Source organism: Streptomyces sp. NPDC048291 (genome assembly GCF_043201715.1).
GTDB lineage: Bacteria > Actinomycetota > Actinomycetes > Streptomycetales > Streptomycetaceae > Streptomyces.
The window spans coordinates 507,303-737,988 of sequence record NZ_JBICZC010000003.1; the positions used below are offsets into that span (position 1 = coordinate 507,303).

Genomic DNA, 230,686 nt, shown 5'->3' on the forward strand with positions numbered 1-230,686 from the left:
ATCGACGCCGCGTTCCGCCGGTGGGCGGTACGCGACCCGGACGCCGTGGCGCTGCGCGCGCCCGGCACCCGGATGACCTACGGCGAGCTGGACCGGGCCGCGACCCGTATCGCCCGCGGTCTGCTCCGGCTCGGGGTGCGGCCGGGGGAACTGGTCGGGGTGGCCGCCACCCCGTCACCGGGCTTCGTGGTGTCGGCCCTGGCGGTGCTCCGCGCGGGCTGCGCCTATCTGCCGATGGACCTGACGTACCCCGAGGAGCGGCTGACGCACATGCGCCGGGACAGCGGCATCCGCGTCCTGGTGTCCTCCGGCGACGGCGGCGACCTGCCGCCCGCCCTCGCGGACTGCGTGATCCTCGACCCGGCCGCCGACACCGGTGCCGGCGGCGAGGACCCCTTCGCGCCCGGTGCGGCGGAGCTGTCCGCGCCCACGGACCTGGCGTACGCGATGTACACCTCGGGGTCGACCGGCCTGCCCAAGGCGGTGCTGGTCGAGCAGCGCAACGTCACCGCCTTCGCGCTGCGGCAGGACTTCGCGGCGCTCGGGCCCGGCCGGACCATGCTCCAGAGCAGTTCGTTCTCCTTCGACGCGTCGGTGCTGGAGATCTGGGGGGTGCTGCTGCGCGGCGCCTGCCTGGCCTTCCCGCCGGACGGCCTGCTGACCTCCGCGGAGCTGGGCGAGGTGCTGGCCCGCGAGGAGGTGACCGACCTGTGGCTGTCGTCGGGCCTCTTCCACCGGATCGCCGACGACGTGCCCGAGGCGCTGGCGCCGCTGCGCACCGTGATCACCGGCGGTGACGTGGTGTCCCCGGCCCGGGTGCGGCGGGTGCTGGAGACCAACCCCGGGCTGACGGTGGCGCACATCTACGGGCCGACCGAGACCACCGTGGCCATCTGCCGCCGGCTGCTCACCCACCCGGACCAGGTGGAGTCCCCGCTGCCGCTGGGCACCCCGATCCCCGGCGCGAGCCTGCACGTCATGGACGAGCGCGGACGCCCCCTCCCGGCGGGCACGACCGGCGAGCTGTGGATCGCCGGGGAGACCGTCTCCCGCGGCTACCACGACCGCGCCGAGCTCACCGCGGAGCGTTACGTCACCGACCCCGGGACGGGAAGGCGCGCGTACCGCAGCGGCGACCTCGGCCGCAAACGCCCCGACGGCACGGTGGAGTTCGTCGGCCGTGCCGACAGCCAGGTCAAGATCCGGGGCTTCCGCATCGAGCCCGGCGAGATCGAGGCGACGCTCGGCGAGGCACCCGAGGTGCGCTCCTGCCTGGTCACCGCGCGCGTCGCGCCGCCCGGCGACAAACGTGTCGTCGCCTATGTCGTGCCGCGTGACACGGGGCCGCTGCGCGCCGCCGACGTGCACCGTTTCCTCGCCGGGCGGCTGCCGCGCCACATGCTGCCCTCCGAGTACGTGGCGCTGGACGCGCTGCCCCTGGACGCCAACGGCAAGGAGGACCGGCGCCGACTGCCCGAGCCCGCCTGGGGGCGCGGCAGCCTCGCCGTGCTCGACGTCGTCCCCGTTCCCGCCGCCCCGGCCGCCCTGCCCGAGAGGATCTGATCGCCCATGTCTGCCACCCCCGGACACGCCGGGGTCCAGGTACCGCTCAGCCGCGACCAGGAACGGACCTGGTTCGTCGACCAGATGAGCAGTTCGTCGTCCGACTACCTCATCCCGCTCCGTCTGCACTTCGCCGGCCCGCTCGACCGTGACGCCCTGCGCCGTGCGCTGGAGGCCCTGGTGGCCCGTCACGAGGTGCTGCGCACCGGCGTGCTGGCCGCGGAGGCGGGACCGGTGGGCATGGTCCGCCCGGTCGGCCTGTTCCGGCTGCGGGAGACGGAGGTCGGTGACGCCGGGGCGCTGGAGGCCGCCCTCGCCGCGGAGGCGGCGACCCCGATGGACCTGGCCACCGAGCTCCCCGTGCGCGCCCTGCTGATCCGGCACGGCGCCCGCGAGCACACCCTGGTCCTCACGCTCCACCACGTCGCCGCCGACGACTGGTCGTGCGCCCTCGTCTACGACGAACTGGCCGCCGACTACACGGCCTTCACCACCGGCGCCCCCTCCCCCGTCCCCCCGCCCGCGGAGCCGTACCGCGTCGTGGCGGCCGGCCTCGACGCCCGCGCCGCCGAGGCCGGGCGGCCCGGGAACCCCGGGCTCGAACACTGGCGCGAGACGCTGGCCGACCTCACCGCGTTCGAACTGCCCGCCGACCGTCCGCGGCCCGCCGTACGGGCGGGCCGGGGGGCGACACGGACCGCGTTCGTGCTGCCGCCGAACGTCGCCGAGCCGCTCACCGCGCTGGCCCGCTCCGCGGGAGCCACACCCGCGATGCTGCTGAGCGCCGCCGTCCAGGCCGTCCTGTACCGCAGCACCGGGCGGCAGGACGTCACCACCGGCACCACCTACGCGCGGCGCGACGACCCGGCGACCGAGCGGCTGCTGGGCCTGCTCATCAACATGCTGCCCCTGCGCGGCCGGCCGGGCCCGCGGCTGACGTTCCGCCGGTTCGTCGAGGAGTTCCGGGACGTGGCGCTCGACGCGTTCGAGCACGCGGAGGTGCCCTTCGACCGGCTGGTGGAGGAGAGCGCCCCCGAACGCGACCCGTCCCGCACCCCGCTGTTCCAGATCCTCGTCAACTTCCGTACCGGCCGCCGTCGTTCGCCCCGGATGCCGGACCTGACCGTGACCGACCTCCCGATGCCGTACCACGGCGCCAAGTACGACCTCTGCGTCAGCTTCGAGCAGGGCGCCGCCGGGCTGTGGTGCGGGGTGAACTGGGACGTCGACCTGTACGACGACGCCACCGTGGAGCGGCTCGGCACCTGGCTGGAGCGGCTGTTGCGGCACGTCGCCGAGGCTCCCGACACGCTGCTGGACGACATCCCGCTGCTGTCCGGGCCCGAACAGGACGCCCTGCGCGCGCTGGTGCTGCGTCCGGCCGTCGACACGCCCGCGCAGACCCTGCACGAGCTGGTGGCCCTCAGTGCCGCCGCCCGGCCCGACGCGGTCGCCCTGGTCGACGCCGACGGCGCCACGACGAGCTACGCGGCCCTGGAGGCGGCGGCGAACGCCGTCGCCCGTCGGCTGACCGCCCACGGGGTCGGCCCGGACGTGCCGGTGGGCCTGCTGATCGACCGGTCGGTGGCGATGGTCGTCGGTCTGCTCGGCATCCTCAAGGCGGGCGGCGCCTACCTGCCGATCGAGACGGCCACGCCCGCCGCCCGGATCGTCACCCTGCTCACCGACGCCGGCGCGCCGGTCTGCCTGATCGGCGGCGAGCACGCCGACACGGTCACCGCCGCGGGCGCCGTCCCGCTCCGCGTCGACCCCCGGGAGGCGGCGGCGCCCCCGTCCGTGACCGTCCACCCCGACCACCTGTGCGCGGTCTACTACACCTCCGGCTCGACCGGCCGCCCCAAGGGGGTGGCCTGCACCCATCGCGGCTGGGTCAACCGCATGGCGTGGATGCAGCACAGGCACGGCCTGCGCCCCGGCGAGACGGTCCTGCACAAGACGACCCTGCCGTTCGACGACGCCGCCGTCGAGATCCTCTGGCCGCTGATCACCGGCGGTACGGTCGCGCTGCTGCCGCCCGGGCTGCACCGCGACCCGCGCGCCCTGGTCGACGCGACCGTGCGCCACCGCGCCGTCCACGTGCAGTTCGTCCCCAGCGTCCTGGACCTCTTCCTGGAGGAACTCACCCCCGCCGACACCGCCGCGCTCCGCCGCGACCTGCGCAGCGTCCTCTCCAGCGGCGAGGCCCTGCGCCCGGTCCTCGTGGAACGCTTCCGCGCCGCGTTCGGCGACGCGGTCAGCCTGGACAACACCTGGGGCGCCACCGAGGTGTCCATCGACTCCACCTTCCACGTCTGCGGTCCCCGGGACACCCACGGGAGCGGCGCGGTCAGCCTCGGACGGCCCATGGACAACAACGAGGTCATGGTCCTCGACCACCGTCTCGCCCCGCTGCCGCCCGGCGTCCCCGGCGAGCTGTGCATCGCAGGGACCGGTCTGGCCCGCGGCTACCTGGGCGATCCCGCCAAGACCGCCGGCGCCTTCGTCCCGCACCCCTACCGGCCAGGCGAGCGGGTGTACCGGACCGGGGACCGCGGCCGGATGCACCCGGACGGCTCCTTCACCTATCTGGAGCGGATGGACCGCCAGGTGAAGGTGCGCGGTGTCCGGGTGGAGCTGGGCGAGGTCGAGGCCGCGCTGCGCGAGCACCCCTCGGTGACGGACGCCGCGGTGGTGACCCGCCGCGCCGCCTCCGGCGACCTGCGCCTGGCCGCCTACGCCGTCCTCGACGGCGGGGCGACCTCCGTGCGCGAGTTGCGCGAGCACCTGTCCACGCGGCTGCCCGGGTACGCCGTGCCCACCACGCTCACCGTGCTGCCCGCGCTGCCCCGTTCGGCCAGCGGCAAGCTCAGCCCCTCGCTGCTGCCCGATCCCGACCCCGCGGACCACGAGACGGACGAGTACGTCGCGCCCCGCGACGAGACCGAGAGGACCGTCGCCGACATCTGGGCCGAGGTGCTGTCCGTGCCCCGGATGGGCGTCCTCGACGACTTCTTCTCCTTCGGCGGCCACTCGCTGATCGCCACCCGGGCCGTCAACCGGATGCGGCAGGTGTTCGACGTCCCGCTCCCGCTGAGCGTGATCTTCGAGCGGCCGACCGTCGCCGGAACGGCGGAGTACATCCACGACATGATCCTGGCCGAGATCGAGGCGCTCTCCGACGACGAGGCGCACCGGCTCCTCGCAGACCTCTCCCCGGCCACCAGCCCCTCGGACAACGAACGAGGTACGACGCGATGAAGACTCCTCTGCTGTACGAGGCGTTCCTTGAGCACGCCCTGCGTACCCCCGACGAGCCGGCGCTGCTGTGGGCGGACGGCACCCTGACCTACGGCGAACTGGAGCGCCGCTCGGCCCTGCTGGCCCATCGGCTGGTGGCCGCGGGGAGCGGACACGGCTCGCTCGTCGGGGTCTGCGTCAGCCGTGGCCCCGCACTGCCCACCGCCCTGCTCGCCGTGATGCGGGCCGGAGCCGCCTGGGTGCCGCTGGACCCGTCCTACCCGCAGGACCGGCTGGAGTACATGCTGCGCGACTCCGGTGTCTCCCTGGTGATCGCCGACGAGAGCGCGGCACGCCGGCTGCCGGGGGACGTCCGCGTGCTGGCCCCGGACGCCGCCGGCTCCACCGCCCCGGTCCCCCTGGACGCCGCGGGCCCCGGCGATCTCGCCTACGTCATCTACACCTCCGGCTCCACCGGAAAGCCCAAGGGCGTCCTGGTCGAGCACGGCAGCGTCGCCGCCACGATCGCCGGGATGCGGACCGAGTGGGGGGTGGGGACGGGCGACCGCGTCCTGCAGTTCGCGCCCTCCAGCTTCGACGCGTCCGTGCTGGAGACCGGTGTCGCCCTGACCGGCGGCGCGACGCTGGTCCTGGCCGATTCCGAGAGCGTGGTGCCGGGCCCCGGTCTGGTGGAGCTGATGGACCGTCTCGGAGTGACCTTCACCCTGCTGCCGCCGTCGGTGGTCGCCGCGCTCCCCGACGCCGAACTCCCCGCGCTGCGCACCCTGGTGTGCGGCGGGGAGGCGCTGCCCGCGGAGATCGTGGCCCGCTGGAGTCCGGGCCGGCGCGTCTTCAACGCCTACGGGCCGACCGAGATCTCCATCGTGGCCACCACGGGCGAGGTGACCGGTTCCGCGACACCCGACATCGGACGACCGCTGCCGGGTGTGCGCATCGACCTGCTCGACAAGGCGGGGCTGCCGGTGGCGCCCGGCGAGATCGGTGAACTCGTCGTCTCCGGCGCCGGGGTGACGCGCGGCTACCTCGGCCGGCCCGCCCTGACCGCGGAGCGCTACGTCCCCGTCGCGGACGGCCGCGCCTACCGCACCGGCGACCTCGCCCGCCGTCTGCCCGACGGCCGCTACCTCTACGCCGGGCGCGCCGACCACCAGGTCAAGATCCGGGGCTTCCGCGTCGAGCCGGGCGAGATCGCCGAGGTGCTGCGCGCGCACCCGGCGGTCTCCGACGCCGTCGTCGTCGCGCGGGGCACCGTCCTGGTCGGCTACGTGGCCACCCCGGACGCCGAGGCACACCCCGCCGACCTGCGGGCCTGGTGCGCGCGTACCCTGCCCGCGCACATGGTGCCCTCCACCATGGTCGCGCTGCCCGCGCTGCCCCTGACGCCGAGCGGCAAGGTGGACCGGGAGGCGCTGCCGTCGCCGTACAAGTCCGAGGTGAGTCAGGGCGACGAGCCGGCCACCCCCACCGAGGCCGCGGTCGCCGCCCTGATGTCGGAACTGCTCGGCGGCACCCCGGCCGGCGCCACCGACGACTTCTTCCAACTGGGCGGCCACTCCCTGCTCGTCGGGCGTCTCGCCGCCCGCATCCGCACCGACCTCGGCACCGACATCCCGCTCTCCCACCTCTTCCGCCTCGCCACCCCGCGCGAGATCGCCGCGCTCGTCGACAGCGGCGCTCCCCTCGACGACGCGGCGACCGTGCCCGCACCGCCGCCGATGCGGCACGCGGACCGTTCCCGGCCCATCCCGCTGTCCTTCCCACAGGAGCGGGTCTGGTTCCTCGAACAGCTCTCGCCCAGCAACCAGGCGTACCGGATGCAGGCCACGCTGACCCTGCGCGGCGTCCTGGACATGACCGCGCTGCGGGCCGCCCTCACCGAGCTGGTGCGCCGGCACGAGATCCTGCGCACCGCGTTCCGCGAGGTCGACGGGGTGCCCGTGCAGTGCCCGGTCGAGATGGACGCGATCGACATCGAGGTGCCGCTGGTGGACCTCTCCGGCCTGTCCGAGGAGGAACGGGAGCGCGCGTGGCAGGAGTTGTCGGCGCGGGAGCAGGCCCAGCCGTTCGACATGGAGAAGCCTCCGCTGGCCCGCTGGGTCGTGACCAAGGACGCGCCCGAGGCGTACCGGCTGATCCATGTGGAGCACCATCTGGTGCACGACGGCTGGTCGTTCGCGGTCTTCGTCGGTGAACTGACGCGTCTGTACTCCGTGTTCGCCGAGGGCGCGGCGGCTCCGCCGGAGCCGCGGTTCCAGTTCGCCGACCTCGCCGCCTGGCAGCGGTCCTGGCTGGACGGCCCCGTCATGGACCGCTACCTCGGTCACTGGGCGCGGGTTCTGGACGGGGCCCCGCCCGCCCTCGAACTGCCCACCGACCGGCCCCGCCCGCCGGAGTTCACCTTCCGCGGCGACGTCGTACGGGTGACCCTGGAACCGGACGAGTACAAGCGGCTGCGCGAGGGGGCCAGGAAGTTCGGCGTCACCCTCTACTCGACGATGCTGACCGCGTTCGCCGCCCTGCTGTCGCGGTACGCGGACCAGACCGACTTCGTGCTGGGCGTCGGGGTGGCCAACCGCAGGCTCGCCGAGGCCGAGCGGCTGATCGGGATGATGGTCAACACGGTGCCGCTGAGGGTCCGTCTGGAGGACGACCCGACGTTCCGGCAGCTCCTCGCGCGGGTCCACGACACGGCGGTGGAGGGGTACGCGTGGCAGGACGTGCCGCTGCAGAAGCTCGTCAAGGCCGTCGCCCCGGCGCGTGACCTCTCGCGCAACCCGCTGTTCTCGGCGATGTTCAGCTTCCACGACTCCGCCGTCCCCGACCTGGACTTCGCCGGACTGCGCGGTGAGGTGCGCATGGAGCACAACGGGTCGGCGAAGGCGGACCTGAACATCGTCGCGATCCCGCGCGCCGAGCAGCGGGTGGGCAAGCGCCCCAGCAGCGAGGACGACGCGCTGACGATCATCTGGGAGTACGCCACCGACCTCTTCGACGCGGACACGATGCGCAGCATGGTCCGCGCCTACCTCGACCTGCTGCGCGCCGCGCTCGACGAGCCCGACCTGCCGGTGTCCCGGTTCCCGCTGACCGGGGCGGCCACGGCGAGCACCGCCGAGGCCGGGGCCGCCGAGGCCACGGTCGTGGACCTGGTGGAGCGGTACGTCACGGAGCGCCCGGACGCGCCGGCCGTCAGGACGCACTCCGGCTCCGTGACCTACCGCGAACTGGGCCTGCGCGCCGACCGTCTGGCGGAGGCTCTGTCCCGGCAGGGGGCCGGCCCCGGGCACCCGGTCGCGCTGCGGCTGGACCCCGGCGCGGACCTCGTCGCCGCGCTGCTGGCCGCCGCCCGTACCGGTGCCCCGGCGCGGGTGCTGGCGCCCGGCGCCGAACCGGCGGCCACGGAGACCCTCTTCACCGGGACGCCGGCGACGGACCCGGCGGTCGTGCCGGACGGCCGGGAGACGCGCTTCCGGCCGTCAGGGGACGACGTCCTGGCCCTGGTCGGCGAGACGGGGATCACCCGCGGTGCGCTCACCGGCGCCCTCGGCGCCCTCGACGGCCTCGGCTTCGGTGCGGGGCAGGTCCTCCAGAGCGCCGCGGCCGACAGCGCGCTCTTCCTGCTCCAGGTGTGGACCACGCTGGCCCGCGGCGGCACGCTCGTCGTCCCGGAGACAGCGCCGCACTCCCCCGCCGCGCTGGCCGGGCTGCTGGCCGGCCGTCAGGAACCGTTCTCCGCGCTGCTCCTGCCCGACACCACCGTCACCACGCTGCTGGCCCACCACCGTGACGCCCTGGCCGGGGGCGCCGAGGCGGTCCTCGTCCTCGGTCCCGACCTGGACCCGACCGCGCTGCGGGAGCCCGTCGCTGTCCGCCTCGCGGCCGGGTTCGGGACCGCCGAGGTGCCGCTGGCGCTGTACCGGCCGCTCGGCCCGGCCCCGGAACCCGCCGCGGTCGTCGTACCGGTCGGTCACCCGGTGCCCGGTGTCACGGCCGCCGTGCTCGACTCCCGCGGGGAGCCGCTGCCCGCCGGGGTCCCCGGTGAACTCCACCTCGCCCACGGCGACGCCTCCGGGCTCGTACCCACCGGCCACCGGGCCCGGCACACCGTCCACGACGGCTTCGAGATCCTGGGCACGGCCGGGTCCTGGCCGACCGTCTCGGGCTTCCGCGTCGCGCCCTACGAGACCCGCACCCGCCTCACCGCCCACCGCCAGATCGCCGAGGCGGCCGTCGTCACGGCCGACGGCGAACTCCACGCCTACCTCGTGCCGCGCACCGGCTCCGCCGTCCCCGACGGCGACGAACTGATCGATTTCCTCTCCGAGTCCCTGCCCGACTACCAGATCCCCGCCCGCTTCACGGCGGTGCCCACCCTGCCCGTACGGCCGGACCGCCCTCTCGCGCCACAGCCCACCGGCCGCGCGTGACCCGCACCGGCGCCCCCATCCACCAACCCTGAGGGAAGCCATGCTGCACGACATGTCCACAGGCCCGGCCGGGACGGCGGTCCGTGTCCGCGGAGCCCACCACAGCGTGGGCCACCACGGAGAGATCCTCCAGGGCGTCTTCGAGTCCGACGGACGCCTGCGCCGGGCCCTGATCACCCTGCCCTGCCCCCTCTACGAGTCCCACGCCGTCTTCGAGCCGTCCGACACCGCGACCGGGATCGTCATGCGTGACCCGTGGCGGACCAAGGCGCGCAAGGCCGCCGAGCTGACCCTGCGCTCGCTCGGCGGCGTGCCCGCCGGCGGAACCCTCAGTCTGACCAGCAACATCCCGCCCAGCCGCGGTTTCGGCTCGTCCACGGCGGACGTCGTGGCGACCATCGGCGCCGTCTACGAGGCCGCCGGTCGCCGCCCCAGCCCCGCGCAGTACGCCGCCCTGGCCGTCGCGGCCGAGACCGCGTCCGACGCGCTCATGTACCCGCACCGGACCGTCCTGTTCGCGCACCGCGAGGGCGAGGTCATCGAGGACATGGGCGGGCCGCTGATGCCGCTGGCCGTGCTGGGCTTCGGCACCAGCGCGGACAGCCTGGGCACCGACACCCTCACCCTGCCGCCCGCGCGCTACTCGGTGTGGGAGATCGAGGCGTTCCGCCCCCTGCTGGGCACGGTCCGCCGCGCCATCCGCGTCGGCGACGTCGCCCTGCTCGGCAGGGTGGCCACCGCCAGCGCCAGGATCAACCAGCGCCACCTTCCGGTCCCCGGGCTCACCGACCTCCTGCGGGTCAGCGAGGCGGTGGGCGCGGCCGGGCTCCAGGTCGCGCACAGCGGCGACGTGGCCGGTCTCCTCTTCGACCCCGCCCTGCCCGACCTCGCCGCCCGCACCGACGGCGCCCGCAAGCGCCTGGCCGCCCTGGGCATCGACGACACCTGGCACTTCACGACGACATGATGAGAACGGAGAGCATGCGATCATCCACTCTGCCCGCGGCCAGTGCGTCGGTCGTCGAGGCGACCGTCCTGCCGCGGCTCATACGGATCGGCCCCAACCTCTGCGTGGCCGCGTTCACCCTGATGAAACTGCTCCCGGCCCGCTTCATGATCGACCGGGCCGAGCAGCGCGGCGAACTCGCCCCCGGCACCACGGTCCTGGAGACGTCCTCGGGCACCTTCGCCCTGGGGCTCGCGATGGTGTGCCGGCTGCGCGGCTACCCCCTGATCATCGTCGGCGACCCCGCCATCGAACCGGCGCTTCGCCGCAGGCTGGGCGAACTGGGCGCCCGGGTCGAGATCTGCACCGAGCCCAGCCCCAACGGCGGGTTCCAGCAGGCCCGCCTCGACCGGCTGGAGGAACTGCGGGCCCTGCACCCCGACCACTACGTCCCCGGCCAGTACCACAACCCCGACAACCCCAACGCCTACGCCGCCGTGGCCGAGCAGATCGCGGAGACCGTCGGAGCCGTGGACTGCCTGGTCGGACCGGTCGGTTCCGGCGGGTCGACCGGAGGCACCGCGGCCTTCCTGCGGCTGCTCCAGCCGCAGATGCGCCTGATCGGCGTGGACACCTCGCCCAGCGCCATCTTCGGCCAGGTCGACGGGCCTCGGGTGGTGCGCGGCCTCGGCAACAGCCTGGTCCCGCCCAACGTCAGCCACGACGCCTACGACGAGGTGCACTGGGCGGGCCCCGCGGAGGTCTTCCGGGCCACCCGTGAACTGCACGCCCTGCACGCCCTCTACATGGGCCCCACCAGCGGCGCGTCCTTCCTGGTCGCCCGCTGGTACGCCGAACGCAACCCCGACGCGCAGGTGGTCGCGTTCCTGCCGGACGAGGGGCACCGGTACCAGGAGACGGTCTACCAGGACGAGTGGCTGGCCGAGCGGGGTCTGCTCGACGCGCCGGCCGCCCCCGCTCCCCGCACCGTCACCGACCCGCACGACGCCGTCGGAGGGTGGGCGCGCATGCAGTGGCGCCGCCGCTCCCTGGACGACGCCACACGCGACGGCGCCGGCCGCTCCGGCCCCGCACCCGTGGAGGACCTGTGACCGATCCCTTCCTGGTCCTGGTGGAGTCCAACACCTCCGGCACCGGCCCCCTGTTCGCCCGGCGCGCCCGGGATCTCGGTGTCCGGCCGGTGCTGCTCGCCGAGGACCCGGCCCGCTACGGCTACGCCCGAACCGAGGAGATCGCCGTGGTCGAGGCCGACACGTCGAGCGCCGACTCGGTCCTCGACGCCATCGCCTCGCTCGACGCGGGTCCCCCGGCCGGGGTGACCACCAGTTCCGACTACTTCGTCTCCGTCGCCGCCGAGGCCGCGCGCGCTCTCGGCCTGCCGGGACCCGACCCGCAGGCGGCGATCCGCTGCCGGCACAAGGGCCGTCAGCGGGCCGCGCTCGCCGCGCGGGGCGTGCCGGTGGCCGCCCAGACCCTGGTGACCGACGCCGACGCGGCCCTCTCCGCCGTACGGCACACCGGACTGCCGGCGGTCCTCAAGCCCGCCGACGGGTCCGGCAGCACCGGGGTGCGGCTGTGCGGCAGTCTCGCGGAGGCCGCCGAGCACGCCGCCGTCCTGCTGGCCCGCACCCACAACGAGCGCGGCATCCCGACCGTGCCCGGTCTCCTCGTCGAGGAGTACGTGGTCGGGCCGGAGTTCTCGGTCGAGGTGTTCGGGCGCACCCCCGTCACCGTCGTGGGCAAACACCTCGGCGCCGCCCCCTACTTCGTCGAGACCGGGCACGACGTCCCCGCTCCGGTGCCGGACACCACGGCACGGGCGCTGGCCGACACGGCCGTGGCCGCGGTCGAGGCGCTCGGCCTCGGGCACGGCGCGGCCCACGTCGAACTGCGCCTGGCCGCCCGGGGCCCCGTGGTCATCGAGGTCAACCCGCGGCTCGCGGGCGGCATGATCCCCGAGCTGGTGCGGACCGCCCTCGGCATCGACCTGGTCGGCGCCCAGGTCGGGGCGGCCCTCGGCCACCGCCCCGACCTGGCGGCCCGCTCCGCGCACCACTCCAGTCTCCGCTTCCTCGTGGTCGACGAACCCTCCGTGCTCGGCGAGCCGTCCGCCGCCCTCGACGCCCCGCTTCCCCACGTCACGGCCACGGTCCTCACCGGGGCCAGGGACGTGCCGCTCGCACCGCGGCACGACCACCGCGACCGGGTCGGCCACGCCGTCGCCACCGCCCCCGACGCCCCGACCGCCGCACGGGCCGCCGACGCGGCCCTGACCCTGCTGCGCACCTCCCTGCGCGCCCGAACCGCCCCGGAGGACACCGCATGACCGTCTCCGTCACCGGACGTCTGTCCTCCGCCGTGACACCGGCGGCGGCGGGCATCCTCTTCGACCGGCACCTCCGGGTCCCTCCGGACCCGGTGGCCGCCGAACTGAGGCCCACCAGCGAGGTGGACCGCGCCCACGTGGTCATGCTCACCGAGCGGGGGGTCATCGAGCGCGCGACCGCCGCCCGGCTGCTCTCCGGCATCGAGGAACTCCGCGCCGCCGACTTCGCCCCCCTGCGTCATCTGCCCGCGCCCCGCGGCCGCTACCTCGCCTACGAGGGCTACCTCGTGGACACCCTGGGCGAGGAGACCGGCGGCGTCCTGCACAGCGGCCGGTCCCGCAACGACCTCAACGCCACCGTCCTCAGGCTCCAGTTGCGGCGCCCCTACGACCGGCTGCTGACCGAGACCGACACGCTGGGCCGGGTCCTCGTGGAGCGGGGCCGCCGCTGGAGCACCACCGTCATGCCCGCGTACACCCACCACCAGCCCGCCGTCCCCATCACCTACGGCCACTACCTCGCCGGGGTGGCCGCCGCTCTCGTACGGGACATGGACCACCTGGAGCACGCCGGACGCGAACTGGGCGAGAACCCGCTCGGCGCGGGCGCCATCGGGGGGACCACCCTGCCCGTCGACCCTGCGCGCACCACCGAACTGCTGGGGTTCACCGCGCCCCTCACCAACTCCCTGCACGCGGTGGCCTCGCGGGACGTGGTGCTACGGCTGCTCGCCGCCTGCACCGTCCTCGGTGTGCTCCTGACCCGGACCGCGCACGACCTGCAGTCCTGGACCAGCGCCGAGAACCCCCTGCTCCTGCTGCCCGACGACCTGGTCGGCAGCAGCTCGATGATGCCGCAGAAACGCAACCCGTTCCTGCTGGAGAACGTCCAGGGCAAGGCGACCGCCGCGCTCGGCGCGCTCACCGCGGCGACCGCGGCGATGTCGACGGCGCGCTACACCAACGCCATCGCCGTCGGCACCGAGGCGGTCGGTCATCTGTGGCCGGCCCTGGAGGCCACCACCGACGCCGTGGTGCTGCTGCGGCTCATGTTCGAGGGCGCGGAGCCCGACCCCGGCCTCATGCTGCGGCGCGCGACGGACGGGCACACGGCGGCCACCGCGCTGGCCGAGCGCCTGGTCGTGGCGGGGGTGCCGTTCCGCACGGCGCACCACACGGTGGGCGAGATCAGCACCATGGCCCTCGCGACCGGCCGCACCTTCGAGGACACCGCCGCCGCACACCTCGGCGACCGGCCCCGGGCCCTGCTCGACGCCCTGGACCCGGCGTCGATCGCCGCCACCGCGGGCAACGGAGGCGGCCCCGCCCCGGCGTCCGTGACCGCGGCCCTCGACGACTCCGACGCCGAGTTTGACCGGCTCGCCGCCGCCGCGGAGGCCCGCCGCGCCCACTGGGCGACCGCCGAACGCAGCCTCGGCGACGCCGTGTCCGCCTTGATCCGCCGACCGTGAGGGAGCCCGACCCATGAGCCACGTCGTTGAACTGCGCAGTGACACGTTCACCCTGCCCACCCCCCACATGCTCGACGCCGCCAGGGCGGCCCGCCTCGGCGACGACGTCTACGGCGAGGACCCGACCGTACGGGAACTGGAGGAGCTGTCGGCGAAGCTGCTGGGCAAGGCGGCCGGGGTGCTGATGCCCAGCGGCACGATGGCGAACCTCGCCGCGCTGCTCACCCACAGCCCGCGCGGCGGCAAGGCCGTCGTCGGCGCCGAGTCCGACATCTACGTCTACGAGGCGGGCGGCGCCTCGGTGTTCGGCGGCCTCGTCTACGAACCCGTCCCCGCCGCCGCGGACGGCACCCTGCCACTGGCCGCGGTGGCGGACGCCCTCGAGGTCGACCGGGAGGACCCGCAGTTCGCGCTGCCCGCGGTGCTCTGCCTGGAGACGCCGAACAACCGTCTCGGCGGGATCCCCCTCGACACCGGCTACCTCGCGGCGGCCGGCGCCCTGGCCCGCGCGCACGGCGTCGCCCTGCACCTGGACGGGGCCCGCGTGTTCAACGCGGCCCTCGCCCTCGGTGTGCCGGCCGCCGACATCGCCGCCCCGGCGGACACCGTCCAGTTCTGCCTGTCCAAGGGGCTGTCCGCCCCGATCGGGTCGATGCTCGTCGGGGACGAGGAGTCCATCGCCGACGCCCGCCGGTACCGCAAGATGCTCGGCGGGGGGATGCGTCAGGCCGGCATGATCGCGGCGTGCGGGATCGTCGCCCTGACCGGGATGATCGACCGGCTCGCCGACGACCACGCGCACGCACGCCGGCTCGCCGACGGTCTCGCCGGGATCCCCGGACTGCGCCTGGACGCCGAACCCCCGCGCACCAACATGGTGTTCTTCACCGTGGACACCGACCGCACCGCCCACACCACCGACTCCCTCATCGAGGGGGCGCGCGCCCACGGCGTGCACCTCGCGGAACTGGGGCGGGGCCGCATCCGCGCAGTCACCCACTCGGGGGTCTCCGCCGCCGACGTCGACCGGGCCGTGACGGTGCTCGCGGACGTCATGGCCGCCGCGCCCGGGGCCCGGTGGTGAGCGAGCAGGTCACCGCGCCCCCGCCCCCGTCCGCCGCGCTCCGCGACCACCACGCGTTCCGGTTGTTCTGGGCGGCGGAGACGGTCAGCCAGTTCGGCACGTACGTCGGCAACGCGCTGCTGCCGCTGCTGGCCGCCACCACTCTGGCGGCGACCCCGCTGGAGATGGGCCTGCTCAGCGCCGCGGAGACGACCGGCTACCTGCTGATCGGGCTCCCGGCGGGGGTGTGGGTGGCCCGGGCCCGGCAGCGGCAGCTGATGCGGCGCGCCAACACCGGCCGGGCGCTGCTGCTCTGCACGATCCCGGTGGCCTGGTGGGCCGGCCTGCTGACGGTCGGCCAGTTGATCGCCGTGGCCCTGCTCTGCGGTGTCCTCGCCGTCCTGTTCGACGTCGCCTACCAGTCCCACCTCCCCGCCCTGGTCGGCCGCGACCGTCTCCTCCAGGGCAACGCCCGGCTCCAGTCCAGCCAGTCCCTCGCCCAGATCAGCGGGCCCGGCGTGGGCGGCGCGTTCGCCCAGTTCGCCGGGCCCGCCCTGCCGGTACTGGCCACGGCCCTCGGCTATCTGACGTCGACCCTGCTGCTGCGCCGGGTCCGTGAGCCGGACCCGGCGCACCCCGCCGAGGGCACCGACCGGCGGCTGCCCGCCGAGATACGCGCCGGACTGCGGTTCCTGGTCCGCAGCCGCACGCTGCTGGCCATCACCGCCTGCACGGCCACCGCGAACTTCTTCGCCGGGGTGCTCAGCGCCGTGCAGGTCCTCTTCCTGACGGGGGTGCTCGGCCTCTCCGGGTCCGCCGTCGGGGCCGTCCTGAGCGTGCTGGGCCTGGGCGGGGTGCTCGGGGCGCTCTCGGCGTACCGCGTCGTGCGCCACGTCGGCCAGGCCCGCGCGGTGTGGCTGGTACCGCTGGTCACCTTCCCGGCCCTGCTGCTGGTGCCGCTCGCGGGCCGCGGGGTGCTGCTCGTCCCGGCCCTCGCCGGGTTCCTCGTCACCGGGTACGGCGTCGTCGTGTACAACGTCGCGCAGGTCAGCTACCGGCAGGTGGTGTGTCCCGAGGCGATGCTGGCCCGGGTGAACGCATCGGTGCGCTTCGTCGGTTTCGGCGCGATGACCGTGGGCGCCCTGGCCGGAGGCGTGCTCGGCGGGTCGGCGGCCGGGATCAGGGGCACCCTGTGGATCGCGGCCTGCGGCACCTGCCTGGCCGCGGTGTGGGTGGTGTGCTCACCGCTGCGCGGGATGCGCGACTTCGCCGGCCCGGGGGTGGATGGGGCCGGTGGTGGTGCCGAGCGGGGCGCTTGACCGGCCGCGGGTGCGGGCGAGGATCTCGGCGACGATGGACACCGCCGTCTCCTGCGGGGTCGTGGCGCCGAGGTCGAGCCCGATCGGCGAGTTCAGCCGGGCGAGGGCGTCGGGCCCGACCCCTTCCGCACGCAGGAGTTCGAGGCGGCGGGCGTGGGTGCGGCGCGACCCCATGGCGCCGACGTAGCCGAGCGGGCGCCGGAGCGCGTCGCGCAGCAGCGGGATGTCGAACCGGGGGTCGTGGGTGAGCACGCACACCACGGTGCGTTCGTCGGTGGCGGTGGCGGCGAGGAACCGGTGCGGCCAGTCGGTGACGACGCGGTGCGCGTGGGGGAACCGCTCGGCAGTGGCGAAGACCGGCCGGGCGTCGCACAACGTGACGTGGTAGCCGAGGAAGCGGCCCGCCTGGGTGAGGGCGTCGGCGAACTCCACCGCTCCGAAGACGAGCATCCGCGGGGCGGGTCTGCGGGTGTGCACCAGCGCCTCGGCACCGGAGCAGTCGGCGCCCTCGGGGGTGCGCACGAGCCCGGTGACGCCGGTGCGGTGGACGCCGGCGGCGAGCGCGGCCAGACGCGGCGGCACCGGCCCGGCGGGAGCGGGCGTCCCGTCGTCGGACAACGGCAGGACGCGGCCCGCCAGCGTCGGGTCGGCGCTCCGGGTGATCTGCAGCAGCCCCACGGTCCGCCCCTCGGCCACCGCGGTGAGCGTGGCCGCCAGGTGGTACCGGTCGGCCGGGTGGACGCGCTGGACGTGGACGCGGATGCCGCCGCCGCACATCAGGCCGGCCGCCCAGGCGTCGGTGTCGGAGGAGTCGAAGTGCGCCTCCTCCGGGATTCCGTCCTCGTCCAGTTGCTGACGGCACAGCTCGTGGACGGCCGCGTCCACGCACCCGCCGGAGACACTCCCCGCCACCCGCCCGTCGGCGTCGACGGCCATGGACGTGCCCACCGGCAGCGGTGTGCTGCCGGTGGCATCGATCACCGTCGCCACGGCGAAGGGGCGGTCGGCGCGGCACCAGACGGCAAGGGCGGGGGCGATGTTCAGCACGGGGGGCTCTCCTCGTACGCGGTGCTCGTGGGGCGGGCGGGCCGGATCAGCGGGCCGCGGTCACGGCCGGGGCCCCGCGCCCGGCCGGTACCGGCGGTGGACGCGGAGCCCCGGTGGTCACCCGGCGGACCGCGGGCGCAGCAGACTCAACCGGGGTACGGCGGCGGGGTCCTGGCAGTCGAGGCGGGCCGTGCCGCCGACCGGGAGGGTGACCATCGGGTCGGCGTGGCCCAGCGGGAGGCCCGCGGCCACGGGCAGGCCCTCCGGCAGGATCCGCAGCAGCGTCTCGTCGTGCCCGGCGAATCCGGAGGACGTCGGCCGCGGACCGCTGATCCGGCTCAGGACCACACCGGCCGCCCGGTCGAGGACACCGGCCAGCCGGAACTGCTCCAGGCGCGCCCAGAACTCGTCCGGGGCCATGCCGTCTGCCTCCAGGAACAGGATCGAGCCGGGGGCGGGTTCGGGCCACAGGGGGGTGCCGAGCAGCAGCCCGAGCACCAGGAGGGAGCCTCCCCACAGGGGCCCCTCGGCCGTACCGGTTCGCAGGGCGCGGGGCGGCTGTGCGCCGCTGTTGCCGTGGCGGCGGCGGTCGTCCTCACGGTCCCAGAAGAGGTTCTCGTCCGACCAGTCGCCCGCCGTCGGCACCGTCCGCTCGGTCCAGGGGTGCCGCGCGCCCAGCAACTGGTCGAACTCGGTCTCGGTGGTTTCCCAGGGGCCGTCCGCCTCGCCCCATTCGGAGACGACCATGGGGCCGTGGAAGGCGATCAGTCCGGACCGGTGGGGCACCAGGTTGACCAGGGAGGTCAGGTCGCTGTAGCCGACGAGCGGCTTGCCCGCGCGGCCGATGCGGTCGAAGTCCAGGTGCGGGAGGACGGGGGTGAGCGTCCAGCCTCCGACGGCGGCGATGACGCCGTCGGTCTCCTCCAGGAGCGTGTGCAGCTCCTCGGCGAGCGCGGCGGGCGGCAGGGTGCCCGGGCCCTGTGCGGACCGGCAGGAGTCGCCGACGACGACGGCGTGTCCGCGTCGGCGCAGCGCGGCGAGGCCCCGGGCGAACCGGCGCGGGAAGAGGACCGGGGCCGGGGAACTCGGGGCCCACACGCCCAGTGTGGCGTTCGCGGGCAGTGCGGCGGGCCAGCGCGCCGGCGTGGCGCCGCCGGGCGCGGCCGGGGTCGTGTTCGGTTCGGTGGTCGTGGTCATGCGGTCGCTCCGATCTCCTCGTCGCGGCGGTCGGGGCCGGCGGTCCACTCCTCGTGGCCGCGCAGGGCCAGGTGGTCGAGGAGGCCGTCGACGGTCAGGGTTCGTTCCGGTTCACCCGTGCCGCGCGCACCGCGCAGGCGGACGGTCCCGCTCCCGGCGGCGTCGCGGCCCACGACCACCCGCCAGGGCACGCCCACCGAGTCGGCGAAGCGCATCCGGCTGCCCATGGAGGCGCCGTGCCGGTCGTCGAGGACGACGCTGACGTCGGCGTCGAGGAGGGTCCGGTAGACCCGCTCGGCCGCTTCCGTCGTGCCGGGGTCGCGGCCCTGGACGGTCACCGTGACGTCGAAGGGCCGCACCGCGGCGGGCAGGGCGATGCCCTCGGCGACGCGGTGCTGTTCCAGCAGGGCCAGCACGCAGCGTTGGACGCCGATGCCGTAGGTGCCCATCACCGGGGTCCGCACCTGGTTGTCCTCGTCGCGGAAGCGGACGTCGAAGGCGGGGGTGTGGGTGTAGCCGTAGCCCATGGCGACTCCGCCCTGGGGGATGTCGTCCTCGGCGCTCCTGGGGCGCGCGGCGTCGCGGTGGTAGGGGATGGTGCGGCTGCGGGGACGGTCGCCGCGGGCGTAGGGGAAGATGAACTCGAAGCCGCCGGTGGCCTCGTCGCGGACCAGTTCGGCGCGCAGCCGCAGGCGGTCCAGGACCTTGCGGACGGTGCGCTGGGCGTGCGCCGCGCTGGCGAGGTACGCGGTGTGGTCGGTGTCCAGGCTGGCGAACAGACAGCACTGGAACTGGCGGGAGTTGTAGATGCTCTGCGGCCGGTCGCGGAACCGGAAGATCTCCCGGAACTCGAACAGCCGCATGGGGAGATGCCGGTGGGAGGCGAGGCCCGCCGAGCCGATCCAGCTCAGCAGGGGTTCCTCGCTGGTGGCGGCGAGGGTGTACTGCTCGAACGGGGCGCTGAAGCCGATCAGTTCGCCGCCGAACCGCTCCAGCCATCCGGCCGGCGCGAGGGTATCGACGCGGTGGACGGCGGGTCCGCGGAACTCGGCGTACCCGGCGCGTTCCATCTCTCTGCGGACGACCTGCCGGATGTGGGTGACCAGGCGCTGGCCGATCGGGGCGAACCAGGGGAATCCGGCGTCGGTGAAGCGGGCCAGTCCGAGGTGGTGCGCGAGGTCGGCCTCGGTGTCGTCGGGATCGGGAAGAGGAGCGCCCAGCAGTTCGCTGTGCGGGATCCTGCTCAGTCTCATCGGTACTCCGGTACGGGCGTAGGGATCCGGTGGGCCGCCAGCAGGTCCAGGACGCGCCAGGGCGGCAGATGGCGCTCGGTGAGGCGGACGCCGAGGTGGGCGAGCGCGTCCTCCACGGCGCCCACCACGGCCGAGGGGGCCAGGACCGCGCCGCCCTCCCCGAGGCCGCGGAAGGGCACGTCGCCGGTCCGCCGGGACTCCAGGTGGACGACGTCGATCGCCGGAGCGGTGCGGGTGGTGGGCAGCAGGTACTCGGTGAGGTCGCGGGAGAGCTGGGCGCCGTCGGGTCCGTACCCCGACCGTTCCTGGAGCACGGTGCCGATGCCCTGCACGGCGCCGCCGCGCAGTTGTCCGTCCGCGATCGCCGGGTTGATGATGCGTCCGCTGTCCGCGACGACGAGGTAGCGGTCGACGGCGACCGTGCCCAGTTCGGGGTCCACCTCGACCCAGCAGCAGTGGGTGGCCTCCGCCCAGCCGGTCTCCTCGCTGTCGAAGACCTCGCTCACGTCGAGCCGCGCCCGTTCCCCTTCCGCGGCGACGCACGCGGCGGCCAGGTCGGCGACCGTGCCCACGGTGCGTCCGTCGCGTCGGTCGACGACCTTCCCGGCGACGACGTCCAGGTCCAGAGGGACGTGCCCGGTGCGGCGCCCGACGGCCGTCAGCAGGTTGGCCCGCAGGGTGCGGGAGGCGCGCAGCACTCCCCCGCCCGCGAGGGCCGCCGCCCGGCTCGCGCCGGTCCCGGCCAGGCTGTAGGGCACGCGGTCGGTGTCCCCGTGCACGACGTCGACCTCGTCCAGCGGCAGGCCCAGGGTGGTCGCGGCGATCTGCCCGAGCGTGGTGACATGGCCCTGGCCGTGCGGGATCTGTCCGGTCCTGATCTGCGCGCGGCCGTCGGGGCCGAAGAGGACCCGGACGGGTTCGGGACCCATGTGGGCGCCCATCGCCTCGTGCAGACTCCACGGGCCGGGCGCGGGTTCCAGCAGGGTCGCGACGCCCAGTCCGAGCAGCCGCCCCTCCGTGCGGGCCGCGGCCTGCCGGGCGCGGAACTCCTCCACGGCGGCCTCCTGCCGGGCCCGCCACAGGGTCGAGCCGAGTGCGGGGACGTCGGTGAGCCGGGCGCCGGTGATCATGCGTGGATCGGGGCCGTCCACCGGCGCGAGGTGCCGCAGCCGGTAGTCGGCGGGTTCCTCGCCCACCGCGCGGGCGATCAGGTCCATGGTGCGTTCGGCGGCGAACGTCGCCATCTCCCAGGGGCCGCGGTAGGCGACGTACGGGGTGCGGTTGGTCAGGGTGAGGCGGCCGGTGAACTCGTAGGCGGGCACCCGGTAGGCGTTCGGGATCAGGCAGCCGACGATGGCGACGAAGACGGCGCTGGCGACCGGGGGCACGGGGTAGGCGCCCTGGTCGACGACGAGATCGGCGCGCAGGGCGAGCAGTTCGCCGTCGGCCCCCAGGGCCGCCTCGACGTCGATCTCCTCGCCCCGGGCCTGTCCGGCGGCGATCAGGTGTTCGCGGCGGTCCTCGATCCAGCGGACGGGGCGGCCCAGGTGACGGCTCGCCCAGCACACGGCGATGTCCTCGCGGAACACCCCGCCCTTGATGCCGAAGGAACCGCCCATGTTCGCGGGGACGCGGACCCTGACCAGGTCGAGGTCCAGGCCGAGGACGTCGGACAGGTACTGCCGGTGCGAGGTCGGCGACTGGGACGCCACGTCGTAGGTGAGCCGGCCGCTGCCGGGATCGTAGGAGGCGAGGCCGCCCCGGGGTTCGAGGGGCGCGTTCTGCACCCGCTCCTGGCGCAGCCGGTGGCGCACCACGCGGGCGGCCCGCGCGAAGGCGCCGGTCACGTCGCCGTGGACGCGGTGCTCGGTGTAGAGGACGTTGCCGTCCAGGTCGGGGAAGAGGGGCTGGTGCGCGCCGTCGGCGCCGGCTCGCGCGTCCAGGACGGGCGGCAGGTCGTCGTAGCCGACGACGACGAGCGAGGCGGCCTGCTCCGCCTCCGCCTGGCTTGTGGCCACGACCAGGGCGACGGGGTCGCCCTCGAAGCGGACGCGGTCTTCGGCGAGCGGGGTGAAGTGGGGCGCTGTGTAGCCCTCCAGGGGGCAGGCGATGGTGATCGGGTTGAGGCTGCCGCGCAGGTCGGCGGCGGTGAGGACGGCGACCGTCCCGGGCGCGGCACGGGCCGCCGCGATGTCGAGACCGGTGATGCGGGCGTGCGGACGGGTGCTGCGGACGAAGCGCGCGTGCAGGACGCCCGGACGGTCGAGGTCGGCGATGAAGCGGGCGCGGCCGTCGAGGACGGTGCGGTCCTCGGCGCGCAGGGCGCTGGTGCCGATGGAGGGGTCGGTGGTCGCGGCGGGAACGGGCGGCGTGGGCGCGCCGCCCGGCGGAGCGGGTGTCCGTGTGCGGGCCGCGGTGAGGGTGGCGCGGACGATGCTCTCGTAGCCGGTGCACCGGCACAGGTTGCCCGCGAGCCGGTGCCGGACCTGTTCCTCGGTGGGGTCGGGGTGCTCGGTGAGCAGGGCGTGGATCTCCATGAGGAATCCGGCGGCGCAGAATCCGCACTGGAAGGCGTGTTCGGCCCAGAGCACCTCGCGCAGGTGCCGCATCAGGGGGTCCCCCGGGTCCTCGGCGGTGCGGACGGGCAGCCCCTCGGCCTGCGCGGCGAGGACCGTACAGGCGCGGGCCGTACGGCCGTCGAGGAGCACCGTGCAGGAGCCGCAGACGCCGTCCTCGCAGCCGAGCCGGACGGATTTGCGGCCGAGGCAGTCGCGCAGGTGGTCGGCGAGGGTGCCGCACCGGTGCGGCTCGCCCGGGGGTGGTGCGGGGGCGGTGCCGGGTGTGCAGGTCATGGTGTCTCCCGCGTCGGTACGGGCGGTGCGTCGTGGCCGGAGCCGCTCGGTACGGGTGGTGCGCCCGCGCCGGGGCGGCGTGCCCTGGTGATCGCCTCGGTCAGCACGCGGTCCGCGAGGACCCGTACGACGTGTCGGCAGTACGCGGCGGGAGGTCCGGTGGGAGGTCCCTGCCGGTGCGGCCGTCCCGGACCGGTGGGCACGGTCTCCCCGGCGGCGGTGCCGGCGTCCCGGAGCCGGTGGGTGACGTCCACCGCGGTGGGCGGGGAGACCCGGGTGCCGACGGTGACTTCGGCCCGCAGCACGGTGCCGTCCGGTGCGGTGTCGACGACCGCGGCGACCGAGGCGACCGGCCGGCCGCCGACCGGATGGGCGACCTGGCCGAACGCGTGGCCGCTGCCCGGCCCGCGCAGGGGCAGCTCGACGGCGGTGAGGATCTCGTCGTACCGCAGTCCCGGGCCGGCGAAGAGGGACCGCAGCGCGGTCGTGCGCGCGCCGCCGGGACCGCTGACGAGGAGGCGCGCGTCGAGGGCGTACGCGGCGACGACGAGCTGGGCGGGGTGGGCCGCGTGGGCGAGGGTGCCTCCGAAGGTGCCGCGGTGCCGGACGGACGCGTGGCCCGTGCGGGCCGCGGCCTCGGCGACCAGGGGGGCGGCGGCACCGACGCGGGCGTGGGTGGCGAGGGTGTGCTGGCGGGTCATGGCGCCGATCCGCAGGAAGCCGTCGTGCTCGCCGACCCCGGTCAGCTCCCCCAGGTCGCGGAGGTCCACCAGCAGGCGGGGCGTACGGTCCCGGGACGCCAGCAGCGGGACGAGGCTCTGGCCGCCCGCCAGCGGCAGGGCCTGGCCCGGCGGGGCGTCGGCCAGGCGGGACACCGCCTCACCGAGGCGCCGGGGCGCCACGTGGGCGATCGGGGGGAGCTTCACGGACGACGACGCCTTCTCTCGGGACGGGGCCCGCACCGGAGCCCGGGGGATCCGGTGCGGCGCGGGGGTCAGGGCCTCGGGAGGACCGGGCTGGAGTCGAACAGCTCCGGCTCGCCGAGCTCGTCCGCCTCGCAGCGCACCAGGAGCTCCGTGTAGCCCATCTGGGCGAGGTTGTCGCGGAAGAGCCGCATGTAGACGGCGTACTGCTCGGCCAGGACCTCCCGGGCCTCGGCGCTCAGCTCGTCGAGGTGCGGACGGGCGAGGATGTCCTGGATGAAGGACTCGACGACCTCGTCGGAGATCCAGTCGAAGGTGTACTGCTCGCGGGAGAACGGGATGCGGCCGTCACCGAGGAAGAAGTCCAGCCAGTAGGACTCCTCCAGGGGCTCCACCGTGACCTGGATGGCGGCGGTGACGTCGGCGAGCAGCTGCTCGGAGGGCTGCTTGACGTAGTACATCGGGATGGCGGCGATGAACCCGCCCGGCTTGACCACCCGGGAGTACTCGGCGAGCGCCTTGGCGCGGTCCGGGATGAGGGAGGTGACGTTGCCGCAGAAGACCAGGTCGAAGGTGTCGTCGGGGTAGCCGGTCGCGGTGGCGTCGTTGACCTCGAAGGTGATCAGGTGGTCCACGCCGAGGCTCTCGGCGCGGCGCCTGGCCTCGGCGATGCTGCGCTCGTTGATGTCGATGGCGGTGACCCGGCAGCCCACCAGCCGGGCCAGCTCGATGGCCGTGATGCCGGTGCTGGTGCCGATCTCCAGGACGTGGCTGTCCTTGTCGAGGTGGGCTCCGACGGCCAGGTGGGAGATGGTCTTCACGCCGCCGGGCGGGCGGTTGGTCTCGCGCACGACGGAGATCAGCTCGTTGTAGTTCATCGCGCGGATCTGCTGGGCGGTCAGGTCGCCGAGGTTCATGAGGTGCTCCTTGTGAGAGGGGTGGGAGATGTCCGGGCCGAGAGGTGGAGCCGGAGGGGTCAGGGGGTGGCGGGGAGGCCGTTGGCGCGCTCCAGGAGCTGCAGGTCGCGTACGTCGGAATGGCGCAGGACCCACATGAAGAAGCGCTCCACGCCCATGCCGAAGCCGCTGGTGTGCAGGGGCTTCTCCTGCTTCATCCGCAGGTACCAGTCGTAGTCGTCGGGCGAGACGCCGTGTGCGGCGAGCGCGCCGAGGGCGTGGGCGGCGTCGGTGTGGCGTTCGCCGCAGCCGACGACCTCGCCGGGTCCGATGAGCAGGTCGGCGTTGAGGGCCTTGGCGCCGGTGGCGTCGGTGGCCTGGTAGAAGGGGACGGAGAGGTGGTCGAAGTGGGTGAGCCACACGGCGGGACCGTGCAGTTCCATGAGCCGGCGCTCTCCCGCCCTGGTGATGGTCCGCCACTGGTCGTGGAACTCGAAGTACTCCGGGTCGCCGTCGAGGGCGGTCACGGCCTCGTCGAAGGTGATCCGGGCGGTCGGCTTGGCGAGGAAGTCGGTGAGGTGCTCGACGCCGCCGGCGATCCGGGCGACGGGGCCCTCCAGCTCGCGCAGGACCGCCTCCGTCAGGTGGCGCAGGTAGGCGTCGGCCACCGCGATCACGTCGTCGAGGCCGCCGGGGATCTCGGCCTCGCTGTGGAAGAACTGGCTGAGGTGGGTGGCGTCGGTCTCCTCGCCGCGGAAGCTCGGCATGAGGTAGTAGCAGCCCCGGTCGGCGATGCGGCAGCCGTACTCCAGGAGGAACTGCATGGAGTCGGCGAGGTAGGTGGGGACGCCGAAGAGGTCCACCTGGACCGGCAGCGAGTCGCTGCCCAGGCCCATCGGCGAGGAGATGGAGGAGGTCGTGACGGGGAGGTGGAGCGCCTTGACCTGCCGGGCCCGCCAGAACGCGGCGGTCTCGTAGTTCACCAGGTCCTGGAGGTCGACCAGGGAGGTGTACAGCGGGTCGTCCAGGATCCGCAGGAAGCGCGGCAGTGCCTCGGTGAGCGGCCCCCGCGGCGGGCGTGAATCGACTTTCGACATACCGTGGACCTCCAGTTTTTCGCGCACGCCCGTCGGGGACGGGATCGAGGAAGGGGCCGTCGGCCACGGGGCGGTTGGTCCTCGCTCCGGCGGCCTTTCGACTGATCGCAGCCTGGCACCCGGCGATTCCCGTTCCGTTGCCGTTCGTTCCGTGGCCACCGCCGGGTGCGCGGGACGCAGGGAAAGCGATGGGTACGGCGTGGGGCGCGGCCCTCCCGCGCCGGGCCGCGGGGAGCGCACCGCGTGGGCTCCTGATCCCGGCTCAGCCGAGGGCGGCGAGCCAGGTCTCCACGAGGGAACGTTCCAGGAGGCGCTTGCGGAAAACGCCGCTGCAGCGGAGTTCGTCGCCGGTGTCCGAGATCCACAGGCTGAGGTCGAACATGGCGTCGGACAGCGTCGGTACGCTCAACTGCCCGCGCACGCCTTCCAGTTCGAGGCGCATGACGGGGTTCCCCGAGATGAAGACCGACCGGCGTTCGTAGGCGAACTCCCCGTTCCCGGCGCCGCCGTTGCCCACCGCGTCCCGGATCACGTCGAAGGGGACGCCCTGGTGGCGCAGGGTCCACAGCACGCTCTCGCGTACCGCCTCGGCCATGGCGGTCAGGTCGGCGGACCGCGGTTCCCGCACCGTGACGGGCAGGACGCTGACGAAGTTGCCGAGCACGTCCCGGGCGGCGGGCACGAAGCGTCCGGGCAGCGGGGAGAAGAAGGAGAGGCCGGGACCCAGCACGCTGGGGCGCATCGCGTGCAGCAGCTTGGCGGTGGCCAGCATGAAGCTGGACACCGACAGTTCGGCGGCCTGTCGGACATGTCGTTCGTAGGCGGCGCCGGTGAGGACGGTGGCGGCCTGCTCGCCCTCCGGGGTGCACTCCGTCCAGGACAGGGGCCGGGCCAGCACCATGTCGGGGATGCCGTCGGGCAGTCGCCGGCGCCACGCGTCGCAGAGTTCGTCGCGGGCCGCGCCGGCCAGGGCACGGCGTTCGGCGGCGGCGACCCGGGCCAGGGAGGCACGGGGCCGGACGCGGTCGGTTCCGGTCGTCTCACCGTCGCGGTACGCGGCGGACAGGTCGTCGAGGAAGCGGGCGTAGGAGATCCCGTCGCAGACCGTGTGATCGGCCGTGACGACCAGGACGCAGCCCTCCCCGCCCGGGTGCCGCACCAGGGCGGTCCGCAGCAGGCGCCCGTCGCGCAGGTCGAAGGGCCTGGTCATCTCGGCGTCCGCGAGACGGCGGGCGGTCGCCCGGGTGGACTCCCAGTCGGCGGCGACCGGCTCGACGAGGTCCACCCGCGGACGCCAGGCCGTCTCGCGGTACTGGGGTCCGCGGCCGGGGTCGACCCGGTAGCGGTGCGCGAGCGCGGGATTGAGGACCACGGCACGCGCCAGCGCCCCCTCCAGACGGGGCACGTCGATGTCGACGCCGGGGAACGCGAAGAGGAAGCAGGTCAGGTTCTCCGACGGCAGGGAACCGTCGTCACGGAGCTGGTGGCGCAGGCCGATGCTCATCCGGTGCGGGACGCCGCGCCAGAGATCGGGCGAGGCGTCGGCGGGGGCATCGGCGCGGGCGTCGGCCGGGACTTCGGTAAGCGTTTCGGCCGGGACTTCGGTAAGTGCTCCGGCCGGGACTTCGGCCGGGACTTCGGCCGGGACTTCGGCCGGGACTTCGGCGGGTCGGGCGGTCAACGGAACTCCTCAGGAATCGCGGGGCTGCGCGGGCGGTACGCCGTCAGGGGCCGCGAGCGCCGTCCGGCCCGGCGCCTGCCCGGGAAGCGCTGGCCCGGGGTTCGCGATCGGGTCGGCGTGGTCGGGCGCCGGGCCCGGTGCACGCGTCCGCGGTCCCGCACCGGTGGAACGGCGGTCCGCGGCGAAGCCCGCGAGGTGCAGGAACGCCGCCGTCACCTGGGCCAGGGCCAGCACGACGAAGAGCGTTCGGGTTCCCTCCGCCAGGATCGTCGTGCCGCTGACGAGCAGTCCGCAGGTGCCCCCGGCCAGGGCGACGGCGGTGGCCACGGTGAGCGCCTCGGGCCGGACGGCGGCCGGCAGGCGCAGCGCGCGCACCGCGGCGACCGGCGCGCTGGAGACGCCGTTGAAGAGTCCGGCGAGGACCAGGCAGCCGAACACGGCGGTGATCCCGAGCGGCAGCGGCAGGACCAGGAAGCAGAGAGCGAGGAGCACCCGGCCGCCGACCGCGAGCACCGGTGCGGACAGGCGCCGCAGCAGGGGGCCGACGAGCAGGGTTCCGGTGAGGGCGGCGGCGCCGAAGGCACCGGACAGCGCGCCGGCGACCGCGGGCCCGCGGTCGCCGAACTCCAGGGCGACGACCGGCAGGGCCGCGAACAGGCCCTGCCAGGCGAACTCGGAACAGACGAGGGCGAGCGACCAGGTGGCGGTGAGGGGATCGGCGAGCAGCGCGCGTACGCCCGCCGCGCCCAGCCGCGAGGGAGGGGCCGGCGACGGGACGGCCGGGGGGAGGAAGCGGCGGAGCACCAGCAGCGACAGGGCGAAGCTGGCGGCGTCGGCGAGGATCACGGGGACCGAGCCGAACAGGGCGACGAGGACGCCGGCGAGGGGCGGTCCGAGCATCATGCTGAGCCGCATGGCACCCTGGAGGGCGGCGGTGGCCCGGCTCAGGAGTGTCCCGTCCTCGCCGACGACGTCCGAGAGCGTGGCCTGCTGAGCTGCGGAGTAGGGCGCCATCACGGCGCCGAAGACGAACATCGCCGCGGCGGTCAGGGGCACCGCGAGGGTTCCCGTCGAGGCCAGGAGCGGGACGAGCGCGATCAGTACCCCGCGGCAGGCATCGCCCAGGAGCATCACGCGGCGGGATCCCGCGCGACCGGTCCAGGAGGCGCCCAGGGTGCCGATCAGGGTGGTCCCGGCCATCTGAGCGGCCATCACCACGCCCATGGCACCGGCCGATCCGGTCCGGGTGAGCATCAGCCACGGCACGGCGACGACACTCAGCGAACTCCCGAGCATCGACACGCACTCCGCGGCGAGCACGGCCCGCAGCGCCGGGTGGCGCCACGGGCCGGTGCCGCGGGCCGCGCCGGTGTCGGGGGCGGTGCCGGTATCGCTCACGGGCGCGGTCCGACGACGTGTTCGGTGAACTCCGCCAGGCGCGGCAGGCTGAACAGGACGCTCAGGTCCACCTCGCGGCCGAACCGGCGGGAGACCTCGATGATCAGGCTCTCGGCGAGGAGCGAGTGACCGCCCAGTTCGAAGAAGCTGTCCTGGGGCCGGACGTCGTCGATGCCGAGGACGTCCTGCCACAGTCCGATCATGGTGGCGAGGGCGTCGTCGTCGGTGTGTGCGGGGTCCGCCGGGCCGGTGCCGGACACGGCACCGGAGGCCGGGTTCGAGAGGATCTCGGCCACAGGGGTGTCGGGGTCGTCGGCGACGGTCCAGAGGATGTCCTGGTAGTCGGTGGCCAGGGCCTTGAGCAGGGGCTCTCCCAGGGCTCCGGCAGGGTCCTTCCACAGCACATGGGTGCCGGCGCTGTCCTCGCGGACCATGACGGCCAGGGCGAAACCGGCGGTGCTCTCGATGTCCTGGAGGCTGAGCACCGCGTGGCAGCCGGGCGCGTCCAGCCGCAGGTCCATGACGTCCAGGCCGTCGCGCAGGCCTGCGTGCCAGTACTGGAAGATGCTGCGGTGGGTCAGTTCGCGGGCCTGCGGGCCCACCAGTCCGGCGCTTCGCATGATCGTCGGCAGCGGCAGGTCGCCGTGGGCGAGGGCGCTCTTGACCCGTCCGCGGAGCCGGCGCATCACGTCGGTGTAGGTGTCGGTCGCGCTCACGCGGGCGCGTACCGGAAGCAGGTTGACGAAATAGCCGACCTGCTGCCGGGTCTCCTCCAGGGTACGACCGTGGAAGGGCAGGAAGGACAGGACGTCCGAGGCACCGGTGTGACGGCGCAGCAGGGCGTAGTAGCCCGCCATCAGGGTGGTGACGTAGGAGACGCCGGAGGTCTCGGCGCGGTGGCGCAGTCCGGAGACCAGGTCGTCGGGAAGGACGTCGCTGAGCATGGTGGGGCGGGGCGGGTCGGCGGGGGCGGCCGGGAGGGTGAGAGGGGTGATCCCGGTGCCCAGCTCGGCGGCCCAGTAGGCCCGGTGGCGTTCGCCGTCGGTGCCCTCCGCGAGCCGGACCGAGCGCAGGGCGTGCGCCTGGAGGGCGCGGGGGTCGTCGGGCACGTCGACCGGCTCCCCTGCGTACGCCCGGCGCAGGGCCTCCAGCAGGAGCAGCACGGACGCGCCGTCGGCCACGATGTGGTGGAACGTCAGCAGCAGGACCTTCCAGTCGGGGCCGGTGAGGAGCTGGACCCGGGCCAGCGGTCCGGCGCCCAGGTCGAACGGGGTCTGCCAGGCCAGGCGTACGGCCTCGTCGCGGGCGAGGTGCGAGGTGATCTCGGTGACGGGGATCGGCGGGGCCTCGCCCCAGTCCAGCCGGTGGCTGCCGGGGCTGCCCGTCACACGGCCCCTGAGCTGTGGGAACGCCGTACCCAGACGGTCGACCGCGTGGCGTAGTCGGCCGGGATCGAGGTCGCCGTCGACGGCGAGCGGGACGGGGATGATGTTGGTCCACTGCCGCGGATCGATCTGCCAGGCAACCTTCATGGCCTCCTGCCCCACGGAAAGGGACACGCTGTGCGGGGTCGTGAGTGGGGTCGTGTTCGGGGTGGTGTTCGGGGTGGTGTTCATCGAAAGTCGCCTCCGGGAATCCACGCGTGGTGGTGTCGTGATGAGGGGCGCCGGACGCGTGGGGCGTCCTCGCCGGCGGAGGGGCGGCCGGGTCAGATCCGCAGCCGTACCTGGTGGCGGCGCAGCCAGGCGTCGAGTTGGAGGAGCATCTCCACGTCCGCGCGCCCGAACCACCCGCCCCGGTCGAGGAGTCGGGGATCGTCGGCCACCCGCGCGGCGGCGCCGAGGTCCGTGACGGCGTGCACGGGTGCCGACGGGTCGTCGAGCAGGTCGCGCAGGCGACGGGTGACGAAGGCCTTGTACCGGTCGTCGTAGAGGGCGGGGAAGGTGGACTTCCGGCGTTCCAGGACGGAGGGCGGCACGAGGTCGCGGGCCAGGTCGCGCAGAATGCTCTTGGTGCGTCCGCCGGTGAACTTCATGGCGACCGGGACGTTGTACATGAACGTGTAGAGCGCGTGGTCGGCGAACGGGAACCGCATCTGGACCCCGGCGGCGGCGCCGAGGCGTTCGGTGTGCAGCATCGTCTGCTCCAGCAGCCGGGTGACGGTCAGATGGTCGATCTGCCGTACGGTGCGGCGGCCCGGTGAGTCGTCCGGGAGGACGGGGACGCGATCGAGCGCGGTGCGGAACACACGTTCCAGGTATCCGTCGACGTCGAGGACGCGCAGCAGGTCGGGGTGGAACAGGCCGGTGCCGATGCCGTGCGCGACGCCGAACCGACGGGCCTGTTCCAGCCAGGGGAAGGTGGTCAGTTCGGGCACGCCGTCGAGGTCGCCGTAGAGACCGCCGAACATGGTGTCGGCGGCCTCGCCGGAGAGCCCGACGGCGCAGTGCGCGGCGAGGGACCGGCTGAGCAGGTACGGGGTGACGTTCTTGTCGCCCCAGGGGGTGGGGTAGTCCTTCGCGGCGAGCACCTCTTCGCGGATCGCGGGGTCGAGGACCTGGTCGATGTCGACGACGACGTCCTCGTGGTCGCAGTCCCAGAAGCGGACGACGTCCTCGATGAAGGGGCGGTCGGGGATGCGGGAGGTGGTGCGGGCGAAGGACACGGTGCCCGTGACCGGCCGGCGCCCGGTCCCGGTGGCGACCAGTCCGGCGAGCACGCTGGAGTCCAGCCCGCCGGAGAGGAGCACGGCCGTCTCATCGTCCTCGATGTCCGCGGCGACCGAGGCCCGCAGCAGCCGGTCGGCCTCCTTGGCGGTGGCGTCCGCGTCGAGGACGTGTTCGCGGGCCTCCAGGGACCAGTAGGCGCGGGCGCGGACCGCGCCCTCCGGGGTGAAGCGGAGCACGGTGGCGGGCGGGACCTCCTTGACGCCGCTCAGGGCGCCGCGGCCGTCCTCGCGCATCAGGGTGAGCAGGGCGCACAGGGCGTCGGCATCGGCCTCGGGGGTGACCATGGGGTGCGCGGTCACGACGGCGACATCGGAGGCGAAGACCACGCCGCCGGGTGTGCGGATCCAGCTCAGGGGACGGACACCGAACCGGTCCCGGCCCAGCACGAGGTCACCGGACCGGGTGTCCCAGACGGCGAACGAGCAGAGTCCTTCGAGCCGTTCGGCCAGTCCCGTGCCCCAGCGCAGGTAGGCCCGCGCGATCACCTCCGAGGCGGCGGGCGGGTGCGGACCGGGGTGGCGGCCGGCGCCGAGCGCGTCCCACAGGGCCGCGGCGTTGCGCAGATGGCCGTCGCACACGGCGACGGCGACGGTCCGGCCGTCCTCGCGGACGGTGGCCGGGGCGGCGGGCCCGCGCCGGCCGGGGTCGCCGCGCTGGACGAGCGCGGCACGCGGCTCGCTCCAGGTGCCGCCGTCGTGCGGGGCCCGGACCCGCAGGCCGGTGAGCATCCCGGTCACCTCAGCGTCCGCGCGTGTCAGATCACGCTGTCCGTCGGTCCATCCCGCGATGCCCGCCACCCGGTCCCACCTCGCCCACGGCCGTCTGCTGCGCGCCACGCGATGCCCCCGGACCCGCTGGCCCGGACCGGCTGGTCCGCGTCGCCTTGACGCCGTCACGCTAGGTGGGGGCGGTACCGGGCGACCCTCCGTCGGGATTCCACCGAAGGGCTCCGCCGGGCGGGCCCCGGAACGCGGAGGGCACGGTCCGGGAACGCCGCCGCTCGACGCCGCACCCGGTCCCCCACGCCCGGCGGTCGCCACGGCGCCGACCCGCGGTCCCCGGACGGCCGGAGGCACCCCGGCCCGCAGTCCCTCGACGGCCGAAGCCACCCCGGCCCGCAGCCTCGGGCAGTCCCCATCACTGCGGCCCGCGGCCTCTGGGCAATCACCGCCACTGCTTCCCCCGCAACCCCTGGCCGGCCACTCCCCCGCACTCCCCTTCAGCAGCCCGTTGCCCCGGCACCGTTCGCCTCCCGGCGTCGCCGCCACCCCGCGCAGGCGGGCGTGGCCGGAAACGGCCGGACACCGGGCCGGAACCCGCTCGGCCCGGAACCCGGAACACCGCTCTGGTGCACTGCTGGCGCAGCGGGGGTCCTGGCCCCGCCGGGCTCCGGCAGCGGCCCGAGGTGTCCTGTCCTGGAGGAGACGCAGATGAAATCACGCGTTCTTGAGCTGGTGGAGGAGCGGGCACGGTCCCGTCCCGACTCCCCCGCGGTGGAGTCGGCGGACGGCGTCCTGACCCGCGGCGCGCTGTGGGAGCGGGCCGGACGGCTGGCCGCCCGCATGACGTCGCGGGGGCTGCGGCCCGGCGAGGTCGTGGTCGTCGGCACGGGCCGCACCGCGGAGCTGCTCGTCGCCGTCCTGGCGACGCTGCGGGCGGGCGGCGCGTTCTGTGTCGTGGACCCCGCCTACCCCCCGTCCCGGATCCGGCGGATCCACCGCGACAGCGGGGCCCGGTTCGTGGTGGCCCCGGGTCTTGAACTGCGTCCCGGACGCCCCGGCCCGCCCCTGGAGGGGCTGGCGTACGTGGTGTTCACCTCCGGCTCCACGGGACGGCCGAAGGCGGTGGGGATGCCCCACCGGGCCGTCGACGCGCTGATCGACTGGACCCTGGCGAGCACCTCGCGCAGGCCGCTGCGCACCCTTCAGTTCGCCCCGCTGGGCTTCGACGTGTTCGTGCAGGAGGTGTTCACGGCGCTGTGCAGCGGCGGGGTACTGCGGCTGCCCGCCGAGGAGGAACGCCGGGACCTGGTGCGGCTTGCGGAACTGCTGGAGGCGTGGCGGATCGAGCGGCTGTTCGTGCCGCCGGTCGTGCTGGACCGGCTCGCCGCGCTCGCGCCGTACACCGGTACGGTCCCGCGCTCGCTGCGGCAGGTGGCGGTGGCGGGCGAGGCACTCCGGATCACCCCGGGGCTCAGGCGCTTCTTCGAGGAACTGCCCGGATGCCGGTTGCACCACCACTACGGTCCGTCGGAGACCCATGTGGCCGTCGCACACACCTTGACGGGCCCGCCCGCGTCCTGGCCGGACCTGCCGCCGATCGGCACGCCGCTGCCGGGATTCGGGGCGCGGATCGTCGACGGGGAGCTGTGGCTGACGGGGCCGGGTGTGGGCTACGGCTACCTCAACGACCCTGCGGAGACGGCACGCCGCTTCGTCCCCGCCGACGACTCGTCGCGGACCACGGACGACTCGGCGGGCACCACGGACAGCCCGTCGCGGACCACGGACGACTCGGCGCGGACCGCGGACAGCCCGTCGCGGACCACGGACGACTCGGCACGGACCACGGACAGCCCGTCGCGGACCACGGACGACTCGGCACGGACCACGGACAGCCCGTCGCGGACCACGGACGACTCGGCACGGACCGCGGACAGCGGCCGGACCGCAACCGCCTACCGCACCGGCGACCTCGTCGCACGGGATCCGGACGGACTGCTGCGCTTCCTCGGGCGGGTCGACCACCAGGTCAAGATCCGCGGCCATCTGGTCGACCCGGCGGAGGTGGAGGCGGTCCTCGGCGGCCTGCCCGGAGTGCGCGAGTGCGCGGTGACGGCCGAACAGGTCGCCGGGGAGACGCAGTTGGCGGCTCATGTCGCCGGGGACACGGCGGGACTGCGGACCCGGCTCGCCGCGACGCTTCCCGCCCATCTGGTGCCCGCGCGGATCCAGGCCGTGGAGCGGCTCCCGCTCACCGCGCACGGGAAGGTCGACCGCGCGCGGCTGCCCGCCCCGGCCGGCCCCGGCGCGGCGGGCGGCCCGCCGACCGGGACCGTGGAGCGGGACGTCGCGTCGGTGTGGTCGGCGGTCCTGGGCCACACCGGCATCGGACGGGACCAGCCGTTCCAGTCGCTGGGCGGCACCTCCCTGTCGGCCGCGCTGGTCCTGGCCAGGCTGCGCGCCCGCTACCCGGCCCGGGTCGACCTGCACAGCTTCCTGTCCGCCCCGACCGTGCGCGAGCTGGCCCGACGACTGACCGAGACGCCCGACCCGGTGGGGGACGCATGAGCCCGCGGACGCTGGACCTGTATCTGGAGCTCATGAAGGAGGTGCTGTCCAACACCATCTACGAGGATCCGCCGATCCCCGCAGGCTGGGCGCCCTCCACCGTCTACGAACCGCTCAACCGCAGACTGGGCGTCGACTGGCCCAGCCAGGCCCACACGATGATCGGCCGACGGCGGCTGGACAACCTCCAGTTCTGCGTGGAGCGGGTGCTGGCGGACGGTGTGCCGGGCGACCTGATCGAGACGGGTGTCTGGCGAGGCGGCGCGTGCATCCTCATGCGGGCGGTGCTGCGCGCCCACGGCGTGACGGACCGCCGGGTGTGGGTCGCCGACTCCTTCCAGGGCATGCCGCTGCCCGACGCGGACACCCACCCGGCCGACCGCGAGCTGGCCGCGCACACCCACAACGACGTCATCGCCGTGGACCTGGACACCGTGCGGGGGAACTTCGAACGGTACGGCCTGCTCGACGAGCAGGTCGTCTTCCTGCCGGGCTGGTTCCACGAGACGCTCCCCGCCGCGCCGATCGGGAAGCTGGCGGTGCTCCGGCTCGACAGCGACCTGTACACCTCCACGGTCGCGACCCTCGACCTCCTCCACCCGAAGGTGTCCCCGGGCGGATTCGTGATCGTCGACGACTACCACATCCCGGCCTGCCGTGCCGCCGTGCACGACTGGCGCGAGCGCCACGGGGTGACCGAGGAGATCGAGGACATCGACGGACTGGGTGCCTTCTGGCGCCTGACGCCCCCGGAAGGAACCACCCCGTGAACGCAACGCTCCCCGCCGTGCGCGCCCTCGTCGCCGAGGTGTTCGGGCTGCCGGTGGACTCCGTCGACCCGGACCGGCCACTGATCGCTCTGGGGGCGGACTCGCTGGTGCTGCTCGCCCTGACCCGGAAGGTCCACGACCGGTTCGGGGTGCGGCTGCCGGTCCGCGCGCTCTTCGAGGACGAGCTGTCCGTCCGCTCGGTGACCGCCAGGATCGCCCCGGACACGGACGTCTCCGGCGGCTCGCCGGCGGCCGGGTCCGTCGACTTCAGCCTGTACTTCTTCGGTGACTACCCGCACGGGGACGGACCCGCGCGGTACGAGGCGCTGCTGGCCGCCGCCGAGTTCGGCGACCGCAACGGCTTCCACTCCCTGTGGGTGCCCGAGCGTCACTTCCACTCCTTCGGCGGGCTGTTCCCCAACCCGGCGGTGCTGGCCGCCGCGCTCGCGGTGCGCACCCGTTCCATCCGGCTGCACGCGGGCTCGGTGGTGCTGCCCCTGCACCATCCCGTCCGGGTGGCCGAGGAGTGGGCGATGGTCGACAACCTCTCCGGCGGCCGGGCCGGGCTGTGCGTGGCGTCCGGCTGGCATTCCGGCGACTTCGTCCTGGCGCCCGAGCACTTCGAGGACCGGCGCGAGCTGATGTACGAACGCCTGGACACCGTGCGCCGGCTGTGGTCGGGCACGCCGCACACCGGTGTCTCCGGCGACGGCGACACCGTGGAGGTGACCCTCTTCCCGGCGCCCGTACAGCCACGGCCGCCGCTGTCCGTGGCCGTCCTGTCCAGCCCCGCGAGCTGGGAACGGGCGGCGCGCGAGGACGTGGGCGTGGTGACCAACCTGATGCAGCAGGACGTCGACGACCTGGCACGCAACATCGCGCTGTACCGGAGCACGCGCGCCCGGTGCGGGCTGGACCCGCGGGAAGGGCGGGTCACCGTCCTCGTCCACACCTATCTGCGCGGCGACGCCGAGCGGGCACGGCAGGAGGCATACGGGCCGTTCCGCGCCTATCTGATGTCCTCGCTCTCCCTGTTCGACAACGCGGTGCGCAGCCTCGGGGCCGAGGTGGACCTCGCCCGGACCCCGGCCGACGACGTCGAGTTCCTGCTGGAACGCGCCTACGACCGCTACTGCGCGACCCGCGCCCTCATCGGCTCCCCGCACGGTGTGCGGCCGGTGCTGGACGCGCTGGTGCGGGCGGGCGTGGACGAGATAGGCGCGTTCGTGGACTTCGGCCTTCCGGCCGCGGACATGCTGGCGGGCCTCCCCCACCTGGCCGTCCTCAAGGACGAACCGTGGCCCGCCGTCGCCGCGGACGAACCGTCCCCTGCCGTGGCCGCGCCCGCCTCCCCGCAGCAGCGGCGGATGTGGCTGATGGACCGGATGGACCCGGGACGCGCCGTCCACAACGAGCCCAAGGCCGTGGAGCTGGAGGGTCCGCTGGACCGGGACGCGCTGCTCGGCGCGCTCCGCGCGGTGGTGGACCGCCAGGAGGCGCTGCGCACCGCTTTCCGGGAGGAGGACGGTGTCCTGCGGCAGATCGTCGGGCCGTCGTTCACCCCGGACTGTCCCGTCACCGATCTCACCGGGCGCACGCGCGAGGAGGCGGTGGCCGCGCTGCACGCGGCGTACGGTTCGGCACCCTTCGATCTGACGGCCGGTCCGCTGTGGCGGGTGGCGCTGGGCGTGCTCGGTCCCGACCGACACCTGCTGTATCTGGTGGCGCACCACAGCGTCTTCGACGCGCGGTCGACCATGGTCTTCCTCCGCGATCTCGCGGCGTGCCATCGGGGCGAGGCCGCTCTGCTGCCCCCGCTCTCCCCGGCACCGGTCCCGGACACGCCCCCGGCCGGCGACGGTCTGGAGTTCTGGAAGCGGCTGCTGGACGGTGCCCCGGTGCTGCGGCTGCCCCTCGACCGGCCGCGCGGTGTCCCGCGCCCCGCGCTCGGCGCGACCCTCACGCACGAGTTCGACGGCGCGCTCGCCCGGCGCGTCCGCGCCTTCGGCCGCTCGGTCGGCGCCACGACGTTCACCACGCTGCTGAGCGCGGTCGCCTCCGTGCTCGGCCTGTTCGGCGACACCGACGACGTCGTGCTGGGCACCGCGGTCTCCCACCGTCCGCCGGGCGCCGAGGACCGGATCGGGATGTACGTGGAGACCCTGGCCCTGCGTCTGGACCTGTCGGGCGACCCGTCCTTCGCCGGGCTCGTACGGCGGGTGCGCGGCGCGGTCATGGACGCGCTGGAGCACCGGGACGTGCCCCTCGACGCCGTGGTGGAGGCGGTCAACCCGGAGCGGGTCCCGGGTACCAACCCGCTGTTCGACGTGCTGGTGGAGTACGAGGAGGAGGCCGACGCGGACCTGGGCGGCACGGGTCTGTCCGCCCGGCTTCTGCAAGTGCCGCGCGCGCAGGCGCCGTTCGCCCTGACCTTCTACTTCACGGCGCGCCCGGACGGCCTGGGGTGCACGGTGGAGTACGACGAGCGCCTCTTCGACGCGGAGACCGTCGCCCGGTTGCTGCGCTACACCGAGGATCTGCTCGGACGGGGACTCGCCGACTCGGCGGGCGCCCTGTCCGCGCTGACCGGACTGACCGAGGGGGACGCGCGGTTCGTGGCGTCCCACGACGGGTCCGGGGACGCGGAGCCCGAGCGGACCGAGGACGGTTCCTCGGCCCTGGTCGTCGGGGCCGACGAACCGGTTTGTCTGCACGAACTGTTCGAGCGGGCGGTGTCCGCCACGCCCGACGCGGTCGCGCTGTCCGGCCCGCACGGCACGACCCGGTACGGCGAGCTGGACGCCGCCGCCAACCGCCTCGCCCACCGCCTGATCGGCGAAGGGGTGTCCCCCGGCAGCACGGTGGCCGTCCTCCTGCCCCGGGGAGCCGGACTGATCACCGCCGTGCTGGCGGTCCTCAAGTGCGGGGCGGCGTACGTCCCCATCGATCCGGCGCTGCCCGAGGCGCGGCGCACCGCCATGGCGCGCGACAGCGGGGCCGTGCTCGTCCTGACCGACCCGCGGGCGGATCCCGGCTTCCCGGCGACCTCGCCGGGCCTGCGCACCGACCTCGGCTCGACGGCCTACCTGATCTTCACCTCGGGGACCACGGGCGGTGCCCGTGCGGTCGCGGTGCCGCACCGGGGTCCGGTCGCGCTGGTGCGCTGGCAGTCGCAGGCGCACCCCGCGCTGCGCACGCTCCAGTGGACCTCCCCCGGCTTCGACGTGAGCGTGCAGGAGATCTTCGGGACGCTCGCCGTCGGGGCCGAACTGGTCCTCCTGGACGACGCCGACCGCCTCGACCCGGCGACCGTGGGCGAGATCGTGCGGCGTCACGAGGTGCAACGCCTCTGCCTGCCGGGCACGCCGCTGGCGGCGCTCCTGCGAGGCGCCGGGCCGATGCCCTCGCTGCGGGAGATCTTCTGCGCGGGTGAACCCCTGCGCATGCTGCCCCCGCTCAGCGGGTTCCTGGCAGCCCAGCCGCGGACACGTCTGTTCAACCAGTACGGTCCGACCGAGACCTCGATCATCGTCACCGAGCACCTGGTGACCCCGGACGACGGGCCGAGTCCGCCGATCGGACGCCCCGTCACCGGCGTGCTGCTGCGCGTCGAGGACCGCGACGGCCGTCCGGTCCCACCCGGGGTGCCCGGAGAGCTGCTGGTCGGCGGGGAGCAGGTGACCGACGGCTACCCGGGCGACGAGGCCCTCACCGCGCGCCGCTTCGTGGACGACGGGACCCGGCGCTGGTTCCGTACCGGGGACGTCGTCCGCTGGAACCGCGACGGCACCCTCGACCATCTCGGCCGTACCGACGACCAGGTCAAGATCCGCGGGTTCCGGGTCGAGCCGGGCGAGGCGGAGGCGGCGCTCAACGCGCTGCCCCAGGTGGCCGGGGCGGCGGTGCTCGCGGAGCACGAGCCGGAACCGCGGCTCGTCGCGCACGTGGTGCTGCGGGAGCCGCTGGAGGACTGGGTGTCCGTCCTGCGGGCGGGGCTGGCGGAATCGCTGCCCGGTCATCTCGTCCCGGCGGCCTGGTTCGCCGTGGACCGGCTCCCGGTGGGCGCCAACGGGAAGCTGGACCGGGAGCTGCTGCGGAGTTCGGGCGTCGCCGGGACGCTGCCGGCCGGCCGTCCGCCCGCCACGTCCGAGGAGGAACGGGTGCACCGGCTGTGGTGCCTGGAACTGGGGGCGGAGAGCCTTCCCGCGGAGGTGTCCTTCTTCCAGGTGGGCGGCAACTCCCTGAACGCCGTGCGGATGCTGGAGCGGATCCGCACCGAGACGGGCGACCGGGTGCCGATGGCCGAGTTCCTGAGAGCGCCGACGATCCGCGCCCTCGCCCGGCGTTTCGAGGGTGTGCGATGACCGGCACCGAGGAGCGCATCGCCGCAGTTCTCTCCGGTCTGCTCGGCGGCGACCCGGTCGACCGGAACGTCCCCTTCCGCGGGCTGGGACTGACCTCTCTCCTCGGCACCCGGCTGCGGGTACGCCTGGAGAGGGAGTTCGGCCGGCCCGTACCCGCCGCCGCGCTGACCGAGCACTACACGGTGACCGCCCTGGCCCGGCATCTCGACGGCACCGACCGGACCGGGCCGCGGCCCCCGGCCCGGATCGGCGCGCCGGCGGCCGTGGACCGGCGGGTGGCCGTCATCGGCATGGCCGCCCGCCTCCCCGGCGCGCCGGACATCGACGCGTTCTGGCGGAACCTGCGGGCCGGGGTCTGTTCGGTCGGTGAGCCGCTGTCCGACGTGGACTCCTTCGACGCCGCGTTCTTCGGAATGAGTCCGCGCGAGGCGGAACGGACGGATCCGGCGCACCGGTTGCTCCTGGAGACCTGCTATCACGCGTTGGAGGACGGCGGCTGTCCGGACCCGGACGACGGGACGCGGATCGGCGTCTTCGCGGGGTCCGGCATGAACCTCTACGGTCCGCAGCCTCCGTACTTCCTGCGGGCCGAGGCCACCGGCGACCCCCTGGACGCGGTCGCGGAACTCATCGGCGGCCAGGGGGACTTCCTGGCCACCCGGGTCGCCTACCACCTCGGTCTCACCGGCCCGGCGGTGACCGTGCAGAGCGCCTGCTCCACCTCGCTGGTCGCGGTGCACCTGGCGGTCCAGGCCCTGTTGACGGGCGACGCGGACCTGGCGCTCGCGGGTGCCGCGGCCGTCCGCCGCACGCCCGCGCCCGACGGGCCGCCGGACCCGGAGTACATCCTGTCCCCCAGCGGTGTCGTGCGCGCCTTCGACGCCGCCGCCGACGGCACCGTGGGCGGGGACGGCGTCGCCGCGGTCCTCCTCAAGCCGCTGGAGCGGGCGCTGGCCGACGGCGACACCGTGCACGCGGTGATCCTGGGGTCGGCGGTCACCAACGACGGACGGGCCAAAGCGGGTTTCACGGCCCCGTCCGTCCGCGGGCACGCGGCCGCGGTCCGGCACGCCCTGGAGCGCGCCGGCACCGAGCCGCACACGATCGGCTATCTGGAGGCCCATGGCACCGGTACCGCCGTCGGCGACCCGATCGAGTTCCGGGCCCTCACCGAGGCGCTGACCGCCGGGCCGGGTCCCACCGGACGTACCGGCCTCGGCTCGGTCAAGCCGTCGGTCGGGCACCTCGACACGTGCGCCGGCATGGCCGGTCTGATCAAGACCGTACTGATGCTGCGCCACGGCGAACTGGTGCCCACGGTGAACACGACCGTCCCCGATCCCCGGCTGGCGTGGTCCGACAGCCCGTTCTTCCCCATCACCGGACAGGCACCGTGGCCGGCCGGGCCGGGACCGCGCCGGGCGGGCGTCAGCTCCCTGGGGTTCGGCGGCACCAACGCGCACGTCGTCCTGGAGCAACCGCCCGCCCCCGCCGTCGCTGGCGCCTCGGGGCGGGAGGTGCTCGTGCCGCTCGCCGCACCGGACCAGGCGTCGCTGCGGCGCCGGGCCGAGCAGCTCCGCGACTGGCTGCGCGGGCACGACGACGTCCCGGCGGGCTCCGTGGCCAGGCGGCTGCACGCCGGGCCGCCCCGCTCGGCCGCGCGGCTGGCGGTGTCGGGGCGGACGTCCCGCGAGGTGGCCGACGCCCTGGACGCCGCGCTCGCCGCACCGCGGTGGGACGAGCCGCCGCACGGCGAAGGTCCGGTCGCGGTCGGTGAGGCGGCGTTCGCGTTCCGCGGCCAGGGCGCCGGTGCGGTGGACTTCGAAGCCCTCCGGGACGAGCCGGTCTTCCGGTCCGTCGTGGAACCGTTCGGCGAGGTCCTGGACCGGCCCCAGGCGGCCCAGGTCGTGTTCCAGGTCGCGCTCGCCCGGCTGTGGGAGTCCGCCGGGATACGGCCCGGTTCCGTCGTCGGGCACAGCCTCGGCGAGCTGGCGGCACTGTGCACGGCGGGTGCCCTGCCGCTCGCCGAGGCGGTCCGGTTCGCGCTGGTGCGCGAGGAGTCGACCCGGTCCACCGGAGCCGGGCGGATGCTGGCGATCAGTGCTCCCGTGGACGTGGCGCTCGACGCGGCGGCGGCGACAGGGGCGGACTTCGCGGCCCACAACGCGCCCACCTCGCACACCCTGTCGGGCCCGGAGGCCCTGATGGACCGGGCGGAGTCCTGGCTCGACCGGCACGCGGTGCCCCACCGGCGGCTGCCGATGACGACCGCGTACCACTCCCACCTCATGGAACCGGTCCTGGACCGGCTGGCCGAGCACGCCCGGGACCTCGACTGGCGTCCGCTGCGCATGCCGTGGGCCTCCGCGGCCGACGGAGAGCGCCTGCCCGCGGGGACGGTCCCCGAGGCGGACTGTCTGGTGCGTCAGGTCCGGTACCCGGTGCTCTTCGACCCCGCGCTGCGGACCCTGCGCGCCGCCGGCACCCGGGACTTCGTGGAGATCGCGCCGACGCCCGTGCTGCGGGACTTCGGCCGCCGGGTGCTGCCCGACAGCACCTGGTACCTCTGGGGACCCTCCGGGCTCGCCGCGCTGTACCGGCGCGGCGCACCGCTCGACTGGGCCGCGCTGAACGGCCCCGGCCCACGGGCCCCGCTGCCCGGCCACCCCTTCGCCCGCCGGAGGTTCCCGTGGTGAGCCCGGCGGGCTCCGGGCCGGACGGGCCCCTGCTGGTGCTCGACTACCCGGGGGAGCGTCCGGAGGCCCGCGTGTCCGAGCTGGACCTGCCCGGCCCGCGCGACCTGCTCACCGTACCGCCGCCGCCCCTCCCGCCCGGCCGGTACCTGGCCGCGCTGTCCGCCGGGAGGCCACCGGGACCGGCCGGAGCGGTGCTGGCCTACTGCGCTTCGGCTCCGCTGGCCGCCGTACTCGCCGCCGGAGCCGGGCGCGGAGACCGTGCGGCGCCGTTGGTGCTCTTCGAAGCCGAACCCGTGACCGCCGCGACCGTCCTGACCGCCTACGCCGCCACCCTGGCCCAGCTCGGTGTCCGGCCGGACCCCCGGGAGGTGCGGCACCTGGCCGCGCGGGTCCCGGATCCCGGGGCCTTCCTCACCGCGGCGCGGGCCCGGCTGTCGGACCACGTCGGCGCGGCCCTGCGCGCCGACGGGGCCGCCACCGGGGAGGTCGACGACCTCGCCTCGGCAGTCACGGACTCCGCGCTGCGGTGGCTCGCCCATCTGCTGGCCGCCCACCACGCACCACCGCCCGACCGCACGGGCCCGACCCTGCGGATCCTGTCGGCGCACACGCCAGGCGACGGCCTGCGGGTCATGTGCGACCGCACGGACCTGCTGCGCGATCCGCGCACGGCCGAAGCCGTCGTCTCCTTCCTGACCGCGCACGGCGCTCTCACCGGCCAGGAGCGGACCCCGGCGTAGCCCCGCACCCTCACAGGCACCGCACACGACCTTCTCGCTCGACTTCCCCAGCGGAGACCACCATGGAACTTCCGGCGTCCAGCGCCCAGCAACGGATGTACTACCTGGAGGCGGCGGCCGGTCCCTCGGCCGTCCACCACCTGCCGGTGGCCCGCCTGATCAGCGGTGACCTGCGGCCGGACGAACTGGCCGCCGCCGCGCAGCGCCTGGTGGACCGTCACGAGGCGCTGCGGACCCGGTTCGCCCTCCGGGACGGACGGCTCACCCAGGTCGTGGACGAGGGCGCGGCCGTCGACTGGCGGTACGACGAACCGCCGGGGACCGCGCGGGAGTCCCTCCCGGACGACGCGGTGCGCCGGTGGACGGACACCGAGCGCGACCGCCCCTTCGACCTGGCGGCCGGTCCCCTGTTCCGGGTCCGGCTGCTGCGCACGGGCCCCCGGCGGTGGCGGCTCCTGCTGTGCATGCACCACATCATCAGCGACGGCTGGTCGGTGGGTCTGCTGCTGGAGGAACTGTTCGCCGCGCAGGCGCCGCCCGCGGTGCCGTACCGCGTGTTCACCGCCGACCAGGACATGTTCCTGACAGGAGCCGAGGCCGATCGGGAGCGGACGTACTGGCGGGACAGGCTGGGCGACGGGCCGCCGCCGCTCGCCTTTCCACCGCCCCTGACGCGGGGCGCGCCTAGCGGAAGCCACGTGTTCGCCCCGCCCGCCGAGGTGATCGAGCGGCTGCGCGTGCTCGCCGCCGCGTCGGACACCACCCTGTTCGGGGTACTGCTGACCGCCTACGCGATCCTGCTCGGCCGGTACACCGGGGTCGACGACGTGGTGATCGGCACGGTCGTGGCCGGACGGACCGACGCGCGCTTCGACCGGACGGTGGGGCTGCTGGCCAACACCGTCGCCCTGCGGGCCGACGTCGGCACGGACCGCGATTTCCGCGCCTTGAGCGTCGCGGTGCGCGACGAGCTGTTCGCCGCGCTGGGGCACCAGCGGCTGCCGTTCGACGAGGTCGTGGCGGCCGTCCGCCCGGAGCGGGGCGTGGACGGTGCCCCGCTGGTGCGGGCCGCGTTCACCCTGCGGTACAGCGAGCCGCCCAGCACCCCGCGGCCCGGACTGCGTGTCGAGGAGGTCGACGTACCCGTCACGGAGGCCAAGTTCCCGCTGCTCCTGGACGTCCTGGACGAGGGACGAGGGGTGCGCTGCACCCTGGAGTATCGGGGCGACACCCTGGACGAGGCGACGGCACGGCAGTTCGCCGAGCACTACGCGCGGCTGCTGCGGAAGGTCGCGGAGCACCCCGACGTCCCCCTGTCCCGGGTGGAGGTCGTGCCGGCGCCCGCCGCGCCCGCCCGGGACGAGCCCGTGGTGACGCGGTGCGCCCACGAGGTGTTCGCCGAGCAGGCCGCCCGGCGTCCGGAGGCGGTCGCCGTCGTCGCGGGCGACCGCGCGCTGACGTACGGCGAGTTGGAGAGGCGGGCGAACCGGCTGGCGCACCGGCTGCGCGCGCACGGGGTGGGTCCGGGGACGCCGGTGGGTGTGCACGTGTCGCGGTCCGTCGAACTGGTCGTGGGACTGCTGGGGGTGCTCAAGGCGGGCGGTGCGTACCTGCCGCTGGACCCGGCCCACCCGCCGGCCCGCCTGCGGCACCTGGCGGCCGACACGGGCCTCCGCGTCCTCGTCACCGACAGCGCTCTGCCCGGATTCGCCGGACGGAGCGTCGACGTGACCGACCCCTCGCTCGCCCGGCACCCGGACACCGCGCCGGACACCGGGGTGACCCCGGACGATCTCGCCTACGTCATCCACACGTCCGGGTCGACGGGCACCCCCAAGGGCACCCTGGTGCCCCACCGCAACATCGTGCGGCTGTTCTCCGCGACCGACCGGTGGTTCGGATTCGGCGAGGACGACGTGTGGTCGCTGTTCCACAGCCACGCCTTCGACTACTCGGTGTGGGAGCTGTGGGGTGCGCTGCTGCACGGCGGGCGGCTGGTCGTCGTGGACCCGGACACCACCCGGTCGCCCGAACGCCTCCACGCGCTGCTCCGCCGCGAGCGGGTCACCGTGTTCAGCCAGACGCCGTCCGCTTTCGCGCAGTTCATCCGGTACGACGCGGACGCGCCGCGCGGACTGGCGCTGCGCCGTGTGGTCCTGGGCGGGGAGGCGCTCGACCCGGCCGTGCTGCGCGGCTGGTTCGCCCGGCACGGCGACGACAGCCCCCGGGTGATGAACATGTACGGCATCACGGAGACCACCGTGCACGCCACGTGCCGCCGGATGACCGCGGCCGACCTGCCACGTCCCGGCAGCCCCATCGGGGTCACCCTGCCGGACCTGCGCGCCCATGTCCTGGACCACCGGGGCCGCCCGGTGCCGCGCGGCGTCGTCGGCGAACTGTGGCTGGAGGGCGCCGGACTGGCCGACGGCTACCTCGGTCTGCCGGGGCCGACCGCGGAGCGGTTCGTGGCGGGGCCGGGGGGCCGCAGGTACCGCACCGGCGATCTGGTGCGGACGCTGCCCGACGGGGAGCTGGAGTACCACGGGCGGATCGACGACCAGGTCAAGATCCGCGGGTTCCGGGTCGAACCGGGCGAGGTGCGGGCGGCGCTCGCGGCACTGGACGGGGTACGGGAGGCGTACGTCGCGCACCGCGACGGCCGGCTCGTCGGGTACGTCGTGCCCGGCTCCTCCGCCGACGCCCGCGCCCGGGTCCGCTCCGACGTCCTGCGGCGCCGACTGCGCGAGCGGCTCCCCGACCATCTCGTCCCGGCCCATCTGGTGGTGCTCGACCGGTTGCCGCTGAACGCCAACGGGAAGGTCGACCGGTCCGCGCTGCCCAGTCCCGTGGAGCAGGCCGTGGGCCCCCACGTGGAACCCGCGACCGAGGCCGAGGCGACGCTCGCCGCGATCTGGCGCGACGTGCTGGAGCGGCCCGTGGTCGGCGTGGACGACAACTACTTCGCGCTGGGCGGGGATTCCCTGCGCACCGTCCGGATCGTCTCCCGCGCCCGGGACACGGGGCTGCACATCGACGTGGCCGACCTGCTGCGGCATCAGACGGTCCGCGAGCTGGCGGCCGTCGCCGTCTGCGCGCCACCGACCGCACCGGACCCGCACGAGCCGTTCGCCCTGCTCCCCGCCGAGGACCGGGCCCGGATCGGCGCCGGGATCACGGACGCCTATCCGATGACCCGGCTCCAGGCCGGGATGTTCTTCCACAGCGAGCGCTCGGGGCTCTACCACAACGTCAAGGCGTGCACCCTGCGCGGCGGGTTCGACGCGGACGCCTGGCGGGAGGCCGTCGCGGGCCTGACGGAGAGCCACGAACTGCTGCGCACCTCGTTCGAGCCGACCGGGTTCACCGAGCCCGTCCAACTCGTCCACGCGCGCGTCCCGGTGCCGTTGACCGTGGAGGACCTGCGCGGCCTGCCCGACCGGCAGGAGCGCTCGGCGACGCGGTTCGAGGCCGAACGCACCACCCCGTTCGAGCCATCGAGGCCGCCCCTGATCCGCTTCCACCTCCAGCGGCTCACCGACGACCTGACCCGGCTGTTCGTCACCGAGCACCACGCCGTCATGGACGGCTGGAGCGAACGCTCCCTCCTCGTGGAACTCCTCGCCCGGTACGCCCGGACCGGCGTACGCCCGCCGCCCGCCGCCCGGTTCCGCTCCTACGTCGCCCTGGAGCGGGCCGCGCTCGACGACCCGGCGCCGCGGGACTTCTGGAGCCGGGAGCTGGCGGGCATGACGCTGACGGAACTGCCCGGCCGGCGTTCCGCCCGCGGCGGGACCACGATGCGCTACCTGGAGCGGCCCGTGACCGCGGACCTCTCCCAGGGGGTCACCCGCCTCGCGCGCGGCCTCGGCGTGCCGGTGCGCACCGTGCTCCTCGCGGCCCATCTGCGGGTCATGGCCCTGCTGTCGGGCACGGACGACGTGGTCACCGGCACGGTCTGCCCGGGCCGGGTTCCGGAGCCCGACGGCGACCGGACCATCGGACTGTTCGTCAACACCCTCCCGCTGCGCCTGGCCATGACCGGCGGGAGCTGGACGGATCTCGTCCGGGCCGCCGGCGAGGCCGATCTGCGGATCCAGCGGCACGTCCACTACCCGATGGCGGAGATCATGCGGGTGACCGGACGGCCGGCCCTGTTCACCACGTTCTTCAACTTCACCCACTTCCACGTCGAGCGTGAACTGCCGCCCGGCGCGCCCGAGATCGTGGCGGAGGAGGGGTCAGCCGACGCGGACATACCGTTCGGCGCGGAGTTCTCGCTGGACAGCGCCGACGACGCACTGCGCCTCGGGCTCCGGTGGGACGCGGACCGCTTCACCGAGGACCGGATCGCCCTCGCCCACGGCTACTACACGGCGGCCCTGCGCGCCATGACCGGGCGGCCCGACTCCCCGTACGCCGACGCCGTCCTGCTGTCGCAGCCGGAACGCTCCCCCGGCCGGCGCCAGGTCGAGGCGGACGCTCGGCGGAGCGGACCCACCCTGCTGCACACGCTCTTCACGGAACAGGCCCGGCGCACCCCCGACCTGGCCGCGTTGCGGCATGACGGACACGTCCTGACCTACCGGGAACTCGCGGCCCGTTCGGACCGGCTGGCCGCCGCGCTGGTACGCCGGGGCTGCGGTCCGGGGCGGTTCGTGGGGCTGGTGCTCCAGCGGTCCGCGCTCCAGGCGGTCGCCTTCCTCGCCGTGCTCAAGGCGGGCGCCGCCCATGTCCCGCTGGATCCGCGCGACCCGCCCCTGCGACGGGCCGCGCTCGCCGAACGGGCGGGTCTGCACCTGACGTTGACGGAGGCGGACGTTCGCGCCCTGGAGGCGGAGGCGGACGTTCGGACCCCGGAGGCGGAGGCGGACGTTCGGACCCCGGAGGCGGAGGCCGAGGTGTACGGGGAGGCCGGGCCCAGCGGTACCCCGGTGACGCTGCCGGCGGTGTCCGCGGACGATCCCGCCTACCTCATCCACACCTCCGGCTCGACCGGCGAGCCCAAGGGGGTCGTCGTGCCCCACCGAGCCGTGTGCAACCTGCTGCTGTGGCTGCGGGAGACCTTCGCGCTGTCGCCCGGGGAACGGGTGCTGCACCAGTCGTCGTGCACGTTCGACGTCGCGGTGATGGAGCTGTTCTGGCCGCTGACGTCGGGCGGCACAGTGGTTGTGGCCGGACCGGAGGCGCCCCGCACCCCCGGCGCCCTGTCCCGGCTCGTGCGCGCGGAACGGATCGCCGCCGCGTTCTTCGTGCCGTCCGCGCTCGACGCGTTCCTCGACGACCCCGACGCGGCCGTCGGCACGGGCCTGACCCGCGTGCTGTGCACCGGGGAAGTCCTCCCACGCCCGCTCCAGGACCGTTTCCTGGCCGCCCTGCCGGACACCGCGCTGTTCAACCTCTACGGTCCGACCGAGGCCGCGGTGGAGGTCACCTGGTGGCGCTGCGTCCCCGGAGGCGGGGACGGCGTGCCCATCGGCCACCCGGTCGACGGCGTCGGTCTGCACGTCCTGGACCGGCACGGCCGGGAAGTGCCCTTCGGGGTACCGGGCGAACTCCACATCGCGGGCACCCAGCTCGCGCTCGGCTATCACCGCGACGCAGAGGCGACCGCGCGCTCCTTCCCGCGGATCGAACTGCCCGACGGCACCACGCGCCGGGTCTACCGGACCGGGGACCTGGTACGCCGGCTGCCCGGCGGCGAACTGGAGTTCGTGGGCCGCGCCGACCGGCAGGTCAAGATCCGAGGCTTCCGGGTGGAGCCGGGCGAGACGGAGGTGGCCCTGACCCGGCACCCCGCGGTGCGCCACTGCGCGGTCACGGCCGACGGTGACCGCCTGGTCGCGTACGTGACCTGGTCGTCCGGCGAGGGGCCACGGGCGGCGGACGCCGTGACCGGAGGGGCACCCGTGACCGAGGGGGCGCCGGTCGAGCCCGGCGAGCTGATCCGCTTCGCCCGGACGCTGCTGCCCGAGCACCAGGTTCCCTCGGTGGTCGTACCGCTGGACCGGATGCCCCTGACCCGGCACGGCAAGCTGGACCATGCCGCGCTGCCCCGGCCCGACGCGGACCGCGCCACGTGGACGGCGCCCAGGACTCCCACCGAGGCACGGGTGGCCGCCGTCTGGGAGCGGGCCCTGCGCCGTGGCCCGGTCGGGGCGCACGACGACTTCCTCATGGCGGGCGGGCACTCGCTGGCGGCCCTGCGGCTGATCGGCCTGCTCCAGGAGGAGTTCGGTGAGCGCCTGCCGGTCGGCACGGTTCTGAACCACTCGACCCCGGCGCTCCAGGCCGCGCTGCTGGACGGCCGGACCGGTGAGCGCGATCCCCTGTTCACGGTGCATCCGGTCGGTGGGACCATCCTGTGCTACCGCGAACTGGCCGCCTCGGGAGTCCCGGTCCACGCGCTCGGCATGTCCCGCGCGCTGGGGTCCGTGGAGGAGGTGGCGCAGGTCCACCTGGCGGAGATCCTGCGGGTCCGTCCCAACGGCCCTTACCGGCTGGCCGGCTGGTCCTTCGGGGGTGTGGTCGCCTTCGAACTGGCGGCCCGACTGCGCGCCAGGGGCGAGAAGGTGTCGCTGCTGGCGATCCTCGACAGCGCCTACCCGGGCGCGCGCCCGCCCTCGGAGGACGAGCTGCGCGAACGCCATCTGCGCGAGGCGCCCGACGCCGACTTCGCGGTCTTCCGGGCACACCTGCGGGCGCTGAGCCGGTACCGGCCGCCCCGGTACGACGGCGCGCTGCTCTTCCACCGCAGCCGGGACGTCTCCGACGCGGACGTACGGCGCTGGCGGGACCGTGTGGCGGGCGACTTCGAACTGCGGGAGGTCGACACCGACCACCAGGGCCTGGTGCGGCATCCGCAAGTCCTCGCGGACCTGGGTGAGGAGACGAGCCGCTCATGAACCCGCCCCTGCGCCGTTCCGCCTTCGGACACCTGTGGGCCGCGCAGACCGCCTCTCAGTTCGGCGCGAACGTCACCGTCGTGGCGCTCCCCCTCGTCGGGGCGGTGACCCTGCGCGCCGACGCGCTGGAGCTGGGGCTGCTGAGCGCTGCCGGGACCCTGCCGCACCTGCTGGTCAGTCCGTTCGCGGGGGTCTGGGTGGACCGCCACTCCCGGCGGCGCCTGCTCATCGGCGCCGATCTCGTCCGTGCCGCGCTGCTGCTCGCGGTGCCCGTCGCGGCGGTGTGCCAGATGCTCTCGCTGCCCCTGCTGGCGGTGCTGGCCCTGCTGATCGGCGCTCAGGGGGCGGTGTCCGACGTCGGATACAGCGCCTGCCTGCCCACCCTGGTCGACCCCGAGGACCTGGCCCGCGCCAACGCCCGGTTCGAGCTGACGGCGTCGGGGGCGACCATCGTGGGAAGTTCGGTCGGCGGCGTGGCGGTCCAGCTGCTCACCGGCCCGTGGGCGCTGCTGTGCAACGCGGCGGTATACGTGGTGTCCGCGCTGTTCACCCGCCGGCTTCCCGAGACGGAGCGTGCGCGACGGCCGGAGGCGCCAGGGCAGGAGAACGGTGCGGCGCGGGAAGCGGACGGGGCCCGGACGGCCCTGCGGGAGGAGATGCGGATCGGCGCGGCCTTCGTCCTGCGCAGCCGCCCGCTGCGAGCCGTGACCCTCGCGACCACCGTCTTCAACCTGTTCCTGTTCGTGAGCGAACCGCCGCTGCTCGTGTTCCTCACCCACAGCCTGACTCTCCCGGCGTCCTGGATCGGCACGGTGTACGCGGCCTCCGGTGCCGGTGCCTGCGCGGGCGCGCTGGTGGCGGGCGGCGTGGCGCGACGGCTGGGGACGACGCGGACGCTGTTCGCGACGCTGGCCCTCGCCGGGGCCGCCGGCCTCGCGGTACCGGCCGCGGTCCACGCGCCCGCCCTGGCGGTGCCCGTTCTGGTGGCGGGCTCCCACTTCGTGACGAGCGCCCTCGTCATCGTCTTCAACGTCACGCAGCGCACCCTGCGCACCACGTTGACCCCGGAGGAGCTGTACGGCCGGGTCAACGCCTCGATCCGCACGGTCGTCCTGGGCGTGGCACCGCTGGGCGGACTGGCCGGCGGCTGGCTCGGCCACCGCGCCGGGGCCCCGACGGCACTGCTCGTCGGGGCCGTCGGGATGGCGGGGGCCTGTCTCCTTCTGCTGCCGCTGCGCACCGCGCTGCCAAGGCACACCGCAGTCCGGACGGCCGGGGCCGCCGGACGGTGAACCAGGCGTCGCGCCACGGGCCGGGTCCGGCGGAGTCCGCGGCGATCGCCTCCGTTCCCCGGGCCGTGGCACATCCCCCGCCCTCACCGAGAGCTCAGGCTGCGGACCGCCGGGCGGCGGGGCCGCGGCGCCGGGCGCCGTCGGGCCTGGGCCGGTTGCCGGTCGGGGTCGCGCGGCCCTCCGTCGGCCGGGGCCCGGTCCGGGGCGGGAGCTGCGTCTGCGCGGGGGTCGGGCGGGACGTGGCCGACTCCTGGACCGCGAAGCTGCGGACCAGTTCGGGCAGGGCGTAGCCGCCGGGCTGCGGAAGGGACTGCAACAGGCAGGCGTCGACGAGTCCTTCGAGGGCGTCCTCCGCCTCGGCGGCGCTGACGCCCGCCAGCCGGGCGGCGGTCCGTTCGTCGATGCTGCCGGACGGTGCCGCGCGCAGGGCGAGCAGCATGCGTTGCTGGGCGGGGCTCAGTCCGCGGTAGCACTGGCCGATCCCGGTGGCCACACTGCGGTCGGCGAGGGTGAGTTCGCGCAGCCTCAGGTCGTGGCGGCGCAGCCGCCGGACGGCCTGGGCGAGGCTCCAGGCGCGACGGCTGTTGAGCCGGGCGCCCATGATCCGCAGCGCGAGCGGGAGCCGCCCGCAGACGGCCGCCAGGTCGCGGGCCTCGCCGGCGTCGCCGATCCGGTGCGTGCCGATGATGCTGCCGAGCAGGCCGACGGCTTCCTCCTCGGACAGCGGGCCCAGCTGGATCGGGACGGCACCGTCGAGATTGCCGATGACGGTGCGACTGGTCACCACGACGAGACAGCCGCCGGTGCCGGGCAGCAGCGGGCGCACGGTCGCGGTGTCCACCACTCCGTCGAGGATCATCAGCACCCGCCGTCCGGCCACGGCCCGCCGCCAGGCGATCAACCGTGCGTCGAGGTCGTCGGGAACGTCTCCGGCGGGTGTGCCCAGGGTGAGCAGCAGGTGCCGCAGTGCCTCCGCCAGGGTCGGGGGGCCGCTGTGCGGGGTGAGGCCCTGGAGGTCCAGGTGGAGCCGTCCGTCGGGAAAGGCGGCGGACAGGCGGTGGGCGGCGTGCACGGCGAGGGCGGTCTTGCCGACCCCGGGCATGCCGGTGAGGGTCACGATGGTGGGGGCCCGGTCGGTGACGGCGGCGCCGAGGGCGAGGAGGGCGTCCAGTTCCCGGCGGCGTCCGGTGAAGTCCTTGAGGTCGTAGGGCAGGCTGCCGTGATCCTGTCCCCGGTCGGCGGCCGTCGCCACGGTCGCCTCTGCGGGTGGTGAGACGCTTCCCGTGGTGCCGTCCACGGTCCACGCGGAGGCGGGCAGGAGGGCGGGGGCGGAGGCGGGATCGCAGTCGGGCTCGTCCTCGGACCGGGGCGCAGTTCCGGGTACAGGGCGAGGGCCGGCTTCGGGTCCAGGTCCAGCTTCGGGTTCGGGTTCGGGTTCGGGAAGCATGAGGCCCGGATCGTCCCTGAGGATGCGCTCCTGGAGGCGGCTGAGCCCGGTGCCGGGCTCGATGCCCAGCTCCACCAGTTCCGCCCGGCCCTGGGCCATCACCTGCAGAGCGTCCGCGCGTCGGCCGATCCGGTAGAGCGCCAGCATGAGCCGCTCCCGCAGCCCCTCGTGCAGAGGATGGGCGTTGACCAGGGAATACAGGTCGGGCACCAGCGCCCGCGCCTCCCCGTTCAGCAGCCGCAGGTCAACCAGCCGCTCGGTGGCGATGAGGCGTCGTTCGTCGAGGTCCCGGCCGCCCGACCCGACGACGGCGCCGCTCAGTCCGCTCAGCGCACGGCCGCGCCACAGTTTCAGGGCGCCGGAGAGATGCTCGACGGCCTCTTCGGCGCGGCCCTCGGTGACGGCGGCACCGGCGCGGCCCAGCAGGGTCTCGAAGGTACGGGCGTCGAGCTGGCCCTGGCTCAGCACGAGCCGGTAGCCCGGCGCTTCGGTGAGGATGCGCACCGAGTCGGGCAGCCTGCGGCGCAGGTTCCAGATCATCTTGCGCACCTGGTTGCCCGCCGTGTACGGCGCTTCCTCGTCCCAGACCGCACGGATCAGCCGGTTCACGGGAACGACCCGGTCCGCGTGGATCAGCAGCGTCGCGAGGACGTGACGCTGTCTCACGCCGCCCGGGTTGACCCGTCGGTCCCCGTCCCACACCTCCAGGGGGCCGAGCACCTTGAACACCGGTCCGTGCGCGGCCTCGTGGTCTGGCTTCGGGAGTTCGTGCTGGGGCATGGGCGTCTCCGGCTTCTGGTACGTCCCTGGCGTGCGTTGCCGTGGTGTGTACGGCTGTGCTGGCCCTCCACGATCACCGGGGCGGACGGCGCGGGCCATGCCGCACCCGCCTCACCGACCTGCACGGCAGCAAGGTAGCGGGGGTACGAAAAGCCTCGTCCCGTCACAAGTGCCGCTTCACGGACGGAGTTTCGGCGTGCGGAACCCTCCCCTCGCCTCCTCCGTACGGGGTGCGGTGACAGGGCGTCAGGATGCACCCGAGGTTCTCTTCCGGTTCCGGCGGCTCCCCCGCCCCGGGCTGCCCGCGCGGCCCGCCGCCGATCCCATCACGCCCCTTCCCGGCCGATCCCCCAGTTCCGGGCGCCGTCCCGCCTCCCCCTTGCCACCCATCCGCGCCGGGCACCGATCCGGAACGGTCACGGAACGTATTGACTCGCATCCGTTCAGTGTCTAGCGTCCCGCCGACGGTGCCTGGCGCACCACGAATGGCACACAGCGGAAGGGTGGTTCGGCGTCATGGGCGACCGGGTCGACGTCTGGGTCGAGAAGAGCATCGCCGACCATCCCGAGAGGATCGCCGTCACCGACTCCTCCCGGGATGTCACGTACGGCGAACTGGGCACGGCTGCCGAAACGGTACGGCAGATGCTGGTGGACGCGGGCGTCCGGCCCGGCGAGCTCGTGGGGATGCGCATGCCGCGCGGATGGCGGGTCTACGCCGCGGTGCTGGGCATCTGGCGGCACGGCTGCGGCTACGTGCCGGTGGACCCCTCCTATCCGCGACCGCGCCAGGACTTCGTACTCGCCGACGCCGGGGCCCGCACGGTGGTCGAGCCCGGTCCCGACGAGGGATTCACCCTGAGCACCCCTCCGGCGGCGGACTCGCCGGCATCGCCCGCACCGGACGGTACCGCCTACGTCATCCACACCTCGGGCTCCACGGGCCGCCCGAAGGGTGTGGTGATGTCCCACAGGAGTCTGGCGGCCTTCCTCCGCGGCTTCGTGTCGTCCCTCGGCCTCGGCGCCGACGAGGTCTGGGCCCAGTCCACGTCCCCCTGTTTCGACGTGAGTCTGGCCGAGTCATGGGCTCCGCTGGTCACCGGCGCCCGGCTGCTGGCGGTGCCGGAGCAGGCGCTGCGGGACCCACGTCGCCTCGCCTCCCTGCTGGCCGAGGCGGGCGCGACGGTCCTGAGCCAGGTGCCGACCGTCTTCCGCTATCTGCTCGACGCCGCCGAGCGGACCGGCACCTCCTTCCCCGCACTGCGCCGCGTTCTGCTCGCGGGCGAGCCGGTGGAACCGACGGTGGTCTCCCGCTGGGCCGATCTGGGGCTCTCCCCCGGCGCGACCTACCACAATCTGTACGGCCCGACGGAGGGCACGGTGTACGCGACCTGGCAGGAGCTGACCCCGCGCACGCTGGCGCGGCGGGACGCCCCGGGCACCCCGATCGGCAGCGCCCTCCCGCACGTCGACGTCGAACTGAGGGCCGACGGGCGCCCGGTGGCCGACGGGGAGACCGGGGAGATCCTTCTCGCCGGGGGGATCGCGGACGGCTATCTGGGGCGCCCCGAGCTGACCGAGCGGGCGTTCGTCCGCGATGCCGACGGCCGGACCTGGTACCGGACCGGTGATCTCGCCGTCCGGGACGACGACGGCACCCTGCGCTGCCTCGGCCGGGCCGACGGTCAGGTCAAGGTGCGCGGTATGCGGGTCGAGCTGGGAGAGATCGAGAGCCGTCTCCTCGCATGCCCCGGGGTGGCCTCCGGCGCCGTGGTCGTGGTGCCCAGTCCGCGCGGGGAACCCATGCTGGTCGCGTGCTTCGTCCCCCGCGACGAAGCCGACGACACGCTCGCGGAGCGGTTGCCCGCCGAGCTGGCGGCGTTCCTGCCGACCCACATGGTGCCCGCCAGGTTCCTGCCGCTGCCCACGCTGCCTCTCACCCTCAGCGGCAAGCTGGACCGCGGCGAGCTGGAGAAGACCGCCGGCGCACGCCGCCCCCGCACCCGGTGACGTCGGGGCCTGACCCGGACCCGCTCGACCCCCTCGCCGGTCGCCGGTCGCCGGTCGCCGGTCGCCGGTCGCCGGTCGCCGGTCGCCGATCAAGACTGCCGCGACCCTCTGGGTCCACGTCTCCCGGCTCGAATCCTTTCGAACTACGCCTCTCCGCACAGGCTGTTCACACCCGTTTCCTCCACTTCGCTCTTTTCGCTACCCGTTCGTCTTTGCTGCCGGACAGTTTGGTGAGCACCTTCCCCCATGGTCAGCGAGTCGCGCACTGGAGAACCTTGAAGCAGCGGGGATCACAACCGGAAAACTCCGCACTTATCGCTACCAAACAGGAGCAACCGTGATAGTCAGCCGTCCCGTCACCACAGTGATCGCAGTCGCGCTGCTCGCCCTCGGCGCCATATCCGGCGCGCAGAGCTCAACCGTTCAGTCCGTGGTCGGCGTAGTAGTCGCCGGCGACAGCGGCTGGGGCAGTGTGGAACCTCCTGTCGCGCTGGACCACCTGCCCACGGCCAACCCGACGGACGACAGCGGCTGGGGCTGAGCCGGCCACGTGGAGCGCTCCACGTGGCCGGCAGGACCTTCCGCGCGGAGGTTCCCCGCACCACCCGAGAAAGGACCAATCCGCCCTTCCGCCGGGGGCGGACCGGCCCACGTCAGGGTTCTCCTGCGACGAGGAAAACGGAATGGACACACGTCGACCGCCGACGGCTGCCGAAGCTCTGACCTCACTGAGCGTGCGCGAGCGTGAGGTCCTGCGGCATCTCGCCGACGGCCTCACCTACACGTCCATCGCACGCCGAATGGACCTGAGCCCGCACACCGTCGACACCTATCTGCGCAGGATCCGGGAGAAGTCGGGGGCCCGGAGCCGGGTCGGTCTGCTGCGTCTCGCCATCGCCGTGGCCGAGGACCAGGACAGGGACCGGGGCCAGGAACCGGACTAGACGACAACCCCTCAGGCGTGGGGCGCAACCGCCCGGTGGGGCCGACGGTCACGTACAGAGACCGGCCGTCGGCCCCACCGGGCGGTCGTGTGACGCCGTCCCCTTCCCCCGTTCAGCCCCCTGTGTGGCGGAAACACGTGACTACATGTTTCGCGGCACGAACGCCACGATGCCTCTCACACCGCCGTCGGACGGCAGCGGGACATCTGGGTCCCGGAGGAAGCGAACAGACGAAGCCGACTCGACGGTGCCCACAAGCCCCTCACCAGGGATCGGGCCGACGCGAGATCGGAGAGTCAGAGCTGTGCCTGAGCCCAGACGGCTGGTGAAGCCGCTCGAGTCCTTTGTCCAGGAGTTGGCGCTGTGCGTCGCGACGAACGGGGACAGGGGACCGGCACTGCTGTGGCCCGAGGACTCCGAGACGTTACCGGAGCTGCTGCGCATCGCGCGGCTCGCCTATCACCAGGAGCGCTGGCCCTACGCCTCCGACGCGGCGCCGCCTCGGACCGACGAATGTCCGCAGGAGCCCGGGACCCCGGGAGAGGAGGCGGAGCCGCTGCTGCTGGCGTCGGCGCTCGGCGCGCTGCTGGAGCTCCGGGTCCGCCCGTCCTTCCGGTTCATGCACTCCATGTCGGTCGGCGAACAACAGGCGTCGAGCACGGTCGAGTACATCGTCACCGTGCTCGAAGGCGCGTGCCGATGCAGGCTCACCCGCACGGACGGCATCCCGGGCAGCACCGTGGATCTGCGCCTTCGCGCGGGCGGGACACTCTTCGTGCCCCGCGACCACGCCTACGCTCTGCTGGACGTCCACACGCCGACGGTCCTGCTGGAACTCCTCCTGGGCGAGACGGACTGAAGGGCTGACGGGCTGACGGGCTGACGGGCCATCAAGCTAGCCCCGCCGTCGGCCTGTTCGCGGGGCCGGACTACTCGTCCTGCGGGACGTCGGCGCTCTCGTCGTCCGGGTCGTCGCCCAGCAGCCCCCTGGTGGCCACCGCGAAACCGGCCTGGAATCGGCTCTCCGCCCCGAGGGTCTGCATGATGTCCGCGATGTGTTTCCGTGTGGTGCGCAGCGACATGCCGAGGCGCCGGGCGATCGTCTCGTCCTTCCGCCCGGTTGCGAGAAGCCTCAGGATGGTGCGGTCAAGGTCCTTGGCAACGGCTTCAAGTCCGTCGGTGGCCGCGTCGGAGAACGGCTGGGCCTCCGTCCACGCGTGCTCGAACAGCTCGCACAGGAAGTGCACGACCGACGGTTCACGGATGACGACCGCGCCCCACGTCCCCTTGTGGTCGGGCAGGAAGGCCAGTTCACGGTCGAACACGATCATCCGGCCGAAGAGCTGGTGGGCGGTGCGGTACTCGGCTCCGAGGGCGGTGGCCATGGCGACGTACGCCTGGCTGGGGCTGTTGAACCGCGCGGTGTGGTGGTAGAGGGTCCGGATCCGCACCCCGCGGGCGAGCATCTCGCCGTCCCTGGCCAGCGCGTCCTTGAGGACTTCGGGTGCCCGCGTGCCGCCCGGCTGGACGGTGATCATCTCCTCGCGGCACAGCTCGGCCGCCCGGTCCAGGGCGACCCGTACCTCGGTCAGAGCCGGGATGGTGTCGAGGGGCGCGGGGGTGGCACGCTGCGCCTCCTCGTAGTGCGAGGAGAGCTGGGTGAACTGGTCGCGGAAGGCGCGCAGCGAGATCTGCTGCTCGCGTATGACCCTCTCCAGCGGGGCGGTGGCCACGGCGGCGGCAAGATGCGGGTCGACCGCCCGCATCACCTGGTCGTCCTCCGCGTGGCGCTGGAGCAGGCCCACTTGGAGGAGAGCGTCGACGGCGCGCGTCACCGTGGCTTCGTCGAGCGCGAGTTCCGCGGCCATCCGGGAGAGGTCGAACTGCCGGCGCAGGGCGAGCCACCGGTAGACGGCCACCTCCTCGGCGCCGAGTCGGTCGCCCACACCGAAAGGCTGGCTCTTGGCCTCCTGCCTCAACGTCATCCCCTCTCCGTGACAAGTAACGCGGGAACGCGGGACACGCCGCCGAACGTCCCCCGGGCCGGTACGCGGCGCGGCGATGACGTGGTGAAGGGGAGATGACTCGGACAGCCCTCGGGGAATCGATTCGCCCGGCCCTGACCGGCGCGTTCCGGTACCGCGTGACCTCCGCGGCCTCTGTGTGGGCAGGAGGCATCTCGCGCCGAGCCGAACCGGCCGGCGACGGTCGTGGGTGGCAAGGCGTCTCCTCCGCCGGGGTCGAGAAGGTGTCGTGTGTTCATCGCATCCGTTCCCCAGGTCGGCCCGCGTGCACCAGACGGGCCGATAATCCGACGAGTGTTCACCGCGACGTCGGCGAGGACCCTCAGGCCCGGCACCGCACGATACGGCCGACCGCATGGGAGACATACGGGACGCTCCTCCAGCGCAGCCCGACCGGCCTCACAAGTCGCCAAACCCACCCCCGGACGACACACCGCCACCGGTCCTCACCGGCGGTCCTCGTGCCGCAACCAGTCCCTCGCTGGGCAGAGACAACCATAGCGTCCTGGTAGGCAAGGTGACATGACAATCGGAGCCGCTCGGCGCGCCGCGGCACGTGCGGGCCACCGCGCCCCGCCCTGCCGGGTCGACGTGGCGACCGACCGAAGTCAGCCGATCCGGGCGAGGCGGACGTGGCACGTCGGGGGATTCCACGAGCCGTGCACGGGGGGTGCGTCCGGAGCCGGGCCGGCCGGTCGCGGTCGGTCGCGGTCCCGCCCCGCCGATCGTGGATCTCCGGCAGATCGGAGGCGTCCGGCACTCGCCGGGGTCGTCGGGGGCGAAGTACGATCCGGCCAACGTGCGGGGCAAGCTGGGAGGACGGACCTTGGCGGGATTGACCGGCGGTGATCCGTCTCTGCTGCGAAGGATCAATTCCGCAGTGGTACTGCATGCGTTGCGGGCCACCGACTGCGCGACGCTCACCGAGGTCACCCGGGTGACCGGGCTGTCCCGGCCGACCGTCGAGGGAGTCGTCGAGGGGCTCATCGAGGCCGGACTGGTCGTCGAGACGGCGGCCGAGGAGGGCGCCGCCCGGCGACAGGGGCGGCCGGCCCGGCGGTTCCGGTTCCGGGCCGAGGCCGGGCATCTGCTGGGCCTCGAGATCGGCCCGCACCGCGTCGCCGCGCTCCTGGCCGACCTGGACGGCCGGATACTGGGGGCGCAGGCCAAGGAGGTCGACGAGACGGCCGACGCGGACGAGCGGCTGGAGCGGCTGCGCACCGCCGTCGCCGAGCTTCTGCGCCGGGCCGGGGTGGCGCGCAGTTCGCTGCGGGCCGTCGGGGTCGGCACCCCCGGCATCGTCGAGGCGGACGGCCGGGTGCGGCTGGGCACCGCGCTGCCCGAGTGGACGGGGCTGCGGCTCGGCGAACGGCTGAGCCGGTCCTTCAAGTGTCCGGTCCTGGTGGAGAACGACGCCAACGCGGCGGCCGTGGCCGAGCACTGGAAGGGCGCCGCCACCGAGTCCGACGACGTGGTGATGGTGATGGCCGGGCTGAGTCCGGGCGCCGGATCGCTGATCGGCGGGCGGCTGCACCGGGGGTACGGCGGGGCTGCCGGGGAGATCGGCGCGCTGCATCTGCTGGGCCGGGAGGTGACCCCGGAGACGCTGCTGTCCACCACCGACGAGCCGCTGCATCCGCTGGACGAGCAGGCCGTCGCCGAGGTGTTCGCGCTGGCCCGCAAGGGTGACGCGCGGGCGCGGGCGGCCGTCGACCGGTTCATCCAGCGGCTGGTGCACGACGTGGCCGCGCTGGTGCTGGCGCTGGACCCGGAACTGGTGGTGATCGGCGGCTGGGCGGCCGGGCTTGACGGCGTCCTGGAGCCACTGCGCCGGGAGCTCGCCCGTTACTGTCTGCGGCCGCCCCGGGTGGCTCTCTCGCTGCTCGGCGAGGCGGCGGTGGCGACGGGCGCGCTGCGGCTCGCCCTCGATCATGTGGAGGAACAGCTGTTCGCGGTGGACGGGACGGTCACCGCGCGCCGCTGAGCGGCCGAACAGACCGAGCGGCCGAGTCGGTGAACGCGTCGCGCCCCGGAGGAGATCCCCGGGGCGCGATCCGGCTCGGCGCGGCGGCTAGGAGGCCTGCTGCTCGGGGCCGTGGTGGATCTCCACGCCGCCGGTGTCGCCGAAGGTCAGCCGGCAGGTGTCCGCCCGGTAGGTGGCGACGGAGAGCGCGGCGGTGCGGCCGGCGGCGAGGAACCGGGTGGTGACGACCAGCACCGGGGCGCCGGGGAGACGGTCGAGTTCCTTGGCGTCGTCCGCGCGGGCCGAGCCGAGCTCCACGGCGCGGTCCTGGCCCTCCAGCTCCAGGTGCTGCAGCTCGCGCAGCACCGCACGCGCGCGGGGCGCTCCGGACGGCGCGTCGATCGCCGTCAGCTCCGGGACCGAGGCCGCCGGGATGTAGAGCAGCTCGGCGGCGACGGGCTGGCCGTGCGAGACACGGGAGCGGCGCACGATGTGCACGGGCTCCTCCGCACCGGTCTCCAGGGCGGCCGCGACGGCGGCGGGCGGCACCGCGAGGGTGCAGTCGGCGGGCTGCCAGGCGTCCCCGGTGGCGCCCGGCCAGGCGTGCTGGTCGGTGCCGACCGCCACGCCCATGCGCGGGGGCGCGACCGTCGTACCGACACCGCGGCGACGCTGCAGCCGGCCCTCCAGTTCGAGCTGTTCGAGAGCCTGGCGGAGGGTGGCGCGGGCCACGCCGAAGCGGGCGGCGAGGTCGCGCTCGTTGGGCAGGATCTCGCCGACCGAGAACTCCGAGTCCAGTGCCTCACTGAGCACGGTCTTGAGATGCCAGTACTTCGGTTCCGGCACCGATTCCAGCTGCGTGGTCCCCACCCTGTCCTCCGCAATCGCCGTGGTCCGGCGGCGTTTTAACGCCCTTGTTTATTAAAGGTTGTTTTACTTATCTGCGACCATAGGGCGGCGCAGACCCTTGGTCAAGACCAATCCTCGATCCCTTGGCCAACGCATAGAAAGCGGTGCCACAGAGCGTTCACGAGGCGTTCGCGCGGGTGCGTTTTCGTGACATGGCGGCACAGCTCCCGCCACCCCTCGGCAAGCGACCCGACCAGGGTGGCGTCCGACACGTTCCCGCACGTCAGAGCGGAATCGCGGTGTACCGGACACCGTCGGCCCAGAATGATCCGGGACCGCCGGGGTCCGGTGGCCCGCCCGCGGAGGTGGCCGCCGCGGTGCCTCCGGGAGGCGGGCGCGGTATCCCGATTTCAATCCGGAGCCATCCGGGGTGCGTTGACGGGGCGGACCGGCGCACGACACGCCCCACCGGGGACTACCCGCGAGTAGCAATTGCTGACAAGCTGTCTACGGCGTCCGCCGAAGTCGCCAGACGAGGAGCCCCCATGTCCGCCACCGTCTCCTTCAAAGCCCCGGCCGCGCTCGGCCGTCAGGATGTGACCGTCTCGTACGCGCGCGTGGGCCGCGGCGAACCGCTGGTCCTCATCCACGGCATAGGGCATCACCGGCAGGCCTGGGACCCCGTGGTGGACATCCTCGCGACCGAGCGGGACGTGATCGCCGTGGACCTGCCCGGCTTCGGCGCCTCCCCTGCCCTTCCGGCCGGCCTCGCCTACGACCTGCCGACCACCAACGCCGTGCTCGGTGCCCTGTTCGAGACCCTGGAGCTGGACCGGCCGCACGTGGCGGGCAACTCGCTCGGCGGGCTGCTGGCGCTGGAGCTGGGCCGCGAGAAGCTCGTACGGTCCGTGACCGCGCTCTCCCCCGCCGGGTTCTGGACCCAGGCCGAGCGGCGCTATGCCTTCGGTGTGCTCATCGCCATGCGGCGGATCGCGGAGCGGCTGCCGCTCCCGCTGATCGAGCGGCTGTCCCGGTCGGCCGCCGGGCGGGCCGCCCTGACCAGCACCATCTACGCCCGTCCGGCGCGCCGTTCACCCGAGGCCGTGGTCGCCGAGACGCTGGCCCTCGCCCGGGCCGGCGGATTCGCCGAGACCCTGCGGGCGGGTTCCGCCGTCCAGTTCACCGACGACGTCCCCGGCATCCCGGTCACCGTGGGCTGGGGCACCAGGGACATGCTGCTGGTGCGCCGCCAGGGGGTGCGGGCCAAGCAGATCATCCCCAAGGCCCGGCTGGTCCGGCTGCCCGGCTGCGGACACTGCCCGATGAACGACGACCCGGCGCTGGTCGCCCGCGTCGTCCTCGACGGCAGCCGCTGACGCACGGCCGGGCGCCGGTGCCGTGTTCGTGTCCACATCCGCGTCCATGTCCGCGTCCACGTCCACGTTCACGTCCGGGTTCACGTCCGCGTCCGCGGGCCCGCGCCGCCCCGCCGACGGCACCGTGCGGTGCGGGGCCGGGGCGGCCGAGGTACGACCGCCGTAGAGGCGGGTCGGAGCGCCGGCCACCGGCGACGGGCCCGCGGCTCGGCAGGCAGGGGCACCGCCCACCTGAGTCCGGCCGGCCTCAGTACCGTCGGCCTCAGTACCGTCGGCCTCAGTACCGTCGGCCTCAGTACGGTCAGCTTGAGTACGGTCAGCTTGAGTACGGTCAGCTTGAGTACGGTCGGCCCCCGACCGGAAGCCGGTGCCGGAGGGCCCCCCGCGGGGCCGCACGGCGGTCGTCGCCGACCGGTGGCCGGGCCGTCGCAGGGCGCCCGCGCCCAGGGCGACCCCGGCACCCACCAGGGCACCGCCGACGGCCTGCGCGGGACCGTAGGAACCCGTTCCGACGAGCGGGGCGGTGCAGACGGCGGTGAGCGGGACGAGGCCGGTGAAGAGCGTCGCGCGCTCCGTGCCGATCCGCTGCACGCCCATGTACCAGCACACGAAACCGACGACGGTGACGACGGCCGCCTGCCACAGCAGCGCGGCCGTCTCCGTGGCGCCGGGCCGGCGCAGCCACGCCCCACCGTCGAGCACGGCCCCGGTCACCGCCGCCTCGGCCGCGGCGAGTCCGCACACGGTGGCGGTCAGCAGCCGTGGTCCGAGCACCCGCAGCACCGGTCCCGCGAGGACCGCGAACCCGACCTCACCGGCCAGCGCGCACACCGAGAAGGCGAGACCGCGCACGTCCGTCCGCCCCCAGCCCTGGACCGCGAAGGCGCCGACCGCGACCAGCGACGCCCCGTACAGCACCCGGCGCCGGGGCCGACGGCCGGCGAGGAGCGGGACCAGGACCGCGACCACCACCGGTGCGCAGCCGACGAGGACGCCCGGGACCGCCGGTTCCGCGGTGCGCTCGGCGGCGAGGATCACGAGGTTGAAGCCGACCATCCCGACGGCGGCGAGCAGGGCCGCCCGCAGCCACCCGCGCGCCCCGAGCCCGCGCAGCCGCCCGGCCGCGCCCCGCCCGACGAACGGCACCAGCAGCAGGCAGGCCAGTCCGTAGCGGAGGAACTGGCCGCCCGCGTAGGGGTAGTGGCCCAGCACGCTGTTGGCGGTGAAGGAGGCGCCGACGAGCACGTAGGCGAGCGCGGTCAGCAGGGAGCCGCGCGTGGTGGTCGCGTTCATGAGGACGACGCTAGGAACCCGGGCGGCCCGGATTAAGGTCCACTTCCATGACGTCATCGGGGACCAATCCGGGCGGCCTGCCGGGCTCCGCCGCGTGGGAGCTGTTGCTGCCGGCCGCCTCGGCACCGGCACGCGCGCGTGGGCGTTTCCTCCAGGGCGCGCTGCGGGAGGCGATCCGAGCGGGGCGGCTCGCGCCCGGCACCCGGCTGCCGTCGAGCAGGGAGCTGGCCAAGGACCTCGGAGTGTCGCGGGGGCTGGTCACGGAGGCGTACGAGCAGCTGGCCGCGGAGGGCTACCTGCGCAGCGGACGGGGGGCCGGGACCTGGGTGGGCGGTGCCGTGCGGGCGGCGGCGCCACGCGCGCGTGACCTCGCGCCGCGCCCGCGCGGCGTGCGGGTGGACTTCGTGCCGGGGTCGCCGGACCTGTCCCTGTTCCCGCGCGCCGCCTGGGCCGGCGCCCAGCGCGAGGTGCTGGCGGAGCTGCCGCACCACGACCTCGGCTATCCGGACCCGCGCGGACTGCCCCGGCTGCGCTCGGCCCTCGCCGAGCTGCTGGCCCGGCGGCGGGGCGTGGTCGCCGACCCGGAGCGGATCGTGGTCGTCGCCGGAGTGGCGCAGGCGGCGGCCCTGCTCGGTTCCGTGCTGCACGCGCGCGGGCTGCGCGAGATCGGCGTGGAGGACCCCGGCAGCCCGCAGCACGACGGCCTGTACGCGGCGGCCGGGCTGCGCCCGGTACCGCTGCCCCTGGACGGCGAGGGCCTGGCACCCGGCCCGCTGCACGCGTCCGGCGTCCGCGCGGCGGTGACGACGCCCGCCCACCAGTACCCGACCGGGATCGCCTGCTCCCCCGGGCGCCGAGCCCAACTGCTGGAGTGGGCCCGCTCGGTGGACGGGCTGCTCCTGGAGGACGACTACGACGGCGACTTCCGCTACGACCGGGCCCCGGTCGGCGCCCTCCAGGGCCTCGATCCGGAACGGGTGGCGTACGCGGGGTCGGTCAGCAAGTCCCTCGCCCCCGGGCTGCGGCTGGGCTGGCTGCTGGTACCGGAGTTCCTTGCGGACGCCGTCGTCGACCGCAAGCGGACCATGGACCTGGGGCATCCTTCCGTCGACCAGGCGGTGTTCGCCCGGTTCCTGGAGCGGGGCGACTACGACCGGCAGCTGCGCCGCTGCCAGCGCGCCTACCGGGAGCGGCGGGACGTCCTGGTCGCCGCCCTGGCCGAGCACTTCCCGCACGCACGTGTGTCGGGGATCGCGGCCGGGCTGCACGCCATCGCCGAACTGCCCGAGCGGTACGGGCCGGAGAGCCGTTTCGTGCGGCAGGCGGCGGCAGCCGGAGTCGCCGTGCGTCCGCTGAGCGCGTGCGCACACGCGCGGGGCGACGAGTCCGCCGTACGGCTGGTGCTGGGGTACGCGCATCTGCCGGCGGCGCGGATCCGGGAGGGCGTGCGGCTGATGGCGGCGGCACTCGACGGGTGACCGCGGCACGACCGGCTCCGGGGCGACGACGCGCCGGTCGGGCCGGGACGGCCACGGGACGGCCGCCGGGCGGACGACGGCCGCCCCACGGAGGGACAGCGCTTGCGGCGCCGGTCAGTTGTTCACTCGCGGTTTGCGTGTGCGCTGCGGCGCCCCAGTAGTTGTGGCTGTGCACCACTGGCCGGTTCCCGTTCTGGAGGCCCTTCCATGTCCTTTTCGCTCCCTGGCCGCCGCAGCGTGCTGCGCGGCTCGCTCGCCGCGTCGGCGGCCCTGACCCTGCCCACGGCGCTCGGTTCCGCGCCGGCGTTCGCACTGTCCGGGCGTCCCCGGGCGGACTGGGGCGTCCAGGCGGGCGACGTGACCGCCGACTCCGGCCTGGTGTGGGTCCGTTCGGACCGGCCGGCCCGGATGATCGTGGAGACCTCGGCCACCGAGTCGTTCCGCAACGCCCGCAGCTGGCACGGCCCGCTGCTCGGCGCGGACAGCGACTTCACCGGCACCACGCGGCTGCGCGGGCTGCCCTCCGGCGAGCAGATCCACTACCGGGTGCGGCTCGCCGACCCCGACGACCCGCGCCGCACCGGCGAGCCGGTCACCGGCACCTTCCGCACCGCGTCCGCGCGCCGCCGCCAGGGCGTCAAGTTCCTGTGGTCCGGCGACCTGGCCGGACAGGGCTGGGGCATCAACGAGTCCATCGGCGGCTACCGCATCTTCGACGCGATGGCCAAGCTGGACCCGGACTTCTTCCTGTGCAGCGGTGACAACATCTACGCCGACGGCGTGATCTCGGCGGCCCAGGCGCTGCCCGACGGCAGCCTGTACCGCAACGTCACCTCCGAGGCGAAGTCGCACGTCGCGGTCACCCTCGACGACTTCCGCGGCAACTTCCGCTACAACCTGCTGGACCAGGCGCTGCGCCGGTTCAACGCCCAGGTGCCGAACGTCATCCAGTGGGACGACCACGAGGTCCGCAACAACTGGTACCCGGGCGAGGTCATCGGCACCGGCACCGCCTACCCGGCCGGCACCAGGCTGGACGACATGGCGGTGCGCTCGCGGCAGGCGTTCTCCGAGTACTTCCCGATCTCCACGATCAGCGGCCGTCCCGACGGCCGGATCTACCGCGTCCACCACCACGGCCCGCTCCTCGACGTGTTCGTGCTGGACATGCGGACCTACCGCAACGCCAACTCGCCCGATGACCAGACCACCGACCCGCAGGGCATCCTGGGCGCCGAGCAGCTGGCGTGGCTCAAGCGCGAGCTGTCCCGGTCGCGGGCGGTGTGGAAGGTGATCGCCGCGGACATGCCGATCGGTCTTGTCGTGCCCGACCCGGTCGAGGGCAAGGCGAACTTCGAGGCCGTCGCCCAGGGCGACCCGGGCGCGCCGCTCGGCCGTGAGCTGCAGATCGCAGAGCTGCTGCGGTACATCAAGCACCGGAAGATCACCGGCACGGTGTGGCTGACCGCCGACGTCCACCACACCTCGGCCCAGCACTACGACCCGTCGCGGGCCGCGTTCAAGGACTTCGCGCCGTTCTGGGAGTTCGTCTCCGGCCCGCTGAACGCCGGTGCCTTCCCGGCCAGCGCGCTGGACGGCACCTTCGGACCCGACCGGGTGTTCGTCAAGGCGCCGACCGCCTCGAACGTGTCACCCGCCGAGGGCTACCAGTTCTTCGGCGAGGTCGACATCGACGGTGACAGCGGCGAGTTGACGGTGCGTCTGCGCGAGTACGACGGCACCGTGCTGTTCACGCGGACCCTGAAGCCGGGCCGGGTCGGCCAGTAACTCCCGTACGCTTTCGGCAGGGCCGCGCACCGGCGTCATCCCCCGGTGCGCGGCCCTGCCGTATCGTTCGGCACGTCGTTCCCCGCCGCCGGGAACTCGCCCTCCCGTAGCAGGTTTTCGCAGTTCAGAGCGATTGTCAGTGGTCGCCTCTACGGTTTTTCCCATGACGCGATCTTCACAGGCCGTGGCCTATCGCCAACCCTCCGTGCTGCGCTCCGGCGCCGACGGCCGCCACCTCGGCCTCGAGACCTCCCGGGGTGCGACACCCACCGGGGTCGAGGACCATCCGCGGTTCTTCGCGGGCTTCCTGACCTCCCCTCAGGTGGCCGCGGCCGGGCTGCTCGCGGTGGCCGACGTGGCGGCGGCGCGGTACTACCAGCCGCAGCTGCGCGCCTCGCTGGACCCGGTGGTGACGGGCAACGGCGACCGGCTGCGCTTCGAGTCCTTCTCCGGCTGCGGCGGGGTGTACGCCCGGCTGGACGTCCTCGGCCCGGGACTGGACGGCGGCGAGGTGGGCCAGGGCACGACGAACGTCGACGTCAACAACCCGCTGCGCGAGGCGCTCTCCCGGCTCGGCTCGGACGATCCGCTCCATCTGCGGGTCGGCCCCGAGGAGTTGGCGGTCACCACGCTGGACGGCCCGGTGGTGGAGAAGAAGGTCCCGCTGCCGGACCGCTGGCTGCGCGGCTTCGCGGAGGCGCAGGTCGTGGCCGCCGGGTTCGATCTGCGGGCCGAGCTGCCGGCGGACGAGGCGGTGCGGTTCCTGCGCTCGCTCCCCCGGGGCGGCACCGGGCGCCGGGGTGCGGCGGGTCCCGGCTGGGTGGTACCGGTGGGCCGGGGGCTGCGGCCGACGACCCGGCCGGTGCCGGGCGCGGTGTGCCTGCCGGGACCGGAGCGGCTGGCCGCGCTGCAGCGGGTGCTGCGCCATGCGACGGCCCTGCGCGTCTACGGCCCGCAGGGTGCCCCGGCCGCCTCCGGTACGGCCGCCGCCTGGGAGGTGGTGCTGCGGGGCATGCGGCTCACGCTGACCCTGTCGCCGGACGCGGCCCGGGGGTTCTCGGGCGAGGGCGGTGTGCTGGACGCGCTCGCCACCGGCGAGGCCGCCGAGGACGCGGAGCTGATCGCGGTCCTGCTGGCCTGGGAGCCCCGTGTCGACGTCGCCGACCTGGCCGCCTCCTCCGGGCTCACCGCGGACCGCGTCCGGGCGGCCCTGGTCCGTCTCGGCACCTCGGGTCGGGTCGGCTACGACACGGCGGAGGCCGCCTACTTCCACCGCGAACTGCCCTACGACGCGGGGCGCGTGGAGCGGCACAACCCCCGGCTGCGGTCGGCCCGGGCGCTGGTGGCCGCGGGTGCGGTGGCCCTGGCCGGCGAGCTGTCCACGGTGACGGCCGAGGACGGTCATGTGCACCGGGTGCGGGACACGGCGGGGGTGCTGAGCTGCAGTTGCCTGTGGTGGGCGAAGTACCGGGGCGGGCGCGGTCCGTGCAAGCACGCGCTGGCGGTGCGGATGGTGCGACGGGGAGCCGCGCCGGGGCAGGACACGGCAGGGCAGAACACGGCGGGACAGGACATGGCGGGACAGGACATGGCGGAGATCGGCGGGGGTGCGTGATGAACGCGGTGCTTGAGGCGGTACGGGCGGGGCGCACCGGGGAGACGGCTCTCCTGGTGCGGAAGCTGTCGGATGCCGAACGACGGGTGCTGCTGCCCGAGTTGCAGGCCCTGCGCAAGGAGCTGCGGGCCGCTCCCTGGGAGACCCGGCCCGAGCGCGGTTATCCGGCGCTCCAGGTGGCCGGGGCCATGTGCCACTCGGGGGCCGCGGCGGCCGCGGCCTGGATCGCCGGGGCCGACATGCGGTGGCGGCAGGCCCCGGCCGACATGCTGCTGAAGGTGCTGGCGGACCGGGACACCGGCTGGCAGGCCGACGTGGCACGGCGGCTGGCCGCGCGGCCGGTCTCCGCGGACGTGCCGTTCCTGCTGATGGCGGGACTGGTCCGGCGTTCCGGGTGCGAGGTCCCGGTGACGGACGCCTATGTGGTCGGCTGGGTCCGCCACATCGGCCACAGCTGGGGACGGGTCTCCCTCGTCGACCGGCTGCGCGCCGAGCCCGACCTCGCGCCGCTCGTGACGGGCCTGTTCGAGCTCTCCGATCTCGGTGAGATCCGCTGGCTGTTCGGCGAGGGTCCCGGTTCCTGGCAGAGCGCCCTCGCGGAGCTGACCGGCGCCGGCGTGCTGGAGCGCAAGACCGTGGTCGACGCCTGCGTGGCCCGCCTGTTGCGCGGCGGCGGCCCCACCGACCACCGGGTCTTCCTGCCGCTGCTGGGCCTGCTCGCCCTCACCAGGGACGAGGTGCGCGAGCGCGTCGCCGACTGGACGGCCCTGGCGAGGGACGCCGTCTCCCCGGTCGCCGCCCACGCCCAGTCGGTCCTGGCCGGCCTCGCGCTGGACGGCGGTCTCACCCCTCGGCAACTGGCCGAGGCCTCCGAAGGGCTGCTGTTCCGCGCCGAGAAGAAGCTGGTGCGCGCTCAGTTGGTGCTGCTCGGCAAGGTGCTCGCCCGCGACGCGTCCGCGGCGGCGGAGCTGCTGCCGGCCGTGGCCCAGGCGTTCGGGCACGAGGACACCCAGATGCAGGAGCGGGCGCTGAAGCTGGTGGAGCGGCACGCGAAGCGGCTCGACGACGAGCCCGCGGCCCGGTCCGGGGCGGTCCGGTCCGAGATCGCCGTCGCGGCCGAGCGGTTGAGCCCCGCCCTGCGGATGCGGGCGGCCGCCGTTCCGGGCATCGCGCCCGCGGCGGCGCCCGAGGCGTACGAGGAGATGCTGCCGCCGCCTCCGGAGCCGCTCCGGCTCCCGGCCGCGCCGGATTCCGCCGCGGCACTCGCCGAGGAGGTGTCGGCCCTGCTGGCCGCGGACGCGGACGAGGACGTGGCCGCGTTCGAGCGGGCGCTGGACGGTCTGGCCCGGCACGCGCACCGCGACCAGGACGCGCTGCGGGAGGCCCTCGAACCGGTGGCGGCCACCCGCTGGTGGTGGGAGCCCGAGCCGCATCGCCGGCAGCAGTGCGAGGAGCGCTTCGGCCATACCCGGCGCGGTCTCCTCACCGCCGAGGGCGGCCTCGAACTGGTCCTGGCCACGCTGTACGGGGCCGTGAGCACGGCCACCCTGCTCGCCGGGCTGCGGAGCGGCCCGGCCGACCACGATTGCGCGCGCCACGGGTTCTCCCGCGTCCTGGACGTCCGGCTGCGTGAACTGGCCCACCGGATACGCACGGACCCGCAGCCGCTGCTGCTGGCCACTCCGTCGTGGAGCACCGGGCTCCTGGAGCCGGCCGAACTCGTCGACCGGCTCGACGCCTACCGTCGCCTCGGCGCCCGGGTGGGCGAGGCCGACTTCGCCCAGGCCCTGTTGCGGGTCCGGCGCGAGGACCGTACGGCCGCCCTGGCCGCCGCCGGACGCGCGAGCGCGCTCGGCACGCCGGAGGGCGAGCGACTCGCCCGCCGGCTCTCCGCCGGGGCGCCCGCCCCGTCCGGCAACGGCCGCCGGACATCGGGTCCGCGCGTCCTGGTCGAGTCCGGCGAGGTCCGGGAACTCCTGGCGGACTTCCCCGAGGCGTTCCGGCGGCTGGGCCGGCCGTTCACGGTGTCCGACGCGGTCCGGTACTGCTACCACTGGGGCCAGGAGAACCACCGGCACTGGCTGGCCACACTCCCGGAGCTGCGGGAACTCGTCGCCGTACGGCTGGTGCACGACGTCTCCGAGGCCGCCCTGGACGACGGGAGGGGCATGGCCGCCGCCCTGCCGCTGCTCGCCGAGTCCGGCGGACCGGCCGGCGAGAGCACGCACCTGTGCGTGGCGTACGGGCTGGGCGCGCGGCATCCGGAGGACCGGCTGGCCGCGGTGGACGCGCTGCTGGTGCTCGCCGCGCGCGGTCAGCTCGACGCCGAGCGGCTGGGCGCCGATCTCGGCCAGTTGGTGCGGCGCGGTGCGGTGAAGCCGCTGCGGCTGGCCGAATCGGCCCGGACGGCGGTGGCCACGGGGGCGAACGCCACGATATGGGAGATGCTCCGGCACACCCTGCCCGTGCTGCTCGCCGACCTCGCGACCGCGGGAAGCGCGGGAAGCACGGGAAGCACGGGAAGCGCCGAGACCGCAGGGACCGCGGGCGCCTCGGGCGCGGTCCGTGGGCTCGGGGAGCTGCTCTCGATCGCCGCCGACTGCGCCGAGCGGTCCGGGGCCCGGGGTGAGCTGCCGCATCTGTCCGGGGCGGCGGCCCGGCGCGGCTCGTCCCGGCTGGCGGTCCAGGCGCGTCGGCTGCGGGACGCCCTGGCCGTGGCGGAAGCCGCCTGACAGGGTCAGGATTCGGTCATTTCACGAACCTCGACACCACGAGAAACATCACAAAAGGAACGTAAGCATGCTTTACCCGTCGGTCACAGAGCGTTCGTGATCACGCAACACCGTTGCTTCACAGTGGCTGCATGAATCGAGACATGTCTGATGTGACACGCGCGCGGAACGGACGCCCCGTGCACCACTGGCGACGGGACGTCGTCGAGCTCGCCGCCCTGTTCACCGCGGTCGCGGTGGCCGACGGGGTGGCGAACCTGGTCGGGCACGGGCCCGACGGACCGGCACTGCTGGTGATCTCGGCGCTGGTGCTGGCGGCGACGGCCGGCTTCCACGTCTGGTGGGCCAGGCGCCCAGGTCACGCACCTCCGGTGACCGATACCGATACCGGCGCCCGGCCGGCCGTCACCGAGACACGGCGGGCCGGGGCCGGCGCGGACGCCTCGGGAACCGGCGACCGGGCGAGCACGCTGTGGCGGCTGCGGACGACGGTGCGCGACGAGCCGGGTTCGCTGGCGGCGCTGTGCGCCGCGCTCGCCGGGCACCGCGTGGACATCCTGAGCCTGCAGACGCATCCGCTGGGCGACGGCACGGTGGACGAGTTCCTGCTGCGGGCCCCGGGCGAGCTGATCGCCGGTGAGATCACCCGGGCGGTCGCGCTGGCCGGGGGCACGGACACCTGGATCGAGCGGGCCGACGCACACGATCTGGTGGACGCGCCGACCCGGGTGCTGGGACTGGCCACCCGCACCGCTCTGGACGCGGCGGAACTTCCGCTGGCCCTCCGGCAGTTGTTGGGGAGGTGCACGATCCGCTCGCTCCCCGCCCACCCGGTCGGCGGGGCCCGGAGCCCCGAGTCGGTTCCCGTCGAGGGGGCGCTGGAGGACACCGTGATGCGGCTGCGTGCGCCGGAGGGGGGAGTGATCACCGTGGAACGGCCGTATCTCCCGTTCACACCGACCGAGTTCGCGCGGGCGCGGGCGCTGGTGGAGCTGGACGCCCGGCTCGGGCCGCGCATCCCGCGCAGCCAGGACGTGATCTCGCTGCCCGCGGGCAGCGAGATCACGGTCCGCCGGGCCGACACCGGCGACCTGGAGGCGGCGAGGGCGATGCACGAGCGCTGCTCCACGCGGACCCTCGCGCTCCGCTACCACGGGCCGGTCGGGGACGCGGATCGGTACCTGAACCACCTGCTCAGCCCCCGCTTCGGCAGGACGCTGGCCGTGCAGACCGCGTCGGGCCGGATCGTCGGCCTCGGGCACCTGCTGTGGGACGGGGACGAGACCGAGGTGGCGCTGCTCGTCGAGGACGACTGGCAGCGGCGCGGCATCGGCGGCGAACTGCTGGGGCGGCTGGTGCGGATGGCCGTCGAGGCGGGCTGCGAGAGCGTGTACGCGGTGACGCAGGCGTCCAACACGGGGATGGTGGCGGCGATGCGGGCGCTGGGGTTGCCATTGGACTACCAGATCGAGGAGGGGACGCTGGTGATCACGGCGCGGCTTGCGGCGGAGACGGAGAATGCCGTGACTGCCGCGGGGTGGCTTTCCGGTGCGGGTGAGTCGGGGAACAACGCCGAAGCGCCGTAGGGCCCGTGGTCGTTCGGCGGCCGCGGGGGCGTGGGGGCTGGTCGCGCAGTTCCCCGCGCCCCTTGCGGTGCGCCACAGCTGACGGGGCGCTACAGCGACCCCAGTGCCCCGTCCAGGTCCGCCCACAGGTCGTCCGCGTCCTCCAGGCCCACGGACAGGCGCAGCAGTCCGTCGCTCACGCCGGCGCCGTGGCGGTCTGCCTCGTCGACGACGCGGTGGCTGATGGAGGCCGGGTGCTGGATGAGGGTGTCGACGCTGCCGAGGCTGACGGCCGGGGTGATCAGCCGTACCCGGGAGATGACCTCGTGCGGGTCGTCGTACACCTCGAAGGCGATCATCGCGCCGCCCAGCCGCGGGTAGTGGACGCGGGCGACGCGTGGGGCGGCGGTGAGGCGGCGGGCCAGTTCGGCGGCGGTGGCGGAGGCGGCGCGGACCCGTACCGGGAGCGTGGCGAGGCCGCGCAGCAGCAGGTAGCCGGCGAGCGGGTGCAGGACGCCGCCGGTGGCGAACCGTATCTTCCGGAGCTGTCCGGCGAACTCCTCGTCGCAGGCGACGACCCCGGCCATGACGTCGCCGTGGCCGCCGAGGTACTTGGTGGCGCTGTGCAGGACGAGGCGTGCGCCGTGTGCGGCGGGGCGTTGCAGCACGGGAGTGGCGAAGGTGTTGTCGGCGAGCAGCGGCACGGTGCCGCAGGCGTGGGCGACGGCCCGCAGGTCGAGTTCGGCGAGGGTCGGGTTGGCCGGGGACTCGACCAGCACCAGGCCGGTGTCGGGGCGCAGCGCGTCGGTGATCCCGGCCGGGTCGGTCCAGGTGACCTCGGTGCCGAGGAGGCCGGCGGTGAGGAGATGGTCGCTGCAGCCGTAGAGGGGCCGTACGGCGACGACATGGCGCAGGCCGGTGGCGGCGCGGGCGAGGAGGACGGCGGTCAGGGCTGCCATGCCGCTGGCGAAGGCGACGGCGGACGCGGTGCCTTCGAGGCGGGCCAGGGCGGTCTCGAAGCGGGCGACCGTCGGGTTGCCGAGGCGCCCGTAGACCGGCGGTCCGGCCGGGTCCGCGCCGTCGGTGGCGAAGGCGTCGATGCGGGCGGCCTCGGCGCGGCTGTCGTACGACGGGTAGGTGGTGGACAGGTCGATCGGCGGGGCGTGCAGGCCCTGCCGGGCGAGGTCGTCGCGGCCGGCGTGCACGGCCTCGGTGGCCAGGGCGCGCGGTGTGCGGGAGACGTGGCCGCGCAGGGCCGCCGGGTCGTCGTAGGTGCTCGCTGAGTCCATGGCCGCAGGGTGAACATCCGACGGGGCCAGTGGGGTGAATGCCGTGCTACGTTCGGCCGATGGCTGATTCCGTCGTACTGGATCCGGTCGATCTGCATCTGCTGCGGCTGCTTCAGAACGACGCCCGGACCACCTACCGCGACCTCGCCGCCCAGGTGGGCGTGGCGCCGTCGACCTGTCTGGACCGGGTGACCCGGCTGCGCCGCTCCGGGGTGATCCTCGGGCACCGGCTCCAGCTGGATCCGGCCAAGCTCGGGCGCGGTCTGGAGGCACTGCTGTCGGTGCAGGTCAGGCCGCACCGGCGGGAGTTGGTGGGACCGTTCGTGGAGCGGATCCGGGCGCTGCCGGAGTCGCGGACGGTGTTCCACCTGACCGGTCCCGACGACTATCTCGTGCATGTGGCCGTGGCGGACATGACGGACCTGCAGCGGCTCGTCCTGGACGAGTTCACGGCCCATCGGGAGGTGGCCCGGGTGGAGACCCGGCTGATCTTCCAGAAATGGGAGTGCGGGCCGCTGCTTCCGCCGGTGCCGTCGCCGCAATCCCCGTGACGCGCGGCGGTCCGTCGTACGAGGATGGACGGCATGTCACAGACCAGCAACCCGCTGCCCCGTCAGGTCGCCGACACCTTCGTCGACGAGCTCATCGCCCTCGATCCGATCACCGGTACCTTCCTCGGCGACAAGGAGAGCTCGGGCCGGCTGCCCGACACGTCGCCGGCCGGCGCGGAGGCGCTCGCCCGGCTCCAGCGCGAGACACTCGCGAAACTCGACGCGGCCGAGCGGCAGCCCGGTGCGGACAGTGACATCGAGCGTCGCTGCGCGCGCCTGCTGCGCGAGCGGCTCACCGCCTCCCTCGCCGTGCACGAGGCCGACGAGAGCCTGCGTTCGGTCAGCAACCTGAGCTCCGCGGCACACGCGGTCCGCCAGGTGTTCACGGTGACGCCCACCGCCACCGAGGAGGACTGGGCGGCGGTCGCCGAGCGGCTGCGTGCGGTGCCGGCCGCGCTGGAGGGCTACCGGCAGTCCCTCGAACTCGGCCTGGAGCGGAAGCTGTACGCCGGTCCGCGCGCCACCGCGACCTTCGTCGGGCAGCTCGGCCAGTGGGCCGACACGGGCGACGGCAAGGGCTGGTTCGAGCAGTTCGCGGCGGGCGGGCCGGAGGCGCTGCGCACCGGACTGGACGAGGCGGCCCGCGCCGCCACCGAGGCCGTGCTGGCACTGCGCGACTGGATGCGGGACGTGTACGCGCCCGCGATCGAGGGCACGCCGGACGTGGTGGGCCGGGAACGGTACGCCCGCTGGGTGCGCTACTTCAACGGCACCGACCTCGATCTGGACGAGGCGTACGCGTACGGCTGGTCCGAGTACCACCGGCTGCTCGGCGAGATGAAGGCCGAGGCCGAGAAGATCCTGCCCGGCGCGGCCACGCCGTGGGTGGCGCTGGCGCACCTGGACGAGCAGGGCACCCACATCGAGGGCGTCGACGAGGTGCGCGGCTGGCTGCAGTCCGTGATGGACGAGGCCATCGAGAAGCTGGACGGCACCCACTTCGACCTGGCCGAGCGGGTGCGCCTGGTCGAGTCCCGGATCGCTCCGCCCGGCAGCGCGGCGGCTCCGTACTACACGCCGCCGTCGGACGACTTCACGCGCCCGGGCATCACCTGGCTGCCGACCATGGGCCAGACCCGTTTCCCGGTCTACGACCTGGTGTCGACCTGGTACCACGAGGGCGTGCCCGGCCACCACCTCCAGCTGGCGCAGTGGAAGCACGTCGCCGAGGACCTCTCCCGCTACCAGGCCAGCGTGGGCATGGTCAGCGCCAACGCCGAGGGCTGGGCGCTGTACGCGGAGCGGCTGATGGACGAACTGGGCTTCCTCACCGACCCGGAGCGCCGCCTCGGCTATCTGGACGCGCAGATGATGCGGGCCGCGCGGGTCATCATCGACATCGGCATGCACCTGGAGCTGACGATCCCGGACGACTCCCCCTTCCACCCCGGGGAGCGCTGGACGCCCGCGCTGGCGCAGGAGTTCTTCGGCTCGCACAGCAGCCGGCCCGCGGACTTCGTGGAGAGCGAGCTGACCCGCTACCTGTCCATGCCGGGGCAGGCCATCGGCTACAAGCTGGGCGAGCGGGCCTGGCTGCTGGGCCGGGAGCGGGCCCGGGAGCGGCGGGGCGCCGGCTTCGACCTCAAGTCCTGGCACATGGCGGCCCTCTCCCAGGGCTCACTGGGCCTGGACGACCTGGTGGACGAGCTGTCGCAGCTGTGACGGCACGGACCCGCCCCTGACCGGGCGGCGGCACCGGGCGGGCGCCCACCGCCGGTGGGCGCCGGCGGCGGCCTGGTCCGGGGCCGCGCGGTCTGCCGTTCGGGGGCACTCCGGTGGCGGCGGCCGGAGCCGGCGGGCTTGCTGGTGGCGGGGGCCACCGGACACAGGAAGCGAGCCGCGGATGCAGACCTCCACGCAGCCGAGGGAGCCGTTGCAGACCCCACGCGCCGCGGGAGCGGCCGGGATCGTCTTCGCGCTGCTGCTCGCGGCCGCCATGGTGCTGATCCGGCTGGCCATTCCGCAGGGCGCCGACGCGGTCACCGCCCAGCAGCCGGATCCCACCCGGCGCAGCGCCCTCCACGCGGCCCTCCTGCTGGTGCCGTTCGCCGGCATCTTCTTCCTGTGGTTCGTCGGCGCCGTCCGCTCGCACGTCGGCGACGCCGAGGACCGGTTCATGGCCACCGTCTTCCTCGGCAGCGGCCTGGTCTTCACGGCGATGATGTTCGCCGCCGCCGCGGTTGCCTCGGCCGTGCTCGACACCGCTCACCCCGCGGGCACCTCACCCTCCCGGCCCACCTGGGACTTCGGCCAGCATCTCGCGTACACGCTGATGACCGGGTACGCGATGCGGATGGCGGCCGTCTACACCTGTTCCGCCTCGGTGATCGGGCACCGCCTGCGCATCCTGCCGCGCTGGCTCACCCTGCTGGGCTTCCTCACCACCGTGGTCCTGCTGTTCGTGTCGTCCGCCGTGCCCTGGGCCGAGCTGGTGTTCCCGGCCTGGTCGCTGCTGCTCAGCGTGCACATCGTCGTGGCGGGCTTCCGCCGTGCCGCCGCGGCCCCGACGCCCCCGGCGGCCTGAGGGCTCACCCGATCGGCGGGCCCCGGCGCGCGGCGGCGGGAGCGGGCTCCCATGCTGGCGTGCGGGAGTTCTCCGCCGTCCACGACTGGAACGACGGACCGCGGTACGCACCGGACCTGGCCACCGGAAGGGCGGAGCCATGATGCGCCTTGTCGTCGACCTCAACAGATGTCAGGGATACGCGCAGTGCGCGTTCCTCGCCCCGGACGTCTTCGCCATGCACGGCGAGGAATCCCTCGTCTACAACCCGCAGGCCGAGCAGGAGCACCGGGAGCGGGTGGCGCGCGCCGTGGCCGCCTGCCCGGTGCAGGCGATCACCGCCGACGGCCTGGACGGATTCGCGGGAGGGGCCTCCGATGCCGCCCACTGACTACCTCGACTGGCTGCGCCGCGAGGGCCGGATCGTGGTCGTGGGCGCCTCGCTGGCCGGGCTGCGGGGCGCCGAGACGCTGCGCGCCGAGGGGTTCACCGGCGAACTCACCATGATCGGCGACGAGCCGTACGAGCCCTACGACCGGCCGCCGCTGTCCAAGGCGGTGCTGCTCGGCAGGGCGGTCCCGAACCACACGGCGCTGCCGCACCGCTGGGAGATCGACGCGAAGTGGCGGCTGGGCGTCGCCGCCACGGGTCTCGACGTCGAGGCCAAGCGGGTCCGGCTGGCCGACGGCGACGAGGTCGAGTACGACCGGCTGCTGATCGCGACCGGGGTGCGGGCCCGGCCCTGGCCCAAGGAGGACGAGGCCCGTCTGGAGGGCGTGTTCACGCTGCGTACCCGGGACGACGCGGCGGCGCTGCTGCGGCGGCTGAAGGCCGGGCCGCGCCGGGTGTTCGTGATCGGCGCCGGGTTCACCGGGTCGGAGATCGCCTCGGCCTGCCGGGAGCAGGGCATCGCGGTCACCGTCGCGGAACGCGCGGGCGCGCCGCTGGTGGGCGCCCTGGGCGGGGTGATCGGCGCGGTGGCGGCCGAGATGCACCGCGAGAACGGGGTGGACCTGCGCACCGGCGTCCAGGTCACCGCGCTGGAGGGCGACCCGGCCGGGCGGGTGCGGGCGGTCCACCTGTCCGACGAGTCGATCGTCGAGGCGGACGTGGTGATCGTGTCGCTCGGCGCGACCCGCAACACCGACTGGCTGGCCGGTTCCGGTCTCGGCGCGGGCCCGCGGGGCATCGCCTGCGACGCGGGCTGCCGTGCCTTCGACTTCCGGGGCATCGTCACCGACGACGTCTTCGTCGCCGGCGATGTCGCCCGGTCCCCGCACGCGCTGTTCGGCTACCAGTTCCTCTCCCTTGAGCACTGGGGCAACGCGGTCGCCCAGGCCGAGACCGCCGCGCACAACATGATCAGCCCGAGCGCCGAGCGCAGGCCGCACCTGTGGGTGCCGGCGTTCTGGTCGTCGCAGTTCGGGGTGAACATCAAGTCGGTCGGGGTGCCGCCGATGGGCGAGCAGATCATGATCACCCAGGGTTCGCTGGCCGAGCGCCGGTTCGTCGGGGTGTACGGCTACAAGGGCCGGACGATCGCCGCGGTGAGCTTCGACAACACGCGGTGGCTGGAGTTCTACCAGCGGCAGATCGAGAAGGCCGGGCCGTTCCCGGTGGAGTTCCCGACCGTGGACCGCCGTCCCGAGGGGCGGGTGCCGGTCGACGCGGACTTCCCGGACCCGGCGCTGCCCACGCACGGCCCCATGGTGACGCTCAGCGGCTACTCGCCGACCGACACGCAGCTGGTCTTCCACCCCGCCCGCCACTGACCGCGACCCGGCCCCGACGCTCCAAGGAACTGTCATGACGCAGACCTCGATGTTGCACCGGATCACCGACTTCGCGAACCGCGCCGACCCGTACCCGCTGTACGAGGAGCTCCGCAAGACGCCGGTGCTGCACGAGGAGGAGGACGGCCCCTACCTCATCAGCACCTACCACGACATCGAGGCCCTGCTGCACGATCCGCGGATCAGCTCCGACGAGTCCAACGTGACCGTGGGCGGGGACGACGAGCTGTCCGGACCGGAGGCGACGGGGCTGCCGCCGAGCTTCATCCGGCTCGACCCGCCGGAGCACGACCGGCTGCGCCGGATCGCCAACAGCTCCTTCGGGCCGCCGCACCAGCCGCGCCGGATCGACGGCATGCGGGGCCGGCTGGAGGAGATCGTCACCGAGCTGATCGACGGCCTCGGGGACGCCCGGGAGATCGACCTGGTCGACCAGGTCGCCTACCCGTTCCCGGTCACCGTCATCTGCCGGCTGCTCGGCGTGCCGCGCGAGGACGAGCCGAGGTTCCGGGCCTGGGTCGACCCGATCGTGGCCGGTCTCGACCCCGACAGCCGCACGGCCGACGACTCCGCGAAGACCGCGCAGGAGGCCCGGCTCCAGCTCGGGATGTACCTGAACGGGCTGGTGGAGCAGCGCGCCAAGGAGCCGCGCGACGACATGCTCTCCGACCTGGTGCACAGTCACGGCCCGGACGGCGCCATGACGACCATGGAGGTGCTCAGCACCTCGGTGCTGCTGCTCATCGCCGGCCACGAGACGACGGTCAACCTCATCACCAACGGCATGCTGACGCTGCTGCGCCACCCGCAGTACCTGGAGCGGCTGCGCGACGACCCGGGGCTGTCGGTGCGGATCGTGGAGGAGCTGCTGCGCTACGAGCCGCCGGTGCAGCTGCTCCCGCAGCGCACCTGCATCGCCGACCTGGAGGTGCACGGGGTGACCATTCCCAAGGGGTCGCGGATCTGGCTGATGCTTGCCGCCGGCAACCGGGACCCGCATCGGTTCACCGATCCCGACCGCTTCGACCCGGACCGGCAGGACATCCAGCACCTCGGCTTCGGCAGCGGCATCCACAGCTGCTTCGGCGCCCCGCTGGCCCGTCTGGAGGCCCAGATCGCGCTGGCCCAGCTGGCCCGCCGGCTCGACAACCCGCGCCTCGTCGAGGATCCGCCGCCCTACCGCCCGAACGCGGTGCTGCGCGGCCCGCGCCACCTCAACATCGCGGTCGACGGGGTGAAGTGACGGTCCGTCAGGAAGAGAGCCTGCGCAACTGGACTAGGCCCAGCCAGGTTTCCGGGCCGGGCCTGGTGTAGGCGGCGCGCACCGCGTAGGTGCCGGGCTCCAGCGGGACCCGCAGACGGTCGCCGCCCTCGGCCTCGTCCCCCGGCCAGGCGGAGTCGAACAGGACGACCGGGCCGGGGACCTGCCAGCGGATCTCGCTCTCCCACGCGGCGGTGTCGAGGGCGGCGGGCACCTGCGCCAGGAGCTCCTCCTCCGAGTTGGCGGCGGACCACCGTACGAAGGTGCCGTGGTCCGGCAGGAACGACGTCGAGGCGGGTTCGTCGCCGAGGACCAGGGCGGTGCTGTCCCCGACCGGGAGCAGGCCGACGTAACCGTCGACCTCGCAGGCCCGGTCGTAGTCGGTGGCCAGGTCCTCGCTGTCGGCGCCGGCCCAGAACGGCAGGACCGTCTCCGGGACCGCCACCAGCGGGCCGCCGCCCGACTCCACCCACTCCACCGCGCCTGGATCCGCATATCGAGTCATGGGGTGAACCTACACGGACAGCGACGGCACAGGTTCGCCTCCGGGAATCAGCAACCGCAGTCGCCCTCGACGGGTGCGGTCAGCGGGTCCGGGGCGCGGCGTTCGCGGCCCTGCCAGGTCTCGAACTCAAGGCCCTCACGCACCCAGTACTCGAATCCGCCGAGCATCTCCTTGACCTGGTAGCCGAGTTCGGCCAGCGCGAGGGCGGCGCGGGTCGCGCCGTTGCAGCCGGGACCCCAGCAGTACGTCACCACGGGCCGCGCCCTGTCGAGGAGCCCGGCCGCCTGCTCGGCGATGAGCGCGGTGGGCAGGTGGACGGCTCCGGGGATGTGGCCCTGGTCCCAGGACTCGGTGGAGCGGGAGTCCAGGACGGCGAAACCGGGGTCGCCGTCGGCGGCCAGGGCGGCGGCCACGTCGGAGACGTCGGCGTGGCAGGCGAGGCTCGCCCGGAAGTGGGCGGCGGCCTCGGCGGGAGCGGCGGGGGCGACGCGCAGGACTGGGTTGTCGGTGGTGACGGACATGTGAGGCCTTTCGCCGGCCGCCGTCGGTGCGGCGGATCTCCATGGCCGCAAATCTACGAGGGTGACGGGGTGCCCTGAAGCCGCGATCCCCGGCCCTGACCTTGTCCGGCCGGGGAATCACTGTTATCCATCCTCCATGACCGAGTTTTCCCCGGACGCCACCGACCTGCGCATCCTCGATGTCCTCCAGCGCGAGGGCCGGGCCAGCTTCGCCGAGCTGGCGCGGGCCGTCGCGATGTCCCCGAGCGCGGTGACCGAACGGGTGCGCCGGCTGGAGGAGGCGGGCGTGATCCAGGGGTACGCGGCGGTGGTCGACCCGGAGCGGCTCGGCCTGCCGATCCTCGCCTTCGTCCGGCTGCGCTACCCGAACGGCAACTACAAGCCGTTCCACGACCTGGTCGCCGCCACCCCCGAGATCCTGGAGGCGCACCACGTCACGGGCGACGACTGCTTCGTCCTCAAGGTCACCGCCCGCTCGATGCGGCACCTGGAGGAGGTCTCCGGCCGGATCGGCACGCTGGGCTCGGTGACGACGAGCGTCGTCTACTCCTCGCCGCTTCCGCGGCGGGCCGTCGGCATCTGAGCGCTCCCCGGTCTGCCGACTGCGGCGCCGTCGGGGCTGGTCGCGCAGTTCCCCGCGCCCCTTACGGGGCTCGGCAGTAGCGCCCCGTAAGGGGCGCGGGGAACTGCGCGACCAGCCCCCACCGGCCCGCGGTGGACGGACCGCGCGACCACCGGAGCGCTCAGACCCCGTGCTGTCGAAGGGCCGAGCCCGTTCTCCCCTTCGAGACCTCCAGTTGGGCGTGGACGCGGCGGCGTAGGTCGGCGACGTGGCTGACGATGCCGACGGTGCGGTCGCGTTCGCGGAGGGAGTCGAGGACGTCGAGGACCTCGTCGAGGGTCTGGTCGTCGAGGCTGCCGAAGCCCTCGTCGATGAAGAGGGTGTCGAGGCGGACGCCGCCCGCCTCGTCGGTGACGACGTCCGCGAGGCCGAGGGCGAGGGCGAGGGAGGCGAAGAAGGTCTCGCCGCCGGAGAGGGTGGCGGTGTCCCGTTCGCGTCCGGTCCAGGCGTCGACGACGTGCAGTCCGAGGCCGCTGCGGCCCCGTCCGGTGCGGTCGTCGGAGTGGACCAGGGTGTAGCGGCCGGACGATATGCGCCGCAGGCGTACGGTCGCGGCGGCGGCGACCTGTTCCAGGCGGGCGGCGAGGACGTAGGACTCCAGCCGCATCCTGCGTTCGTTGTCGGCTGAGGTGCCCGCGGTGAGGCCGGCGAGGCGGGCGACCCGGTCGTACTCCTCGCGCAGCGGGGCGAGTTGCCGTACGCCCGTGGTGGCGCGGGCGGAGAGCCGGTCGAGTTCGGTGCAGCTGCGGGCGGCCCGGTCGCGGGCGGAGGCGGCGTCCCGCAGGCGCTGGGCGGCCACGGCGGCGATGCGTTCCGCCGCGTCGAGGTCGGCGGGCGGCCGCTGGGCGGCGGCTGCGGTGTCGGTCTCCGCGAGGACGGCACGCACCGCGGCCTCCTCGGACTGCCGCTCGTCCAGGCGCCGTTGGAGTTCGCGGTGGGCGGTGTCGTCGAGGAGGGCGGCGGCCGCGGCCTCCGGGGTGTCGAAACCGGCCCGGTAGGCCGCGTCGGCGAGCCGGGCGTCGGTGTCCTTCAGGTGGCGGGCGGTGTCCTCGGCGGCGCGCGCGCTGTCGGCGGCGTCGGTGAGCAGTGCCACCTGTCGCTCCAGCTGCCCGGCCCGTGCGGACACGCTGGCGGCGCTCCCCCGGGCCTGCGCCAACTCAGCTTCCAGGACCGTCTGTTCCGCGTCGAGGCCCTCGCGGCGGGTCAGCCGGGCGGCGGCCCGGACCTCGGCCTGCTGCCGCTCGGCCAGTCGGCGCTCGCGCTCTTGCTCGGCGAGCCGCAGCTCCTCGTGCGCCGCGTGGAGGGTGGAGCCCAGTCGTCGGGCCTGGGCGTACTCCCGCTCCAACTCGTCTGCCTGGGATGCCAGTTGCGCGGTGGGAGAGTCTCCTGCCTCGGCGCCGGCGGCGGCCAGGGCCTCGCGTGCGGTACCGAGCCGCCGCTCGTCGCGGGCGCGCTGCTCGTCGGCGCGCTGGAGCGCGGCGAGCGCGCCTTCCTCGGCCTCGCGGTCGACGTGACCCGCGAACTTCTCGGCCGGGGCGGGGTGTTCGGTGGCCCCGCAGACCGCGCAGGGCTCTCCCTCGGCGAGCTCGGCGGCCAGTTCGGCGGCGATGCCGTTCAGCCGCTGTTCCTTGAGGTCGAGCCAGTGCGTCCGTGCTGCCACGGCCCGTTGCGCGGAGGCGAGCGCGGCGCGCTGGGCCTCGTCGGTGTCCCGGCCCAGCTCGTCCCGCAACCGCGCCGCCTCCAGCCGCCGGCGGGCGGGGTCGCGCTGTACGGCGAGCTGCTCGGCGCGGGTCGCGGCCTCCTGGGCGGAGTCGACACGGGACTGGAGCGCCGCGCGCCGGGCGTCCCAGCCGGCGAGCCAGCCCGCGGCCTCGCGCAGCGTGTCCTCGTCGTCCCGCTCCTGCCGGTCGAGCCGGGCCCGCTCGTCGACGACCTCGGCGAGCCGTCGCTCGGCCCGGCGCGCGGACTCCAGCCCGCCCAGCTCCTCGGCGGCCTTGCGGGCAGCGGCCGCGAGCCCTGCCGCACCGGCTCCGGCGAGGCTCTCCGGCAGCAGCGCCCGTGCGCGCACCTCGGCGCCGGCCGCTCCGCGGTGCTCCTCCTCGGCGGCCTCCCGCAGCTCCAGCGCCGGCGCCACCGCTTCCGCCTTCCTGGCCCGCTCCATCCGCGCCTGCGCCGCCCGGTGCTCCGCGGCCCGCTCCTCCAGCCGTACGGCCCGCTGCCGTGCCTCGGCGAACCGGGCCTGCGAACGGGCCAGTTCGCGTACGCCGGCGAGCGCGCGGTCGGCGGCGAACTGGGCGGACTCGGCGGCGGTGAGCCGGCAGTGGGCGACGGTGAGACGCTCGCGTGCGGTGCTGCGGGCGACGGCCGCGGCAGCGAGGACGGCAGCGGCGAGGCCGGGCTCGCCCGGGGCCAGCTCCGGCAGCTCCATCGCGTCGCCGGCCTCCTGCTGCATGCGGTGCGCGTCGGCGAGCAGCACGGAGTCGCCGTCCCGGACCCGGGCCTCGGTGGTCCTGCGGCGCTCGGCGAGGCGCTTCTCGACGTCGGCGAAGCGCTGGGTGTCGAAGAGCCGGCCGAGCAGCTGGCCGCGGGCGCCGGCGTCGGCGCGCAGGAAGCGGGCGAAGTCGCCCTGGGGCAGGAGAACGACCTGGCAGAACTGTTCGCGGCTCATGCCGAGCAGCTGGGTGATCTCCTCGCCGATCTCCTGGTGGGAGCGGCTGAGGTCCTTCCAGGCGCGGGCCGTCGCGTCGTACTCGCGCAGCCAGGTCTGGGCCTTGTCCAGGGTGGTACCCGCGCCACGTCTCTTGGGGCGCTCCCAGGGCGGCTGCCGGGTGATCTCCAGCCGGCGTCCGGCGACGGTGAGTTCGAGGCGGACCTCGGTACGGGTGGCGGGGTCGGCGTGGTCGCTGCGCAGGGTGAGGCCCTGGCCGGTCTGCCGGGCGCCGGGGACGGTGCCGTAGAGGGCGTAGCAGACGGCGTCCAGGACGGAGGTCTTTCCGGCGCCGGTCGGTCCGTGCAGGAGGAAGAGCCCCGCGGCGGAGAGCGTGTCGAAGTCGACGTTCTGGGAGCCGCCGAACGGTCCGAACGCGGTGATGTCGAGCCGGTGGAGCCTCATGCGGCCGCCTCCGTGCGGGGGCTCGGGTGCGGGTGTGCTGTCACCGGGCCACCTCGCGTACCGTGCCGTCGGCGCGCACCGCGTCGAACGCCTCGCCCAGGACGGCCAGTTCGTGTTCGTCGGGGCCCGCGCCGCGCACGTGGGCGACGAAGTCCTCGGCGATCTGCCGGTCGGTGCGGCCGGCCAGGCGGCGGGCGTAGGAGACGTCGGGGTCGTCCGGGGCGCGGTCGGGGTCGAAGACCAGGCTGAGAGTGTGCGGGAAGCGGTCGGCGAGGCGGGCCATGGGGTCGGCGGGGCGGACCGGGTCGGTGAGGGTGGCCTCGACCCAGGCGTCCTCGTGGGCGGTGAGGGCGGGGTCGGCGAGGAGGTCGTCCAGGGTGCCGCGGATGCGGGCCAGCGGGCGTGGGACCGGGCAGTCGAGGCGCTCGGCGGTGACCGTGCCGTCGGCGGCGAGGTCGACGAGCCACATGCTCTTGCGGTGGCCGGCCTCGGAGAAGGAGTAGGCCAGCGGTGAGCCGGAGTAGCGGACGCGTTCGGTGAGGGTCTGGCAGCCGTGCAGGTGGCCGAGGGCCACGTAGTCGACACCGTCGAAGACGCCGGCCGGGACGGCGGCCACGCCGCCCACCGTGATGTCCCGCTCGCTGTCGCTGGGCTCGCCGCCGGTGACGAAGGCGTGCGCGAGGACGACGGAGCGGGTGCCGGGCGGGCGGGCGGCGAGATCGGCGCGGACCCGGTCCATGGCGGCGGCCAGCACCGTCTCGTGCCCCGCCCGGTCGACCGCGAACTCGTCCTTCACCAGGGCGGGTTCGAGATACGGCAGGCCGTAGAACGCGACGTCCCCGGAGGCGTCGGCGAGCAGGACCGGGGTGCCGCAGGCCGACGGTTCGGTGCGCAGGTGGATGCCGGCCCGGTCGATGAGACCGGCGCCGACCCCGAGGCGGCGGGCGGAGTCGTGGTTGCCGGAGATCATCACCGTGGGCACGCCGAGGCCGGCGAGCCGGTGCAGGGCGTCGTCGAACAGCTCGACCGCGGCGAGCGGCGGCACCGCGCGGTCGTAGACGTCGCCGGCCACCACCACGGCGTCGACGGCGTGCTCGCGGACGGTCGCCACGAGGTGGCCGATGAACTCCGACTGGGCGCCCAGCATGTTGACGCGGTGGAACGCCCGGCCCAGATGCCAGTCGGAGGTGTGCAGGATCCTCACGCAACCACCCCGACCCGCACCCTTACCCCTATTGCACCTATTTGACCCGTATGAACCAGCACGGGGACTCCCCGGCACCGCCCGCCACGCTAACGCATATCACCCCCTGATCCACCACAGACCTCACATTCCCTGGTCGCCGGGCGGCGGCGCACAGGGCGGCCCGTCATCAGGTCGGCGGGGCACAGCCGCCGTCGCGGGACCGTGAAGTGCCTGCCGGCGGTGGCGGGCCGCCCGGCCACCGCGCCGCACAGCGCCTCGGGCATGCCGAGGTCACCTCGTCCCTCCTCGGACTTCCGTGCGCCCCCTCGGCTCCCCCTGGAAACCTGCGCTACTCGCCGCCGTACGGGAGCGTCACGCCCGGCAGGCTGTACTCGTCACGACGGCCGCACATCCCGAACCCGCCGAGCCGCGTGGGCGCGGTCTCGTACGCGCCCGCCTCGCCGAGGTACGACGCCTCGCCGGCCTGCAGCGCGTCCAGCTGGGCGCCGGTGCGCTCGGCGGCGGCCAGCGCACCGGCCCGCCACAGCTCCCGCCAGCGCGGCACCCTGTCGCGCACCAGCCGGGCGGCGGACCGCTGGAACTCGGCGTACGGGCCGCCGTCCCCGGCGACCAGCGTCTCCCGCAGGGCGAGGAAGCCCTCGACGGCGAGGTCCCGGCGCCGCCGGGCGGCCTGTTCCGTCCCGGCTCCGGTGCCCGGTGGCAACGCCGCGGCGGCCGCGTACCGTTCGGGGTCGGCGAGCACCTCGGGCGGGAAGGTGAAGACGGCGTCCCCTGCCTCCGGCAGTCCGCCGTTCTGCATCAGCACGGTGATGCGCAGGTCGCCGCCCTGCACCATGCGGTGCACGGTGCCCGGGGTGAACCAGGCGACGGACCCGGGTTCCAGCGGGATCTCCCGGTAGCCGTCCGGGCCGAGCGTCTGCACGGCGCCCCGGCCCCCGGTGACGACGTACGCCTCCGTGCAGACCAGGTGCAGATGGGGGCTGCCGCCGCAGACGCCGTCGGCGGCCTCCCAGTCGTAGGCGCTGAGGTGGGAGAGGCCGACGGCGCCGGGGAGGGGGTGGGGCGGCGCGGACTCGGGCGTGCTCACCACGGCAGGCTCTCCAGGTGCGCGGCGACGCGGTCGGCGTCCCAGGCGCCGTCGGCGAAGACGATCCGGTAGCGGTAGGCGAAGGACTCGCCGGGCGGCAGCTCGAACTCCTCGAAGAACGCCCAGGAGAACGCGGCCGTCGGGATCGGCTCCGCGCGCACGAACCAGTGCGACTCGTGGATCGGCGTCCGCCCGTCGAGGTTCTCGGGCGCGTGGGCGAAGACGATCGTGGAGTGCCCGTCGACCTCGTCGTGCTCGGCGGTGCAGGCGAGCCACGGACCCTGGGTGCCCATCAGCTTCTCGGCGCCGGTGACGGAGTCCGGGCCGAACGCGGTGCCGCCGGTGAAGTCCCGGGGGCCGCGCCACTGGAGCCCGGTGTATCCGGCCATCTCGCGGCCTTCGGTGGTGGGGGAACCGAAGGTCAGCGGCTCGTCGCGGACATTGGTGAGGTGGATGGTCCAGTCGAGCACCCAGGCGCCGGCCCGTTCGTCGACGGAGTGGACGGTGAGCCCGCGCGCCTCCCGCGCCCATTCCGCGCCGCCGTTCTCCACCCAGGTCAGCTCCTCGGTGAAGGAGAGCCGGTCGTCCGCGACGGTGAACTCGGTGAAGCCGTCGTGCCGCATCGAGCCGACCCGCTCGGGCAGCACCTGGTAACCCCGGCCGTGGACATAGGTGTTGCCGCCCCAGAAGTTCTGCCCGGACAGGTGGCTGGCCGTCATCTGGAGGCCCTTGTGCCAGCGGTGGTCGCTCGGCCGGTAGCCGGTGACGGTCCGCCCGGCCAGCGTGCGCACCGGGTGGGCGTACGGCTTGCGCGCCTCGTACGCCTCGGGGTCGGGGCGGTAGACGTACCGCAGGATCTCGGTGCCGTCCGGTGCCGCGACCGCGACGTGCTCGCCGTGGACGTGGCTGACGCGGATGCTCATGCGCGCTCCTCGGTGGGGGCCCAGTGGGGGTGGTCGCCGTGCATGGCTGCGTAGTAGGGGTCGCCGGGGCCGATCTCCCCCGCGTGCACGGGGCGGCCCGTGAACGCCGACTTGTAGAGCGCGGCGGCGAATTCGAGGGTGGCGCGGGCGTCGGGGCCGCTGCCCGGCGGCCGTTCGCCCGCGTCGTGGGCGTCGAGGAGGGCGCCGAGCTGAGCGGTGTGCGAGCTGGGGACGTCCGCCTCCGGCGTGCGCCAGCCATCGGCACGGGTGGCGGGGACGTGCGGGGCCGGGGTGTAGACCCAGTCCTCGTTGCGGTGCCCGTACAGGTGGGTGAGCTCGACGGTGGCGTCCGCGCAGTCGACGCGGATGCGGCTCACCTCCTGCGGGGAGAGCACGCTGTTGACGACGGTGGCGAGGGCGCCGTTCGCGAAGCGGACGAGGGCGGTGGACACGTCCTCGCTCTCGGTGTCGTGGACCAGGCGGGCCGCCATGGCCCGGATCTCCGTCCACGGGCCGAGCAGGTGCAGCAGCAGGTCGTACTGGTGGATGCCATGGCCCATGGTCGGGCCGCCGCCCTCGCTGGCCCAGGTGCCACGCCACGGCACGGCGTAGTAGGCGGCGTCCCGGTGCCAGGTGGTCTGGCAGTGCGCGACCAGCGGGGCGCCCAGCTCGCCGCCGGCGATCAGCCGGCGGGCGTGCACGGCGCCGGAGCCGTAGCGGTGCTGGAAGACCACGGAGGCGTAGGCGCCGGAGGCCTCCTCGGCGGCGGCGATCTCGTCGTACTCGGCGAGCGACAGGCACAGCGGCTTCTCGCACAGCACCCAGGCGCCCGCCTTGAGCGCGGCCACCGTCTGCGCGCGGTGCAGGGAGGGGGGTGTGCCGACGAGGACGAGGTCGGGGCGCACGGCGTCCAGCATCTCGTCGACGGAGGTGTACCCGGCGACGTCGCCGCCGGCGAGTTCCCGGAAGGCGTCGAGGTGTGCCTGGTCGACGTCGACCGCGGCGACCAGCTCGGCGCGGTCGGCGTGGGCCGTGAGGGCGGGCAGGTGGCTGCCGCCGACGATCGAGCCGGTGCCGATCACGGCGACACGGCGGCGGGTCGGTTGTGGGGGCATGCGGGTCCTCCTGGGAGTGCGGGGACCAAGACGCGGAGAAAGCGCTTGCTCTCGAAGGGACCCTAGGTCCGGAGGAATGTCAGGACAACCCCCCGCGCGGCGATGGCCGAGAGAAGCGGGCGGAGTGGCCGGGCCGCGGCGAGGCAGCAAGGGCCGAGGGGGCCGTTCAGTCGGTATGCGCGAGGAACGTGAAAGCTCAACACCCAGAACATCAGATCCAGTGATCAATCATGCTGAAAGTTTTCAATGAAATCTTGCAAATAGAACAGCCCACTTGCTGGCTTCCAGCCGAGAACGCACCTCCGAAAGGCCGCCGACCCCCGGCACAGCGCGGATGGACAGCAATTCACACGCGCGGATCCTCCGGAGGGACTCTTCATGTCTCGGTTCGTGGTTCTTGGAGTGGCAATGGCGGCGTTGCTCGGAGGTGCCGCCAGTCCCCCCGCCGTGGCCGCGGCGAAGGCCAGGCCGGTGGTGGTCGACGTGGACGACTACGGAGCCGACCCCACGGGCCGGACGGACTCGGCGCCCGCGCTCGCCGCCGCGCTGCGGCACGCCAGGAGCCTCGACCGGCCGGTCAGAATCCGGTTCTCCAAGGGCACCTACCAGCTCTATCCCGAACGGGCCGAGACGCGTGAGCTCTACGTGTCCAACACCGTGGGCGCCGACCGGCGTTACCGGGACAAGGAGATCGGGCTGCTCGTCGAGGACATGCACGACGTCACCGTCGACGGCGGCGGGGCCGAGCTGGTCTACCACGGTCTGCAGACGGCGTTCGCCTCGATCCGCTCCACGGACGTGACCTTCACGGACTTCTCCTTCGGCTACGCGGCCCCCGAGGTCGTCGACGCGACCGTCTCCGCCGCCGGTGTCACCGACGGGCACGCCTACCGCGTCCTGTCGATCCCGGCCGGCAGCCCGTACCGGGTCGGCGGCGCGCACATCACCTGGCTCGGCGAGAGCAGCCCGGCCACCGGGCAGCCGTACTGGTCCGGTGTCCTCCTACGAGCACCCGCAGACCGCCGGATTCCCGCAGTTCGCCCCGGGTGACGAGGTCGAGTTCACTGAACACCTCCGTGGTCACGGACTGAGCCGGGCCGATCCGGGCATCTCCGCGGCGGCGGAAGGGAGTTGGCCCCGTCGGCCAGGGGAACGGCCCGGCCGACGGGACGTCAGTTCCGGTGCCGGGTCAGCCGGACCGGGACCTCGACCAGGCCCTGTACCCCGGACGGCGGGCCCCACCGGACCCCGCCCGTCGGCTCCGGCGCGCGGAACCGGGCCGCCAGCGCGCGCAGCACGGCGGCCAGTTGGTGTTCGGAGGCGGTGGCGCCTATGCAGTAGTGCAGGCCGGCGCCGAAGCTGAGGTGCGGGCGGGACGGCACGCGCTCCGGCCGGTAGGCGTCGCCGTCGGGTTCCGCGTCGCGGTTGGCCTGCACCGCGCACAGGAGCACCGGACGGCCGGGTTCCAGGGTGCGGTCGGCCAGCGTCAACGGCTGTTCGGTGAACCGGATCTGGATCGGCGCCGTCGGCATCCAGCGCAGCAGCTCCCGTACCGCGGACAGGGCGGCCTTCTCGTCGCCGGCCGCCGCCGACCAGGTCCGCGGATGGTCCGCCAGCACCGCGACCAGCTGGCCGAGCGCCAGGCGGTACGGCTCGAACCCGATGAGGAGCGACATCCTGGAGCGCGTCCAGTCCGGGCGCTCGGCCGCCGTGACGCCCTCCCGGCGGGCCAGCCGGCCGAGGAAGTCCTGCACGTGCTCGACCGCCGCCTTCGCCTGTCCGAGCGTCTCCTGCGGCATCAGCCGGTGGACGAGCGCCAGGTCCCGTACCGGTTGCGCGATCTCGCGGTACGTGTCTCCGCCGACGTCGAGCAACCGCGCGGCCTGCGCGTCCACGATCGCGTCGGCGACGTCGGTGACGAACTCGCACGCGCCGTCGACCGCGGCGGCAGCGGCGCGGGCCTCGGCGGCGGCGAACGACGGGTCGAAGGCCGGGCCGCGCAGGAGCGGGCGCATGCGCCGGCGCAGCGCGCCGTGGTCGGCGGCCCGGGAGAAGATGAGCAGCGAGGCGAACCAGGACCCGATCGCGTGGTCGGTCACCCCGGAGCACCGCAGCTGCCGCCAGGGGTCGTGCACCAGGGTCGGCTGCCGCAACAGCCGCCCGACCGTGGCGTGGTCGCAGACCACGGGACCGTAGACGCTGTCCGGGAGCAGGCCCCGGGTGCGGGCCGCGTGCAGGCGGCGGTCGTCGAAACGGAACGAGGGGGAGCCGACGTCGACGAACGGCCGTCCCGCGCCGGAGGGGGTGTCGAGGGGAGTACCGCAGGGAGTCTCGTCTCCCTCGGCGACCTGCAATGCCATCGCGTGGCCTCACTCGTGGTGGCAAGGGCTCAGCCAGCCCGAGCGCCTTCGCACGTACGCGAGTCATTGTGGGCGGGGTGTCCGGCCGCGGGTCAGGTCCCCGAACGGGCGTCCCCGGCCGTCACGCGTCCCCGTACGCCTCCCCGCCCAGTTCGAGGGTGGCGGTGCCCGCCGTCGCGTCGGCGAGCCAGGCGCGGAAGGCGTCCACGTCGGCGTCCGGCAGGCCGATCCCGATGGTGACGGCCTCGCCGTAGCGGACGTCGCGGACCTCGCGGCCGGTGGCGCGCAGGTCGTTCTGGAGCTTGCCGGCCCGCTGGTGGTCGACGGTCACCGCGGCCAGCCGGAAGCGGCGCCGGGTGCGGGTGCCGAGGGTGTCGAGGGCCTCGCCGACCGCACCGCCGTAGGCGCGGATGAGGCCGCCTGCGCCGAGCTTGACGCCGCCGTAGTAGCGGGTGACGACGGCGACGACGTACCGCATGTCGCGGCGGAGCAGCATCTGCAGCATGGGGACGCCGGCGGTGCCGCCCGGTTCGCCGTCGTCGCTGGCCCGCTGGGTGGCGGCGTCGGCGCCGATGACGTAGGCCCAGCAGTTGTGGGTGGCGTCGGCGTGCTCCCTGCGGACCGCCGCGACGAAGTCCTGGGCCTCCTGCTCGGTGGCCGCCGGGGCGAGGGCGCACAGGAAGCGGGAGCGGTTGACCTCGGTCTCGTGCGTGCCCGCGCGGGCGACGGTGCGGTACTCGTCCTGCATCCGCCCACCCTATGCGGACCCGTGCACCGCCCCTTTCCCTACTCCTTCCCCTGCTCCTTTCCCTCCTCCTTTCCGTCCTCCTTCCCTTGCTCCTTCTCCTTGTGTCCGCGGGCCACCGTCACCTCCGTCAGCAGGGCCGTGCCCGGGGCGAGCGCCGCCCACGTCGTGCCGTGCCAGGCCAGGACGGCGATCGCGGAGGTCGGGAACTTCCTGCGCATCTGCTCCAGGGTGTCGTCGAGGCCGTCGCCGGCGAGGTCGAGGACGAGTTCCTCCAGGCCGGGGTTGTGCCCGACCAGCAGCAGCGTCTCCACCTCGGGCGGCACCTCGTGCACGACCGCGAGCAGCTCGGGTACGTCGGCGGCGTACACCCGCCCGTCGTAGCGGACCGGCGGCGGTGTCCCCCACTGGCCGGCGGCCAGCTCCCAGGTCTGCCGGGCGCGTACCGCGGTGGAGCAGACCGCGAGGTCGGGCAGGGAGTCGGACTCGGCGAGGGCTCGCCCGGCGGCGGGGGCGTCGCGACGGCCGCGGTCCGCGAGCGGGCGCAGGCGGTCAGGGACGCCCTCGGGCCAGGCGGACTTGGCGTGCCGCAGGACGACCAGGCGGCGCAGCGGGCCCGCGCCCGCCCGGGTGATCACGCCGCCCGCCCGAGGTCGCGGGTGAGTTCGAGGGCGAGCAGCCGGTCGGCGTAGGCGCAGGTCTCGAAGCGGGCGCCGTCCGGGATCTCGGGCTGGTTCTCCATCCAGCGCAGCACGCCGAGCACCCCGGGTACGTCGAGGTCGTCCTCCCAGGCGTCCCGCAGCCGTCCCCTGACCTTTTCGGGCACCGGCCGCGAGGGGCTGCGCGCCCAGTGGGCCACCGACCGGCGCAGCCTGCCGAGCCGCCGCCCGGCCTCGTCGAGGGCGCCGGCACCGAGGTGGACGGCGGTGCCGCGGGGGGCGTCGAGAAGGGCGAGCCGCAGTGCGGCGGGGTCGTCGAGCGTGCCCAGGACACCGGCGTCGGGACCGTCCGCGCGGGCGACGGCGACGGTCAGGCCGGCCCGGGCGGCGGGCGGGGTGCCGCCGGCGGCCGTGACGTGGACGACCTGGGCCTCGCCCAGTCCGGCGGCGAGGTCGCGGCCGTCCTCGAAGGGGCGGATGCCGAGGGTGGTGGCGGCGGCGTGCAGCTCGGCCTGGTGGTGGTCGGCGGTGAGCAGGGGCAGAACCGGGGTGCCGCCGAGTTCCAGCGCGCGCAGCAGGAGGTCGGTGGTGAGCAGGACCCGCAGCGCCGTCAGGTCGTACCCGGAGGCGTGTGCCTCCACCCGGGTCAGGGCGCGGCGGGCGGAGACGGCGGGGACGGTCTCACCGGACTTGGCGTCGAGGATGCGCAGCACGGGCTGAGCGTAGGCGTGCGGCGGACCGTACGCAGGCACCTTGCGATGATTCAGGTCACCGTGGCGGGACATGCGGGACATGCGCCGCCTTCTGCCGCGCGGGCTGCCCCGGCGGTACCGCGCGGACCCGGTCCCGGCCGGGGAATCAGGGTCCGCCGGCCGCTGTTGCCGACGGCGGACATTCCCCGAGCCGAGGAGGCCGACGGTGTACGGCGACGAAGCGACGATCCGCAGGATTCTGACCGGGACGGGTGACACCTGGGCGGTGGTCGGTCTGTCATCCAACCGGGGACGGGCGGCGTACGGGGTGGCGCAGGTGCTGCAGCGGTTCGGCAAGCGGATCGTGCCGGTCCACCCCAAGGCGGAGACGGTCCACGGCGAGCAGGGCTACGCCTCTCTCGCGGAGATCCCCTTCGAGGTCGACGTCGTCGACGTCTTCGTCAACGGCGAGCTGGCCGGTGCCGTCGCGGACGAGGCGCTGGCGAAGGGCGCGAAGGCGGTCTGGTTCCAGCTCGGGGTGGTCGACGAGGCGGCGTACGAGCGGGTGCGTGCCGCGGGTCTGGACATGGTCATGGACCGCTGCCCGGCCATCGAAATACCCCGCCTGGGCCAGAACTGAGCCGGATTTGAGGAAAATCTGAGCTTGCCCTGTCTTACCTTCTTCTCACTTAACAGAACTGAATACGGACATTCTGTGACCCTCGCTGACCTGTGCAAAAGCTTTGGCCAAGACAGGAAAGATCGAGGGTCAAATCTTTGGCAACAGTCTTCTCCGATTGCGACGTGCGCCCTTAACTTGTGCCCTCTTGCTCGTTAAATCTGCGTTCAGAAACTGAGAGGCCACTTGACATGGTGAGTGTCGAGAAAGCCGCGACGGAGGACATCACACCTTCGGGCGGTCTGAGGCGGGACGTCGGCCTGATCGGCCTGATGTGGGCCTCGGTGGGCTCGATCATCGGCTCCGGATGGCTGTACGGCGCCGAGAAGGCGGTCGGCATGGCCGGCCCCGCGGCGATCATCTCGTGGGTGATCGGCGCGGTCGCGATCGTGCTGCTGGCACTGGTGCACGCCGAGCTCGGCGGCATGTTCCCGGTGGCGGGCGGTACGGCCCGCTACCCGCACTACGCGTTCGGCGGCCTGGCCGGCATGTCCTTCGGCTGGTTCTCCTGGCTGCAGGCGGCGACCGTGGCCCCGATCGAGGTCGAGGCCATGATCGGTTACGCCGGTCACTGGAAGTGGGCCCAGCACCTGGAGCACGCCGACGGCACCCTGACCACGAGCGGCCTGCTGGTGGCCATCGTGCTCATGGCCCTGTTCGTCGGCGTCAACTTCTTCGGCGTCCGGGTCCTCGCGCACACCAACAGTGCCGCGACCTGGTGGAAGATCGCCGTGCCGCTGGCCGCGATCTTCATCATCGCGGTCGGCAACTTCCACACCGCCAACTTCCACTCGGAGGGCTTCGCCCCCTTCGGCGCGAAGGGCGTCCTGGCCGCGATCAGCACCAGCGGCATCATCTTCGCGCTGCTCGGCTTCGAGCAGGCGATCCAGCTGGCGGGCGAGAGCCGCAACCCGAAGAAGGACCTGCCGCGCGCCACGCTCGGCTCGGTCGCGATCGGCGCCGTCATCTACGTCCTGCTCCAGGTCGTGTTCATCGCCGCGCTGCCGCACAGCACGTTCGCGCACGGCTGGGACCACCTGAAGTACGCCGGGATCAGCGGCCCGTGGGCCGGCCTGGCCACCCTGGTGGGCCTCGGCTGGCTGGCCTGGGTCCTCTACGTGGACGCGATCATCTCCCCCGGCGGCACCGGCCTCATCTACACCACCGCCACCTCCCGGGTCTCCTACGGCCTGGCGAAGAACGGCTACGCGCCGAAGCTCTTCACCCGGACCGACTCCCGCGGTGTGCCGTGGTTCGGTCTCATCATGTCCTTCGTGACCGGCGTGATCTGCTTCCTGCCGTTCCCGAGCTGGCAGCAGCTGGTCGGCTTCATCACCTCGGCGAGCGTGCTGATGTACGCCGGTGCCCCGCTGGCGTACGGCGTCTTCACCGACAAGCTGCCGCGGCACGAGCGCCCGTACCGGCTGCCCTTCGGCAAGGTGATCTCCCCGCTGTCGTTCGTGGTCGCCAACCTGATCATCTACTGGTCCGGCTGGGACATCCTGTGGCGGCTCGGCCTCGCGATCATCCTCGGCTACCTGCTGCTCGGCGGCTACGCCTTCTACGCCCACAGCAGGAACCTGCCGGACGCGCCCCGGCTGGACTTCCGGGCCGCGCAGTGGCTGCCCGTCTACCTGATCGGCATGGGCGTGATCTCCTGGCAGGGCAGCTTCGGCGGCCAGAACAACATCGCGCTGTGGTGGGACATCCTGGTCATCGCCGCCTTCTCGATCGGCATCTACTACTGGGCCAAGGCGACCGCCTCCACGGCCGAGGACATCGAGCGCAGCATCGACGAGGTCGTGGTCACGGACGCCCCGGCGCACTGACCCGTCCGCCTCACCCACGTCCCGTCAGCCACGGTGGCACTGCCGTGGCTGACGGGACACCGTCATAATGCGGGGGTGACTGAGCCATCCCCCCACACCAACTCCCCGTCCGAAGAACGCCGTACGGTCGTCGTCGTGGGCGCCGGGCCCGCCGGGCTGACCGTCGGGAACATCCTGCGGGCCGCCGGCGTCGACTGCGTGGTCCTGGAGACCGAGAGCAGGGAGTTCATCGAGACCAGGCCACGGGCCGGGGTCATCGAGGAATGGGCGGTGCGCGGGCTCCGGCAACGCGGCCTGGGCGACGGCCTGGCGGCCCGGGCGCAGGTGCACAGCGAGTGCGAGTTCCGCTTCGGCGGCGACCGGTTCCGCTTCGACTACACCGACCTGACGGGCCATCACCACTACGTCTATCCCCAGCCGTTGCTGGTGACGGACCTGGTGCGGGAGTACGCCGACGTGCGCGGCGGGGAGATCAGGTTCGGGGTGCGGGACGTCGCACTGCACGACCTGGAGACGGACCGGCCCGCCGTGTCGTACCTCGACCCCGGGACCGGCGAACGGCACGTCCTGCGCTGCGAGTTCGTCGCGGGCTGCGACGGGGCGCGCGGGGTGACCCGGGACGCGATACCGCAGGGGCGGGTGCGGGTCGCCCGGCAGGACTACGGCATAGCGTGGCTGGCCCTGCTCGCCGAGGCGCCGCCGTCCTCGGACTGCGTGCTGTTCGGCGTCCATCCGAACGGCTTCGCCGGGCACATGGCGCGCAGCCCCGAGGTCACCCGCTACTACCTGCAGTGCCCGCCGGGCGACGACCCGGAGAGCTGGTCGCACGACCGGGTCTGGGAGGAGCTGCGCGAGCGGCTCGACGCCGCCGGGGCGCCACCGCTCAACGAGGGGCGGCTGATCGAGAAGCGCCTGCTGGACATGCACGACTACGTGGTCGAACCGCTGGTGTTCGGCCGCCTCTTCCTGGCCGGTGACGCCGGGCACCTGACCGCGCCGATCGCCGCCAAGGGCATGAACCTCGCCCTGCACGACGCCTTCCTGCTGGGCGACGCCCTCGTCGCGCGTGTCACCAAAGACGACGACACCGGCCTGGCGGGCTACTCCCACGCCTGCCTGCGCCGGGTCTGGGACTACCAGGAGTTCTCCCGGTTCCTGTCCGGCATCTACCACGGCACGGCCTCCGGCGACCCGTTCCTCGCGGGCACCAGCCTGGCCAGGCTGCGCAGGCTGTTCACCTCCCGCGCGGCGGCGACGGCCTTCGCGGAGCAGTACCTGGGTGCGGCCGACGCGTTCTGAGAGCCACCCCGTCACGGGGACCGGGTGTCCCGCGCGGTCTCGGTCTCGGTCAGCCGGTGGTCCGCCACCTTCAGCGCCTCCTCGACCAGCCGCCGCAGATGACCGTGGCGCAGCGAGTACACCACCCGCCGCCCCTCCTTGCGCGTACTCACCAGACCCGCTAGCCGCAGCCGGGCCAGGTGCTGGCTGACGGCCGGACGGGCGGCGCCGCACACCTCCGTGAGCGTGCCGACGTCGGCCTCCCCGGTCGTCAGGGCGTGCAGCAGGGTGAGCCGGGTGCGGTCGCCGAGCAGGGCGAGGAGTTCGGCGGCGAGCGCGAACTGTTCCTCGCCGGGGGTGCGCGGATGCGCATGATGCGTAGGTGATAGGTGCAAGCGTGCGCTCATACGCACATAATGGCGTCGTGGGCGTCCCGTGTCCACGTCCCGCGCACCGGAGAGGGGAGCCGCATGAGCGACCGGCACCATCACGAACACGCACACGCGGACGACCGTCACCCCCACGACCACGCCCGCGACCGGCACGGCGAGCCCGCCCACGGCCACGACCACCAACACGACCATGACCACGGCCATGACCGCCACCACGGCCGCTCCCGCTCCGCCGGGCTCCGCCACCGCCTCGCCCACCTCCTGACCCCCCACTCCCACGAGACGGCCGACAAGCTCGACCCGGCCCTGGAGGCCTCGGCGCGAGGCATGCGGGCGCTCTGGGTCTCGCTGGCCGTGCTCGGCGCGACGGCGCTGGTGCAGGCGGTCGTGGTGGTGCTGTCCGGCTCGGTCGCCCTGCTCGGGGACACGGTGCACAACGCGGCGGACGCGCTGACCGCCGTACCGCTGGGCATCGCCTTCGTGCTCGGGCGGCGCGCGGCGAACCGCCGCTTCACCTACGGCTACGGGCGGGCCGAGGACCTCGCGGGGATCGCGATCGTGCTGACCATCGCCGCGTCGGCCGTCTTCGCCGCGTGGACGGCCGTCGAGCGGCTGCTGGAGCCGCGTCCGGTCACGCACCTGACGGCCGTCGCGGTGGCCGCGCTCGCCGGCTTCGCCGGGAACGAGTGGGTGGCCCGGTACCGGATCCGGGTGGGCCGGGAGATCGGCTCGGCCGCGCTGGTGGCCGACGGGCTGCACGCCCGCACCGACGGGTTCACCTCACTGGCCGTGCTGCTGGGGGCCGGTGGCGCCGCCCTCGGCTGGCAGCTCGCCGATCCGCTGGTGGGGCTGGCGATCACCGCGGCGATCGCGCTGGTGCTGCGGGACGCGGCGCGCGAGGTGTTCCGGCGCGTGATGGACGCCGTGGACCCGGAGTTGACGGACCGGGCCGAGCGGGCGCTGCGCGAGGTGCCGGGGGTGCGGGCCGTGGGCGAGCTGCGGCTGCGGTGGATCGGGCACCGGCTGCGCGCCGAGGTGGCGGTCGTGGTCGACGGCGAGGCGACCGTACGGCAGGCGCACGCGATCGCCGTCGCGGCGGAACACGCGCTGCTGCACGCCGTACCGCGGCTGACGGCGGCCCTGGTGCACGCGGATCCGACGCCCGCGCCGGGGCAGGCCGACCCGCACCTGGCGCTGGCCCACCACGCGCACGCCGTCTCCTAGCCGACCGCGCGCACGCCTCGTCTCCCAGGGCCTGTCTGACCATTCCCGTCTGCCTCGCGACGCCATGCACGCTCCCCCAGCCTTCGGCCGGGGGACCCCCACTCGCCGCACCGGGCGCAGACCCGAGTACGTCCGGTACGAGGGCCTGCGCCCGGCACGCCGAGAGCACGCACCCGACGCCGCGAGGCCGCCCTCCGGGCGACGACGGGAATGGTCGGACAGGCCCTAGACGCCCAGCCCCGGCAGCACGACCGCGCCCGGCAGTTCGGCGAACGCCTTGCCGGGGACCAGGAGTTTGCCGCGCCGACGGCCGCTGCCGACCAGGACGTAGGGCAGGTCGGCCACGGCCGGGTCCACCAACAGGGGCCAGTCGCGCGGGAGTCCGATCGGGGTGATGCCGCCGTACTCCATGCCGGTCGCGCCGGTCGCGATGTCCGTCGAGGCGAACGAGGCCTTGCGGGAGCCGAGTTGGCGGCGCACCACACCGTTGACGTCCACCTTGGTGGTGGACAGCACCAGGCAGGCCGCCAGCGTGGTGTCGCCGCCGCGCCTGCCCGCCACCACCACGCAGTTGGCCGACCTGTCCAGCAGGTCGCGCCCGTAGTGCTCGACGAAGACCGCGGTGTCCGCCCACTGCGGGTCCGTCTCGACGTAGAGGATCCGGTCGGCGGGCACGGCGCCGGTCCACGCGCGCAGGGCGTCGGCGACCGGCGCGGTCAGCTCGTCGAGGCAGTCCGGGGCGGGGACGGCGGTGTCGAAGTCTCCGATGGGTGCGCGCATGTCCGCACGCTAACAGCCCGGCCCGCCGGGCTCAGGGCACGGGCGGCACGGAGACCGTCATCACCATCTCCATCGGCACGTCCCCGGTGTTGCCGTACACATGGGCCGTGTTGGCCTCGAAGGAGGCGCTGGCGCCCGTCGGCACGCGGTAGTCGGTCCCGTCGACGGTGAGGGTCAGTTCCCCGGCGAGGACATGGACGATCTCCACCGTGCCGGTCGGGTGCGGTTCCGACGGGCTGCTCTCGCCCGGCATCAGGTGCCAGTCCCACATCTCCAGCGGGCCGGGCGCCTCGGTGCCGGCGAGGAGCCGGTTGTAGCTGCCGGCGTCGGTGTGCCACAGCCGTACGGCCTTGTCGGCGGGGACGATCTGGACCTTCGGGCCCTGTTCGTAGTCGAGCAGGGTGGTGATGCTGATGCCGAGCGCGTCACCGATCTTGACGACCGTGCCGATGCTCGGGTTGGTGCGGGCCTGCTCGATCTGGATCAGCATGCCGCGGCTGACCCCGGCCCTGGTCGCGAGCACGTCCAGGGTGAAGCCGCGCACCGCGCGCCAGTGCTTGACGTTGCGGGCCAGGGACTGGGTCAGCAGGTCGAGGTCCGACACGTTCCGTCCATGGTGGAAAGCATTGCGGAATGCATTGTGGTCCAATATTTTGAATGACGCAGTTCATCGGACTGAACTACGATGGGGTGTACCTGATCGTTCACCGAACTGTACTGCGAGGCGGGCCGTGACAGCATTCTTCGCCCTGACCACCAGTCTCCTGTGGGGGCTGGCCGACTTCGGCGGCGGGCTGCTCACGCGACGCGCGCCCGCACTCACGGTGGTCGTCGTGTCACAGGGCCTGGCGGCGGCGGTGCTGGGCGTGATCGTGGTCGCCACGGGCGGCTGGAGCGAGGCCGGGCCCCGGCTCTGGTTCGCGGTCGCGGCGGGTCTGGCCGGACCGGTCGCGCTGCTCTCCTTCTACAAGGCCCTCGCCCTCGGCCCGATGGGGGTGGTCTCCCCGCTGGCCACGCTGAGCGTCGCCGTCCCGGTCGGGGTCGGGCTGTTCCTCGGCGAACGGCCGGGGCTGCTCCAGGTGGCGGGCATCGCGGTCGCCGTCACCGGGGTCGTGCTGGCCGGCGGCCCGCAGCTGCGCGGCGCGCCCGTGCAGCGCCGGGCGATCCTGCTCACCCTGGTCGCGGCGGCGGGCTTCGGCACGGTGTTCGCGCTGATCACGGAGGCGTCGACCACGGTCACCGGCCTCTTCCTGGCCCTCTTCGTGCAGCGACTGACCAGCGTCGCGACGGGCGGCACCGCCCTGTGGCTGTCCGTGCGGCGGGGCGCGCCCGCACTGCCGGCGACCGGTTTCGCCTGGTCCGCGCTCCCGGCGCTGGGCTTCGTCGGTCTCGCCGACGTCGCGGCCAACGGCACGTACTCGGTCGCCGCCCAGCACGGCCCGGTCACCGTCGCCGCGGTGCTCGCCTCGCTCTACCCGGTGGTCACCGCGCTCGCGGCCCGCGGCTTCCTCAGCGAACGGCTGCGCGCGATCCAGGCGGCGGGGGCCGGGCTGGCGCTGGTGGGGACGCTGCTGCTGGCCACCGGCTGAACCGGCGGCGGCCCCACCGGGCGCCGCTCAGCTCTCGGGCTCCAGTTCGGCGAGCCGCGCCACGTCCGCCTCGTCCAGCTCCGCAAGCGCGCGCAGCTGCTCCGGCGTGGTGCCCGCCGGGATCGGCACCGGCGGGGGCGTGCGCAGCGGCGGCTGCCAGCCGGTCTCGGGGGTCCAGCGCCGTACGACCCGGGCCGGGGCGCCCGCCACCACGGCGTGGTCGGGCACCGCGCCCCGGACCACCGCGCCGGCGGCCACCACGACGTTCCGGCCGATCCGCGCGCCCGGCAGGATCACCGCGCCGGTGCCGATCCAGCAGCCCGGGCCGATCTCCACGGGCTCCATGCGGGGCCACTGCCTGCCGATGGGCTCGTGCGGGTCGTCGTAGGAGTGGTTGGTGGAGGTGACGTACACGTACGGGCCGAAGTAGCAGTCGCTGCCGATGGTGACCGTGGTGTCCGCGATGACGTGGCTGCCGCGGCCGAGGACCACGCCGTCGCCGATGCGCAGGATCGGGTCGGGGCCGAGGTCGAGGTCGGGCATCAGGCCCGCGGTCAGGGTGACCTGTTCACCGACGATGCAGTGCGAGCCGAGGTGGATCCACGGCTCGCCGAAGACCGTGCCGAGCGGGAAGGCGAGGCGGGTGGCCTCGCCGAGCGCGCCGAACCGGAAGCGGCCCGGGTGGTCGGCGGAGACGGATCCGGTGCGCTGCACCCAGGCCCAGGCCGCGTGCACTGCGCGTTGGGCGAGGCGGCGGCGCCAGGACGAGAACGTGTTCTTGGGCTTCGGCACGCAGTCACGCTACTCAGCGGGCGCCGGATTGAAGAAGGCGGGCTGCTGTGATCTTCGCCCCAGGCGGTGGGCTAGGTTGCCGGGGACATCGACGACGGGAGACGGTGATGACGCGGCAGGCGCTGATCGTGGGGATCGGGGGGCGGGAGCCGAAGATCGAGGACGACGTGTTCGTGGCGCCGACCGCCTCGGTGATCGGGGACGTGACCCTGAGGGCCGGGGCGAGTGTCTGGTACGGGGCGGTGGTGCGGGGGGACGTCGAGAAGATCACCGTGGGGGCGCGGGCGAACGTCCAGGACAATGTGACATTGCACGCGGACCCCGGGTTTCCCGTGACGGTCGGGGAGCGGGTGTCCATCGGGCACAACGCGGTGGTGCACGGGGCGACCGTGGAGGACGACTGCCTGATCGGCATGGGGGCGACCGTGCTGAACGGGGCCGTGATCGGGGCGGGGTCGTTGGTCGCGGCGCAGGCGTTGGTGCCGCAGGGGATGGTGGTACCGCCGGGGTCGTTGGTGGCGGGGGTGCCGGCGAAGGTGCGGCGCGAGCTCAGCCGTGAGGAGCGGGAGGGGGTGGCTCTGAACGGGACCTTCTATGCGGAGTTGGCTGTGGCGCATCGCGGGGTGCATGAGTAGGTCGTGGGGCGGGTGCGGGTGAGTGGGGGCTGGTCGCGCCCCCGCGGCGGAGCCGCATATCAAATGCAGCCCCGGGCCCCTGAAAGGGGCGTTCAGTCCCCGGCGCCCACAGGTTCGGCTTCCTTCTCTGTCGCCTGGATCTTCTTCGCTTTGCGGCGGACGATCAGCATGGAGGCGAGGCCGAAGAGGACCGCCGCTGCGAGGCCCACGTAGGAGAACCGCTTCAGCCAGTCCTCGGCGACGATGCCGACGTAGTAGACGACCGCGGTCGTGCCGCCGGCCCAGCAGATGCCGCCGAGGAGGTTGGCGATCAGGAACTTCCAGTAGGGCATGTGGAGGACGCCGGCCAGCGGGCCCGCGAAGATGCGCAGGAGGGCGATGAAGCGGCCGAAGAAGACCGCCCACATGCCCCACTTCTCGAAGGAGCGCTCGGCGGTGGCGACGTGGCCCTCGCTGAAGTGTCTCGGGAACTTCTTCCCCAGCCAGGCCAGCAGCGGACGGCCGCCCTTGCGGCCGATCGCGTAGCCGATGGAGTCGCCGATCACCGCGCCCGCGGTCGCGCAGGCGCCGAGGACGAACGGGTTGATGCCCGAGTGCTGGGAGGAGAGCAGCGCCGCGGAGACCAGGACGATCTCGCCCGGCAACGGGATGCCCAGGCTCTCCAGTCCGATGACCAGCGCCACCACCGCGTAGACGGCGACCGCCGGGACCGAGTCGAGCCATTCCTGGACGTGCACCGCCGGATCCTCCCCTGTCGTCTGCGCCTTCCCCAGGAAGGCTACCGGGTCCGCCGGGTACCGCAGCGCCCACGGCACCGGCCCGCCCCCCTGCCTTCGGTTTTCGGACATCCGGGTGTCATACGGGACGGGAAGGCTCCCCGGCGTCTGCTCGCCCGCGGCTCCCCACCGCAGGCCCGCCGTGGAAGGACAACGTCCCCGTGTCCTCACTGTCGTCTCTGTCCCCGCCCTGCTCCGACGCGCCCGTGCGTCCGCTGCCGGCGCCCTCCTCGATGGCGGGCCGGCCGCTCCGGCTCGCCCTGTGTCTGTCCCCGCTGCTCATCGCGGCGATCTGGGGGCTCACCAACCAGTCGCTGCTGTACGAGGGCGTCACCCGGCTCGCCCACGCCGAACCGGCCTGGCTGCTGGCCGCGGGCGGTTTCACCTGCCTGACCTGGGTGGTGGCCGCCTGCATGCGGCAGGGCGCGGTACCCGACCGGCTGCCGCCGGGGCTGCTGCTGGCCTCGCAGTTCGCCGCCGGTGCCGCCAACCACGCGCTGCCCGCCGGTCTCGGCGCGCACGCCGTCACCGTGCGCTTCCTGCGTACCCGGGGCGTCCCCCTGGAACGGGCCACCGCCTCGATCGCGCTGTACTCGGTGGCGAAGTCGGGTGCGAAGACGGTCGTGCTGATCGGGTTCCTGCTGTCCTCGTCGGCGTGGCGGCGGCTGGGCGAGCTGGTGCCGGACGGCGTGGTGCTGATCCCGGTCGCCGCGGTGCTCACCCTGATGGGCGTGGCGACGGCGGTCGTACGACCGCTGCGCCGCCCGATCACCGGCATGGTGCGCTCCGCGTTCACCGACGCCCGGACGGTGCACGCGCGGCCCTCCCGGGTGGTGGCCCTGTGGGGCGGGGCCACCGCGATGCCGCTGGTGCAGGCGTGCGTGCTGGCCTGCACCGGGGAGGCGCTCGGGCTCGGGCTGTCGTGGGGCACCGTGATCTTCGCGTACCTGGCGGCGGGCACGGCGGGGGGTGCCGTGCCGGTGCCCGGCGGGGTCGCGGTGGACGCGGCGCTGGTGATCACCCTGGTCGCGTTCGGCTCCCCGGCCGCGGTGGCCACGGCGACGGTGATCGGCTACCGCGTCCTGACCGACTGGATCCCGCTGCTGCCGGGCGCCCTGGTGCTGTCGGCGATGATCCGCGCGAAGGTGCTCTGAGGCCGGGCGTCAGTCGCGGCGGGCCACGATCCGGTAGGCGTTGGAGACGCGGAGGCGGCGGGAGAACGGCCGTACGGCGAAGCGGTCCAGGAGGGTGCCGGCGATCAGGGCCGGGATGCCCGCGATGAGGAGGGCGGCACGCAGCGTCTTCTGGAGGGCGCCGGGCTGTGCCGGCAGCCAGGGGGCGTCCTCGCGCGGCGCGGTGTGGTCCAGGGCGAGCCAGACGGCGGCCAGCAGGTCGACGGGGTCGTGGGCCTCGGCGTGCTCCTCGGCGACGACCGTGAAGCCCAGGTCGGTGAGGCGGGCGCGGAGGTTGGCGACCGGGATGAAGTGCAGGTGCTGCGGCTGGAGCCAGGGCAGCCACCAGCGGCCGAGCAGGCGGGCGTAGCGGCTCTCGGGGTCGGGGACCTCGACGAGGAGGTGGCCGCCGGGGCGTACCGCCTCGTGGGCGGCGCGCAGTTCGCTGTCGGGGTCGGTGCTGTGCTCCAGGTAGTGGAACATGCTGACGACGTCGTAGCGGGCGGTGAGTTCGGGGGCCAGGTCGGGGAAGGCGCCGCGGTAGGCGTGCTCCACGCGGCCCTCGCGGGCGGCGAGTTCGACGCCGTCGGTGAAGTCGAGGCCGTCGAAGGCGGTGCCGGGCAGCACCTCGCGGGCGGCCTCGCAGAAGTGGCCGTGGCCGGTGCCGACGTCGAGCCAGTTCTTCGGGGTCGCGTCGTGCGGGACCATGGACGCGGCACGGCCCTGGTACATCTTGGTGCGGCCCCCGAAGGTGCCGCTCATCTTCTGCTCGCCGAGGCCGTCGTAGAAGTCCCGGTAGTAGAACTCCAGGCCCGTCTCGTTCAGGCGCGGGTTCTGGAAGGTGTGGCCGCACGCCTGGCAGCGGTCGAGGACGAAGGCGCCGGGCTTGTGCTGGAGCAGGTCGGTGGTGCGCAGCCGGGTGGTGAGCCGGTCGGAGGCGCACCAGGGGCAGGTGGTGCGCCGGGGCTCGAAGAAGCGGTCGGTGCCCTCGGCGAGGTCCCGCTCGTAGGCGGAGCGCAGCGCCTCGATCTCACTCTGCTTGCTCATCGGCTCTCCTTGCGTGCGGGTCAGCGGCGAGGCGTTCCAGGTGGGCCGCGGCGGCCGGTGCTCCGCCTGCCGCGCGGAACGCGGTGCGGATGCGGGCCGCCGCGGTGCGCGGGCCGGGCTCGTACAGGACGGTGTCGAGGGCCTCGCCGAGGCGCGGGGCGGTGACGCGGCCGAACCGGACCCGCAGGCCCGCGCCGGCGTCGACGACCTGTCCGGCGATCACCGGCTGGTCGTCGCGGATGGGGGCGACGACCAGCGGGACGCCGTGCCACAGGGCCTCGCACACGGTGTTGTGCCCGGCATGGCAGACGACCGCGTCGACCCGTTCCAGGAGCGGGAGTTGGGGCAGCGACGGGAGGATGAGGAGGTCCTTGTCGTCGGCCGCGGGGGGCAGGGTGCCGCCGGGGTCGGCGATCAACGCCTGGACCCGGTCGGCCCGTTCGCGCACCGCGGCCACGCACTCGGCCAGGAACCGTCCGCCCGCGTCCGCGTTGGCGGTGCCGAGGGAGACGAGGACGCGCTCCCGGCTCGGGTCCAGCCAATCCCAGGGGAAGCCGTCGGCGACCGGCCGTTCGGAGATCGACGGGCCGACGTAGCGGATCGCCGACCGGTCGGTGGGGCCCGCCAGTTCGGGGGTGGTGAAGGCGAGGGTGAGATACGGCGAGAAGCGCGGGTCGGCGGTGCCCGCCGGGTCGCCGATCCGGCCGCGCAGCTCCGCGAGCCGGTCCCGGAGCCACTCGGCGACCTTGGGGATGCCGTCGTAGGCGCCGCCGAACTCGGCCGAGGTGGTCGCTGAGGTCGCCCACGGCAGCCCGAGCCGTTCGGCCACCAGGGCCCCGGCGAAGGCCTGTTGGTCGGCGACCACCACGTCGGGGCGGAATTCGTCGACGGCCGCGCGTACACCGGGTGCCATGGCGTCCGCCAGCGGCACCAGGAACCACTCCCAGAGGAACCGCAGCGCCTCCGCGCCCCGCAGGTCGGCGGGCCGCTCCCCCTCCGCGGTCCCCGCGCACGGGAACACCCGGGCCTGCTGCCCCGCCAGCCGCCGCACCAGTTCGGCGTCCGCGCAGACCCAGGCCACCCGGTGCCCGCGCGCGGCGAGTTCGGCCGCTACGCCGACGGCCGGGTTGATGTGCCCGACCAGGGGCGGTACGGCGAACAGGAAGCCGCTCACCGGGCCCCGGCCCGTACGCCGCCGCCGACCGAGTGGATCAGTTCCAGGATGTGACCGCCGACCGTGCCGGCCGCCTCGACCAGCACGGAGTGCTCGTGCCCGGGCAGCACCACCGACCGGTAGTCCGCGAGCAGGGCCTCCTTGAGCGGGACCACCTCCACCAGGTCGGAGTCACCGCCGTACACCCCGAGGACCGGGCAGCGTACGGCGCTGATCTGGTCCTCGGTCAGGACCCGGCTGGCCGGGATGTCCCGGCCGAGGCTGGTCTCGCGGGCGAGCCGGGCCGCGCCCCTGGCCAGCCGGGCGGTGTTGTGGCTGCGGTTCGCGGTGATCCAGGCGATCGCGTCCGATTCGTTGTGGGCGAGTTCGGTGACCACCCGGTGCAGGATGCCGCCGAGTTTCGCGGCCCAGGCGGCGGTCGCCGGCTCGGACTCGATGAGGGTCAGGCTGGCGGTGCGCTCGGGGTGGCGGGCCGCGTAGCCGAAGGCGATGGTGCCGCCGTAGGAGTTGCCGACGAGGTGGACCGGGCCGGTGATCGACAGGTGGTCGAGCAGGGCCTCCAGGTCGTCGATGTTGTGGTCGAGGGTGTAGCCGCCGGCGGGCCGGCCGCTGCGGCCGTGGCCGCGCAGGTCGTACATGACCACGTCGAGGCCGGAGGCGGCGAAGGCGGGGGCCACGGTGAAGTAGTAGCTGGCCAGGCTGTCGGTGAGCAGTCCGTGGACGAGGACCACGGTGGCCAGGGGGGTACGGCCCTCCCCCGGGCCCATTCTCTGGACGTGCAGCCGGACGTCCCCGGTGTCGACGATCGCCATGGGTCAGCCCGCCTCCGTGGCCTTCAGGCTCCACACCACGTACTCGACGAGGCGGCCGACGGTCAGCTCGATGATCTCGTCGAACTCCATACCGGCCAGGAACTCGGCGAAGTTGACCCGCTTGCCGTACCGCTCCTCCAGGAGCCCGGCGAGGGTGACCAGGTCGATGGACTCCAGCTCCAGGTCGCGGTTGAAGGTGGTGCTCATGCCGATCTCGGCGTCGTCGTCGCCGTACTCCTCCAGGAGGGTGCGGAGCATCCGCGCGAGGTCGGCGAGGACCACCTCCTCGTCGGCGCGGATCTCGGGCTCGGTGGGGTTCATCGCGGGTCCTCCTCGGGGTCTGCGGCTGCCGGTCCGGTGGTCCAGGCCACGACGTAGTCGCGGTCCGGCAGTGCGGGGGGATTGCGGACCGGCGCGCAGTGCACCGGGTAGGCGCGTTCCAGCCGGCCCGAGACCAGCAGCCGGCTGCCGTCCGGGGCCGCCTCCAGGACGGTGAAGTCCCTTGGCCGGCCGTCGAATCCGGTGCCCTCGGCCTTGGCGACGGCTTCCTTCGCCGCCCAGAACCTGGTGAACCACAGAGCCGTCGGGCCGTCGGCGGACAGGGTGTGCAGCAGCCGGAGTTCGTCCGCGCCGAGCGCGACCTCCATGGCCGCCGGGTCGCGTTCGGTGACCTCTTCGAGGTCGATGCCCGGACCGGGTCCGGGGGTGTGCGGCCGTACGATCGCCACCGCCGCCTCGGCCCGGTGGGCGAGCGAGACGTCGAGCGCGGGCAGCGTGCGGCCGTGCACGCCGACCACGTACGGGCGGCCCAACGCGTCGTTGCGGACGCGGAGTTCGGCCGGGAAGACCGGTCCCTCGCCGTGCTGCCAGAGCCACTGCCGTACCGCGTCCTTGGCGGCGATCCGGCCCAGCAGCCACTGCCGACGGCCGCGCGGCGGGTGCTCGGCGTACTCCGAACGCTCCGCTCCGCCGAGGGAGTTGCGCATGATCAGCTCGCGGGAGGCCAGGTCGGGCCAGCGCTCGTGGAGCAGGGTCCAGCCCTCGGGCCGGGCCTCGGAGAGGGTGTTGCGCTCCGGGAACCGCTCGACGGGGCGGGTGTGCGGGTCGTTGTCGAAGCGGCGGTCCTGCCAGCCGCCGATCCGGGCCCAGACCCGGTCGCCGACGGTCAGCTCGACGTCCGCCTCCAGGACGGTGTCGGTGAGCGAGGTGATCCGCACCAGGCAGCCGACCTCGGTGCCGGGAGCGGGGTGCGGGCCGTGGAAGCGCATCTCCCGCATCTGGACCGGGAAGACGACGGTCCGCTCGGTGCGGGTGGACATGATCCAGTAGCCGAGGATCTGGCCGACGTTGTCCAGCAGGGCGCCCGGGGCGGTGGGTGTGGTGATCACGCCGCGGACGTGCCGGTCGCCGATCGCGGTGAGCTCGGTGACGCCCTGGAACGCCGGGCCGTGGAACATCCAGCGCTCGGCGTACAGCTCGGCGGCGGTGTGGTCGGGGGTGCGCTCGGCGGCCGGGGGCCCGGCCGGGCCGGTGGGCGGCGGGGAGTGGTCGGGGGCCACTTCGACGACCGCGCGGGCGGTGGGGCCGAAGGTGACCGCGACGCGTCCGGGTCCCTCGGGGGTGACGGTGACCGGGACGTCGACGGGGGGCGTGGCGGTGAGCCAGCGGTCGAAGCGGGCGCCGTGCACGGCGACCGCCCGCAGCCCGGTGGCGTCCTCGGCCGCGTCCATCATGTGCTGCACGATCGTGGTGGCCGGCACCACCGGCCAACGGTCCTCGGTGTCGGGCCAGCCGGGGCGCTGCGGGAAGAAACAGTGGTCGAGGAGGTGGGGCATCGTCTCGGGGGACACCGGGAGGGTGGTGGTGCGGGAGGCGGGGCGCGGGGTGGCGGGCGCAGGCACGGGGGCGGCGGCAGGGGCGGGGACGCGCGGCACGGGAGGTGGTGCCGTGGTGTGAGGGGCCGCGGCGTGCGGGGCCGCGGTGCGAGGGGCCGTGGCGTGCGGGGCCGCGGCGTGCGGGGCCGTAGTGCGAGGGGCCGCGGTGACCGGCGAGGCGCTGATCGCGGTGAGGACCGCCGCTGCCGTGCCCGCCGTCTCCCGCAGCAGCGCGTCGAGTTCGGCGGCGGCCGGGATGCGGGTGGCGAGGTCGTCCAGCGGGGAGGATCCGGCGGGGATCTGCCTGCCGCCCAACGCCGTGCGCAGTTCGGCCAGTTCCGGACCGTCCAGGGAGACCAGCGCGCCGCCCAGGTCCAGCCTGACCGGCGGCCGTCGCCGGGCCGGCGCGGCCGTGCTGCCCGGCCCCGGGACCGCCGGCGCGACGGCGGCGCCCGCGGTCCACAACGCGGTCGCCACGCGCCGGAGCTGGGCCAGGCCGGAGCGGTGCGGGGAGTTGGCGGCGACGGCGAGGTGGTCGCGGTCGCCGAGGGTGTCGCCGATCAGGGAGGCCAGCTGGCCGGGGCCGGTCTGGACGAAGACCCGGTGCCCGTCGGCGTACAGGGCGTCGACCAGGTGCCGGAACCGGACGGGCTCCAGCAGGTGCCGGACGAACAGTTCGCGTACCCCGGCCTCGGCCGCCGGGAAGGGCGCCGCCGTGGTGCCGGACCAGACCGGGACGGTCGGCCGGTGCAGCCGGAAGCGCTCGGCGGCCTCCTTGATGGGGGTGAGGTACGGCTCCAGCATCGGGGTGTGGAACCCGGACCGGAACGGCAGCACCTGGCACAGTACGCCGTCGCCGCGGAAGGCCCGGACGAAGTCCGCGACGGCCAGGTCGGGGCCGCAGACCATCGACTGGTTCGGCGCGTTGTCGTGGGAGAGGACGATCCCGGCGTCCGCCCAGTCGTCGTCGAGTGCGGCGAGGACCCGGTCGGCGGGGGCGCCGACGGCGGCGAAGGCGAGGCCCGGCACGGTGACCGCGTCGGGGTCGAACTCGGCCATGAAGGCGTCCACCTGGTCGCCCGAGTAGAGCCCGGCGGCCACCATCGCCGTCCACTCGCCCACGCTGTGCCCGGCGACCGCGTCCGGCACCACGCCCATCCGGCGCAGCGCCGAGTCCAGCAGCCGCCCCACGCCGACGACACCGAACCCATGACGGCCTACGTCCCCGACCCGAACGGCGTCCGTGACGGGGCCGGTGACGGTGGGGAGGCCGAAATGCGCGGCGATGTCGTCGACGCGGGGAGTGAACTCGCCTTCCAGGCCGGGGAAGACGAAGGCCAGCTTGCCGGCGGGCAGCAGCGGGGCGGGCCTGAACCACACGTCGTTGCGGCCCTGCCAGGCGCGGCCCTTGCCGGCCGCGCGCCGGGCGAGGGCGAGCCGTCTGGCGGTGGGGTCGACGATGCCCAGGCGGACCGGGCCCGCGTCCTGGTGGGTCCCCTCGGGGGCGAGACCGGCGGCGAGGACGGCGGAGTCGTCGGCGGCGAGGATCGCGGTCAGCCGCTCGGGGGTGTCGGCGGCGAGCAGGAGGATGCGCTCGGGTTCGGTGACTGCGACGACGCCGGTTCCTTGGCCGGCCTGGGCGGCTTGGGCGGCTTGTCCGATACGGGGTGCGGGGGGTGCCGTGCCGGGGCCGTCGGCGGGGTCGGCGCGTCGGCCGGGGGCCTCCTCCAGCACCACGTGTGCGTTGATCCCGCCGAACCCGAAGGCGTTCACCGCTGCTCTGCGGACCGGCTGTCCGGGGTCGGTCTCCCAGGGCCGGGCCCGGTCGAGGGTGCGGAAGCGGGTGGCGGCGAGGGCCGGGTGCGGGTCGTCGCAGTGCAGGGTGGGCAGCAGGGTGGCGTGGTGGAGCGCGAGGGCGGCCTTGACCAGTCCGGCGACTCCGGCGGCCGGCATGGTGTGGCCGATCATCGACTTCACCGAGCCCAGCACGGCCCGCTCGTCCTCGGTGCCCGGCCCGAACACCTCGGCCAGCGTGGTCAGTTCGGCCGCGTCACCGGCCGGGGTCGCGGTGCCGTGCGCCTCCAGGAGGCCGACCGAGTGCGGTGCGGCGGGGTCGAGTCCCGCGGCCCGCCAGGCCTGGCGTACGGCGTGGGTCTGGCCACCGGGGTCGGGGTTGACGAGTCCGGCGGTACGGCCGTCGCTGGCCACGCCGGTGCCGCGGATCACGGCGTAGACGCGGTCGCCGTCCCGTTCTGCGTCGGCGAGGCGTTTGAGGACGACGACCCCGGTGCCCTCGCCGATGAGGATGCCGTCGGCGTCGCGGTGGAAGGGGCGGATGCGCTGGCTCGGGGAGAGTGCGCGCAGCTGGGAGAAGACGCTCCACAGGGTGATGTCGTGGCAGTGGTGCACTCCCCCGGCGAGCATCACGTCGCAGCGCCCGGCGGTGAGTTCGGTGACGGCCTGGTCGACGGCGACCAGGGAGGAGGCGCAGGCCGCGTCCACGGTGTAGGCGGGGCCGCGCAGGTCGAGGCGGTTGGCGATCCGGGAGGCGGCGAGGTTGGGCACCAGGCCGATCGCGGACTCGGGGCTGGCGGGGCCGAGCCGGTCGGTGAACGCCTCGCGCACCCGGGCCAGTTGGGCGGGTGTGAGGTCGGGCACCAACTCGCCGAGCGTGCGGACGAGTTGCCCGGCGGTCCGGACCCGCTGGTCGAGCCGGACCAGGCCGGGGGTGAGATAGCCGCCCCGGCCGAGGACCACGCCGATCCGGTGCCGGTCGGGCAGCCGGTCCGCGCCGCCCGCGTCGGCGATGGCCGCGGCGGCCACGTCGAGGGCGATCAGCTGGTCGGGTTCGGTGCCGTGGACGGAGTTCGGCATGATCCCGTACCGGGTGACCTCCACCTCGGCCAGCCCGTCCACGAACCCGCCGCGTCGGCAGTACACCTCGTCGGGGACGGCGGGCCCGGCCGCGGAGCCCGGCCGGTAGTAGTCCGCGTCCCAGCGCCCTTCGGGCACCTCGCCGATCGCGTCCACGCCGTCGCGCAGGTTGGTCCAGTAGGCGTCGAGGCCCGCGGCGCCGGGCAGCAGCACCGCCATGCCCACGATCGCGACCGGTGTCCGGCGGTCGTCGGTCATGTCACCAGCCCGAGGCGGTGTAGACGACGGCCCGTACGGACTCCGCGCCCCAGGCGAGCTCCCGCAGGAGGGCCGCGGTGCCCTCGTCGGGGTCGATCAGCCTGACGCCGCGCCGCGCGTACTCGCGGCCCAGCTCAGGGCTGACCATGCCGGTGTGACCGCCGACAGGCGCCCACGGCCCCCAGTGCACGGTCAGCGCGCGGTTCCCGGTGCGCTCGGCCCAGCCGGCGCCGAGGCTCTCCAGGGCGTCGTTGGCGGCGGCGTAGTCGGCCTGGCCACGGTTGCCGAGGACGGCCGAGACGCTGCCGAACAGGACGGCGAAACCGGGGCCGTTGGGCAGTTCCTCAAGGGCGGCGAGCAGGGTGGCCGCGCCGGTCGTCTTCGTGCCGTAGACGCGCTGGAAGGACTCCGGGGTCTTCTCGGCGATCAGCCGGTCCTCGATCACCCCGGCCGCGAAGACGACGCCGTCGAGGCGGCCGTGGTCGGCGTGGATCTCCTTGACGGCCTGGAGGGCGGCGTCGCGGTCGCGGAAGTCGACGGCGCGGTAGCGGGCCTCGCTGCCGAGCGCGGCGAGTTCGCCGAGGGTGGCGCTGATCTCCCGCTGGGCCAGGATCAGTTCGGCCTCGCGGTTGATCTCGGCGGGCTTCAGGCCGCCCCGGGCGGCGAGGGCGGCACGGAGTTCGGCGGGGGTGCGGGCGGCGGCGGTGTCCGGGGTCTCGGGACCGGTGGGCGCGGGGGTCCGGCCGAGCAGTTCGATCCGGCAGCGGCAGGCGGCGGCGAGAGTGGCCGCGAACTTCGCGGTGATGCCTCGGGCGCCGCCGACCAGCAGTACCACCGAGTCCCGGTCGAGGCCGAGCGCGGCGGCCTCGGCGGCCCCCGCCCCGGCCGGTCCGGCCCCGGTGCCGCCGAGCGTGCCGGGCGCCACCTCGACCAGCTCAAGACCCTGCCGGCCGGTGGCCGTGCGGAGCACGACGGGAGCCGGTTCCGGTGCGAGCAGTTCGGTGAGCAGTGCGTCGGCCACCGCCTCGGGCGCGGTGTCCCCGAGGGTCACGACCCGGGCGACGGTGTCCGGGTACTCCCGGGCCACGGTGCGGAACAGCCCGTGCAGTCCGGCCGAGCGCGCCGCGTCCGCGCCGTCGGCGGGACGGGCGGCCAGCAGCCAGCGCGGGCTCCTGGCGAGGGCCGCCCGCAGGACCGGGTAGGCGTCGGGCAGCACGGGGGTGTCGGTGCCGGGCAGCGCGCCGAGGTAAAGGACGCCGTCCACGGCTCCGTCCGCCTCCGCGAGCAGGTGGTCCGCGTCGACGGTCACGGCCTCGGCGCCGTACCCGGCGAGCCGGGCCGCCGTCCGCGCGCCGTCCCCGAGGACGAAGAACCGCTTGCCGGACAGTACGGCGGCCGGGTCTGCCCCCGCGGCCGGCTCCGCCAGGTCCACGGGCCGCATCTCGAACCGCTTGGGCGCCTCGCCCGCGGGGACCTCGTCGGCGGCGGTCGCCGACGCCGGTACGCCCTGGCCGGGCGCGGCGGCCACCGGCTTGGGCGCGGCGGCGGCCACCGGTTCGGGCGCGGTGGCCGTCCCGTCGGTCGTGGCCGGGTCCGGTCCGGCCGGAGCCGTCTCCTCCTCGCCGGTGCCGACCCGTGCCCGCAGCCAGCCGGTGACGGCCGCGGCGGTGCGCGCCTTGGCCAGCTCCTCCAGTTCGGCGTCGTCCAGGGTCTCCGCGCCGCCCGCGATGCCGAGTCGCTTGGCCAGCTCTCCGGCGATCTCGGCCCGCTTGATCGAGTCGATGCTCAGGTCGGCTTCCAGATCGAGGTCGGGCTCGATCATGTCCACGGGATAGCCGGTGCGCTCGCTGATGATCTCCAGGACGACCCGCTCGACGTCGGCGGTCGCCTCGGGCTCGGCCGTGGGGGCGGGTACGGGCACCGGCGCGAGGGCGCGTGGGGGCTCCGCCGACTGCGCCTGCGGTAGGACCACTTCGGCCGAGGGCAGCTGCTGGAGTACCGGAGCGGCCGGCACCTGCACCTGGGTCGCCCCGAAGTAGGTGAGCAGCACATCGCGCTGGGCGGCGACCATCTCCCGGCTGGTGCGCAGGAACTCGGCGATCAGCGCGTCCCGGTCGGCGGGGGCGCCGTGCGGCTGGTTCGTCGTCACAGTCGTCGTCTCCACGACTCGTCGGGCCGGTGCGAGGGCACCGGGCAGGAGGTCTCCGGCGGCGGTGCGCACGAGCTGTCCGTCGACCGTCCAGCCGGGCCGTTTCGGCGCCGGGGTGCGGACCGCGTCCACGGCGTCGCGGCCGCGCAGCAGCCAGGCGGTGCGTACGTGTGTGCCGGCCACGGCCAGCTGGGCGAGCGCGTCGAGCCAGCCGCGCAGTCCGCCGCCCGCCCGGGGCTCGCAGGCCACGGTGGTGTGCGGGCGGTCGCCGAGGATCTGGCTCACGAGCCGGGTGAGGACGGTTCCGGGTCCGGCCTCCACGAAGACGCGGGCCCCGGCCTCGTACATCGCCTCGATCTGGGCGGCGAAGGCGACGGGCGAGCCGATCTGGGCGGCGAGTTCGGCGCGTACGGCGTCGGCGTCGGGCCGGTAGGGGGTCGCGGTGCGGTTGGACCACACCGGGAACTCGGGTGGTCGTACGGCCGCGTCCGCGAGGACCTCCGCGAACCGGTCGCCCGCGCCGGCCACGACCGGGCTGTGGAAGGCGCAGGCCACCGGGATGCGCTTGGCCCCGAGGCCGGCCTCGCGCAACAGCCTTACTGCTGCGGTCACTTCGTCGGTCGGGCCGGAGATGACCGTCTGGCGGGGCGAGTTGTGGTTGGCCACCACCACGGAGTCCGGGACATCGGCTGTCCGCAGTGCGCGCTCGACGTCGTCCGCCGCGCCGGACACGGCAGCCATGGTGCCGGGTTCGTCGCCCGCGGCGGCCAGGATCGCCGCCGCGCGTTCGGCGCTCAGTTCCAGGAGGGTCTCGGGGGTGAGGGCGCCGGCCGCGCTGAGGGCGACGAGTTCGCCGTAGCTGTGTCCGGCGGCCATGTCGGGGCGGACGCCCGCCGCCGTCAGGAAGGCGTGGGCGGCGAGGCCGGTGATGCCGAGGGCGGGCTGGGCGGCCCGGGTGTCGGTGAGGGCGGCCCGGCGGCGCTCGCGGGTGTCCTCGTCGAAGGCGGCGGGCGGGTAGAGGGTGTCGGCGTGGGCGCGGCCGAGCTGGAGGTAGTGCTGGAGTTCGGGGAAGGCGATGAGGACGTCGGCGAGCATGCCGGGGCGCTGGCTGCCCTGGCCGGGGAAGAGGAACGCGACCTTGGCGTCGGCGTCCCGCGACCGGTCGGCCAGGTGGATGCCGGCGGCCGGGTCGTGCTCCCCCGCGAGGACGCGGCGCAGTTGCCCGGCCAGCCCGGTCACGTCGGCCGCGACGACCGCGGCCCGTACCGGCTCGTGCGAGGCGTCCGCGCGGCGGGCCGCGGCGAGCGCCAGGTCGCGCAGCCGCCAGGAACCGGTCTCGGCAGCCTTCAGGATCTCCTCGGCACCCCGCTGGGCGGCCTTCTCGTCCCGCCCCCGGAACACGAACAGCTCGGCGGGCCAGGCGTCCAGCCCCTGCTCCGGGGGTACGGCGCTATCGTACGCGCTCAGCACCACATGGAAGTTGGTGCCGCCGAACCCGAACGCGCTGACCCCGGCGACCCGTTCGGCGGGCGGCGCCGCCCAGGGCCGGGCCTCGGTGTGGAAGGCGAACGGGCTGTCCGTCTCCTTCCAGGCCGGGTTGGGGTGCTCGACGTGCAGGGTGGGCGGCTTGACCCCGGTGTGCAGGGCGAGGGTCGTCTTGATCAGCCCGGCGAGACCGGCGGCGCACTTGGTGTGCCCGATCTGGGACTTGACCGACCCGAGGCCGCAACCGCCGTTCGCCGCGCCCGCCTCCGCGAACACCTCGCTGAGGATGGTGAGTTCGGTGCGGTCGCCGACGACGGTCCCGGTGCCGTGCGCCTCCACCAGGCCGACCTCGGCCGGGGAGACGCCCGCGTTGCGGTACGCGCGCAGCAGCGCGGCCCGCTGGCCCTCGGGCCGGGGCGCGGTCAGGCCCAGGGAGCGGCCGTCGCTGGACGAACCCAGTCCCTTGACCACGCCGTAGATCCGGTCGCCGTCGCGCTCGGCGTCCGCCAGCCGCTTGAGGACGACGCAGGCGACGCCCTCGCCGAGCGCGATGCCGTCGGCGGAGCCGTCGAAGGCGCGGGAGCGGCCGGTCGGGGAGAGGGCGTGCACGGAGGAGAAGAGGACGTAGTCGTTGATGCCGTTGTGCAGGTCGGCGCCGCCGCAGAGCACGACGTCGCTGGTGCCGGCGGTGAGTTCCTTGCAGGCGACGTCGACGGCGGCCAGTGAGGACGCGCAGGCAGCGTCCACGGTGTAGTTGGCGCCGCCCAGGTCGAGGCGGTTGGCGATCCGCCCCGAGATGACGTTGGAGAGCATGCCCGGGAAGGAGTCCTCGGTGAGCCGGGGCAGCTGGTCCTCCAGGCCGTCGGGGACCTTGCCGTAGTAGGAGGGCAGTACGGCCCGCAGGGTGGCCGCGTTGGAGAGGTCGCTGCCGGCCTCGGCGCCGAAGACGACGGAGGTGCGCGACCGGTCGAACTCCCGCCCCCGTGCGCCGTATCCGGCGTCGTCGAGGGCGCGCCGGGCGGCCTCCAGGGCGAGCAGCTGGACGGGCTCGATGTGGCCGAGGGAGGCGGGCGGGATGCCGTAGCCCAGCGGGTCGAAGGGGATCGGCGGCAGGAAGCCGCCCCACTTCGAGGTGGTGGAGCCGTCGGCGTGGTGGACGGCCGGATCCCAGCGTTCCACCGGTACCTCGGTGACCGCGTCGCATCCGGCGACCACGTTGGCCCAGAAGGTGGCGAGGTCGGGTGCCTCGGGGAACATGCAGGCCATGCCGACGATCGCGATGTCGAGCGGGGCGGGGGCGGGCGGCTGGTCCTGCTGTGCCGCCGTCGGCGTCCGGCGCGCCAGGAAGTCGGCGGCCGCGTCGGTCACGGCGTGGTGGAGAGCGGCCACGGTGGTGGTCTCCGAGCGGAGCACGGCGACCGCTCCGGCCATGAACATCCCGTCGGAGAACTGGCGTTCTTCGTCCACGGGCGTCAACTCGCCGCCGGCCGGGCGGTCGACGCCCTTGCTGGCGATGCGCAGCCGGCCGACGTTGAGCCGCTCCAGCTCCTCCCACACCTGCCGGTCGGACACTCCGCTGTCCCGCAACTCTGCTTCGCGTCCGCGGTAGTTGAAGGTGAAGGGACTGGGCACACAGCGGGTGGCGTGGCCGGGTGCGGTCTCCAGCAGCGCGGTCGAGGCGGCGGCCATGACCTGGCGCTGGAACAGCGGCTGGATCGCGCCCCGGTCCACGGCCTCCTCGGTGAAGAGGTAGGCGGTGCCCATGAGCAGGCCGACGGCCGCGCCCCGGGCGGTGAGCGGTGCGGCGAGGGCGGCGACCATCGCCGCCGAGCGTTCGTCGTGGATGCCGCCCGCGAAGAAGACCTCCAGGCCCTCGGCGTCCGGGAAGTCCGCCAGGACGGCGAGTTGGGCCTCCCAGAGCGGGAAACTCGCGCGCGGTCCGACGTGGCCGCCGCACTCGGAGCCCTCGAACACGAACTTCCGGGCCCCGGCCTCCAGGAACTGCCGCAGCAGCCCGGGCGAGGGCACGTGCAGGAAGGTGCTGATCCCGGCCCGTTCCAGCGCCTCCGCCTGCGCGGGCCGGCCGCCGGCGACGATGGCGTGACTGGGCCGCAGTTCCCGGACCGCTTCGAGCTGGGCGTTCCTGAGTTCCTCGGGCGCGAAGCCCAGTACGCCGACGCCCCAGGGCCGTCCGTCGAGCGCGGCCTTGGCCTCGGTCAGCATCTCCCGGGTGCGGGTGCCGTCGGCGAGGGCCAGCGCCAGGAAGGGCAGGGCTCCGTCGTCGGCGACGGCCGCGGCGAAGGCGGCCCGGTCGCTCACCCGGGTCATCGGGCCCTGCGCGACGGGCAGCCGGGTGCCGAGGGCACGGCTCATGGCGGAGGTTCCGGGACGCAGCGCCTCGGCGGCGCCGGTGCCGTACCCATGGATGGCCGCCCTCAACGCCCTTACGGTGCGGGGCACATCGCTCCACAGCTCGGCGAACCGTGCGGCGAGGAAGCCGTCCTGGCCCACCGGGAGCAGCTGGGTGCGCAGGTCCTCGGCGCCGAGCAGCGCGGCGACCGCGACCGGGTCGCCCTCGGGCGGGCGTACGGCGTCCGGGCCGCGGCGGTGCAGGACCCGGTGTCCGGCCACGACGGCCGTCTCGGAGCCGTCCAGGGAGCGCAGCGCCGCCGCCGTCGCCTCGGGGAGCCGGGACTCGGCGAGCAGGGCCAGCTGGCTGTCGAGGACCACCCCGGCCGCGCCGCCGGCCACCGCTGCCGCCGCGGTGTGCGGTCCGATGCCGCCGGCGGCCCAGACCGGGACCGCCGACTCCGTTGCTTCCAGGAGCTGTTGGAGGAGGACGAAGGTGCTCAGCTCGCCGACCCGGCCGCCGCTCTCGGCACCCCGGGCGATCAGCCCGTGTGCTCCGTCCGCGACCGCCGCGCGTGCTTCGGTCAGATCGGTGACTTCTGCCAGCACGCGGGTGTGCGGGGCGAGTTCGGCGACGGTCCAGGGGGCGCCGGCGGCCCGGACCACGGTGTCGGGCGCCGGGCCGAGCTCGTCCGGGGTGAGGGCGCAGCCGGCGGCGACCCGCACGCCGTACGGTCCCGGCGCCGCTCGTCTCAGCCGGGCCAGCGCCTCCCGGGTTCTTCGGTCGCCGCGGCCCAGGTCGAGGACGCCGAGTCCGCCTGCGGCACAGACCGCGGTGGCGAGCCTGGCATCGGGTTCTCCGAAAGGCGTGATGCACATGATCAGATCGACGGCACGCACAGGGGACGTCATGACGCTCCGAATAATCGGGAGGACAGCACGGTGGGGGATGTGTGCGGCGGAAAGCTCGTGGTGAGGCCACCGGAAACTAGCGAGTTCATTACTCGCGGGTCAATAACGGAGGGGGCCCACCACGTCCGGTAGCATTGATTCGGCCAGCGGGAGGAATTCACCGCAAGAGCCGAAAATCCGAGCAATCCACTGCGGATCGGCGGCCGTTCGGCGGCCGGATCACTGGCGGCACACCGCCACAAGCCCGTCAAAGCACCCTGGCCATTCACCCGGCACTCACCACGGCGCAACGCGCCGTGTCGCCGCGCCGAGCTCTGTAAATTCGGGATGACTTCGGTCCGCTGGCTCGATCGTGGCACACCGGAAACCCGCGCTGAACGCCGCTGCGCGAACCCTCACCCAATCCTGACAAAAACCTGCCGTCAACCGCGCCGCTGCAAATGAAACACACGACGGGGAAAATTCTTGTAAACCCTTGAAGTAAACGGCCGGAGAGCCTCCGCTCGCCGGCCGTTCATTGACACGAATTCAGCGGTGGCCGCCGCCCACCCGGGCGCCGGTGCGCAGCTTCAGGTCGCCCGCCGAGGCGCCGACCCAGACGGTCCGCCGCCCGGTGCCGAGCGTCCAGCGGTGGCGCCGGGCGTCCCAGGACGACAGGGTGCGCGCGGCGACCCGCACGGTCACCCGCCGCCGCTCCCCGGCCCGCAGCGCCAGTCGCCGGTAGCCGCCCAGCACCCGTACCGCCTGGTCGAGTCGGAGGTCCGGGGAGGGCCCGACGTACACCTGCGGCACCGATGTCCCGGCCCGGCGCCCGGTGTTGCGCACGGTGAACGTGACCTCCAGTCCGCCGCGCGTCCACCGCGCCTCCGGGTCGGAGTAGGCGAAGGAGGTGTACGACAGCCCGTGCCCGAAGGGGAACAGGGGCCGCACGCCCTGCGCGTCGTACCAGCGGTACCCGGCGTGGATGCCCTCCGAGTACTCCTCGACACCGTCGACGCCGGGGTAGCGGCGCGGGTCGCCGGCGACCGGGTGGTGGTCGTCGTCGGCCGGGAAGGACTGGGTGAGACGTCCGCCCGGGTCGCTGTCGCCGAAGAGGACGGCGGCGGTGGCGGCCGCGCCCTCCTGGCCGGGGTAGTACATCTGGAGGACGGCCCCGGTCCCCGCCAGCCACGGCATCGACGTGCACGACGAGGTGTTGAGGACGACGGTGGTACGCGGGTTGGCCGCCGTCACCGCGCGGATCAGCTGCTCCTGGTGGCCGGGCAGGGCGACGGTGGCGCGGTCCAGGCCCTCGGTGGCGTCCTCGTAGGCGAACAGCACGACATGGCGGGCCGCCCGGGCCGCGCCGACCGCGTCGGCGACGTCCTGGGCGCGGGTCGCGCCGGTGATGCGGCGCAGCCGGAACAGCAGACCCGTGTCGCCGCCCTCCGCGCTGATCTTCAACGTGTGGGCGCCGCGCGCGAGTCGGAGTTCCTTGCGGCGGACGCCCAGGCCGTCGGGGGCCGCGGCGACCAGGCCGCCGGAGAAGTACTCGCCGTATCCGGCGGCGAGCGGGAAGAGTTCCTCGCCGTCGAGCAGGACCTTGGGGCGGGCGGTGGCCGCGGAGGAGAAGTGGAGCACGAGGGTCCACTCGTCGTCATCGGCGACGGTGAGCGTGCCGTCGTACGCCCAGGTCTTCCCGGCACCCACCTGCTGGCCCTCGCTGGTGAAGCCGGGACTGAGGGCGCCGGCGGGCAGCGCCTTGCCGAACAGGTCCTCGCCGAGGGCGTAGGTGACCGGGCCGCGGGTCCGGGCCCTGATGGCGTCGAGGGGGCTGTCGGCGTGGTCGGGGACGACATGGGCGCTGCCGCCGCCGCTGACGAAGGGCAGCGAGCCGGTCGGACCGATCACCGCGACGCCGCCGCCGTCCAGGGGGAGGGTGCCGCGCTCGTTGCACAGCAGGGTCGCGCCGGCCTTGGCGACCGCCAGGGCCACGGCGGCGCCCGCCGCGGCGTCCCGGGCGGGGCGCGGCGGGGCGCTGCCGTCGAGCAGGCCGAAGCGGTCCATCACCGCGAGGATCCGCCGTACCGCCCGGTCGACGTACCGCTCGGACACACTGCCGTTCTGCACCGCCGACTTGAGGGCCGCCCTGAAGTACGTGCCGTCGGGCATCTCCATGTCGAGGCCGGCCGTGATCGCGGCGACGGTGCTGTGGGCGGCGAACCAGTCGGTCATCACCCAGCCCGCGAAGCCCCACTGGTCGCGCAGGACGTCGGTGAGCAGCGTCTTGTTCTCGCAGGCGAAAGTGCCGTTGACCTTGTTGTAGGCGCCCATGACCGCGCCGGTGCCGGCGTCCACCGCCGCCTCGAAGCCGCGCAGTTCGAGTTCGTGCATGGTCTGTTCACCGGCGTGCACGTCGATCGAGTTGCGGTCCTGCTCCTGGTTGTTGAGGGCGAAGTGCTTGACGGTCGCGATCAGGCCCTCGCCCTGGATGCCCCGGATCTCGGCGGCGACCAGGTCGGAGGCGAGCAGCGGGTCCTCGCTGAACGTCTCGAAGTTGCGGCCCGCGTAAGGGGTGCGGATGAGGTTGACCATCGGGGAGAGCAGCACGTCCTGGCCGAGGGCGCGGCCCTCGCGGCCGATCACCTGCCCGTAGCGGCGGGCCAGTTCGGGGTCGAAGGCGGAGGCGAGCAGCACCGGGGCGGGCAGTGCGGTGGCGTGTGCGGTGATACGGACACCGGCCGGGCCGTCGGCGAGTCTGAGGGGCGGGATGTTCAGCCGCGGAACGCCGGGCACGTAGCCGGCCTGGCCGAGCGAGCCGGGGTCGTCGGCCCCGTGCAGCAGGGAGATCTTCTCGTCCAGCGTGAGTCTGGCGAGCAGCCCCTCGACGCGGGGGCCGGCTCCGGCATCGGGTCCGTCCGCCGCCGCGGCGGACGTGAGCGGGACGAGTCCGCCGGTGGCCGCGGCGGCGACCGCGACGGCACCGGCCGTGAGGCGCAGGGCGGATCGGCGGGAGACGGTTTCGGACATGAGCCGTCACTCCTTCGGTGTGCGGGCACGACGATGTGGACCGCGAAGACGCCGAAGGAAAGCCCGGAGCGCGTTCGGCCTGTGAACACATCAACCGCCACAGGACCTTGACGAGCCGTCACTCTCACCACCGGCGCGTCGGAAACGTAGATCGAGTGGTGACTCGTGTCAACGATCTGAACAAGAAAAGGCCCGACCGCCGACAAGAACCGAATACGGAGGAAAAGCCGACCACCGGGACCGGGACGGGCAGCTGTTCGCCGAGGGGAGCCGCGCGCAGGGCGGGTCGGCCGACCGCCAGGCGAGTCGGCCGACCGCCGGGGCGGGCCGGGTCCCGGCGGTCGTCAGGTCTGGTCGGTGCTCGTCCGCTTGCGGGCACGGTAGTTGCGTAGGTTGGCCGCGTTGCCGCAGACGTGGACGTCGTGCCAGACGCCGCTGCTGTTGCGGGAGCGGTCGTAGAACGCGGTCAGGCAGCGGGGGTTGCGGCAGGACTTCAGGCGGCGCAGCGTGTCGGTGCACTGCGCCTGGTAGACCTCCGCCAGGGCGAGTGACGCCACCTGTCGCCAGCCCGTACCCCGGGGCTCGGCGTGGACGACCCCGTGCTCGTCGAGCCGTAGCGCCGCGGGCAGGGTCAGCACGGAAGCCGCCGCACCCGGCTCCGGCACAGGGTCCCCGTGCCTGGCGTGGAGGCTCCGGACCAGGTCCGCACGGAAGTCGCGCAGCCCCTGCGCGTCCTCGGCCGCCAGCTCGATGCCGGGTGCGGGCCGGTGGGTCACGCCGCTCCAGCTCCGCAACGCCTGGTCGAGCCAGGCGCGGGCGGCCTCGGCGGATTCCAGCAGGTCGGGCTTGCGCGGCTTGCCGGCGGGCAGCGTGTTCAGCAGGTCCTGCACGAAGGCCAGCCCGCCCGGGGCGGGCTCCAGGCCGTATCGGGCGGTGGCGGTCCAGGACATCGGCGGATCTCTTTCGGTGAACGGCGGCTGCGGGGACATCTGCGCTCCGCGCACCCCAGGACAGCAAGTATTCAACATACCCAAAGTCGGTACACCTGTGCCCTTCACTGGCAGCACCACGCGCATCACCGCACGTGAGCGAGGTCGGCGTCACATCAGAACGACATATCCAACGGGCATACACTTCTGTTGGATGGGCGTTACATCCAATGGCAGGTCGGTTTTCGATGGAGGCCAGAAGATGATCATTGACGCTGCGGAACTGGACGCCGCCCACGCGTACAAACTGCTGATCGGGAGCATCATTCCGCGGCCGGTCGCCTGGGTCAGCACGGTGTCGGCCGAGGGCGTGGCCAACCTCGCGCCCGTCTCCTTCTTCACCGCGGTCGGCAGGAAGCCGCCCATGGTCTCGCTCACCTTGCAGCCCCAGGCGGACGGCGTCACGCTCAAGGACACCTTCGTCAACATCCGCGACACCGGAGAGTTCGTCACCAACCTGGTGACGCTGCCGCAGGCGGACGCCATGCACGGTTCGGCGTTCGGGTTCGAGGCGGACGTGGACGAGTTCGAGGCCCTCGGCCTGGACAAGGAGCCGTCCGACGTGGTCCGCGCTCCCCGGGTCGGGGAGGCACCGATCTCCTTCGAGTGCGTCGTCGACCGGATCATCCCCGTCGGCGACGACAAGGTCGACCACGTGGTGTGGGGCCGGGTCGTGCGCTTCCACGTCCGGGACGACCTCTACCTGGACCGGGGCCGGATCGACACCGCCGCCCTGCCCGCCGTGGGACGTCTCGCCGCCGAGTACACGCTGGTCGAGAACGTGTTCACCACACCCCTGGACAGGGAACTGCTGGCGGCCCGGCGCGGCCGGCGGATGCGGCGCCTGGACGGCCGGCCCACCGGCTGGTCCCCGATCGACACCGAGGAGTGGTCGCCCTCCGGAGCCACGACCGCCCTGGGTGAATGAGCCCGCATACCGAGGACCGCTGACCGCCCGGGGCCCCACCCCGGCCACCCCGCACGGCCCCGCCGCACGGCCCCGCCGCACGGCCCCGCCGCCGTCGATCCACCCCCAGTCATGGAGAAACCCGGAGTGCATCCCACGTCCCCCGAGTCCCCCCAGTCCTCCCAGTCCCACCAGTCCCCTCAATCCCACCCGCCCCGCGCATCTCATCCGCCCCAGCACAAGCGTCGCCGTCGCGTACGGGTGTGGCTGCAACCGTTCCTGATCGGCCTCGTCATCGTCTCGGCGTTCGTCAGCTGCTACATCGGGCTCATGCGTGATCCCCAGCCGCACCGGATCCCCGTGGCGGTCACGAATGCCAAGCTGGCGGGCCAGGTCCAGCAGGCGCTGGGCGACTCGCTCGACGTACGGCACGCCCGCTCGGCCGCCGACGCACGCGACGCGCTGCGCCACCGCGACGTCGTGGCCGTGCTCGAAAGCGGCCCCCACGGCAAGGACCTCGAACTCGACGTCGCGAGCGCGAACGGCCTGTCGACGACCACCGCGGTCACCAAGCTCGCCACCGCCTACGCACACGGCGCCGACCGGCACCTCGGCGTCTCCGACATCGTGCCGCTCGCCCGGTACGACGCCCGCGGCCTGGCCGGGTTCTACGTCTCCTTCGGGGTGACCCTCTCCGGCTTCGCCCTCGCCCAGAACGTCGTGGGACTCGGCGGCCTGCTGAAGCTGCGGCACCGCTTCGCCCTGCTGGCGGCGTTCGCCGCGGCGTCGGGCCTGGTCGCGGCCGCCATCGCCGGTCCCGTCCTGGGAGCCGTCCCCGCGCCGTATCTTCCCCTCGCCTTCATCCTGGCACTGCTGGCCGCCGCCGCGGCCTTCACCACGAAGATGCTGGCCACCTACGTCGGCCCCCTGGGGATCCCCCTGGCCACCCTGTTGCTGCTGACCGTCGGCAACTCCACCAGCGGCGCGACCATCGGCACCAACCTGATGCCGAGCGGCGCCCGGGCGCTGTCGGAGCTGCTGCCGCCCGGCGCCGCCGTCCGCGCCATCGCCGACCTCAGTTACTTCCGGGGCTCCCACGTCCTCGCCCCGCTGGCCACACTCGTCCTGTGGGCCGCGGGTTCCGCGGTCCTGCTGGCCTTCCGCACCAACGCGCGGAAGCCGGCGCCGTCCTCGGCGCCCTCGCCGGTCCCACCGATCCCGTCCGGGGGCGCGTCTTCGTAGCGAACCGCCTGAACGCGCCCCGCGGCCGGTACGCCTCAGGCGCCCTCGGGACGGCCGGCGGGCCTGCGCAGCAGCCACTGCGCGAAGGTCCGTCGCGGGGGCCGCACCACCACGCGACCGTGGGCCTTCTGGCCGACCAGTTCCACGCGCAGGACGAGCGGCGTCGCCGGACTCGTGGCCGGCTGACGGTACTTGACCTTGGTGTGCACCAGTTGCAGGCCGTCGGTGTCGACCACGATGCCCGGCCTCGTGACCAGCGTCAGCGCCTTCCCCGTCATCGCCACGTCGATCCGCAAGGTGTCGTGCGTGATCACGGCATCCGTGAAGTCGAGCGTCACCGCGCAGTACGTCACGGCGAGTTCCATCCGGCGCGGCACCACCCAGCGCCCCGCCCGCTCGACCGCGCCGCTGTGGACCTGTTCGATCCGGACCACGTCCTTGACTTCCGCCCCGAGCGCCCCGGCCGAAGCCGAGACGGGCGGCAAGTCGACGGTGAGCGTGGCCAGTTCGCTCAGCGTCCGTGCCGACAGGGCGGTTTCCAGGCGCTCGTCCAACTCGTCCGCGGTCAACAGGCCGTCCCCTGCCGCGATACGCAGCACATCCACCACCCGGTCCCGGTCGGCGTGCGAGGCCCGCAGCTCGGGGGGCGAGCCGGGGCCGGTCTGCTTCCCGGTGGGCGAGATCTCTCCCGGCATGGTTCCGTCCTGCTCCTGTCGAAACGGGTCCGCACGGCGCGGGCAGCGGCGCGAACAGCAGACTAACGCCATATCGCGACACCGGTCCCGGCTCGGTCAAGCCGCGTGCGGCGGCAGCGGGCAGCCGGAGCGGCCGATACATCCGACGCGACCCGCACCGCCCCGGAAGGAGTCAGAGAACCCGCCCGGCCTCGCCCGACCCGACCCGACCCAACCTGACCCGACCTGCCGCGACCGGCCCCCGCAGGTCCCGGCAGGTCCCGGCGGCCCCGACCTCAGCCGAGCAGTCCGCCCACTCCACCCGCTCCACCCGCTCCACCCGCTCCGCGCGCCCCGCTCGCCCCGCTCGCCCCGCTCGCCCCGCTCGCCCCGCCGACGATGTGCGGAACGGAGTCCAGGACGTCCGTCACGGTCGCCGGTACCGAGTCCAGGACATCGCCGACCACCGCGCCGACCGGTCCCGCGACCGGGCTCTCGGCCTCCTCGGGCACGGTCGGTGTGACGGCGACCGGAGGCTGCCGGTCCCCGGCCTGTGCGACCCGTGTGCCGTACGACTCCCCCGGCGCACCGGACTGCTCGTGCGGAACGGACGGGGGCGCGGGAATCCCCGTCGGCCAGGCCTTCCGGGGCGCGGACGGTGCGGGAGGCGTCGCGCCCGGCGTCCCGGGCCGCGCCGACGCACCGCCGTTCCCGGGCTCCAGTGCCCACTGCTGCCGGACCGCTCCGTTCCGCACGGCCACGACCACCCGTGTGCCGTCCGCGGCCAGCGCGAGGTTCTTGTCCCAGCGGAGCAGGAGCTCGCCGCGCACCGTCAGGTCGTACGACACCTCCCCCGCGTGCACCAGGCAGCCGGAGACCACGACCCGGCGCGCACCGGGGTCGGCGACGAGGCAGAGGGTGGGGTCGAGCGCGCTGCGCAGCATGCCGTCGTCCTGGTACGACCACTGCTGGGACCCGGCGTCCGAACACGGGCCGAGCCGCAGTTCCGCCCCGCTCTGCACCCGGCCGCCGCGCACGTCGACGCAGCGCCCGGCGTCGAGGCTGCGCAGCCTGCCGTGGGCGATCTCGACGGGCTCGCCCACCGAGGCCGGGGACGGGGAGCCCGAAGAGGGCGGGCCGGCGGCGGGGCCGGACCGGGTGGTGGTGCCGCCGACGGGGGCTCCCCAGGTGGTGGTGCCGGGGCGCGGAACACCGTTGTCGTCGGACCAGCCCTTGGCCACGAGCACGGTGGCGAGGAGTGCCAGGGAGACCAGGCCCGCGCCGGCCAGCACCGCTTTGCGCCGCCCGCTCCCGATCACGATGCGGTGCCGTCCGCCGGGCACCGCCGCCGTGCCCGCGGTGTCGGCTCCGGCCGGCCAGGCCTCCACGACCCCGCCGGGTCCGGGCCGCGAGTCGAGATAGCGGCGGGCGCCCCAGCCCAGCACGGTCTCGGCGAGCAGCACCTCGAGGCCGCCGTCGAAATGGCTGAGTTGTTCGGCGGCGTGCCGGCAGTACCGGCACTCGGTGAGATGCCGTTGCACATCCGGGAGCAGAGCGCCGCCCCGGCGAATGGGGACGTCGAGGAGCCGGTTGTAGAAGCGGCATTCCTTCGAGGGCGCGAGTTCCCGGTGGGTGCGTACCAATCCGGTCCTGAATTGTTCGCGGGCCTGGTCGAGGGCGGCCGTCGCCGTGGCGGTGTCGACACCCAGCAGACCAGCGGGTATGTTTATGGGTTCGGCTTCGACCTCGGTGTGCCAGAGGAGGCATTGCGAGGCTCCCGGAAGAGCCTGGAAAGCGCGCTCGGCGAGTTGCCGCCTTTCGGGGGTGCCGGGTCTCGCGGCGCTGAGTCCACGACCTCCGGTGGTCTTGCGCAGTTCCGGTGCGACCACCGAAATGGCTTCGTCGGCGGCCCACGCGCGGACGGTCTCCCGAACCGCCACGAGGAGCTGCGGCCGCAGGGCGCCGCCGACCGCGCCGCCGGCCAGCCGGCCGAGGACCCGCTCGAAGGCGGCGCTGGCGACGAGTTGGGCGGTGGGGGTCGCGGCGGCGAGGCAGACCACGGCGTAGTCGCAGGTGGCGCGCCAGTGCCGGGCCAGCAGCAGGGCGACGGCGTGATGCCTGGCCGTGGGACTTCCGGTGAGCTGGGCGATGAGATTGCGGTCGGACTCCCCCGGGGTCGAACCGGGGCGAGGCGGGTAAGGCGGGCGTGGGGGGTAGGGGGAGGGCACTGAACCATTTCCTTCCGAGCCGCAGGACGGCATGCGAAATGGCGCCCTGAGGAATGCAGTGCTGATTGGTGCGTACCTTTTGGGGTCCATAACGGTCGGCATGGTGGCCGTACCGTTCTGTGGACCCTCCCGCGGGGTGGCTCACCTTTGCACACCGGCCTCACAGGAAACAAGAAGTTGAGGTGACCGAAGTTCAAAGAAGCGGGAATTCAGATAAGTTACCGCCGGTATCCGCATCCGGCCGGGATTCAGCGGTCGCACAGGTTCAACTTGTGTGCGGCACGGACCCGATGGCACACGAAATCTTCAACTACCGGACGGCCGGGGTCACCCGCGACGGAACGCCGGGTTCCACAGCCGCCTCCCACGTTTCTCCCGGCCCCCTCTCATCCCCGTGGGCCAGCATGTGCCGCATGATCGCCCCCCACTCCTCCCCCGCCCCCTCGTCACCCCGGCCGGTCCGCAAGGCCGTCGTCCCGGCCGCCGGGCTCGGCACCCGGTTCCTGCCCGCCACCAAGGCGACGCCGAAGGAGATGCTGCCGGTCGTCGACAAGCCGGCCATCCAGTACGTCGTCGAGGAGGCCGCCAAGGCCGGGCTCGACGACATCCTCATGGTCACCGGCCGGCACAAGCGGGCCATCGAGGACCACTTCGACAACGCCTTCGAGCTGGAGCAGGCGCTGGCCGCCAAGGGCGACACCGTGCGCCTGGACGCCGTGCGCGATCCCGCGCGGCTCGCCGACATCCACCACATCCGCCAGGGCGACCCGCTCGGCCTCGGACACGCGGTGCTGTGCGCGAAGCACCACGTGGGCGACCAGCCCTTCGCGGTACTCCTCGGCGACGACCTGATCGACGCCCGCGAGACCCTGCTCAGCCGGATGCTGGACGTCCGCGACCGCCGCCGGGGCAGTGTCGTCGCGCTGATGGAGGTCGACCCGTCCCAGGTGCACCTGTACGGCTGTGCCGCCGTCGAGCCGACCGGCGAGGACGGTGTGGTCCGGGTGACCGGACTGGTGGAGAAGCCGTCCCGGGAGAACGCGCCCAGCAACTACGCGGTCATCGGCCGCTACGTCCTCGACCCCGAGGTGTTCGACGTCCTGGAACGGACCGCGCCCGGCCGCGGCGGCGAGATCCAGCTCACGGACGCGCTACAGGACCTGGCCGCGGCCGGCACGGTCCACGGGGTGGTCTTCGACGGGCTGCGCTACGACACCGGGGACAAGGCCGACTACCTGCGCACGGTGGTCCGGCTCGCCTGCGAACGTCCGGACCTGGGGCCGGAGTTCACGGCCTGGCTCAAGGAGTTCGTGGCGGGTCTGGAGGGAGCGGGGGCCGGGCGCGAGGAGAGCCGCGCCGCCTGAGCGGCCCCCACCCCGGACGGGGTGAGGGTCCGGAGACCCTCACCCCGTCCGGCATGTGCCGACGAAATCCCGCTCGGCTGAATTCCCGCTCGGCTGAAATCCCGCTCAGCCGAAATCCCGCTCAGCCGAAGTCCCGCTCAGCTGTTGGGCCGCAGCGTCCACACGACGGTCATCTCACCGGTGACCGCGCCGTCCTCGCGCGAGATGGCGATGGCGACCGGGAACTCGGGGCGCTTGCCCTCGTCGAGTTCGGCGACGACGTCGGCGATCGGGCGGCCCAGGGTCGCGGTGGCCTTGACCGGGCCGAGCGCGACCTTCTTGTAGGCGATCTCGGCGCTGACGGCGAGCGGCACGGCGCGGGAGAGCTGGTCACCGAAGGCGGCGAGCACGATCGCGCCGCTCGCGGACTCGGCGAGGGTGAACATCGCGCCCGCGTGCGGGCCGCCGATGTGGTTGTGGAAGTCGCCCTGGTCCGGCAGGGACAGCACGGCCCGCTCCGGAGTGATCTCCAGGTACTCCAGGTTGAGGGTCCGCACCATCGGGACCGTGGCGGCGAGCATCTCGCCGATCGACATCTGGTCAGTGCTCATGACGAATATGTTACTAACGAGTAGCAGATTCTGGCCAGAGCGGTGCGGTGACCCTCGTCACCGGGCAGGACGACGGCCCCTGCCCCGGGCCGGACCGGCCGGCACTAGGGTTACGAGCCATGTGGCCAGAACAGCAGCCGCCAGGGGGCGAGCAGTACCCGCAGAACAACCCGTATCAGCAACCGGGTTACCAGCAGCCGAATCCGTATCAGCAGCCCGGCTACCAGCAGTATCCGCAGCAGGGCGGGTACGGGCAGCAGCCGCAGTGGGGCCCGCCCGGGCCCGCCGGGGCTCCGCAGCCGCCGCGGGGCGGGGGCGGGGGCGGCGACCGCACGAAGCTGGTCGCGATCATCGCGGCGACGGCCGTCGTGGTGGCGGCCGGGGTGACCGGCTTCCTGGTTCTCGGCGGCAAGAAGGACGACAACGCGGACACCGGCAAGAGCCGGCAGGTGAGCCACTCGCCCACCGGCACCGCCTCCGCCTCGGCCACTGCCTCCGCGTCGGCGGACGACGACCCGCGCGGCGGCGAGGACACCGAGAAGCCGACGATCGCGGGCTGGAAGACCGTCGTGAACCCCAAGTGGGGCACGGCCTTCGACGTACCGGCCGACTGGGAGGTCCTCACCCCGGGGACGTCGATCGGCTTCGAGGACAAGGAGGGCAAGCCGATCATCACGATGTCGGCGCCCGCCCAGTTCAAGTCGAAGTGGTGCACGAGCGACGACGACAAGGACGGCAGGACCGAGGACACGGCCCTGGCCGGGGTGGGCACCAAGGGCGAGAGCGGCGCGAAGACACCCGGCGACGCGGCCGTCAAGGAGGTCCCCTGGTGGGTCTACGGCGGATACACGTATCCGGACAAGAAGACCATCAGCTACGACGACAAGGCCACCGCCTACACCACCGCCTCCGGCCTCAAGGGCGCCTACGCCTGGGCGCGTTCGACGAACTCCCCCGCCAAGGGCAAGTGCGCGACCGACGGCAAGTCGATCACCTTCGGCTTCGAGAACTCGGCCGGCGACCTGGTGTCGTGGGACTTCTACGGCGCCAAGGGCGTGAACGGCGAGGTCCCGACCGCGACGATCATGAAGATCCTCAGCACGGTCCGGCTGCACGGCACCCCGACCGGAGGCTGACCGCGGCCGGGGACGGGATGCCCGGAGATCTGATGCCCAGGGATCTGATGCCCGGGAACCGGATGCCCGGGAACCGGATGCCCGGGAACCGGATGCCCGGGAATCGGGTTGGCAGCGCGGGCTCCCGGCGGGGATAGTCGGTCGGTGACCTCCACCTCCGGCTCCCCCGCCTCCCGCCTGCGCAGACCCGCCTGGGCGGGCCGCAACTACAGCCTGCTGACCGCGGCGACGATCGTGACGAGCCTGGGCGCCAACGGCTCCCTGATCGCCGCCGCGTTCGCGGTGCTGGACGCGGGCGGCGACGCCGGGGACGTCGGTCTCGTGGCCGCCGCCCGCACCTTCCCGCTCGTGCTGTTCCTGCTCGTCGGCGGCGCTGTGGCGGACCGGTTCCCGCGCCACCGCGTCATGGTCGCGGCGAACGCCCTCAACTTCCTCTCCCAGGGCGCCTTCGCCGTCCTCGTGCTCACCGGCGACCCCCGGCTGTGGCAGATGATGCTGCTCACCGCGCTGGGCGGCACCGGCCAGGCGTTCTTCAGCCCGGCGGCGGAGGGCATGCTGCTGTCCTCGGTGAGCGGTGAGCAGGCGGGCCGTGCGTTCGCCGTGTTCCGGATGGCGATGCAGAGCGCCGCCCTCGGGGGCGCGGCCCTCGGCGGCGCGCTGGTGGCGGCGGTGGGCCCCGGCTGGGTGCTGGCGGTGGACGCGGCGGCGTTCGCGGTCGCCGGTGCGCTGCGCTCGTTCCTCGACGTCAGCCATATCCCGCCGCGCGCCCCCGGCGACGGGATGCTGGCCGATCTCCGGGACGGCTGGCGGGAGTTCACGGGCCGTCCCTGGCTGTGGGGGATCGTCGTGCAGTTCTCGATCGCGAACGCGGTGGTGGGTGCCGCCGACGCGGTCTACGGCCCGCTGGTCGCCCGCGACAGCCTGGGCGGAGCGGGCCCCTGGGGCCTGGCGCTGGCCGCGTTCGGCGCGGGTACGGTGGCCGGCGCCCTCCTGATGACCCGCTGGAAGCCCCGCCGGCTCCTGTTCGTCGGCACCCTCTGCATCTTCCCGCTCGCGCTCCCCTCCGCGGCGCTCGCGGTGCCCGCCCCCGTCGGCGTGCTCTGCGTGGTGATGTTCGTGGCGGGCGCGACGGTCGAGGTCTTCGGCGTCTCCTGGATGACCGCGCTGCACCAGGAGATCCCCGAGGAGAAGCTCTCCCGGGTCTCGGCGTACGACTGGTTCGGCTCCGTCTCCCTGCTGCCCCTGGCGATGGCGCTGGCGGGCCCCGCCGAGCAGGTCTTCGGCCGGGGCCCGGCCCTGTGGGGCTGCGCGGGCCTGGTCGTCGCCGTCACGGCCGCGGTGCTCCTGGTCCCGGACGTCCGCGACCTCACCCGCCGCACGGTTTCGGTCACCGCACAGCCGTCGGCCGCCTCACCCGATCCCGAACGCTCCGCCGGGGGGCTCGGGTGACGGTACGGCGTCCGCGTCCCCGACCGGCCGGGCCGCGCCGACGAACTCCCGCAGCGCGGCCCCGTGTTCGACCCGCGCCGGAAAGGCGTCGGCGGCCGTACGACGGGCCAGCGCGCCGACGTCGATCGGCCGGTGCGAGGCGATGAGCACCGCGTTCCCGAACCGCCGCCCGCGCAGCACGCCGGGCTCGGCGATGAGCGCCAGCTCCTCGAAGACGGCGGCGAACGTGGCGAGTTGGGAGCGGAGGAAGCCGAAGGGGGCGGAGTCCGCGAGGTTGGCGAGGTAGACCCCGTCGCCCCGCAGGACCCGCTCGGCCTCCCGCGCGTACCCCAGCGAGGTCAGGTGCGCGGGGATCCGGGACCCGCCGAAGACGTCCGCGATCAGCACGTCCGCCGAATCCGCGGGCGCCGCTTCCAGCCAGCCGCGCGCGTCGGCGGCGTGCACCGCGATGCCGGCCCGCTCCGGCAGCGGCAGATGCTCGGTGACCAGTTCCAGCAGCTCCCGGTCGGCGTCCACGACGTGCTGCCGGGACCCGGGCCGGGTCGCCGCCACGTACCGGGGAAGCGTGCAGGCACCCCCGCCGAGATGCAGCACGTCCAGCGGCACCCCGGCCTCCGCCACGGCGTCCAGCGCATACCCGAGCCGCCGGGCGTACTCGAACTCGAGATGCGTCGGCTCGTCGAGATCCACATACGACTGCGGCGCCCCGTCGACGGTCAGCAACCAGGCCCGCTCCCGGTCGACATCGGGCATCAGCTTGGCGGTGCCGTGGGCGGTGACCCGGAGGACGGGTATGGCTTCGTTCACCTCTCCATTGTGCGTTGCGCGTGCCCGCAAAGAGGCGCGGGGCCATGTCGCCGACGGTCACGAGGGCGCCCCCGAAAGGGGCGCGGGGAACTGCGCGACCGGCCCCCGCCGGCCCGCAGTCCCCCGCACACCGCAACCTCACTCCACGGAGGTCACCGTCCCGGCGCCGACGGTCCGGCCGCCCTCACGGATGGCGAACCCCAGCCCCGCCTCCAGCGGCACGTCCCGCCCCAGCTCCACGGTCATCTCCACCGTGTCCCCGGGCCGGGCGACCGCCGTCTCACCGAGGTCGACGTCCCCGACCACATCCGCCGTACGGATGTAGAACTGCGGCCGGTACCCCGTCGAGACGGGAGTCGTACGACCCCCTTCGCGCCCCGACAGGACGTAGACCCGCGCCGAGAACCGCCGGGCCGGCACCACGCTCCCCGGCGCCGCCACCACGTGCCCCCGCCGCACCCCGTCCCGGGGCACGCCCCGCAACAGCAGCGCCACGTTGTCCCCGGCCTGCGCCTCGTCCATCGGCTTCCCGAAGGTCTCCAGGCCGGTGACGACGGTCTCGACGTCCGCGCCGAGCACCTCCACCCGGTCCCCGACCCGCACGGTCCCCCGCTCCACGGCACCGGTCACGACAGTGCCCCGCCCGGTGATGGTGAGCACGTTCTCCACCGGCAGCAGGAACGGCGCGTCCAGGTACCGCTCCGGCATCGGCACGTAGGTGTCGACCGCGTCGAGCAGCGCCTCGATCGACGCCGTCCACCGCGGGTCGCCCTCCAGTGCCTTGAGCCCGGAGACCCGGACCACGGGCACGGAGTCACCGCCGTACCCCTGCGCGGTCAGCAGCTCCCGGACCTCCAGCTCCACGAGGTCGGTGAGCTCCTCGTCGCCCGCGTCGGCCTTGTTGAGCGCGACCACGATGTGGTCGACGCCCACCTGCCGGGCGAGCAGCACGTGTTCGGCGGTCTGCGGCATGATCCCGTCGAGCGCGGAGACGACGAGGATCGCCCCGTCCAGCTGCGCGGCACCGGTGACCATGTTCTTGACGTAGTCGGCATGACCCGGCATGTCCACATGGGCGTAATGCCGGGTGTCGGTCTCGTACTCGACGTGCGCGATGTTGATGGTGATGCCGCGGAGCGCCTCCTCGGGGGCCCGGTCGATGCGGTCGAACGGCACGAACGTGCCGGTGCCGCGCTCGGCGAGGACCTTGGTGATGGCGGCGGTCAGGGTGGTCTTGCCGTGGTCGACGTGGCCCATCGTGCCGATGTTGAGATGCGGTTTGGTGCGGACGTATGCCGTCTTGGGCATGGCTGTACCTCGAAGCTTGTCCGAAGGAAGAGCGGGGACCCCGAGAAACCGGCCGACCCTCCCCCTGCGGGGTCCGCCGGACTTTCCGGGGAGGGTCAGCTTCGGGCGCCGTCGACAGCGGCCGTGAGAACGGGAACGGCAGCCTTCGGCGCATCCGCGACTGCGGATGCTGCGACGAGGAAGGCGAACCGGAACATGACACAGATCATGTCCGACGCGTCGCCCCACGTCGAACGGTTTTCCGCGGCGCCGATTTCACCCAAGGGACGGGAACCATACGGCGATCACACATCCGCTTCGGTTAGTGTCGCCGAATGCTCGATGCCAACCGCTCTGGCACCGCCACGGCCTCTCCCCGGGCCGCCGCCGAGGAGCTGACCATCGCCATGCCGGCCCCGCTGAGCTTCGGCGCACGCTGTACCCGCGTGCTGCTGTCGCCGTGGTCCCGGCTGTCCCTGCTCGTCGCGCTCCTGGCGGCGGCCGGGTCGTCGGTGCTGCTCTTCGAGCCGCAGAAGCTGATGACGCAGGGCTGGCCGCCGCACGTGGCGGGCACCACCGCGGTGGTGGTCTTCGCCGTGGCGTACGGCCTGATCACGGTGGCGTTCGTGCCCCGCCCGATCCTGAACCTGGCGGCCGGCGCGCTGTTCGGTTCGGCCCTGGGCATGGGCGCGGCCATGGCCGGCACCGTGCTCGGGGCGTGGCTCTCCTTCGTGCTCGGCCGCATGCTCGGCCAGGAGGCCCTGCGCCCGCTGCTGCGCGGCCGGCTGCTCAAGGCGGCGGACAACCAGTTCAGCAAGCACGGCTTCCGCTCGATGCTGGCGGTACGCCTGTTCCCCGGCGTCCCCTTCTGGGCCGCGAACTACGCGGCCGCCGTCTCCCGCATGCGCTGCACCCCGTTCCTGGTGGCCACGGCCCTGGGCTCGATCCCGAACGTCGCCGCCTACGTGGTCGCAGGCGCCCGTGCCTCGACCCCGACGTCCCCGGTCTTCCTGATCTCGGTGGCGGCGATCGTCATCCCGGCGGTGGCGGGCGCGGTGGTCGCCTGGCGCAAGCGCCACCATCTACGCCCCAAGCGCTAGCGCCCCGCAAGGGGCGCGGGGAACCGCGCGCCCAGCCCCCACCGCGCGGTCAGCCGCCCAACGCCCCCACCCGGCACCCCATTGGGCGCAGCCCTACCGAACCGCCTCCAGAATCATCGCGTTCGCCAACCCACCCGCCTCACACATCGTCTGAAGACCGAAGCGAGCGCCGCGTTCCCGCATCGCGTGCACCAGCGTCGTCGTCAGCCGAGTCCCGCTCGCCCCCAGCGGATGCCCGAGGGCGATGGCCCCACCGTGCACGTTCACCTTGGCGGGATCCGCCCCCGTCTCCTGCCGCCAGGCCAGCACCACGCTGGAGAACGCCTCGTTCACCTCGAACAGGTCGATGTCCCCGATGCCGAGCCCGGCCCGCCGCAGCACCTTCTCCGTCGCCGGGATCACGCCGGTCAGCATGAGCAACGGATCGGAGCCGGTCACGGCGAACTCGTGCAGCCGGGCCAGTGGCCGCAACCCGAGCCTCGCCGCGGTCTCGCCGGAGGTGATGAGCACCGCGGACGCGCCGTCGTTGACCGGGCTCGCGTTGCCCGCGGTGACGTTCCACTCGATCTGCGGGAACCGCTCGGCGAACCCGGGGTCGTAGTAGGCGGGCTTGAGTCCGGCGAGTACCTCGGCGGTGGTGCCGGGCCGTACGGACTCGTCGCGGGCGACGCCGTCCAGCGGAGCGACCTGCGCGTCGAACAGCCCCGCCGCCCACGCTGCCGCCGCCTTCCGGTGCGAGGAGACCGCGAAGTCGTCCATCTCCGCCCGGGAGAGCGACCACTTCGCGGCGATGAGCTCGGCGCTGATGCCCTGCGGGACCAGGCCCTCCGGGTAGCGCGCGGCGACTCCGGGCCCGAAGGGGTCCTTGCCGGCCGGCACGTTGGACCACATCGGCACCCGGCTCATCGACTCGACGCCGCAGGCGATCACGATGTCGTAGGCGCCGGACATGACGCCCTGCGCGGCGAAGTGCACGGCCTGCTGGGAGGAGCCGCACTGGCGGTCCACGGTGGTCGCCGGGACCGTCTCCGGGAAGCCCGCGGACAGGACGGCGTACCGGGTGGTGTTCATGGCCTGCTCGCCGACCTGGTCGACGGTGCCGCCGATCACGTCGTCGACGAGGGCGGGGTCGACGCCGGAGCGCTCGACGAGGGTCCGCAGGGTGTGGGCGAGGAGTTCGACGGGGTGGACGTGCGCCAGCGACCCGTTCGGCCTGCCCTTTCCGACGGGGGTGCGTACGGCTTCGACGATGACTGCGTCACGCATCTCGGGGACCTCGATTGCCAGTCTCGATTACCGGTGAGTAGGAAATCCGAACCCACCATAACTCTGAGGGTTGGAAAATCCAACCCTCTACTAGACTGAGCCCATGGCCGACCCCAAGGACCCCCGCCCATGCTCGATCGCCGACACCCTGGCGCTGGTCGGCGAGAAGTACTCCCTGCTGGTCCTGCGGGAGGTGTGTCTGGGCAACGGCCGCTTCGACCGGCTGGTGCGCAACATCGGCGCCCCGCGCGACATCCTGGCCACCCGGCTGCGCCGGCTCGTCGACGCCGGGATCCTCACCAAGCGCGTCTACAGCGAGCGGCCGCAGCGCTTCGAGTACCGGGCCACCCAGGCGGGCCTCGAACTGGAGCCGGTCCTGATGACCCTGATGGCCTGGGGCGACCGCCATCTCCACCCGGACGGCGACCGTCCCATGGTGATCGAGCACAACTGCGGCAGGACGCTCGCCGCGGTCGTCGTCTGCGAGGCCTGCGGCGACCCGGTACGGCACGAGGACCTGACGGCCCACCCGCAGGCACCGGGCTGGACGGTCGTGGGGCCGACGACGGCTTGAGCCCGGCGGGGACCGCCGGGCCCTGCCGCTCACCGAGTGAAGCCTCGTTCAATTTTGCGACTGGGACGGCCTCGTCATTCCGGGGGCCGAGCGCCTCTTCCCTGCGTAAGGGTTCACCTCCTCCTCACGCACCGAAGGACACCACTCGTGCACCAACTCGCCCAGAGCGCGGTCCTGGCGGTCAGCACGCTGGCCCACGCCAGGACGATCGCCAGATGGGTCCGCGACCGCTCCCGGGAGCGATTTCACTGTTCCGTCCTGCGGGAACTCGCCCGTACCGGCGGCACCGTCCGGGAAGAGCACCGGGGTCGTGGCGGCACCGTACTGATCTGGGAACTCCAGCTGCCCGAGCAACGCATCGAACCGGAACGGCGGCCGATGGCACCCCGGACCGCGGCCCGGGCCCAACGGCCCCGCGGCCGCAGGTGCACCGCCGTCCCCGCGGCAGGGCGGTCTTCCCGCACCGGCGGAGCGGGCGGGGGCCGGTGACCTCGCACCCTCCGCCCGACGAGGCCGCACGGGCACGCGACGCGGAGTTCGCACGGTTCTTCGCCGACTACCAGCCCAAGGCCGTGGCGTTCGTCCAATCGCTGGAGCAGGCGATGCCCCACGACGACGTGCGCGAGATCGTCAGCCCGGCCTTCCTGGCGATCTACACCCGCTGGGACAAGATCACGAACCCCGGAGCCTATCTGTTCAAGACGTTGCGGAACGGCATCAAAGAGCGCCACCGAACCTCGGTTCGGCACGCCCTGCTGGTGCAGAGACTCACACCCTCCCGGACGTCCCAGGTCAACTCCCCCGATCCCCTCGAAAGAGAGATCTCCGACGACTATGTCAAAGCCGCCCTGCAGCAACTGCCCCCGGCCATGCGTCAAGTAGCCGTCATGAAGTGGATGCTGGACCTGCCGGACTCGCTGATCGCCGAGGCACTCGGCATCACCCGCAGCACCGTGACGACCCACCTGACCCGGGCCACCCGGCGGTTGCAGCAGTTCTTCGGCACCACGGCGACAGAGCCTGGGACGGGAAAGGAGGAGCGATGACCAGTGAGAGGCATGACGCCGAGCCCAGTCCCTTCCCGGATCCCTCCATCACCGAACGGTTCAAGGCGGCGGCGGAGCATTTGGAGGAGCAGCACCCGCTGCTCACCGCCGAGGCCCAGGCGGCCATGCTCGCGTGGGTGCGGGAGACTGCCGCACAACTCTCCCCCGCGCCGGAGCCGACCACCGGGACCCCGCCGACGGCCTTCGCCGCGCCGTACCGGCAGGAGAGTCCCGCCGCGGTGTCTGCGGGAGAGCAGGGGGGTCTGGCCATCCTCGCGAGGCGGCGCCGCGCGACCGCCTTCGCCCAGGCCCTGGAGGAGCAGCCCGACCGGGACCCGGCGGCCGAGCCGTCCGGAGGACCGACGGGCGATCCGCCGGCCGCCCCGGACCGGGCCGAACGGACCGAGCAGGGCGAGCTGTCGGCCCTGGCGACCGGACTCGCCGCGCTGCCCAAACCGGAGCTCGACCCGGAGGTCAAGGTCGTCCAGCGGGCCCAATTGGTGGCCGCGATGGAGGCCATGCTGGCGGAGGGCACCCTGGGCGGGGCGGCAGGCGCTTCGGTACCCGAGCAGCGTTCGTCCCGTGCCAAGGGCGCGCATCGGGCCGGCCCGCTGGGCAGGTTGCGGCCGCGTTCCCGGCTCGCCAGGGGGCTCGTCGCGGGCGGCCTGAGCGTCGGTGTGGCCGCCGGAGCCTTCGGCGGGGTCGCCGCCGCCAGCTCCGACGCCCTGCCCGGCGACTCCCTGTACGGCCTCAAACGCGGCATCGAGGACTTCAAGCTCGACTATCTGTCCGACAGCGACGACCAGCGCGGCCAGACCTACCTCGACCAGGCCTCGACCCGGCTGATGGAAGTGCACGGCCTGCTGGTCCGGCAGAACGGCGAGGCTGCCGACGCACGGAGCACGACTGAACTCCGGGTGGCGGTGACCGGCTTGCGGGACGACACCTCCGAGGGAGTACGTCTGCTCCTGATCGCTCCCGGCGACTCCTCTCGCGAGGAAGATGCGCAAGTGGCGACCGAGGCGCTGGCGACCTTTGCCCAGGAACACCGCCGAACCTGGACGGTGGCGCTCGCCCAGTTGCCACCCGCGCTCTCCGACGTGAGCCGGGAGGTCACCGCTCTCTTCGACACCATCGACCGGAACGTCGTCGTGGCGCGCACCCCGCGGCCCCCGGCACCCGGCCCTTCCCCGGCGCACCTCCCGGGACGCCCCGCCATGTCCGAGGAACCCGGCCGAACACCCCCGGAGCGGGGCTTCAGTGCCTGAGCCACCCGGGGTGGACCGTGTCCACGGCCCACCCCGGCCCCCTGCTGATGCCGCTGGTCCGAGTACCCGTCGAGCCGCCCGCGCATCGGCGACGTGCGTGAGATCGCCCCGTCCGAGGCGGTCGAGCTGCTCCCCCGTGGCCTCGCGCAGGGCGCGGCAGCCCGCTGTGCTGGATCAGGAGGGTGACGCCCGGACGGTGGGCGCCCGCACCGCACCCCGACCGCCGGTGACCGGTTACGCCTCCGAACAGGCCAAGTGCAGACGGGGAGTTCCGCCACGCATGCCGTCGGCGACGGCCCGGTCACTGACAGCCGGGTGCGACACCGCCCCGCCCCGCGGCGCGTCGACCGTGACCTCCCCGCCGCTCACCACGGGTGTGCCCCCAGGTACCCGGCGATCTCCGCGCGCTCCCAGGCGCCGTCGGCGACGACGACCCGGTAGCGGCGCCGGAGGGTGTCGCCGGGGGCCAGTTCCAGCTCGTCGTGGAAGGCCCAGGAGGGGGCGATGCCGGCGAACGGCTCGTTGCGCACGAACCAGTGCGCGGGGTGGCTGCCGCGGGTGCCCAAGTGGTCGTTCTCCGGGGCGTGTTCGAAGACGACGGTGGCATGGCCGTCGGCGCCGTCGTGCTCGCCGGACAGGGCCAGCCAGGGGGACTGGGAACCCATGGCCTCCGGGCCCTCCCCCTCGGGGCCGACGATCCGGCCGTCCCGGAAGGCGCGCGGGCCGCGCCAGAACAGGCCGGTGTAGCCCGCCTGTTCACGCCCGGCCGTGGTCGGGCTGCCGAACAGCAGCGGTTCGGTACGGCGGTTGGTGATCTCACTGGTCCAGGTCAGCGCCCAGGAACGCGCCCCGGGGTCCACGTCATGGACCTCGATGCGGCGCCGCTCCTCCGCCCACAGCGTCCCGTCGTACGGATGCCAGGTCAGCCGCTCCGCGACCACGAGACAGCCGTCGGCCGACGACAGCTCGTCGAAGCCGGTGTGCCGCATCGAGCCGACGCGCTCCGGGATGGCCAGGTAACCCCGGCCGTGCACATAGGAGTTGCCGCCCCACAGGTTCGCGCCCGACAGGTGGGAGGCGGTCAGGGAGAGGCCCTTGTGCCAGCGGTGGTCGTTGGGCCGGTAGTCGGTGACCACGTCCCCGGCGAGGGTACGGATCGGGTGCAGGTAGGGCCGCGGCGCCTCCCAGGCGGTCTCCGGCCGGTAGACGTACGAGAACAGCTGCACCCCGGTGACCGGCTCGGTCACGGTGATCCGGTCGCCGTGGGTGTGCGTGATCCGCAGCTCGCCGCTCACGCGGACACCTCCTCGCGCACGGCCGGCGCCCAGCCCGCGGCCGGGCGGGCGAGGACGGGCGGACGGGAGCCGCGCCCGATGGCGCCGGCGCCGCCGACGGCGGCCCGGACGCGGCGGCCGGCGAAGGGGTCCGCGGAGCGGGGGGAGCGGGGCATGGACGTGATCAGCACTCCTCGGGCGTGTACCGGCGATGGGCGAACTCGCGCCCGAGGTGCGCCGTACCCGCACCCCGATGTGCGGAGCAAGCGCTTTCCCCTGCTGAAACGTAAGCGGCGGCACCTTGACCGGTCAACACCCCGTGGTCGCCAGGCCGCCTGCCGAACCCCTGTGTCCCCGCTGTCACCCCGGCCCGATACGCTGCGGTGGGACACGCATGATCACGTGCCCGTGCTGCTCGCGCACGGTTGCGTGAGCGCGTGTTCCCGCACCACCACGTGAGCCCGCGCGACCACCCGCCCCTTCCTCACCCCTGGGACGCCGTACCTTCATGTCTTGGTTTGAATCGCTGGTCCTCGGCCTCGTCCAGGGGCTGACCGAGTTCCTGCCCGTCTCCTCCAGCGCGCATCTGCGGCTGACCGCGGCCTTCTCCGGCTGGAAGGATCCGGGGGCCGCCTTCACGGCGATCACCCAGATCGGCACGGAGACCGCGGTGCTGATCTACTTCCGCAAGGACATCGGGCGGATCGTCTCGGCCTGGTTCCGGTCGCTGTTCGACAAGGCGATGCGGCGCAACCACGACGCCCAGATGGGCTGGCTGGTGATCGTCGGCTCGATCCCGATCGGTCTGCTGGGCGTGACCCTGAAGGACCAGATCGAGGGTCCGTTCCGCGACCTGCGGATCACCGCGACCATGCTCATCGTCGTGGGCGTCGTCATCGGCATCGCCGACCGGCTCGCCGCCCGCGACGAGACGGGCGGGCGGCACCGGGCGCCGAAGCAGCGCAAGACGCTCGAGAACCTGAGCGTGAAGGACGGCCTGATCTACGGCCTCTGCCAGGCCTGCGCCCTGATCCCCGGCGTCTCCCGCTCCGGCGCCACCATCAGCGGGGGCCTGTTCATGGGCTACCGGCGCGAGGCGGCGGCCCGCTACTCCTTCCTGCTCGCCATCCCGGCGGTGCTGGCCTCCGGCGCCTTCGAGGTCAAGGACTCGGTGAGCGAGGGCCATGTGGCCTGGGGTCCGACCCTGTTCGCCACGGTGATCGCGTTCGTGTCGGGGTACGCGGTGATCGCGTGGTTCATGAAGTGGATCTCCAACAAGAGCTTCATGCCGTTCGTCTGGTACCGCATCGCCCTCGGCATCGTGATCATCGCCCTGGTCTCGGCGGACGTGCTGAGCCCGCACGCGGCGGAGTCGGCGAGCTAGGCGCTCCGCGGGACGCCGGGCCAGGTTGTCGGTCGGGTGCGGCGTCGTTGTGGCTGGTCGCGCAGTTCCCCGCGCCCCTTTCGGGGCGCTGCTTCGGTCAGTCTTCCGCGGCGGCCGGGGTGCCCTGGTGGTAGTAGACGCGCCAGCCCGTGTCCGTGAGGCGCCACAGGGAGGTGCGCCAGGCGCGGCGGCCCTGGTTGTCCGCGAAGTAGGTCAGGTGGACGAGGCCCGGGGCCAGGACGGTCCCGGACATCTCGGCCACCTCGACCGGTGACTCAGGGGACACCGATCCGCCGCTGGTCACCGTGAGGATCGACGTCGCGTCCCAGCGGCGGCCGGAGACCCCGACCTCGGTGAAGTCCGGGTCGAGCAGCTCCAGGACGAGGTCCGGGCGGGCCCGCACCTCGGGATCGAGGAGCCGCAGCTCCGCGTCGACCGCCGCCTGTACCGCCCGCCGGTTCTCGTCCGCCATACGCCCGTCGTCGTCCGCCATACGCCGACCCTACGGACAACCTGCTGCCGGACCCAGTGGATATCCGCCCGGGGTCAGCCCAGCTTGAGCAGGAGGGCGGTGAGCTCGGCCGGCATGGTGATCATGCAGTCGTGGCCGGTGGGCAGTTCCCACACCTGCTCGGCGGCGGGGACCGGTCGGCGGGCGATGCCCTCCGGGACGTTCGCCACGCAGTGGATGTGGGTCCGCGGGATCGCGCCCACGGCGGGATCGTCCAGGCGCACCGGCTGCTGGAGGGTGCGCACCGCCTGGTCGGACAGCATGCCGCGCAGCCACGCCACGTCCGCCGCCTCGGTCACCCCGAACAGGCCGTAGGGCGGCGGCAGTTCGGGCATCGGCGGGACCCGCCAGCCGCTCTCGGAGGCGAGGGCCCGGTCGATCAGGGCGCGGCTCGCGGGCTGGACGTCGGCCGCGGTCTCGCCGTGCTCCGGGACCATCGCGTCGAGGTAGACCAACTGCCCGATGCGGTCGGGCACTTCGTTGGCGGCGGCCGAGACGACAAGACCCGCGTAGCTGTGTCCGACGAGGACGACGTCGGTGAGGTCCTCGCCCCTGATCAGCCCGACGACGTCGGCCACGTGGGTGTCGAGACCGACGTCCGGTCCGAGCAGCGGGGCCTTCTCGCCATGACCGGTCAGGGAGGGTGCGTACGCCCGGTGTCCCGCCGCCGCCAGCAGGGGGACCACCCGCTCCCAGCACTCCCCGCTGTGCCAGGCACCGTGTACCAGCAGATACGTCGGCATGATCGCGCTCCTCGGCTTGCTCGTCGCTGTCGCCGTCCACGCTGGCGGCCCGGCCCCGGACGGGGCAGCGCCCTGGTGATCCTGGGGGTGACAGGACCAGGCACGGGCGCGGCGACCGCATTACGGTGGCGGGATGACCGACGAACCGAACCCGCTGGGCGCGTACGTGCGGGCCCGCCGCGAGCTGGTCACGCCGGAGCAGGCCGGCATCCCCGCGCAGGGGGTGCGGCGGGTGCCGGGGCTGCGCCGGGAGGAGGTCGCGATGCTGGCCGGCATCAGCGCCGACTACTACCTGCGCCTGGAGCAGGGCCGCGACCGCAACCCCTCCGTGCAGGTCCTGGAGTCCCTCGCGCGCGTGCTGCGGCTCGACGAGGACGCGACGGCGTATCTGCTCCGTCTCGGCGCCGACCGGCCCCGCCGGCGCCGGCGGCGGGCCCGGCAGGAGACCGTCCCGCCGGGCGTCGCCCAGCTCGTCGCCGCCCTTCCGCTCCCCGCGCTGGTCGAGGGCCGGTACTTCGACGTCCTCGCCGTCAACGCCCTCGCGACCGCGCTGTCACCGCGCTTCTCGGTCGGCGCCAACCGGCTGCGGGACATCTTCCTCGACCCGGCCGAGCAGGCCCTCCACCCCGGCTGGGAGGAGGCCGGCGCCGGCATGGTCGCCGGCTTCCGGAGCTCCGTCGGGACCGACACGGACGACCCGCGCGTCGTCGAGCTCGTCGGCCAACTCTCCCTCGCCAGCCCGTACTTCAGCCGCCTCTGGGCCCGGCACGACGTGGCGTCCTGCGACGGCGCGGCCAAGGTCGTCGAGCACCCCCAGGTCGGCCGGCTGCGGCTGAACCGGGAGCGGCTGAACGTCAGCGGGGCGGCCGGGCAGACCCTCGTCGTCTACCACCCGGACCCGGGAAGCGGCAGCGCCGAGAAGCTCGCGCTGCTCGCCTCGGCGCTGCCGACCGGGTGACGACGGGGGGGACGGCGCGGGAACGACGAGGCGACGACGGCCGGGCGCCGCATCTCGGCCAACCCCCGACGCCCGTCGTTCTCCAGGGGTTCGGGGCCGCCGTACCCGCTCCGGCGAGGACGAAGTCCTGCCCAGGGGCGCACCGCCCGGCCGGAGCCGCGGCGAGCCGCCTGGCAAATGCCAAGGCGTGGCCACCCGCCTGCCGTATCGCCCGTGACCAACCCCATACGGTCTGCGTAGTGGCCCGGTAGCGCACGGTCAGTTCTTGCCCCTACGCTGTTTCTCATGTCCCCCGATTCCCGAACCCCTGGTTCCGTGCGGTCTGCTGCCGAGGTCAACGAGCACATCCGGGCGCTGTGGCTGCGTGCGGGCGGAACGCTGTCGGCTCAGGAGCGGACGGAGTACGAGCTGCTGGTGGTCGAGTGGGCCGCGGCGATCCGCGAGCAGATCATCGAGGCGGCCTGACCGGACCCGACCGGCCCGGTGTTCACCGGCCGCCGGAGACGCGCAGCACCGTGCCCGTCGTGTAGGAGGCCTCGGGCGACAGCAGCCAGGCGATGGCGGCGGCGATCTCCTCGGGCCGCCCTGCACGGCCCAACGGCGTGGTGTGGCCGACCCGTTCGGCTCGGCCCGGGTCGCCCATCGCCGCATGGATCTCGGTGTCGATCACGCCGGGTGCCACCGCGTTGACCCGCACGCCGTCGGGGCCGAGTTCCTTGGCGAGGCCCACGGTGAGGGCGTCGACGGCCGCCTTGGTCGCCGCGTAGTGGACGTACTCGCCGGGGCTGCCGAGGGTGGCCGCCGCCGAGGACACGTTCACGATGGCACCGCTCCCCCGCGCGGCCATCAGCCGGGCGGCACGGCGTGAGCACAGCAGCGCGCCCAGCAGGTTGACCTCCACCACCCGGCGGAGATCCGCGGCCTCCGCGTCGGCCAGCCGCCCGAACGGCCCGGTCACGGCGGCGTTGTTCACCAGTCCGGTGACGGCCCCCAGCTCCCGCTCCGCCGCGTCGAACAGCCCCTCCACATCGGCCTCCACGGAGGTGTCCACCCGGACGACGGTACAGCGTGCCCCGGCCTTCCGCGCCTCCTCCGCGACCGTCTCGGCGGCGTCCCCGTCCCGGACGTAACCGATCACCAGGTCGTGCCCGTCGGCCGCGAGCCGCAGACAGGTCGCCGCGCCGATACCCCTGCTGCCGCCGGTGACCACCGTGACGGGACGTGCCATCGCAGACCTCCTCGAACCGACCGGACGACGATCTTACGACCCCGCGGGCGCGAGCACCGGCCCGCACCGGCGCCCGGCGGCGGCCCTCAGCGCCGGCTGTCCGGGCCGTCGGGACCGGGTGCCGCCCGGATCCGACCGAGCCACTCCGCGCCCAGCCGACGCCCGTCCGGGAGCTGGTCGTCGGTGTCCCAGCGCCACGCGGTGATCATCGCCGGCACGAGGATCCGGCACTCGCGCAGCAGCTCCTGATCGGCCCCCGGACAGTGCTCGCCCACGGCTTCGGGCGCATGGGCGAGGTCGAATTCGACGGGCCCGCGGCAGCACGTCTCCAGGTCGACGAAGAGCAGCCGGTCCGCCGTGCCGAGCAGGTTGCCCGGGTACGGCTCGCCGTGCAGCAGCCGCTCGGCGCCACCGCGCTCGCCGACCGCCCGCCGCAGGCTCCGCAGCGTCCCGCCGAGCAGTTCCCGGTCCGCCTCGGCGAGCGCCGGAGTGCGCTCGCGGTCCGCCACGAGCCGCCCTGGCCCCCTTCCCGTCACGTACAGCGGCCGGCCGACCGGCAGGCTACTCGCCGGTGGCGCCGTCGATGGCCTCGCGGAGGAGGTCCGCGTGGCCGACGTGGCGGGCGTACTCCTCGATCACGTGTTCAAGGACGAACCGCACATCGGTGTCGCCGAACTCCGGGTTCGGCACGATGCGGGCGAGATCGGCGGCCACCTCAGCGAAGACCTGCCGCGACTCCTCGCACGCCGTGAGGTAGTCCTCGTAGACGTCCCTGGCCGGCGTGGCGTCCGACTCGTCGTACCACTCGCCGCCGTCGGCGGTGGCATAGGTCCGGTAGGGAGGGAAGCGAGGCGTCGTGCCGGCCAGCGTCCGCTGGAACCAGGCCCGCTCGACCCCCTGGAGATGGCGCATGAGCCCCAGCAGGGTCAACGCCGACGACCGCACCGGACGTTGCCGCAGCCGTTCCTCCGGGAGTCCCTCGCACTTCCACAGGAAGGTCGCCCGGTGGTAGTCGAGATTCGAGGCGATCACCTCCGGCCACGGGCCCGACACCACGCGCTCGGGCCGAACGATCTTCTGGACCACCATGTCGCTCACGCTGGGGTTTCCTCCCCGGTCATCGGGCTTGGACATCCGCCGTACATCGCTCGCGTTCACCCCTTCCGTCCCCGGGACTGATCGCATGCATTCCGAGCACTCAGCGCGCCACGCGGTAGTGGAGGTGGACGACTCCGCAGCCGAAGGTGCGGGTCTCGACCAGTTCGAGATCCGACCTGCGTTCGTCCCGGGGGAAGAACGGGATACCGCCGCCGACCAGGACCGGGGAGACCCTGACCCGGTACTCGTCGATCAGGTCGGACGCGGCCGCCTCGGCGGCGAGGGACGCGCCGCCGATCGCGATGCGGCCCTCCCCCGGCTCGGCCCGCAACCGGCGGATCTCCTCCGCCAGGCCGCCGGAGGCCAGGCGGGCGTTGCCCCGCACCGCCGACAGCGTGGTGGAGAGCACGACCTTGGGGAGCCGCTTCCAGAGAGCGGCCCACTCGACCGTGGAGAAGTCGAGCGAGTGGTCCTGGTCGGCGGTCTCCCAGTACAGCATCGTCTCGTACAGCCGCCGCCCCAGCAGGTGGACGCCGACCTCCCGGATCTCGTCGGTGACGAAGCGGAAGACCTCCTCGTCGGGAGCCGTCCAGCCGAACTCGCCGTCCGGCCCGACGATGTAGCCGTCGAGCGAGAGGTTCATCGAGTAGGTCACGCTGCGCATCGGGAGTCCTCCTCGGTAAGGGGTTCGACGGTACGACCGCCGGAGCGCGCGGGACTCATCGGCACAACTCGACTCATCTGCTCGGCTCTACGGGAAACGGTGGGGAATCCGGTTCGAACATCACCGAATATCGCCCGTGCCCCTTGGCTCCGCCCGCCCCGTGCCCAACACTGAGCCGATGACGCAGCGTGTGGAGCTCGCGACCGTGATGGACCGGCTGGCCGTGGACGAGATGGTCACCGAGTACGCGGTGGCCGTCGACGACGGTGACTGGGCGGCGTACCGGAGGCTGTTCACCGCGGACGGGCGGGCCGACTACCGCTCCGCCGGCGGGATCGAGGGCGATGCCGTGCAGGTCGCCGGGTGGCTCGCGGAGAACCTGACCCTGTTCTCGATGCGGCAGCACCTGATCGTCAACCGCCTGGTGCGGTTCGGGATCCTGGAGCACGACACCGGCGACGCCGCGCACGTCCAGGCCGACTACGTCAACCCGATGCGGTTCGCCGGCGGCGACAGCGCCGCCACCGCCCCGGACTTCGTGTGCGGCGGCCGGTACTCCTTCGCGTTCCTGCGCACCCGGGACGGCTGGCGGCTGCGTCAGGTGGTCGTCGAGGAGCGGTGGCGCCGGCTGCCCGACCCGCGTGCGGTGGCCGTGTCCGACTGAGCCCGCGCCCGTGCCCCCTGTCGGAGATCCCGCCCGGTCCCGCACACTGGAAGGACCCGCGGGCAGGAGGCGATGGATGAGCACCGTCGAGCGCTGGCTGACCTCCCCGTGGCGGCGTTCCTGCGTCGGGGCGCTCACGGGCGCGCTGCCGGTGCTGGCCTTTCCCGCGCCGTCGCTGTGGTGGTTCGCGTACGTCGCGCTGGTCCCGTGGCTGCTGCTGGCGCGCTCGGCGCCGACCGGGCGGCGGGCGGCGTACGACGGCTGGTGCGGCGGGTTCGGGTTCATGGTCGCCGTCCACCACTGGCTGCTGCCGAGCCTGCACGTGTTCATCTTCCTGATCGCCGGCCTGCTGAGCGTGTTCTGGGCGCCCTGGGGCTGGGTGACGCGCCGGCTGCTCGGCGGCGTGCCGTCGCCGGGGAGGGCCGCCGCCGCGGTGCTGGTGCTGCCCTCGGGCTGGCTGATGGTGGAGCTGGTGCGCTCCTGGCAGGGGCTCGGCGGGCCGTGGGGCATGCTCGGCGCGACCCAGTGGCAGGTGGCGCCGGCGCTGCGGCTGGCCTCGGTCGGCGGGGTGTGGCTGCTGAGCTTCCTGGTGGTGGCCGTCAATGTCGCGGTCGCCGTGCTGATATCCGTGCGGGAGGCCCGGGTGCCCGCGGTGGCCTCGCTGGTGGCCACGGCCGCCGCGACGTCAGCCGCCTGGCTCTGGTCACCGCGCCCGGACGTCGACGGCCACGTCCGGATCGCCGTCGTACAGCCCGGCATCGTCGACGGCGCCGACAGCGGGGTCCGGCGGTTCGACCGGGAGGAGCAGCTGACCCGGCAGCTGGCCGGGCAGCATCCCGATCTGATCGTCTGGGGCGAGAGCAGCGTCGGGTACGACCTCGGGGACCGGCCCGACCTCGCGCGGCGGATCGCGGCCCTCTCCCGGGAGACCGGCGCGGACATCCTGGTCAACGTGGATGCCCGGCGTTCCGACCGGCCCGGTATCTACAAGAGCTCCATACTGGTCGGCGCCGACGGCCCGACCGGCGACCGGTACGACAAGATGCGGCTGGTGCCGTTCGGCGAGTACATACCGGCCCGCTCCCTGCTCGGCTGGGCCACCTCGGTCGGCAAGGCGGCCGGCGAGGACCGGCGGCGCGGCACCGAGCAGGTGGTGATGGACGTCGGCCACGGGCTGCGGATCGGCCCGATGATCTGCTTCGAGACGGCGTTCCCCGACATGAGCCGGCATCTCGCCCAGGACGGCGCGCAGGTGCTGATCGGCCAGACGTCGACCTCGTCCTTCCAGGACAGCTGGGCCCCCGAGCAGCACGCCTCGCTGGCCGCGCTCCGGGCCGCCGAGACCGGCCGCACGATGGTCCACGCCACGCTGACCGGGGTCTCCGCCGTCTACGGCCCGGACGGCGAGCGCATCGGCTCCTGGCTCGGCACCGACGCGAGCACCGCCCGGGTCTACGAGGTGCCGATCGCCCGCGGGGTCACCCCGTTCGTGCGGTACGGCGACTGGCCGGTGGACGGGGCGCTGCTGGTGCTGGCCGCCTACTGCCTGGCCGAGGGGCTGCGGACGGTCAGGCTGCGCCGGAGTGCCGCAGCACCTCTCGTACCACCTGCTCGCACAGCTCATGAGTCGCCAGTGCGTCCCGGGCGCTGAGCACCTTCCCGGCGCGGACGGCGTCCAGGAAGGCGAGCACGGCCTGTTCGATGCCGCGCTGCCGGGCGACGGGCACCCAGTCGCCGCGCCGCCGGACCGTCGGCTGGCCCTTGTGGTCGATCACCTCGGCGAGGTTGAGGACCTGGCGCTTGGTGTCCTGCCCGGAGACCTCCAGGATCTCCTCCGCCGAGCCGCTGAGCCTGTTCATCACACCGAGCGCCGTGAAGCCGTCGCCGGCGAGCTGGAGGACGACGTGGTGCAGCAGGCCGTCGACCGCCCGGGCGCGGACCGTCACGTCCTCGACCGGGCCGGGGGCGAGAAAGCGCAGGGTGTCGACGACGTGGATGAAGTCGTCGAGGATCATGGTGCGGGGTTCCTCGGGGAGCCCGACACGGTTCTTCTGCATCAGGATCAGCTCGCGCGGGTGGTCGGCGCACTGCACGTAGCCGGGGGCGTGGCGCCGGTTGAAGCCGACGGCCAGCGACACGTTCCGCGCCTCGGCGAGCGTCACGAGCCGCTCGGAGTCGGCGAACCGGTAGGCGAGGGGCTTGTCGACATACGTGGGTACGCCCGCCTCAAGGAGCCGGGTGACGAGCTCCGGGTGGGCGACGGTGGCCGCGTGCACGAAGGCGGCGTCGAGATCCTGGGCGAGGAGGTCGTCGAGGGTCGCGTGCCGGCGGCCGGCGGGCAGGTGGAGGCTGTCGGCGATCCGGTCGAGGGTGGCGGCGGTGCGGGTCTGCAGGTGGAGTTCGAGGCCCGGCAGGGTGGCCAGCACCGGCAGGTACGCCTTCTGCGCGATGTCGCCGAGTCCGATGCAGCCGACCTTCACTGACGCTCCCCTGGTGGTGTGCCCGCACGTGCCCGCGGTTGCCCGCCCGTGCCTGAAGGGCAGCATACGGGCCGATAATCCGTGGTGGGACGGGCCGGGGTGGGCCACTATGCCGGGCATGACGACCGAACGCCGTATGCCCGCCCTGGACGCCGCCGAACGCACCATGCTGGAGGGCTGGTTGGACTTCCATCGGCAGACCCTCGCGGTGAAGTGCGAGGGCCTGACCGACGCCCAGCTGCGGACCGCCTCCGTGGAGCCCTCCCCGCTGTCCCTGATGGGGCTGGTGCGGCACATGACCGACGTGGAGCGGTCCTGGTACCGCAGGGTCCTCCGCGGCGAGGAGGCACCGCCGATCTACTGGAGCGACGAGGATCCGGACGGCGAGTTCCGGCTCACCGAGGCGGACACCTGGCAGGAGACGTACGCGGCCTGGCAGAGCGAGATCGAGGCCGCCCGGCAGGCCGCGGCCGGTTTCGGCCTGGACGACCTCTCCAAGAGCCCTCACCGCCGCACCGGCAAGGAGATGAACCTGCGCTGGATCCACACCCACATGATCGAGGAGTACGCCCGGCACAACGGCCACGCCGACCTGATCCGGGAGCGGATCGACGGCGCGACCGGCTCCTGACGTCAGCCTCGCACCCGCCTGTCCCCCGTACGGGGTGCGAGATCACCCGTGCGGGGCACCAAAGCCCTGTCGCCGGTGTCAACCTCCGCGCCGACCCAGCAGAGTTGCGCGGGTGCCTCGAACGACGACCATCGCAGCGCTCCTGGTCACCGTGACCGTCTCGGCGCTCTCCGGCTGTGTGACGGTCCAGCGCCCGGCGATGCCCGGCCCGCCGCCGGGTACGGCGCCCTCGCTGCCCTCGGTGCCCCGCCCGGACGGCAGTGCCGAGCCGCGGGTGGTGCAGGCGCCGGTCAAGGAGGCCCTGGAGATGGTCGGGCCGTCCCGCCCGGCGCACCGGGCCGCACCGGCCGCCTCCCACACCCCCGCGCCCCCTCCCGCGCACCACCGCGCCCCGGCAGCCCCGCGCGCCGCCACCCCGCACCCCCACGGCGTGCCCCGGTCGCACAGCCCGCGGGCCGACCGTCCCGGCCTCTCCCCCGCCGCCCCGCAGACCCCGGACGTGTGCGCCCTCGGCAAGCAGTACGGCGGCTGGGACGCGGACAGTCCGCAGGCACGGATCTGCGAACAGACCTACGGGCGTTGAGACGCCGGCACGGTCCTACTGCGGCCGCTGCCGCGGTGGGCCCCAGGAGTCGGCGCCCGGGTCGCCGTCGTCCCCGAGCCGTAGTTCCAGCCGGCTGATCGCGGCCCGGACCCCGTGGCCGTACCCGTCGTCGCCGAGTGCGGTGGCCGTGCCGCGGGCCCGGTGCAGGTGGCTGCGGGCGGCCTCGGCACGGCCGAGCTTGACGTAGTCGGCGGCGAGGTTCAGGTGCAGGGAGGGGTAGAAGCCGCGCAGCCGCGCGTCTCCCTCCGCCTCGTCCGCCGCGGACAACGCCCGCAGGTCCCAGGCGAGTTCGTCGGACGGGTCGTCCTGGGTGTCGGCCAGGTAGTGGGCCAGGGTGCAGCGGTGCAGTGGCTCGCCGTGCTCGCCGAGCTCCGTCCAGAGGTCGAGCAGGCGCCGGCGGGCCTCCTCGCGGTCACCGGCATGGTGCAGCATCACGACCTGCCCGATCCGGGTGAGCACGGCATCGGGTGCCGTTCGCTCCTGTCGCTCCGCCACGGGGCCCTCCGGGCTGGTAAGCCGTTGTGTGGTGCCGACGGTAGACGGCGCCGTCAGTTTTTCTTGTCAGGCGGCGCCGTCGGTCCGCGGGTCCGGTGGTCGGCTTGCGGGCCGGTGGGGGCTTGTCGCGCAGTTCCCCGCGCCCCTAGCGGGTTGCCCCCAGGTCGGGGATTCGCCAGTCGATCGCCTCGTGGCCCTGGGCCGCGACCGCCTCGTTGATGTGGGTGAAGGGGCGGGAGCCGAAGAACTTCTTCGCGGAGAGGGGGGACGGGTGGGCGCCCTGGATCACCACGTGCCGGGTCTCGTCGATCAGCCGGAGCTTCTTCTGCGCGTAGCCGCCCCAGAGGACGAAGACGACCGGGTCGGGCCGGTCGGCGACCGCGCGGATCACCGCGTCCGTGAACTTCTCCCAGCCCTTGTTCTTGTGCGAGTTGGCCTCACCGGCGCGGACCGTGAGGACCGCGTTGAGCAGCAGCACGCCCTGCCGCGCCCACGGCATCAGGTAGCCGTTGTCCGGCACGGACTCCCAGCCCAGCTCCTCGCGCATCTCCTTGTAGATGTTCCGCAGGGACGGCGGGATCCGCACCCCGGGGCGGACGGAGAAGCACAGCCCGTGGCCCTGGCCCTCGCCGTGGTAGGGGTCCTGGCCGAGGACGAACACCTTGACCTGGTCGAACGGCGTCGCCTCCAGCGCGGCGAAGACCTCCTCGCGCGGCGGGTAGACGGGACCCTTCGCCCGCTCCTCCTCGACGAACTCGGTCAGCTCCTTGAAGTAGGGCTGCTGCAGCTCGTCGCCCAGAACCCCGCGCCAGGACTCGGGCAGCATGGCGGTGTCGGTCACGTCAACGTCCTCACGAATTGCGGTCACTTGCGGTTCCTGCTGATACCGAAAAACCTACAGGCGACCACTGACAACCGGTGCCGGACGGCGGTTTCACCAGCTGGTCTTGCGGTGCAGCTCCCACATCATCATGATCGTCGACGGGTCGAGCGCCTTTTCGCCGCCGGAGACGTCGTCGCTGGCCGCGACGTACTGCCTGCCCTGCCACAGCGGGATCAGCCGGGCGTCGTCGACGAGGATCTGCTGGGCCTCCTCGAAGTCCTTGACGACCTCGCCGCGGTCGCTCTCGCTCCGGGAGTGCGGCAGCAGCCTGCCGGTGATCACGGGGGACGGGTAGGGCGTGCCGAGGGCGTTCTGCTCGCCGACGAAGGGGGCGATGAAGTTGTCCGCGTCGGGGAAGTCCGGGAACCAGCCGCGGCCGAACACCGGGTACTCGCCCTTCTGGTAACCGACGACGTAGGTCTTCCAGGGCCGGCTCTTGAGGGTGATCGTGAACAGCCCGGAGTCGTCCAGCTGCTGCTTGAGCTCCTGGAACATCTGGCCGGTCTCGGAGCCGTAGCGGTCGGTGGTGTACCAGAAGGTGAGCGGGACCCGCCGGGTGATGCCGGCGTCGGCGAGGATCTTGTGGGCCTTGGAGGTGCTGGGGTCGCCGTAGTCGTCGAAGAAGTCGGTGGTGTGGCCGGTCAGGCCCGCCGGGACCATGGAGTACAGCGGGTCGACGGTGTCCTTGTAGACGGTGTGGGCGATCTCGGCGCGGTCGACGAGCTGGGCGACGGCCTTGCGCACGGCGGGTATCTTGGCCCACGGGTCCGCGGGGTTGAACACCAGGTAGCTGATGTCGGTGCCGGTGCCGTCGATCAGCTGCAGGTCGGTGCTGCGGTACGCCTCCAGGGCGACGATGTCGGAGGCGGCGAGACCGCGGTAGGTGACGTCGATGTCCCCGGACCGCAGGGCCTTGACCATGGTGGCCGAGTCCTGGAAGTAGCGGATCGTCACCGCGTCGTTCTGCCGCTGGGCGAAGCCCTGGTAGTTGTCGTTGCGGACCAGCTCGGCCCGCTTGCCGTCCTGGTACGACTTGAGGGTGTACGGCCCGGAGCCGTGCACGGAGGCGTCCTCGCGCAGCGAGTGGGCGGGGTAGTCGTCGGGGTCGACGACGGACATGGCCGGGGTGGCGAGCACGAACGGGAAGGTGGCGTCCGCCTTGTTGAGGTGGAAGACCACCTCGCGGTCGCCGTTCGCCTGCACCCGGTCGAGGCTGCCGAGCAGTCCGGCCGGGCCGCTGGGCGCGTTGATGCTGCGGATCCGGTCGATGGAGTACTTGACGGCCGCTGCGTCGAGCTTGTCGCCGTCGGCGAACTTCAGCCCCGCGCGCAGTTCGCAGCGGTAGGTGCGGTCGCCGAAGTCCGTGAAGGCGCACTTCTGCGCGGCGTCGGGCTGCGGGGTGGTGGCGCCGTCGGGGTAGGCGAGCAGGGTCTGGTAGACGTTCCGGAACAGCTCCCAGGAGCCGTCCCACGATCCCGCCGGGTCAAGGGTGCTGGGGGCGCTGGTCGTACCGACGACGATCGGCCCGCTGTTCTCCGAACCGCTGCCGGAGAGCACCCCGCACCCGGCGGCCAGGGACAGGGACGCGAGCGCGGCGGCTCTTCGCAGGCCTCGGTTCCGGTTGAACACGCGCACTCCTCGATCCGCCGTACCAGGGGTCGGCGGCAGACCATACCGCAGCGTTGCGCGCCTTGAAGCACCCCGGAAACACGGGCGTTGATCGAATGTGCTATGACGACGTTGTCATCCGACTGTGCGGATCTTGCACGACCGCCGGGGCGCCGTTTTCCTCACACATGCGGCAAATATCTGTGACGAAAACGACGCCCGACGCTCCGTCAGGCCATGCCCGCGTTGAGGAAGATGCCGCCGTCGACGACGAGCGTCTGGCCGGTGATCCAGTCGGACTGCTCCGAGGTGAGGAACGCGGCGGCGCCGCCGATGTCGGAGGGCACTCCGAGCCGCTTGAGCGGGTAGCCCGCGGCGGCCTCCGTCTCCCGGCCCTCGTAAAGGGCCTGCGCGAACTTGGTCTTGACGACCGCGGGGGCGATCGCGTTGACCCGGACGCCGGGGGCGAACTCGTGCGCGAGCTGCTGGGTCAGGTTGATCATCGCGGCCTTGCTGATGCCGTACGCGCCGATGAACGGCGAGGCCGAGAGCCCGGCGACGGAGGCGATGTTGACGATGGCGCCGCCGTTCTCCTTCTGCCAGGCGTGCCAGGTCTTCTGGGCGAAGCCGAGGGCGGAGACCACGTTGGTCTCGAACACCTTGCGGGCCACGTCCAGGTCGACGTCGGCGATCGGGCCGAACACCGGGTTGGTTCCCGCGTTGTTGACCAGGTAGTCGACGCGACCGAAGGCCGCCATGGTGCGCTCGACGACCTCGGTCTGGTGGGCCAGGTCGTGCGCCTTGCCGGCGATGCCGATGACGCGCTCGGCGCCGAGGCTCTCGACGGCCTCCTTGAGGGCGTCCTCGTTGCGGCCGGTGATGGCGACGCGGTCGCCGCGGGCGATCAGCGCCTCGGCGACGCCGTAGCCGATGCCGCGGCTGGCGCCGGTGACGACGGCGACCTTGCCGGACAGCTCGGGCAGTTCAGTCATGTCAGTGTTCCCCAGGTTCCCCGGTGTTCTGCGGTGTTCTGCTAGTCGAGCGGTCCGCCGGCCACGTACAGCACCTGGCCGGAGACGAAGCCGGCGGCCTCGTTCGTGAAGAAGGCGATGGCGTTGGCGATGTCCTCGGGCTCGCCGACGCGCTGCACGGGGATCTGGGTGGCCGCGGCGGCCTTGAACTCCTCGAAGCCCATCTTGACGCGCTCGGCGGTGGCCTTGGTCATCTCGGTGGCGATGAAGCCGGGGGCGACGGCGTTGGCGGTGATGCCGAACTTGCCGAGCTCGATGGCGAGGGTCTTGGTGAAGCCCTGCAGGCCGGCCTTGGCGGCGGAGTAGTTGGCCTGGCCGCGGTTGCCGAGCGCCGAGGAGGAGGACAGGTTCACGACCCGGCCCCAGCCGGCCTCGACCATGTGCTGCTGGACGGCCTTGGTCATCAGGAAGGAGCCGCGCAGGTGCACGTTGAGGACCGTGTCCCAGTCGGCCGCGGACATCTTGAACAGCAGGTTGTCGCGGAGCACGCCGGCGTTGTTGACCAGGATGGTCGGCGCGCCCAGCTCCTCGACGACGCGCGCGATCGCCGCGGCGACCTGGGCCTCGTCGGAGACGTCGGCACCGACCGCGATCGCCTTGCCGCCCGCGGCGGTGATCTTCTCGACGGTGTCCTTGCAGGCGGCCTCGTCGAGGTCGATCACGGCGACCGCGCGACCCTCGGCGGCCAGTCGTACGGCGGTGGCCGCGCCGATGCCGCGCGCGGCACCGGTGACGACGGCTACCCGCTGCTCAGTGCTGGACATTGCTGTTTCTCCTCGCCCTTGAGAATTCTTGACTAGACCTGAGAACACCTGATCGAGAACCCGGCCGTAGTGGTGAGCGACCGCTTAGTACCTTCGACAGACGTGACGCTAGAAGCCCTGGCACGCGGTGTCAACGTCACGCCGCGCAGTGTGATCCATTACCTCACCAGGAGGTCCAGCAACCGCTCCGTCTCGGCGACCGGGTCGTGGGTGAGCCCGGTGTGCACCGGCCCGGGCTGTACGACGGTGGAGCGGGGCGCCACCAGCCAGCGGAAGCGCCGCCCCGGGTCGTCCCCGGCCGCGTGCCCCGCCGCCTCGCCGCCCGCGCAGACCCGCTCCACCGCCCCGAGCGCGGCCCGCACCCCGGCGACGTCCGCCTCCGGGTCCAGGGCCAGCAGCCGGGCCTCGTCGAGATGGGTGCGGGCACCGACGTAGCCCTTGGCCCGGCAGTACACCAGCACGCCGGCGTTGATGCACTCGCCACGCTCCACCCGGGGTACGACGCGCACCAGGGCGTACTCGTAGACGTCCCGGCCGCCGCCCTGGCCCGCCCGGGTGATGTGGCGCTCGGTCATCTGCCCGGCCACGTTGATGTGGGTCTCGCTCACTTGGCCCCCTCGATGCCGGTGATGCGCTCGTGGATGACGGCGGCCCGGGCGAGCAGCGGCCGTGCGTAGGTGCGCCGCAGCTCGTCGGGGGTGTCGAAGCCGGGCTCGGCGGCGAGCCAGACGTCCGGGATCTCGGCGGTGACCTCGGCGAGCACGTCCTCGGTGACCCGGGGCGCCAACTCCGCGGCGGCCGCCCTGACATCGGGGCCGAAACCGCCGAGCGCGTGGTCGGCGGCGTCGTACGGGCGGGCGGCGGACGTCTCGGCGGACGGCCAGTTGTGCTGCCAGATCATGGTGGCGCCGTGGTCGATGAGCCACAGGTCGCCGTGGTGGACCAGCAGGTTGGGGTTGCGCCAGGAGCGGTCGACGTTGTTGACCAGCGCGTCGAACCAGACGATCCGCCCGGCCTCCTCGGGACCCACCGCGAAGGCGAGCGGGTCGAAGCCGAGGGCGCCGGACAGGAAGTCCATGCCGAGGTTGGTGCCGCCGCTGCCCCGCAGCAGGTCCTGCACCTGCTGCTCGGGTTCGCCGAGCCCCAGCACCGGGTCCAGCGCGACGGTGACCAGCCGGGGCATCCGGAACCCGAGCCGGCGCGCGAGTTCACCGCAGACGACCTCGGCGACCAGCGTCTTGCGGCCCTGCCCGGCGCCGGTGAACTTCATGACGTACGTCCCGAGGTCGTCGCCCTCGACGAGCCCCGGCAGCGAGCCGCCCTCCCGCAGCGGCGTGATGTAGCGGGTCGCGGTGACTTCTCGCAGCATTTTCCCAGGCCATCCAGCTTCTCAACCAGGCAGTCGGCGACCGGGGGTGGCCTCCGGCACGAAGTGAGCATAGTAACCGAGCGTGACAGCGGGCGAGGCGTGCCCCTGCCCCGCGCCGGGGCGCGTTCACAGGAACCCGGCGTCCATGACTTCAGCGCATGCCACCTGTGCTCAAGTCTCGTTGGTGTCATGGTCACTGAGGCTCCTACGGTGAGGGATGGAACCACCGTCCAGGAGGAGTCGGCCCATGGCAGACCTGGTCCAGCGCGACGAACTCGGCGCCTTTCTCCGCGCCCGGCGGGAGGCGACCGACCCGGCGGCGGCAGGCTTCCGGTCCGGGCCGCGGCGCCGTACCCCGGGGCTGCGCCGCGAGGAGCTGGCGCAGCTCGCCGGGCTGAGCGCCACCTGGTACACATGGCTCGAACAGGGCCGCGACATCAGCGTGAGCAGGCAGGTCATCGAAAGCCTGGCCCGGGCGCTGCGGCTCTCCGGGCCGCAGCGCACGCACCTGTTCACGCTGGCCGCTCTGATGCCACCGCCCACGGGTCCGGCGCCCGTGAAGGTCGATCCCCTGCTCGAACGGCTGGTGCGGGAGCTGTCCCCCAAACCCGCCTACGTGATGAACCCCTGGTGGGACCTGCTGGCGTACAACGACGCGTACGCCGAGTTGCTCGGCGGCCTCGACCAGCGCCCGGAGGACGAGCGCAACGTCCTCTGGATCACCTTCACCGAGTCGCGGGGTTCCGGGCTGTTCGTCGACTGGCTCGGCGAGGCACGCTCCCTGGCCGGCCAGTTGCGGGTGGCCCTCGCCCGCTATCCCGACGATCCGCGCGGCCCCGCGCTCCTGGAGTCGCTGCTGGACTCCTCCGACGCGTTCCGCGCGCTGTGGGACGAGCGGAGCGTCAGCGGATTCGCCTCCGCCAGGAAGGAACTGCGGCACCCGCGGCTCGGGCGCGTCGATCTGGACAGTCTGAAACTGGCGGACGCCCAGGACGAGGAACTCTCCCTCGTCGTCCTCCTGCCCGCGGAGAAGGACGACTCCGGGTAAAGAAATCCGCGTACGGAAATCCGGGTGGGCGACGGGTAGGCGAAGAGGGCCCTTCTGTCGTCTGCCGGCCCTTCTGCCAGGCCCGTCCGGCGTGACGCCACGGGAAGCCGGCGGCTCCGCTTCGGCGCAGGTCAGGACCGACAGCGAACTGACAGCGCCGTTTTACCGAAGCCTCATGTCCAGGTGGTCACTATCTGGATGCCGTCTGAACAGGTGGTGCTCGAAGGCCGTACCCCTGGACGGATCAACGAGAAGCTCCGCGGAAGGGAACCCCTCACATGACCAGCGCACCGCTCAACCCCTCGGCCAACCCGGCTCGCCGCACCGTGATGGCGGCGGCCGGAGCGGCAGGGCTCGCCGCCGCGCTGACCGCCTGCGGGTCGTCGGACGACAACTCGTCGAGCACGACCACCACGAACGGCACCACGGGCGGTGGCTCCACCACCCAGGACAGCAACGGCTCGGCCGGCGGCTCCACGGCAGCGGCCGGTGGCACCGCGCTCGCCAAGACCACGGACATCCCCGAGGGCGGCGGCACCATCTACAAGGACAGCGCCGTGGTCGTCACCCAGCCGACGTCGGGCACGTACAAGGCGTTCTCGACGAAGTGCCCGCACGCCGGCTGCGCGGTGACGAGCATCGCCAACGGCGAGATCGTCTGCCCCTGCCACGGCAGCAAGTTCGCCATAGCCGACGGCAGTGTGAAGCAGGGCCCGGCGACCACGGGTCTGACCGCGGCCAACATCACGGTCGCCGGCGACCAGATCTCGCTGGCCTGATCCTCAGGACCGCCGGCGCGGTTGTTTGAGGCAGCCGAGCACCTCGTCCGTGGTCGCGACCGTAGCGACCAACGCGAGGGTGTTGCGGACCATCGCGGGGGTGTACTCGGGGGGCACTCCCGCGATGGCATCGGCCGGGACGACCGCCGTGTAGCCCCGGTTGACCGCGTCGAACACGGCGTTGGGAACGGCCACGTTGGCCGAGACACCGGTGACGACCAGGGTGCGGCAGCCGAGGTTGCGCAGCAGCGGGTCGACGTCGGTGCCCTGGATCGGCGACAGGCCGTGCAGCCGTCGTACGACGAGGTCCTCCTCCGAGACCTCGATGGGGGGCGCGACACGGACCGCCGTGGTGCCGGACAGCTGCTGGACGGGCAGCCGTTCGGCGGCGCGGAACAGGCGGGCGTTGCGGTTCGCGCCGCGGCCGTCCGGGCGGCGTTCGGCGACCGCGTGGATCACCTGGACGCCGGTGTCGTGCGCGGCGGCGACCAGGCGGGCGATGTTGCCGAGGACGCCCGACGTCCTTGCCTCACGGGCGAGTTCGGGCAGCGCGCTGTCCGGACCCACCACACCCTGCTGGCACTCGACGGTGAGCAGCACGGTGCTCGCCGGGTCGAGGAGTTCCGCGAGCCGTTCGTACGACGACGGCATGACGCCCCCTTCCGCCTTGGTGCGGGGCGGGTGACACTAACCGCCATCGCGCGGGAACGGAAGAAGAGACAGAAGAAGAGGGGGCCGCATGACCGTCACTCAGCGCCGGGGCCGGAAGATCATGATGACGCCCGGCGAACTGGACGAGTTCCTCAGCACACAGCGCACCTGCCGGGTCGCGACCGTCTCGGCGTCGGGCGCCCCGCACGTGAGCGCCCTGTGGTTCGCCTGGGACGGCACGTCGCTGTGGCTCTACTCGGTGGTGCGCAGCCAGCGCTGGACGGACCTCAGCCGCGATCCGCGGGTGGCGGTCGTCGTCGACTCCGGTGAGGAGTACGACCAGTTGCGCGGCGTCGAGCTGCGCGGGACCGTCGAGTTCGTGGGCGAGGTGCCGCGCACCGGCGAACTGGTCGCCGAACTCGACTACATCGAGACGGTGTTCGCCCGCAAGAACTTCGGCCTGGACGAGATGCCGCACGACGGCCGGCACGCCTGGGCACGGCTCACCCCGACGAAGACCGCCTCCTGGGACTTCCGCAAGCTGGGCTCGGCGTAGGGAAGTTCACGAGCCGGCCGAGCCGACCGAGCCGACCGAGTCGGCCGCGCCGCGCAGGGCCTGGACCGCCGCCCGGATCGAGGGGCGGCGGTCGGCGTCGGCCCGCCAGACGACGTACACATGGCGGCGCACCCGCTGCTTCAGCGGCACCATGACCACGCCCTCGGGCACGGGGTGACGGCCCAGCAGCGGGGCGATGCAGACGCCCAACCCGGCTGCCACCAGGTTGAGTTGCGTGTGCGTCTCGGCCGCGCGGTGCCCGACGATGGGCTCGATGCCGCGTGAGCGCAGCGTGAACATCAGCCATTCGTGGCAGAACTCGCCCTCGCCCCAGGTGATCCACTCGTCCTCGGCGAACTCGCCGAGGTCCACCTCCTCGCGGTCGGCGAGCCGGTGCCCGACCGGCAGTGCCACCTCGGCAGGGTCGTCCAGCAGGGGCGCCTTGACCAGCCCGTCCGGCACCGGCATCGGCTTGTTGTACCAGTCCAGGACGACGGCGAGGTCGAGGTCGCCGCGGACGACCCCGGCGATGCCGTTCTCCGGTTCCAGTTCGCTGGAGCGGACGCGCAGCGCCGGGTGCCGGGTGCGCAGGGCGGCCAGCGCGGTCGGGAACAGGCCGCGGGCGGCCGTCGGGAACGCGGACAGCCGGAGTTCGCCGACTACCTGGCCCCGGTGCGCCTCCAGGTCGGACTGGGCCAGCTCGACCTGGGAGAGGATCCGGGCCGCGTGCTCGGCGAGCAGCCGCCCGGCGTCGGTGAGCCGGATGCCCCGGCCGTTCTTGGCCAGGAGCTGCTGGTCCACCTCGCGCTCCAGCTTGCCCATCTGCTGGGACACCGCCGACGTCGTGACGTGCAGGGCCTCGGCGGCGCCGCTGACCGAGCCGTGCCGGGCGAGGGCGTCGAGGGTGCGCAGGCGCTCCAGGTTCAACATGTAAGCGATTCTAAGAGGTACCCGGTGAGAAGTCTCGATTGTGCTACGAGGTCGTCTCCCGCATCGTGGAGGTCATGAGCACCGTGACCACTGCCGCGACCGGCGAGTCCGCACCTGCCGCCGCGCCTTCCCGCCCCCGCCTGGACTGGCGTCTGCGCTTCGGCGCCCTGTCGCTGATCTGGGGCTTCAGCTTCCTCTTCATCAAGGTGGGGACGGAGGGCTACGCACCGTTCCAGGTCACGCTGGGCAGGCTGGTGTTCGGTACGGCGGTCCTCGCGGCGGCGATGGCCGCGAAGCGGCAGCGGCTGCCGCGCGGGGCCCGTACCTGGGGGCATCTGACGGTCGCCGCGTTCCTGCTCAACGCGCTGCCGTGCTCCCTCTTCGCCTACGCGGAGCTGACGATCCCGTCCACCCTGGCCGGGATCTGCAACGCGACCTCACCGCTGTGGGGGATGCTGCTGTCGCTGGTGGCGCTCTCGGAGGACCGGCCGACGCGGGTCCGGTTCGCCGGGCTGGGCCTGGGCTTCATCGGTGTCCTGACGGTGCTGGGCGCCTGGGAGGGCTTCCACGGCCTGGACGTCACGGGGACCGTCATGGCGCTGCTGGCGTCGCTGAGCTATCCGATCGGCTGGATCCACGTCCGGCGGACGCTGGCCGGGACGGGTGACTCGCATCTGGCGATGACCGGCGCTCAGTTGCTGCTGGCGACGGCGCAACTGGCCGTGGTGACACCGCTGTTCACGTCCTTCCCGGCGCGCTTCGCCCCGGTCCCGCTGCTGGCGATCGCCGCGCTCGGCGCACTGGGGACGGGGCTGGCGGTCCTCGTCCAGTACGGCCTGGTGGCGGAGGTGGGCCCGACCACCGCCCAGATGGTCACCTACTTCATCCCGGTCATCGCCGCCGCGGCGGGCGTCGCGGTGCTGGGCGAGTCGCTGCGCTGGAGCACGCCGGTGGGTGCCCTGATCGTCATCGCGGGGGTCGCACTCACTCAGGTTCGGCCCAAGAGGGGGGTGTCCTGAGGCGCGGAGGCGGGTGCGGGTGGTGGTGGGCTGGTCGCGCAGTTCCCGCGCCCCTGAACGGGCGCCTGGGCTGACGCCCCTGAAAGGGGCGCGGGGAACTGCGCGACCAGCCACGACGGCGCTGCGGACACCAGACGTCAGACACCAGGTCACGGCACCTCCAGCGGAGCGCTCACGCCTGGATCCGGCCCTTCGCCGGTGTCACCGCTCTCGCCACCGCCGCCGCCAGCGGACCGGCCTCCCCGGGTGCCAGCGTGGAGACGGTGACGCGGATACCCGGCGGGGTCGACAACCGGTAGCGCGCCCCCGGCGCCACCGCCCAGCCCTCGTGCAACAGCCGGGACACCGCGGCCGTCTCGTCCGGCACCGGGACCCACACGTTCATGCCGCTGCGCCCGTGCGCCTCGACGCCGTGGTCCGCCAGCGCGTCGATCAGGAGCTCACGGCGGGCCCGGTAGGCGGCGGCCACCTCCGGGCCGTGCACCGCGCCGTCGGCCCACATCCGGACCACCGTGCGCTGCAGCAGACGGCTCACCCAGCCCGGGCCCAGGCGCTGGCGCCCCCGCACCCGGTCGACCGTCACCTCGTCGCCGGTCAGGGTGGCCAGCCGCAGGTCGGGGCCGTAGGCCTTGGCGACCGAGCGGACGAACGCCCAGTGGTGGGTGACGCCCGCCAAGGGGTGCAGGGGGAGGTCGACGATGCCATGGCCGTGGTCGTCCTCGATCAGCAGGGTGTGCGGGTGGGCGCGCAGTACGGCCCGCAGGGCACGCGCGCGTGCGGCGCTCACCGCGGCGCCGGTGGGGTTGTGCGCCCGGGCCGTGACGATCAGGGCGCGGGCCCCGGACTCCAGGGCCCGGCGCAGGGCGTCGGCACGCGGCCCCTCGTCGTCGACGGCCACCGGGACGGTGCGCAGCCCCAGCGCGGGGACCAGGTCGAGGGTGCGGCCCCAGCCGGGGTCCTCGACGGCGACCGGGTCGCCGGGCTTGAGGTGCGCCAGCAGGACGCGTTCGGCGGCGTCCAGGGAGCCCGAGGTGACGGTGAGCGGCCCTTCCGGCACGCCGTCCGCGGCCAGTTCGGCGCGCGCCATCCGCTCCAGCTCGGGCTCGACGGGGTCGGCGCCGTAGAGGACCGGGGCACGGTCGCACTCGGCCGCCACCACCGCCAGGGCCGGGGCGAGAGCCGGGAGCAGTGCGGGGTCGGGGTTGCCGGAGGACAGGTCGCGCACCCCGGCCGGGACGTCGGGAAGCTGGTCCCGCCCGGTGGTGGCCGGTTTCGGCCGGACCCGGCTGCCCCGCCGACCGGCGGTCTCGATGACCCCGCGCTCGCGCAGGGTGCGGTACGCGGCCGCGACCGTATTGGGATTCACCCCGAGCCTGCCCGCCAACTCCCGCATGGGGGGCAGCAGTTGTCCCGGCTCCAGCTCCCCGGAACCCACCGCGCGCTCGACGCTGGCCGCAATCTCCGCTGCGCCACGCCCTTCGATCGGATATTCTCCTAGCACAAACAACATTATGCACTAGTACAATGGAGACGCGCAATGGAGACAGCCGTACCGGGGACCGTCCCGGCCCAGCCCGCCGCCTACCCGAGGACGGACCGCACCGTTCCCACCCGTTCCGCCGAGCGGGCGTCGTACGACAGGGAACTGGTGCACGCGATCCTCGACGAGGGCTACCTCTGCCACCTCGGCTTCGTGCGCGACGGTGCGCCGGTGGTGCTGCCGACGCTGTACGGCCGGGTCGGCGAGGTGCTGTACCTGCACGGTTCGACGGGCTCGCGTCCGCTGCGGATGACCGGCCAGGCCGACCCCGGACTCGCGGTGTGCGTGACGGTCACCCATGTCGACGGCCTCGTGCTGGCCCGCTCGGCCTTCCACCACTCGGTCAACTACCGCTCCGTGGTGGTGCACGGCATCGCCCACCAGGTCACCGACCCCGAGGAGAAGCGGCGCGCGCTGGACGCCCTGGTCGACCACGTGGTGCCGGGCCGGGCCGCCGACTCCCGCCCCGCCGACAAGAAGGAACTGGCCGCGACCGCGGTGATCCGCCTCGACCTGACCGAGGTCTCCGCCAAGACCCGCACGGGCGGCGCGAACGACGACCCGGAGGACCTGGACCTCCCGCACTGGGCGGGCGTGCTGCCGCTGCGCAAGGGGTACGAGGCCCCGGTCGCCAACGGTGACCTGGCGGCGGACATTCCGGTGCCGCCGTACCTGACGGGCAGCTGAGGCGAGTTCCTGCGAGGGACAGCGCGGCCCGCTCGGCAGCACCCCCGAAGGGGCGCGGGGAACTGCGCGACCAGCCACGACGGCGCCGCGGACGAACCACGGCGCAGCGCGGCGATTGCAGCGGAGCGCTCAGGCCGAGGCGACCGGCTCCTTCGCCGTGCTCCGGCTCACCACCGACTCCGGCGCCGGAGTCGAGGACTGTGCGATGAAGGCGCCCAGCAGGACCACGGCTCCCCCCACCACCTGCGGCGCCGACAGACGCTCCCCCAGCAGCACCCAGGCCAGCACCGTCGCCACCACCGCCTCCAGGCAGGCCACCACGCCCGCCACCTGCGGAGACAACCGGCGTACCGACACCACACCGGTGACGTAGGCGATGACGGTCGCCACCAGGACGATCCAGGCCAGCAACGCTGCCGCGGGCGCCGTGCCCCCGTTCATCCGCACGGAGCCGCCCAGCACCGACCAGTCCATCTCCCACGGCCGGGCCACCACCGTGAGCAGGCCGGCCCCGACCAGCAGCCCGTAGGCGATCACCCCGAGCGGATCCGCCTCCTCGCCCCCGCCGTGGTCGGCGAGCACGAAGTACCCCACCTGGCAGCAGGCCGCGGCGAGCGCCAGCACCAGCCCCAGCGCGTCGAACCGCAGCCCCGACCACACCTCCACCACGCACGCGAGGCCGCCCGCCGCGAGGACCACACCGAGCGCGGCGGCACGGGTGACCGGCCGCCGCTGCACGAACCGGACCCAGCCGAGCACCAGTGCGGGAGCGAGGTACTCCACGAGCAGCGCCACTCCCACGGGTATCCGGGAGATGGCGGCGAAGTAGCAGGCCTGGACGCCGGCCACGGCGAGCAGGCCGAACCCGGCGAGCAGCGCCGGGCGGCGGCGCGGCAGATCGCGGTGGCGGACGGCGAGCGGCAGCATCACCAGGGCGGCGCCCGCCACCCGCAGCCACACCACGTGCAGCGGCGCGAGTCCGGCCTCGATCAGGGGCTTGGCGGCGACGCCGGAGCCGCCGAAGGCGAGCGCCGAGCCGACGGCGAGGGAGAGCCCGAGGCCTTTTCCATGGCTGCTGTCAGTGGTGTGCACCGGCACATGATGCCAGCAGGCGACATGACCGTCACCCTCGATAGCACCTGTCTCAACGGCCGGACGTACGGCGCTCCGCCTCGGCGTCCGGGACCGCGCCGACCGGCCCGGCCGCCCCGACCGCCCCGTCGCCGTCTATCCGCACGGCCAGCTCACGGGCGGCCACCCCGGCCCGCTCCAGCACCTGCACGGCCCGGGACTCCGGGTCGAGGACCAGACCCGCGAGCAGGTCGATACCGTCGGAGTGGGCCGCGCCGCGGCGCCGGGCCCGGCTGCGGGCGTACTCCAGGGCGGCGGCGGCCACCGGCGACCAGGCACCGTCGCCCTTGCCCTCGGCCCTTCGCTCGGCGTGCGGTAGGGCGGGCAGCGCGCCGGAGTCCTCGATCCCGCTCTGCCAGCGCAGGCCGTAGCCGATGCTGCGCTGCACCAGGTAGCCGAGCAGGCGGGCGAGTTGCGGGGCGTCGCCGATGACGGCGCGCACGTCGGGGTCGGACTCGATCAGCGAGTGCAGCAGATGGGCGGTGTCGACCTGGCGGTCCCCGTCCCGCACGGCCCGGCGGCGGGCACCGGCGACCACCGCTGCCGGCCCGGCACCGAGCCCGGCATCGTCGTCCGCATGGATACCGCCCTGGTCCTGGGCGGGCTGGCGGGGAATACGGGGTTGCACATCCCCTACCCCATCAATCCCGGAGGCCTGCGTCATCGGCGGGGGGAAGCATTTTCGCGTCCCACGCAGAGTGGACGCGGATGGCCGGAATCTCCTCCTTGCGGATGAGATCAGGCTGATTCCGGCCAACAGGCGCGCGCCGTCTTGCCGCGCGCCCCGTACGCAACCGTCGCGCACCCGCCGTACGTCTCCCCCTGACATGGAGAGCGGGTGCTGTTGCTGGCTGGTCGCCCTGCCGGCGGTCGACGGCAGGCAGTACGTGTACCGGGTCCACGCCCCGGCCAACGCGCTGCTCGCGGACCTGTTCTGGGACGCCTGGCACTGCCACGACGAGAGCGCGCTCCCGCGCGCGTGGGACCTTTTCGACGCGGCGCTGATACGGCGGGTGGCCTGAGCGGCCGGGGCGCCCCCGGATCGGCACATTTCCTGACGGTTCATCAGTATTGAATGTTCGAGGCCCTGCGGCTACGTTCCGCGACACCGTAGCCCGACACGAAGGGGTGGCCCGATGGCCGAAGTCAGCGCGGAGGCACGCATCCAGGCACCGGCCGAGAAGGTGTGGGCACAGCTCACCGACTGGTCGGCGTACGGCGAGTGGAACGCGACCCACACCAACTTTCCCAAGGGCGGCCCCGAGACCCTGGCGGTGGGCGGCACCTTCCAGGAGAACATGAAGCTGATGGGCTTCCCGGCGGAGGTCGAGTGGACCATCGAGGAACTGGAGCCGGCCCGGGTGCTGGCGATCCGCGGCAAGGGCCCGATGGCGGTGACCGTCGCCACGCGCTACACGCTGACCCCGGACGGGGACGCGACCGGCGTGCGGATCGACGGCGAGTTCACGGGCGCGGCCGTGTCGCTGATGGCCGGCAAGCTCAAGGACTCGGCGACGGCGGCCCTCACCGAGTCGCTGCGCAAGCTGGGCGGCCTGGTGGCCTGAGCCGCCCGGCGGAGACGGAAACGCGCCCCGCGGATCACTCCGCGGGGCGCGCCGGTCTCATCCCGCACCCGAGGGTCAGTCCTCTTCGGCGAGGATGAGGTACAGCTTCTTGCGGGTCTCGTTGATGACGGCCAGCGCCTTCTCGCGCTGCTCCTTGCTGCCGGTCTTCCAGACCTGCCCGAAGGCCTCCATCAGACCGAAGCCGGCCTGGCGGATCTCGCTCAGGGCCTCGAAGTCCACCCCGCGGGAAGCCTCTTCCCAGGGGGCGTCGGGGCCCTCGTCGGCGGCGGTACGGCCGCTGTCGGTCAGGGAGAACAGCTTCTTGCCGCCCTCGCTCTCGCTGGCGATCAGGCCCTCGTCCTCCAGCAGCTGGAGCGTCGGGTAGACCGAGCCGGGGCTGGGCTTCCACGCGCCGCCGCTGCGCTCGGCGATCTCCTGGATCATCTCGTAACCGTGCATCGGGCGGTCCTTCAGCAGGGCCAGGATCGAGGCCCGTACGTCACCGCGCCGCGCCCTTCCCCTCGGGCCACCGCGTCCTCGCGGCCCCCAGTGGCCCGGTCCGAAACCCGGCCCGCCGGGACCGAAGCCGGGGCCACCCGGGCCGAAGGGCCCGAACGCCGCACGACGACCGTCACGTCCACCGAAGCCGCCTCGCCCGTGCGGGTGAGGGCCGGCCTGACCATGTCCACGCTCGAATCCGTGGGAACGCATAGCAATCACTCCATCCATCGTTGATCTGTCGCGTGTCTTTCGCGATGCCTCAACGATATATCGGAAGCGTTCGGATGACAAGCCCCTCCGGGCAGCCCAACAGGGACGTTGCATGACCATGCGGTCTCATGCATAATCTTCCTATGTCCAAGGTCCTCACCTCCCTTCCCGCCGGCGAGCGCGTCGGCATCGCCTTCTCCGGCGGGCTCGACACCTCGGTCGCGGTCGCGTGGATGCGCGACAAGGGCGCCGTCCCGTGCACCTACACCGCCGACATCGGCCAGTACGACGAGCCCGACATCGCCTCGGTGCCCGGCCGCGCACACACCTACGGCGCCGAGATCGCCCGCCTGGTGGACTGCCGGGCCGCGCTGGTCGAGGAGGGCCTCGCCGCGCTCACCTGCGGCGCGTTCCACATCCGCTCGGGCGGTCGGGCGTACTTCAACACCACCCCCCTGGGCCGTGCCGTCACCGGCACCCTCCTGGTCCGGGCGATGCTGGAGGACGACGTCCAGATCTGGGGCGACGGGTCGACCTTCAAGGGCAACGACATCGAGCGGTTCTACCGGTACGGGCTGCTCGCCAACCCGCACCTGCGGATCTACAAGCCCTGGCTGGACGCGGACTTCGTGACCGAGCTCGGCGGCCGCAAGGAGATGTCCGAGTGGCTGGTGGCCCACGGGCTGCCGTACCGGGACAGCACGGAGAAGGCGTACTCCACCGACGCCAACATCTGGGGCGCCACGCACGAGGCGAAGACCCTGGAGCACCTGGACAACGGCATCGAGACGGTCGAGCCGATCATGGGCGTGCGGTTCTGGGACCCCGAGGTCGAGATCCTGCCCGAGGACGTGACCATCGGCTTCGACCAGGGCCGGCCGGTGACCGTCAACGGCAAGGAGTTCGAGTCCGCCGTCGAACTGGTCATGGAGGCCAACGCGATCGGCGGCCGGCACGGGCTGGGCATGTCCGACCAGATCGAGAACCGGATCATCGAGGCGAAGAGCCGGGGCATCTACGAGGCGCCGGGCATGGCGCTGCTGCACGCGGCGTACGAGCGGCTGGTCAACGCGATCCACAACGAGGACACGGTCGCGCAGTACCACAACGAGGGCCGACGGCTCGGTCGGCTGATGTACGAGGGCCGGTGGCTGGACCCGCAGGCGCTGATGATCCGGGAGTCGCTGCAGCGGTGGGTCGGCGCGGCCGTCACCGGTGAGGTGACGCTGCGACTGCGGCGCGGCGAGGACTACTCGATCCTCGACACGACGGGTCCTGCGTTCAGCTACCACCCCGACAAGCTGTCGATGGAGCGCACCGAGGACGCGGCGTTCGGTCCGGTGGACCGGATCGGCCAGCTGACCATGCGCAACCTCGACATCGCCGACTCCCGCGCGAAGCTGGAGCAGTACGCGGGGCTGGGGCTGATCGGCTCCGCCAATCCCGCGATCGGGGCGGCGCAGGCGGCGGCGACCGGGCTGATCGGCAACATGCCGGAGGGCGGCGCCGAGGCGATCGCGTCCCGCGGGGAGGCCACGGCCGACGCGGACGAGCTGCTGGACCGGGCGGCAATGGAACTCGGCACGGACTGAGCGTTCCGCTCATGAGGGCCGACCTGGTGACGGGTCGGCCCTTTCGTCTTGCCGGGGGCACTGGAGCGCCGGCGCGCCGCGAGACGCCCGATCGGGGGCGGGTGCGACACCGCCGCGGATTCTCGCGCCCCTGACGGGGCACGCGCCGTCGCGGGCCGCCATTCGAGGGCCGGTGCGGCGCCATCGTGGGCCTTCGCGCAGTTCCCCGCGCCCCTGAACGGGGCACGCGCCGTCGTCGGCCGCCATCCAAGGACCGGTGCGGCGCCGTCGTGGGCTTTCGCGCAGTTCCCCGCGCCCCTGAATGGGCCGCCATTCGAGGGCCGGTGCGGCGCCGTCGTGTGTTCTCGCGCAGTTCCCCGCGCCCCTGGGGGGGCGCTGCGGGTGCGGCGCGTTTCCAACTTCCGTAGCTGCGGGCATGCGTGCCGCTGGGGGCGGCACGGGTGGGCGCGGCGGCACCCGGCCGGCGCCGGTGAGTGAGATCGGGGCGCGGCTGGGGGAAATCGGGCCAGGGCTCTGGGATTGGCCTTGGTCGGGTGCCGTGAGGAGGCCCTAGCGTCTGGGGCATGCGGATTCGAATTGTCGATGCCTTTGCGGAGCGGGCGTTCTCCGGGAACCCGGCCGGGGTCGTGCTGCTCGACTCCTTTCCTGACGACGGGTGGATGCAGAACGTCGCCATGGAGGTGAACCACGCCGAGACCGCGTTCGCGCACCCGCTGCCCGAGGGCGGGGACGCGGACTGGGCGCTGCGGTGGTTCACGCCGGTCACCGAGGTCGCGATGTGCGGGCATGCCACGCTGGCCACCGCGCACGTGCTGCACACCACGGGGGCGCACACCGGGCCCGTGCGGTTCGCCAGCCGGAGCGGCGTGCTGGTCGCGACGCCGGGCGGGGACGGGTCGGTCACCCTCGACTTCCCCACCGCCCCGCTCACCCGGGTCGACGTACCCGACGGAGTCGCCGACGCGCTCGGCGCCGAACCGGTCGCCGCTTTCGACACCGGGCCGAACGTCGGCGACCTGCTCCTCGAACTCGCCGACGAGAAGACCGTGCGCAGCCTCTCCCCCGACCACAAGGCCCTCACCGCGCACTCCGTGCGCGGGATCATCGCCACCGCCCCCGCCGAGGACCCTGCCAAGGGGTACGACTACGTCTCCCGCTGCTTCTTCCCGAACGTCGGGATCGACGAGGACCCGGTGACCGGCAGCGCCCACACCGCGCTCGCGCCGCACTGGGCCGGACGGCTCGGCAGGGACGATCTGACGGGGCTGCAGGCCTCCCGGCGCACCGGACTCGTCCGCACCTCGCTGCGCGGTGACCGCACCCTGCTCACCGGACGCGCCGTCACCGTCGTCGACGGCGAACTGCTCACGCCGTAGGCAGCCAGCCCACCTTCCCGGCGAGCAGCGCGTAACCGACGAACGCGCCGATGTCGAGGAGGCTGTGCGCCACCACCAGGGGACCCACCCGGCCCCACCGCCGGTACAGGTAGACGAAGACCACGCCCATCACCATGTTGCCGACGAAGCCGCCGATCCCCTGGTACAGGTGGTAGGAGCCGCGCAGGACCGAACTGGCCACCAGCGCCGTGCCGGCGGTCCAGCCCAACTGGTCGAGGCGGCGCAGCAGGTAGCCGACGACGATGACCTCTTCGAGGATCGCGTTCTGCATCGCGGAGAGGATCAGCACGGGGTACTTCCACCACACGTCGGGCAGCGCCTCCGGCACCACCGTGAGGTTGAAGCCGAGGCCGCGTGCGGCGAGGTAGAAGGCGATACCGGTGCTGCCGATCACCGCGGCGATCCCGGCACCGCGCCCGAGGTCGGGCCAGGGGCGGGTGCGGTCGAAGCCGAGCGTGCGCAGGCTCGCGCCCTCGCGCAGGAGGAGGTGGGCGACGAGCAGGACGGGGACGAGCGCCGTCGCGATGCCGAAGAGCTGCCAGGCCAGGTCCAGCCAGGGGCGGCCCGGCGCGGCCGACGCGTTGAGGGTCGCCGCCTGGTCCTTGAGGCCGCCCGGTTTGGTGACCGATCCGATGAAGCTGATCAGGGCGGACACGCCGCTCGCCCCGAGCGAAAGCCCCAGCACGAGCAGCGTCTCATCCCTGAACATGCGCCGCGAGGGCCGCTCCAGTGGATAAGCCCCGGCCACCTGATCCGCCGCCACCTGCACTCCTGCCTCCAGTCGGGCAAACCCGCCCCACGGCCACCTTCACCACGGGACACCACAGCTTGCCCGATCAACCGGAAGCAGACACGACCGACCCCCTTGAAGAACGAAGGCCCGCCACAGCGCCCCGCAGGGGGCGCGGGGCTGTATCCATGTGCGGCTCCGCCGCGCGGGCGCGACCAGCCCCGACCGCCGCACCCGACACCCCGCCGCACCCCCACGGCGCCCCGTCGGCCTCACCCCATCGGCACCGGATCCAATAACCCCACCGGCCACGTATGCACCGGATCCCCCTCGTTCATCAGCTCCGCATACCGCCGCGTCATCGCCGCCAGCGCCGCGTCCCTCGGCAGCCCCTGCTCCCGTGCCCGGTGGAACGTCGCCGCCTGCCAGGACGCCCCGTTGACCCGCCGGCGGCACCGCTCCTCGATCACGCCGAGGTAGAAGTCCCGGTCGGCGGGCTCCACACCCCACGCGTCCAGCCCCGCGTGGGCCAGCGGCAGCAGCTCGTCGCGGACCAGGGTGACCGCGTCCACCTCCGCCGTACCGCCGCCGTACCGCGCCCGCCTGGGCCAGACCAGGCGCGCGTCGATGCCGTGGCGGCACGCCGCGTCGAAGTTCGCCTCGGCCACGGCGAACGGCAGCCGTGTCCACACCGGGCGGGACTCCTCCGCGAGGGCGCGGACCAGGCCGTAGTAGAACGCCGCGTTGGCGACGACGTCGGTGACGGTGGGCCCGGCCGGCAGCACGCGGTTCTCGACGCGCAGGTGGGGGACGCCGTCGGCGATGCCGTAGACCGGCCGGTTCCAGCGGTACACCGTGCCGTTGTGCAGGACGAGCTCCGCGAGCTTCGGCACGCCGCCCGCGTCGAGGACGGCCAGCGGGTCCTCCTCGTCGCAGATCGGGAGGAGGGCCGGGAAGAAGCGCAGGTTCTCCTCGAACAGCTCGAAGGCCGAGCTGATCCAGCGTTCGCCGAACCAGGTGCGCGGCCGTACGCCCTGTGCCTGGAGCTCGGGCGGGCGGGTGTCGGTGGCCTGGAGGAACAGCGGGGGACGGGACTCCCGCCAGAGTTCGCGGCCGAAGAGGAACGGGGAGTTCGCGCCCACCGCGATCTGCGCGGCGACCGCCGCCTGCGCCGCGTTCCACACGTCGGCGAAGCGGGCCGGGGTGACCTGGAGATGCAGTTGCACGGAGGTGCAGGCGGCCTCCGGGACGATCGACTTCGACGTGCACACGAGGTGCTCGACGCCCTCGATGTCGAGCAGGAAGTCCTCGCCCCTGGCGGCCACGATCTGATCGTTGAGCAGGGTGTACCGGTCCACCTCGGAGAGGTTCGCGGAGACCAGGTCGTCCCGCTCCAGGGTGGGCAGGATGCCGGTCATCACGATCCCGGCGTCCACCTCGGCCGCCTTGCGGTCGGCGTATGCCAGGGAGGTGCGGAGTTCCTCGGCGAGCCGGTCGAAAACCCGGCCGTCGAGCCGGTGTGGGGCTATGTTCACTTCCAGGTTGAACATGGCGAGTTCTGTTTGGAAATCACGGCTCGCGATTCGTTCGAGAACCTGTCCGTTCAACATTCTCGGCATGCCGTCGGAACCCGCCAGATTCAATTCGATCTCGACGCCCATGAGGTTCCTGGGGCGGTCGAACCGCTTCTCCACCAGCAGCCGCTCCAGCCCCGTCAGGCAGTCCTGGAGCTTTTCGCGGTAGTGCCGGCGATCGGACAGGTCGAACCGGCCCGCCACGACCTTCTCCCCCATCGAAGCGTCCCTCCTCGAATGGGCGGGCCGGGCTTCCGGCCGCCGCGGTGTCCCGAGTCCAGGTGGGATGATGCCCAGCGGAGGCGATCGATAACGTCGCGCGCTCCACCGTCACCCGCTACTCTGTTGGAATGTGTCCCGCGGCACATTCACGAGGCATGACGCCGCACGCAACTTCGGGTTCCCCGTAACCCTCGTGAAAAACGCCGATGACATCCGGCCGACCGCATCGGCCTCGTAATCCGAGGTCAGCGGCGTTCCGACGGGCTGGAAAACGGGAGGATTCCGCACGAATCAACGGCCGAATTGCGCCTTGTTCTCTTCTGTGAGACATCCCGGTGAAACACCACTTGAACAGGCGTCGTATAAACTCCGCGAACAAGGCAGAAGGCTGGCGCCCACGGTCTGGTTCCTGCCGCCCGAATGACGCGCGGCAGGCAACGCCCGCACCTCTCGTCACCGAACCGGGCCCCCGCCTCTCTGACTTCCTGTGAGCTGACAGCGCCGTCCGCCCCTGCCCTCGCGCCGCCGCGCCTGTCGAATGAGAGGCGACCCACCATGCCGCTGCACGTCCCTCCTGCCCCCGCGCCCGCACTGCGTTCCGTTCTCACCGCCCTCGGTTCCCCCACCGCGGTCCGTGAGGCCCGGACCCCCTCCCTGCGCACCGCCCAGGGACCCGCGACCCCCGATCTCCCCCTTCCCGTGCACGTGATGGACCGGATCACCCCGGAGGGCGTGTCCGCCACCCGGCTGGCCGGCTGGCGCTTCCTGATCCGCTGCGGCGACCGGGCGGTGGCCGCGGCCGAGACGATGCTCACCCCGGACGGCTGGGCCTTCTCGCACTTCTTCGAGGGCCCCTACATCGCCTCCACCGAGCGCGCCCTGCACCAGGCCGAGGCGCTGCAACAGACGTACCAGCCGCGCCTGTTGTCCCTTCCGGGTCTCTACATGCTCGCCCTGTGGCTGCACGGCGACTGCACGGCGGACGGCGCCGAGGGGCACCCGGCCGCCACCGACCTGCTGGTGCCGCTGGCACCCGCCCCGCCCGGTATCGCCGCCCACCGGCCGCATCTGGTCGCCGAACTGCTCCCGGTGCTGACCCACCGGATCGCCCCGGCCCCCCTGCTCATCACGCCCGCCTGAGCCCGCCCGCACCGGTACCCCGCCACCGCCGGACAGGTGGCGGGGTACCGGTGCACCGTCCGGACTAGCCCCATCCGGCCATGCGAAACCATCCGAATCGGCAACCCTGTGCAAGTGAACCGTCCGCCCGGGTGACGCGTCTCCAACCTGTGAGAAGCGGTGCAGCGAAATCCCTGCGGAGCAACGCCAGGAAGGCAAGACTGGTTTCCGACCGTCACATCACCACGGGGGACGACATGACCACGACCGAGCGAGAGACCCTATCCATGTGCCAGCACCAGCCGCCGTGTCCGACAGCCGAATCCGCCGACCGGGAGTCCGCCCGCCTCATGGCGCACCACCCGGAGCAGGGGTGGAGCCTGCTGTGCAACGGCGTTCTCCTCTTCGAGGACACCGGTGAGCTCCTGCCCGACGGCCAGATCATCGCGCCGCACCGCCCGCTCGGTGCCGGCCGCGTGGTGACCGCCGCCTGACGGACCCACTCACAGACCCACGCACCACCCCGGGCGGCCCCGCCGCTCCGCCCGGTGACCAGCAGGGGCCGGCCGCACACACATGGTGCGCACCGGCCCCGACGTGCGTCCGGTGACGGTCACCCGGTGTAGCCGAGTGCTGTGCGCAGCGCGAAGTAGGCCGGTTTGGGGGCGAGTTGCTCGTCCCAGGGCAGGGCCGCGCCCTCGCCGGGGAAGAACGCCGGGATCCACGAATACCGGTCCGTGTAGTCCCAGACCGTGATCCCCACGCACCCGCGCACGGCGAGACACGCCTTGGTCAGATCGGCGTACCAGGTGGCCTGTTCGGCCAGCTTCTCGTCGGTGGCCGGCAGTTGCATCCGTACGTCCACCTCGGTGAGCGCGGTGTCCAGGCCGAGGCGGGAGAAGCGGCGGAGGTTCTCCTCCAGGGTGGTCGGATAGCCGTACTGGAGGGCGAGGTGGGCCTGGAGGCCGATGCCGTCCAGCGGCACGTGCTGCGCCGTCAGCTGCCGGGCGAGCGCGTAGTAGGCGTCGCTCTTCGCGCCGAGGCCCTCGATGTTGTAGTCGTTCAGGTAGAGCCTGGCGTGCGGGTCGGCCTGGTGGGCCCAGCGCAGCGCGTCCGCGATGTAGCCGGGGCCGAGCGTCTTGTACCAGAGGGTCTCGCGGTAGCTGCCGTCCTCGTTGAAGGCCTCGTTGACGACGTCCCAGGAGTAGACCTTGCCCCGGTAGTGGCGTACCTCGGTCTGGATGTGGTTCTTCAGGACCGCCCGCAGTTCGGTGGCCGTCCAGTCGCGTGAGGTGAGCCAGTCGGGCAGCTGGCTGTGCCAGACCAGGGTGTGGGCGCGGACCCGCTGGTGGTTCTTCCGGGCGAGGTTCACGATCTGGTCGCCGTTGGTCCAGTCGAAGACGCCCTGCTGGGGTTCGGTGGCGTACCACTTCATGCCGTTGCCGGGTGTGATCATGTCGAACTCGGTGCCGAGGAGCTTCGTGTAGGCGGTGTCGGTGAGTTCGGGGTTGTCGGTGGCGGAGCCGAAGTAGCGGCCGTGGCGCTGGGCCAGTTCGGCGAGGGTGGGCGGCCGGTCGTGGGCCTGGGCGGCGGGACCGCTGGCCACTCCCGCCGCCACGAGTACGGCCGCGAGGGCACCGGCGAGTCTGAGACGCGTGCGGGACATCGTGCGACTCCTGTCCGTGGAAGGGGTGTTCAGCCCTTGGTGGCGCCGGCGGTGAGGCCGCCGACCAGCTGGCGCTCGGCGACCGAGTAGAAGGCCAGGGCGGGGACCATGGCGAGGACCAGGTAGGCGAAGACCCGGGCGGTGTCGGTGGCGTACTGGCCCTGGAACTGCTGCACGCCGACCGGGATCGTCCACCACTTCGGGTCGGTGAAGACCAGCAGCGGCAGGAAGAAGTTGTTCCAGCTGGTGACGACCGCGAGCACGGAGACGGTGCCGAGCGCGGGCCGGGCCATGGGCAGCAGGATCCGCCAGAAGAAGGCGAACGGCCCGCAGCCGTCGAGGGTGGCCGCCTCCTCCAGTTCGCCCGGGATCTCCCGGAAGAAGCCGCGCAGGATGATGATGGTCATCGGCAGTCCGAACGCGGCCTGCGGAAGGATCACGCCCAGCGGGTTGTCCAGCAGGTCCATCGAGCGCAGCAGCAAAAAGAGGGGCAGGGCGGCCACCGCGAAGGGGAACATCAGGCCCATCGTGAACACGGTGAACAGCACTTCCCGCCCGCGGAACGCGAACCGCGCGAAGGAGAAGGCGGCGAGTGCCGAGACCGCGACCACGAGGACGGTGGTGGCGACGGCGATCAGCGTGCTGTTGCCGACCATCCGCCAGAACGCGCCGGAGCCGAGGATCCCGCCGTAGTTGGAGGTGATCCAGGACTCGGGCAGCCCGACCGGGTTGCCCGACAGCTCGCCGGTCGTCTTGAACCCGGAGAGCAGGGCGTACAGCAGGGGTACGACCATCAGGGCGCCGACCACCACGAGGACCAGGTGCAGCGGAAGGGTCCGTACGGTCTTGCGGCTGCCGTTCATGCGCCGTCCCCCCGCATGTTGGTGGTGGCGCCCGCCAGGTCGCGGCGGAGCACGAACCGCTGGTAGGCGAGGGCGAAGACGAGGCTGACGGCGAACATGGCGACGCTGATCGCGCTGGCGTAGCCGACCTGGTAGCGCTTGAAGCCGTACTGGAACATGGTCACGGCCATGGTCTCCGAGTGGTGGTCGGGGCCGCCCGCGGTGACCACCCACACCAGGTCGAAGAGCTGGATGGAGCCGATCACCGACAGGAAGACGCTGATCCGCAGGGTGGGTGCGAGCAGCGGCAGGGTGACGTGCCGGAAGCGCTGCCAGGGCGAGGCGCCGTCGACGGTCGCGGCCTCGGTCAACTCGGCCGGTATGGACTGGAGTCCGGCCAGGTAGAGCATCATGTGGAAGCCGAAGTACTTCCAGGTCATGACCAGGAAGAGGGTGGCCATGACGGTGGAGGGGTCGGCGAACCACTTCCCGCCGAGCGCGCCGAGGCCGATGTCGCTGAGCAGGTGGTCGGCGAGCCCGTCGCCCGGGGCGAAGATCATGCCGAACAGCACGCCGGTGATCGCCTCGGAGAGCACGTACGGCGCGAAGAACAGCATCCGGTAGACGGCCCGGCCGCGGATCCGCTGGTTGAGCAGGACCGCCATGGCCAGCGCGAAGGGCAGTTGCAGCGCCAGCGACAGCACGACCAGGAGTAGGCAGCGCCAGAGGTCTCCGAGGAAGACGTCGTCCTGGAAGAGCCGGGTGAAGTTGTCGGCGCCGGTGTAGTCGGAGGGCATGCCGAAGCCGCCCCAGCGGAAGAACGAGGCGTACAGCGCGAACAGGATCGGCAGCAGGACCAGGACGCCGAACAGGACCAGGGCGGGCAGCTGGAAGCCCATCGCGGTGAGCCAGTGCAGCAGCCGGCGCCGGGAGCGGGCCCGGCCCGGGTCCGGAAGCGGCCGGGGCGCGGTGTCCGGTCCCGGCCGGGTGCCGGGCAGATAGGTCGAGGTCATCGGGCGGCCTACTGCTCTTCCTTCGCGGTCTTGGTGATCGCCTGGGCGACGTCCTGGGGCGACTTGGACCCGGCTATCAGGCTGGCGACGCTGTCGTTGACCTGCTGGCCGACGGCGGGCGCGTACGCCTGGTCGAGGTAGAGCTGGAATCCGGTGGCGGCCTTCAACTGGGCCTGCACGAGCTTGAGGTTGGCGTCGCTCAGGGCGCTCTCGGCGGCGGGGACGACGGGGAGCACTGCGGTCTTCTTCACCAGTTCCGCGTCCGTCGTCTCGGAGGCGAAGAACTTCAGGAAGTCGAGGGCGGCCTGCGGGGCGTCGGCCCGCAGCGCGTGTCCGCCGCCGCCTCCGAACACCTCGGTGAGGGCGCCCTTGCCGCCCTCGACGGCCGGGAAGGGGAAGAAGCCGAGGTCGGCACCGATGCCCTTGCCCGCGTCGGCCTCGACGTTCGGGGCCCACTGGCCCATCAGCTCCATCGCGGCCTTGGCGTTGCCGACGGTGGCGGCCTGGCCGGTCGGGGTGGAGTAGGCGGCGCCCAGGAACCCCTTCTGGAAGGGCTGGAGGTCGACGAGGTCCTTCAGGTGCTGTCCGGCCTCGACGAACCCGGCGCCGGTGAAGTCCTTGTCGTCGTCGGCCTTCTTGAGGGCGTCGATGCCGGCGGTGCGCATCGCGAGGTACGCCCAGTAGTACATGCCGGTCCAGCTCTCCTTGCCGGCCAGGGCGAGCGGGGTGACACCGGCGGCCTTCAGCTTCCTCACGGCGTCGAGGAAGCCGCTCCAGGTGGTCGGGGGCGTGCTGATCCCGGCCTTCTTGAAGAGCGCCTTGTTGTACCAGAACCCGACCATGCCGATGTCGAAGGGGATGCCGTACGTCTTGTTGTCGAGGATGTACGGCTGCTTGGCCACCGGGAGCAGACCGTCGGCCCAGGACTTGGTGGGGTCGGTGAGGTCCTTGACGAGTCCGGCGTCGACCTGCTGCTGGAGGACGCCGCCGCCCCAGGTGTGGAAGATGTCGGGGAGCTTCCCGGAGGCGGTCAGCGCCGTCATCTTCGTTTTGTAGGCGTCGTTCTCCAGCTGGACGATCTTTATCTTGACCTTGGGGTTCTGCGCCTCGAACTTCTTGGCGAGGGCCGCCCAGACGCCCTTCGCCGGGTTGGTCGTGGAGATGTTCCACCACTCGACGGTGGTGGTTCCCCCCGACGTCCCCGAGTCCGAGCCGCCGCAGCCGCTGAGGGCGGTCATGCCCAGACCGACGGCCGCGCCGGCCGCCAGGAAACCGCGACGGGACAGTGCCGGGTCGCCCATGATGCGCTCCTTGGGGTACGGGACGACCGACGCCGTCCTGGTTCGTGATGCTCTGGGGCCGCCGTTTTCGAAACATTCGGTGTTTTCATCGAACGTTCCGAACGGCGACTCTAGAAAGGCGCATCAGGAGCGTCAAGGTGTCGCGCATCAGCTCATCGGCGTGTACGCGAACCAGTCGAAGGCGGCCCGCCCCTCGGTGACGTACATGCCGATGACCCGGCCGGTGAAGCCGCCCGCCACCTCGGTGGAGAGATAACGGCCGTCGAGTTCGGCCAGTCGGACGACACCTTCGGACGTTTCGATCGAAAGGGTCACGGCGTCGGGCCCGCCGGGGCGGACACCGGACCCGTGGTCCTGCCCCGGTGCGGTGCCGGTGGGCGCCGGCACCCGGGTCGTGCGGATCTCCACGACGAGGGTCGACGGACCTGCCGGCACCGGGGTTTCGGCGATCCGCTGCCGTACCGGCCCGATCCGCACGACCGCGCTCGCCACTCCCCCGCTCACTTCGAGGTCGTAGTGGTGGGCCTCGTCGATACGGACCGTCAGGCCCGCGCGCCCCGGGCCCGGTTCGAGGAGCGCGGCGGCCCGGCAGTCGGCGTGCTGCTGGCGGCGGCCGACGAAGGTGTGCCCGGCGCGGTCGAGGCTGTCCCCGGTGGCCGTGAGCGTCAGCCGTCCGGGGCGCTCGGTCAGCGACCAGGACCCGTCCGGCCGGCTGCGCGGGGAGATCCAGTGCGGCGCGAGGGCGGGGGCGGTGAAGTCGTCGCGGGCGGGCGGCTGTTCGACCGGGTGCCAGGCGGCCGGGGCCTCGTGCCGCTCCCGCACCGGGCCCATGCGCGGCCAGCCGTCCGCCCACTCCACCGGGGCCAGGAAGGTCTCCCGGCCGAGGACGTGGAACTCGGGGAACCAGCCGCGCGGCCGGGTGCCGAGCAGCACCGCCCACCACCTGCCGTCGGCGGCCCGGACCAGGTCGGCGTGGCCGGTGCACTGGATCTGCTCCCGGGTGCCCCGGTGCGAGACCAGCGGATTGCCGGGCGCCGGCTCCCAGGGGCCGCGCGGCGAGCGGGCGCGGGCCACGGACACCCCGTGCCCGAGCGCGGTGCCGCCCTCGGCGACCAGCAGGTACCACCACTCCCCGACCCGGTACAGGTGCGGTGCCTCCGGGTCCCGCAGCCCCGTCCCGGACCACATCGGCAGCGGCCCCTCCAGCACCTTCCCGGTCCGGGTGTCGATCCTGGCCACCGCGACCCCGGCCACGGCGCACCAGCAGTCGCCGTTCTCGTCCCAGGCGAGGTCGGGGTCGATGCCGGGGACGTCGATCCGCACCGGGTCGGACCAGGGCCCCTCGGGCCGCTCGGCGGTGACGAGGAGGTTGCCGCCGGCGCTCACGTTGGTCGTGACGACGTGGAAGAGCCCGTCGTGGTACCGGATCGTCGGGGCGTACACCCCGCCCGAGGCCGGGGTGTCGTCGGGGAGGCTCAACTGCTCCGGCCGGTCGAGGACGTTGCCGAGCTGCCGCCAGTGCACCAGGTCCCGGCTGTGGAAGAGCGGGACGCCGGGGAAGTACTCGAAGCTGGAACAGACGAGGTAGTAGTCGTCCCCGACCCGGCACACGCTCGGGTCGGGATGAAAGCCGGGGATGACCGGGTTGCCGTAGGTCCGCATGTGTGTGCCCCTCCCCTGGCCGCGCCGAAAGTTTCGGCGCGGTCGGCGAACATTACGGGGCGCACTGTAGGAGCCCGCTCAAGGGGCCGACAAGGCGGCCGTCAGAGCTTCAGCCGGTACGGCAGCATGCACACCACGACGTCGGTGCGGGCCCGCAGCACGGTGGCGAGGAGCAGGCCGCGCTGGTTCTGCAGGATCTCGTAGCGCCGGTGCCGGGGTTCCACCTCGGGGATGAGCACGGCCACCTGGCGGCCGTCCGACGCCGCCCGCTGCACGTAGTCGACGACCGGCTGCACCAGCGAGCGGTGCGGGCTGTCGACGATGTCGAGGCGCACGCCCGGGTTCCAGTGCGCCCAGGCCTCCTCCAGCGCCCGGGACCTGGCCTGGTCGGCGTGCACCGCGACCGCGACCACCTCGTCGCCGAGGGCGAGGGCGGCCCCGAGGGCGTGCCGGGCGAGCTTGCTGACCTCGCCGATCGGCACGATCACCAGGCTGGCGGTGCGCCGGGCCGGCGGCTCCGGGATCCGGCCGAGGCCCAGTTCCTCGCCCACCTCGGTGTAGTAGCGCTGGATGCGGGCGAACAGCAGCATCATCAGCGGTACGGCGATCACGACCACCCAGGCGCCGGAGAGGAACTTGGTGAACAGCAGGATGACCCCGGCGAGGGTGGTGAGCACGGCGCCGGTGCCGTTGATCAGCGCGCGGCGCTTCCAGCCGGCCGGGCGCTGGGTCGCCCAGTGCCGGACCAGGCCGGTCTGGCTGAGGGTGAAGCCGATGAAGACGCCGATGGCGAAGAGCGGGAGCAGCCGGTGGGTGTCGGCGTCGGTGGCCACCAGGAGCAGGGCGGCCAGCAGCGCCAGAGCCACCACGCCGTAGCGGTAGACCGGGCGTTCGGCGCGCAGGCCGAACAGGTGGGGCAGCCGGTGGTCGCGGGCGAGCAGGCTCATCAGTACCGGCAGCCCGCCGAAGCTGGTGTTGGCGGCGAGGCCCAGGACGAGGGTGACGATCAGGTTGGTGGCGTAGTAGGGCCAGCCGGTGCCGTAGGCGCCCGCGGTGAGCTGGGCGAGGACGGTGACCCCGCCGCGCGGGGCGACATGGTCGCGGTGGATCAGGACGGCCAGGCCGATCAGCATGATCCCGAGGAGCGCGCCGAGCATGAGTTCGGTGCGCTGGGCGCGCTTGACGCTGGGGGTGCGGAAGGTCGGTACGGCGTTGGCGATGGCCTCGACTCCGGTCAGGGCCGAGCAGCCGGACGAGAACGCCTTGAGGATCAGCAGCGCGCTCAGCGCCTCGGTCGCGTGCACGGACCGGCCGGTGCCGACGACGGCGACCGGGTGCGCGCGCAGCAGGCCGAGCAGGATCACACCGAGGATCGCGACGATGAACAGCAGGGTGGGCAGCATCAGCACCCGGGCGCTCTCGGTGACGCCCCGCAGGTTCACCACCGTCAGCAGGGCCAGGCCGACCAGGCAGACGAGCAGCTTGTCGTGGGCGAGGGCCGGAAACGCCGAGGCGAGCGCGTCGGCACCGGCGGCGAGGCTGACCGCGACGGTGAGGACGTAGTCGACGACCAGGCTGGCGGCGGCCAGCAGGCTCGCCGTGGCGCCGAGGTCGGTCTTGGCGACGGCGTAGGCGCCACCGCCGTCCGGGTGAACGGCGATGACCTGCCCGTACGAGACGACGAGCGCCGCGAGCAGGAAGGTGATCGCGAGGGTGATGGGCAGGGTGGCGGTGAGCGCCCCGGTACCGGCGACCACGAGGGCCAGCACGATCGCCTCGGGGCCGTACGCCACCGAGCTGAGCGCGTCCAGGGAGAGCGCGGCCAGGCCTTCCAGGCTGGTCAGGCGGTGCTTGTCGCCCTCGCCCGGGCGTAACGGAACCCTCGGTCTCAGTTCACGGCGTGCCAGGCCATACGCCATCGGTACCTCATCACGGCCGGTGGGACGGTCGGCAACAGTGTCCTCCGCGCCGTGTCCGCGCGCCCGTGGGCGGGCCCGGGCGGACGGCCGGTGTGAGTGCCGTTTCCGTGCCGGGACTTGGAGCACCTCCGGGCGAGGGCCGGGCCGCCGCTCGCCCGAAGGTGGGCCGGGGAACGGGCGGGGTCAGAGCCCGACGTCGCGGCGGCGGATGTCGTCCAGGGACTCGCGCCGGACCAGCAGCCGGGCGTGGCCGTCGCGGACGGCGGTGACCGGTGGGCGGCCGACCAGGTTGTGGCCGGACGCCATGGAGAGGTGGTAGGCGCCGGCCACCGGGACCGCGAGCAGGTCGCCGGGGCGCAGGTCGGAGGGGAGTTCGACGTCGGCGGCCAGGACGTCGCCCGCCTCGCAGTGCCGGCCGACGACGGTCACCGGGGCGGCGGGCGCGGCGCTCGCCCGGCCGACGAGCCGGGGCGCGTACCGGACGCCGTAGAGCGCCGGCCGCGGGTTGTCGCTCATGCCGCCGTCGACGGCGACGAAGGTGTGGTCGCCGGTCTTCTTGACGGCGAGGACGCGGTACACGGCGATCCCGGCCGGACCCGCGACGGCCCGCCCCGGCTCGATGATCAGGCGGGGCACCGGCAGCCCGGCCGCCGCGCACGCGTCCGTCAGCTCGGCGCGCACCTTGCGGGCCAGAGCGGTGAGGTCGAGGGCCTCCTCGCCGGGCCGGTAGGCGATGCCGTGGCCGCCGCCCAGGTCCAGCTCGGGCAGGACCAGACCGTGCTGTTCGTACAGCCGGGCCATGAGCCCGACCACCCGGCGCACGGCGGCGAGGTACGGCTTGACGCTGGTGATCTGGGAGCCCAGATGGCAGTGCAGGCCGGTGAGTTCGAGCTGCGGCTGGTCCAGTATCCGGGCGATGGCGTGCTGGGCGTAGCCGTCGATGGGGGCACCTCCCGCTCGAGCGAAGCCGAGAGTGGGGGAGGAGAGGCCGAACTTCTGGTCGTCGGTGCCGGTGCGGATCTTCTCGTGGCCGCCCGCGCTGATCCCGGGCACCACCCGGACCATGACCTTCTGGTGGCCGTCGGGTCCGACGGCGGCGGCGAGCCGGGCGATCTCGGAGGGGCTGTCGATGACGATCCGTCCGACGCCCAGCCGCAGCGCGGTCTCCAGGTCGCGCGGCGACTTGGCGTTGCCGTGCAGCACGATCCGCTCCAGCGGGAACCCGGTGGTGACCGCCAGTTCCAGCTCGCCGGCCGAGCAGACGTCCAGGCCGAGGCCTTCCTCCTCGGTCCAGTGGACCATCGCCCGGCACAGGAACGCCTTGGCGGCGTAGAGGACTTCGGCGTCGGGGAAGGCGTGCCGGTAGGTGCGGCAGCGCTCGCGGACCTCGTTCTCGTCCAGGACGTAGACGGGGGTGCCGAACCGGTCGGCGACCTCGGCAAGCGGGACCCCGCCGACGGCGAGGTCGCCGGGCCGGGGCTCGGTGGTGGAGGCGGGCCACACCGACAGATCGGCGGGCGTGGTGGTGACGACGGGTTCGTGCAGGGTGGTCATCAACCGCTCCCCTCTCAGACGAATCAGGCGGTTCAGGCGGTCAGGCGGTGCGGGCGGTCCGCGGCGACCCGGCGACGGGGCGCGAACGGCGCCACCGGCACGGGGGCCGGCGCCGACAGCTGCGGGTCGACGGTCACGGTGGTGACGCCGAGCGGTGCGGCCAGGGCGCGCAGCGCGGGTTCGGCGAGCCGGATCCAGGCCTGGTCGGGGCCGAGCGTGGCGGCGAGTGCGCGGGCCGAGGTGAAACCCACGGCGGTGCGCTCGCCGAGCGGGGTGCGGAAGAGCCGGGTCGCGCATCCCGCGGGTCCCGGCCGGACCGGTACGAACAGGGGTCCGGCCGGGGAGCGATCGGAGGGCTCCGGGTCGTCACCGCACAAGAGTTCTGGCATGGCATGCCTCCTGGCACAGGAAGAGCTGGTGCCCCGGGGCGGGGAGGCCGGCCGGGGCTTGCCCAAGACGCTATGCCCGCTTCCGGCACCCCTCCGATGCCTCATGACGGGACGCTGACGGTGATCGGGGCGACGTTGACGGGACGCTGACGGAGCGGCCGTCGGTGCAGGTGGCGGCTGTCACAGCGGTGTGCACAGCGGTATGCACAGCGCCCGTCAGAGGCGCGCCAAGAAGTGCTCCGGGCACTGGCCGTCACTCGTTCGGCGCAGTGTCATGGAACCGGATCGGGGTACCCGTCCGCCCCGGGATCGGCCCGGGACTTCTACGGAAGATCGGTGGAGTCATGTCCGGTGACGACGCCTGCGCGCCCGTTCGGGTCGTGGTCGGCGTGAGCGGTTCGCTGGGCAGCGTCACGGCCCTGTCCCGGGCCGCGGCGGAGGCCCGGCGCCGGGACGCGGAACTGTGGCCGGTGCTCGTGTGGGAGCCGCCGGGCGGCGAGCTGGCGGCGCGGCGCTCGCCGGCCTCGATGCTGCTGGTCGACGAGTGGCAGCGGATGGCCCGGCAACGGCTGCTGGACGTGCTGGCCGAGGTCTTCGGCGACGCCGGGCCCGGCACCCCGCTGCACGGCCTCGTCGTGCGCGGCACCCCGGGGCTGTCCCTGGTGGAGACGGCGGACCGGGAGGACGACGTGCTGGTCGTCGGCGCGGGGCGGCGCGGCTGGCACCGGGCCTTCTCGGGCCGGGTGGCCCGCTACTGCCTCTCCCACGCGCACTGCCCGGTGCTGGCCGTGCCGCCGTCCCCCCTGGAGGAGGCGCTGGCCGCCGCACACCGCCGCAACAGCTGGCATCTGCCACTGGACTCAAGGCAGTTGTCGTAGCAACCCGGGTAGCGGCCCTATGAAGTGACAGCTGCCGGCAGGTCCGGCCGGCCCGGCCTGCGGCCCGGTGCGGTCGGCAGGGTCAGCACCATGGTGAGGCCGCCGCCCGGGGTGTCCTCGGCGGCCAGCGTGCCGCCCATCGCCTCGGCGAAGCCCCGGGCCACGGCGAGGCCCAGCCCGACGCCCGCACCGCGCGGTGAGTCGCCGTACCGCTGGAACGGCTCGAAGATGCGGTCCTTGGCCTCGTCGGGGACGCCGGGTCCGCGGTCCACGACGCGCACCTCGACCCGGTCGGCCAGGGAACTGGCCTTGACCAGCACAGGGGTGTCCGCGGGGCTGTACTTGACGGCGTTCTCGACCACGTTGGCGACGACCCGCTCGAGGAGCCCCTTGTCGACGTGGACCATGGGCAGCGTCTCGGGGATGTCCAGCTCGACGCTGTCCTCGGGGACCCCGCCGAGCGCCATCGGCACCACCTCGTCCAGGTCGGCCTCGCGGACGATGGGCGTGACCGTGCCGGTCTGCAGGCGGGACATGTCGAGGAGGTTGCCGACGAGGTGGTCGAGCCGGTCGGCGCCCGCCTCTATGGCCTCAAGGAGCTCCGCCCGGTCCTGCTCGGACCACTCGACGTCGTCCGAGCGCAGCGAGGACACCGAGGCCTTGATGCCGGCCAGCGGGGTGCGCAGGTCGTGGCTGACGGCGGCCAGCAGGGCGGTGCGGATGCGGTTGCCCTCCGCCAGCTCCTTGGCCTGGTCCGCCTCCTGCTGGAGCCGCTGCCGGTCGAGCACGACGGCCGCCTGCGCGGCGAACGCGGCCAGCACCCGCCGGTCGGAGGCCGGCAGCACCCGGCCGGACAGGGCGAGGGTCATGTGGTCGCCGACCGGCACGTCGACGTCCGCGCGCTCCGGCGACTGGCAGGGCTGCGGCCCGACGCTGCCGGCGCAGGTCCAGGGCGCCACGTCGTCCGCGCGCTCCAGCAGCGCCACCGACCCCATGCCGAAGGTCTCCCGCACCCGTTCCAGGAGCGCCTCCAGGCTGGTCTCGCCCCGCAGCACGCTGCCCGCGAGGAAGGACAGGATCTCCGACTCGGCGCGCAGCCGGGTCGCCTGCTGGGTGCGCCGGGCGGCCAGGTCCACCACCGAGGCCACCGACACCGCGACCCCGACGAAGATCGCGATGGCGACGATGTTCTTCGGGTCGGCGATGGTGAGGGTGTGGACGGGCGGGCTGAAGTACCAGTTGAGCAGCAGGGAGCCGGCCACCGCCGAGGTGAGCGCCGGGAGCAGACCGCCGAGCAGGGCCGCGGCGACCGTCAGGGCGAGGAACAGCAGCATGTCGTTGGCGAGGCCCACCTCCGGTGCCGCCGAGGTCAGCAGCCAGGTGAGCAGGAGCGGCCCGAGCACCCCGGTCAGCCAGCCCCAGATCAGCCGGGACCGGCTGAGCCGTCCCGAACGGCCCAGCGGGAGGCGCCCCTTGCCGGCCTCGTCATGGGTGATGAGGTGCACGTCGAGGTCGGGTCCCGAGTCCCGGGCGACCGTGGCGCCGACGCCGGGACCGAGGACGTACTGCCAGCTCCGGCGCCGGGAGACGCCGAGGACGATCTGGGTGGCGTTGACCCCGCGCGCGAAGTCTAGGAGCGCGGCCGGGACGTCCTCGCCGACGACGTGGTGGTAGGTGCCGCCGAGGTCCTCGACGAGGGTGCGCTGGACGGCGAGTTCCTTCGGGGATGCGGAGTTGAGGCCGTCGCTGCGCGCGATGTAGACGGCGAGCACCTCGCCGCCTGCGCCCTTCTCGGCGAGCCGTGCCGCCCGCCGGATCAGGGTCCGTCCCTCCGGGCCGCCGGTCAGGCCGACGACGATCCGCTCCCGTGAACCCCAGATCTTCGAGACCCGGTGCTCGCTGCGGTACTCGTTCAGGTACTCGTCGACCCGGTCCGCCACCCAGAGCAGGGCGAGTTCGCGCAGGGCGGTGAGGTTGCCGGGGCGGAAGTAGTTGGAGAGGGCCGCGTCGACCTTGTCCGGCTGGTAGATGTTGCCGTGCGCCATGCGGCGGCGCAGCGCCTGGGGCGACATGTCGACCAGCTCGATCTGGTCGGCCCGCCGGACCACCTCGTCCGGCACGGTCTCCTGCTGCCGTACGCCCGTGATGGACTCCACGACGTCGCCGAGGGACTCCAGGTGCTGGATGTTGACCGTCGCGACGACGTCGATCCCGGCGGCCAGCAGCTCCTCCACGTCCTGCCAGCGCTTGGCGTTGCGGGAGCCCGGGATGTTGGTGTGCGGGAGTTCGTCGACGAGGGCGACCTGGGGGCGGCGGGCGAGGACGGCGCCGACGTCCATCTCGGTGAACACCGCGCCCCGGTAGTCCAGTTCCCTGCGCGGGATCTCCTCCAGGCCGTGCAGCATCACCTCGGTGCGCGGCCGGTCGTGGTGCTCGACGAACGCGACGACGCAGTCCGTGCCGCGTTCGATCCTGCGGTGGGCCTCGGAGAGCATGGCGTAGGTCTTGCCCACGCCGGGTGCCGCGCCGAGGTAGATCCGGAGCCTGCCGCGTGCCATGTCATCCTTCGAAGCGGTAGCCCATGCCGGGCTCGGTGATCAGGTACCGGGGGTGCGAGGGGTCCGCCTCCAGCTTGCGGCGGAGCTGGGCCATGTAGACCCGCAGGTAGTTGGTCTTGCTGCTCTGGGTGACTCCCCACACCTCGCGCAGCAGGTGCTTCTGCGTGACGAGCCGGCCGGGGTTGGTGACCAGTATCTCCAGCAGATGCCACTCGGTGGGGGTGAGCCGTACGTCGTGACCGGCCCGCACCGCCTTCTTGGCGAGCAGGTCGATGGTGAAGTCGGCCGTCTCCACCCGGGTGGTCTCGGGGGCGAGCGGCACGTCCTCGGTGCGGCGGACCGCGGCCCGCAGCCTGGCGAGGAGTTCGTCCATGCTGAACGGTTTGGTGATGTAGTCGTCGGCACCCGCGTCCAGCGCGGCGACCTTCTCGTCGGAGGCCTGCCGTGCGGACAGCACCAGGATCGGTACGCGGGTCCAGCCACGCAGCGCCTTGATGACGTCGACCCCGTCCATGTCGGGCAGTCCGAGGTCGAGCATCACCACGTCAGGCTGACGCGCGGCCGCCAGCCGGAGGGCCGTGGCGCCGTCGGGCGCCGCGTCCACTCCGTACTGGCGGGCCTGCATGTTGATCACGAGTGCCCGTACGAGCTGGGGGTCGTCTTCCACGACCAGCACTCGGGTCATCGGTTCTCTCAACTGCCCTTGGTCAGGTCCTTCAGCGCGATGTTGAGTTCGAGGACGTTCACCCGGGGCTCCCCGATGAAGCCGAGGGTGCGGCCCGTGGTGTGGTCCTCGACCAGCTTCTCGACCCGGTCGACGGAGAGGCCGTTCTTCTCGGCGACCCGGTGAACCTGGAGCTCGGCGTAGGCCGGGGAGATGTCCGGGTCCAGACCGGAGCCCGAGGAGGTGACGGCGTCGGCCGGTACCTGGGAGGGCGTGACCGTGTAGCCGGGCACCGAGTTGTCCTTGACGACGGCGGCCTTGGCGTCCTTCACCTGCTGGATCAGCACCTTGTTGTCGGCGGCGAGGTTGGTCGCACCCGAAAGGATCAGCTTGTACCGGGTGTTGACGCTGTTGCTGCCGAGTCCGTTCGCCGGGCGGCCCTGGAACCACTGGAGCGCGGCGTCCGGGGTCTCCTGGCCCTTCTTCAGCGGCAGGTTGTAGGACTGCCCGATCAGGGACGAGCCGACGACCTTGCCGTCCGCCTTGACCTCGGAGCCGTTCGCCTTGTTGTGGAACGCGGCCTGGGCGATGCCGGTGACGACCAGCGGATAGACGACGCCCGTCACCAGGGTCAGCACCAGCAGCGCCCGCAGCGCCGCGCCCAGCAACCGGGCGGTGTTCGTAACGGAGTTGTTCATGGCGATCAGCCGATTCCGGGGATGAGGGAGATGAGCAGGTCGATGATCTTGATGCCGATGAACGGGGCGATCAGGCCGCCGAGGCCGTAGATCCCGAGGTTCCGGCGGAGCATCTTGTCCGCACTGACCGGCCGGTACTGCACGCCCTTCAGGGAGAGCGGCACCAGCGCGATGATGATCAGCGCGTTGAAGACGACGGCCGACAGGATCGCGGAGCTGGGCGAGGACAGGTGCATGATGTTGAGCTTGTCCAGGCCCGGGTAGACCACGGCGAACATGGCCGGGATGATCGCGAAGTACTTCGCGACGTCGTTGGCGATGGAGAACGTGGTCAGCGCACCGCGCGTGATCAGCAGCTGCTTGCCGATCTCGACGATCTCGATGAGCTTGGTCGGGTTGGAGTCGAGGTCGACCATGTTGCCGGCCTCCTTCGCGGCCGACGTACCGGTGTTCATCGCCACGCCGACGTCGGCCTGGGCGAGCGCCGGCGCGTCGTTCGTGCCGTCACCGGTCATCGCGACCAGCTTGCCGCCGGCCTGCTCCCGCTTGATGAGGGCCATCTTGTCCTCGGGGGTGGCCTCGGCGAGGAAGTCGTCGACGCCGGCCTCCTCGGCGATCGCCCGTGCGGTCAGCGGGTTGTCACCCGTGATCATGACGGTCTTGATGCCCATGCGGCGCAGTTCCTCGAACCGCTCGCGCATGCCCTCCTTGACGACGTCCTTGAGGTGGATGACGCCCAGGACCCGGGCGCCGTCGGCGTCGTCGACCGCGACCAGCAGCGGGGTGCCGCCGGACTCGGAGATGGCGCCCGCGAGGGTGTCGGCGTCCTCGGCGACCGTGCCGCCCTGCTCGCGAACCCAGGCGATGACCGAACCGGCCGCGCCCTTGCGGATCTTCCGGCCGTCCACGTCCACGCCCGACATGCGGGTCTGGGCGGTGAAGGCGATCCACTCGGCGTGCGCCAGCTCGCCCTGGTGCCGCTCGCGCAGCCCGTACTTCTCCTTCGCCAGGACGACGATGGAGCGGCCCTCGGGGGTCTCGTCGGCCAGCGACGACAGCTGGGCGGCGTCGGCCACCTCGGCCTCGGTGACCCCGCGCACCGGCACGAACTCGGAGGCCTGGCGGTTGCCGAGGGTGATGGTGCCGGTCTTGTCGAGCAGCAGGGTGGAGACGTCACCGGCGGCCTCGACCGCACGCCCGGACATGGCGAGCACGTTGCGCTGCACCAGCCGGTCCATGCCGGCGATGCCGATCGCGGAGAGCAGCGCGCCGATGGTGGTCGGGATGAGGCAGACAAGGAGGGCGACCAGCACGACCATCGTCAGGTGGGTGCCCGCGTAGTCGGCGAACGGCGGCAGGGTGGCCACGGCCAGCAGGAAGACGATGGTCAGCGAGGCGAGCAGGATGTTCAGCGCGATCTCGTTCGGCGTCTTCTGCCGGGCCGCGCCCTCGACGAGGCTGATCATCCGGTCGATGAAGGTCTCGCCCGGCTTCGTCGTGATCTTGATGACGATCCGGTCGGAGAGCACCTTCGTACCGCCGGTCACGGCGGAGCGGTCGCCGCCGGACTCGCGGATGACGGGGGCCGACTCACCGGTGATCGCCGACTCGTCGACCGAGGCGACGCCCTCGACGACGTCGCCGTCACCGGGGATGATGTCGCCGGCCTCGCAGACGACCAGGTCACCGATCCGCAGCTCGGTGCCGGGCACCTGCTCCTCGGTGGAGCCGGTCAGCCGCCGGGCGACGGTGTCGGTCTTGGCCTTGCGCAAGGTGTCCGCCTGGGCCTTGCCGCGGCCCTCGGCGACCGCCTCCGCGAGGTTGGCGAAGATCACGGTCAGCCACAGCCAGGCGCTGATGGTCCAGCCGAACCAGTCGCCCGGGTCCTTGAAGGAGAAGACCGTGGTCAGGATCGAGCCGACCCACACCACGAACATCACGGGCGACTTGACCATCACCCGCGGGTCGAGCTTGCGGCAGGCCTCGGGGAGCGACCTGATCAACTGCTTGGGGTCGAACAGGCCCGCGCCGACACGTCCTTCGGCCGGCTTGTGCCCGGTGGGCGCGTCCTGGTGGGGCGCAAGGGTGGGAGTGGACATGGTGTCCTCGTGGGCTTCCGTTCGGGTGGTCACGACGCCAGCCCCTCGGCCAGCGGCCCCAGCGCGAGGGCCGGGAAGTAGGTCAGACCGGTGATGATCAGGATCGCGCCGACCAGCAGGCCGGTGAAGAGCGGCTTCTCGGTGCGCAGGGTGCCGGCCGTGGCCGGGACGGGCTTCTGCTCGGCGAGCGAGCCGGCCAGCGCCAGCACGAACACCATCGGCAGGAAGCGGCCGAACAGCATCGCGAGTCCGGTCATGGTGTTGAACCAGTCGGTGTTCGCGTTCAGGCCGGCGAAGGCCGAGCCGTTGTTGTTGGCCGCCGAGGTGAAGGCGTACAGCACCTCGGAGAACCCGTGCGCACCCGGGTTGAGCATCGAGTGCGGCGGAGTCGGCAACGCCATCGAGACCGCCGCGAAGACCAGCGCGAGCGCCGGAGTGATCAGGATGTAGATCGCCGACAGCTTGATCTCACGGGCGCCGATCTTCTTGCCCAGGTACTCGGGCGTACGGCCGACCATCAGGCCGGCGATGAACACCGCGATGATCGCCATGATCAGGATGCCGTAGAGGCCGGAGCCGGTACCGCCGGGCGCGATCTCGCCCAGCATCATGCTGAGCAGCGTGATCCCACCGCCCAGTCCCGTGAACGAGGAGTGGAAGGAGTCCACCGCACCCGTCGACGTCAACGTCGTCGACACCGCGAAGATCGACGAGCCGCCGACCCCGAAGCGGACCTCCTTGCCCTCGTACGCACCGCCCGCGAGCTGGAGCGCCGGGCCGTGGTGGGCGAACTCGGTCCACATCATCAGGGCCACGAAGCCGAGCCAGATGGTGAACATCGTCGCGAGGATCGCGTAACCCTGCTTCACCGAGCCGACCATCACACCGAAGGTGCGGGTCAGAGCGAACGGGATCAGCAGGATCAGGAAGATCTCGAACAGGTTCGTGAACGGGGTCGGGTTCTCGAAGGGGTGGGCCGAGTTGGCGTTGAAGTAACCGCCACCGTTGGTACCCAGCTCCTTGATGGCCTCCTGGGAGGCGACCGCGCCACCGTTCCACTGCTGCGAACCACCCATGAACTGACCGACCTCGTGGATGCCGGAGAAGTTCTGGACGGCACCGCAGGCGACCAGGATCACCGCGGCGACGGCGGCGAACGGCACCAGGATGCGGATGACACCCCGGACCAGGTCGGACCAGAAGTTGCCGATCTCACCGGTGCGCGAGCGGGCGAAGCCACGCACCAGCGCCACCGCGACGGCGATACCGACAGCCGCCGACACGAAGTTCTGCACGGCGAGACCGGCCGTCTGCACGACGTGACCCATGGTCTGCTCGCCGTAGTACGACTGCCAGTTCGTGTTGGTCACGAAGGAGACGGCCGTGTTGAACGACTGCGCCGGGTTGACGGAGGAGAAGTTCAGCGAGCCGGGCAGGATGCCCTGGAGCCGCTGGAGGAGGTAGAGGAAGAGGACGCCGATCAGGGAGAAGGCGAGGACCCCGCGCAGATAGGCGGGCCAGCGCATCTCGGTGTCGGGGTTGGCGCCGATGCCCTTGTAGATCCACTTCTCGACACGCCAGTGCTTGTCGGAGGTGTAGACCCTGGCCATGTAGTTGCCGAAGGGGATGTAGCAGAGCGCCAGCGCGCCTATGAGCGCGACGAGCTGGAGCACGGCGGCGGTTACGGGACCCATGGGTGTCTCAGAACCTCTCCGGGAAGATCAGGGCGAGGACGAGATAGCCCAGCAGGGCGACGGCCACGACGAGGCCGACGATGTTCTCGGCGGTCACAGCTTCGTCACCCCCTTGGCGACGAGGGCCACCAGCGCGAAACCCGCGAGCACGGTGACGACGAAGGCCAGATCGGCCATCGTGAACTCCTGGATGAGGTTCGGAACGGACTTGGACTGTTAGAGGAAAGCGCCTTTCTGGCCGGATCCAGCCGCCGTTGACGGGTCCCTTACGGCGGTGTTCACGCCTTTGACGGGACTCTTACGCGGCCGCGACCAACCCGCGACCGGAACGCGCCATTCGGCCGCCGAACCCCCCGTGAACTGGGGGAACGCCGATCTCAGGAGCCCCGGAGGCGTCAGGACAGGCGGAACCGCAGCCGGCAGATCACCGCGTCGGTCTCCTTGCGCACGGCATGCGCGACGACGGCACCGCGCTGGTTCTGCAGCAGCCGCTGCCAGAGCCGCTCCGGCTCGGTCTCCGGGATCAGCACGGTCACCTGGGTGGCCGGCTCGGCCGCGCTCACCTGACGGACGTAGGCGGCGATGGGGCGGCCCAGGGTGCGCCGCTCACAGGTGAGCCGGACCAGTGGCACGCCGGGGTCCCACTCGGCCCAGGCGCGCTCCAGGGCGTGCAGCTGGGCCCGGTCCTCGGGGTCGGGGTGGCAGACGGTCACGGCCCGCACCTCGTCGCCCAGGGAGGCGGCGGCGGAGAGCGCCTCGGAGGTGAGCCGGGACAGCGACGACACCGGCACGATCACGACCGACCGCTCCCGGTGCGGCGGATCGGGGATCCGCCCGAGCCCGAGCCTCTCCCCGATCCGCCCGTAGGCACGGTGCACGGCGGCGAAGGCACCGACGAGCAGCGGCAGCATGACCACGACGAGCCAGGCGCCCTCGGTGAACTTGCCGGCGGTGACCACGACGGTGGCGACCCCGGTCAGGACCGCCCCGAACCCGTTGAGCAGTGCCTTCCCGCGCCAGCCGGTCCCCCGCTCCAGCCGCCAGTGCCGCACCATCCCGACCTGGGCGACGGTGAAGCCGACGAAGACCCCGATGGCGAACATCGGCACCAGCGTGTTGGTGTCGCCGCCGGAGAACACCAGCAGCGCGGCCGAGACGACGGCCAGGGCGAGCACACCGTGCCGGTGGACCTGCCGGTCGGCCTTGAGCGCGAAGACGTGCGGCAGGTAGTTGTCCCGGGCGAGCAGCTTCAGCAGCACCGGCAGCCCGCCGAAGCTGGTGTTCGCGGACAGCGCCAGCAGGATCATCGTGGCGAACTGGATGACGTAGAAGCCCCAGTTGTGGCCGAGGGAGGCGTCGGCGAGCTGGGCCAGGACGGTCACGCCCGCGACCGGCTGGAGGTGGAAGCGGGAGATCAGCACGGAGAGCCCGACGAGCATCGCGCCCAGCACCGCGCCCAGGGCGACCTCGGCGTGCTGGGCCCGCCTGACGCGGGGCACCCGGAAGGAGGGCACGGCGTTGGCGATGGCCTCGACGCCGGTGAGGGCGGCACAACCGGAGGCGAAAGCTTTCAGCAGGAGCAGCGCGCCCACGCCGGAGGCGTTGTCGGCGAGCACGGAGGCATGCCCGGCGGCGGTGACCGTGCTGGCCGGGGAGGACCGGAAGAGCCCCGCCACGATCAGCACGAAGATCGCCCCGACGAACACCGCCGTCGGCACGATGAAGGCCTTGGCCGACTCCACGATGCCCCGCAGGTTCACCCCGGTGACCAGCACCAGCACGGCCAGGCACAGCACCAGCCGGTGCGGGTACAGCGCCGGGAAGGCGGAGGTGAGGGCGGCGACCCCGGCGGTGACGGCGACGGCGACGTTCAGCACGTAGTCGAGCACCAGGGAGGCGGCGGCGACCAGGCTGGTCCGCGCCCCGAGGTGGGTCCGGGCCACGGCGTAGGAGCCGCCGCCGTCCGGGAAGGCCGCGATGACCTGCCGGTACGAGGCGACGAGCACCGCGAGCAGGGCCGTGATCGCGAGCGTGACGGGCAGCGTGAAGCCGAGCCCGTGCGCACCGGCGGCGGCCAGCACCAGCACGATGGCCTCCGGCCCGTACGCCACCGACGCCATCGCGTCCAGCGACAGCGCGGCGAGACCGGTCACCGCGGTGAGGCGATGCCGTTCTCCGGTATCGGGCGGCTCCTCACCGGCGGGCACGGCCCCCGGTTCGGCGGTCAGTACGGACATGGGGGTGCTCCTTGGCGAACGGGACATACGTCTCGCGCACGGAGTACCGCGCGCGACGCGACCAGGTTCTGTCCCGCCCCGACCACCTCCGCCAACCCCTTGCGCGTTCTTCGCGCGAGAGGGTGCGACTTTGACACGCCCTTGACGGCAGCGCCCCTGAAAGGGGCGCGGGGAACTGCGCGACAAGCCCGCGCCGGCCCGCAGTGCCCCACAACCGTCAGAGTCCCGTCAAAGACATGCCCCACCTGCTGACGCCGCCCGCCACCGCTCCCTACCGTCACCCCATGCCGCCCTCCGAGGACCCCCGCTGGTCCAAAGACGTCTACGCATCGGCCCGTTGCGCAGGCGCCCTCCTCGCCCTGCTCCTCCTCATCGACTGGGGATCAGGGACGTTCACCTGGTGGCGCGGCACCCTCTGGACCACCCTCGCCCTGCTCCTCTTCGGCGTCCTCTGCCCCGCCAGGGTCCGTGCCGGCGACGGCTGGCTCACCTCGCGCCGGCTGCTGCGCACCCGCAGGGTCCGCACCGACCGCCTGGTCTCGGTCCGCCGCCTGGACGGCGTCTCCCCCCGCCTGCTGCTCCGGGACGCCTTCGGCGACCGGCTGGAGATCGACCCTCAAGTCCTCGTCGACAACCCCGACCTGTGGCTGCGCGTCGACGCCGGCGCCCGCAAGGCCGCGGCGGCCGGCACCCTGCTCTGCGGGTCGACCGCCCTGAGCCACCTCGGTGAACAGGTTGAGCGCGAGAACGCGCTGGGCGTCTTCAAGGCGTCGGGCCTGGAGTAGCGCCCACCCCCGTCATCAGCACGTCGAGCCCGCGCCGGGTGGTGGCCATCACCACCCGGTCCCCCGCCGTCAGCACCCGCCCCTGCGCCGGCCGCCAGTCGAAGGCCGGCCGTCCCGCGCTGCCCCCGCCGACCGGCCCCACCGCCAATACCCGCCACTCCCGCCGCCGGAACGCCTGGTGCACCGAGCGTCCCTCCAGCTCCGGATGCCCGGCCACGTCCACGCAGGTGAACAGCAGCGATCCCCGCTCCACGGGCATCACCCCCAGCACGTGGCGCCCCATCATGGCGGCGGCGAACGACGGCGCGGCCAGCGCCGAAACGCTTCTGCTCCGGGTGAGCGCGTCCGGGTAGGACGCCCGCAGCGTGCGCTGGACGGTCGCGGCGAAGGCGTCGTCGTAGAGCCGGGTGACCACCCGCACCCCGGGGTTGGCCTCCCGGACGGTCATGACGATGTCGAGGTTCTGGCCGTCGTCGCGGGTGAGGACGAGCAGGGAGCCGCACTGCCGGACCCGGGCGAGTTCGAGGACGCCGGGGGCGGTGGCGTCCTCCAGGACCAGCGGGACGCCGAGTTCCCGGGCGAGCGCGACGCCCCTGGCGCGCGGGTCCCGCTCGATGGCCACGACCTGGTGGCCGGTGCTGCGCAGCCGGTCCAGCACCCGGGTGCCGACCATTCCGAGGCCGACCAGGACGATGTGGCCGCTGACGTCGTCGTCGGGCGGGTGGTTCACGGAGGCGGTGCGGAACGCCTCGGTGGCGTTCATGGTCGCGGCGACCACGAGCGGCAGCACGGCGAGCCCGACGAAGCCGGCGAGCAGCTGGAGTATGCGCCGGGCGGGCGACTCCTCGGTCGCCGGATCCCCCATGGTGAAGATGTCGAGCAGGGGCAGGTAGAAGTTCTTCCACCAGGGATGCTCGTCCGCGAAGAGCGCGGTGGCGGTGGACAGCGCGACCACCACGGCGGCCAACGAGCCGTAGACGGCGGCCAGTTGCCGGGAGCGGAAGACCCGCCACGGCAGGTGGGCGAGCCGGGCCCGCAGCCAGCGCAGCGGCCGGAACCGCCGGGCGCGGCGGGCCGGTTCGGCCGAGTCGAGGTGGACCACCTCCTCCAGCATGAGCCGCCCGTGGGTGAACTGCCGGTGGTACGCGGTCCGGTCGTCCGGCAGCAGCAGGGTGCCGTCCTCGCCGGAGGTCTCGGCGCTGTCCTGGCTGGCCGGGTCGTCCTCGTGGGCGCCGGAGAGCACGGCGAGGGTGGCGAGGTCGGCGGCGTGCGTCGGGGTGCCCGCGGGCCGGACGACACCGCGGAAGACCTTGCCCTCGACCTGGAGGGTGTGGCCGTGCCCCAGGGCCGCCGCCGCGACCAGTTCCGGGACGGCGGTGTCGGCGTCGGAGAGCACGGTGGTGGAGGTGTCCGGCAGGGGGGCGTCGCACAGGCCCGCCGCCCGGTCGAGGAGCCGTTCCAGGTGGCTGCCGCGCTCCCGGTTGAACATCCGCACGACCAGCCGTACGGAGGGGTTGACCGCGCGGGCCACCAGGGCCGCGGTGACGTTGACCTGGTCGTCGCGGTAGGTCAGGGCGAGCGCGGCGGCCCGTGCCACGCCGGCCGCGCGCAGGGTGGCCTCGTCCGGGCGGGCCGCGATGTGCAGGTGGACCGCGGACGCCGGGTCGCGGTGCAGGGCGGCGACCCGGGCGCCGTGCTCGTCGTCGGCGGTCGGCAGGACCACGGTGACGACCTCGCCGCACACCGCGTCCAGTTCGACGGCGAGCCGGTGCGCCAGGCCGTCGTCGCCGCAGATCACCATGTGGCCGGTTCGCTCTCCGGATGCCGCTGGTACGAGCAAAGTTGACGTCACATCAGCCTGAACGGCACCTGCCGTGACGCCGGTTCCGGCCGGACCGCCGCCCGCCGTTCAAAATTCCGCCAAGAACATGTCAAGACGTAGGAGCGGGCACGGGCTGGTGGGCCCCCAGCCCACGGGTCAGCCCGCGCCCATCGGCCCCTCCGTGCCACCTCCGACGCGCTGTGGTGTGCGGAAGGGCCGGGCCCGGTCGGCCAGGGGCAGCGAGACGACCATGGTCAGTCCGCCGCCCGGGGTGTCCTCGGGAGTCAGGGTGCCGTCCATCGCCTCGGTGAGCCCGCGGGCGAGGGCGAGTCCGAGGCCGAGCCCCGTGGTGTTGTCGGTGTCGCCGAGCCGCTGGAAGGGCTCGAAGAGCCGGTCCCGGCCGGTCGCGGGCAGCCCGGGGCCCCGGTCGATGATCCGGAGCTCGGCGCGCCCGGCCAGCGCGCTCGCCGTCACCAGCACGGGTGTGCCGGGCGGGCTGTAGCGGGCCGCGTTGCCGACCAGGTTGGCGATCACGCGCTCCAGCAGCGGCGGGTCGGCGAGCAGCGGCGGCATGTCCTCCGGTTCGCCGTGCACCTCGGCCGTCGGGGTGTCGGCGAGGGCGGTCGGCAGCACCTCCTCCAGGGCGGTGGCCCGCAGGTTGAGGGTCAGCACGCCGGCCTCCAGGCGGCTGAGGTCGAGGAGGTTGTCGACGAGGCGGCTCAGCCGGGCCATGGACTCCTCGGCGGTGGCGAGCAGTTCGTCGCGGTCCTCCGGGGAGAACTCCACCTCCCGGCTGCGCAGCGAGGTGACCGCCGCCCAGCCGGCCGCGAGCGGGGTGCGCAGGTCGTGGCCGACGGCCCGCAGCAGCGCGGTGCGCATCCGGTCGGCGGCGCGCACCGGTTCGACCTCGGCGGCGGCCTGGGCGAGCCGGGCCCGCTCCACCGCCGAGCCGACGTGCGCGGCGAACGCGGCCAGCACCCGCCGCTCCGACGAGGAGGGCGTACGGCCGCGCAGCACCAGGTAGTTGCCGGGGCCCGCGGGCACGGCGGTGGCGTCGGCGCCGTCCGGCGGTTCGTCTACGAGTTCGGCGGAGTCCATGCCGAAGGTCTCGCGGGTGCGCTCCAGCAGCGCCGGGATGGTCTGGCCGCCGCGCACGATGCTGCCGGCCAGCGACGACATGGTCTCCGCCTCGGCGGTGGCCCGCGCCGCGCGTCTGGACAGCCGCAGCGAGCGGTCGACGACCGCGGCGACGGTGGCGGCCACGACCGCGAACACCCCCAGTGCCAGCAGGGCGTTGGGGTCGTCGAGGGTGAACCGGCCGATCGGCGGGATGAACCAGTAGTTCAGCAGCAGGGACGCGGTGACGGAGGCGATCACCGCGGAGGTCACCCCGCCTATGCAGGCCACGCCGACCACCGCGAGCAGGAACAGCAGGGCCTCGCTGGTCAGGTTGACGGTGCCGCGGACCTGGGCGAGGGCGACGGTCAGCAGCACGGGGAGGACGAGCCCCGCGACCGGTCCGGCGATGAGTCTGCCGGTGGAGAGGGTGCGGCGGCGGGAGGGCAGCAGGGTGCCGCGGCCGGCCCGCTCGTGCGTCACCCGGTGGACGTCGATGTCGCCGGAGAGCGCGGTGACGACCTCCCCCGTCCCCGGTCCGGTGAGGAAGCGTTCCAGGCGGCCCCGGCGGCTGGTGCCGAGGACCAGCTGGGTGGCGTTCTCGGCGCGCGCGAACTCCACCAGGGCGGTGGCCACGTCGTCGCCGACCACCGAGTGGTAGCTGCCGCCGAGGTCCTCGACCAGCCGGCGCTGCCGGGTCAGCGAGGCGTGCGAGACTCCGGCGGCCAGGCCGTCGCTGCGGGCCACGTGCACGGCGAGCAGGTCGCCGCCCGCCGACCGGTCCGCGATGCGCGCGGCCCGCCGTACCAGCGTGTCGCCCTCCGGACCGCCGGTCAGCGCGACCACCACCCGCTCGCGGGTCTCCCACACCCCGCCGATGGCGTGTTCGGCGCGGTACGACTGGAGGGCCTCGTCGACCCGGTCGGCGACCCAGAGCAGGGCCAGCTGGCGCAGGGCGGTGAGGTTGCCGGGGCGGAAGTAGTTGGCGAGGGCCGCGTCGATCTTCTCCGGGGCGTAGATGTTGCCGTGCGCCATCCGGCGGCGCAGGCCCTCCGGCGGGATGTCGACGAACTCGATCTGCTCGGCCCGGCGGACCACCTCGTCGGGCACCGTCTCGTGCTGCGGCACCCCGGTGATCTTCTCGACGACGTCCTTGAGTGATGCGAGGTGCTGGATGTTGACGGCGGTGATCACGTCCGTGCCGGCCGCGAGCAGGTCCTCGATGTCCTGCCAGCGCTTGGGGTGCCGGCCGCCGCCGGGGATGTTGGTGTGCGCGAACTCGTCGACGATCGCGACCTTCGGGCGGCGCGCGAGCACGGCGGCGACGTCCATCTCCTCGAACTCGCCGCCCCGGTAGCCGCAGCGCAGCCGGTCCACGACCTCCAGGCCGTCGGTCATGGCCTCGGTCAGGGGGCGTCCGTGGCACTCCACGTACCCCACCACCACGTCCGCGCCCCGGGACGCGCGGCGCCGGGCCTCGTCGAGCATGCGGTAGGTCTTGCCGACCCCTGGGGCGGCCCCGAGGTAGACTTTCAGCCGTCCGCGCGGTACGTCGTTCATCACCTCAAAGACAAGCGCGCCCCGGAGCCCGGGGTCCGGTCTCTTGACGCGTCTCTGGCGCCGCCGACGACGACGTTGACACTGTCTTGACGGCCCCGGGCCGGATAGGGTGAGGGCGGTGTGCCGGGAAGTCTGGTCGGCCGGGAGTCACAGTGGCTCCCGTTGGGCCCCAGGGGGACGGCATGCGCGGCGTGGGTACGGTTCTCGCACTCGTGGTACTGGCCACGGTGGTGGCGACCTTCGCCCGCCGATGGCGGATCCCCGCCCCCTCCCTCCTCGTGGTCGCGGGCCTCGCCGTGGCCCTGCTGCCGGGCACCCCGACGATCCAGATCAGCCCCGAGGTCATCGGCCTCGTCGTTCTCCCGCCGCTGCTCTACGCCAGCGCGGAGGAACTCTCCTGGCGCGAGCTGCGCGCGGTGTGGAAGCCGGTGAGCGTGCTCGCGGTCGGCCTGGTGCTGGCCTCGGCGGCGGCCGTCGGCGCGGTCGCCTCCCTGGTCACCCCGCTGTCCTGGCGGATGGCGCTGGTGCTCGGTGCGATCCTGGCCAGCACCGACCCGGTCGCCGTGACCGCGCTCGGCCGCCGGCTCGCCCTGCCGCCCAGGGTGCAGATGCTGGTCCAGGCCGAGAGCCTCTTCAACGACGCGACCTCGCTGGTCCTCTACCGGGTCGCGGTGAGCGTCGCGGTGGCCTCGGCGGCGGCGAACTGGGGATCGGCGGGCGGCGAGTTCCTGCTGCTCGCGGGCGGCGGCACACTGATCGGCGCGCTGGTCGCCGCCGTCGTCACGGTGATCAGGCGGCGCACCGAGGACCCGGTCCTGGAGACGGTGATCTCCCTGGTCACCCCGTACGCGGCGTACGTCCTCGCGGAGGCGGCCCACACCTCCGGAGTCACGTCGGTGGTCGTGGCGGGCGTGGTCCTCGGTGGCCGGGGCGACCGGCTCACCAACGCCCGGATAAGGCTCCAGCTGCACGCCGTCTACGGCACGGTGGTCTTCCTGCTGGAGAGCGTGGTCTTCAGCCTGATAGGGCTCGCGCTGCCCGCCCAGGTGCGGGCGCTGTCCGACGGCGACCGGGCCTGGCCGCTGTACGCGCTGGCGGTGGCCGGCACGCTGATCGCGGTACGGCTGCTGTGGCTGGCGCCGCTGTCGGCGGTGGTGCAGCGCAAGGGCGGCATACAGCGGCCGAACTGGCGGGTGCCGGTGGTGCTGACCTGGGCCGGCACCCGGGGCGTGGTGCCGCTGGCGGCCGCGCTGTCGATCCCGGTGACGGCCAAGGACGGCTCGGCGCTGACCGAACGCCCGCTGGTGCTGGTCCTCACCACGTCGGTCGTGGTCGTCACCCTGGTCGTGCAGGGCTTCTCCCTGGCCTCGGTGGTGCGCCGCTCCGGCATCGCCCTGGAACCGGACCACACCGAGCGCGAGGAGGCCGCCGCCCGCTGCCGGCTGGCCGACGCGGGCATCCGGCGCCTGGAGGAGCTGTCCGAGCTGGAGGCCGTATCCGACGTGGTCCTCGACCGGCTCCGGCGCGGCCTCAACGCCCGCCTCGACGACGCCCGCGACCGCCTCACCGACAGCACCGTCGAGTCGGCCGACCTGGTCTACCGGCAGCTGCGGCGCGACCTGATAGCGGTGGAGGCGGCGGAGCTGCGCCGGCTGTACGACGAGCACACGATCAGCGACACGACCCGCAGGCGGCTCCAGCGGTCCCTGGACCTGGAGGAGGCCCGGCTGGCCGACGCGTAGCGCGCCGCGGCCAGGGGCCGCCCCTGGATCGCGCGGGCACCGTCCGAGGGGGTGCTCAGGGCCGCACCGCTTGAACGTCCCCTGCACGGAGGCCGGTCAGGGCCGGGCGGCGGGGACGGCAACGCCCCCGCTCGCGCAGCGATAACGCACGGTGTCCGGATCCCGGCACCCGCCCGCCGTCCCCCGTACAGTCCAACGTCCCCCCACGGCCTCCCGGTCCCCCTTTCTTGATGCGCGACCGCCGTCTGTCAGGGCATTCTTAACGCAAGCTTGACGCCTGGCTCCCTCCGATCCGAGGGCCCACGCGTCACTCTCTGCTTACGCTGGTGCCGCCGTCCGCGTGATGGCCGGAATCGAACTGCGCCGCACCACACCGCGCCGGACACCAGGAGCCGACCCCATGGCCACGACCGAACACCCCCCTCCCAGTCGCCTGCGCGCCTGGATGCTGGAGGGGCTGTCCGACATGGGCAAGGGCGGCGGCCACACCGGCCCCCACGCACAGCCCGAACCCGCGCACCAGGGCCAGCGCTGGTGGCGGGTGATGTGCCTGACCGGTGTCGACTACTTCTCCACCCTCGGCTACCAGCCGGGCATCGCGGCCCTGGCGGCCGGCCTGCTGTCGCCGATCGCGACCATCGTGCTCGTCATAGTCACCCTGGCCGGAGCGCTGCCGGTCTACCGCCGCGTCGCCGAGGAGAGCCCGCACGGCGAGGGCTCCATCGCCATGCTGGAGCGGCTGCTCTCCTTCTGGCAGGGCAAGCTGTTCGTGCTGACCCTGCTCGGCTTCGCCGCCACCGACTTCCTGATCACCATCACCCTGTCGGCCGCCGACGCCTCCACCCACCTGGTGGAGAACCCGCATCTGACCAGCACCCTGCACGGCCACCAGATGGTCATCACGCTGTTCCTGGTGGCCCTGCTGGGCGCGGTCTTCCTCAAGGGCTTCCTGGAGGCGATCGGTGTCGCGGTCGCCCTGGTCGGCATCTACCTCGCGCTGAACGTCGTCGTCGTGATCGTCGGCTTCTACCACGTCATCACCGCCGAGCACGTCATCACCGACTGGACCAGCGCCCTCACCCAGGAACACGGCAACGTCTTCGTGATGATCGGCGTCGCCCTGATCGTCTTCCCGAAGCTCGCCCTCGGCCTGTCCGGCTTCGAGACCGGCGTCGCCGTCATGCCGCACGTCAAGGGCGACCCGGAGGACACCGAACAGCGGCCCACCGGCCGGATCCGGGACACCAGGAAGCTGCTCACCACGGCCGCCCTGATCATGAGCTGCTTCCTGATCGCGACCAGCTTCATCACCACGCTGCTGATCCCGGAGCAGGAGTTCAAGTCCGGCGGCGACGCCAACGGCCGTGCACTCGCCTACCTGTCGCACGAATACCTCGGCAACGCCTTCGGCACGGTCTACGACGTCTCGACCATCTGCATCCTGTGGTTCGCCGGCGCCTCCGCGATGGCCGGCCTGCTCAACCTGATGCCCCGCTACCTGCCCCGCTACGGCATGGCCCCGCACTGGGCCCGCGCCGTGCGCCCGATGGTCATCGTCTTCACCCTGATCGCCTTCCTGGTGACCTGGATCTTCGACGCCGACGTCGACGCGCAGGGCGGCGCCTACGCCACCGGCGTGCTGGTGCTGATCAGCTCCGCCGCGGTCGCGGTGACCATCGCCGCCCGCAAGGCCGGGCAGCGAAAGTGGACGATCGGGTTCGGGGTCATCTCGGCGGTCTTCCTCTACACGACCGTCGTGAACGTCATCGAGCGGCCCGACGGTGTGAAGATCGGTGCCTGCTTCATCGTCGGCATCATCCTCGTCTCGCTGCTCTCCCGCCTCGCCCGCGCCTTCGAGCTGCGCGTGACCAGCGTGGCCCTCGACGACATGGCGGAACGATTCATCCGCGACATGGCCAGCCGCAAGATACGGTTCATCGCCAACGAGCCGGACCGGCGCGACAAGGCCGAGTACCGCGAGAAGGTCGAGCAGATCCGGGCCGACAACGACATGCCCGAGCAGGAGGACTTCGTCTTCGTCGAGGTGACGGTCACCGACCCGTCCGAGTTCGAGGCGGGCCTGTCCGTCCGCGGCGAGGTCCTGCACAACCGCTACCGGGTGCTGACCCTGGAGTCGGCCTCCATCCCGAACGCCCTGGCCGCGCTGCTGCTGCACGTCCGCGACGAGACCGGCTGCATCCCGCACATCTACTTCGAGTGGACCGAGGGCGGCCCGTTCGCCAACTTCCTGCGCTTCTTCCTCTTCGGCCAGGGCGAGGTCGCCCCGGTCACCCGGGAGGTGCTGCGCGAGGCGGAGCCGGACCGCGCCCGACGGCCGCGCGTCCACACGGGCTGAGGGCAGGACCCCGGCGTAAGAATCCCGTCAATATCCGCACGGTCCGCATAAGAACCCTGTCAGCGGTCGTTCCCGACCCTCCGCCGCCCCCTACCGTCGGCGTCATGGAGGACAGAAGACGCGGGATCCGGGCGGCCGGTGACCGCACCTGGCGCGGCAGCGCACACCTGGCCGTCGGCTCTGCCCTCGGCTTCGGCGGGCTGACGTTCGTGGTCGACTGGGACGCCGGCACCCTCACCCCGGCCCGCGCCCTGCTCTGGGTGACCCTGTCGGCCGCGATCCTCGTCATGCTGCTGCCGGCCCGCGTCACGGCGGGCCCCGGCTGGCTGGCCGTCCGCGGCCCGCTCCGGCGCCGTACCGTCCGCACCGACTCCCTCGTCTACGTCGGCCAGTACGGGGACGTCGCCGCGCATCTGGTGCTGCGCGACACCCTGGGCAACCGGCTGGAGTTCGACCCGGGCGTCCTGCACGCGAACCCCCTGCTCTGGCACGAGCTGGACACGGGTGTCCGCCGCTCCCTGGAGCGCGGCACCCTGCGCCGCGGCACCGAGGTGCTGGCCCGGCTCGGCCACGAGATCGACGACACGAACGCACGCGCGGTTCTCGAGGCGTCCGGCCTCACCTGACCGGCGACCCCACGTCCGTGTACCCCGCCACCTGGCCCTATCGTGAACGCATGCCCTCCTACACGATCGGCCAGGCGGCACGGCTGCTCGGCGTCAGCCCGGACACCGCCCGCCGCTGGGCCGACGCGGGCCGGATGAGCACCCATCGGGACGAGGGCGGCCGGCGGCTCATCGACGGCACGGACCTCGCCGCGTTCTCCGTCGAGCTCGCCAAGGCCGGCACCGCCGAGGAGGACGCCTCCTACACCTCGGTCCGCAACGCCTTCCCCGGCATCGTGACCGCGATCAAGCTCGGCGACGTCGCCGCCCAGGTCGAGATCCAGGCCGGCCCGCACCGGCTCGTCTCCCTCCTGACCCGGGAGGCGGTCGAGGAACTCGGCCTGGAGGTCGGCATGGAGGCCACCGCCCGGGTGAAGTCCACGAACGTGCACATCGACCGCGTCTGACGGGGTCACCTGCACAGCAGGGCGGCCCACAGGTCCAGCCGGTCGCTCAGCCGGGACAGGTCACGGCCGGTGAAGTGCTCCACCCGCTGCATCCGGTAGTGCACGGTGTTGACGTGCAGGTGCAGCGCCTCCGCCGTCCGCGCCCAGGAGCCGTCGCAGGCCAGGAAGGTCTCCAGGGTGCTCAGCAGCACGGCGGAGCCGGCGCTCCCCCCGGTCGTCAGCGGGCCGAGGACCGTACGGCTGTAGGCCGCGCGGACGTCGGCGGGCACTCCGGTGAGCAGCGCGGCGAGACCGGTGAGCGCGGAGGCGTCGGTGAGGGCGGAGGCGTCAGGGGCGGTGGCGCGGGCGGAGGTGAGCGCGTACCGCGCCTGCGCCAGCGCACCGGCGAGACCACCGGGCCCGGCCGGCGCCACCCCGGTTCCGCCGTGCAGCAGGACACCGGGATCGCAGCCGGCGACCAGGGCCCAGACCTCGTCCAGCGGCTCCTCGGGGTCGGGCAGCACCGCGAAGGCCCCGCCGTCCGGCAACCGGCCCACCGCCGCGTGCGCCGCGACATGCCCGGCGACCTCCGCCAGCGCGCCCTCGGCGAGCCCCGGCCGCCGGGCCCCGGTGTCCGCGACGACCACCCGGTAGGGTCCGTCGGCGGGCAGCCCGCACTCCCGCACCGCGGCCTGCAGCGTCCCCTCCGCCGCCCCGGCCGCCGCCCCGGCCGCCGCCCCCGCCAGCAGCGCGCCGAGTTCGTCGGCCGCCTGCCGCTCGGCCGACCGGCGCCGGACGGCCGTCTCCTGGCAGCGGCCCAGCGCGGCGGCCACCTCGTGCAGCATCCCGGCCGGCGCGCTGTCCGGGTCGGGCAGGTACAGCAGCCAGCGCTCGTAGGGCGAAACGCTGTCGGCGGCGACGGACACCGTCATCCCGCGCCCGTCCGCGACCAGTTGCGCGGCCTCCCGGGCCGGCACACCGGGTGCGGCGGCCGTGGCCGCGACGGTCCGCCCCGACGGTGTGAAGACATGGGCGGCGGTCCGGTCCAGATGCGCGAAGGCCGCCGCGAGCAGGTCCGCGGGCCCGGCCTCCTGCGCGAGCAGCCTGCTCAGCCGGACCCGGGCGTTCTCCGGCAGCGCCTGCCTGCGGCTCAGCTCGCCCCACTGCCGCAGGTACACGGTGTCCGTGATCGCCCGGAACATGATGTGCGCCGGCACCCCGGCCACCGGGACGCCGTGCCGTACACAGGCCTCCACCAGTTCCCCGGGCACGCCCCCGTGGGTCTCCTCGCCGGCGAAGAGCGCCGCGGCCCCGGCCTCCTTGAGGGCCGCCACGAACCGCTCCGCCTTGCCCGGCGCCCACCACACCAGCCCGCTGAGCACCACCTCCCCGGGCCGCACGAAACGGGCCGGGTCCTCCAGGTCGGTGACCGTCACCCCGCTGATCTCCCGGGCCAGCAGGGCGTCCTGCGCCCACAGGGGACGCAGCCCGAGGGAGTGGTCCGTCAGGAGGTGTTCGACGTGCATGTACTCAGACTCCTTGTGCCGACCTCGCATTCACCAGGTGAGTGCGAGTTACAGCATCGTAAATGCAAGTCTTTCCGCACGGAACGTTCCTTGGTGAATCATCCAGGACCGGCCCCGCCCGGCTCGTCTTTTCCGTGCCCCGCACCAGTCGTGCGGGGCACGCGCGCGTTGCTTCACTGACCGGCATGGACCTGAACACGGTGCTGGAGATCCGCGACGCCGGGGACCCGGCCCCCTGGCGGCCGGGCGACGCCTGGCTCGGCGGCGGGACGTACCTCTTCTCCGAGCCCCAGCCGCACCTGCGCCGCCTGGTCGACCTGAGCCGCACCGGCTGGACCCCCCTGCACCGCACTCCGGACGGGGCCCTGGAGATCGCCGCCACCTGCACCGTCGCCCAGCTCTCCCGGTACGCGCGGACCCTGCCGACGGCGGCCGCTCCCCTCGTCGAGCAGTGCTGCCGGGCCTTCCTCGCCTCCTTCAAGATCTGGAACATGGCCACGGTCGGCGGCAACCTCTGCAACGCCCTCCCGGCCGGCCCGATGATCTCCCTCACGGCCGCCCTCGACGGGGAGTGCCTGCTGATCGCCCAGGACGGCGTACGACGCCGGGTCCCGGTCGCCGGGTTCGTGACCGGCGCGGGCCGCAAGGACCTGGCCGAGGGCGAGCTGCTGCGCTCGGTCACCGTCCCGGCCCGCGCGCTCGACCGCCGTACCGCCTTCCGCCAGGCCTCGCTGTACGGCCTGGGCCGCTCGGGTGTGCTGGTGATCGGCACGCTGGACCCCGTCGACGGCTCGTTCGCGCTGACGGTCACCGCGTCGACCGTGCGGCCGGTGCGGCTGTGGTTCCCGCTGCTGCCGACGGCGCGGGCGCTGCGGGCGGCGATCGGGACGGGGGTCGGGGACGGGGAGTGGTTCGACGACATCCACGGGCTGCCGGAGTGGCGGTGCCATATGACCCATCACTTCGCCGAGCAGATCCGCCGCGAACTGGGAGAGCGATGAAGATCGAGGTCAACGGCCGGTCGCACGACGACGAACCCCGGCCCGGCCAGTGCCTGCGCACCTATCTCCGCGAGCGCGGCTGGTTCGGGGTGAAGAAGGGCTGCGACGCGGGCGACTGCGGAGCCTGCACCGTCCACGTCGACGGCGAACCGGTGCACAGCTGCCTCTACCCGGCCTTCCGCGCCGCCGGCCGCACGGTCACCACCGTCGAGGGCCTCGCCTCCCCCGACGGCGAACTCCACCCCGTCCAGCGGAGGTTCCTGGACGCCCAGGGCTTCCAGTGCGGCTTCTGCACGGCGGGCTTCCTGATGACCACGGCCGCCCTCACCGACGACCAACTCGCCGATCTCCCCCGGGCGTTCAAGGGCAACCTGTGCCGCTGCACCGGCTACCGCGCCATCGAGGACGCCGTACGCGGGGTGAAGCACGTCGAGGAGCCGCCCGCCGGCGAGTCCGTCGGCCGCAACCTGCCGGCCCCCGCCGGACCGCAGGTCGTCACCGGCACCGCCCGCTACACCTTCGACGTCGACGTGCCCGGCCTGCTCCACATGAAGCTGCTGCGCTCCCCGCACGCCCACGCCCGCATCACCTCGATCGACACCTCGGCCGCGCTGCGGGTACCGGGCGTGCACGCCGTCCTCACCCACCACGACGCCCCGGAACGCCACTACTCCACCGCCCGCCACGAGCACCCGGAGGAGGACCCGGCCGACACCCGCCTCCTCGACGACACGGTCCGCCACATCGGGCAGCGGGTCGCGGCGGTGGTCGCGGAGAGCGAGGCGGCGGCGGAGGAGGGCTGCCGGCGGATCTCAGTGGTATATGACATTGCACCGGCCGTCCTGGACCCCGAGGAGGCGATGCGCCCCGGCGCCCCCGTCGTCCACGACAAGGACCCCTCCGCCGCCCGCATCTCCCGCCCGCACGCCAACGTCGTCGGCGAGGCGCACGGCGAGATCGGTGACGTCGAAGCCGGTTTCGCCGAGGCCGACGCCGTCCACGAGGCGACCTACCGCACCCAGCGCGTCCAGCACGCCAGCCTGGAGACACACGGCGCGGTCGCCTGGCTCGACGAGGACGGCCGCCTCACCGTGCGCACCAGCTCGCAGACCCCGTTCCTCACCCGCCGCGCCCTGTGCGCGCTCTTCGACCTGCCGCCGGAGCAGGTCCGGGTGGTCGCGGGCCGGGTCGGCGGCGGCTTCGGCGGCAAGCAGGAGATGCTGGTCGAGGACATCGTGGCCCTCGCCGTGCTGCGGCTGCGCCGCCCGGTGAAACTGGAGTACACCCGCGCCGAGCAGTTCCACGGCGCCACCACCCGGCACCCGTTCACCGTCCACGTGAAGGCGGGCGCCCGCCGCGACGGCACACTGACCGCACTCCAGCTCCGGGTGGTCGCCAACACCGGGGCGTACGGCAACCACGGCCCGGCCGTGATGTTCCACAGCGTGGGCGAGTCGACCGCGATGTACCGGGCCCCGCACAAGAAGGTCGACGCCTACTCCGTCTACACCCACACCGTCCCGGCCGGCGCCTTCCGCGGCTACGGCCTGGGCCAGGTGCTGTTCGCGGTCGAGTCCGCCCTCGACGAACTGGCCCGGCGACTCGGCCTGGACCCGCTCGACTTCAAGGCCCGCAACATCATCGGCCCGGGCGACTCGATGCTCACCCCCGGCGGCCACGAGGAGGACCTGCACATCGCGAGCTACGGCTTCGACCAGTGCGTGTCCATCGTGCGCCGCGCCCGGGCGGAACCCGCCGCCGCGGCCCCCGAGGGCTGGCTGGTCGGCGAGGGCGCGGCGCTGGCGATGATCGCGACGGGCCCGCCGGGCGGCCACATCGCCGACGCCAGGGCCGCCCTGCTGCCCGACGGAAGCTTCGATCTGGCGGTCGGCACGGCCGAGTTCGGCAACGGCACCACCACCGTCCACCGGCAGATCGCGGCCGGCGAACTCGCCACCACCGTCGACCGGATCACCGTCCGCCAGTCCGACACGGACGTCGTACGGCACGACACCGGCGCCTTCGCCTCCACCGGCACCGTGGTCGCGGGCAAGGCCACCCTGCGCGCCTCACGCGCCCTCGCCGACCTGCTGCTCGACTTCGCCGCCGCCCATCTGCGGGTGGCGCGGGCCGAGTGCCGGCTAGGGGAGGAGGCCGTCCTGCACCCCGGCGGGCGGCTGCCGCTGAAGGAGCTGTACGCCGCCGCCCGCGCGGTCGGCGTCGAGTGTGCCGCCGACGGCCACTTCGGCGGCACCCCGCGCTCGGTCGCCTTCAACGCGCAGTGGTTCAGGGTGGCCGTGGACCCCGGCACCGGCGAGATCCGCATCCTGCGCAGCGTGCACGCGGCCGACGCGGGCAAGGTGATGAACCCGATGCAGTGCCGCGGCCAGGTGGAGGGCGGGGTGGCCCAGGCGCTCGGCGCGACCCTCTTCGAGGACGTACGCCTCGACGCGCGCGGCGAGGTGGAGACGGCCGCCTTCCGCCGTTACCGGCTGCCGCAGTACGCCGACATCCCGCGCACCGAGGTGCACTTCATGGAGACCACCGACACCATCGGGCCGCTGGGCGCCAAGTCGATGAGCGAGAGCCCGTTCAACCCGGTCGCCCCGGCGCTGGCCAACGCGCTGCGGGACGCGACGGGCGTGCGGTTCACGGAGCTGCCGCTGACGCGTGACCTGGTGTGGCGGGCGCTGGACGCCAGCCGCCGTAGCCCCCGTCGACCCGGATCTCCCTGATGCCGCTGATGTGCCGGGCCCCGCAGCGGTCCTGCGGAAGCACCAGTTGGGGACCGGCCCGGTCCAGCGGGGTGTCGTCGATGGTGACACCGAGAAGCACGGGGGCCTGGCCGAAGTCGGGGTCGATCTCCGCCCAGGAGAGCAGCGTGTGGTGCCCGTCGCCGCCGGAGACGGCGATGAGGAAGCGCAGCCGGTCCTTGCGGCGGGCGGGGTCGAATCCGGGTCCGGCGGCGGTGAGGACGTCGTACAGCCGCGGGCCGGTGAAGGTGTGGTGCTGGATGCCGCTGGTGGCGCACTCGAAGCTGACCCGCGCCCGGTGCTGGGGCCGGCGCAGGAGGTCGGGCACGGTGAGCCGGGCCGGTCGTGCGAGGTCTCCGGTGAGGACGAGTTCGGCGAGCGTCATGTGCGGCCACCTCCCGGATGACGGTACCCGCGGCACGTCACCGTACAAACGCACATGCCAGCCCCAATCCGAATGTATGCAGCTCATGCGATGTGACAGAAGACTTACGCCTGGCAATTGCGGCAGTATCATCGCCTGGCGGCTGATAGACAGGTCGCCGCAGGGCGCGACAGATTGTCCACAGAATCCAGAGGAGTTCACTCGTGATGACCCGTTCCGTTCGCCGGACCCGGCGGACGCTCCAGGTGGCCGGTGCCTCGGTCGCGGCCCTGCTGGCCCTGAGCGCCTGTTCCTCCTCCGACGACTCGTCGGCGACGACGAAGTCGGACACGTCGGCGGCGGCGACGCCCAAGCTGTCGGGCTCGATCACCGTGTTCGCGGCGGCCTCGCTCCAGGAGAGCTTCACGACCCTGAAGGCCGACTTCGAGAAGGCCCACCCGGGCACCAAGGTCAACTTCAGCTTCGGCGGCAGTGACACCCTCGCCGCGCAGATCACCAGCGGTGCGCCGGCCGACGTCTTCGCCTCCGCGAGCCCCAAGACCATGGCGATCGTGACGGACAAGAAGGACAACGCCACCGCCCCGGCCACCTTCGTCCGCAACCAGCTGGAGATCGCCACCCTGCCGGGCAACCCCGACAAGATCTCCTCCCTGAAGGACCTCACCAAGTCCAGCCTCAAGGTCGTCCTCTGCGACAAGACGGTGCCGTGCGGCGCCGCCGCCCAGAAGGCCCTGGACGCCAGCAAGCTCAAGCTGACCCCGGTCTCCTACGAGGAGGACGTGAAGTCCGCCCTCAACAAGGTGGTGCTGAAGGAGGCCGACGCGGCCGTCGTCTACCAGACCGACGTGAAGGCCGCCGGCAGCAAGGTCGAGGGCGTGGAGTTCCCCGAGTCCGCCAACGCCATCAACGACTACCCGATCACCCTTCTCAAGGACGCCCCCAACCCGGCGGTGGCCAAGGCGTTCATCGCCCTGGTGCAGTCCGCCGAGGGCCAGCAGGTGCTGAACGCCGCCGGCTTCCTCAAGCCGTGACGAAGGCCGACGAGTCCGGCGCCGCGGCCGGCACCCTCACGGGCGCTCCGCGGCGCCGGCGCGTTCGGTCGGCCGTACCGCTACCGCTCCTCCTCCCCGGAGCGGTAGCTCTGGTCTTCCTGCTCCTGCCGCTGGTCGCCCTGCTGGTACGAGCCCCGTGGCGCAGCCTCCCCGCCCTGCTCACCAGCACGGAGGTCTGGCAGGCCCTCCAGCTCTCCCTGGTCTGCGCGACGGCGGCGACGGCCGTGAGCCTGGTCCTGGGCGTGCCCCTGGCCTGGCTGCTGGCCCGCACGGAGTTCCCCGGCCGGGGCTTCGTCCGCGCACTGGTCACTCTCCCCCTCGTCCTCCCCCCGGTGGTCGGCGGTGTGGCCCTGCTCCTCGCCCTCGGCCGCAACGGGGTGGTGGGCCAGTGGCTGGACTCCTGGTTCGGCATCACCCTCCCCTTCACCACCGCGGGCGTGGTGGTCGCCGAGTCCTTCGTGGCCATGCCGTTCCTGGTGATCAGCGTCGAGGGCACGCTCCGCGCCGCCGACCCCCGCTACGAGGAGGCGGCCACCACCCTGGGCGCCTCCCGCTTCACGGCGTTCCGCCGGGTCACGCTCCCCCTCATCGCCCCCGGCATCGCGGCCGGCGCGGTCCTGGCCTGGGCCCGCGCACTCGGCGAGTTCGGAGCGACGATCACCTTCGCCGGCAACTTCCCCGGCCGCACCCAGACCATGCCACTCGCCGTCTACCTCGCCCTGCAGAACGACCCCGACGCGGCGATCGCGCTCAGCCTGGTACTGCTGACGGTGTCGATCGCGGTACTGGCGGCACTGCGCGATCGTTGGATGACGGCATCATGAGGACGACCCGGTGGACGACACCCCGATGACAGACCAACACCCCACACCCGCCGACGACGCGCTGCCTCCTCACGAACCACCCGCACCCGCCGACGGCGCCCAGCCCCCTCACGAACCACCCGCACCCGCCGACGACGCGCTAGCTCCTCACGATCCACCCGCAGCCGCCGACGGCGCTCGACCCCCACAGGGGCCACCCGCACCCGACACTGATAGCTGCACGGGTGGTGCGGGTGGGAAGTCAATCCCGGCCGAAGGCCGGGCGGCGGCACCCCCCGCGCACCCGCACCCGGCGACGCACGGCCTCCACGCCCACCTCGTCGTCACCCGTCCCGCCTTCCACCTCGACGTCACCCTCACCGCCGCCCCCGGCGAGGTCGTCGCCCTCCTCGGCCCCAACGGCGCCGGAAAGACCACCGCCCTCCGCGCCCTGGCCGGCCTCACCCCCCTCACCGCCGGCCATCTCCACCTGGACGGCGAGGAGTTGGACCGCACACCCCCCGAAACCCGCCCGGTGGGCGTCGTCTTCCAGGACTACCTTCTCTTCCCCCACCTCACGGCCCTCGACAACGTCGCCTTCGGCCCCCGCTGCCAGGGCACGACGAAGGCGGAGGCCCGCGCGCAGGCCGCCGCCTGGCTGGACCGCATGGGCCTCGCCGAGCACGCCGGCGTCAAACCCCGCCGCCTCTCCGGCGGCCAGGCCCAGCGCGTCGCACTGGCCCGCGCCCTGGCCACCCGCCCCCGGCTCCTCCTCCTCGACGAACCCCTCGCCGCGCTCGACGCCCGCACCCGCCTCGACGTACGGTCCCAACTCCGCCGTCACCTGGCCGAGTTCGAGGCGGTGGCGGTCCTGGTCACGCACGACCCGCTGGACGCGATGGTGCTGGCCGACCGCCTGATCGTCATCGAGGACGGCCGGGTCGTCCAGGAGGGCACCCCCGCCGACATCGCCCGCCGCCCCCGCACCGACTACATCGCCCACCTGGTCGGCCTCAACCTCTACCGGGGCCGGGCCGAGGGCCACACCGTCAAGCTGGACTCGGGCCCCGCGATCACCACCACCGAGGTCCTCTCCGGCGAGGTCTTCGTCGCGTTCCCGCCGAGCGCCGTCACCCTCTTCCGGGACCGCCCGACCGGCGCCAGCGCCCGCAACCTCTGGCGCTGCGAGGTCGCGGGACTCGAGACCCACGGCGACCAGATCCGCACCGACCTGACCGGCGAACTCTCCCTCGCCGCGGACCTGACCACGGTCGCGGCAGCGGAACTGGACCTGCACCCGGGCGCCACGGTCTGGGCGACGGTGAAGGCGACCCAGACGCACGCGTACCCGGCGTAAGGCGTCAGGGGTAACGCGCAAAGCGAGAGGCCCCGCCGAAGCGGGGCCTCTGCCGCACTGCCGCACCCGGTGCGTCAGTCCTCGTACGCGTCCAGCGGCGGGCACGAGCAGACCAGGTTCCGGTCGCCGAAGGCCTGGTCGATCCGGCGCACCGGCGGCCAGTACTTGTCGGCGGCGGACACCCCGGCCGGGAAGACGGCCTCCTCACGGCTGTAGCCGTGCTTCCACTCCCCGCCGAGCGCGGCGGCGGTGTGCGGGGCCTCGCGCAGCGGGTTGTCGTCGGTGGACCACTCACCCGCCCCGACCTTGTCGATCTCCGCGCGGATGGCGATCATCGCATCGCAGAACCGGTCCAGCTCGCCGAGGTCCTCGGACTCGGTCGGCTCGATCATCAGCGTGCCGGCCACCGGGAAGGACATCGTCGGCGCGTGGAAGCCGTAGTCGATGAGCCGCTTGGCGACGTCGTCGACGCTCACCCCGGTCGCCTTGGTCAGCGGCCGCAGGTCGATGATGCACTCGTGCGCGACCAGCCCGCCGGGCCCGGTGTAGAGCACGGGGAAGTGCGGCTCCAGCCGCTTGGCGACGTAGTTGGCGCTGAGTACGGCCACCTGCGTGGCCCGCTTCAGCCCCTCGCCGCCCATGAGCCGGACGTACGCCCACGAGATCGGCAGGATCCCCGCCGAGCCCCACGGGGCCGCCGAGATCGGCCCGACGCCCGTCTCCGGCCCGGCGGCGGGCTGCAGCGGGTGGTTCGGCAGGTACGGCGCCAGGTGGGCCCGTACGGCCACCGGACCGACGCCGGGACCGCCGCCGCCGTGCGGGATGCAGAAGGTCTTGTGCAGGTTGAGGTGGGAGACGTCGCCGCCGAAGTGCCCCGGCTTGGCGACCCCGACGAGGGCGTTGAGGTTGGCCCCGTCGACGTACACCTGGCCGCCGGCCTCGTGCACCTGCGCGCAGATGTCGGCGACGTGCTCCTCGAACACCCCGTGCGTGGACGGGTAGGTGATCATCAGCACGGCGAGCTCGTCGCGGTGCTGCTCGATCTTCGCCCGCAGGTCCGCGACGTCGATCTCGCCGTCCTCGGCGGTCTTCACGACGACGACCTTCATGCCCGCCATGACGGCACTCGCGGCGTTGGTGCCGTGCGCGGAGGACGGGATCAGGCACACGGTCCGCTGCGCGTCGCCGTTGGCGCGGTGGTACGCGCGGACGGCGAGCAGCCCGGCGAACTCGCCCTGCGATCCGGCGTTGGGCTGGAGCGACACCCTGTCGTACCCGGTGACCTCGGCGAGCCGCTCCTCCAGCTCCCGGATGAGGGTCAGGTAGCCCTGCGCCTGCTCGGCGGGCGCGAACGGGTGCAGCTGGCCGAACTCGGGCCAGGTGACCGGTTCCATCTCGGTGGTCGCGTTGAGCTTCATGGTGCAGGAGCCCAGCGGGATCATGCCGCGGTCAAGGGCGTAGTCCCGGTCGGCGAGCCGGCGCAGGTAGCGCAGCATCGCCGTCTCGGAGCGGTGCTGCCCGAAGACGGGGTGGGTCAGGTAGCCGTCGGTGCGCAGCAGCGCCTCGGGCAGCGTGTCCTCGGTGACGGCGTCCAGCGCCTCGACGTCGCCCTCGACGCCGAAGGCCGTCCAGACGGCGCCCAGCTGGGCGCGGGTGGTGGTCTCGTCGCAGGCCATGGAGACGTGGTCGGTGTCGACGAGCCGCAGGTTGACGCCGCCCTGGCGGGCCGCGGCGACGATCTCGGCGGCCTTGCCGGGCACGCGCGCGGTGAGGGTGTCGAAGTAGGCGCCGTGCACGATCTCGACGCCGCCGGCGGTGAGCCCGGCGGCGAGGATCGTGGCGTAGCGGTGCGTCCGCCGCGCGATGGCCCTGAGCCCCTCGGGCCCGTGGTAGACGGCGTACATGCCGGCCATCACGGCGAGCAGGACCTGCGCGGTGCAGATGTTGCTGGTGGCCTTCTCGCGCCGGATGTGCTGCTCGCGGGTCTGCAGCGCCAGCCGGTACGCCTTGTTCCCGTCGGCGTCCACGGAGACGCCCACGAGCCGTCCGGGCAGGCTGCGCGCGAACTTCTCGCGGACCGCCATGTAACCGGCGTGCGGCCCGCCGAAGCCCATCGGCACACCGAACCGCTGGGTGGTGCCCACGGCGATGTCGGCCCCGAGCTCGCCCGGCGAGGTCAGCAGGGTCAGCGCGAGCAGGTCGGCGGCGACGGTGACGAGCGCCCCGACCCCGTGCGCCTGCTCGACGACGGCCTTGATGTCGCGTACGGCACCAGAGGCGCCGGGGTACTGGACGAGCACCCCGTTGATCTCCCGCGCGGCGAGGTCGGCCGGGATGCCGTCGCTCAGGTCGGCGACGACGACCTCCACGCCCGTGGGCTCGGCCCTGGTCTGGATCACGGCGATGGTCTGCGGCAGCGCGTCCGCGTCGACGACGAAGACGCCCTTCTTGTTCTTGCCCATGCGCAGCGACAGGGCCATCGCCTCGGCGGCGGCCGTGCCCTCGTCGAGCAGCGAGGCACCGGAGGTGGGCAGCCCGGTGAGGTCGGCGACCACGGTCTGGAAGTTGAGCAGCGCTTCGAGGCGGCCCTGGGAGATCTCCGGCTGGTACGGCGTGTAGGCCGTGTACCAGGCGGGGTTCTCCATCACGTTGCGCAGGATGACGGGCGGCGTGAAGGTCCCGTAGTACCCGAGGCCGATCATCGAGTCGAGCACCTGGTTGCGGTCGGCCAGCGACCGCAGCTCGGCCAGCACCTCGGCCTCGGTGCGGGCGCCGGGCAGCTCCAGCCGGTCGGCGTTCTTGATCACGTCCGGCACGGCGGCGGCGGTCAGCTCGTCCAGCGAGCCGTATCCGACCTGGGCGAGCATCTTGGCCCTGGCCTCGTGGTCGGGGCCGATGTGGCGCTGCTCGAAGGGAATCCCCTGCTCAAGCTCGGAGAGTGGGATGCGCTGGGCGGTCATTGCGGAGGCCTCCTGGTCTGACGCGACCTTCGAGGGGTACCCCGGCACGGGTACCCCGACGGCCTCCCCCTCTGTCATCTAACCTGAGAGCTTCACCGGTGTGCCCTCGCGGACCACCGGCTTTCACCGTCGGTGAGGGCGGACACCGTCGACGTCCGCCCTGCTTTCCAGAGTGACCTCGTCCGTGCGGTACGTGAGCCTGAGAGATTCCGGGGAGGATTTGCTCCTTCGGCGCCTCCGGTTTCCCGGAGGACTCTCCCGCACGGGGTCAGCAGCCGCTGTCAGCCTACCAGCGAGGGCAACACCAGGGTCTTCGAGTGGCCGCCTCCTTCAATGTGCTCTTTTGTAGTGCTTACGGATGAGTTGCGACCAAGTGGAGGGCCCGTGCAGACCGACATCGATCCGCGCAACCTGATCGGCCGCAAGGCGTTCGACCGCAACGGCACGAAGATCGGCACGATCGACGAGGTGTACCTCGACGACGCGACGGGCGTGCCGGAGTGGGCGGCCATACGCACCGGCCTGTTCTCCCGGGACGCCTTCGTGCCCCTGGAGCCCAGCGAACTGGTCGAGGGCACCCTGAAGGTTCCCTTCGACCGCGCCCTGATCAAAGACGCCCCGGACTTCGGTGTGGGCCGCCATCTCTCGCCGGAACAGGAACTCCAGCTCTACCACCACTACGGCCTGGACACGACTCCCCCGCCTCAGGGCCGCCCGGACCACGACTTCGGCAAACTTGCGGGCACGGAGGACGCGGGCGCGTGACGCCGTCGGGAAATTCCCCGCGCCCATGAAAACCCAGCTGCGGGCAGTCGTGCCGCTGGGGCGGCACGGGTGGGCGCAGCGGCACCCGGCCAGCGCCGTAAGCATCCCCACCCCCACCTCAGCCCCGGCCCCGGCCCCGGCCCCCGGTCACCCCGGCACCAGCGGCAACGGCTCCGCAGGCTCCAGCTCAGGGTCCTCGACCCGGAACGTCCGTACCCGCCCCGGCCCCACCGCCCCCGGCGTCTCGAACCGCACCGTCACCCGCCCCAGCCCGCTCCCCTGCACCCACCCGTGCCCGTACTCGGCATGCCGCACATCGTGCCCCGCGGGCCACCGCCGCTCGGCGACCACCTGCTCCTCCGTACCGGCCGGCTCCACGACGTCCTCCTCCGCCGCGAACTCCGCCGCCCCTTCCCCGGCCCCGGCCGCCGCCTGCGCGAACAGGTCCTCCTGCGTGTAGTCGGCCAGCCCCGACACCCCCACCCCGAGCAACCGCACACCCCCCGTCGTGTCCACCGAGTCCAGCAGCCGCGCCGCCGCCTCCCGCACCACCGCCGGGTCGTCGGTCGGCCCCCTGAGCGTCTCGGACCGGGTGAGCGTCGAGAAGTCGTACCGCCGTACCTTCAGCACGATGGTCCGCCCGGAGAGCCCGGCGCCGCGCAGCCGCCGCACGCACCGGTCGGCCAGCCGCTGCACCTCGAGGCCCACCCGCAGGCGGTCGTGGATGTCCACGTCGTAGGTGTCCTCGACCGACACCGACTTCGTCTCCCGCTCGGCCACCACGGGCCGCTCGTCGTGCGCGAGCGCCATCGCGTACAGCGCATGCCCGTGGGCCTTGCCCAGCAGCCGTACCAGCTCGTCCTCCCCCGCCTCGGCGATCTCGTCGACCGTGGTGATCCCGGCCCGCCGCAGATGGTCCCCCGTCGCCGGTCCCACCCCCGGCAGGGTCCGCACCGTCATCGGCCCCAGCATCGCCCGCTCCGTGCCCGGCTCGATCAGCACCAGCCCGTCGGGCTTGGCCTGCTCGGAGGCGATCTTCGCGAGCATCTTGGAGGCGGCGAGCCCGACCGACCCGGAGAGCCCCGTGACGGTCCGTATGTCCATGCGCAGCCTCTCCCCCACCAGCCGCGCCGTCTCGGCGTCCCAGGCCACCTCACCGGCCTCCAGATCCACGAAGGCCTCGTCCAGGCTGAGCGGCTCCACCAGCGGCGAGAGTCCGCGCAGCAGCCCCATCACCTGCTCGCTGATCGACCGGTACAGCCCGAAGCGCGGCACCAGATACGCGGCGTTCGGCGCCAGCCGCCGTGCCTGCCCCATCGGCATCGCGGAGTGCACCCCGAACACCCGGGCCTCGTACGACGCGGTGGCCACCACACCGCGTGGTCCGAGCCCGCCCACGACCACGGCCTTCCCGCGCAGGCTCGGCTTGGACGCCTGCTCCACCGAGGCGAAGAAGGCATCCATGTCGAGATGCAGGATCGTGGGCGCGTTTCTCACATCTCCGATGCTGCACCACGCCACTGACAATGCCCCGGCACGGTTTCCCGTGCCGGGGCATCACCTGTGGCTCTCAGACCGCCCGGTTGCGCCGTCGGGCGAGTTCGTCGGCCGGGTTGTGGCCGACGAGCGTCTCCCCGGTGTCGACGCGCTCGCCGTGCAGCTGGGAGAGAGCGCTCTCCACGTCCCGCCACACCACGCCGACGGCGATCCCGAAGATGCCCTGACCGCCCTGGAGCAGGGCGTGCACCTCGTCGGGCGAGCTGCACTCGTAGACCGTGGCACCGTCGCTCATCAGCGTCATCCGCTCCAGGTCACGGAAACCGCGTTCTCTCAGGTGCTGGACGGCGCCGCGGATGTTCTGGAGGGAGACCCCGGTGTCCAGGAACCGCTTGACGATCTTCAGGACGACGACGTCCCGGAAGCTGTACAGACGCTGGGTGCCCGACCCGTAGGCGGGCCGCACGCTGGGCTCGACCAGGCCGGTGCGGGCCCAGTAGTCGAGCTGCCGGTAGGTGATGCCGGCCGCCGCACAGGCCGTGGGCCCGCGGTAGCCGATCTCCTCGGTGGCCATGGACGCCGCCCCTCCGCCGCTCTGCGCCGCGGTCGGCCGCTGTGGGGCGTGACCGGCGGTGCTGCTGTGAAGCGGGGACGGACCGCTCTCCCCGAAACCGCGTCCGGGGGCACCCCCAGCCATACCGTCGCCGCTGCTTCTCACGCCGACCTCCGTCCTTGACCTGCCTTCTCGACGGTAGGCAGTCACCAGGGGTGCGTCAACGATCGCCACACTCGGCACGCCGAGTGATAATCACCCTAGGAGTGGTTTCCCGTGCCCCACCGCGGGGAAAGGCTAGCCGAATGCTCTGGCGGGAGGCCGTAGGACGCTCTCAACGGCCGCTGGCAATTGCCCATGAGTTTCGGCTGCGGCCGGCCCCGAACCGGCCCGTCACGGACCTTGTGTCACGAACCGGCCCGTCACCGACCTCCTGGTGGGTGGCGGGCCGTTCCGGTCTCTCACTGGCTGCTGGTGCCGAAGTCCTCGGGCGAGATCTGGTCGAGGAACTCGCGGAACTTCTCCACCTCGTCCTCCTGCTCGTCCGGGATCGCGATGCCCGCGTCGTCCAGCACCGTGTCACTGCCGTAGATCGGCGTTCCGGTGCGCAGCGCCAGCGCTATGGCGTCGGACGGACGGGCGCTCACCTCGACCCCGCTGGCGAAGACCAGCTCCGCGTAGAAGACGCCTTCACGCAGGTCCGTGATGCGCACTTCGGTGAGCTCCTGGCCGACGGCCTCCAGCACGTCCTTGAACAGGTCGTGCGTCAGCGGCCTGGCGGGCGCCATGCCCTGCTGGGCGAAGGCGATCGCGGTCGCCTCCCCCGGCCCGATCCAGATGGGGAGGTAACGGTCGCCTCCCACTTCGCGCAGGAGCACGATCGGTTGGTTGGAGGGCATTTCCACCCGGACACCTACGACATCGAGCTCGTTCACACAGCAACCCTAGGCCGTGCCCGGGACGTTTGGGTAGTCGGGCCCGGAACGCGCACCCGATCCGGCCTCCGCCCGGGTCCTGTCGTGGTACTCACGGCAGCCGCACCCCCAGCGCCGTCTGCATCAGCGCGGCGTGCAGCTTCACCGTGAGCGCAGCCAGCTCCTTCGTACGGGCCTCCGCATGGGCCCTGGTCTGCGGGTTGCGGTGACGCTTGAGCGGTGCCACCACCTGGTCCACCAGGCCGGCCTCCCGGTCGGCGGCGGCCTTCATCGCCCGCAGATGGCGCGGCTCGATCCCGAACCGGCCCAGCTCGGCGACGAGCGAGGCCACGGTGACCGTCTCGGCATCGTACACGCCGTCCTCCAGCGGAGCGATCAGGCCGTACGACTCCCACTCCGCGAGGCGGTTCTCGTCGATGTCCGCCGCCGCGAGCAGCTCGTCCCGGCCGATCCGCGCCACCGTGGGCGTCTCGGGAGCCAGCGGCACGGCCTCGCCGTCCCGCTGCCGGCCGAGGACGGGCAACTGGACGGCTTCCCCCCGCTCCATGGCCTCCAGGTACTCCCGGATGACCTTGAGCGGCAGATAGTGGTCCCGCTGCATCCGCAGCACGTGTCCCAGCCGCTCCACGTCCCCGGCGCTGAACTTCCGGTACCCGGAAGGGGTGCGGCGCGGCTCGATGAGCCCCTCCGACTCCAGAAAACGGATCTTGGAGATGGTGACTTCGGGGAACTCGTCGCGCAGCACGTTCAGCACCGTGCCGATGCTCATCAGCCCGGATTCCGTGGCGGCGGTGCCGTGACCGGTACCGCCGCTCGGTGTGTGCAGCATGGACCTTCTTCCCTGGGGTCCTCCAGGCGAGCTCCGGAGGGTCAGATGCCCTGCCGGCTCGCGTAGAAGACCAGCCGGTACTTGCCGATCTGGACCTCGTCACCGTTCGACAGAGCGACCTGGTCGATGCGCTCCCGGTTGACGTACGTGCCGTTGAGGCTGCCGACGTCGGCCACCGTGAACGAGCCGTCCGGCTGGCGGCGGAACTCCACGTGGCGACGCGAGACCGTCACGTCGTCCAGGAAGATGTCGCTCTGCGGGTGCCGGCCGGCCGTGGTCAGTTCACTGTCCAGCAGGAACCGGCTGCCCGAGTTCGGGCCTCGGCGCACGACCAGCAGCGCGGAGCCGAGCGGCAGCGCGTCGACCGCCGCCTGCGCCTCGGGAGAGAGCGACGGCATCTGGGTCTGACCGGTGACCTCGGCGTCGTACGCCTCAAGACCGGAGATCGAGATCGTGGACGTCGTCTCCGACGCACGCTCGGGGACGGCGCCCGCGCGCAGCGGGGCTCCGCAGTTGGAACAGAAGCGGGCGTTCTCCGCGTTGCGGTTACCGCACCTCGTACAAACCAGGGCCGACATGGACGGATCCTCCTGCCGCGGCTGCCCCGCCGGGGCGTTGGACGCGTACGGGCCGGAGGTGAACCCTCCACCCGCACCTGAGGTTGACGGTTGCCCGAAACCTATGCCGCCGGACTGGGACGGGTCAACTGACGGCGCGCCCTGACCTCCCGAAATGTCACCCCCCGGACCAGCCACCTGGTCCCGGAACAGCGGGCGCTGGCCCTCCGCGTCGGGCTGTGCCCGATGGCGCGCGGTCGCGTTGTCGCTACCCTCTCGCGCACTCTTGCCGAACAACTTCGCAAACAACTTCACGGGCGATTCCCCTTGACCGAAACAGACCCGCCCGTGGGGCAGGACGAACCCTGACTGAATAAACCGGCCGACCCGGACAACCACACAACGTCCGTATCCACCAGACAGTTTCCACCACGCTCCGGTTCCCCGGTGCGCCGACCCCCCGCATCCTCATGCCCTCGCCCGACGTCCCCCATGCACCGCCGGTTCACTGTGAGGACGACCGAGCGTAGTCAGGCTGCTTCGCCGGTCGCAAGGCATCCACGACGATCTTGGCGGATCGCTCGACGGTCACAGTCGCCTGTTCCTTCTCGAGGGTCTGCACCACGCCTCCGGGGATGTTGAGGGCCGGTTCGAGGTCCTGCGGCTTGCCGATCACCTTGAAAACGAAGGGCTGGGTGATCTTGTTCCCGTCGACGCTCACACTCTTCCCGGAGTCGGTGAGGTAGGTGCCGGCGATCACCCGGACCCCGTCGACCTGGATCGCCTCCGCGCCCGCCGCACGCAGTTCCTGGATCGCGTCGAGCAGCATGTCCGCCTGCACCGTCCCCTTCGGGTCGTCGACCGTCATCGTGATGCCAGGACCCTGAGCGGCCACGGTGCCCGCGAGAATACCGAGTTGCCGCTCCTTCTCGGCCGTCTGCCTACGGGCCTCCGCCGCCTGGTCGGAGCTGCTCTGCAACTCCTGGCTCTGCTTCTCGAGTCCTGTCTTCTCGTCCTCAAGACGCTGAGTACGGTCGTCCAGTTCATCGAGGATCCGAACAAGATCTTCCTGCCGGGCCCCGCGCAGCGCGCTGTCGCTGTCGCTGTTCGACGCCACCTGCACGGCGAGCCCGAATCCGAGCCCGAACAGCAGCACGGCGACGATCAGTTGGGCGCGGCTCACGCGTGGCGGCCACAGCCCCTGGACCAGCCTTTCACGGCCGGTCAGCCCGGCCTCCGGCGTCGGCCCGGCGGCGGACTCGGCCTCCGGCGCCGTGGCGGGGACCTCGGCGGGAAGTTCTCTGCGCAGCCGGTGCTCCGGCTCCTTCTCGTGCTCGCCCATGCCGCTCACGCCCGGAAGACGTGGCGCCGGATCGCCGCGGCGTTGGAGAAGATGCGGATACCGAGGACCACCACGACCCCTGTGGACAGCTGCGAGCCCACGCCCAGCTTGTCGCCGAGGAAGACGATCAGCGCGGCCACCACCACGTTGGACAGGAACGACACCACGAAGACCTTGTCGTCGAAGATCCCGTCCAGCATGGCCCGCAGACCACCGAAGACGGCGTCGAGCGCCGCGACGACGGCGATCGGCAGATACGGCTCGACGACCGCCGGAACCTCAGGCCGGACCAACAGTCCGGCCACGACGCCCACGACGAGGCCAAGTACGGCGATCACGATGTGCCCTTCTCCGTCTTCTCGGTGTACGGCTGTGCCGTACGTACGATCACGCTGGGCGCGGCGGGCAACCGGACGTCACTCTCCGTGGAGATGGTCGCCCGGATGTCGAAGTTCTCCTCCAGGGCATGCAGATACAGCCCGTCGGGGCTGTCCTGGAACCTGGAGCCGAGCTTCTGCCCGTCCCCCACCGCCAGCACCGTGTACGGCGGTACCAGCGGCCTGTTGTCGACAAGTATCGCGTCCCCCGCGGCCCTGATCGCCGACAGCGCGGTCAGCCGCTGCCCGTTGATCGAGACCGCCTCGGCGCCCGAGGCCCACAGCCCGTTCACGACGCGCTGCATGTCATGGTCCCGCACCCGGCCGGTGTCGGAGAACCCCGAGGTCTCCCGGGGATTGCCGGCGTCGCCGCCCGAGGAGGCCTCCTTGGCGTCGTTCACCACCAGCTTCACGCCGGGGCCGTGCACCGCCGTGGCGCCCGACAGGACGTCCACCAGGTCCGCCTGCCCGCTGCCGCCGCTCTCCTTCAGCGCGGCGCGCTGGCGGGCGCTGACGTCGTCCCGGAGCTTGTCGACACCGGTCTCCAGCTTGTCCGCGGCCGCGGTCTCCCGGTCGATCCTGTCGATGAGCTCCTGGCGCTCCTTGGCCACCACGGGCGCCGTCACACGCGCCTGAGCCGCTCCCACGGTCACCACCAGCGCCGCCAGCACCAGACCGCCTGCGAGGCCCACCCTGGCCCGGAGGGTCTTCGGCATGCCGCCGCTCTCCCCCTGGGCCCGCTTCCGGGCAGCCGCCTCGGCGTACCCGTCGTCGAGGCTGTGGTCCATGACGTTGGTGATCAACGACATGGAGGCGTCCGGACGCGACGGCCGGGCGGCGCTGCTCCGAACGGGGGGTTGCTGCGGCATGCCGCACATCGTCGCACGTCGCGACCAGTACCTCCGAACGGCCCCACCGGCGTGCCGGACCGGGCCCCGTCGGGACACCTGTCCGGCACGCACGCGTGCAGCGGTTTTACCGTCCGGCGCTGTCCACCGTCGCCGACCACTCGTCCAACAGAGCCTGCGCGGACGCGTCGTCGGGCCCCTCGGCCCACAGATGGGTGACCGCCTCGGCCGGGTCGGGCAGCACCATCACCCAGCGCCCGTCGGTCTCCACGACCCGCACCCCGTCGGTCGTGTCCACGAACCGGTCACCGGCCGCCTCGACGACACGCCGCATGACCAGGCCCTTGACAGCCCACGGCGTGGCCAGGTCCCGCTTGAGGACGTGCGCCTTCGGGATCCGGGCGTCGATCTGGCTGAGCGTGAGCTGCGTCCGCGCCACCAGACCGATCAGGCGTACGAACGCGGCCGTGCCGTCGTAGACGCTGCTGAACTCCGGAACGATGAACCCGCCCTTGCCGTCCCCGCCGAAGATGGTGCCTTCCTCGCGCCCCACGCGCGTGAGGTCGTCGGGCGAGGTGGTCGTCCACTCGACCTGGGTGCCGTGGTACGCCGCCACCTGCTCGGCGATCCGGGTCGTGGTGACCGGCAGCGCCACCCGGCCGCTGCGCCGCTCGGCCGCGACCAGGTCGAGCATCACGAGGAGCGCACGGTCGTCCTCGATGATGCGGCCCTTCTCGTCCACCAGGGACAGCCGCTCACCGACCGGGTCGAACCGCACACCGAACGCGGCACCGGACGACGCCACGATCTCGCCGAGCCGTACCAGCCCGGCCCGCCGCTGGTCGGCGGTCTCCGTGGGCCTCGCCTCGTTCAGCCCCGGGTTGATGGTCAGCGAGTCCACCCCGAGCTTGCCGAGCAGACTCGGCAGCACGAGCCCGGCGCTGCCGTTCGAGGCGTCCACGACGACCTTGAGGCCCGATTCGGCGACCCCGGTCGTGTCGACGTTCCGCAGCAGCGACCCGGTGTACGAGTCGAAGACGCTGGCCGGGAAGTAGAGGTCGCCGATCTCGCCGGGGAACGCGCGCCGGTACTCCTGCCGCGCGAAGATCCGGTCCAGCTTGCGCTGGCTGGCCTGGGAGAGGTCGGCGCCCTGCCCGTCGAAGAACATGATGTCGACGGAGTCCGGCACCCCGGGCGAGGTCCGGATCATGATCCCGCCGGCACTGCCCCGCCCGGTCTGCTGGCGCGCCACGGGCAACGGCACGTTCTCCAGGTCGCGTACGTCGATGGCACTGGCCTGGAGCGCGGAGATCACCGCCCGCTTGAGCGCGCGGGCACCACGGGAGTGGTCGCGGGCCGTCGTGACGGTGGACCCCTTCTTCAGGGTGGTGGCATACGCGCCGGCCAGCCGTACGGCCAGTTCCGGTGTGATCTCGACGTTCAGGATCCCGGAAACGCCCCGGGCGCCGAACAGATGCGCCTGCCCCCGGGACTCCCAGATCACCGACGTGTTGACGAAGGCACCGGCCTCGATGGTCTTGAAGGGATAGACCCGGACATTGCCCTGAACGATCGATTCTTCACCGATCAGGCACTCGTCACCGATGACCGCCCCGTCCTCGATCCGCGCGGCCCGCATGATGTCGGTGTTCTTCCCGACGACGCAGCCCCGCAGATTGCTGTGCTGACCGACGTACACGTTGTCGTGGACGACCGCCCGGTGCAGGAAGGCCCCGCTTTTCACGACGACGTTGGATCCGACGACGGTGTGCTCCCGAAGTTCCGCGCCGGCCTCGACCTTGGCGTAGTCGCCGATGTACAGCGGCCCGCGCAGATCGGCGTCCGCATGCACCTCGGCACCCTCGGCGACCCATACGCCCGGGGATATCTCGAAGCCGTCGATGTCGACGTCGACCTTGCCCTCCAGGACGTCGGCCTGCGCCTTCACGTACGACTCGTGGGTACCCACGTCCTCCCAGTAGCCCTCGGCGACATAGCCGTAGATCGGCTTGCCTTCCTTCATCAACTGCGGGAAGACATCGCCGGACCAGTCGACGGGGACGTCGGCCTCGACATAGTCGAATACCTCGGGCTCCATGACGTAGATGCCCGTGTTCACCGTGTCGGAGAAGACCTGGCCCCAGGTCGGCTTCTCCAGGAAGCGCTCGACCTTGCCCTCTTCGTCGACGATGGTGATGCCGAATTCCAGCGGATTGGGCACGCGCGTCAGACAGACCGTGACGAGTGCGCCCTTTGCCTTGTGGAAGTTGATCAGCTCGGTGAGGTCGAAGTCGGTCAGCGCATCGCCGGAGATGACGAGGAAAGCATCGTCCTTCAACGCCTCTTCGGCGTTCTTGACGCTTCCGGCGGTACCGAGTGGCTTCTCCTCGTTGGCATAGGTGAGCTCCATACCGAGCTCCTCGCCGTCCCCGAAGTAGTTCTTGACCAGCGATGCCAGGAACTGCACAGTGACGACGGTCTCGGTGAGCC

Annotated in this window: 179 protein-coding genes, 2 pseudogenes and 1 riboswitch (2 of these 182 only partly in view); of the genes and pseudogenes, 82 read left to right on the forward strand and 99 right to left on the reverse strand. The window is 73.2% G+C overall.

Features of this window, described 5'->3' with window-relative positions; translation table 11 throughout:
- The 9 genes in view from ACGF5O_RS09895 to ACGF5O_RS09935 are tightly spaced (at most 52 nt apart) and all read left to right on the forward strand, a layout consistent with a single transcriptional unit that may run on beyond the window.
- Window positions 1-1,563, forward strand: the 3' portion of a protein-coding gene (locus ACGF5O_RS09895) for an amino acid adenylation domain-containing protein (protein WP_393809390.1). It extends 9 nt beyond the left edge of the window; only the last 1,563 of its 1,572 coding nucleotides appear in the window; its start codon lies beyond the left edge, outside the window; it ends in the stop codon at window positions 1,561-1,563.
- Window positions 1,564-1,569: 6 nt separating this feature from the next.
- Window positions 1,570-4,821: an amino acid adenylation domain-containing protein gene (locus tag ACGF5O_RS09900; RefSeq protein WP_393809391.1), complete on the forward strand. Its 3,252-nt coding sequence runs from the start codon at window positions 1,570-1,572 to the stop codon at window positions 4,819-4,821.
- Complete coding sequence (locus ACGF5O_RS09905) at window positions 4,818-9,248, forward strand: amino acid adenylation domain-containing protein (protein ID WP_393809392.1); 4,431 nt, start codon at window positions 4,818-4,820, stop codon at window positions 9,246-9,248. Before ACGF5O_RS09900 ends, ACGF5O_RS09905 begins: the two co-directional genes overlap by 4 nt.
- A gap of 52 nt (window positions 9,249-9,300) precedes the next feature.
- Window positions 9,301-10,215, forward strand: a complete 915-nt coding sequence (locus ACGF5O_RS09910; RefSeq protein WP_393809393.1) for a GHMP kinase — start codon at window positions 9,301-9,303, stop codon at window positions 10,213-10,215.
- A gap of 14 nt (window positions 10,216-10,229) precedes the next feature.
- Entirely contained in the window at window positions 10,230-11,306 is a 1,077-nt protein-coding gene (locus tag ACGF5O_RS09915; RefSeq protein WP_393809394.1) for a pyridoxal-phosphate dependent enzyme, read from the forward strand.
- Window positions 11,303-12,541, forward strand: a complete 1,239-nt coding sequence (locus ACGF5O_RS09920; RefSeq protein WP_393809395.1) for an ATP-grasp domain-containing protein — start codon at window positions 11,303-11,305, stop codon at window positions 12,539-12,541. The genes ACGF5O_RS09915 and ACGF5O_RS09920 overlap by 4 nt, the downstream gene beginning before the upstream one ends.
- Complete coding sequence (locus tag ACGF5O_RS09925; RefSeq protein ID WP_393809396.1) at window positions 12,538-14,013, forward strand: argininosuccinate lyase; 1,476 nt, start codon at window positions 12,538-12,540, stop codon at window positions 14,011-14,013. Before ACGF5O_RS09920 ends, ACGF5O_RS09925 begins: the two co-directional genes overlap by 4 nt.
- A 13-nt stretch (window positions 14,014-14,026) precedes the next feature.
- Window positions 14,027-15,097, forward strand: a complete 1,071-nt coding sequence (locus ACGF5O_RS09930; RefSeq protein ID WP_393809397.1) for a GntG family PLP-dependent aldolase — start codon at window positions 14,027-14,029, stop codon at window positions 15,095-15,097.
- Complete coding sequence (locus ACGF5O_RS09935) at window positions 15,094-16,395, forward strand: MFS transporter (RefSeq protein WP_393809398.1); 1,302 nt, start codon at window positions 15,094-15,096, stop codon at window positions 16,393-16,395. The genes ACGF5O_RS09930 and ACGF5O_RS09935 overlap by 4 nt, the downstream gene beginning before the upstream one ends.
- Here ACGF5O_RS09935 and ACGF5O_RS09940 read toward each other — a convergent pair.
- The 11 genes from ACGF5O_RS09940 to ACGF5O_RS09990 form a co-directional block, all read right to left on the reverse strand.
- On the reverse strand, window positions 16,318-17,442 hold the full coding sequence (locus ACGF5O_RS09940) for an XdhC family protein (RefSeq protein WP_393809399.1): 1,125 nt from the start codon (window positions 17,440-17,442) through the stop codon (window positions 16,318-16,320). The two genes, ACGF5O_RS09935 and ACGF5O_RS09940, sit on opposite strands and share 78 nt — an antisense overlap.
- Window positions 17,443-17,559: 117 nt before the next feature.
- Window positions 17,560-18,639, reverse strand: a complete 1,080-nt coding sequence (locus ACGF5O_RS09945) for an LD-carboxypeptidase (RefSeq protein ID WP_393809400.1) — start codon at window positions 18,637-18,639, stop codon at window positions 17,560-17,562.
- Window positions 18,636-19,892 carry a His/Gly/Thr/Pro-type tRNA ligase C-terminal domain-containing protein gene (locus ACGF5O_RS09950; RefSeq protein ID WP_393809401.1) on the reverse strand — a complete coding sequence of 419 codons (1,257 nt, stop codon included), beginning with the start codon at window positions 19,890-19,892 and terminating at the stop codon, window positions 18,636-18,638. Before ACGF5O_RS09950 ends, ACGF5O_RS09945 begins: the two co-directional genes overlap by 4 nt.
- Window positions 19,889-22,744, reverse strand: a complete 2,856-nt coding sequence (locus ACGF5O_RS09955) for a molybdopterin-dependent oxidoreductase (protein ID WP_393809402.1) — start codon at window positions 22,742-22,744, stop codon at window positions 19,889-19,891. The genes ACGF5O_RS09950 and ACGF5O_RS09955 overlap by 4 nt, the downstream gene beginning before the upstream one ends.
- On the reverse strand, window positions 22,741-23,670 hold the full coding sequence (locus ACGF5O_RS09960; protein ID WP_393809403.1) for an FAD binding domain-containing protein: 930 nt from the start codon (window positions 23,668-23,670) through the stop codon (window positions 22,741-22,743). Before ACGF5O_RS09960 ends, ACGF5O_RS09955 begins: the two co-directional genes overlap by 4 nt.
- 68 nt (window positions 23,671-23,738) lie before the next feature.
- Window positions 23,739-24,584: a class I SAM-dependent methyltransferase gene (locus tag ACGF5O_RS09965; protein WP_350790012.1), complete on the reverse strand. Its 846-nt coding sequence runs from the start codon at window positions 24,582-24,584 to the stop codon at window positions 23,739-23,741.
- A 59-nt stretch (window positions 24,585-24,643) separates the two neighbouring features.
- On the reverse strand, window positions 24,644-25,660 hold the full coding sequence (locus ACGF5O_RS09970; RefSeq protein WP_393809404.1) for an amino acid--tRNA ligase-related protein: 1,017 nt from the start codon (window positions 25,658-25,660) through the stop codon (window positions 24,644-24,646).
- 262 nt (window positions 25,661-25,922) lie between these two features.
- Complete coding sequence (locus ACGF5O_RS09975) at window positions 25,923-27,341, reverse strand: condensation domain-containing protein (protein WP_393809405.1); 1,419 nt, start codon at window positions 27,339-27,341, stop codon at window positions 25,923-25,925.
- A gap of 9 nt (window positions 27,342-27,350) precedes the next feature.
- Window positions 27,351-28,739, reverse strand: coding sequence for an MFS transporter (locus ACGF5O_RS09980; protein WP_393809406.1), 1,389 nt, complete (start codon window positions 28,737-28,739; stop codon window positions 27,351-27,353).
- Window positions 28,736-30,355, reverse strand: coding sequence for a condensation domain-containing protein (locus ACGF5O_RS09985; protein ID WP_393809407.1), 1,620 nt, complete (start codon window positions 30,353-30,355; stop codon window positions 28,736-28,738). The genes ACGF5O_RS09980 and ACGF5O_RS09985 overlap by 4 nt, the downstream gene beginning before the upstream one ends.
- A 92-nt stretch (window positions 30,356-30,447) precedes the next feature.
- Window positions 30,448-32,304, reverse strand: a complete 1,857-nt coding sequence (locus ACGF5O_RS09990) for an asparagine synthetase B family protein (RefSeq protein WP_393809408.1) — start codon at window positions 32,302-32,304, stop codon at window positions 30,448-30,450.
- Between the two features lie 594 nt (window positions 32,305-32,898).
- Here ACGF5O_RS09990 and ACGF5O_RS09995 point away from each other — a divergent pair.
- The 7 genes from ACGF5O_RS09995 to ACGF5O_RS10025 all read left to right on the forward strand — a co-directional run bounded on the left by ACGF5O_RS09995 (window position 32,899) and on the right by ACGF5O_RS10025 (window position 51,525).
- Window positions 32,899-34,758, forward strand: a complete 1,860-nt coding sequence (locus ACGF5O_RS09995) for an AMP-binding protein (RefSeq protein ID WP_393809409.1) — start codon at window positions 32,899-32,901, stop codon at window positions 34,756-34,758.
- Window positions 34,755-35,528: a TylF/MycF family methyltransferase gene (locus tag ACGF5O_RS10000; protein ID WP_393809410.1), complete on the forward strand. Its 774-nt coding sequence runs from the start codon at window positions 34,755-34,757 to the stop codon at window positions 35,526-35,528. The genes ACGF5O_RS09995 and ACGF5O_RS10000 overlap by 4 nt, the downstream gene beginning before the upstream one ends.
- Complete coding sequence (locus ACGF5O_RS10005; protein WP_393809411.1) at window positions 35,525-39,892, forward strand: MupA/Atu3671 family FMN-dependent luciferase-like monooxygenase; 4,368 nt, start codon at window positions 35,525-35,527, stop codon at window positions 39,890-39,892. The genes ACGF5O_RS10000 and ACGF5O_RS10005 overlap by 4 nt, the downstream gene beginning before the upstream one ends.
- Window positions 39,889-42,588 (forward strand): beta-ketoacyl synthase N-terminal-like domain-containing protein, encoded by a 2,700-nt coding sequence (locus ACGF5O_RS10010; protein ID WP_393809412.1) that lies wholly within the window; start codon window positions 39,889-39,891, stop codon window positions 42,586-42,588. Before ACGF5O_RS10005 ends, ACGF5O_RS10010 begins: the two co-directional genes overlap by 4 nt.
- Window positions 42,582-43,328, forward strand: a complete 747-nt coding sequence (locus ACGF5O_RS10015; protein ID WP_393809413.1) for a hypothetical protein — start codon at window positions 42,582-42,584, stop codon at window positions 43,326-43,328. Before ACGF5O_RS10010 ends, ACGF5O_RS10015 begins: the two co-directional genes overlap by 7 nt.
- Window positions 43,329-43,390: 62 nt before the next feature.
- Complete coding sequence (locus ACGF5O_RS10020) at window positions 43,391-50,233, forward strand: amino acid adenylation domain-containing protein (RefSeq protein WP_393809414.1); 6,843 nt, start codon at window positions 43,391-43,393, stop codon at window positions 50,231-50,233.
- Window positions 50,230-51,525, forward strand: a complete 1,296-nt coding sequence (locus tag ACGF5O_RS10025) for an MFS transporter (protein ID WP_393809415.1) — start codon at window positions 50,230-50,232, stop codon at window positions 51,523-51,525. Before ACGF5O_RS10020 ends, ACGF5O_RS10025 begins: the two co-directional genes overlap by 4 nt.
- Window positions 51,526-51,619: 94 nt before the next feature.
- Here ACGF5O_RS10025 and ACGF5O_RS10030 read toward each other — a convergent pair whose 3' ends face one another.
- Window positions 51,620-53,752 carry a BTAD domain-containing putative transcriptional regulator gene (locus ACGF5O_RS10030; protein ID WP_393809416.1) on the reverse strand — a complete coding sequence of 711 codons (2,133 nt, stop codon included), beginning with the start codon at window positions 53,750-53,752 and terminating at the stop codon, window positions 51,620-51,622.
- 516 nt (window positions 53,753-54,268) lie between these two features.
- Here ACGF5O_RS10030 and ACGF5O_RS10035 point away from each other — a divergent pair.
- The 4 genes from ACGF5O_RS10035 to ACGF5O_RS10050 all read left to right on the forward strand — a co-directional run bounded on the left by ACGF5O_RS10035 (window position 54,269) and on the right by ACGF5O_RS10050 (window position 57,565).
- Window positions 54,269-55,762: an amino acid adenylation domain-containing protein gene (locus ACGF5O_RS10035; protein WP_393809417.1), complete on the forward strand. Its 1,494-nt coding sequence runs from the start codon at window positions 54,269-54,271 to the stop codon at window positions 55,760-55,762.
- A 337-nt stretch (window positions 55,763-56,099) separates the two neighbouring features.
- Window positions 56,100-56,303, forward strand: a complete 204-nt coding sequence (locus ACGF5O_RS10040) for a hypothetical protein (protein ID WP_393809418.1) — start codon at window positions 56,100-56,102, stop codon at window positions 56,301-56,303.
- Between the two features lie 142 nt (window positions 56,304-56,445).
- A complete protein-coding gene (locus ACGF5O_RS10045; RefSeq protein ID WP_393809419.1) occupies window positions 56,446-56,706 on the forward strand; it encodes a response regulator transcription factor in 261 nt (86 codons plus the stop codon).
- Between the two features lie 304 nt (window positions 56,707-57,010).
- Entirely contained in the window at window positions 57,011-57,565 is a 555-nt protein-coding gene (locus ACGF5O_RS10050; RefSeq protein WP_393809420.1) for a hypothetical protein, read from the forward strand.
- Window positions 57,566-57,635: 70 nt separating this feature from the next.
- Here the strand turns inward: ACGF5O_RS10050 and ACGF5O_RS10055 are convergent, their stop codons facing one another.
- Complete coding sequence (locus tag ACGF5O_RS10055) at window positions 57,636-58,691, reverse strand: LuxR C-terminal-related transcriptional regulator (RefSeq protein WP_393809421.1); 1,056 nt, start codon at window positions 58,689-58,691, stop codon at window positions 57,636-57,638.
- Window positions 58,692-59,556: 865 nt separating this feature from the next.
- On the opposite strand from ACGF5O_RS10055, the gene ACGF5O_RS10060 reads away from it, so the two are divergent.
- The gene (locus tag ACGF5O_RS10060; protein WP_393809422.1) at window positions 59,557-60,714 is read left to right on the forward strand and encodes an ROK family transcriptional regulator; all 1,158 of its coding nucleotides are present in this window, start codon (window positions 59,557-59,559) and stop codon (window positions 60,712-60,714) included.
- A gap of 87 nt (window positions 60,715-60,801) precedes the next feature.
- Here the strand turns inward: ACGF5O_RS10060 and ACGF5O_RS10065 are convergent, their stop codons facing one another.
- Window positions 60,802-61,563, reverse strand: coding sequence for a GntR family transcriptional regulator (locus tag ACGF5O_RS10065; protein ID WP_393809423.1), 762 nt, complete (start codon window positions 61,561-61,563; stop codon window positions 60,802-60,804).
- A gap of 524 nt (window positions 61,564-62,087) precedes the next feature.
- Here ACGF5O_RS10065 and ACGF5O_RS10070 point away from each other — a divergent pair.
- On the forward strand, window positions 62,088-62,918 hold the full coding sequence (locus ACGF5O_RS10070; protein ID WP_393809424.1) for an alpha/beta fold hydrolase: 831 nt from the start codon (window positions 62,088-62,090) through the stop codon (window positions 62,916-62,918).
- Between the two features lie 405 nt (window positions 62,919-63,323).
- Here ACGF5O_RS10070 and ACGF5O_RS10075 read toward each other — a convergent pair.
- Window positions 63,324-64,211 (reverse strand): annotated as a pseudogene (locus ACGF5O_RS10075) (DMT family transporter); the annotation flags it as partial.
- Window positions 64,212-64,258: 47 nt separating this feature from the next.
- Between ACGF5O_RS10075 and ACGF5O_RS10080 the strand changes: the two are divergent.
- The 5 genes from ACGF5O_RS10080 to ACGF5O_RS10100 all read left to right on the forward strand — a co-directional run bounded on the left by ACGF5O_RS10080 (window position 64,259) and on the right by ACGF5O_RS10100 (window position 73,410).
- Complete coding sequence (locus ACGF5O_RS10080; RefSeq protein ID WP_393809425.1) at window positions 64,259-65,689, forward strand: PLP-dependent aminotransferase family protein; 1,431 nt, start codon at window positions 64,259-64,261, stop codon at window positions 65,687-65,689.
- A 207-nt stretch (window positions 65,690-65,896) separates the two neighbouring features.
- Window positions 65,897-67,477: an alkaline phosphatase D family protein gene (locus ACGF5O_RS10085; RefSeq protein WP_393809426.1), complete on the forward strand. Its 1,581-nt coding sequence runs from the start codon at window positions 65,897-65,899 to the stop codon at window positions 67,475-67,477.
- A 163-nt stretch (window positions 67,478-67,640) separates the two neighbouring features.
- Entirely contained in the window at window positions 67,641-69,092 is a 1,452-nt protein-coding gene (locus ACGF5O_RS10090) for an SWIM zinc finger family protein (protein WP_393809427.1), read from the forward strand.
- Complete coding sequence (locus ACGF5O_RS10095; RefSeq protein WP_393809428.1) at window positions 69,092-71,824, forward strand: DUF6493 family protein; 2,733 nt, start codon at window positions 69,092-69,094, stop codon at window positions 71,822-71,824. Before ACGF5O_RS10090 ends, ACGF5O_RS10095 begins: the two co-directional genes overlap by 1 nt.
- 143 nt (window positions 71,825-71,967) lie before the next feature.
- Entirely contained in the window at window positions 71,968-73,410 is a 1,443-nt protein-coding gene (locus tag ACGF5O_RS10100; RefSeq protein WP_393809429.1) for a GNAT family N-acetyltransferase, read from the forward strand.
- Between the two features lie 89 nt (window positions 73,411-73,499).
- Here the strand turns inward: ACGF5O_RS10100 and ACGF5O_RS10105 are convergent, their stop codons facing one another.
- Window positions 73,500-74,678, reverse strand: coding sequence for a trans-sulfuration enzyme family protein (locus ACGF5O_RS10105; protein ID WP_393809430.1), 1,179 nt, complete (start codon window positions 74,676-74,678; stop codon window positions 73,500-73,502).
- 59 nt (window positions 74,679-74,737) lie between these two features.
- Between ACGF5O_RS10105 and ACGF5O_RS10110 the strand changes: the two genes are divergently transcribed.
- The 6 genes from ACGF5O_RS10110 (at window position 74,738) to ACGF5O_RS10135 (ending at window position 80,828) form a co-directional block, all read left to right on the forward strand.
- The gene (locus ACGF5O_RS10110; RefSeq protein WP_362585483.1) at window positions 74,738-75,229 is read left to right on the forward strand and encodes an Lrp/AsnC family transcriptional regulator; all 492 of its coding nucleotides are present in this window, start codon (window positions 74,738-74,740) and stop codon (window positions 75,227-75,229) included.
- A gap of 33 nt (window positions 75,230-75,262) precedes the next feature.
- Window positions 75,263-76,951 carry a DUF885 domain-containing protein gene (locus ACGF5O_RS10115; RefSeq protein WP_393809431.1) on the forward strand — a complete coding sequence of 563 codons (1,689 nt, stop codon included), beginning with the start codon at window positions 75,263-75,265 and terminating at the stop codon, window positions 76,949-76,951.
- A 181-nt stretch (window positions 76,952-77,132) separates the two neighbouring features.
- Window positions 77,133-77,813: a hypothetical protein gene (locus tag ACGF5O_RS10120; RefSeq protein WP_393809432.1), complete on the forward strand. Its 681-nt coding sequence runs from the start codon at window positions 77,133-77,135 to the stop codon at window positions 77,811-77,813.
- 142 nt (window positions 77,814-77,955) lie between these two features.
- Window positions 77,956-78,183: a ferredoxin gene (locus ACGF5O_RS10125; protein ID WP_351499285.1), complete on the forward strand. Its 228-nt coding sequence runs from the start codon at window positions 77,956-77,958 to the stop codon at window positions 78,181-78,183.
- Window positions 78,170-79,564, forward strand: a complete 1,395-nt coding sequence (locus tag ACGF5O_RS10130) for an NAD(P)/FAD-dependent oxidoreductase (RefSeq protein ID WP_393809433.1) — start codon at window positions 78,170-78,172, stop codon at window positions 79,562-79,564. The genes ACGF5O_RS10125 and ACGF5O_RS10130 overlap by 14 nt, the downstream gene beginning before the upstream one ends.
- Window positions 79,565-79,598: 34 nt before the next feature.
- A complete protein-coding gene (locus tag ACGF5O_RS10135; RefSeq protein WP_393809434.1) occupies window positions 79,599-80,828 on the forward strand; it encodes a cytochrome P450 in 1,230 nt (409 codons plus the stop codon).
- Between the two features lie 7 nt (window positions 80,829-80,835).
- Here the strand turns inward: ACGF5O_RS10135 and ACGF5O_RS10140 are convergent, their stop codons facing one another.
- Together ACGF5O_RS10140 and ACGF5O_RS10145 are read right to left on the reverse strand one after the other, a co-directional pair.
- Window positions 80,836-81,351 (reverse strand): immunity 21 family protein, encoded by a 516-nt coding sequence (locus tag ACGF5O_RS10140; protein ID WP_393809435.1) that lies wholly within the window; start codon window positions 81,349-81,351, stop codon window positions 80,836-80,838.
- 47 nt (window positions 81,352-81,398) lie between these two features.
- Entirely contained in the window at window positions 81,399-81,872 is a 474-nt protein-coding gene (locus ACGF5O_RS10145; RefSeq protein ID WP_393809436.1) for a rhodanese-like domain-containing protein, read from the reverse strand.
- Between the two features lie 136 nt (window positions 81,873-82,008).
- Between ACGF5O_RS10145 and ACGF5O_RS10150 the strand changes: the two genes are divergently transcribed.
- Window positions 82,009-82,455, forward strand: coding sequence for an Lrp/AsnC family transcriptional regulator (locus ACGF5O_RS10150; RefSeq protein WP_393809437.1), 447 nt, complete (start codon window positions 82,009-82,011; stop codon window positions 82,453-82,455).
- Window positions 82,456-82,615: 160 nt separating this feature from the next.
- Here the strand turns inward: ACGF5O_RS10150 and ACGF5O_RS10155 are convergent, their stop codons facing one another.
- The 5 genes from ACGF5O_RS10155 to ACGF5O_RS10175 all read right to left on the reverse strand — a co-directional run bounded on the left by ACGF5O_RS10155 (window position 82,616) and on the right by ACGF5O_RS10175 (window position 89,938).
- Window positions 82,616-85,606: an AAA family ATPase gene (locus ACGF5O_RS10155; protein WP_393809438.1), complete on the reverse strand. Its 2,991-nt coding sequence runs from the start codon at window positions 85,604-85,606 to the stop codon at window positions 82,616-82,618.
- Between the two features lie 40 nt (window positions 85,607-85,646).
- A complete protein-coding gene (locus tag ACGF5O_RS10160; protein WP_393809439.1) occupies window positions 85,647-86,810 on the reverse strand; it encodes an exonuclease SbcCD subunit D in 1,164 nt (387 codons plus the stop codon).
- Window positions 86,811-87,141: 331 nt separating this feature from the next.
- A complete protein-coding gene (locus ACGF5O_RS10165; RefSeq protein ID WP_393809440.1) occupies window positions 87,142-87,903 on the reverse strand; it encodes a cupin domain-containing protein in 762 nt (253 codons plus the stop codon).
- On the reverse strand, window positions 87,897-88,823 hold the full coding sequence (locus ACGF5O_RS10170; protein WP_393809441.1) for a PmoA family protein: 927 nt from the start codon (window positions 88,821-88,823) through the stop codon (window positions 87,897-87,899). The genes ACGF5O_RS10165 and ACGF5O_RS10170 overlap by 7 nt, the downstream gene beginning before the upstream one ends.
- Window positions 88,820-89,938, reverse strand: a complete 1,119-nt coding sequence (locus tag ACGF5O_RS10175) for a Gfo/Idh/MocA family protein (RefSeq protein ID WP_393809442.1) — start codon at window positions 89,936-89,938, stop codon at window positions 88,820-88,822. Before ACGF5O_RS10175 ends, ACGF5O_RS10170 begins: the two co-directional genes overlap by 4 nt.
- 408 nt (window positions 89,939-90,346) lie before the next feature.
- Between ACGF5O_RS10175 and ACGF5O_RS10180 the strand changes: the two genes are divergently transcribed.
- Complete coding sequence (locus tag ACGF5O_RS10180; protein WP_393809443.1) at window positions 90,347-90,988, forward strand: glycosyl hydrolase family 28-related protein; 642 nt, start codon at window positions 90,347-90,349, stop codon at window positions 90,986-90,988.
- A gap of 122 nt (window positions 90,989-91,110) precedes the next feature.
- Here ACGF5O_RS10180 and ACGF5O_RS10185 read toward each other — a convergent pair whose 3' ends face one another.
- From ACGF5O_RS10185 to ACGF5O_RS10200, 4 genes are all read right to left on the reverse strand, one after another.
- Window positions 91,111-92,298: a cytochrome P450 gene (locus ACGF5O_RS10185; RefSeq protein ID WP_393809444.1), complete on the reverse strand. Its 1,188-nt coding sequence runs from the start codon at window positions 92,296-92,298 to the stop codon at window positions 91,111-91,113.
- Between the two features lie 121 nt (window positions 92,299-92,419).
- Window positions 92,420-93,046 carry a YigZ family protein gene (locus ACGF5O_RS10190; protein WP_393809445.1) on the reverse strand — a complete coding sequence of 209 codons (627 nt, stop codon included), beginning with the start codon at window positions 93,044-93,046 and terminating at the stop codon, window positions 92,420-92,422.
- A 38-nt stretch (window positions 93,047-93,084) separates the two neighbouring features.
- Window positions 93,085-93,681, reverse strand: coding sequence for a SixA phosphatase family protein (locus ACGF5O_RS10195; protein ID WP_393809446.1), 597 nt, complete (start codon window positions 93,679-93,681; stop codon window positions 93,085-93,087).
- Window positions 93,678-94,454, reverse strand: coding sequence for a hypothetical protein (locus ACGF5O_RS10200; protein ID WP_393809447.1), 777 nt, complete (start codon window positions 94,452-94,454; stop codon window positions 93,678-93,680). The genes ACGF5O_RS10195 and ACGF5O_RS10200 overlap by 4 nt, the downstream gene beginning before the upstream one ends.
- A gap of 166 nt (window positions 94,455-94,620) precedes the next feature.
- On the opposite strand from ACGF5O_RS10200, the gene ACGF5O_RS10205 reads away from it, so the two are divergent.
- The 3 genes from ACGF5O_RS10205 to ACGF5O_RS10215 all read left to right on the forward strand — a co-directional run bounded on the left by ACGF5O_RS10205 (window position 94,621) and on the right by ACGF5O_RS10215 (window position 98,201).
- Window positions 94,621-95,034 carry a CoA-binding protein gene (locus tag ACGF5O_RS10205; RefSeq protein ID WP_393809448.1) on the forward strand — a complete coding sequence of 138 codons (414 nt, stop codon included), beginning with the start codon at window positions 94,621-94,623 and terminating at the stop codon, window positions 95,032-95,034.
- 230 nt (window positions 95,035-95,264) lie between these two features.
- Window positions 95,265-96,902 carry an APC family permease gene (locus tag ACGF5O_RS10210; protein WP_393809449.1) on the forward strand — a complete coding sequence of 546 codons (1,638 nt, stop codon included), beginning with the start codon at window positions 95,265-95,267 and terminating at the stop codon, window positions 96,900-96,902.
- 75 nt (window positions 96,903-96,977) lie between these two features.
- Window positions 96,978-98,201, forward strand: coding sequence for a 4-hydroxybenzoate 3-monooxygenase (locus ACGF5O_RS10215; protein WP_393809450.1), 1,224 nt, complete (start codon window positions 96,978-96,980; stop codon window positions 98,199-98,201).
- An 11-nt stretch (window positions 98,202-98,212) separates the two neighbouring features.
- Here the strand turns inward: ACGF5O_RS10215 and ACGF5O_RS10220 are convergent, their stop codons facing one another.
- A complete protein-coding gene (locus ACGF5O_RS10220) occupies window positions 98,213-98,587 on the reverse strand; it encodes an ArsR/SmtB family transcription factor (protein WP_393809451.1) in 375 nt (124 codons plus the stop codon).
- 63 nt (window positions 98,588-98,650) lie between these two features.
- On the opposite strand from ACGF5O_RS10220, the gene ACGF5O_RS10225 reads away from it, so the two are divergent.
- Window positions 98,651-99,796 (forward strand): cation diffusion facilitator family transporter, encoded by a 1,146-nt coding sequence (locus ACGF5O_RS10225; RefSeq protein WP_393809452.1) that lies wholly within the window; start codon window positions 98,651-98,653, stop codon window positions 99,794-99,796.
- Between the two features lie 225 nt (window positions 99,797-100,021).
- Here the strand turns inward: ACGF5O_RS10225 and ACGF5O_RS10230 are convergent, their stop codons facing one another.
- Window positions 100,022-100,576, reverse strand: a complete 555-nt coding sequence (locus ACGF5O_RS10230) for a YbaK/EbsC family protein (protein ID WP_393809453.1) — start codon at window positions 100,574-100,576, stop codon at window positions 100,022-100,024.
- A 31-nt stretch (window positions 100,577-100,607) separates the two neighbouring features.
- A complete protein-coding gene (locus ACGF5O_RS10235) occupies window positions 100,608-101,180 on the reverse strand; it encodes an XRE family transcriptional regulator (protein WP_393809454.1) in 573 nt (190 codons plus the stop codon).
- Between the two features lie 127 nt (window positions 101,181-101,307).
- On the opposite strand from ACGF5O_RS10235, the gene ACGF5O_RS10240 reads away from it, so the two are divergent.
- On the forward strand, window positions 101,308-102,165 hold the full coding sequence (locus tag ACGF5O_RS10240; RefSeq protein ID WP_393809455.1) for a DMT family transporter: 858 nt from the start codon (window positions 101,308-101,310) through the stop codon (window positions 102,163-102,165).
- A 27-nt stretch (window positions 102,166-102,192) separates the two neighbouring features.
- On the opposite strand, the gene ACGF5O_RS10245 is transcribed toward ACGF5O_RS10240, so the two are convergent.
- Entirely contained in the window at window positions 102,193-102,957 is a 765-nt protein-coding gene (locus ACGF5O_RS10245; protein ID WP_393809456.1) for an acyltransferase, read from the reverse strand.
- A gap of 107 nt (window positions 102,958-103,064) precedes the next feature.
- Between ACGF5O_RS10245 and ACGF5O_RS10250 the strand changes: the two genes are divergently transcribed.
- Complete coding sequence (locus ACGF5O_RS10250) at window positions 103,065-103,592, forward strand: gamma carbonic anhydrase family protein (RefSeq protein WP_393809457.1); 528 nt, start codon at window positions 103,065-103,067, stop codon at window positions 103,590-103,592.
- 92 nt (window positions 103,593-103,684) lie between these two features.
- Here ACGF5O_RS10250 and ACGF5O_RS10255 read toward each other — a convergent pair whose 3' ends face one another.
- On the reverse strand, window positions 103,685-104,329 hold the full coding sequence (locus ACGF5O_RS10255; protein ID WP_393809458.1) for a DedA family protein: 645 nt from the start codon (window positions 104,327-104,329) through the stop codon (window positions 103,685-103,687).
- 200 nt (window positions 104,330-104,529) lie between these two features.
- On the opposite strand from ACGF5O_RS10255, the gene ACGF5O_RS10260 reads away from it, so the two are divergent.
- Window positions 104,530-105,522 carry a YbhN family protein gene (locus ACGF5O_RS10260; protein ID WP_393809459.1) on the forward strand — a complete coding sequence of 331 codons (993 nt, stop codon included), beginning with the start codon at window positions 104,530-104,532 and terminating at the stop codon, window positions 105,520-105,522.
- 9 nt (window positions 105,523-105,531) lie between these two features.
- On the opposite strand, the gene ACGF5O_RS10265 is transcribed toward ACGF5O_RS10260, so the two are convergent.
- The 8 genes from ACGF5O_RS10265 to ACGF5O_RS10300 all read right to left on the reverse strand — a co-directional run bounded on the left by ACGF5O_RS10265 (window position 105,532) and on the right by ACGF5O_RS10300 (window position 124,433).
- Window positions 105,532-106,587, reverse strand: a complete 1,056-nt coding sequence (locus tag ACGF5O_RS10265) for a class I SAM-dependent methyltransferase (protein WP_393809460.1) — start codon at window positions 106,585-106,587, stop codon at window positions 105,532-105,534.
- Complete coding sequence (locus tag ACGF5O_RS10270; protein WP_393809461.1) at window positions 106,571-107,761, reverse strand: glycosyltransferase; 1,191 nt, start codon at window positions 107,759-107,761, stop codon at window positions 106,571-106,573. Before ACGF5O_RS10270 ends, ACGF5O_RS10265 begins: the two co-directional genes overlap by 17 nt.
- Complete coding sequence (locus ACGF5O_RS10275) at window positions 107,758-108,573, reverse strand: alpha/beta fold hydrolase (RefSeq protein WP_393809462.1); 816 nt, start codon at window positions 108,571-108,573, stop codon at window positions 107,758-107,760. Before ACGF5O_RS10275 ends, ACGF5O_RS10270 begins: the two co-directional genes overlap by 4 nt.
- Before the next feature lie 3 nt (window positions 108,574-108,576).
- Entirely contained in the window at window positions 108,577-108,894 is a 318-nt protein-coding gene (locus ACGF5O_RS10280) for an acyl carrier protein (protein WP_393809463.1), read from the reverse strand.
- On the reverse strand, window positions 108,891-113,579 hold the full coding sequence (locus ACGF5O_RS10285; RefSeq protein WP_393809464.1) for a beta-ketoacyl synthase N-terminal-like domain-containing protein: 4,689 nt from the start codon (window positions 113,577-113,579) through the stop codon (window positions 108,891-108,893). The genes ACGF5O_RS10280 and ACGF5O_RS10285 overlap by 4 nt, the downstream gene beginning before the upstream one ends.
- A gap of 1 nt (window position 113,580) precedes the next feature.
- Window positions 113,581-120,474: an SDR family NAD(P)-dependent oxidoreductase gene (locus ACGF5O_RS10290; protein WP_393809465.1), complete on the reverse strand. Its 6,894-nt coding sequence runs from the start codon at window positions 120,472-120,474 to the stop codon at window positions 113,581-113,583.
- Between the two features lie 528 nt (window positions 120,475-121,002).
- On the reverse strand, window positions 121,003-123,483 hold the full coding sequence (locus ACGF5O_RS10295) for a beta-glucosidase (RefSeq protein WP_393809466.1): 2,481 nt from the start codon (window positions 123,481-123,483) through the stop codon (window positions 121,003-121,005).
- Between the two features lie 344 nt (window positions 123,484-123,827).
- Window positions 123,828-124,433: a CGNR zinc finger domain-containing protein gene (locus ACGF5O_RS10300; RefSeq protein WP_393809467.1), complete on the reverse strand. Its 606-nt coding sequence runs from the start codon at window positions 124,431-124,433 to the stop codon at window positions 123,828-123,830.
- Window positions 124,434-124,674: 241 nt separating this feature from the next.
- Between ACGF5O_RS10300 and ACGF5O_RS10305 the strand changes: the two genes are divergently transcribed.
- Both ACGF5O_RS10305 and ACGF5O_RS10310 read left to right on the forward strand, forming a co-directional pair.
- On the forward strand, window positions 124,675-125,400 hold the full coding sequence (locus ACGF5O_RS10305) for a flavin reductase family protein (protein WP_393809468.1): 726 nt from the start codon (window positions 124,675-124,677) through the stop codon (window positions 125,398-125,400).
- A gap of 309 nt (window positions 125,401-125,709) precedes the next feature.
- Window positions 125,710-126,621, forward strand: a complete 912-nt coding sequence (locus ACGF5O_RS10310) for a hypothetical protein (RefSeq protein WP_393809469.1) — start codon at window positions 125,710-125,712, stop codon at window positions 126,619-126,621.
- 35 nt (window positions 126,622-126,656) lie between these two features.
- On the opposite strand, the gene ACGF5O_RS10315 is transcribed toward ACGF5O_RS10310, so the two are convergent.
- Both ACGF5O_RS10315 and ACGF5O_RS10320 read right to left on the reverse strand, forming a co-directional pair.
- Window positions 126,657-127,316 (reverse strand): DUF1707 domain-containing protein, encoded by a 660-nt coding sequence (locus ACGF5O_RS10315; RefSeq protein ID WP_393809470.1) that lies wholly within the window; start codon window positions 127,314-127,316, stop codon window positions 126,657-126,659.
- A 275-nt stretch (window positions 127,317-127,591) separates the two neighbouring features.
- Window positions 127,592-129,523: a ricin-type beta-trefoil lectin domain protein gene (locus tag ACGF5O_RS10320; protein WP_393809471.1), complete on the reverse strand. Its 1,932-nt coding sequence runs from the start codon at window positions 129,521-129,523 to the stop codon at window positions 127,592-127,594.
- Window positions 129,524-129,936: 413 nt separating this feature from the next.
- Here ACGF5O_RS10320 and galU point away from each other — a divergent pair, with 413 nt between their 5' ends.
- The gene (gene galU, locus ACGF5O_RS10325) at window positions 129,937-130,887 is read left to right on the forward strand and encodes a UTP--glucose-1-phosphate uridylyltransferase GalU (protein ID WP_393809472.1); all 951 of its coding nucleotides are present in this window, start codon (window positions 129,937-129,939) and stop codon (window positions 130,885-130,887) included.
- Window positions 130,888-131,024: 137 nt separating this feature from the next.
- Here galU and ACGF5O_RS10330 read toward each other — a convergent pair whose 3' ends face one another.
- Entirely contained in the window at window positions 131,025-131,462 is a 438-nt protein-coding gene (locus tag ACGF5O_RS10330) for a DUF4442 domain-containing protein (RefSeq protein ID WP_393809575.1), read from the reverse strand.
- 134 nt (window positions 131,463-131,596) lie between these two features.
- On the opposite strand from ACGF5O_RS10330, the gene ACGF5O_RS10335 reads away from it, so the two are divergent.
- Both ACGF5O_RS10335 and ACGF5O_RS10340 read left to right on the forward strand, forming a co-directional pair.
- Complete coding sequence (locus ACGF5O_RS10335) at window positions 131,597-132,613, forward strand: hypothetical protein (protein WP_393809473.1); 1,017 nt, start codon at window positions 131,597-131,599, stop codon at window positions 132,611-132,613.
- Between the two features lie 144 nt (window positions 132,614-132,757).
- Window positions 132,758-134,062 (forward strand): MFS transporter, encoded by a 1,305-nt coding sequence (locus ACGF5O_RS10340; protein WP_393809474.1) that lies wholly within the window; start codon window positions 132,758-132,760, stop codon window positions 134,060-134,062.
- Here the strand turns inward: ACGF5O_RS10340 and ACGF5O_RS10345 are convergent.
- On the reverse strand, window positions 134,024-134,869 hold the full coding sequence (locus ACGF5O_RS10345) for a spermidine synthase (RefSeq protein WP_393809475.1): 846 nt from the start codon (window positions 134,867-134,869) through the stop codon (window positions 134,024-134,026). The two genes, ACGF5O_RS10340 and ACGF5O_RS10345, sit on opposite strands and share 39 nt — an antisense overlap.
- Before the next feature lie 138 nt (window positions 134,870-135,007).
- Window positions 135,008-136,177 carry an elongation factor Tu gene (tuf, locus tag ACGF5O_RS10350; protein WP_393809476.1) on the reverse strand — a complete coding sequence of 390 codons (1,170 nt, stop codon included), beginning with the start codon at window positions 136,175-136,177 and terminating at the stop codon, window positions 135,008-135,010.
- Window positions 136,178-136,491: 314 nt separating this feature from the next.
- On the opposite strand from tuf, the gene ACGF5O_RS10355 reads away from it, so the two are divergent.
- Entirely contained in the window at window positions 136,492-137,256 is a 765-nt protein-coding gene (locus ACGF5O_RS10355; RefSeq protein WP_393809477.1) for a TVP38/TMEM64 family protein, read from the forward strand.
- A 93-nt stretch (window positions 137,257-137,349) separates the two neighbouring features.
- Here the strand turns inward: ACGF5O_RS10355 and ACGF5O_RS10360 are convergent, their stop codons facing one another.
- Window positions 137,350-138,522 (reverse strand): thiolase family protein, encoded by a 1,173-nt coding sequence (locus tag ACGF5O_RS10360; protein ID WP_393809478.1) that lies wholly within the window; start codon window positions 138,520-138,522, stop codon window positions 137,350-137,352.
- 103 nt (window positions 138,523-138,625) lie between these two features.
- Here ACGF5O_RS10360 and ACGF5O_RS10365 point away from each other — a divergent pair, with 103 nt between their 5' ends.
- The 4 genes from ACGF5O_RS10365 to ACGF5O_RS10380 all read left to right on the forward strand — a co-directional run bounded on the left by ACGF5O_RS10365 (window position 138,626) and on the right by ACGF5O_RS10380 (window position 141,410).
- A complete protein-coding gene (locus tag ACGF5O_RS10365; RefSeq protein WP_393809479.1) occupies window positions 138,626-139,096 on the forward strand; it encodes a winged helix-turn-helix transcriptional regulator in 471 nt (156 codons plus the stop codon).
- Between the two features lie 147 nt (window positions 139,097-139,243).
- Window positions 139,244-139,585, forward strand: coding sequence for a hypothetical protein (locus ACGF5O_RS10370; RefSeq protein ID WP_393809480.1), 342 nt, complete (start codon window positions 139,244-139,246; stop codon window positions 139,583-139,585).
- A complete protein-coding gene (locus ACGF5O_RS10375; RefSeq protein ID WP_393809481.1) occupies window positions 139,582-140,142 on the forward strand; it encodes an RNA polymerase sigma factor in 561 nt (186 codons plus the stop codon). The genes ACGF5O_RS10370 and ACGF5O_RS10375 overlap by 4 nt, the downstream gene beginning before the upstream one ends.
- Window positions 140,139-141,410 (forward strand): hypothetical protein, encoded by a 1,272-nt coding sequence (locus ACGF5O_RS10380; RefSeq protein WP_393809482.1) that lies wholly within the window; start codon window positions 140,139-140,141, stop codon window positions 141,408-141,410. Before ACGF5O_RS10375 ends, ACGF5O_RS10380 begins: the two co-directional genes overlap by 4 nt.
- Window positions 141,411-141,775: 365 nt before the next feature.
- Here ACGF5O_RS10380 and ACGF5O_RS10385 read toward each other — a convergent pair whose 3' ends face one another.
- On the reverse strand, window positions 141,776-142,705 hold the full coding sequence (locus ACGF5O_RS10385) for a PmoA family protein (RefSeq protein WP_393809483.1): 930 nt from the start codon (window positions 142,703-142,705) through the stop codon (window positions 141,776-141,778).
- Window positions 142,702-142,860: a hypothetical protein gene (locus ACGF5O_RS10390; RefSeq protein WP_393809484.1), complete on the reverse strand. Its 159-nt coding sequence runs from the start codon at window positions 142,858-142,860 to the stop codon at window positions 142,702-142,704. Before ACGF5O_RS10390 ends, ACGF5O_RS10385 begins: the two co-directional genes overlap by 4 nt.
- A 332-nt stretch (window positions 142,861-143,192) precedes the next feature.
- Between ACGF5O_RS10390 and ACGF5O_RS10395 the strand changes: the two genes are divergently transcribed.
- Window positions 143,193-144,068, forward strand: coding sequence for an undecaprenyl-diphosphate phosphatase (locus tag ACGF5O_RS10395; protein ID WP_393809485.1), 876 nt, complete (start codon window positions 143,193-143,195; stop codon window positions 144,066-144,068).
- Window positions 144,069-144,165: 97 nt separating this feature from the next.
- Here the strand turns inward: ACGF5O_RS10395 and ACGF5O_RS10400 are convergent, their stop codons facing one another.
- Together ACGF5O_RS10400 and ACGF5O_RS10405 are read right to left on the reverse strand one after the other, a co-directional pair.
- Window positions 144,166-144,561 carry a DUF4440 domain-containing protein gene (locus ACGF5O_RS10400; RefSeq protein ID WP_393809486.1) on the reverse strand — a complete coding sequence of 132 codons (396 nt, stop codon included), beginning with the start codon at window positions 144,559-144,561 and terminating at the stop codon, window positions 144,166-144,168.
- 53 nt (window positions 144,562-144,614) lie between these two features.
- On the reverse strand, window positions 144,615-145,322 hold the full coding sequence (locus ACGF5O_RS10405; RefSeq protein WP_393809487.1) for an alpha/beta fold hydrolase: 708 nt from the start codon (window positions 145,320-145,322) through the stop codon (window positions 144,615-144,617).
- Between the two features lie 133 nt (window positions 145,323-145,455).
- On the opposite strand from ACGF5O_RS10405, the gene ACGF5O_RS10410 reads away from it, so the two are divergent.
- Together ACGF5O_RS10410 and ACGF5O_RS10415 are read left to right on the forward strand one after the other, a co-directional pair.
- Window positions 145,456-146,280, forward strand: a complete 825-nt coding sequence (locus ACGF5O_RS10410) for a helix-turn-helix domain-containing protein (protein WP_393809488.1) — start codon at window positions 145,456-145,458, stop codon at window positions 146,278-146,280.
- A gap of 285 nt (window positions 146,281-146,565) precedes the next feature.
- Window positions 146,566-146,745 (forward strand): hypothetical protein, encoded by a 180-nt coding sequence (locus ACGF5O_RS10415; protein ID WP_089105573.1) that lies wholly within the window; start codon window positions 146,566-146,568, stop codon window positions 146,743-146,745.
- Between the two features lie 22 nt (window positions 146,746-146,767).
- On the opposite strand, the gene ACGF5O_RS10420 is transcribed toward ACGF5O_RS10415, so the two are convergent.
- From ACGF5O_RS10420 to ACGF5O_RS10435, 4 genes and pseudogenes are all read right to left on the reverse strand, one after another.
- Entirely contained in the window at window positions 146,768-147,508 is a 741-nt protein-coding gene (locus ACGF5O_RS10420) for an SDR family oxidoreductase (RefSeq protein WP_393809489.1), read from the reverse strand.
- Window positions 147,509-147,594: 86 nt separating this feature from the next.
- Window positions 147,595-148,023: pseudogene (locus tag ACGF5O_RS10425) on the reverse strand (phosphotransferase family protein); the annotation flags it as partial.
- Between the two features lie 46 nt (window positions 148,024-148,069).
- Complete coding sequence (locus tag ACGF5O_RS10430) at window positions 148,070-148,606, reverse strand: DinB family protein (RefSeq protein ID WP_393809490.1); 537 nt, start codon at window positions 148,604-148,606, stop codon at window positions 148,070-148,072.
- A gap of 100 nt (window positions 148,607-148,706) precedes the next feature.
- Window positions 148,707-149,270, reverse strand: coding sequence for a dihydrofolate reductase family protein (locus tag ACGF5O_RS10435; RefSeq protein WP_393809491.1), 564 nt, complete (start codon window positions 149,268-149,270; stop codon window positions 148,707-148,709).
- Between the two features lie 178 nt (window positions 149,271-149,448).
- Between ACGF5O_RS10435 and ACGF5O_RS10440 the strand changes: the two genes are divergently transcribed.
- Window positions 149,449-149,934, forward strand: coding sequence for a nuclear transport factor 2 family protein (locus ACGF5O_RS10440; RefSeq protein WP_393809492.1), 486 nt, complete (start codon window positions 149,449-149,451; stop codon window positions 149,932-149,934).
- Between the two features lie 76 nt (window positions 149,935-150,010).
- The gene (gene lnt, locus ACGF5O_RS10445; protein ID WP_393809493.1) at window positions 150,011-151,585 is read left to right on the forward strand and encodes an apolipoprotein N-acyltransferase; all 1,575 of its coding nucleotides are present in this window, start codon (window positions 150,011-150,013) and stop codon (window positions 151,583-151,585) included.
- Here the strand turns inward: lnt and ACGF5O_RS10450 are convergent.
- Window positions 151,503-152,414, reverse strand: a complete 912-nt coding sequence (locus ACGF5O_RS10450) for a Gfo/Idh/MocA family protein (protein ID WP_393809494.1) — start codon at window positions 152,412-152,414, stop codon at window positions 151,503-151,505. The two genes, lnt and ACGF5O_RS10450, sit on opposite strands and share 83 nt — an antisense overlap.
- Window positions 152,415-152,532: 118 nt before the next feature.
- Here ACGF5O_RS10450 and ACGF5O_RS10455 point away from each other — a divergent pair, with 118 nt between their 5' ends.
- Window positions 152,533-153,045 carry a DinB family protein gene (locus ACGF5O_RS10455; RefSeq protein WP_393809495.1) on the forward strand — a complete coding sequence of 171 codons (513 nt, stop codon included), beginning with the start codon at window positions 152,533-152,535 and terminating at the stop codon, window positions 153,043-153,045.
- Between the two features lie 112 nt (window positions 153,046-153,157).
- Window positions 153,158-153,628 (forward strand): hypothetical protein, encoded by a 471-nt coding sequence (locus ACGF5O_RS10460; RefSeq protein ID WP_393809496.1) that lies wholly within the window; start codon window positions 153,158-153,160, stop codon window positions 153,626-153,628.
- Window positions 153,629-153,643: 15 nt separating this feature from the next.
- On the opposite strand, the gene ACGF5O_RS10465 is transcribed toward ACGF5O_RS10460, so the two are convergent.
- The 7 genes from ACGF5O_RS10465 to ACGF5O_RS10495 form a co-directional block, all read right to left on the reverse strand.
- Complete coding sequence (locus ACGF5O_RS10465) at window positions 153,644-154,144, reverse strand: hypothetical protein (RefSeq protein WP_393809497.1); 501 nt, start codon at window positions 154,142-154,144, stop codon at window positions 153,644-153,646.
- Window positions 154,145-154,289: 145 nt separating this feature from the next.
- A complete protein-coding gene (gene ung / locus ACGF5O_RS10470) occupies window positions 154,290-154,985 on the reverse strand; it encodes a uracil-DNA glycosylase (protein ID WP_393809498.1) in 696 nt (231 codons plus the stop codon).
- 93 nt (window positions 154,986-155,078) lie between these two features.
- A complete protein-coding gene (locus ACGF5O_RS10475; protein WP_393809499.1) occupies window positions 155,079-156,656 on the reverse strand; it encodes an ABC transporter substrate-binding protein in 1,578 nt (525 codons plus the stop codon).
- A 209-nt stretch (window positions 156,657-156,865) separates the two neighbouring features.
- Window positions 156,866-157,627: an SDR family oxidoreductase gene (locus tag ACGF5O_RS10480; protein WP_393809500.1), complete on the reverse strand. Its 762-nt coding sequence runs from the start codon at window positions 157,625-157,627 to the stop codon at window positions 156,866-156,868.
- Window positions 157,628-157,668: 41 nt separating this feature from the next.
- On the reverse strand, window positions 157,669-158,430 hold the full coding sequence (gene fabG / locus ACGF5O_RS10485; RefSeq protein ID WP_393809501.1) for a 3-oxoacyl-ACP reductase FabG: 762 nt from the start codon (window positions 158,428-158,430) through the stop codon (window positions 157,669-157,671).
- A gap of 158 nt (window positions 158,431-158,588) precedes the next feature.
- Window positions 158,589-159,005, reverse strand: a complete 417-nt coding sequence (locus tag ACGF5O_RS10490) for a DUF3037 domain-containing protein (RefSeq protein ID WP_393809576.1) — start codon at window positions 159,003-159,005, stop codon at window positions 158,589-158,591.
- Between the two features lie 29 nt (window positions 159,006-159,034).
- On the reverse strand, window positions 159,035-159,799 hold the full coding sequence (locus tag ACGF5O_RS10495; protein ID WP_393809502.1) for a HipA family kinase: 765 nt from the start codon (window positions 159,797-159,799) through the stop codon (window positions 159,035-159,037).
- A gap of 247 nt (window positions 159,800-160,046) precedes the next feature.
- Between ACGF5O_RS10495 and ACGF5O_RS10500 the strand changes: the two genes are divergently transcribed.
- On the forward strand, window positions 160,047-160,847 hold the full coding sequence (locus ACGF5O_RS10500) for a helix-turn-helix transcriptional regulator (protein WP_393809503.1): 801 nt from the start codon (window positions 160,047-160,049) through the stop codon (window positions 160,845-160,847).
- A gap of 278 nt (window positions 160,848-161,125) precedes the next feature.
- Entirely contained in the window at window positions 161,126-161,626 is a 501-nt protein-coding gene (locus tag ACGF5O_RS10505) for a Rieske (2Fe-2S) protein (RefSeq protein ID WP_393809504.1), read from the forward strand.
- A gap of 3 nt (window positions 161,627-161,629) precedes the next feature.
- On the opposite strand, the gene ACGF5O_RS10510 is transcribed toward ACGF5O_RS10505, so the two are convergent.
- Complete coding sequence (locus ACGF5O_RS10510) at window positions 161,630-162,277, reverse strand: cysteine hydrolase (protein WP_393809505.1); 648 nt, start codon at window positions 162,275-162,277, stop codon at window positions 161,630-161,632.
- Window positions 162,278-162,365: 88 nt separating this feature from the next.
- Between ACGF5O_RS10510 and ACGF5O_RS10515 the strand changes: the two genes are divergently transcribed.
- The gene (locus ACGF5O_RS10515; RefSeq protein WP_393809506.1) at window positions 162,366-162,833 is read left to right on the forward strand and encodes a pyridoxamine 5'-phosphate oxidase family protein; all 468 of its coding nucleotides are present in this window, start codon (window positions 162,366-162,368) and stop codon (window positions 162,831-162,833) included.
- Between the two features lie 6 nt (window positions 162,834-162,839).
- Here the strand turns inward: ACGF5O_RS10515 and ACGF5O_RS10520 are convergent, their stop codons facing one another.
- Complete coding sequence (locus ACGF5O_RS10520; RefSeq protein ID WP_393809507.1) at window positions 162,840-163,763, reverse strand: LysR family transcriptional regulator; 924 nt, start codon at window positions 163,761-163,763, stop codon at window positions 162,840-162,842.
- A 74-nt stretch (window positions 163,764-163,837) separates the two neighbouring features.
- On the opposite strand from ACGF5O_RS10520, the gene ACGF5O_RS10525 reads away from it, so the two are divergent.
- Complete coding sequence (locus tag ACGF5O_RS10525) at window positions 163,838-164,782, forward strand: DMT family transporter (RefSeq protein WP_393809508.1); 945 nt, start codon at window positions 163,838-163,840, stop codon at window positions 164,780-164,782.
- A 172-nt stretch (window positions 164,783-164,954) separates the two neighbouring features.
- Here ACGF5O_RS10525 and ACGF5O_RS10530 read toward each other — a convergent pair whose 3' ends face one another.
- Complete coding sequence (locus ACGF5O_RS10530; protein WP_393809509.1) at window positions 164,955-166,283, reverse strand: aminotransferase class I/II-fold pyridoxal phosphate-dependent enzyme; 1,329 nt, start codon at window positions 166,281-166,283, stop codon at window positions 164,955-164,957.
- Window positions 166,284-166,319: 36 nt separating this feature from the next.
- Between ACGF5O_RS10530 and ACGF5O_RS10535 the strand changes: the two genes are divergently transcribed.
- Window positions 166,320-167,009 carry a pyridoxamine 5'-phosphate oxidase family protein gene (locus ACGF5O_RS10535; protein WP_393809510.1) on the forward strand — a complete coding sequence of 230 codons (690 nt, stop codon included), beginning with the start codon at window positions 166,320-166,322 and terminating at the stop codon, window positions 167,007-167,009.
- Window positions 167,010-167,138: 129 nt separating this feature from the next.
- Here ACGF5O_RS10535 and ACGF5O_RS10540 read toward each other — a convergent pair whose 3' ends face one another.
- Window positions 167,139-168,107: a DMT family transporter gene (locus tag ACGF5O_RS10540; protein ID WP_393809511.1), complete on the reverse strand. Its 969-nt coding sequence runs from the start codon at window positions 168,105-168,107 to the stop codon at window positions 167,139-167,141.
- Window positions 168,108-168,153: 46 nt separating this feature from the next.
- Window positions 168,154-168,768, reverse strand: a complete 615-nt coding sequence (locus ACGF5O_RS10545; protein WP_393809512.1) for a Clp protease N-terminal domain-containing protein — start codon at window positions 168,766-168,768, stop codon at window positions 168,154-168,156.
- A gap of 199 nt (window positions 168,769-168,967) precedes the next feature.
- Here ACGF5O_RS10545 and ACGF5O_RS10550 point away from each other — a divergent pair, with 199 nt between their 5' ends.
- Together ACGF5O_RS10550 and ACGF5O_RS10555 are read left to right on the forward strand one after the other, a co-directional pair.
- The gene (locus ACGF5O_RS10550) at window positions 168,968-169,162 is read left to right on the forward strand and encodes a hypothetical protein (RefSeq protein WP_393809513.1); all 195 of its coding nucleotides are present in this window, start codon (window positions 168,968-168,970) and stop codon (window positions 169,160-169,162) included.
- A 114-nt stretch (window positions 169,163-169,276) separates the two neighbouring features.
- Window positions 169,277-169,705, forward strand: a complete 429-nt coding sequence (locus ACGF5O_RS10555; RefSeq protein ID WP_393809514.1) for an SRPBCC family protein — start codon at window positions 169,277-169,279, stop codon at window positions 169,703-169,705.
- A 75-nt stretch (window positions 169,706-169,780) separates the two neighbouring features.
- Here the strand turns inward: ACGF5O_RS10555 and ACGF5O_RS10560 are convergent, their stop codons facing one another.
- On the reverse strand, window positions 169,781-170,416 hold the full coding sequence (locus tag ACGF5O_RS10560) for a PadR family transcriptional regulator (protein WP_393809515.1): 636 nt from the start codon (window positions 170,414-170,416) through the stop codon (window positions 169,781-169,783).
- A 143-nt stretch (window positions 170,417-170,559) separates the two neighbouring features.
- Here ACGF5O_RS10560 and argG point away from each other — a divergent pair, with 143 nt between their 5' ends.
- The gene (gene argG / locus ACGF5O_RS10565) at window positions 170,560-172,008 is read left to right on the forward strand and encodes an argininosuccinate synthase (RefSeq protein WP_393809516.1); all 1,449 of its coding nucleotides are present in this window, start codon (window positions 170,560-170,562) and stop codon (window positions 172,006-172,008) included.
- A 563-nt stretch (window positions 172,009-172,571) separates the two neighbouring features.
- Window positions 172,572-173,384 (forward strand): PhzF family phenazine biosynthesis protein, encoded by an 813-nt coding sequence (locus ACGF5O_RS10570; RefSeq protein ID WP_393809517.1) that lies wholly within the window; start codon window positions 172,572-172,574, stop codon window positions 173,382-173,384.
- Here ACGF5O_RS10570 and ACGF5O_RS10575 read toward each other — a convergent pair.
- Together ACGF5O_RS10575 and ACGF5O_RS10580 are read right to left on the reverse strand one after the other, a co-directional pair.
- The gene (locus tag ACGF5O_RS10575; RefSeq protein ID WP_393809577.1) at window positions 173,374-174,114 is read right to left on the reverse strand and encodes a CPBP family intramembrane glutamic endopeptidase; all 741 of its coding nucleotides are present in this window, start codon (window positions 174,112-174,114) and stop codon (window positions 173,374-173,376) included. The genes ACGF5O_RS10570 and ACGF5O_RS10575 overlap by 11 nt on opposite strands.
- Window positions 174,115-174,407: 293 nt before the next feature.
- Window positions 174,408-175,928, reverse strand: coding sequence for a glutamate--cysteine ligase (locus tag ACGF5O_RS10580; RefSeq protein WP_393809518.1), 1,521 nt, complete (start codon window positions 175,926-175,928; stop codon window positions 174,408-174,410).
- A gap of 558 nt (window positions 175,929-176,486) precedes the next feature.
- Between ACGF5O_RS10580 and ACGF5O_RS10585 the strand changes: the two genes are divergently transcribed.
- A complete protein-coding gene (locus ACGF5O_RS10585) occupies window positions 176,487-177,071 on the forward strand; it encodes a hypothetical protein (protein ID WP_393809519.1) in 585 nt (194 codons plus the stop codon).
- A 266-nt stretch (window positions 177,072-177,337) separates the two neighbouring features.
- Window positions 177,338-177,544, forward strand: coding sequence for a DUF5999 family protein (locus ACGF5O_RS10590; protein ID WP_181807334.1), 207 nt, complete (start codon window positions 177,338-177,340; stop codon window positions 177,542-177,544).
- Between the two features lie 119 nt (window positions 177,545-177,663).
- On the opposite strand, the gene ACGF5O_RS10595 is transcribed toward ACGF5O_RS10590, so the two are convergent.
- The 8 genes from ACGF5O_RS10595 to ACGF5O_RS10630 all read right to left on the reverse strand — a co-directional run bounded on the left by ACGF5O_RS10595 (window position 177,664) and on the right by ACGF5O_RS10630 (window position 187,396).
- On the reverse strand, window positions 177,664-178,716 hold the full coding sequence (locus tag ACGF5O_RS10595; RefSeq protein ID WP_393809520.1) for an endo-1,4-beta-xylanase: 1,053 nt from the start codon (window positions 178,714-178,716) through the stop codon (window positions 177,664-177,666).
- Window positions 178,717-178,745: 29 nt separating this feature from the next.
- Window positions 178,746-179,579, reverse strand: a complete 834-nt coding sequence (locus ACGF5O_RS10600) for a carbohydrate ABC transporter permease (protein WP_393809521.1) — start codon at window positions 179,577-179,579, stop codon at window positions 178,746-178,748.
- Entirely contained in the window at window positions 179,576-180,571 is a 996-nt protein-coding gene (locus ACGF5O_RS10605) for a carbohydrate ABC transporter permease (protein WP_393809522.1), read from the reverse strand. Before ACGF5O_RS10605 ends, ACGF5O_RS10600 begins: the two co-directional genes overlap by 4 nt.
- Window positions 180,572-180,579: 8 nt before the next feature.
- Window positions 180,580-181,872, reverse strand: a complete 1,293-nt coding sequence (locus ACGF5O_RS10610) for an extracellular solute-binding protein (RefSeq protein WP_393809523.1) — start codon at window positions 181,870-181,872, stop codon at window positions 180,580-180,582.
- A 147-nt stretch (window positions 181,873-182,019) separates the two neighbouring features.
- On the reverse strand, window positions 182,020-183,534 hold the full coding sequence (locus ACGF5O_RS10615) for a glycoside hydrolase family 43 protein (RefSeq protein ID WP_393809524.1): 1,515 nt from the start codon (window positions 183,532-183,534) through the stop codon (window positions 182,020-182,022).
- Between the two features lie 101 nt (window positions 183,535-183,635).
- Window positions 183,636-185,453 (reverse strand): APC family permease, encoded by a 1,818-nt coding sequence (locus ACGF5O_RS10620; protein WP_393809525.1) that lies wholly within the window; start codon window positions 185,451-185,453, stop codon window positions 183,636-183,638.
- A 183-nt stretch (window positions 185,454-185,636) separates the two neighbouring features.
- Window positions 185,637-187,007 carry a diaminopimelate decarboxylase gene (lysA, locus tag ACGF5O_RS10625; protein ID WP_393809526.1) on the reverse strand — a complete coding sequence of 457 codons (1,371 nt, stop codon included), beginning with the start codon at window positions 187,005-187,007 and terminating at the stop codon, window positions 185,637-185,639.
- Window positions 187,008-187,039: 32 nt separating this feature from the next.
- Entirely contained in the window at window positions 187,040-187,396 is a 357-nt protein-coding gene (locus ACGF5O_RS10630) for an SAV_915 family protein (RefSeq protein WP_393809527.1), read from the reverse strand.
- A 344-nt stretch (window positions 187,397-187,740) separates the two neighbouring features.
- Between ACGF5O_RS10630 and ACGF5O_RS10635 the strand changes: the two genes are divergently transcribed.
- Window positions 187,741-188,274 (forward strand): universal stress protein, encoded by a 534-nt coding sequence (locus tag ACGF5O_RS10635; protein WP_393809528.1) that lies wholly within the window; start codon window positions 187,741-187,743, stop codon window positions 188,272-188,274.
- 17 nt (window positions 188,275-188,291) lie between these two features.
- On the opposite strand, the gene ACGF5O_RS10640 is transcribed toward ACGF5O_RS10635, so the two are convergent.
- The 7 genes from ACGF5O_RS10640 to ACGF5O_RS10670 form a co-directional block, all read right to left on the reverse strand.
- Window positions 188,292-190,832 carry an ATP-binding protein gene (locus tag ACGF5O_RS10640; RefSeq protein ID WP_393809529.1) on the reverse strand — a complete coding sequence of 847 codons (2,541 nt, stop codon included), beginning with the start codon at window positions 190,830-190,832 and terminating at the stop codon, window positions 188,292-188,294.
- A 1-nt stretch (window position 190,833) separates the two neighbouring features.
- Complete coding sequence (locus ACGF5O_RS10645; protein WP_351494670.1) at window positions 190,834-191,517, reverse strand: response regulator transcription factor; 684 nt, start codon at window positions 191,515-191,517, stop codon at window positions 190,834-190,836.
- A gap of 8 nt (window positions 191,518-191,525) precedes the next feature.
- Complete coding sequence (locus ACGF5O_RS10650) at window positions 191,526-192,194, reverse strand: potassium-transporting ATPase subunit C (protein WP_393809530.1); 669 nt, start codon at window positions 192,192-192,194, stop codon at window positions 191,526-191,528.
- A gap of 5 nt (window positions 192,195-192,199) precedes the next feature.
- A complete protein-coding gene (kdpB, locus tag ACGF5O_RS10655) occupies window positions 192,200-194,293 on the reverse strand; it encodes a potassium-transporting ATPase subunit KdpB (RefSeq protein ID WP_393809578.1) in 2,094 nt (697 codons plus the stop codon).
- A gap of 29 nt (window positions 194,294-194,322) precedes the next feature.
- Entirely contained in the window at window positions 194,323-195,987 is a 1,665-nt protein-coding gene (gene kdpA, locus ACGF5O_RS10660) for a potassium-transporting ATPase subunit KdpA (RefSeq protein WP_393809531.1), read from the reverse strand.
- A 7-nt stretch (window positions 195,988-195,994) separates the two neighbouring features.
- On the reverse strand, window positions 195,995-196,084 hold the full coding sequence (kdpF, locus tag ACGF5O_RS10665) for a K(+)-transporting ATPase subunit F (protein ID WP_016434100.1): 90 nt from the start codon (window positions 196,082-196,084) through the stop codon (window positions 195,995-195,997).
- Window positions 196,085-196,382: 298 nt separating this feature from the next.
- Window positions 196,383-198,224, reverse strand: a complete 1,842-nt coding sequence (locus ACGF5O_RS10670) for an APC family permease (RefSeq protein ID WP_393809532.1) — start codon at window positions 198,222-198,224, stop codon at window positions 196,383-196,385.
- A gap of 236 nt (window positions 198,225-198,460) precedes the next feature.
- Between ACGF5O_RS10670 and ACGF5O_RS10675 the strand changes: the two genes are divergently transcribed.
- On the forward strand, window positions 198,461-199,009 hold the full coding sequence (locus ACGF5O_RS10675; protein WP_393809533.1) for a hypothetical protein: 549 nt from the start codon (window positions 198,461-198,463) through the stop codon (window positions 199,007-199,009).
- Here ACGF5O_RS10675 and ACGF5O_RS10680 read toward each other — a convergent pair.
- Window positions 198,987-200,810 carry a potassium channel family protein gene (locus ACGF5O_RS10680; RefSeq protein WP_393809534.1) on the reverse strand — a complete coding sequence of 608 codons (1,824 nt, stop codon included), beginning with the start codon at window positions 200,808-200,810 and terminating at the stop codon, window positions 198,987-198,989. The genes ACGF5O_RS10675 and ACGF5O_RS10680 overlap by 23 nt on opposite strands.
- A gap of 177 nt (window positions 200,811-200,987) precedes the next feature.
- Window positions 200,988-203,507: an ATP-binding protein gene (locus tag ACGF5O_RS10685; protein ID WP_393809535.1), complete on the reverse strand. Its 2,520-nt coding sequence runs from the start codon at window positions 203,505-203,507 to the stop codon at window positions 200,988-200,990.
- A gap of 182 nt (window positions 203,508-203,689) precedes the next feature.
- Here ACGF5O_RS10685 and ACGF5O_RS10690 point away from each other — a divergent pair, with 182 nt between their 5' ends.
- The 4 genes from ACGF5O_RS10690 (at window position 203,690) to ACGF5O_RS10705 (ending at window position 208,677) form a co-directional block, all read left to right on the forward strand.
- Window positions 203,690-205,249 (forward strand): Na+/H+ antiporter, encoded by a 1,560-nt coding sequence (locus tag ACGF5O_RS10690; RefSeq protein WP_393809536.1) that lies wholly within the window; start codon window positions 203,690-203,692, stop codon window positions 205,247-205,249.
- Between the two features lie 400 nt (window positions 205,250-205,649).
- A complete protein-coding gene (locus ACGF5O_RS10695; RefSeq protein ID WP_393809537.1) occupies window positions 205,650-207,605 on the forward strand; it encodes an APC family permease in 1,956 nt (651 codons plus the stop codon).
- A 104-nt stretch (window positions 207,606-207,709) separates the two neighbouring features.
- The gene (locus ACGF5O_RS10700; protein ID WP_393809538.1) at window positions 207,710-208,231 is read left to right on the forward strand and encodes a hypothetical protein; all 522 of its coding nucleotides are present in this window, start codon (window positions 207,710-207,712) and stop codon (window positions 208,229-208,231) included.
- A 50-nt stretch (window positions 208,232-208,281) separates the two neighbouring features.
- On the forward strand, window positions 208,282-208,677 hold the full coding sequence (locus ACGF5O_RS10705) for a molybdopterin-binding protein (protein WP_393809539.1): 396 nt from the start codon (window positions 208,282-208,284) through the stop codon (window positions 208,675-208,677).
- Window positions 208,678-208,682: 5 nt separating this feature from the next.
- Here the strand turns inward: ACGF5O_RS10705 and ACGF5O_RS10710 are convergent, their stop codons facing one another.
- The gene (locus ACGF5O_RS10710) at window positions 208,683-210,182 is read right to left on the reverse strand and encodes a helix-turn-helix domain-containing protein (protein WP_393809540.1); all 1,500 of its coding nucleotides are present in this window, start codon (window positions 210,180-210,182) and stop codon (window positions 208,683-208,685) included.
- Window positions 210,183-210,367: 185 nt separating this feature from the next.
- Between ACGF5O_RS10710 and ACGF5O_RS10715 the strand changes: the two genes are divergently transcribed.
- Entirely contained in the window at window positions 210,368-211,183 is an 816-nt protein-coding gene (locus ACGF5O_RS10715) for an FAD binding domain-containing protein (protein WP_393809541.1), read from the forward strand.
- Window positions 211,180-213,918 carry a molybdopterin-dependent oxidoreductase gene (locus tag ACGF5O_RS10720; RefSeq protein ID WP_393809542.1) on the forward strand — a complete coding sequence of 913 codons (2,739 nt, stop codon included), beginning with the start codon at window positions 211,180-211,182 and terminating at the stop codon, window positions 213,916-213,918. Before ACGF5O_RS10715 ends, ACGF5O_RS10720 begins: the two co-directional genes overlap by 4 nt.
- On the opposite strand, the gene ACGF5O_RS10725 is transcribed toward ACGF5O_RS10720, so the two are convergent.
- On the reverse strand, window positions 213,833-214,321 hold the full coding sequence (locus ACGF5O_RS10725; RefSeq protein ID WP_393809543.1) for a molybdopterin-dependent oxidoreductase: 489 nt from the start codon (window positions 214,319-214,321) through the stop codon (window positions 213,833-213,835). The genes ACGF5O_RS10720 and ACGF5O_RS10725 overlap by 86 nt on opposite strands.
- A 206-nt stretch (window positions 214,322-214,527) precedes the next feature.
- On the opposite strand from ACGF5O_RS10725, the gene modA reads away from it, so the two are divergent.
- The 3 genes from modA to ACGF5O_RS10740 are packed head-to-tail and all read left to right on the forward strand — an operon-like array spanning window position 214,528 to window position 217,533.
- Window positions 214,528-215,352, forward strand: a complete 825-nt coding sequence (modA, locus tag ACGF5O_RS10730; protein ID WP_393809544.1) for a molybdate ABC transporter substrate-binding protein — start codon at window positions 214,528-214,530, stop codon at window positions 215,350-215,352.
- Complete coding sequence (gene modB, locus ACGF5O_RS10735; protein WP_393809545.1) at window positions 215,349-216,197, forward strand: molybdate ABC transporter permease subunit; 849 nt, start codon at window positions 215,349-215,351, stop codon at window positions 216,195-216,197. Before modA ends, modB begins: the two co-directional genes overlap by 4 nt.
- A 25-nt stretch (window positions 216,198-216,222) precedes the next feature.
- Window positions 216,223-217,533: an ATP-binding cassette domain-containing protein gene (locus ACGF5O_RS10740; RefSeq protein ID WP_393809579.1), complete on the forward strand. Its 1,311-nt coding sequence runs from the start codon at window positions 216,223-216,225 to the stop codon at window positions 217,531-217,533.
- Window positions 217,534-217,607: 74 nt separating this feature from the next.
- Here ACGF5O_RS10740 and gcvP read toward each other — a convergent pair whose 3' ends face one another.
- The gene (gene gcvP, locus ACGF5O_RS10745; protein ID WP_393809546.1) at window positions 217,608-220,493 is read right to left on the reverse strand and encodes an aminomethyl-transferring glycine dehydrogenase; all 2,886 of its coding nucleotides are present in this window, start codon (window positions 220,491-220,493) and stop codon (window positions 217,608-217,610) included.
- A gap of 177 nt (window positions 220,494-220,670) precedes the next feature.
- A riboswitch (glycine riboswitch) is annotated at window positions 220,671-220,764 on the reverse strand.
- Window positions 220,765-220,877: 113 nt separating this feature from the next.
- On the opposite strand from gcvP, the gene ACGF5O_RS10750 reads away from it, so the two are divergent.
- A complete protein-coding gene (locus ACGF5O_RS10750) occupies window positions 220,878-221,258 on the forward strand; it encodes a PRC-barrel domain-containing protein (protein WP_393809547.1) in 381 nt (126 codons plus the stop codon).
- Between the two features lie 147 nt (window positions 221,259-221,405).
- Here ACGF5O_RS10750 and ACGF5O_RS10755 read toward each other — a convergent pair whose 3' ends face one another.
- From ACGF5O_RS10755 to ACGF5O_RS10795, 9 genes are all read right to left on the reverse strand, one after another.
- The gene (locus ACGF5O_RS10755) at window positions 221,406-222,755 is read right to left on the reverse strand and encodes a DNA polymerase IV (protein WP_393809548.1); all 1,350 of its coding nucleotides are present in this window, start codon (window positions 222,753-222,755) and stop codon (window positions 221,406-221,408) included.
- Window positions 222,756-222,828: 73 nt separating this feature from the next.
- Window positions 222,829-223,473 carry a MerR family transcriptional regulator gene (locus tag ACGF5O_RS10760; protein WP_393809549.1) on the reverse strand — a complete coding sequence of 215 codons (645 nt, stop codon included), beginning with the start codon at window positions 223,471-223,473 and terminating at the stop codon, window positions 222,829-222,831.
- A 296-nt stretch (window positions 223,474-223,769) separates the two neighbouring features.
- On the reverse strand, window positions 223,770-224,243 hold the full coding sequence (locus ACGF5O_RS10765; protein ID WP_026253112.1) for a bifunctional nuclease family protein: 474 nt from the start codon (window positions 224,241-224,243) through the stop codon (window positions 223,770-223,772).
- A gap of 91 nt (window positions 224,244-224,334) precedes the next feature.
- Window positions 224,335-225,072 carry a MerR family transcriptional regulator gene (locus ACGF5O_RS10770; protein WP_393809550.1) on the reverse strand — a complete coding sequence of 246 codons (738 nt, stop codon included), beginning with the start codon at window positions 225,070-225,072 and terminating at the stop codon, window positions 224,335-224,337.
- 41 nt (window positions 225,073-225,113) lie between these two features.
- Window positions 225,114-225,944 (reverse strand): FHA domain-containing protein, encoded by an 831-nt coding sequence (locus ACGF5O_RS10775; protein ID WP_362585151.1) that lies wholly within the window; start codon window positions 225,942-225,944, stop codon window positions 225,114-225,116.
- 190 nt (window positions 225,945-226,134) lie between these two features.
- A complete protein-coding gene (locus ACGF5O_RS10780; RefSeq protein WP_393809551.1) occupies window positions 226,135-226,971 on the reverse strand; it encodes a DUF881 domain-containing protein in 837 nt (278 codons plus the stop codon).
- A gap of 5 nt (window positions 226,972-226,976) precedes the next feature.
- A complete protein-coding gene (locus ACGF5O_RS10785; protein ID WP_046727248.1) occupies window positions 226,977-227,309 on the reverse strand; it encodes a small basic family protein in 333 nt (110 codons plus the stop codon).
- Window positions 227,306-228,217: a DUF881 domain-containing protein gene (locus ACGF5O_RS10790; RefSeq protein WP_393809552.1), complete on the reverse strand. Its 912-nt coding sequence runs from the start codon at window positions 228,215-228,217 to the stop codon at window positions 227,306-227,308. Before ACGF5O_RS10790 ends, ACGF5O_RS10785 begins: the two co-directional genes overlap by 4 nt.
- Before the next feature lie 106 nt (window positions 228,218-228,323).
- Window positions 228,324-230,686, reverse strand: partial view of a sugar phosphate nucleotidyltransferase gene (locus ACGF5O_RS10795; RefSeq protein ID WP_390644327.1) — the 3' portion only. The gene runs 133 nt beyond the window's last position; the window shows 2,363 of its 2,496 coding nt (coding positions 134-2,496); the start codon falls outside the window, past its right edge; its stop codon occupies window positions 228,324-228,326.

Coding starts and splice junctions, on each gene's coding strand:
- ACGF5O_RS10550 (WP_393809513.1), top strand. CDS start 168,968: ATGGAGAGCGGGTGCTGTTGCTGGCTGGTCGCCCTGCCGGCGGTCGAC.
- ACGF5O_RS10560 (WP_393809515.1), bottom strand. CDS start 170,416: ATGCGTTCCCACGGATTCGAGCGTGGACATGGTCAGGCCGGCCCTCAC.
- ACGF5O_RS09965 (WP_350790012.1), bottom strand. CDS start 24,584: ATGAACCTCGGCGACCTGACCGCCCAGCAGATCCGCGCGATGAACTAC.
- ACGF5O_RS10230 (WP_393809453.1), bottom strand. CDS start 100,576: ATGCGCGCACCCATCGGAGACTTCGACACCGCCGTCCCCGCCCCGGAC.
- ACGF5O_RS09915 (WP_393809394.1), top strand. CDS start 10,230: ATGCGATCATCCACTCTGCCCGCGGCCAGTGCGTCGGTCGTCGAGGCG.
- ACGF5O_RS10595 (WP_393809520.1), bottom strand. CDS start 178,716: ATGTCCCGCACGCGTCTCAGACTCGCCGGTGCCCTCGCGGCCGTACTC.
- ACGF5O_RS10310 (WP_393809469.1), top strand. CDS start 125,710: ATGCGTGATCCCCAGCCGCACCGGATCCCCGTGGCGGTCACGAATGCC.
- ACGF5O_RS10275 (WP_393809462.1), bottom strand. CDS start 108,573: ATGGCGATCGTCGACACCGGGGACGTCCGGCTGCACGTCCAGAGAATG.
- ACGF5O_RS10115 (WP_393809431.1), top strand. CDS start 75,263: ATGTCACAGACCAGCAACCCGCTGCCCCGTCAGGTCGCCGACACCTTC.
- kdpA (WP_393809531.1), bottom strand. CDS start 195,987: ATGGGTCCCGTAACCGCCGCCGTGCTCCAGCTCGTCGCGCTCATAGGC.
- ACGF5O_RS10480 (WP_393809500.1), bottom strand. CDS start 157,627: ATGACTGAACTGCCCGAGCTGTCCGGCAAGGTCGCCGTCGTCACCGGC.
- ACGF5O_RS10680 (WP_393809534.1), bottom strand. CDS start 200,810: ATGGTGATCTGCGGCGACGACGGCCTGGCGCACCGGCTCGCCGTCGAA.
- tuf (WP_393809476.1), bottom strand. CDS start 136,177: ATGCCCAAGACGGCATACGTCCGCACCAAACCGCATCTCAACATCGGC.
- ACGF5O_RS10265 (WP_393809460.1), bottom strand. CDS start 106,587: ATGAGCAAGCAGAGTGAGATCGAGGCGCTGCGCTCCGCCTACGAGCGG.
- ACGF5O_RS10120 (WP_393809432.1), top strand. CDS start 77,133: ATGCAGACCTCCACGCAGCCGAGGGAGCCGTTGCAGACCCCACGCGCC.
- ACGF5O_RS10555 (WP_393809514.1), top strand. CDS start 169,277: ATGGCCGAAGTCAGCGCGGAGGCACGCATCCAGGCACCGGCCGAGAAG.
- ACGF5O_RS10740 (WP_393809579.1), top strand. CDS start 216,223: ATGACAGACCAACACCCCACACCCGCCGACGACGCGCTGCCTCCTCAC.
- ACGF5O_RS09930 (WP_393809397.1), top strand. CDS start 14,027: ATGAGCCACGTCGTTGAACTGCGCAGTGACACGTTCACCCTGCCCACC.
- ACGF5O_RS10145 (WP_393809436.1), bottom strand. CDS start 81,872: ATGTCCGTCACCACCGACAACCCAGTCCTGCGCGTCGCCCCCGCCGCT.
- ACGF5O_RS10175 (WP_393809442.1), bottom strand. CDS start 89,938: ATGCCCCCACAACCGACCCGCCGCCGTGTCGCCGTGATCGGCACCGGC.
- galU (WP_393809472.1), top strand. CDS start 129,937: ATGATCGCCCCCCACTCCTCCCCCGCCCCCTCGTCACCCCGGCCGGTC.
- ACGF5O_RS09985 (WP_393809407.1), bottom strand. CDS start 30,355: ATGAACACCACCCCGAACACCACCCCGAACACGACCCCACTCACGACC.
- ACGF5O_RS10290 (WP_393809465.1), bottom strand. CDS start 120,474: ATGACGTCCCCTGTGCGTGCCGTCGATCTGATCATGTGCATCACGCCT.
- ACGF5O_RS10355 (WP_393809477.1), top strand. CDS start 136,492: ATGCTCGATGCCAACCGCTCTGGCACCGCCACGGCCTCTCCCCGGGCC.
- ACGF5O_RS10580 (WP_393809518.1), bottom strand. CDS start 175,928: ATGGGGGAGAAGGTCGTGGCGGGCCGGTTCGACCTGTCCGATCGCCGG.
- ACGF5O_RS10080 (WP_393809425.1), top strand. CDS start 64,259: ATGACGTCATCGGGGACCAATCCGGGCGGCCTGCCGGGCTCCGCCGCG.
- ACGF5O_RS10380 (WP_393809482.1), top strand. CDS start 140,139: ATGACCAGTGAGAGGCATGACGCCGAGCCCAGTCCCTTCCCGGATCCC.
- ACGF5O_RS10650 (WP_393809530.1), bottom strand. CDS start 192,194: ATGAACAACTCCGTTACGAACACCGCCCGGTTGCTGGGCGCGGCGCTG.
- modA (WP_393809544.1), top strand. CDS start 214,528: ATGACCCGTTCCGTTCGCCGGACCCGGCGGACGCTCCAGGTGGCCGGT.
- ACGF5O_RS09925 (WP_393809396.1), top strand. CDS start 12,538: ATGACCGTCTCCGTCACCGGACGTCTGTCCTCCGCCGTGACACCGGCG.
- ACGF5O_RS10285 (WP_393809464.1), bottom strand. CDS start 113,579: ATGACCGACGACCGCCGGACACCGGTCGCGATCGTGGGCATGGCGGTG.
- ACGF5O_RS10675 (WP_393809533.1), top strand. CDS start 198,461: ATGCCCCACCTGCTGACGCCGCCCGCCACCGCTCCCTACCGTCACCCC.
- ACGF5O_RS10620 (WP_393809525.1), bottom strand. CDS start 185,453: ATGGCGTATGGCCTGGCACGCCGTGAACTGAGACCGAGGGTTCCGTTA.
- ACGF5O_RS10610 (WP_393809523.1), bottom strand. CDS start 181,872: ATGGGCGACCCGGCACTGTCCCGTCGCGGTTTCCTGGCGGCCGGCGCG.
- ACGF5O_RS10045 (WP_393809419.1), top strand. CDS start 56,446: ATGGACACACGTCGACCGCCGACGGCTGCCGAAGCTCTGACCTCACTG.
- ACGF5O_RS10220 (WP_393809451.1), bottom strand. CDS start 98,587: ATGAGCGCACGCTTGCACCTATCACCTACGCATCATGCGCATCCGCGC.
- ACGF5O_RS10295 (WP_393809466.1), bottom strand. CDS start 123,483: ATGTCCGAAACCGTCTCCCGCCGATCCGCCCTGCGCCTCACGGCCGGT.
- ACGF5O_RS10335 (WP_393809473.1), top strand. CDS start 131,597: ATGTGGCCAGAACAGCAGCCGCCAGGGGGCGAGCAGTACCCGCAGAAC.
- fabG (WP_393809501.1), bottom strand. CDS start 158,430: ATGTCCAGCACTGAGCAGCGGGTAGCCGTCGTCACCGGTGCCGCGCGC.
- ACGF5O_RS10415 (WP_089105573.1), top strand. CDS start 146,566: ATGTCCCCCGATTCCCGAACCCCTGGTTCCGTGCGGTCTGCTGCCGAG.
- lysA (WP_393809526.1), bottom strand. CDS start 187,007: ATGACCACCCTGCACGAACCCGTCGTCACCACCACGCCCGCCGATCTG.
- ACGF5O_RS10420 (WP_393809489.1), bottom strand. CDS start 147,508: ATGGCACGTCCCGTCACGGTGGTCACCGGCGGCAGCAGGGGTATCGGC.
- ACGF5O_RS10490 (WP_393809576.1), bottom strand. CDS start 159,005: ATGACCGAGCGCCACATCACCCGGGCGGGCCAGGGCGGCGGCCGGGAC.
- ACGF5O_RS10130 (WP_393809433.1), top strand. CDS start 78,170: ATGCCGCCCACTGACTACCTCGACTGGCTGCGCCGCGAGGGCCGGATC.
- ACGF5O_RS10435 (WP_393809491.1), bottom strand. CDS start 149,270: ATGCGCAGCGTGACCTACTCGATGAACCTCTCGCTCGACGGCTACATC.
- ACGF5O_RS10535 (WP_393809510.1), top strand. CDS start 166,320: ATGGAGACAGCCGTACCGGGGACCGTCCCGGCCCAGCCCGCCGCCTAC.
- ACGF5O_RS10715 (WP_393809541.1), top strand. CDS start 210,368: ATGGACCTGAACACGGTGCTGGAGATCCGCGACGCCGGGGACCCGGCC.
- ACGF5O_RS10280 (WP_393809463.1), bottom strand. CDS start 108,894: ATGAACCCCACCGAGCCCGAGATCCGCGCCGACGAGGAGGTGGTCCTC.
- argG (WP_393809516.1), top strand. CDS start 170,560: ATGTCCAAGGTCCTCACCTCCCTTCCCGCCGGCGAGCGCGTCGGCATC.
- ACGF5O_RS10635 (WP_393809528.1), top strand. CDS start 187,741: ATGTCCGGTGACGACGCCTGCGCGCCCGTTCGGGTCGTGGTCGGCGTG.
- ACGF5O_RS10725 (WP_393809543.1), bottom strand. CDS start 214,321: ATGACGCTCGCCGAACTCGTCCTCACCGGAGACCTCGCACGACCGGCC.
- ACGF5O_RS10225 (WP_393809452.1), top strand. CDS start 98,651: ATGAGCGACCGGCACCATCACGAACACGCACACGCGGACGACCGTCAC.
- ACGF5O_RS10590 (WP_181807334.1), top strand. CDS start 177,338: ATGTGCCAGCACCAGCCGCCGTGTCCGACAGCCGAATCCGCCGACCGG.
- ACGF5O_RS09950 (WP_393809401.1), bottom strand. CDS start 19,892: ATGAGACTGAGCAGGATCCCGCACAGCGAACTGCTGGGCGCTCCTCTT.
- ACGF5O_RS10085 (WP_393809426.1), top strand. CDS start 65,897: ATGTCCTTTTCGCTCCCTGGCCGCCGCAGCGTGCTGCGCGGCTCGCTC.
- ACGF5O_RS10025 (WP_393809415.1), top strand. CDS start 50,230: ATGAACCCGCCCCTGCGCCGTTCCGCCTTCGGACACCTGTGGGCCGCG.
- ACGF5O_RS10180 (WP_393809443.1), top strand. CDS start 90,347: ATGGCGGCGTTGCTCGGAGGTGCCGCCAGTCCCCCCGCCGTGGCCGCG.
- ACGF5O_RS10190 (WP_393809445.1), bottom strand. CDS start 93,046: ATGCAGGACGAGTACCGCACCGTCGCCCGCGCGGGCACGCACGAGACC.
- ACGF5O_RS09955 (WP_393809402.1), bottom strand. CDS start 22,744: ATGACCTGCACACCCGGCACCGCCCCCGCACCACCCCCGGGCGAGCCG.
- ACGF5O_RS10210 (WP_393809449.1), top strand. CDS start 95,265: ATGGTGAGTGTCGAGAAAGCCGCGACGGAGGACATCACACCTTCGGGC.
- ACGF5O_RS10330 (WP_393809575.1), bottom strand. CDS start 131,462: ATGTCGATCGGCGAGATGCTCGCCGCCACGGTCCCGATGGTGCGGACC.
- ACGF5O_RS10710 (WP_393809540.1), bottom strand. CDS start 210,182: ATGCACGTCGAACACCTCCTGACGGACCACTCCCTCGGGCTGCGTCCC.
- ACGF5O_RS10640 (WP_393809529.1), bottom strand. CDS start 190,832: ATGGCACGCGGCAGGCTCCGGATCTACCTCGGCGCGGCACCCGGCGTG.
- ACGF5O_RS10790 (WP_393809552.1), bottom strand. CDS start 228,217: ATGCCGCAGCAACCCCCCGTTCGGAGCAGCGCCGCCCGGCCGTCGCGT.
- ACGF5O_RS10300 (WP_393809467.1), bottom strand. CDS start 124,433: ATGTCCTGGACCGCCACCGCCCGATACGGCCTGGAGCCCGCCCCGGGC.
- ACGF5O_RS10365 (WP_393809479.1), top strand. CDS start 138,626: ATGGCCGACCCCAAGGACCCCCGCCCATGCTCGATCGCCGACACCCTG.
- ACGF5O_RS10105 (WP_393809430.1), bottom strand. CDS start 74,678: ATGGACTCAGCGAGCACCTACGACGACCCGGCGGCCCTGCGCGGCCAC.
- ACGF5O_RS10645 (WP_351494670.1), bottom strand. CDS start 191,517: ATGACCCGAGTGCTGGTCGTGGAAGACGACCCCCAGCTCGTACGGGCA.
- ACGF5O_RS10700 (WP_393809538.1), top strand. CDS start 207,710: ATGGAGGACAGAAGACGCGGGATCCGGGCGGCCGGTGACCGCACCTGG.
- ACGF5O_RS10780 (WP_393809551.1), bottom strand. CDS start 226,971: ATGGGCGAGCACGAGAAGGAGCCGGAGCACCGGCTGCGCAGAGAACTT.
- ACGF5O_RS10695 (WP_393809537.1), top strand. CDS start 205,650: ATGGCCACGACCGAACACCCCCCTCCCAGTCGCCTGCGCGCCTGGATG.
- ACGF5O_RS10170 (WP_393809441.1), bottom strand. CDS start 88,823: ATGAGCATCCGCGTCAGCCACGTCCACGGCGAGCACGTCGCGGTCGCG.
- ACGF5O_RS10055 (WP_393809421.1), bottom strand. CDS start 58,691: ATGACGTTGAGGCAGGAGGCCAAGAGCCAGCCTTTCGGTGTGGGCGAC.
- ACGF5O_RS10020 (WP_393809414.1), top strand. CDS start 43,391: ATGGAACTTCCGGCGTCCAGCGCCCAGCAACGGATGTACTACCTGGAG.
- ACGF5O_RS10600 (WP_393809521.1), bottom strand. CDS start 179,579: ATGAACGGCAGCCGCAAGACCGTACGGACCCTTCCGCTGCACCTGGTC.
- ACGF5O_RS10520 (WP_393809507.1), bottom strand. CDS start 163,763: ATGTTGAACCTGGAGCGCCTGCGCACCCTCGACGCCCTCGCCCGGCAC.
- ACGF5O_RS10585 (WP_393809519.1), top strand. CDS start 176,487: ATGCCGCTGCACGTCCCTCCTGCCCCCGCGCCCGCACTGCGTTCCGTT.
- gcvP (WP_393809546.1), bottom strand. CDS start 220,493: ATGACCGCCCAGCGCATCCCACTCTCCGAGCTTGAGCAGGGGATTCCC.
- ACGF5O_RS10035 (WP_393809417.1), top strand. CDS start 54,269: ATGGGCGACCGGGTCGACGTCTGGGTCGAGAAGAGCATCGCCGACCAT.
- ACGF5O_RS09910 (WP_393809393.1), top strand. CDS start 9,301: ATGTCCACAGGCCCGGCCGGGACGGCGGTCCGTGTCCGCGGAGCCCAC.
- lnt (WP_393809493.1), top strand. CDS start 150,011: ATGAGCACCGTCGAGCGCTGGCTGACCTCCCCGTGGCGGCGTTCCTGC.
- ACGF5O_RS10360 (WP_393809478.1), bottom strand. CDS start 138,522: ATGCGTGACGCAGTCATCGTCGAAGCCGTACGCACCCCCGTCGGAAAG.
- ACGF5O_RS10770 (WP_393809550.1), bottom strand. CDS start 225,072: ATGCTGCACACACCGAGCGGCGGTACCGGTCACGGCACCGCCGCCACG.
- ACGF5O_RS10000 (WP_393809410.1), top strand. CDS start 34,755: ATGAGCCCGCGGACGCTGGACCTGTATCTGGAGCTCATGAAGGAGGTG.
- ACGF5O_RS10505 (WP_393809504.1), top strand. CDS start 161,126: ATGACCAGCGCACCGCTCAACCCCTCGGCCAACCCGGCTCGCCGCACC.
- ACGF5O_RS10455 (WP_393809495.1), top strand. CDS start 152,533: ATGACGACCGAACGCCGTATGCCCGCCCTGGACGCCGCCGAACGCACC.
- ACGF5O_RS10125 (WP_351499285.1), top strand. CDS start 77,956: ATGCGCCTTGTCGTCGACCTCAACAGATGTCAGGGATACGCGCAGTGC.
- ACGF5O_RS10410 (WP_393809488.1), top strand. CDS start 145,456: ATGACCGACGAACCGAACCCGCTGGGCGCGTACGTGCGGGCCCGCCGC.
- ACGF5O_RS10250 (WP_393809457.1), top strand. CDS start 103,065: ATGACGCGGCAGGCGCTGATCGTGGGGATCGGGGGGCGGGAGCCGAAG.
- ACGF5O_RS10500 (WP_393809503.1), top strand. CDS start 160,047: ATGGCAGACCTGGTCCAGCGCGACGAACTCGGCGCCTTTCTCCGCGCC.
- ACGF5O_RS09905 (WP_393809392.1), top strand. CDS start 4,818: ATGAAGACTCCTCTGCTGTACGAGGCGTTCCTTGAGCACGCCCTGCGT.
- ACGF5O_RS10070 (WP_393809424.1), top strand. CDS start 62,088: ATGTCCGCCACCGTCTCCTTCAAAGCCCCGGCCGCGCTCGGCCGTCAG.
- ACGF5O_RS10575 (WP_393809577.1), bottom strand. CDS start 174,114: ATGTTCAGGGATGAGACGCTGCTCGTGCTGGGGCTTTCGCTCGGGGCG.
- ACGF5O_RS10030 (WP_393809416.1), bottom strand. CDS start 53,752: ATGCCCCAGCACGAACTCCCGAAGCCAGACCACGAGGCCGCGCACGGA.
- ACGF5O_RS10140 (WP_393809435.1), bottom strand. CDS start 81,351: ATGACTCGATATGCGGATCCAGGCGCGGTGGAGTGGGTGGAGTCGGGC.
- ACGF5O_RS10090 (WP_393809427.1), top strand. CDS start 67,641: ATGACGCGATCTTCACAGGCCGTGGCCTATCGCCAACCCTCCGTGCTG.
- ACGF5O_RS10440 (WP_393809492.1), top strand. CDS start 149,449: ATGACGCAGCGTGTGGAGCTCGCGACCGTGATGGACCGGCTGGCCGTG.
- ACGF5O_RS10155 (WP_393809438.1), bottom strand. CDS start 85,606: ATGAGGCTCCACCGGCTCGACATCACCGCGTTCGGACCGTTCGGCGGC.
- ACGF5O_RS09900 (WP_393809391.1), top strand. CDS start 1,570: ATGTCTGCCACCCCCGGACACGCCGGGGTCCAGGTACCGCTCAGCCGC.
- ACGF5O_RS10615 (WP_393809524.1), bottom strand. CDS start 183,534: ATGCGGACCTACGGCAACCCGGTCATCCCCGGCTTTCATCCCGACCCG.
- ACGF5O_RS10690 (WP_393809536.1), top strand. CDS start 203,690: ATGCGCGGCGTGGGTACGGTTCTCGCACTCGTGGTACTGGCCACGGTG.
- ACGF5O_RS10685 (WP_393809535.1), bottom strand. CDS start 203,507: ATGAACGACGTACCGCGCGGACGGCTGAAAGTCTACCTCGGGGCCGCC.
- ACGF5O_RS10395 (WP_393809485.1), top strand. CDS start 143,193: ATGTCTTGGTTTGAATCGCTGGTCCTCGGCCTCGTCCAGGGGCTGACC.
- ACGF5O_RS10390 (WP_393809484.1), bottom strand. CDS start 142,860: ATGCCCCGCTCCCCCCGCTCCGCGGACCCCTTCGCCGGCCGCCGCGTC.
- ACGF5O_RS09995 (WP_393809409.1), top strand. CDS start 32,899: ATGAAATCACGCGTTCTTGAGCTGGTGGAGGAGCGGGCACGGTCCCGT.
- ACGF5O_RS10495 (WP_393809502.1), bottom strand. CDS start 159,799: ATGCTGCGAGAAGTCACCGCGACCCGCTACATCACGCCGCTGCGGGAG.
- ACGF5O_RS10185 (WP_393809444.1), bottom strand. CDS start 92,298: ATGGCATTGCAGGTCGCCGAGGGAGACGAGACTCCCTGCGGTACTCCC.
- ACGF5O_RS10630 (WP_393809527.1), bottom strand. CDS start 187,396: ATGCCAGAACTCTTGTGCGGTGACGACCCGGAGCCCTCCGATCGCTCC.
- ACGF5O_RS10525 (WP_393809508.1), top strand. CDS start 163,838: ATGAGCACCGTGACCACTGCCGCGACCGGCGAGTCCGCACCTGCCGCC.
- ACGF5O_RS10315 (WP_393809470.1), bottom strand. CDS start 127,316: ATGCCGGGAGAGATCTCGCCCACCGGGAAGCAGACCGGCCCCGGCTCG.
- kdpB (WP_393809578.1), bottom strand. CDS start 194,293: ATGTCCACTCCCACCCTTGCGCCCCACCAGGACGCGCCCACCGGGCAC.
- ACGF5O_RS10135 (WP_393809434.1), top strand. CDS start 79,599: ATGACGCAGACCTCGATGTTGCACCGGATCACCGACTTCGCGAACCGC.
- ACGF5O_RS10605 (WP_393809522.1), bottom strand. CDS start 180,571: ATGACCTCGACCTATCTGCCCGGCACCCGGCCGGGACCGGACACCGCG.
- ACGF5O_RS10670 (WP_393809532.1), bottom strand. CDS start 198,224: ATGTCCGTACTGACCGCCGAACCGGGGGCCGTGCCCGCCGGTGAGGAG.
- ACGF5O_RS10305 (WP_393809468.1), top strand. CDS start 124,675: ATGATCATTGACGCTGCGGAACTGGACGCCGCCCACGCGTACAAACTG.
- ACGF5O_RS10705 (WP_393809539.1), top strand. CDS start 208,282: ATGCCCTCCTACACGATCGGCCAGGCGGCACGGCTGCTCGGCGTCAGC.
- ACGF5O_RS10400 (WP_393809486.1), bottom strand. CDS start 144,561: ATGGCGGACGACGACGGGCGTATGGCGGACGAGAACCGGCGGGCGGTA.
- ACGF5O_RS10110 (WP_362585483.1), top strand. CDS start 74,738: ATGGCTGATTCCGTCGTACTGGATCCGGTCGATCTGCATCTGCTGCGG.
- ACGF5O_RS09970 (WP_393809404.1), bottom strand. CDS start 25,660: ATGTCGAAAGTCGATTCACGCCCGCCGCGGGGGCCGCTCACCGAGGCA.
- ACGF5O_RS09945 (WP_393809400.1), bottom strand. CDS start 18,639: ATGACCACGACCACCGAACCGAACACGACCCCGGCCGCGCCCGGCGGC.
- ACGF5O_RS10010 (WP_393809412.1), top strand. CDS start 39,889: ATGACCGGCACCGAGGAGCGCATCGCCGCAGTTCTCTCCGGTCTGCTC.
- ACGF5O_RS10510 (WP_393809505.1), bottom strand. CDS start 162,277: ATGCCGTCGTCGTACGAACGGCTCGCGGAACTCCTCGACCCGGCGAGC.
- ACGF5O_RS10095 (WP_393809428.1), top strand. CDS start 69,092: ATGAACGCGGTGCTTGAGGCGGTACGGGCGGGGCGCACCGGGGAGACG.
- ACGF5O_RS10100 (WP_393809429.1), top strand. CDS start 71,968: ATGTCTGATGTGACACGCGCGCGGAACGGACGCCCCGTGCACCACTGG.
- ACGF5O_RS10405 (WP_393809487.1), bottom strand. CDS start 145,322: ATGCCGACGTATCTGCTGGTACACGGTGCCTGGCACAGCGGGGAGTGC.
- ACGF5O_RS10570 (WP_393809517.1), top strand. CDS start 172,572: ATGCGGATTCGAATTGTCGATGCCTTTGCGGAGCGGGCGTTCTCCGGG.
- ACGF5O_RS10720 (WP_393809542.1), top strand. CDS start 211,180: ATGAAGATCGAGGTCAACGGCCGGTCGCACGACGACGAACCCCGGCCC.
- ACGF5O_RS10515 (WP_393809506.1), top strand. CDS start 162,366: ATGACCGTCACTCAGCGCCGGGGCCGGAAGATCATGATGACGCCCGGC.
- ACGF5O_RS10150 (WP_393809437.1), top strand. CDS start 82,009: ATGACCGAGTTTTCCCCGGACGCCACCGACCTGCGCATCCTCGATGTC.